This is a genomic window from Rhodohalobacter sp. 614A, assembly GCF_021462415.1.
GTDB lineage: Bacteria > Bacteroidota > Rhodothermia > Balneolales > Balneolaceae > Rhodohalobacter.
On sequence record NZ_JAKEDS010000001.1, the window covers coordinates 969,999 to 1,200,684 of the forward strand.

General features: G+C 43.3%; 186 protein-coding genes, 1 tRNA gene and 1 pseudogene (1 of these 188 running past the window's edge). 118 read left to right on the plus strand and 70 right to left on the minus strand.

Features of this window, described 5'->3' with window-relative positions:
- Positions 1-94: 94 nt before the first annotated feature.
- The 16 genes from rpmB to L0B18_RS03855 all read left to right on the plus strand — a co-directional run bounded on the left by rpmB (position 95) and on the right by L0B18_RS03855 (position 15,646).
- A complete protein-coding gene (gene rpmB / locus L0B18_RS03780; RefSeq protein ID WP_234567998.1) occupies positions 95-340 on the plus strand; it encodes a 50S ribosomal protein L28 in 246 nt (81 codons plus the stop codon).
- Between the two features lie 3 nt (positions 341-343).
- Entirely contained in the window at positions 344-508 is a 165-nt protein-coding gene (gene rpmG, locus L0B18_RS03785; protein ID WP_109647408.1) for a 50S ribosomal protein L33, read from the plus strand.
- Positions 509-516: 8 nt separating this feature from the next.
- Positions 517-687, plus strand: coding sequence for a DUF4295 family protein (locus L0B18_RS03790; RefSeq protein ID WP_234568000.1), 171 nt, complete (start codon positions 517-519; stop codon positions 685-687).
- Between the two features lie 235 nt (positions 688-922).
- Entirely contained in the window at positions 923-1,381 is a 459-nt protein-coding gene (locus L0B18_RS03795; protein WP_234568002.1) for a GatB/YqeY domain-containing protein, read from the plus strand.
- 7 nt (positions 1,382-1,388) lie between these two features.
- Positions 1,389-1,961: a CvpA family protein gene (locus tag L0B18_RS03800; RefSeq protein ID WP_234568003.1), complete on the plus strand. Its 573-nt coding sequence runs from the start codon at positions 1,389-1,391 to the stop codon at positions 1,959-1,961.
- On the plus strand, positions 1,958-3,172 hold the full coding sequence (tyrS, locus tag L0B18_RS03805; RefSeq protein ID WP_234568005.1) for a tyrosine--tRNA ligase: 1,215 nt from the start codon (positions 1,958-1,960) through the stop codon (positions 3,170-3,172). The genes L0B18_RS03800 and tyrS overlap by 4 nt, the downstream gene beginning before the upstream one ends.
- A 70-nt stretch (positions 3,173-3,242) precedes the next feature.
- Positions 3,243-3,692, plus strand: a complete 450-nt coding sequence (locus L0B18_RS03810) for a MarR family winged helix-turn-helix transcriptional regulator (protein WP_234568007.1) — start codon at positions 3,243-3,245, stop codon at positions 3,690-3,692.
- A gap of 97 nt (positions 3,693-3,789) precedes the next feature.
- Entirely contained in the window at positions 3,790-6,204 is a 2,415-nt protein-coding gene (locus L0B18_RS03815; protein ID WP_234568010.1) for a DNA internalization-related competence protein ComEC/Rec2, read from the plus strand.
- A gap of 119 nt (positions 6,205-6,323) precedes the next feature.
- Positions 6,324-7,745 (plus strand): glucuronate isomerase, encoded by a 1,422-nt coding sequence (uxaC, locus tag L0B18_RS03820; protein ID WP_234568012.1) that lies wholly within the window; start codon positions 6,324-6,326, stop codon positions 7,743-7,745.
- A gap of 26 nt (positions 7,746-7,771) precedes the next feature.
- Positions 7,772-8,809, plus strand: a complete 1,038-nt coding sequence (locus tag L0B18_RS03825; RefSeq protein WP_234568013.1) for a sugar kinase — start codon at positions 7,772-7,774, stop codon at positions 8,807-8,809.
- A gap of 95 nt (positions 8,810-8,904) precedes the next feature.
- Entirely contained in the window at positions 8,905-9,576 is a 672-nt protein-coding gene (locus L0B18_RS03830) for a bifunctional 4-hydroxy-2-oxoglutarate aldolase/2-dehydro-3-deoxy-phosphogluconate aldolase (RefSeq protein WP_234568015.1), read from the plus strand.
- A 53-nt stretch (positions 9,577-9,629) separates the two neighbouring features.
- On the plus strand, positions 9,630-10,625 hold the full coding sequence (locus L0B18_RS03835) for a TRAP transporter substrate-binding protein (RefSeq protein ID WP_234568016.1): 996 nt from the start codon (positions 9,630-9,632) through the stop codon (positions 10,623-10,625).
- 15 nt (positions 10,626-10,640) lie between these two features.
- The gene (locus L0B18_RS03840) at positions 10,641-11,126 is read left to right on the plus strand and encodes a TRAP transporter small permease (RefSeq protein WP_234568018.1); all 486 of its coding nucleotides are present in this window, start codon (positions 10,641-10,643) and stop codon (positions 11,124-11,126) included.
- A gap of 15 nt (positions 11,127-11,141) precedes the next feature.
- Positions 11,142-12,437 (plus strand): TRAP transporter large permease, encoded by a 1,296-nt coding sequence (locus L0B18_RS03845; protein WP_234568021.1) that lies wholly within the window; start codon positions 11,142-11,144, stop codon positions 12,435-12,437.
- 66 nt (positions 12,438-12,503) lie between these two features.
- On the plus strand, positions 12,504-13,943 hold the full coding sequence (locus tag L0B18_RS03850) for a tagaturonate reductase (RefSeq protein WP_234568023.1): 1,440 nt from the start codon (positions 12,504-12,506) through the stop codon (positions 13,941-13,943).
- A 50-nt stretch (positions 13,944-13,993) separates the two neighbouring features.
- Complete coding sequence (locus L0B18_RS03855) at positions 13,994-15,646, plus strand: UxaA family hydrolase (RefSeq protein WP_234568025.1); 1,653 nt, start codon at positions 13,994-13,996, stop codon at positions 15,644-15,646.
- A gap of 54 nt (positions 15,647-15,700) precedes the next feature.
- Here the strand turns inward: L0B18_RS03855 and L0B18_RS03860 are convergent, their stop codons facing one another.
- The 4 genes from L0B18_RS03860 to kduI all read right to left on the minus strand — a co-directional run bounded on the left by L0B18_RS03860 (position 15,701) and on the right by kduI (position 19,926).
- Positions 15,701-16,723 carry a LacI family DNA-binding transcriptional regulator gene (locus L0B18_RS03860; protein ID WP_234568026.1) on the minus strand — a complete coding sequence of 341 codons (1,023 nt, stop codon included), beginning with the start codon at positions 16,721-16,723 and terminating at the stop codon, positions 15,701-15,703.
- 169 nt (positions 16,724-16,892) lie between these two features.
- Positions 16,893-18,176 (minus strand): DUF4861 domain-containing protein, encoded by a 1,284-nt coding sequence (locus L0B18_RS03865; RefSeq protein WP_234568028.1) that lies wholly within the window; start codon positions 18,174-18,176, stop codon positions 16,893-16,895.
- A gap of 87 nt (positions 18,177-18,263) precedes the next feature.
- Positions 18,264-19,052 (minus strand): gluconate 5-dehydrogenase, encoded by a 789-nt coding sequence (locus L0B18_RS03870; RefSeq protein ID WP_234568030.1) that lies wholly within the window; start codon positions 19,050-19,052, stop codon positions 18,264-18,266.
- Between the two features lie 34 nt (positions 19,053-19,086).
- Positions 19,087-19,926: a 5-dehydro-4-deoxy-D-glucuronate isomerase gene (gene kduI, locus L0B18_RS03875; protein ID WP_234568031.1), complete on the minus strand. Its 840-nt coding sequence runs from the start codon at positions 19,924-19,926 to the stop codon at positions 19,087-19,089.
- Positions 19,927-20,155: 229 nt separating this feature from the next.
- Between kduI and L0B18_RS03880 the strand changes: the two genes are divergently transcribed.
- The 14 genes from L0B18_RS03880 (at position 20,156) to queA (ending at position 39,913) form a co-directional block, all read left to right on the plus strand.
- Positions 20,156-20,776 carry an RNA polymerase sigma factor gene (locus tag L0B18_RS03880; protein WP_234568033.1) on the plus strand — a complete coding sequence of 207 codons (621 nt, stop codon included), beginning with the start codon at positions 20,156-20,158 and terminating at the stop codon, positions 20,774-20,776.
- 511 nt (positions 20,777-21,287) lie between these two features.
- Positions 21,288-24,284, plus strand: a complete 2,997-nt coding sequence (locus L0B18_RS03885) for a SusC/RagA family TonB-linked outer membrane protein (RefSeq protein ID WP_234568034.1) — start codon at positions 21,288-21,290, stop codon at positions 24,282-24,284.
- Positions 24,285-24,303: 19 nt separating this feature from the next.
- Positions 24,304-25,944, plus strand: a complete 1,641-nt coding sequence (locus L0B18_RS03890; RefSeq protein ID WP_234568036.1) for a RagB/SusD family nutrient uptake outer membrane protein — start codon at positions 24,304-24,306, stop codon at positions 25,942-25,944.
- A gap of 152 nt (positions 25,945-26,096) precedes the next feature.
- Positions 26,097-27,248, plus strand: a complete 1,152-nt coding sequence (locus L0B18_RS03895; RefSeq protein ID WP_234568039.1) for a glycoside hydrolase family 88/105 protein — start codon at positions 26,097-26,099, stop codon at positions 27,246-27,248.
- 40 nt (positions 27,249-27,288) lie between these two features.
- Entirely contained in the window at positions 27,289-28,704 is a 1,416-nt protein-coding gene (locus tag L0B18_RS03900) for a glycoside hydrolase family 28 protein (RefSeq protein WP_234568041.1), read from the plus strand.
- Positions 28,705-28,798: 94 nt separating this feature from the next.
- Positions 28,799-30,202, plus strand: coding sequence for a pectate lyase family protein (locus L0B18_RS03905; RefSeq protein WP_234568043.1), 1,404 nt, complete (start codon positions 28,799-28,801; stop codon positions 30,200-30,202).
- Between the two features lie 35 nt (positions 30,203-30,237).
- Entirely contained in the window at positions 30,238-31,899 is a 1,662-nt protein-coding gene (locus L0B18_RS03910; protein ID WP_234568044.1) for a glycoside hydrolase family 43 protein, read from the plus strand.
- A gap of 19 nt (positions 31,900-31,918) precedes the next feature.
- Positions 31,919-32,692, plus strand: a complete 774-nt coding sequence (locus L0B18_RS03915; RefSeq protein ID WP_370647524.1) for a rhamnogalacturonan acetylesterase — start codon at positions 31,919-31,921, stop codon at positions 32,690-32,692.
- A 43-nt stretch (positions 32,693-32,735) separates the two neighbouring features.
- Entirely contained in the window at positions 32,736-34,469 is a 1,734-nt protein-coding gene (locus L0B18_RS03920; protein WP_234568048.1) for a glycoside hydrolase family 28 protein, read from the plus strand.
- A 6-nt stretch (positions 34,470-34,475) separates the two neighbouring features.
- Positions 34,476-35,456: a pectinesterase family protein gene (locus L0B18_RS03925; RefSeq protein ID WP_234568050.1), complete on the plus strand. Its 981-nt coding sequence runs from the start codon at positions 34,476-34,478 to the stop codon at positions 35,454-35,456.
- A gap of 54 nt (positions 35,457-35,510) precedes the next feature.
- On the plus strand, positions 35,511-36,470 hold the full coding sequence (locus tag L0B18_RS03930) for a pectinesterase family protein (protein ID WP_234568052.1): 960 nt from the start codon (positions 35,511-35,513) through the stop codon (positions 36,468-36,470).
- Positions 36,471-36,709: 239 nt separating this feature from the next.
- Positions 36,710-36,925, plus strand: a complete 216-nt coding sequence (gene xseB, locus L0B18_RS03935) for an exodeoxyribonuclease VII small subunit (protein ID WP_234568054.1) — start codon at positions 36,710-36,712, stop codon at positions 36,923-36,925.
- 9 nt (positions 36,926-36,934) lie between these two features.
- The gene (gene dxs / locus L0B18_RS03940; protein WP_234568055.1) at positions 36,935-38,860 is read left to right on the plus strand and encodes a 1-deoxy-D-xylulose-5-phosphate synthase; all 1,926 of its coding nucleotides are present in this window, start codon (positions 36,935-36,937) and stop codon (positions 38,858-38,860) included.
- Between the two features lie 51 nt (positions 38,861-38,911).
- On the plus strand, positions 38,912-39,913 hold the full coding sequence (gene queA / locus L0B18_RS03945; protein ID WP_234568057.1) for a tRNA preQ1(34) S-adenosylmethionine ribosyltransferase-isomerase QueA: 1,002 nt from the start codon (positions 38,912-38,914) through the stop codon (positions 39,911-39,913).
- Between the two features lie 8 nt (positions 39,914-39,921).
- Here queA and L0B18_RS03950 read toward each other — a convergent pair whose 3' ends face one another.
- A complete protein-coding gene (locus tag L0B18_RS03950; RefSeq protein WP_234568058.1) occupies positions 39,922-40,128 on the minus strand; it encodes a hypothetical protein in 207 nt (68 codons plus the stop codon).
- A gap of 99 nt (positions 40,129-40,227) precedes the next feature.
- Between L0B18_RS03950 and L0B18_RS03955 the strand changes: the two genes are divergently transcribed.
- On the plus strand, positions 40,228-40,485 hold the full coding sequence (locus tag L0B18_RS03955) for an addiction module protein (protein WP_234568060.1): 258 nt from the start codon (positions 40,228-40,230) through the stop codon (positions 40,483-40,485).
- 181 nt (positions 40,486-40,666) lie between these two features.
- Here the strand turns inward: L0B18_RS03955 and L0B18_RS03960 are convergent, their stop codons facing one another.
- Positions 40,667-41,698: a TolB family protein gene (locus tag L0B18_RS03960; protein ID WP_234568062.1), complete on the minus strand. Its 1,032-nt coding sequence runs from the start codon at positions 41,696-41,698 to the stop codon at positions 40,667-40,669.
- Between the two features lie 180 nt (positions 41,699-41,878).
- Here L0B18_RS03960 and L0B18_RS03965 point away from each other — a divergent pair, with 180 nt between their 5' ends.
- Together L0B18_RS03965 and L0B18_RS03970 are read left to right on the plus strand one after the other, a co-directional pair.
- A complete protein-coding gene (locus L0B18_RS03965; RefSeq protein ID WP_234568064.1) occupies positions 41,879-42,331 on the plus strand; it encodes a nuclear transport factor 2 family protein in 453 nt (150 codons plus the stop codon).
- A 43-nt stretch (positions 42,332-42,374) separates the two neighbouring features.
- Positions 42,375-43,112, plus strand: coding sequence for a helical backbone metal receptor (locus tag L0B18_RS03970; RefSeq protein WP_234568066.1), 738 nt, complete (start codon positions 42,375-42,377; stop codon positions 43,110-43,112).
- 7 nt (positions 43,113-43,119) lie between these two features.
- On the opposite strand, the gene L0B18_RS03975 is transcribed toward L0B18_RS03970, so the two are convergent.
- From L0B18_RS03975 to L0B18_RS03995, 5 genes are all read right to left on the minus strand, one after another.
- The gene (locus L0B18_RS03975; RefSeq protein WP_234568067.1) at positions 43,120-44,211 is read right to left on the minus strand and encodes an HlyD family secretion protein; all 1,092 of its coding nucleotides are present in this window, start codon (positions 44,209-44,211) and stop codon (positions 43,120-43,122) included.
- Between the two features lie 4 nt (positions 44,212-44,215).
- Positions 44,216-44,902, minus strand: coding sequence for a DUF4956 domain-containing protein (locus L0B18_RS03980; RefSeq protein WP_234568069.1), 687 nt, complete (start codon positions 44,900-44,902; stop codon positions 44,216-44,218).
- Positions 44,895-45,665 (minus strand): polyphosphate polymerase domain-containing protein, encoded by a 771-nt coding sequence (locus L0B18_RS03985; RefSeq protein ID WP_234568071.1) that lies wholly within the window; start codon positions 45,663-45,665, stop codon positions 44,895-44,897. Before L0B18_RS03985 ends, L0B18_RS03980 begins: the two co-directional genes overlap by 8 nt.
- Before the next feature lie 155 nt (positions 45,666-45,820).
- Positions 45,821-49,156 (minus strand): CotH kinase family protein, encoded by a 3,336-nt coding sequence (locus tag L0B18_RS03990; protein ID WP_370647495.1) that lies wholly within the window; start codon positions 49,154-49,156, stop codon positions 45,821-45,823.
- 76 nt (positions 49,157-49,232) lie between these two features.
- Positions 49,233-52,460, minus strand: a complete 3,228-nt coding sequence (locus tag L0B18_RS03995; RefSeq protein ID WP_370647526.1) for a CotH kinase family protein — start codon at positions 52,458-52,460, stop codon at positions 49,233-49,235.
- 257 nt (positions 52,461-52,717) lie between these two features.
- On the opposite strand from L0B18_RS03995, the gene L0B18_RS04000 reads away from it, so the two are divergent.
- The 10 genes from L0B18_RS04000 to L0B18_RS04045 all read left to right on the plus strand — a co-directional run bounded on the left by L0B18_RS04000 (position 52,718) and on the right by L0B18_RS04045 (position 61,971).
- A complete protein-coding gene (locus L0B18_RS04000; RefSeq protein WP_234568078.1) occupies positions 52,718-53,125 on the plus strand; it encodes a hypothetical protein in 408 nt (135 codons plus the stop codon).
- Positions 53,126-53,272: 147 nt separating this feature from the next.
- A complete protein-coding gene (locus L0B18_RS04005; RefSeq protein WP_234568080.1) occupies positions 53,273-53,806 on the plus strand; it encodes a hypothetical protein in 534 nt (177 codons plus the stop codon).
- Between the two features lie 296 nt (positions 53,807-54,102).
- Positions 54,103-55,752, plus strand: a complete 1,650-nt coding sequence (locus tag L0B18_RS04010; RefSeq protein WP_234568082.1) for a hypothetical protein — start codon at positions 54,103-54,105, stop codon at positions 55,750-55,752.
- A 125-nt stretch (positions 55,753-55,877) separates the two neighbouring features.
- Positions 55,878-56,384, plus strand: a complete 507-nt coding sequence (locus tag L0B18_RS04015) for a hypothetical protein (RefSeq protein ID WP_234568085.1) — start codon at positions 55,878-55,880, stop codon at positions 56,382-56,384.
- A 27-nt stretch (positions 56,385-56,411) separates the two neighbouring features.
- Positions 56,412-56,966, plus strand: coding sequence for a hypothetical protein (locus L0B18_RS04020; protein WP_234568087.1), 555 nt, complete (start codon positions 56,412-56,414; stop codon positions 56,964-56,966).
- Positions 56,967-57,263: 297 nt separating this feature from the next.
- Complete coding sequence (locus tag L0B18_RS04025; RefSeq protein ID WP_234568089.1) at positions 57,264-57,491, plus strand: hypothetical protein; 228 nt, start codon at positions 57,264-57,266, stop codon at positions 57,489-57,491.
- Positions 57,454-57,672 carry a methyltransferase domain-containing protein gene (locus tag L0B18_RS19670; protein ID WP_255695553.1) on the plus strand — a complete coding sequence of 73 codons (219 nt, stop codon included), beginning with the start codon at positions 57,454-57,456 and terminating at the stop codon, positions 57,670-57,672. The genes L0B18_RS04025 and L0B18_RS19670 overlap by 38 nt, the downstream gene beginning before the upstream one ends.
- 437 nt (positions 57,673-58,109) lie before the next feature.
- The gene (locus tag L0B18_RS04035) at positions 58,110-59,810 is read left to right on the plus strand and encodes a tetratricopeptide repeat protein (RefSeq protein ID WP_234568092.1); all 1,701 of its coding nucleotides are present in this window, start codon (positions 58,110-58,112) and stop codon (positions 59,808-59,810) included.
- A gap of 20 nt (positions 59,811-59,830) precedes the next feature.
- Positions 59,831-60,703 (plus strand): DUF4292 domain-containing protein, encoded by an 873-nt coding sequence (locus L0B18_RS04040; protein WP_234568094.1) that lies wholly within the window; start codon positions 59,831-59,833, stop codon positions 60,701-60,703.
- A gap of 5 nt (positions 60,704-60,708) precedes the next feature.
- Entirely contained in the window at positions 60,709-61,971 is a 1,263-nt protein-coding gene (locus L0B18_RS04045) for a murein hydrolase activator EnvC family protein (protein WP_234568096.1), read from the plus strand.
- A 56-nt stretch (positions 61,972-62,027) separates the two neighbouring features.
- Here the strand turns inward: L0B18_RS04045 and L0B18_RS04050 are convergent, their stop codons facing one another.
- The 9 genes from L0B18_RS04050 to L0B18_RS04090 form a co-directional block, all read right to left on the minus strand.
- On the minus strand, positions 62,028-64,142 hold the full coding sequence (locus L0B18_RS04050) for a M28 family peptidase (protein ID WP_234568098.1): 2,115 nt from the start codon (positions 64,140-64,142) through the stop codon (positions 62,028-62,030).
- A gap of 34 nt (positions 64,143-64,176) precedes the next feature.
- Positions 64,177-65,337, minus strand: coding sequence for a lactonase family protein (locus tag L0B18_RS04055; RefSeq protein ID WP_234568100.1), 1,161 nt, complete (start codon positions 65,335-65,337; stop codon positions 64,177-64,179).
- Positions 65,338-65,376: 39 nt separating this feature from the next.
- Positions 65,377-66,576 carry an NAD(P)-dependent oxidoreductase gene (locus L0B18_RS04060; protein WP_234568102.1) on the minus strand — a complete coding sequence of 400 codons (1,200 nt, stop codon included), beginning with the start codon at positions 66,574-66,576 and terminating at the stop codon, positions 65,377-65,379.
- Positions 66,577-66,742: 166 nt separating this feature from the next.
- Complete coding sequence (locus L0B18_RS04065) at positions 66,743-68,005, minus strand: MFS transporter (protein ID WP_234568105.1); 1,263 nt, start codon at positions 68,003-68,005, stop codon at positions 66,743-66,745.
- Positions 68,006-68,263: 258 nt separating this feature from the next.
- Positions 68,264-69,562 (minus strand): glutamate-1-semialdehyde 2,1-aminomutase, encoded by a 1,299-nt coding sequence (hemL, locus tag L0B18_RS04070; protein WP_234568106.1) that lies wholly within the window; start codon positions 69,560-69,562, stop codon positions 68,264-68,266.
- Between the two features lie 146 nt (positions 69,563-69,708).
- Positions 69,709-70,599: a protease HtpX gene (gene htpX, locus L0B18_RS04075; RefSeq protein ID WP_234568108.1), complete on the minus strand. Its 891-nt coding sequence runs from the start codon at positions 70,597-70,599 to the stop codon at positions 69,709-69,711.
- Positions 70,600-70,671: 72 nt separating this feature from the next.
- The gene (gene hemB, locus L0B18_RS04080) at positions 70,672-71,655 is read right to left on the minus strand and encodes a porphobilinogen synthase (protein ID WP_234568110.1); all 984 of its coding nucleotides are present in this window, start codon (positions 71,653-71,655) and stop codon (positions 70,672-70,674) included.
- A 10-nt stretch (positions 71,656-71,665) separates the two neighbouring features.
- Positions 71,666-72,535 (minus strand): ChaN family lipoprotein, encoded by an 870-nt coding sequence (locus L0B18_RS04085; RefSeq protein WP_234568112.1) that lies wholly within the window; start codon positions 72,533-72,535, stop codon positions 71,666-71,668.
- Between the two features lie 177 nt (positions 72,536-72,712).
- Positions 72,713-74,392: a M28 family peptidase gene (locus L0B18_RS04090; protein WP_234568113.1), complete on the minus strand. Its 1,680-nt coding sequence runs from the start codon at positions 74,390-74,392 to the stop codon at positions 72,713-72,715.
- 143 nt (positions 74,393-74,535) lie between these two features.
- Here L0B18_RS04090 and L0B18_RS04095 point away from each other — a divergent pair, with 143 nt between their 5' ends.
- Genes L0B18_RS04095 through L0B18_RS04105 form a run of 3 tightly spaced genes read left to right on the plus strand, consistent with a single transcriptional unit; the run spans position 74,536 to position 77,764 of the window.
- Positions 74,536-75,351, plus strand: a complete 816-nt coding sequence (locus L0B18_RS04095; protein ID WP_234568114.1) for an SDR family NAD(P)-dependent oxidoreductase — start codon at positions 74,536-74,538, stop codon at positions 75,349-75,351.
- Positions 75,352-75,354: 3 nt separating this feature from the next.
- Positions 75,355-76,722 carry an aldehyde dehydrogenase family protein gene (locus L0B18_RS04100; protein ID WP_234568115.1) on the plus strand — a complete coding sequence of 456 codons (1,368 nt, stop codon included), beginning with the start codon at positions 75,355-75,357 and terminating at the stop codon, positions 76,720-76,722.
- A 43-nt stretch (positions 76,723-76,765) separates the two neighbouring features.
- Positions 76,766-77,764: a YhdH/YhfP family quinone oxidoreductase gene (locus L0B18_RS04105; protein WP_234568117.1), complete on the plus strand. Its 999-nt coding sequence runs from the start codon at positions 76,766-76,768 to the stop codon at positions 77,762-77,764.
- A gap of 161 nt (positions 77,765-77,925) precedes the next feature.
- On the opposite strand, the gene L0B18_RS04110 is transcribed toward L0B18_RS04105, so the two are convergent.
- Entirely contained in the window at positions 77,926-78,615 is a 690-nt protein-coding gene (locus L0B18_RS04110) for a TorF family putative porin (protein WP_234568119.1), read from the minus strand.
- Positions 78,616-78,831: 216 nt separating this feature from the next.
- Positions 78,832-80,151, minus strand: a complete 1,320-nt coding sequence (locus L0B18_RS04115; RefSeq protein WP_234568121.1) for an ammonium transporter — start codon at positions 80,149-80,151, stop codon at positions 78,832-78,834.
- A 578-nt stretch (positions 80,152-80,729) separates the two neighbouring features.
- Here L0B18_RS04115 and L0B18_RS04120 point away from each other — a divergent pair.
- Together L0B18_RS04120 and L0B18_RS04125 are read left to right on the plus strand one after the other, a co-directional pair.
- Positions 80,730-81,353, plus strand: a complete 624-nt coding sequence (locus tag L0B18_RS04120; protein ID WP_234568123.1) for a hypothetical protein — start codon at positions 80,730-80,732, stop codon at positions 81,351-81,353.
- An 11-nt stretch (positions 81,354-81,364) separates the two neighbouring features.
- On the plus strand, positions 81,365-82,279 hold the full coding sequence (locus tag L0B18_RS04125) for a Nif3-like dinuclear metal center hexameric protein (RefSeq protein ID WP_234568126.1): 915 nt from the start codon (positions 81,365-81,367) through the stop codon (positions 82,277-82,279).
- A gap of 66 nt (positions 82,280-82,345) precedes the next feature.
- Here L0B18_RS04125 and L0B18_RS04130 read toward each other — a convergent pair.
- Positions 82,346-82,418, minus strand: a tRNA-Phe gene (locus L0B18_RS04130).
- A gap of 164 nt (positions 82,419-82,582) precedes the next feature.
- A complete protein-coding gene (recJ, locus tag L0B18_RS04135; protein WP_234568129.1) occupies positions 82,583-84,301 on the minus strand; it encodes a single-stranded-DNA-specific exonuclease RecJ in 1,719 nt (572 codons plus the stop codon).
- A 377-nt stretch (positions 84,302-84,678) separates the two neighbouring features.
- Between recJ and L0B18_RS04140 the strand changes: the two genes are divergently transcribed.
- Complete coding sequence (locus L0B18_RS04140; protein WP_234568130.1) at positions 84,679-85,599, plus strand: sulfotransferase domain-containing protein; 921 nt, start codon at positions 84,679-84,681, stop codon at positions 85,597-85,599.
- 56 nt (positions 85,600-85,655) lie between these two features.
- On the opposite strand, the gene L0B18_RS04145 is transcribed toward L0B18_RS04140, so the two are convergent.
- Together L0B18_RS04145 and L0B18_RS04150 are read right to left on the minus strand one after the other, a co-directional pair.
- Positions 85,656-88,559, minus strand: a complete 2,904-nt coding sequence (locus L0B18_RS04145; protein ID WP_234568131.1) for a hypothetical protein — start codon at positions 88,557-88,559, stop codon at positions 85,656-85,658.
- Between the two features lie 10 nt (positions 88,560-88,569).
- Positions 88,570-89,835: an Nramp family divalent metal transporter gene (locus L0B18_RS04150; protein ID WP_234568134.1), complete on the minus strand. Its 1,266-nt coding sequence runs from the start codon at positions 89,833-89,835 to the stop codon at positions 88,570-88,572.
- 176 nt (positions 89,836-90,011) lie between these two features.
- Here L0B18_RS04150 and L0B18_RS04155 point away from each other — a divergent pair, with 176 nt between their 5' ends.
- Together L0B18_RS04155 and L0B18_RS04160 are read left to right on the plus strand one after the other, a co-directional pair.
- Positions 90,012-91,139 carry a baeRF7 domain-containing protein gene (locus tag L0B18_RS04155; protein ID WP_234568136.1) on the plus strand — a complete coding sequence of 376 codons (1,128 nt, stop codon included), beginning with the start codon at positions 90,012-90,014 and terminating at the stop codon, positions 91,137-91,139.
- Between the two features lie 316 nt (positions 91,140-91,455).
- On the plus strand, positions 91,456-92,679 hold the full coding sequence (locus tag L0B18_RS04160; RefSeq protein ID WP_234568137.1) for an acetate/propionate family kinase: 1,224 nt from the start codon (positions 91,456-91,458) through the stop codon (positions 92,677-92,679).
- A 65-nt stretch (positions 92,680-92,744) separates the two neighbouring features.
- On the opposite strand, the gene secG is transcribed toward L0B18_RS04160, so the two are convergent.
- Complete coding sequence (gene secG, locus L0B18_RS04165; protein ID WP_234568139.1) at positions 92,745-93,134, minus strand: preprotein translocase subunit SecG; 390 nt, start codon at positions 93,132-93,134, stop codon at positions 92,745-92,747.
- A gap of 132 nt (positions 93,135-93,266) precedes the next feature.
- Here secG and L0B18_RS04170 point away from each other — a divergent pair, with 132 nt between their 5' ends.
- Positions 93,267-94,199, plus strand: a complete 933-nt coding sequence (locus L0B18_RS04170) for a mechanosensitive ion channel family protein (protein ID WP_234568141.1) — start codon at positions 93,267-93,269, stop codon at positions 94,197-94,199.
- On the opposite strand, the gene L0B18_RS04175 is transcribed toward L0B18_RS04170, so the two are convergent.
- Positions 94,186-94,815 (minus strand): SOS response-associated peptidase, encoded by a 630-nt coding sequence (locus L0B18_RS04175; protein ID WP_234568143.1) that lies wholly within the window; start codon positions 94,813-94,815, stop codon positions 94,186-94,188. The genes L0B18_RS04170 and L0B18_RS04175 overlap by 14 nt on opposite strands.
- 684 nt (positions 94,816-95,499) lie before the next feature.
- On the opposite strand from L0B18_RS04175, the gene L0B18_RS04180 reads away from it, so the two are divergent.
- From L0B18_RS04180 to L0B18_RS04195, 4 genes are all read left to right on the plus strand, one after another.
- Positions 95,500-96,864 (plus strand): DEAD/DEAH box helicase, encoded by a 1,365-nt coding sequence (locus L0B18_RS04180; RefSeq protein ID WP_234568145.1) that lies wholly within the window; start codon positions 95,500-95,502, stop codon positions 96,862-96,864.
- A gap of 338 nt (positions 96,865-97,202) precedes the next feature.
- A complete protein-coding gene (gene dnaN / locus L0B18_RS04185; RefSeq protein WP_234568147.1) occupies positions 97,203-98,318 on the plus strand; it encodes a DNA polymerase III subunit beta in 1,116 nt (371 codons plus the stop codon).
- A gap of 8 nt (positions 98,319-98,326) precedes the next feature.
- Positions 98,327-99,115: an SAM hydrolase/SAM-dependent halogenase family protein gene (locus L0B18_RS04190; protein WP_234568149.1), complete on the plus strand. Its 789-nt coding sequence runs from the start codon at positions 98,327-98,329 to the stop codon at positions 99,113-99,115.
- A 139-nt stretch (positions 99,116-99,254) separates the two neighbouring features.
- On the plus strand, positions 99,255-100,058 hold the full coding sequence (locus L0B18_RS04195) for a class I SAM-dependent methyltransferase (RefSeq protein WP_234568151.1): 804 nt from the start codon (positions 99,255-99,257) through the stop codon (positions 100,056-100,058).
- 157 nt (positions 100,059-100,215) lie between these two features.
- Here the strand turns inward: L0B18_RS04195 and L0B18_RS04200 are convergent, their stop codons facing one another.
- The 4 genes from L0B18_RS04200 to L0B18_RS04215 all read right to left on the minus strand — a co-directional run bounded on the left by L0B18_RS04200 (position 100,216) and on the right by L0B18_RS04215 (position 104,967).
- The gene (locus tag L0B18_RS04200; protein WP_234568153.1) at positions 100,216-101,529 is read right to left on the minus strand and encodes a hypothetical protein; all 1,314 of its coding nucleotides are present in this window, start codon (positions 101,527-101,529) and stop codon (positions 100,216-100,218) included.
- Positions 101,530-101,771: 242 nt separating this feature from the next.
- The gene (argS, locus tag L0B18_RS04205; RefSeq protein ID WP_234568154.1) at positions 101,772-103,406 is read right to left on the minus strand and encodes an arginine--tRNA ligase; all 1,635 of its coding nucleotides are present in this window, start codon (positions 103,404-103,406) and stop codon (positions 101,772-101,774) included.
- Positions 103,407-103,554: 148 nt separating this feature from the next.
- Positions 103,555-104,115, minus strand: coding sequence for a hypothetical protein (locus L0B18_RS04210; protein WP_234568156.1), 561 nt, complete (start codon positions 104,113-104,115; stop codon positions 103,555-103,557).
- Positions 104,116-104,226: 111 nt separating this feature from the next.
- A complete protein-coding gene (locus L0B18_RS04215; RefSeq protein WP_234568158.1) occupies positions 104,227-104,967 on the minus strand; it encodes an NUDIX hydrolase in 741 nt (246 codons plus the stop codon).
- Between the two features lie 71 nt (positions 104,968-105,038).
- Here L0B18_RS04215 and L0B18_RS04220 point away from each other — a divergent pair, with 71 nt between their 5' ends.
- Entirely contained in the window at positions 105,039-107,417 is a 2,379-nt protein-coding gene (locus L0B18_RS04220) for a beta-glucosidase (RefSeq protein WP_234568160.1), read from the plus strand.
- 216 nt (positions 107,418-107,633) lie between these two features.
- Positions 107,634-108,632: a mechanosensitive ion channel family protein gene (locus L0B18_RS04225; RefSeq protein WP_234568162.1), complete on the plus strand. Its 999-nt coding sequence runs from the start codon at positions 107,634-107,636 to the stop codon at positions 108,630-108,632.
- A 21-nt stretch (positions 108,633-108,653) separates the two neighbouring features.
- Here the strand turns inward: L0B18_RS04225 and L0B18_RS04230 are convergent, their stop codons facing one another.
- On the minus strand, positions 108,654-109,145 hold the full coding sequence (locus L0B18_RS04230; RefSeq protein WP_234568164.1) for a heme-binding domain-containing protein: 492 nt from the start codon (positions 109,143-109,145) through the stop codon (positions 108,654-108,656).
- Between the two features lie 156 nt (positions 109,146-109,301).
- On the opposite strand from L0B18_RS04230, the gene L0B18_RS04235 reads away from it, so the two are divergent.
- Positions 109,302-110,219: a DUF6492 family protein gene (locus tag L0B18_RS04235; protein WP_234568166.1), complete on the plus strand. Its 918-nt coding sequence runs from the start codon at positions 109,302-109,304 to the stop codon at positions 110,217-110,219.
- A gap of 127 nt (positions 110,220-110,346) precedes the next feature.
- Positions 110,347-113,070: a glycoside hydrolase family 3 C-terminal domain-containing protein gene (locus L0B18_RS04240; RefSeq protein WP_234568168.1), complete on the plus strand. Its 2,724-nt coding sequence runs from the start codon at positions 110,347-110,349 to the stop codon at positions 113,068-113,070.
- A gap of 39 nt (positions 113,071-113,109) precedes the next feature.
- Here L0B18_RS04240 and L0B18_RS04245 read toward each other — a convergent pair whose 3' ends face one another.
- Positions 113,110-113,598, minus strand: coding sequence for a hypothetical protein (locus L0B18_RS04245; protein ID WP_234568170.1), 489 nt, complete (start codon positions 113,596-113,598; stop codon positions 113,110-113,112).
- Positions 113,599-113,830: 232 nt separating this feature from the next.
- Between L0B18_RS04245 and L0B18_RS04250 the strand changes: the two genes are divergently transcribed.
- Positions 113,831-114,220, plus strand: a complete 390-nt coding sequence (locus L0B18_RS04250; RefSeq protein ID WP_234568172.1) for a hypothetical protein — start codon at positions 113,831-113,833, stop codon at positions 114,218-114,220.
- Positions 114,221-114,354: 134 nt separating this feature from the next.
- Entirely contained in the window at positions 114,355-115,332 is a 978-nt protein-coding gene (locus L0B18_RS04255) for a sirohydrochlorin chelatase (RefSeq protein ID WP_234568174.1), read from the plus strand.
- A 67-nt stretch (positions 115,333-115,399) separates the two neighbouring features.
- Here the strand turns inward: L0B18_RS04255 and L0B18_RS04260 are convergent, their stop codons facing one another.
- Positions 115,400-117,586 carry a PAS domain S-box protein gene (locus tag L0B18_RS04260; RefSeq protein ID WP_234568176.1) on the minus strand — a complete coding sequence of 729 codons (2,187 nt, stop codon included), beginning with the start codon at positions 117,584-117,586 and terminating at the stop codon, positions 115,400-115,402.
- Between the two features lie 175 nt (positions 117,587-117,761).
- Positions 117,762-118,529, minus strand: a complete 768-nt coding sequence (locus tag L0B18_RS04265) for a DsbA family protein (protein ID WP_234568177.1) — start codon at positions 118,527-118,529, stop codon at positions 117,762-117,764.
- Positions 118,530-118,798: 269 nt separating this feature from the next.
- On the opposite strand from L0B18_RS04265, the gene L0B18_RS04270 reads away from it, so the two are divergent.
- Positions 118,799-122,089, plus strand: coding sequence for a ligand-binding sensor domain-containing protein (locus L0B18_RS04270; protein ID WP_234568179.1), 3,291 nt, complete (start codon positions 118,799-118,801; stop codon positions 122,087-122,089).
- Between the two features lie 195 nt (positions 122,090-122,284).
- Positions 122,285-123,301 (plus strand): glycosyltransferase, encoded by a 1,017-nt coding sequence (locus L0B18_RS04275; RefSeq protein WP_234568181.1) that lies wholly within the window; start codon positions 122,285-122,287, stop codon positions 123,299-123,301.
- Positions 123,302-123,371: 70 nt separating this feature from the next.
- On the opposite strand, the gene topA is transcribed toward L0B18_RS04275, so the two are convergent.
- The 3 genes from topA to L0B18_RS04290 all read right to left on the minus strand — a co-directional run bounded on the left by topA (position 123,372) and on the right by L0B18_RS04290 (position 127,130).
- A complete protein-coding gene (gene topA / locus L0B18_RS04280) occupies positions 123,372-125,918 on the minus strand; it encodes a type I DNA topoisomerase (protein WP_234568183.1) in 2,547 nt (848 codons plus the stop codon).
- A 3-nt stretch (positions 125,919-125,921) separates the two neighbouring features.
- Positions 125,922-126,401 carry a peroxiredoxin gene (locus tag L0B18_RS04285; protein WP_234568185.1) on the minus strand — a complete coding sequence of 160 codons (480 nt, stop codon included), beginning with the start codon at positions 126,399-126,401 and terminating at the stop codon, positions 125,922-125,924.
- Between the two features lie 162 nt (positions 126,402-126,563).
- Positions 126,564-127,130, minus strand: coding sequence for an NUDIX hydrolase (locus tag L0B18_RS04290; RefSeq protein WP_234568187.1), 567 nt, complete (start codon positions 127,128-127,130; stop codon positions 126,564-126,566).
- Between the two features lie 14 nt (positions 127,131-127,144).
- Here L0B18_RS04290 and L0B18_RS04295 point away from each other — a divergent pair, with 14 nt between their 5' ends.
- From L0B18_RS04295 to L0B18_RS04310, 4 genes are all read left to right on the plus strand, one after another.
- Entirely contained in the window at positions 127,145-128,323 is a 1,179-nt protein-coding gene (locus L0B18_RS04295) for a phosphorylase family protein (protein WP_234568189.1), read from the plus strand.
- 136 nt (positions 128,324-128,459) lie between these two features.
- Complete coding sequence (gene radC / locus L0B18_RS04300; protein ID WP_234568190.1) at positions 128,460-129,176, plus strand: RadC family protein; 717 nt, start codon at positions 128,460-128,462, stop codon at positions 129,174-129,176.
- 112 nt (positions 129,177-129,288) lie between these two features.
- On the plus strand, positions 129,289-129,828 hold the full coding sequence (locus L0B18_RS04305; RefSeq protein WP_234568191.1) for an RNA polymerase sigma factor: 540 nt from the start codon (positions 129,289-129,291) through the stop codon (positions 129,826-129,828).
- A gap of 99 nt (positions 129,829-129,927) precedes the next feature.
- A complete protein-coding gene (locus L0B18_RS04310; protein WP_234568193.1) occupies positions 129,928-130,752 on the plus strand; it encodes a tetratricopeptide repeat protein in 825 nt (274 codons plus the stop codon).
- Between the two features lie 42 nt (positions 130,753-130,794).
- On the opposite strand, the gene ppk1 is transcribed toward L0B18_RS04310, so the two are convergent.
- Positions 130,795-133,047 (minus strand): polyphosphate kinase 1, encoded by a 2,253-nt coding sequence (ppk1, locus tag L0B18_RS04315; RefSeq protein ID WP_234568195.1) that lies wholly within the window; start codon positions 133,045-133,047, stop codon positions 130,795-130,797.
- 155 nt (positions 133,048-133,202) lie between these two features.
- Between ppk1 and ruvB the strand changes: the two genes are divergently transcribed.
- Positions 133,203-134,228, plus strand: coding sequence for a Holliday junction branch migration DNA helicase RuvB (ruvB, locus tag L0B18_RS04320; protein WP_234568197.1), 1,026 nt, complete (start codon positions 133,203-133,205; stop codon positions 134,226-134,228).
- A gap of 6 nt (positions 134,229-134,234) precedes the next feature.
- Here ruvB and L0B18_RS04325 read toward each other — a convergent pair whose 3' ends face one another.
- Positions 134,235-135,842, minus strand: coding sequence for a hypothetical protein (locus L0B18_RS04325; RefSeq protein ID WP_234568199.1), 1,608 nt, complete (start codon positions 135,840-135,842; stop codon positions 134,235-134,237).
- Between the two features lie 224 nt (positions 135,843-136,066).
- Between L0B18_RS04325 and metK the strand changes: the two genes are divergently transcribed.
- The 3 genes from metK (at position 136,067) to L0B18_RS04340 (ending at position 138,822) form a co-directional block, all read left to right on the plus strand.
- On the plus strand, positions 136,067-137,218 hold the full coding sequence (gene metK / locus L0B18_RS04330) for a methionine adenosyltransferase (RefSeq protein ID WP_234568200.1): 1,152 nt from the start codon (positions 136,067-136,069) through the stop codon (positions 137,216-137,218).
- Between the two features lie 95 nt (positions 137,219-137,313).
- Positions 137,314-138,051 carry a DUF2927 domain-containing protein gene (locus L0B18_RS04335; protein ID WP_234568203.1) on the plus strand — a complete coding sequence of 246 codons (738 nt, stop codon included), beginning with the start codon at positions 137,314-137,316 and terminating at the stop codon, positions 138,049-138,051.
- 141 nt (positions 138,052-138,192) lie between these two features.
- Positions 138,193-138,822, plus strand: coding sequence for a DUF2927 domain-containing protein (locus L0B18_RS04340; RefSeq protein ID WP_234568204.1), 630 nt, complete (start codon positions 138,193-138,195; stop codon positions 138,820-138,822).
- Between the two features lie 44 nt (positions 138,823-138,866).
- On the opposite strand, the gene L0B18_RS04345 is transcribed toward L0B18_RS04340, so the two are convergent.
- Positions 138,867-139,889 (minus strand): nucleotidyltransferase domain-containing protein, encoded by a 1,023-nt coding sequence (locus L0B18_RS04345; protein ID WP_234568206.1) that lies wholly within the window; start codon positions 139,887-139,889, stop codon positions 138,867-138,869.
- Positions 139,890-140,067: 178 nt separating this feature from the next.
- On the opposite strand from L0B18_RS04345, the gene L0B18_RS04350 reads away from it, so the two are divergent.
- The 6 genes from L0B18_RS04350 to L0B18_RS04375 all read left to right on the plus strand — a co-directional run bounded on the left by L0B18_RS04350 (position 140,068) and on the right by L0B18_RS04375 (position 147,862).
- On the plus strand, positions 140,068-141,372 hold the full coding sequence (locus L0B18_RS04350) for an amidohydrolase family protein (RefSeq protein ID WP_234568208.1): 1,305 nt from the start codon (positions 140,068-140,070) through the stop codon (positions 141,370-141,372).
- A 26-nt stretch (positions 141,373-141,398) separates the two neighbouring features.
- A complete protein-coding gene (locus L0B18_RS04355) occupies positions 141,399-142,616 on the plus strand; it encodes an amidohydrolase family protein (RefSeq protein WP_234568210.1) in 1,218 nt (405 codons plus the stop codon).
- Positions 142,617-143,095: 479 nt separating this feature from the next.
- Positions 143,096-144,088, plus strand: coding sequence for a hypothetical protein (locus L0B18_RS04360; protein WP_234568211.1), 993 nt, complete (start codon positions 143,096-143,098; stop codon positions 144,086-144,088).
- A 90-nt stretch (positions 144,089-144,178) separates the two neighbouring features.
- Positions 144,179-144,712, plus strand: a complete 534-nt coding sequence (locus L0B18_RS04365; RefSeq protein WP_234568214.1) for a hypothetical protein — start codon at positions 144,179-144,181, stop codon at positions 144,710-144,712.
- A 5-nt stretch (positions 144,713-144,717) separates the two neighbouring features.
- Positions 144,718-146,052, plus strand: a complete 1,335-nt coding sequence (locus L0B18_RS04370; RefSeq protein ID WP_234568215.1) for a GLUG motif-containing protein — start codon at positions 144,718-144,720, stop codon at positions 146,050-146,052.
- Positions 146,053-146,545: 493 nt separating this feature from the next.
- Positions 146,546-147,862 carry a GLUG motif-containing protein gene (locus L0B18_RS04375; protein ID WP_234568217.1) on the plus strand — a complete coding sequence of 439 codons (1,317 nt, stop codon included), beginning with the start codon at positions 146,546-146,548 and terminating at the stop codon, positions 147,860-147,862.
- Positions 147,863-147,956: 94 nt separating this feature from the next.
- Here the strand turns inward: L0B18_RS04375 and L0B18_RS04380 are convergent, their stop codons facing one another.
- Entirely contained in the window at positions 147,957-149,048 is a 1,092-nt protein-coding gene (locus tag L0B18_RS04380) for a Gfo/Idh/MocA family protein (RefSeq protein ID WP_234568219.1), read from the minus strand.
- Between the two features lie 489 nt (positions 149,049-149,537).
- Between L0B18_RS04380 and L0B18_RS04385 the strand changes: the two genes are divergently transcribed.
- The 10 genes from L0B18_RS04385 (at position 149,538) to L0B18_RS04430 (ending at position 167,331) form a co-directional block, all read left to right on the plus strand.
- Positions 149,538-152,729, plus strand: a complete 3,192-nt coding sequence (locus L0B18_RS04385) for a SusC/RagA family TonB-linked outer membrane protein (protein ID WP_234568222.1) — start codon at positions 149,538-149,540, stop codon at positions 152,727-152,729.
- 53 nt (positions 152,730-152,782) lie between these two features.
- Entirely contained in the window at positions 152,783-154,036 is a 1,254-nt protein-coding gene (locus L0B18_RS04390; protein ID WP_234568224.1) for a RagB/SusD family nutrient uptake outer membrane protein, read from the plus strand.
- A gap of 216 nt (positions 154,037-154,252) precedes the next feature.
- Positions 154,253-155,785: an amidohydrolase family protein gene (locus L0B18_RS04395; RefSeq protein WP_234568226.1), complete on the plus strand. Its 1,533-nt coding sequence runs from the start codon at positions 154,253-154,255 to the stop codon at positions 155,783-155,785.
- Between the two features lie 71 nt (positions 155,786-155,856).
- On the plus strand, positions 155,857-157,719 hold the full coding sequence (locus L0B18_RS04400; protein ID WP_234568228.1) for a DUF885 family protein: 1,863 nt from the start codon (positions 155,857-155,859) through the stop codon (positions 157,717-157,719).
- 66 nt (positions 157,720-157,785) lie between these two features.
- Positions 157,786-158,433, plus strand: a complete 648-nt coding sequence (locus L0B18_RS04405) for a hypothetical protein (protein ID WP_234568231.1) — start codon at positions 157,786-157,788, stop codon at positions 158,431-158,433.
- Between the two features lie 63 nt (positions 158,434-158,496).
- The gene (locus tag L0B18_RS04410; protein WP_234568233.1) at positions 158,497-160,119 is read left to right on the plus strand and encodes an amidohydrolase family protein; all 1,623 of its coding nucleotides are present in this window, start codon (positions 158,497-158,499) and stop codon (positions 160,117-160,119) included.
- Positions 160,120-160,194: 75 nt separating this feature from the next.
- Entirely contained in the window at positions 160,195-161,796 is a 1,602-nt protein-coding gene (locus L0B18_RS04415) for an amidohydrolase family protein (protein ID WP_234568235.1), read from the plus strand.
- 72 nt (positions 161,797-161,868) lie between these two features.
- Entirely contained in the window at positions 161,869-164,781 is a 2,913-nt protein-coding gene (locus tag L0B18_RS04420; RefSeq protein WP_234568237.1) for a tetratricopeptide repeat protein, read from the plus strand.
- A 69-nt stretch (positions 164,782-164,850) separates the two neighbouring features.
- Positions 164,851-166,368 carry a S10 family peptidase gene (locus tag L0B18_RS04425; RefSeq protein ID WP_234568239.1) on the plus strand — a complete coding sequence of 506 codons (1,518 nt, stop codon included), beginning with the start codon at positions 164,851-164,853 and terminating at the stop codon, positions 166,366-166,368.
- Positions 166,369-166,479: 111 nt separating this feature from the next.
- A complete protein-coding gene (locus L0B18_RS04430; RefSeq protein WP_234568241.1) occupies positions 166,480-167,331 on the plus strand; it encodes a proline dehydrogenase family protein in 852 nt (283 codons plus the stop codon).
- A gap of 216 nt (positions 167,332-167,547) precedes the next feature.
- Here the strand turns inward: L0B18_RS04430 and L0B18_RS04435 are convergent, their stop codons facing one another.
- Positions 167,548-168,441: an AraC family transcriptional regulator gene (locus L0B18_RS04435; RefSeq protein ID WP_234568243.1), complete on the minus strand. Its 894-nt coding sequence runs from the start codon at positions 168,439-168,441 to the stop codon at positions 167,548-167,550.
- Between the two features lie 206 nt (positions 168,442-168,647).
- Here L0B18_RS04435 and L0B18_RS04440 point away from each other — a divergent pair.
- Positions 168,648-169,133: pseudogene (locus L0B18_RS04440) on the plus strand (dihydrodipicolinate synthase family protein); the annotation flags it as partial.
- A 102-nt stretch (positions 169,134-169,235) separates the two neighbouring features.
- Here L0B18_RS04440 and L0B18_RS04445 read toward each other — a convergent pair.
- Entirely contained in the window at positions 169,236-169,796 is a 561-nt protein-coding gene (locus L0B18_RS04445) for a hypothetical protein (RefSeq protein WP_234568246.1), read from the minus strand.
- A 438-nt stretch (positions 169,797-170,234) separates the two neighbouring features.
- Here L0B18_RS04445 and L0B18_RS04450 point away from each other — a divergent pair, with 438 nt between their 5' ends.
- The 7 genes from L0B18_RS04450 (at position 170,235) to L0B18_RS04480 (ending at position 180,634) form a co-directional block, all read left to right on the plus strand.
- Positions 170,235-170,657, plus strand: a complete 423-nt coding sequence (locus tag L0B18_RS04450) for a hypothetical protein (RefSeq protein ID WP_234568248.1) — start codon at positions 170,235-170,237, stop codon at positions 170,655-170,657.
- Between the two features lie 314 nt (positions 170,658-170,971).
- Positions 170,972-172,123: an FIST signal transduction protein gene (locus L0B18_RS04455; protein WP_234568250.1), complete on the plus strand. Its 1,152-nt coding sequence runs from the start codon at positions 170,972-170,974 to the stop codon at positions 172,121-172,123.
- A 19-nt stretch (positions 172,124-172,142) separates the two neighbouring features.
- A complete protein-coding gene (locus L0B18_RS04460) occupies positions 172,143-174,056 on the plus strand; it encodes an ATP-binding protein (RefSeq protein WP_234568252.1) in 1,914 nt (637 codons plus the stop codon).
- 169 nt (positions 174,057-174,225) lie between these two features.
- Positions 174,226-177,057: an excinuclease ABC subunit UvrA gene (uvrA, locus tag L0B18_RS04465; protein ID WP_234568254.1), complete on the plus strand. Its 2,832-nt coding sequence runs from the start codon at positions 174,226-174,228 to the stop codon at positions 177,055-177,057.
- A gap of 63 nt (positions 177,058-177,120) precedes the next feature.
- A complete protein-coding gene (locus L0B18_RS04470; protein ID WP_234568256.1) occupies positions 177,121-178,236 on the plus strand; it encodes an outer membrane beta-barrel protein in 1,116 nt (371 codons plus the stop codon).
- Positions 178,237-178,358: 122 nt separating this feature from the next.
- The gene (locus L0B18_RS04475; protein WP_234568258.1) at positions 178,359-179,888 is read left to right on the plus strand and encodes a hypothetical protein; all 1,530 of its coding nucleotides are present in this window, start codon (positions 178,359-178,361) and stop codon (positions 179,886-179,888) included.
- Entirely contained in the window at positions 179,873-180,634 is a 762-nt protein-coding gene (locus L0B18_RS04480) for an ABC transporter ATP-binding protein (protein ID WP_234568260.1), read from the plus strand. Before L0B18_RS04475 ends, L0B18_RS04480 begins: the two co-directional genes overlap by 16 nt.
- Here the strand turns inward: L0B18_RS04480 and L0B18_RS04485 are convergent.
- Positions 180,621-181,790 (minus strand): MFS transporter, encoded by a 1,170-nt coding sequence (locus L0B18_RS04485; protein WP_234568262.1) that lies wholly within the window; start codon positions 181,788-181,790, stop codon positions 180,621-180,623. The two genes, L0B18_RS04480 and L0B18_RS04485, sit on opposite strands and share 14 nt — an antisense overlap.
- 265 nt (positions 181,791-182,055) lie before the next feature.
- Between L0B18_RS04485 and L0B18_RS04490 the strand changes: the two genes are divergently transcribed.
- A complete protein-coding gene (locus tag L0B18_RS04490) occupies positions 182,056-182,811 on the plus strand; it encodes a GNAT family N-acetyltransferase (protein ID WP_234568265.1) in 756 nt (251 codons plus the stop codon).
- 44 nt (positions 182,812-182,855) lie between these two features.
- A complete protein-coding gene (locus L0B18_RS04495; protein WP_234568266.1) occupies positions 182,856-183,629 on the plus strand; it encodes a lysophospholipid acyltransferase family protein in 774 nt (257 codons plus the stop codon).
- A gap of 9 nt (positions 183,630-183,638) precedes the next feature.
- On the opposite strand, the gene L0B18_RS04500 is transcribed toward L0B18_RS04495, so the two are convergent.
- The 4 genes from L0B18_RS04500 to L0B18_RS04515 form a co-directional block, all read right to left on the minus strand.
- The gene (locus L0B18_RS04500; RefSeq protein ID WP_234568267.1) at positions 183,639-186,731 is read right to left on the minus strand and encodes an efflux RND transporter permease subunit; all 3,093 of its coding nucleotides are present in this window, start codon (positions 186,729-186,731) and stop codon (positions 183,639-183,641) included.
- Between the two features lie 147 nt (positions 186,732-186,878).
- On the minus strand, positions 186,879-190,151 hold the full coding sequence (locus tag L0B18_RS04505; protein ID WP_234568269.1) for an efflux RND transporter permease subunit: 3,273 nt from the start codon (positions 190,149-190,151) through the stop codon (positions 186,879-186,881).
- A 14-nt stretch (positions 190,152-190,165) separates the two neighbouring features.
- Positions 190,166-191,422, minus strand: a complete 1,257-nt coding sequence (locus L0B18_RS04510) for an efflux RND transporter periplasmic adaptor subunit (RefSeq protein WP_234568271.1) — start codon at positions 191,420-191,422, stop codon at positions 190,166-190,168.
- A gap of 285 nt (positions 191,423-191,707) precedes the next feature.
- Entirely contained in the window at positions 191,708-192,163 is a 456-nt protein-coding gene (locus tag L0B18_RS04515) for a GAF domain-containing protein (RefSeq protein WP_234568273.1), read from the minus strand.
- A 116-nt stretch (positions 192,164-192,279) separates the two neighbouring features.
- Between L0B18_RS04515 and L0B18_RS04520 the strand changes: the two genes are divergently transcribed.
- The 4 genes from L0B18_RS04520 (at position 192,280) to lpdA (ending at position 196,484) form a co-directional block, all read left to right on the plus strand.
- Positions 192,280-192,960: a MarC family NAAT transporter gene (locus L0B18_RS04520; RefSeq protein ID WP_234568274.1), complete on the plus strand. Its 681-nt coding sequence runs from the start codon at positions 192,280-192,282 to the stop codon at positions 192,958-192,960.
- 17 nt (positions 192,961-192,977) lie between these two features.
- Positions 192,978-193,469 (plus strand): DinB family protein, encoded by a 492-nt coding sequence (locus L0B18_RS04525; RefSeq protein WP_234568276.1) that lies wholly within the window; start codon positions 192,978-192,980, stop codon positions 193,467-193,469.
- Positions 193,470-193,593: 124 nt separating this feature from the next.
- Positions 193,594-194,898 (plus strand): alanine/glycine:cation symporter family protein, encoded by a 1,305-nt coding sequence (locus L0B18_RS04530; RefSeq protein WP_234568278.1) that lies wholly within the window; start codon positions 193,594-193,596, stop codon positions 194,896-194,898.
- A 161-nt stretch (positions 194,899-195,059) separates the two neighbouring features.
- Entirely contained in the window at positions 195,060-196,484 is a 1,425-nt protein-coding gene (gene lpdA / locus L0B18_RS04535) for a dihydrolipoyl dehydrogenase (RefSeq protein ID WP_234568280.1), read from the plus strand.
- 58 nt (positions 196,485-196,542) lie between these two features.
- On the opposite strand, the gene L0B18_RS04540 is transcribed toward lpdA, so the two are convergent.
- A complete protein-coding gene (locus L0B18_RS04540) occupies positions 196,543-197,442 on the minus strand; it encodes a sulfotransferase family protein (protein ID WP_234568281.1) in 900 nt (299 codons plus the stop codon).
- A gap of 306 nt (positions 197,443-197,748) precedes the next feature.
- Between L0B18_RS04540 and L0B18_RS04545 the strand changes: the two genes are divergently transcribed.
- On the plus strand, positions 197,749-199,185 hold the full coding sequence (locus L0B18_RS04545) for an MATE family efflux transporter (protein ID WP_234568283.1): 1,437 nt from the start codon (positions 197,749-197,751) through the stop codon (positions 199,183-199,185).
- Between the two features lie 49 nt (positions 199,186-199,234).
- On the opposite strand, the gene L0B18_RS04550 is transcribed toward L0B18_RS04545, so the two are convergent.
- Entirely contained in the window at positions 199,235-200,275 is a 1,041-nt protein-coding gene (locus L0B18_RS04550) for a glycosyl hydrolase family 18 protein (RefSeq protein ID WP_234568285.1), read from the minus strand.
- Positions 200,276-200,423: 148 nt separating this feature from the next.
- Between L0B18_RS04550 and L0B18_RS04555 the strand changes: the two genes are divergently transcribed.
- The 7 genes from L0B18_RS04555 (at position 200,424) to L0B18_RS04585 (ending at position 205,869) form a co-directional block, all read left to right on the plus strand.
- Complete coding sequence (locus L0B18_RS04555; protein WP_234568286.1) at positions 200,424-201,119, plus strand: energy transducer TonB; 696 nt, start codon at positions 200,424-200,426, stop codon at positions 201,117-201,119.
- Between the two features lie 103 nt (positions 201,120-201,222).
- Positions 201,223-201,942 (plus strand): lipoyl(octanoyl) transferase LipB, encoded by a 720-nt coding sequence (gene lipB, locus L0B18_RS04560; protein ID WP_234568288.1) that lies wholly within the window; start codon positions 201,223-201,225, stop codon positions 201,940-201,942.
- Positions 201,943-201,980: 38 nt separating this feature from the next.
- On the plus strand, positions 201,981-202,859 hold the full coding sequence (gene lipA / locus L0B18_RS04565) for a lipoyl synthase (RefSeq protein ID WP_234568289.1): 879 nt from the start codon (positions 201,981-201,983) through the stop codon (positions 202,857-202,859).
- Between the two features lie 81 nt (positions 202,860-202,940).
- Entirely contained in the window at positions 202,941-203,636 is a 696-nt protein-coding gene (gene plsY, locus L0B18_RS04570) for a glycerol-3-phosphate 1-O-acyltransferase PlsY (RefSeq protein WP_234568290.1), read from the plus strand.
- On the plus strand, positions 203,633-204,643 hold the full coding sequence (locus L0B18_RS04575) for an NAD(P)H-dependent glycerol-3-phosphate dehydrogenase (RefSeq protein ID WP_234568292.1): 1,011 nt from the start codon (positions 203,633-203,635) through the stop codon (positions 204,641-204,643). Before plsY ends, L0B18_RS04575 begins: the two co-directional genes overlap by 4 nt.
- 105 nt (positions 204,644-204,748) lie before the next feature.
- Positions 204,749-205,426: an AlbA family DNA-binding domain-containing protein gene (locus tag L0B18_RS04580; protein WP_234568294.1), complete on the plus strand. Its 678-nt coding sequence runs from the start codon at positions 204,749-204,751 to the stop codon at positions 205,424-205,426.
- A 5-nt stretch (positions 205,427-205,431) separates the two neighbouring features.
- The gene (locus tag L0B18_RS04585; protein ID WP_234568296.1) at positions 205,432-205,869 is read left to right on the plus strand and encodes a HesB/IscA family protein; all 438 of its coding nucleotides are present in this window, start codon (positions 205,432-205,434) and stop codon (positions 205,867-205,869) included.
- A gap of 6 nt (positions 205,870-205,875) precedes the next feature.
- Here the strand turns inward: L0B18_RS04585 and L0B18_RS04590 are convergent, their stop codons facing one another.
- The 7 genes from L0B18_RS04590 to L0B18_RS04620 all read right to left on the minus strand — a co-directional run bounded on the left by L0B18_RS04590 (position 205,876) and on the right by L0B18_RS04620 (position 214,243).
- The gene (locus L0B18_RS04590; protein WP_234568298.1) at positions 205,876-206,703 is read right to left on the minus strand and encodes a hypothetical protein; all 828 of its coding nucleotides are present in this window, start codon (positions 206,701-206,703) and stop codon (positions 205,876-205,878) included.
- A gap of 79 nt (positions 206,704-206,782) precedes the next feature.
- Entirely contained in the window at positions 206,783-208,042 is a 1,260-nt protein-coding gene (locus L0B18_RS04595) for an NAD(P)/FAD-dependent oxidoreductase (protein ID WP_234568299.1), read from the minus strand.
- On the minus strand, positions 208,043-208,951 hold the full coding sequence (hslO, locus tag L0B18_RS04600) for an Hsp33 family molecular chaperone HslO (protein WP_234568301.1): 909 nt from the start codon (positions 208,949-208,951) through the stop codon (positions 208,043-208,045). It abuts the gene before it with no gap.
- Positions 208,952-209,131: 180 nt separating this feature from the next.
- On the minus strand, positions 209,132-209,428 hold the full coding sequence (locus L0B18_RS04605) for a hypothetical protein (protein ID WP_234568303.1): 297 nt from the start codon (positions 209,426-209,428) through the stop codon (positions 209,132-209,134).
- A 19-nt stretch (positions 209,429-209,447) separates the two neighbouring features.
- Entirely contained in the window at positions 209,448-209,612 is a 165-nt protein-coding gene (locus tag L0B18_RS04610; protein WP_234568304.1) for a hypothetical protein, read from the minus strand.
- A gap of 81 nt (positions 209,613-209,693) precedes the next feature.
- The gene (locus L0B18_RS04615) at positions 209,694-212,912 is read right to left on the minus strand and encodes a S41 family peptidase (RefSeq protein ID WP_234568306.1); all 3,219 of its coding nucleotides are present in this window, start codon (positions 212,910-212,912) and stop codon (positions 209,694-209,696) included.
- A 167-nt stretch (positions 212,913-213,079) separates the two neighbouring features.
- Entirely contained in the window at positions 213,080-214,243 is a 1,164-nt protein-coding gene (locus L0B18_RS04620) for a Glu/Leu/Phe/Val family dehydrogenase (protein WP_304622000.1), read from the minus strand.
- A 237-nt stretch (positions 214,244-214,480) separates the two neighbouring features.
- On the opposite strand from L0B18_RS04620, the gene L0B18_RS04625 reads away from it, so the two are divergent.
- Positions 214,481-215,164 (plus strand): DUF748 domain-containing protein, encoded by a 684-nt coding sequence (locus L0B18_RS04625; RefSeq protein ID WP_234568308.1) that lies wholly within the window; start codon positions 214,481-214,483, stop codon positions 215,162-215,164.
- Here the strand turns inward: L0B18_RS04625 and L0B18_RS04630 are convergent, their stop codons facing one another.
- From L0B18_RS04630 to L0B18_RS04640, 3 genes are all read right to left on the minus strand, one after another.
- A complete protein-coding gene (locus tag L0B18_RS04630; protein WP_370647527.1) occupies positions 215,165-215,929 on the minus strand; it encodes a ZIP family metal transporter in 765 nt (254 codons plus the stop codon).
- Positions 215,930-216,145: 216 nt separating this feature from the next.
- Complete coding sequence (locus tag L0B18_RS04635) at positions 216,146-216,505, minus strand: MmcQ/YjbR family DNA-binding protein (RefSeq protein ID WP_234568312.1); 360 nt, start codon at positions 216,503-216,505, stop codon at positions 216,146-216,148.
- Positions 216,506-216,517: 12 nt separating this feature from the next.
- Entirely contained in the window at positions 216,518-217,057 is a 540-nt protein-coding gene (locus L0B18_RS04640) for a hypothetical protein (RefSeq protein WP_234568314.1), read from the minus strand.
- A gap of 47 nt (positions 217,058-217,104) precedes the next feature.
- Between L0B18_RS04640 and L0B18_RS04645 the strand changes: the two genes are divergently transcribed.
- Together L0B18_RS04645 and L0B18_RS04650 are read left to right on the plus strand one after the other, a co-directional pair.
- Complete coding sequence (locus L0B18_RS04645) at positions 217,105-217,692, plus strand: exopolysaccharide biosynthesis protein (RefSeq protein WP_234568315.1); 588 nt, start codon at positions 217,105-217,107, stop codon at positions 217,690-217,692.
- A 103-nt stretch (positions 217,693-217,795) separates the two neighbouring features.
- Positions 217,796-218,656: an SDR family oxidoreductase gene (locus L0B18_RS04650; protein ID WP_234568316.1), complete on the plus strand. Its 861-nt coding sequence runs from the start codon at positions 217,796-217,798 to the stop codon at positions 218,654-218,656.
- 151 nt (positions 218,657-218,807) lie between these two features.
- Here L0B18_RS04650 and L0B18_RS04655 read toward each other — a convergent pair whose 3' ends face one another.
- From L0B18_RS04655 to L0B18_RS04680, 6 genes are all read right to left on the minus strand, one after another.
- Positions 218,808-221,543, minus strand: a complete 2,736-nt coding sequence (locus L0B18_RS04655; protein WP_234568318.1) for a cation-translocating P-type ATPase — start codon at positions 221,541-221,543, stop codon at positions 218,808-218,810.
- A gap of 285 nt (positions 221,544-221,828) precedes the next feature.
- The gene (locus L0B18_RS04660) at positions 221,829-224,453 is read right to left on the minus strand and encodes a carbohydrate binding domain-containing protein (RefSeq protein ID WP_234568320.1); all 2,625 of its coding nucleotides are present in this window, start codon (positions 224,451-224,453) and stop codon (positions 221,829-221,831) included.
- A gap of 122 nt (positions 224,454-224,575) precedes the next feature.
- Positions 224,576-224,959 (minus strand): DoxX family protein, encoded by a 384-nt coding sequence (locus L0B18_RS04665; RefSeq protein ID WP_234568322.1) that lies wholly within the window; start codon positions 224,957-224,959, stop codon positions 224,576-224,578.
- Positions 224,956-225,867, minus strand: coding sequence for a non-homologous end-joining DNA ligase (ligD, locus tag L0B18_RS04670; RefSeq protein ID WP_234568323.1), 912 nt, complete (start codon positions 225,865-225,867; stop codon positions 224,956-224,958). Before ligD ends, L0B18_RS04665 begins: the two co-directional genes overlap by 4 nt.
- 204 nt (positions 225,868-226,071) lie before the next feature.
- Positions 226,072-226,257, minus strand: coding sequence for a CsbD family protein (locus L0B18_RS04675; RefSeq protein WP_234568325.1), 186 nt, complete (start codon positions 226,255-226,257; stop codon positions 226,072-226,074).
- Between the two features lie 131 nt (positions 226,258-226,388).
- On the minus strand, positions 226,389-226,979 hold the full coding sequence (locus L0B18_RS04680) for a DedA family protein (protein ID WP_234568328.1): 591 nt from the start codon (positions 226,977-226,979) through the stop codon (positions 226,389-226,391).
- 150 nt (positions 226,980-227,129) lie between these two features.
- On the opposite strand from L0B18_RS04680, the gene L0B18_RS04685 reads away from it, so the two are divergent.
- Positions 227,130-227,525, plus strand: coding sequence for a DoxX family protein (locus L0B18_RS04685; RefSeq protein ID WP_234568330.1), 396 nt, complete (start codon positions 227,130-227,132; stop codon positions 227,523-227,525).
- On the opposite strand, the gene L0B18_RS04690 is transcribed toward L0B18_RS04685, so the two are convergent.
- Positions 227,526-227,876: a four-helix bundle copper-binding protein gene (locus L0B18_RS04690; RefSeq protein ID WP_234568332.1), complete on the minus strand. Its 351-nt coding sequence runs from the start codon at positions 227,874-227,876 to the stop codon at positions 227,526-227,528.
- Positions 227,877-228,031: 155 nt separating this feature from the next.
- Here L0B18_RS04690 and L0B18_RS04695 point away from each other — a divergent pair, with 155 nt between their 5' ends.
- From L0B18_RS04695 to L0B18_RS04710, 4 genes are all read left to right on the plus strand, one after another.
- Positions 228,032-228,556 carry a DUF421 domain-containing protein gene (locus tag L0B18_RS04695; RefSeq protein ID WP_234568333.1) on the plus strand — a complete coding sequence of 175 codons (525 nt, stop codon included), beginning with the start codon at positions 228,032-228,034 and terminating at the stop codon, positions 228,554-228,556.
- A 96-nt stretch (positions 228,557-228,652) separates the two neighbouring features.
- Positions 228,653-228,892: a DUF7218 family protein gene (locus L0B18_RS04700; protein WP_234568335.1), complete on the plus strand. Its 240-nt coding sequence runs from the start codon at positions 228,653-228,655 to the stop codon at positions 228,890-228,892.
- Between the two features lie 25 nt (positions 228,893-228,917).
- A complete protein-coding gene (locus L0B18_RS04705; protein WP_234568337.1) occupies positions 228,918-230,048 on the plus strand; it encodes an AI-2E family transporter in 1,131 nt (376 codons plus the stop codon).
- A gap of 89 nt (positions 230,049-230,137) precedes the next feature.
- Complete coding sequence (locus tag L0B18_RS04710; protein ID WP_234568339.1) at positions 230,138-230,323, plus strand: CsbD family protein; 186 nt, start codon at positions 230,138-230,140, stop codon at positions 230,321-230,323.
- Between the two features lie 63 nt (positions 230,324-230,386).
- On the opposite strand, the gene L0B18_RS04715 is transcribed toward L0B18_RS04710, so the two are convergent.
- Positions 230,387-230,686: the 3' portion of an AI-2E family transporter gene (locus tag L0B18_RS04715; RefSeq protein WP_234568341.1), read on the minus strand. Its footprint extends 738 nt past the window's final position; only the last 300 of its 1,038 coding nucleotides appear in the window; the start codon falls outside the window, past its right edge; it ends in the stop codon at positions 230,387-230,389.

The window sequence follows — 230,686 nt, forward strand, 5'->3', positions numbered from 1 at the left end:
AGAGATTGTGATAAATTGATAAATATGTTTTGAAATTAAATGCAATTAACGCTATTTTAAAAGTCTATCAAAAATTCAGAATACAGGAATTATTATGGCACGTAAAGACGATATTACTGGCAGAAAAGCACTGAATGGATACCGGTCGTCTAAATCAAACAACAAAACCAAGCACAAGTTTGAGCTGAATCTTCAGAAAAGACGATTCTATATTCCTGAAGAAGATCGTTGGGTAACACTAAAAGTATCAGCTAAAACATTGAGAACGATCAACAAGAAGGGAATTTCTGAGGTATTGAAAAAAGCCAGGAAGAAAGGAACATTATTAAAAGAGGTATAAGTTATGGCAAAAGGTAATCGCATACAGGTAATTCTTGAATGCACCGAAAAACCCGGTAGCTCTCGTTATGTTACGATGAAAAATCGTAGAAATACCACGGAGAGACTTGAACTGAAGAAGTACAACCCGGTTCTTAGAAAACATACCGTTCACAAAGAAATTAAATAAGTACTCCCATGGCTAAAAGACAGGTATTTGGTGAAGAAGCGAAATCGTTGAAACAGGCACACCGCAAAATGGCAAAAGTAATTATTTCAACGAAGAACGAACGCGGTAAATATGCGTTCAAAGAAACGATCATAGACCAGGACAGCGTTACTGACTACATTCAGAAAAACAAATCCTGAGTTTATACCAAGAATCTTAAAAGGTTTCATCCATGCGCGGGTGAAACCTTTTTTTTTGCAATCTGTTTTCCATCATTTTATAAATTGAAGTGAGGTATTGTCATTACAAACGGATTGTAACAGTCATCATACTGGTAAGTTTGAAAGAGATTTTCTTTGTCCCAATAGATTGGAAAAATGACATTATTGGAGAACTCTCAGTACATTACAGAAATAAAACTTTATACAAAATAACATGAGTTTACGCGACAAGATTTTAGACGACCTGAAAACAGCAATGAAAGCCAAAGATGCCGACCGATTGAATGTTCTTCGGTCGTTGAAAGCAAAATTGCTGGAGAAAGAAATCAGTGAGCGAAAAGGCGGCGAAGCAACACTTAGTGATGAGCAGGTTGTAGAAGTACTGATGAAAGCTGCCAAGCAACGAAAAGAATCCATCGACCAGTTTGAAGGAGGAGGGCGAGATGATCTGGCAAAAAAAGAAAAATACGAGCTTGAGGTCATTGAAGATTACCTGCCGGAAATGATGGATGATGACGAAGTCCGTAAAGCCGTAGTTGAACAGATCGACAAAATGGGAGCATCTGATATGAGCGATATGGGCAAAGTAATGGGCGCTCTTATGGGCCGATTGAAAGGTAAGGCGGAAGGTGCAACCATAAGCCGAATTGTTAAAGAAGAATTATCAAAATGACGGCACAATGAACTTCCTTGACCTCATCATACTCTTGCCGATTGCCTATGTGGCTTACCGCGGATTTGTGAATGGTTTTATCAGGGAAGCTTTTGGAATTATGGGCATAATATTGGCCGTTTACATCACATTTAAATATATGGGGACAGTTTCAGGTATTGTGGTCCCTTATGTTGAAAATCGTGACCGTGCTACGATTGTTACAGGGATTGTGCTGTTTATCGGAGTTATTGTAACTGTCCAATTTATAGGCATTGCACTCGAAAAATTCTTTGAAGCAGCACATTTGGGAATCATAAACCAACTTTCCGGAATGGTTTTCGGGGCTTTAAAAATGACCATTTTTATCAGTGTAATCTTACTGCTGTTGGCCGGCGTTGGAATTCCTTCGGAGGAGACAACGGCCAATTCTGCGTCTTATCCATATGTTATATCCGTAGGACCCGCCACATTCGACCTTGTAGCCAGCATGATTCCCGGTACAGAAGATTTTATTCATACCATAGAAAGAACCATACAGGAAAGTAACTCGATTCGAGATTTACCAATATTTGAAAAGTTAGACCCATCAGATTCATGAGTTTTAAACCCGTTGAAGAACAACTTGAAGTAATAAAAAGGGGAACGGTTGAAATTGTCCCCGAGCAGGAATTAGTTGAAAAACTTAAAAAATCCATTAAGACCAATACCCCACTTAAGATAAAACTTGGCGTGGATCCCACACGGCCTGACCTGCATCTTGGTCACTCCGTGATTTTGCGAAAACTGCGCCAATTCCAGGATTTGGGGCATGAAGCAATATTGATCATCGGCGGATTTACAGCTATGATCGGTGATCCCACGGGACAGAATAAAACGCGTCCGCCGCTAACGCTTGAGGAGGTAAATGAAAATGCAGAGACGTACATCAGCCAGGCGCAAAAAATTCTGGATGAAAGTAAAACTACCCTCGTAAATAACGCGGATTGGCTGGGAATCATGACTTTTATGGATGTTGTGAAGCTCTCATCAAATCTGACAGTTGCCCGCATGATTGAACGGGATGATTTTTCCAAACGATTCGCAAACAATGAACCCATATCCGTTCACGAATTTTTATATCCGCTGGCACAGGCGCAGGATTCCGTTCATCTTGAATCGGATGTAGAGTTGGGCGGAACCGATCAGAAATTCAACCTTCTGGTGGGCCGCGATCTGCAAAAAGCCGATGATCAGGAACCGCAGGTTTGTTTGATGATGCCGTTGCTTGTTGGAACCGACGGTACCATGAAAATGAGTAAATCGTATGATAATTACATTGGGATTGATGAACCGGCCAACGAGATGTATGGCAAATCACTTTCCATTCCTGATGAATTGATCTACCGATATTTTGAGCTGGTTACGGACGTTTCTAACGAAGAGTTAGAAGAACTCAAGAAAAAAGTGGAGCAGGATCCCCGAAATACAAAACACGAACTTGCGTTTACTATTACACGAATGTACCATGGCGAACAGGCTGCCAAAGATGCCCGAAACCATTTTGAAAAAACCGTTATCAATAAAGACGTACCAGACGACGCGCCTGAATTTTACTATGAAGCGGGTTCATCTCATCGATTACTCGACGTTATTTCAGATACGGAAATGACATCTTCAAATGGAGAAACCAAACGTATGATGAAGCAAGGTGGAGTTTCTTTGGATGATAAAAAAATTCAGGACCCGAATTTTACCATCACATTTGAAAGTGGTGATGAAATGGAATTGAAAGTTGGGAAACGAAATTTCGCGCGCCTCAAAAGCAAATAGAACCGTGCATGGCGAGTTCCCTCAAATGTCCTATATTCTGATGTTGTCTGATGATTTAAATTAAACCAGCATGGGCACTCACTACCCGGGTTCAAAATCGGAAAAGAAAACATTGAACGCTTTCATTAAAATGATGAGAGCGACTGAATCGATGAATAATCGATTAAACAGACACCTTGCAGAAGCGAATCTCACCCTTAGTCAGTTTGGTACGTTAGAAGTTTTGCATCATTTGGGTCCGCTTAACCAAAGAGCGATTGGAGAGAAATTGTTAAAAAGCGGGGGGAACATTACCATGGTCATCGACAATCTTGAGAGGTGTGGCCATGTGAAGAGGAAAAAAGATCCGGAAGACCGAAGAGCCGTTCTTATACATTTAACGCCGAAGGGCAAAGATTTTATTGAGGATTTTTTCCCAAAGCATCTCGAAAAAATCAAAGAAGAATTCAGCGTGCTCACCGAAGATGAGAAAGAGACGCTGGCCGAGATTTGCAAGAAATTGGGTTTGAAGGAAGAATAGAGTCTGTTGAACGCTACCATGCCTTAAGATCCAAATGGTTCTCCAGTGTTCTGCCAGAAAATCTGTAAGGTTTCTCTAAACTACGGTTCATACAGGTATGGGATCACGTGCCTCATACCAATTTCCATTCGCTGCTTATCCGGCCGTACGCATAATGCTTTTATTAATTTTAGGCATTATAATGGCCAATCAGTTCTCACCTCAGCCAATACATGTTATTTCGATTTTTGTATTCATTTTAGTTGGATGGGTTCTTTTTGAATTCATCCTGCGAAGAAAATGGATGGTCATATCCAGCCATGCCGCCACCGTGTTTTATCTGGTCTTCATAATGTCTGCTGCAACGATGATTGGGATTCTTCATCATAAAAACCTGTCACAGAAGATTAATGAAGCGAAACCAATTCAGTATTATGAATGGGAGGATGTAAGCATTACAGGGGAGATAATTGAAGCAGGAAAAAGCAGTTCGGGCCGTAAAGTTTTTACCGTTCGTGTTACAGAGACAAACATTGCAGAAGAGGCAATTTGGAAAGAAGATTATAACGTTCGCTTGTATGCTGATCAAAATGTAAATGAAAAACTATCTGAAGGGGATATTGTGGATGCAAATATCCGTCTGTATGAATTCCCCGAACAAAGAAATCCACACAAATTTGACTACGGAGATTGGTTGAATTCAAAAGGGATTGTGGCTCATGGAGAGCTGAACGACTTCTTGATTGTCAAAGAGGAGCAATGGTGGGATTTAGGAAGTCTAAGAAGTACGATCCTTAGAAATGCAGAGAACTTGTTTCACAAGGATGAAGCCTCGCTGGCAAAAGCTCTCCTTTTGGGATATAAAGATGATTTATCAACAGAAAGCAAGCAACAATTTGCAAGAGCCGGTTTATCTCACATCATGGCCGTTTCGGGACTTCACGTGGGTTTTATTGTCGCTCCGTTTTGGTTCCTCATTCCATTTATGTGGGGATCCAAAAAAGGAAAATGGTTTGGATTGATTATTCTGACATTGCTGCTCATTTGCTACGCCGGAATAACGGGGTTTAGTGCATCCGTCAGCCGCGCTTCACTGATGGCATGGCTTTTAACATATGGCCGGTTATTTCACAAAGTTCGGAATTCCATTAATCTAACAGCCTTGGCCGCCATAATTCTGCTTTTGATTAATCCGGATCAACTTTTTGATCCGGGTTTCCAACTATCCTTCAGTGCGGTATTTATCATTCTGTTAGTGATGCCCGAAGCCCAAAGATTGATCCCGCGAAAATATCATTTTGGATGGATTGGCGGTTTGATTACAATCATCCTGGTATCTATAGTCGTTCAACTGGGCTTATTTCCAATCCTGATAAACTACTTTGGCGAATTTTCTGTGGTTGGCCCACTCTCCAATGCATTGGTGATTCCTTTGATGACCATTGTAGTTCCCATTGGTTTGATTCTTGTTCTGATCGGGCCTGTCATCCCGGAAATTCTTGTCCTGCCGATTGACTATGCACTGAAATGGATTCAATCTGTAGCCACATTTACGGGCGGAAGCAATCTGAGCTTTGTAACTCTGAATGAATTTTCGTTCTCACTTTTCTTCATCTGGCTCTTTGGAATATTGCTAATTGCATCTCAGCGAATCCCGAAAATTCGCTGGAAAATGTTGATTTGTCTTTTACTGGCAATGAATGGTTTTATGTTTGAGCAAGTCATTCATCAAACAGAGGCAAAAAAACTCAAGGTTACTTTTTTGGATGTTGGCCAGGGCGATGCCATTCACATCCAAACACCTAATAATAAACATCTGTTAGTAGATGCGGGACGATGGTCACCGGGAAGCAATAGCGGCGAAGATGTAATTTTGCCCTATTTAGAAATAAAGGGAATCAAAAAACTGGAAGCCATTTTTCTTTCACATCCACATGCAGATCATATCGGCGGAATTGTTGAAATTCTTGACCATGTGCATGTAGATACAATTTACCAAAGTGATGTGGAGTATGATTCAAATCTGTATCAATCATTCATGGATTTAGCTGAACAGAAACGCATTCCAGTCAAGTATCCTCAAGCCGGAAATATTATAAATGCGGATCCATCAATAAGAGTATTTGTTTTGGGCCCGGAAGAAAATGTCTATCAATCGAACCCGAATAACAGGTCACTGGTTTTTAAGATTGTATATGGAAGTACATCAATTCTCTTTAGCGGGGATGCCGAAAAAGAGCAGGAAGAAATGATAGCCCAAAGATATGGTGATTTTCTGAAATCAGACCTTTATAAAGTGGGGCACCACGCCAGTAATACCAGTTCGAGTGCTTCATTCATTAGACTGATAGGACCTTCCATAACGGTTGCCTCACTTGCATTCGAAAATCGATTTGGGCATCCGGGCACTCGGGCGGTAAGTCGATTACATGAATATAGCAGCCAGCAACATTATACAAGTTTATCAGGTGCGGTACTGTTTGAGTCTGATGGAAAGGCATTTCGGCGTATAGAATGGAAGGAATTTGACTAGGCTATATCCAAGTTAATATCATTTACGATTTATTTTTTTAAAACCAGCGAATTTTGTCAGGGTAAGAGGCTGCCAATCGGTATTAATAAAAGAGGACGGAATTTTTTTAAAAAAATAGGATGGATACCATTCAAAAAAATAAATCATCTATTGGGGCAAGAGACTTTCTACTTAACAATGATTATGCAAAAACTCTCTACCATGAGTCTGCAAAAGACCTGCCCATTATCGATTATCATTGTCATATCCCACCGGCAGAGATTGCATCAGACAAGCAATTTAAAAATCTGACTGAAATATGGCTGGCCGGCGATCATTACAAGTGGCGGGCTATGCGCACAATGGGAGTTGATGAAGATTTTATTACAGGAAACGCAAGCAGCGAGGATAAATTTAAGAAATGGGCGGAAACCGTCCCTTACACGTTAAGGAATCCGTTGTATCACTGGACTCACCTCGAGCTGAAACGTTACTTTGATATCGACGAATTTTTAACGCCCGAAACAGCGGATAAAATTTACCGCGAATGTAACGAGAAGTTGCAAACCAAAGAATTTTCTACACGCAGTCTGATTCGGAAGATGAATGTAAGCGTGATTTGTACTACCGACGATCCGGCGGATTCGCTCAATCATCATCAAAAAATTAAAGAAGACGGATTTGACGTAAAAGTTTTGCCCGGCTTCCGTCCAGATGCGGCGTATAATTTTGCTGATTCTGCATCTTATAATGACTATCTGGACCGGTTGGGTGAAGCTGCAAATACAGAAATTTCAAGCTATGATGATCTGATTCAAGCGCTGTTTAATCGTATGGATTTTTTCCATGAAAATGGGTGTCGCCTGTCCGATCATGGATTGAAAAAGTTGTACTATCGGCCATCATCACAACAAAATGTAAACTCGTACTTTGAAAAAATTCGGAGTGGATCGCCCCTTACCGGAGAGGAACAAGAAGTTTTGACCTATTCCATTTTAACAGAATTGGGCCGGCAGTATTCAAAGAAAGGCTGGGTACAGCAATTTCATCTGGGCGCTCTTCGGAATACCAACAGCCGGATGATGAAACAACTTGGGCCGGATACCGGGTTTGATTCCGTGGGCGATTACTCTCAAGCCGAAGACATGGCAAGTTTTTTTAATGAGCTTGATACTAATGATCAACTGGCCAAAACCATCATTTATAATTTAAATCCTTCTGACAATACCGTGTTCGCAACAATGGCCGGGAATTTTAACGACGGCTCGGTTCGTGGCAAAATGCAATATGGTTCTGCGTGGTGGTTTTTGGATCAGAAAGATGGAATCGAAGATCAGTTAAATGTCCTTTCTAATATGGGGCTTTTAAGCTGTTTCATCGGTATGCTTACGGATTCCCGGAGCTTTCTGTCGTATCCCCGGCATGAATATTTTCGTCGGGTGCTTTGCAACCTGATAGGTACAGACATTGCAAACGATGAACTTCCGGCAGATCTGGAGTGGACGGGCAAAATCGTCTCAGATATCTGTTACGGAAATGCAGACACATATTTTAATTTTTAAAAATGAGATTTAAAGGAGATCAATAAATGAAGAAAGTAGTAACCTTTGGGGAAATTATGTTAAGACTTTCTCCGCCAGAACATCTTCGTTTTTCACAAGCCAATTCATTTGATGTTATATATGGCGGAGGCGAATCGAATGTAGCTTCTTCGTTGGCAAATTTTGGTATGCCTTCTGAATTTGTTACGCGTCTTCCCAAAAACGACATTGGGCAATGTGCTTTAGGCGAGCTTCGAAAACGAGGTGTGAAAACCGATCATATCGCATTTGGAGGAGAACGTCTGGGAATCTATTTCCTGGAAACCGGTGCGGTAAGCCGTGGCAGCAAGGTGGTTTATGATCGCGCACATTCTGCCATTTCTACGATTGAAAAAGGGATGATCGATTGGGAAGAGGTATTTGAAGATGCCCAGTGGTTTCATTGGACCGGGATTACGCCAGCCATTTCTCAGGGTGCTGCGGATGCCACCAAAGAAGCTATCGAAGTGGCAAATAAGTTAGGCTTAACCGTTTCTACCGATCTGAATTACCGGACAAAACTCTGGAAATATGGCAAAGAACCCGGTGAAATTATGCCGGACCTAGTTGCCGGTTGCGATATTATTTTGGGTAACGAAGAAGATGCTGAAAAACATTTTGGCATCCATCCCGCCGATGTGGATGTAACCAAAGGAGACACAGTTGATTCCGACGCCTACCGGTCGGTTTGTGAACAGCTCTATGAGCGATTTCCAAAATCAAAGAAAATTATTACGACTCTTCGTGGTTCAATCAGCGCTTCTCACAATACATGGTCGGGTGTGCTTTACAACGGAGAAGAGTTTTTGGATACAGATACCTATGATATCACTCATATTGTAGATCGCGTAGGCGGGGGAGATTCCTTTATGGCCGGCTTGATTTACGGATTGATAAATTTTGACGGTAATGACCAAAAAGCTCTTGATTTTGCAGTGGCAGCTTCATGCCTGAAACACACCATTTTTGGGGATGTAAACCTGGCTACGGTAGAAGAAGTTGAAAAGCTGATGGGTGGCGATGCTTCCGGCCGGGTATCCCGGTAAAGAAAGCGTTAAGGATCTCCCTGGGCGATTGCTGATACAAATAAACAGAGACGAATACGAACGTCTCATCAAGCATTAAAAATTGATTTAAACGAATGGCACGATTTTCACGAATTGAAGTGGCAACACAAATGAAATCCAGTGGAGTGGTTCCGCTTTTTTTTCATAGAGATGTAGAACTAAGCAAAAAAGTACTGGAAGCTGTCTATAAAGGCGGCGGGCGGTTTATTGAATTCACCAACCGGGGCGATTACGCTCACGAGATTTTTGGCGAGCTCAATAAATTTGCTGAAGAAAATTTGCCCGAAATGATTTTGGGCGCAGGAACAGTGGTGGATGCAGCAACCGCTTCACTATATATGCAGCTTGGAGCCAATTTTATTGTAACACCCATGCTGAAAGAAGACGTTGCTACAGTTTGCAATCGTCGTAAAGTTTTGTGGGCTCCGGGATGTGGTACTCTCACAGAAGTCTCCCGCGCAGAAGAACTTGGAGCCGAAATTATAAAAGTGTTTCCCGGCAGCCAGTTAGGGCCAGGATTTATCAAAGCGGTTACCGCTCCCTGTCCGTGGACCAGCCTGATGCCGACCGGAGGAGTAAAGGCCACCAAAGAAAATCTTTCAGGTTGGTTTAATGCCGGTGCTGTTTGTGTGGGAATGGGATCTGATCTCATCACCAAAGAGCATCTGGCCAATCGGGATTTTGAAGGTCTCGAAGCTCATGTCCGTGATACACTGGCACTGGTCGATTCGATCAGAAAAAAGTAAAAGAATTCAACGATTTCCGCTGAAATGATAATCTGGGGTAAGAAGTATTTCCTATGAAAAAAATGAGATTTAATCTGTTGATATTCACTCTTCTTTTGGGAGGGCTTTTTATTTCAGGTTGTGAACAGAAAACGGAGACAAAAGTAATTCGTTTGGGCCATGGATTGGACATCACACACCCGGTGCATAAAGCTATGGTGTTTATGGCGGAACAGGTTGATGAAAAGTCAGATGGTAGCCTTCAAATAAAAGTGTACCCCAGCCAACAGTTGGGAACAGAGCGCGAATTGATTGAGTTGTTGCAAATCGGGAGTTTGGGGATCACCAAAGTTTCTGCTGCCGTTCTTGAAAATTTCACACCCAAAGCACGGGTATTTAGTCTTCCGTATTTGTTCCGGGATGATGCCCACATGTATAACGTTCTGGATGGTGAAATTGGCCGGGAGTTATTGCTTGAGCCACAACATGCCTGGTTGCGGGGACTCACTTATTATGATGCGGGAAAACGAAGCTTTTATACCAAAGACAGGCCAATTGAAACGCCTGAAGATTTAGAAGGATTAAAAATCCGAGTGCTGGAAAGTCAGATGGCTATCAGTATGGTAAATGAACTTGGCGGATCACCTACACCGATTTCGTGGGGTGAATTATATTCCGCTTTGCAACAGGGAATTGTGGATGCCGCTGAAAATAATCCACCGTCTTTTCATACCTCCCGCCATTACGAAGTTTGCAAATATTACAGTCTTGATGAGCATACAGCTATCCCGGATGTACTTCTGATTGGCACCAATGTTTGGAATGACTTAACCGAAAATCAAAAAAAGTGGTTGCAGGAAGCCGCTGATACGTCTGCCATCTACCAAAGAAAGTTATGGCACGAAGCTGAAGAGACAGCACTAAGAGAAGTGGAAGCAGCCGGTGTGGAAATAAACAGGCCGGACAAAGAACCGTTCCGTGAACTTACGGAACCTATTTATAATCGCATTCAGCAAGAGTCGCCAGAAATTTATGAAGTCGTTGAACGAATCAGAGAAGTAGAATCGTAACCTCCCAGTTGTAGCATGAAGGAAAAAATAAACAAGTTTATCGGATGGTTTTTAGCACTGCTTATGGGATTGATGTTTCTTGCCGTGTTATGGCAGGTTTTTACCAGATATTTGTTAGGGGCTGCAAGTACATTCACAGAAGAATTAGCCCGGTTTTTACTGATCTGGATTGGGTTGCTGGGATCTGCATACATATCCGGAAGCAATATGCATCTGGCCATTGATATTTTACCTCAAAAATTAAAAGGAAAAAATAAACAGATACTTTCGTTGATTATAAACGTAATCATCATTCTGTTCGCTGCCACAGCTCTGATTATTGGTGGCGGAAAATTGGTATACATAAGCTATCTGCTGGGGCAGACATCTGCGGCTCTGCAAGTACCTTTAGCCTACATTTATATAATCATTCCGATTAGCGGTGTTCTTGTTATTTACTACAAGGTTTTAAATCTGATTGAGATATATCAGACAATGGAATCGAAAGAGCTAACTTTATAACCGAGATTTTAAATCATGGAACTTTTTGATGTATTAGTGTTAGTAGTGAGCTTTTTGATTCTTCTTGGCATTGGTGTTCCCATCGCCTGGAGCATCGGTACATCTACGTTATTAACGATGTTAATCAGCATTGATGTGATTCCGGCATTTACCACGATGGCCCAACGAATTGGCACCAGCCTCGATAGTTTTACTCTCTTAGCCATTCCGTTTTTCGTACTGGCAGGCCAGATTATGAACAGCGGCGGGATTGCATCGCGGCTCATCCGGTTCGCTAAGAATTTAATGGGATCGCTGCCCGGCGGGCTTGCCCATGTAAATGTGGTTGCGGCTATGCTGTTTGGTGCTGTAGCGGGGTCAGCTGTGGCAGCAGCCACGGCGGTGGGTAGTGTACTCGGGCCAAAAATGGAAGAAGAAGGATATTCCAGAGAGTTTGGTGCTGCAGTAAATATTACCTCTTCCACAACCGGGCTTTTAATTCCACCTTCTAATATTCTGATTATCTATTCGCTGGCCAGTGGTGGAGTGTCTATTGCAGCGCTGTTTTTGGCGGGATATGTTCCAGGCATTTTAACAGGTTTACTTCTAATGGTTGTAGCTGCCGTTTGGGCAAAACGTAAAAAATTTCCCACTAGTGAAAGAACCTCAGCCAAAGAACTGTTCCGAAGTTTTTTCGATGCCATTCCTTCATTATTTATGCTCATCATTGTTATTGGAGGAATTGTAGCGGGCATTTTTACAGCAACGGAGGCTTCTGCCATTGCCGTTTTATATACACTGATACTTGGATTTTACTACAAAGAATTATCGGTGAAAGCTCTCCCGGACCTGTTTCTTGAATCAGTGAAAACGACATCCATCGTGATGTTATTAATTGGTACGTCTATCGGTATGTCGTGGATTATGTCATACCAGGAAATTCCACAGACAGTTAGTGAAACCTTGCTGGGGATGAGCAGCAATCCGATCATCATTTTATTCATGATCAATTTTATCCTGCTTTTTGTAGGAACGTTTATGGATATGACCCCGGCAGTTTTGATTTTCACGCCCATATTTTTGCCGATTGTTGTAGAAATGGGAATGGATCCAACTCACTTCGGAATTATTATGATCCTCAATCTCTGTATCGGGCTTTGTACTCCCCCGGTGGGCTCTATTCTGTTTGTTGGCGTAGGCGTGGCCAAAACCAGTATTGTAAAAGTCGTGCGGCCACTTATACCTCTATTTTTGGCCATGATCGCAGCTTTAGGGTTGGTAACATACTTTCCCGAACTCAGTCTCTGGCTCCCAAGAATGTTTGGTTTTTAATGAGTCAATAATTGTTCAGTTCCTCTTGCGAGCCTTGAAATATCAATTTTAAAAGAATAGTTCAGCATGATGAAACCTTTAAATAACGAAACGGTTACGCGAAAAGCCGGCAGAATCAATAAAATTGTACAATTTGGTGAAGGAAATTTTCTGCGTGCATTTGTAGACTGGATGATCGAAAAAATAAATGAAGAAACAGATTTCAACGGATCTGTTACCGTCGTTCAGCCTATTTCTTCGGGAATGGTAGATATGCTGGAACAGCAGGATGGATTGTATCATGTTCAACTTCAGGGAATAAAAGATGGAAAACCATACTCCAGTATCGAATTGGTTACATGTGTGGAGAGAGGAATCAATCCATACGAAAATTATGAGGCTTTTCTTGAACTGGCTGAAAATCCTGATCTGGAATTTATCATATCCAATACCACCGAAGCCGGAATTGCTTTTGATGAAACCGATACGGATTACGAAACGATCCCAAATAGTTTTCCAGCCAAATTAACGGCACTACTGCATCATCGGTTTAAGCATTTTGATGGAGATCCAGGCAAAGCTCCGACGATTATTCCATGTGAGTTGATCGATAAAAATGGAAGCAAACTGAAAGAATATGTGCTCCGTTATGCAGACTTGTGGAATACAGATCCTGCGTTTAAAAAATGGGTGGATAAGGATGTAATTTTCTGTAATTCACTTGTAGACCGGATCGTCCCGGGATTTCCCAAAAATAAGATTGATGAAATTCAGCAAGAGATCGGATTTAAAGATCAGCTTGTTGTAAACGGCGAATATTTTCATCTGTGGGTGATTGAGGGGCCAGAGTCCATCCAGGAAAAACTGCCTTTCCATAAAGCTGGTTTAAACGTCAAATTTGTGGATTCTCTTGCCGCATACAGAACCCGGAAAGTGCGGATTCTCAATGGCCTTCATACCAGTATGGTGCCTGTGGGATATCTGGCAGGAGCACGAACCGTGAAAGAAGCGATGGATCATGAGGTAGTAGGCCCGTATTTAAAAACGGAGCTTTTTGATGAGATTATCCCCTCGCTTGATATGGCAGCTGACGAGCTGAAAACCTTTGCAAATGATGTATTGGATCGGTTTAAAAATCCATTTATAAAACATGAGTTGAGCGCGATTGCGCTGAACTCCGTTTCAAAATATAAAGTGCGGGTATTGCCGAGTTTGCTGTCCTACTACGAAAAGAAAAAGCAACTGCCAGATTATACGGTTTTTGCGCTGGCTGCGCTGATTCGTTTTTACAAAGGAGAGTGGAATGGAGAAAAAACTCCGATTAATGATTCGAAGGATGTTGTGGCATTCATTCAGGAAGCCTGGGAAAAAGAGAACTATGAAGAAGTGTCAAACATCGTGTTGAGTAACGAGAATTTTTGGGATGAAAATCTAACCGCCTATTCCGGTTTAAAAGAGAAAGTGGCAGATTATTTAGAACAAATTGATAAAAGAGGGATTTCCGCAACTATACAGGAATTTCTTTGATGTGAGGCATAAAATCTCTCGCTAATTCTTAATTTTTATGAAAAGATATTATGAGTAAAAGTACCCTGCAAATTCACCCGGATGACAACCTTTTGGTGGCTTTAACAGATTTGGAAGCAGGTGAAGCGGTGTTCGGCGGCGATCAAACGGTTACGGTTATGGAATCCGTACCTGCCAAGCACAAACTGGCTCTTTATGATTTGAAAGCCGGAGACAAAATCTATATGTATGGTGTTCTGGTTGGAACCGTGACTGAAGATGTTCCTCAAGGCGGATTGTTAACGACCCAAAATACCAAACATGAAGCTTCTCAATATTCGATCGGCCATGCTCAAAAAAACTGGACGGCTCCGGATGTAAGCCGATGGAAGGAAAAGACATTTATGGGCTATCACCAGCCGGATGGACAGGTGGGCACGGCAAATTATTGGCTCGTGGTACCGCTGGTTTTCTGTGAAAACAGAAATGTAAATACCATCAAAAATGCCTTCATGAAAGAGCTGGGATATGCAGATATCGATATGTATGAGGAGTATGTTTCGAGCTTGGTTCAATTATATAAAGAAGGCAAAACGGATCAGATTGAACAAATGCCCGAGCCGCCGGTAAAAAGTGATTTAAAGAAAACGGAACCAATTTTTAAAAATGTAGATGGAATTAAATTTTTAACCCATGAGGGCGGTTGTGGTGGAATTCGCCAGGATTCCGAGGCTTTATGCGCACTGCTCGCCGGATATATTTATCACCCGAATGTGGCCGGTGCCACGGTACTGAGCCTGGGGTGCCAGAATGCGCAGATTGAGATGCTTACAGATAAGATCCATAATTTAACATCTGATCTCCAAAAACCACTTCATATATTTGAGCAGCAACAGAGTGGAACGGAATATGAGATGCTGACCTCAGCCATTCGAAAAACATTCCTGGGATTGGTGGAAGCCAATAAGAATGAACGAAAACCGGCACCTCTCAGCAAGCTAACTGTGGGGATGGAGTGTGGTGGATCCGACGGCTTTTCCGGGATTTCCGCAAATCCCTCTATTGGTCATGCCGGAGATTTAATCACGGCATTGGGCGGTTCGGTCATCCTATCAGAATTTCCGGAGCTTTGTGGAGTTGAGCAAGAACTAATCGACCGGACGTCAGATGAAGAAGTCGCACAAAAGTTTGTTTCGCTTATGAAAAGTTATTCTGACGCGGCAGAAGCATCCGGTTCTGGTTTTGATATGAATCCATCGCCGGGAAACATCAAGGATGGCCTGATTACCGATGCCATGAAATCGGCCGGAGCTGCCAAAAAAGGAGGGACGTCTCCCGTCAATGCCGTGTTAGATTATACGGAATACGTACGAAAACCCGGCTTGAATCTGTTATGTACACCGGGAAATGACGTGGAAAGTACCACGGCAATGGCCGGATCGGGAGCGAATATTATCCTTTTTACCACTGGTTTGGGAACTCCCACGGGAAATCCTGTAGCGCCGGTAGCAAAAGTCTCATCAAACAGTGAGCTGGCAAAACGAATGCCGGATATTATCGATATTGATACGGGTCCGGTCATAAAAGCCGAAAAAACCATTGAAGAGATGGGTGAGGAAATTCTGGATTACATTATTGATCTGGCAAGTGGCCGGGTTAAAACAAAAGCCATGCTGTTAAACCAGGATGATTTTATTCCCTGGAAACGAGGGGTTTCACTTTAGTTCAGATTGTAGGAGTACAGAGCTATTAGAGAGAAGTGGTGTTGCTATGTAAGACTACTTTTGCTTCAAAGAAGATTTTCGCACAATTAAATCCGGATTAAGTACGATTTTAGGAGGTAATGAAGTGGAACTTTTTTTATCAATCGAGTCCAAAAATAATTTTGCAGTAAAAGACCCCATCTGAATACTGCGCTGGTCAACCGAAGTCAGTCCGGGTTCTACAAATGAAGTGAATTGTTCATTACTGAAGCCAACAATTGCTACTTGTTCAGGTATCGCAATCCCGGCATTTTTTAAAACTTCCATCGCTCCGACAGCAGAAAAATCACTGGCAGAAAAAATGGCATCGGGCAGAGGATCCAATTTCAAAAGCTCTTTCCCAATCGAATAACCGTCTTCTAATTTGAGATCGCTATATATAATCAGATTTTCGTCTACCGGGATATCGTATTTTTGCAATGCTTCTTCATATCCTCTGCGGCGTTCTTTATAAATGCTAATATTGGTGGGACCTGAAAGATGTACAATTCTTCTGCATCCCTGTTTAATAAGATGTTCGGTGGCTTTAAAGGCCCCCAGGTAATCATCAATAATAACCGCACCAACGCCTAAGGAATCATTCACACGGTCAAAAAGAATAAGAGGTACATCCCGTTTTATAACTTCTTCATAATGGGAAAAGTCGGTCGTTTCTTTTGCATAAGAAGCTAAAATCCCATCTACTTGCGCTTCCAGCAGTGTATTGATATTGGCTCGTTCCTTCTCAAGTGAATCATTAGACTGGCAGATGATGATATTGTACCCTGTATCACTAACAACATTCTCAATACCCCGAACTACAGAGGCAAAAAAGTTTCGATCCATATTGGGGACTATTACCCCGATTGTATTGCTTTTTCCATTTCGTAAAGCAGCCGCAATACTATTTGGCTGGTAATTCATTTTTTTCGCTTTTTCCATCACCAGCTTTTTTGTGGAGTCTTTTACATTGGGATGGTCATTTAAAGCGCGGGAAACGGTAGATGCAGTTACTCCAAGCTCTTCTGCAATATCATAAATAGTTGTTTTCTTTTTCATCTTTTAGATTTAGAGTACAAATCATTCTAAATAAGCGTTTATTGGTAGAAACATCAATCAATTTTTAAAAATAAATCTGCCTTTTATCTTTAATATTGAAGGATGAGAAATTGATATGATTCAGAACAATACAACAGTATGCTTTTGTTGATAGTATAGAATCAATGGTTTATTCCAAACTCACCGGATTTGAAATTTTCCGGGCATTCGTAGTTAAAAATTGCTGGAAATAGTTGCGATCCGTAAAGTTGGAGTCAGCTAATTCCCAGGCTCCCAACGTATAAAAGCTGATTGAAGTTTCGTTCTTTACTTCTAATAATGCATTGAAACTGGTAGTAATGCCGGTCCCGATATCCGGCGCTGTAACATACTCAATATAGTTGCTTTCGGGCAAAAGAAGGGCCAGTCCTAAATATTGATCCCGGTCATAATTTTGTTGATCGTGGGTGGCAATGGGCACCAGGCCTTCAATAGGATCAGTAGGGAGCAATGGCTCATCGTTATTACTATTAACCAGGCCCACAATCAGAGTGTCTGAAGGCTGAGGGCTATGAAATATGATATCGTTTTTGAACCAATGTTGGCCGGCCCAAATGGTAACCGTATTGGTTAGGTCATACGATTGATCGCCTACATGCCAGTCTTCGTACTTCAATTCAAAAATGGATCGAACCGGACCTTTTTTGATGAGCCGGTACGTGGTTGTCTCAATATTATTTCGTTCATCATCAAAGGTAATGCCAAGACGAATTGGTTCATCGTTGTGAAGAATGGCGAGTCCGCCTGCACCCAGTGAATTTCCTACACTGAGAATGTCGCGACCCCAATCTCTCATTACATGATAGGTATCTTGCACCAAGCCTTCGCTGGATATTCCAACGGTATCGAGAGCCATTTCAGGACTTTTTTTACCAAAAAAGTCTCTCGCATTTCGACCGTCAATATAATGACGAAATCCAATCTTATCATTTTCCCAGGCCGGGCCATCCATCTGAAATTTTAATTGAACGGGTAATTCATCAGCATCCAGGGTTAAACGATCTACGGCAACAACCGCACTGTCTCGCAGAACGCCCATGCGAACATTGGTACGGGCGGTGAAAGATGGAATTTCGTCTGGCGAAACGTAGGTAACTGAAAGAGGAGTTTGAGATTGGGCGGGAATATCTATCACAAATGCAATTTCATCCCACTCTCCGTCACCATCCAGATCATCCTGTTGTTGGGGAATGGGCGTTCCATCATCAAAAATAAACAGTGGAATTTTTCCCGAAGGAATCTCACCTGTTTTTTGAACCAATTTTTCCCTGGTAATTGAAACCGGCGCATCGGTTCTGTCCAACTCAGAGGTGTTTGTTACCATTAGTGTGGTTGTGTCCTGTTGCGAGCATCCGATGAATGCCAGAAAACTTGCGAAAAGAACAGAGTAAATTACAAAACTACGTTTTTTCATAATTTGGTCTGATTGAAGTTTATATAAAAATTGGATGTAAGGAATTCCTTCGGAAATCGTTTGAACCGCGTGTTGAGGAGATCGTCTTTAATCTTCGCCAGCGGGTTTGCCGATCGTGGCAAGAATGCCTCCATCTACATATAAAATATGCCCATTGATAAAATCACTGGCTTTCGATGCAAGAAAAACGGCTGATCCTGCTAAATCGGAAGGGTCGCCCCATTTTCCTGCCGGAGTCCGGCTTTTTATAAATTCATGAAGCGGATTTCCGTCCTTGCGGATCGGTTCGGTTTGAGAGGTCGCAAAATATCCGGGACCAATTCCATTCACCTGGATATTATATTTTGCCCACTCTATAGCCAGATTTTTTGTGAGCATTTTAAGACCTCCTTTTGCTGCTGCATAAGCGCCCACCGTATCGCGGCCAAGCTCCGTCATCATCGAACAAATATTGATGATTTTTCCACTTTTTCGCTTAATCATATAATTGCCGACTTTTTGAGCCATAATAAATGGCCCCACCAGATCTACATCCACAACTTTGCGATAATCCTCAACTTTCATGTCTTTAAGTGGAGTACGCTTAATAATTCCTGCATTGTTGACGAGGATATCTATCGGGCCAATGGACTGCTCAATTTTGTCGACATATTCTTCGGCTTTTTCTTCCTGGGTAACATCGAATATAAAACCGTGGATGTTGTAGCCTTCAGATTTATATTCGTCAAGGGCTTTCTCCATGCGGGATGGCGTGGTGCCGTTGATAATTAATTCGGCACCGGCGTCACCCAATCCTTTAGCCATTGCCATTCCCAGGCCATGGGTTGCCCCCGTAATCAGTGCACGTTTTCCTTCCAGATTAAATAAATTATTCATGATATCATTTTTGATTCAGTGAAAATTTCAGGCGCTATTTCATGTCGGTTGGATCAACAGTATCCATATCTCCATAATCAAGATTTTCTCCGGCCATTCCCCAAATAAATGAGTAACTACTGGTACCTGCGCCACAATGAATAGACCATGGGGGAGAGAGTACCGCCTGATTATTTTTCATAAAAATATGACGGCTTTCATCAGGTTGTCCTATGAAATGAGATACAACCTGATCTTCCGGCAGATCGAAATAGAAATAAGCTTCCATTCTTCGATCGTGCACATGCGCAGGCATGGTGTTCCAAACACTTCCTTCTTTCAAAATGGTCATTCCCATTTGCAGCTGACACGTATCGACCACACTGCTCACAAGCAGTTTATTGATTACCCGGTGATTCGATTCTTCCAGAGAACCCAGTTCAACTGTTTCAGCTTCATCAAGGGTTACATGTTTGGTAGGATTTTCGAGATGCGCCGGCGCCGAGTTAATATAAAATAAAGCAGGTTCGTCCCCATCACTGGCAAATGTTACTTCTTTTGTGCCACGGCCTACATAAATGGCTTCGCTATTTTTTAAAGTATAGGTGGTTCCGTCAGCGGTTATGGTGCCTGTTCCTCCTACATTTATCACCCCCAATTCTCTTCGATCCAGAAAATGTTCTGATTTCAAAGGATCTATGGTTTCCAGTTGAACTGAATCGTTGACGGGTTGAACTCCTCCAACAATATAGCGGTCGTAGTGGCTGTAGATTAGATTTAAAGTATCTGGATTAAAAAGATCTTCAATTAAAAATTCTTCCCGAAGGCGTTGGGTGTCGTAAGATTTAAAAGCTTCAGGATGGGTAGCATATCTTACGGTGTAGTTTACTGGCATTTTTTCCTCATGTTTTCTTTTGGTTCTGCAATCGATTGTAATAATATACGGTATATCTTATGATTTTTCTGTAAAAATCAAAAATGTGCTTTTTAGTTATTTTTTGAAAAATTAGGTAAATGCTTCAAAAAAGCGCTTAAATCCCCTTGACTTTAAATGGGATGTTCTTAACTTAAATAATGCAATCGATTGTAATTTAGAATATATAACCTTTTAAAAATGAGTGATCATGAACATGGAAAAGAATCCGGTACATGTAGATCAATCTATCAGGGACAATCAATGGGTGTATAAAATTCAAAACGGTGATGAAAATGGTTTTGAAGAACTATACAGGTTCTATTATCCAAGGTTAATGCGATTGGCATGCAAGTATAATAGCTCGAAAACTACGGCGGAAGATTTGGTGCATAACGTTTTTCACAATGTTTGGAAAAACAGATCCCATATTAAAAACAATGGCAAACTTCGGGCATATCTGTATACAGCGGTTAGAAATCAATCCATAAAACATTCCAACAGAAAGAAACGGGAAAGGTATGCGTACACCAGGGTTGATGAAATGTCTTTTTTGGAAAGCAAAGAAGTGAACCCGCTGGAACACATTGGAGGCAAGGAGTTTGAACGGGCTGTAGAGAAGGCTATTCAGGAGTTACCGGAGAAACGGCGCGAGGTTTTTTTAATGAGCAGGGAAGCCAATCTAACGTACCGCGAAATTGCGGAGATATTAAATATTTCAATCAAGACAGTTGAAACACAGATGAGTCGGTCGTTGAAGTTTTTACGGCTTGAATTGGCTCAATATTTACCGGAAAGAAACCGTCGGAATGAGTTTAGTTATTGCACGTAACATTTTTGGCAGAAGACAGAAACCAAATTGTAAAAAAATTTAACGATGGAATAGAATGGAAAAATGTAAGGGTAAAAACCTGCTTGAAGGTATTAAAAGGAAAGGCTATCGCGTGATTCTGAAGTAAAATACTGTCCGCTATTGCTGGATATGTAGATCTATACCAACGATAAAGTAATAAGAACCAGCTACAATTGATTACGAAAAGATGTTTTATCTCATTCTCTCTGTTGCTGAAGGGCAGGGCTTCTTTAGCACTTTTTTTGCAAGGTGGAAGCGCTTCTCATCTGAATTGGAGAGCTATTCATTATTTGAACTTTTCAAAAGCAGCCAACTACGATCGAATGTCACAGGGAATTTTTTCAGTTAATAAAACGCCGAAAATAACAACTATTTGTGCATCAGCTTTGCAGCGAGGTAATACATCTTTGCTGCTCTTTATCGATAAAACCAAACCCAATACCACTTATGTCAATCATGACTAATCATTTCAATATATAACGGAGATAATATGCAAATCTTAAGTTACCACAACATTCTGATCCGAAAGGGAGGCTTACTATGGGGGCTGCTTTTATGCTTGCTATTAGTCCAACCGACCTGGGCTCAGAATACAGATTCAGAAACCGTAGAAGGTGTAGTAACAGATGCGGAAACAGGTGAATCGCTTCCTGGAGTAAATATTTATTTAAAGGATACTACAAGAGGTACATCAAGTGATCTTGAGGGGAGATATTCTATAACAGTACCGTCTCTAAATGATACTCTGGTTTATTCCTATGTCGGATATCAAATCGTAGAAATTCCAATTAATGGTCGGTCAGAAATCAATGTCGAACTTCAGTCACAGGCTATTGAGGGAGATGAGTTGGTGGTTATTGGATATGGTACTGTTGCAAGGAGTGACATTACCGGATCCGTTTCCTCCATTGATGCCGAGGAAGTCAGAGAAATACCAACCACGAACGTTATGGAAGCATTGCAGGGAAAAGTTAGTGGGATGGATATTACAAGAAGCAGTGGCGAGTCAGGTTCTGGTGTAAATATTACGATTCGGGGGAACCGATCATTAACGGCCTCAAACAGCCCGCTGGTCATTGTGGATGGTATTCAGTATGGAAGTTTACAGGATATTAATCCGGCAGATATTGAATCGATTGAGGTTTTGAAAGATGCTTCATCAACAGCCATATACGGGTCGCGTGGAGCCAACGGTGTAATCTTAATATCAACAAAACAGGCCAACCAGGCTGGAACTCAGGTTTCAGTGGAAAGTTATGTGGGTGTATCAACCACGGCAGACTATCCGGATTTTAATACCGGCCCACAATATGTTGCGCTAAAACGGGAAGCAAACCGGGTAAGCGGTGATTGGAGCGGACCCGAAGATGATCCGAATATATTCTCAACAGCAGAAATGCAATATATTGAAGATGGCGTGTGGACCGATTTCAGGGACTTGTTATTCAAAAATGGTCTGCAGCAGAGCCACCAGGTAAATATTTCTAAAGGATCTGAAAACACTTCCGTCTATCTTTCCTTAAACTATTTTGATGAGAAAGGGATTCTTGAGATGGATCACCTGCAGCGGTATACAGCTCGCCTCAATGTTGAACAGGAAATTGGGGATGTTCTAAACCTGGGATTCAACTCTCAAATTACCTATCACGACCAGGATAATCGGCGGGACCCTACCAATATTGCCAATAAAATCAACCCGCTTACACCGGCATATGATGAAGAAGGAAATGTGATTGTTCGTCCGCATGGCGGAAGGGATGTTAGTCCGTTGGCAGACCTTGAGCCAAATGCATACAAAAACAATTCACTAACAACCAGAATATTTCCTACCGTTTACGCACTGTTTACACCATCTGAAGCATTTTCTTTCAGAACAAATCTTTCAGCTACGTTAACAAACGGTCGCCAGGGAATTTACCGGGCATCGGATACCATTGATAGAAATGGTGCTGCACCCGAAGCTATTTATCAGTCTGATAACAGTCGAAATGTCACTTTTGAGAACATCGCAAATTATCAGACAGATATTGGTGATCATGGGATAACTCTTACCGGTATCACGAGTTATTTGTTCAATAAAAACGATTTTGGTTCATCACTTGGCCGTAATCAGCTTTTATCATCTCAATTGTATTATGGCTTATTAAATGCCACAGAAGGAATTGCTGTAGAGAGTGGGTATGAAGAAAGCAGCCTGATGTCGTTCGCGGGTCGCGTAAACTATAATTTTCAAGATAAGTACTTGCTGACCCTTACCGGCCGATATGATGGTTCTTCGAAATTGAGTGAAGATAACAAATGGGCGTTTTTCCCCTCTGCAGCTTTTGCGTGGAGACTTAGCCAGGAAGATTTCTTCCCAGAATCGTCCATATTTAATGATGTGAAGCTACGTGTTAGTTACGGGGTTTCCGGGAATGATGCCATTGAGCCATATTCTACTCAATCTGTGCTTCGAAGAATTCCATTCTCGTATGGAGAAGATGCGGCTGCAGGATTTGCATTCAGCACACGGTTAGGAAACCCTAATCTTGAATGGGAACTCTCAAAAACAGCGAACCTTGGTTTAGATATTGGTCTGTTTGAAAATCGTGTAACAGCAACTATCGACCTTTACGACACGCGTACTTCAAATCTGTTGTTAGATCGATTTTTACCTCTCACCAGCGGTGTGGCATCTGTTACCCAAAATGTGGGAAAAACACGTAACCGCGGAATTGAGTTTACATTAAACACTATCAACACGCTAAGTGAAGATTTTAGCTGGAATACAGACCTGACCTTCTTCTCAAACAAAGAGGAAATTGTAGAACTGGTTAGCGAAAGTGATGATATCGGTAATGGCTGGTTTATTGGTGAGCCAACCGAAGTTTTCTACGACTACGAAAAAATTGGAATCTGGCAGCAGGATGAAGCTGCAGAAGCCGCTTCGTATGGTCAGGAACCAGGTGAAATAAAAGTTAAGGATCAAAATGGAGATGGCCAGATAACGGCAAGTGAGGATCGGGTTATACTTGGATCTCCTCGTCCGAAATGGAGTGGAGGTATTGAAAACTCATTCAGTTATCGTGGGTTTGACCTTAGTTTTTACGTATACGCCCGCGTAGGTCAGATGATGAGTTACGAATACTACAATAGTTATAAGCCGGGTGGTGTGGAAAATGGCGCTGCTGTTGATTATTGGACTCCGGATAATCCGACCAATGCATTTCCTAAGCCGAATGCCGCTCTTTCACGGGATAATTATCAATACTACAGCACACTTTCTTATGTAAGTGGTTCTTATGTAAAACTGCGGAATGCCACACTTGGTTATACATTACCCATAGATGTAATGGATAGAATCCCTGCAAGTCGCATTCGGTTTTATATAACCGGAAGAAATCTTCTCACTTTTACCAAAGTAGATAATTACGATCCGGAGAGAGGAGGAAGTCTGACTTTCCCGATGACAAGATTATTTGTCGGCGGTATTAATATTGATTTTTAAACTTGAAAAGAAATTGACTATGAAACGTTTATTAATAATATCAGCAGCTTTATTAAGCGCTTTGGTAATGATCACCTCGTGTGATATCAATGAATATAACCCCAGTGGTATTACAGCTGAAACAGTGTATACCACACCCGAGGGTTATGAAACACTGGTGAATGCAGCCTATTCTTATTCCCGATGGTGGTATGGCAAGGAAGAGGGTTGGGCAGCCGCAGAAATGGGTACCGACTTATTTACAAGTGGGGCGGGTGACGAAAACCCGGATTTTACCCGTTATGAGAACCTTCAGCCCAGTGCAGATGTAGTGGAAGTTTTCTGGGAGCAATTTTACTCTGCAATCAATCTGTGTAATTCAGGAATACAACGGATATCAGAATCCGGTTTATCGGAAGAGCTACAAGTTATCCGAGAAGCAGAACTTCGATTTTTACGGGCTTTCTACTACTGGCACATTGTGGAAACCTGGGGAGGCGTTCATTTTACAACTGATCCCACACAAGGAATTCAGGTAACAGCAAATAAGACATCGATTGATCAATTCTATGATCAAATATTTTCCGATTTGGACTTTGCTGTGGCTAATTTACCAACCACAACTTCAGATATTGGCCGGGTAACAAAACCAGCCGCAGAAGCTTTTCTGGCAAGAATGTATTTAACCCGAGACATGAATCAACAAGCTTTTGAAATGGCTGACAGAGTCATCAATGATTATGGTTTTGGGCTTGTGGAAAATTACGATGATTTGTGGGAAATGGATAACCTGCAAAATGAAGAAGTAATTTGGGCGGTAAATTATTCAAGCGACTTGAACCTTAACGACCAGCAAGATGATATTCTGTTTCCAGAAGGTCATGGCCGGGGAGGGCACAATGGTCACCTTCACTTCTTCATGGTATATGATCAGGTAAGCGGAATGGATCGTGATATTGAAAATGGCCGTCCGTTTAACCGATACATGCCAACCGCATTTTTATTAGATCTCTTTGACGATGAAATAGATTCGCGCTATGACGGATCGTTTAAATCGGTTTGGTATTCCAATGCACCTCATGAAGTAGAGGGAATGGCCCCGGGCGATACAGCCATTTATGCCACAAAATATGAAGTATCAGAAGAGTTCCGTAACAATGCGATCTATACCATTTATGATCGGTCTGATATCTATGAATCCGACGGATCCATCGTTCAGCGTCGATTCTATCCGAGCCTGGATAAATTTGCAGATCCAACACGCCCAACAATCTCTGAAATGATGAGTTCACGCGATGCTTTCGTCATGAGGCTTGCTGAAATGTATCTGATTGCTGCAGAAGCACAACTTAATATGGGAAATTCAGCTATGGCTGCTGAATATATCAATGTAATTCGCGAGCGTGCTGCCAAGCCAGGCCATGAAGCCGAGATGAGAATTTCGGCAGGTGACGTGGATATTGACTTTATTCTCGATGAGCGAGGCCGTGAATTGGCCGGTGAACAGCTTCGATGGTTTGATCTTAAAAGAACGGGTAAACTTTTGGAGAGAACCAGAGAATATAATCCTGAGGCCGGAGAGAATATTCAGGATCACCACGTGTTAAGACCTATCCCACAAATACAGATCGATGCGGTCGAGAACAAAAACGAGTTCACACAGAATCCCGGCTATCAATAAATAACAATAAAACGTATCTGTTAAAATAGCATGCAGGCTTAAGCTTTTGTCCTGCATGCTATTTATACATCAGATAAAAAACAAGATCACATTGAATAAGAAAATCTATGTACCTATACAGATTTAGTATTTTCACAGTCATTTTATCATTTGTGTGCATATCGGTTGTTTCAGCTCAACCCGCCCAAGAAATATCAGAATCCCTGCCATGGTCAGAACGAATGGCTCTGTCTGTGATGGAAAGAAATCCCGATCCACGCCTTCTCGATTTTCAGGAAGCCCCAAAATGGGAATATACTCACGGATTGATGTTAAAAGCGTTTGAACGGATTTGGCGCAAAAATGGCGAGGACAAATACCTGGATTATATCAAGAGCTACTACGACCAGATGATTTACGAGGATGGAACCATCGAACGATATGATCCCCGAAATTTCAATATTGACCGGGTAAATCCGGGCCGGGTTCTTTTTATGCTGTATGAAGAGACGGGCAAAGAAAAATACAAAACAGCACTTGAAACATTGCGTCGCCAACTCGAATGGCAACCCAGAACTACCGAAGGCGGATTTTGGCACAAACTCCGTTATCCGTGGCAAATGTGGTTGGATGGGGCGTACATGGGCTCACCGTTTTATGCAGAATATTCTCAACGTCATAACGATGCTGCCGGTTTTGACGATGTAGCAAAACAACTCATTTTAATGGATAAACATCTTCGTGATGACGAAACCGGGTTGCTTTATCACGGCTGGGATGAAAGCAGGTTACAAGTATGGTCAGATGAGGAAACCGGCCGTTCCGCAGAGTTTTGGGGACGGGCCATTGGCTGGTATGCCATGGCCATCGTAGATGTGCTGGACTACTTCCCGTCCGATCATCCAAAGAGAGATAAGCTGATTGATATTTTTGAGGAGCTGGTCATTGCCCTGGAAAAATACCAGGATAAAGAAGCTGGTGTATGGTATCAGGTTGTTGACAAAGGTGATCAGGAAGGAAATTATCTCGAATCTTCAGCGTCTACCATGTATGTGTATTCCATCGCAAAGGCCGTAAATAATGGCTATATCGATGAAAAGTACATGGATATTGCAGAAAGAGGCTGGGAAGGAATTCTGTCTGAATTTATCGAAGTAGATGAAAATGGTATCGTCGAAATTACCAATGTTTGTGCCGTTGCCGGTTTGGGGGGAGAGCCACCACGAAGCGGAAAGTATGAATACTATATCAATGAACTGGTTCGCTCCAACGATCCCAAAGCCGTCGGACCATTTATAATGGCAAGCCTGGAGATGAACAAATAACCAGGCGGACGTATCCAAAACATTTATCAACAAATAAAACATGAAGTTTAGAGATAACATCAAAAAGTATCGGTCGCTAATTTTTCCAGTTATAGCTCTGTTTTTAATAAACGGCTGTTCTGAAAGTGAGAGCCAAACAGCGGACGATCCGTGGCTAAAAGCTGAACAGATCAAAGCTCAGATTGTCGTTCCCGAATTTCCAGATACCACATTTAATATTGTTGATTTTGGTGCAGAAGAAGGCGGTGAAATCAAAAATACCGATGCATTTCGAAAGGCCATTGCAGCGGCCAGTGAGGCCGGAGGAGGGACGGTGCTTGTCCCAAACGGTACCTTTCTAACCGGCGCCATTCATCTGCAAAGCAACGTAAATTTACATTTGGAAGACGATGCAACCATTCTGTTCAGCCAGGATCCGGATGATTATTTGCCTGTGGTATTTACCCGCTGGGAAGGAATGGAATTGATGAACTACTCATCATTTATTTATGCAAATGGGAAAGAAAATATCGCCATTACGGGGAATGGAACTCTGGATGGCAACGCTTCAAACGAACATTGGTGGCCATGGAAAGGAAATGTGGAAGATGGCTGGGAAGAAGGGCAGCCGAATCAGTTTGCCGGGCGAGATTCGCTGCACGTGCTAAACGCTGAGCAAGTTCCCCCTGAGGAGCGTGTATTTGGCGATGGATTTTATCTGCGCCCAAACTTTATACAGTTTTACAACAGTAAAAATATTCTGATTTCGGGAGTGACTCTGCTACGCTCGCCGATGTGGAATGTACACCCCGTACTCAGTGAAAATATTACAGTTGATGGAATACATATCGAAACGCTGGGGCCGAATAATGACGGTGTAAACCCGGAATCCTCAAAAAATGTGTTGATCACAAACAGCTATTTTGATACGGGGGATGATTGTATCGCGATCAAATCGGGCCGGAACCAGGATGGCCGGCGTATTGCAGTTCCGTCAGAAAATATTGTGATTGAAAATTCGGTAATGAAAGAAGGCCACGGCGGTATTGTAATGGGAAGCGAAATTTCCGGAGGTGTTCGGAATGTTTTCGCACGAAATATTCAAATGGATAGCCCGAATCTGGATCGGGTGTTACGCATTAAAACCAGTTCCCGCCGGGGTGGAATCACCGAAAATATCTACTTAAAAGATATTGAAGTGGGCCAGTATAAAGAAGCCGCTATCCGCGCAAATATGTTTTATGAACCACCGGGAGATTATATGCCAACCATCAGAAATATTGTGGTTGAAAATCTTACGGTTAAGCAAGGCGGAAAGTATGGCATTTTGATTGAAGCCTATGAAGAATCGCCGGTTACAGGTCTGAAAGTGATTAACAGTTCTATTGAAGGCGTTGAAATCCCAATGGAAGTGAACCATGCCAGGGATATGGAATTTGAAAACTTTCAAATCAACGGTCAAAAAATCACTCCGTAGCGAGTGTGAAAATCAGATTTCACTAAAGCCGAATCACATAGAGACAATCATTCGCTAACAGTGGATATGGATTTGCTTTACAGCAGTAATAAGTATGATGAAATTAAAACGGAAACAGGCAGTACATATGAAATTCGGTTTTAAATTTGTAATCATAGCATTTCTTGGTTGTCTGCCAATGGTTTTAGCCGAGGTTTCCTCCGCACAAACGCCGGCATTTCCAGGTGCTGAAGGTTTTGGAAAATATACCACAGGTGGCCGCGGAGGAAAAGTAATCTATGTGACCAATCTTAATGATAGTGGTTCGGGCAGTTTGCGGGCTGCTATCGAAACCGAAGGGCCGCGAATCATTATTTTCGGAATTTCCGGCAATATTTCTCTTCAATCGCGACTGGAAATTAAACATGGAAATTTGACAATTGCAGGGCAAACAGCTCCGGGTGACGGAATTACCATCAAAGATTATCCGGTTGAAGTGAGTGCCGATAATGTGATTATTCGCTATGTCCGATTTCGGCTGGGAGATATTCATGAGCTGGAAACAGATGCTATTGAAGGTCGCGGAATCAAGAATTTTATACTCGATCATTGTTCCATCAGTTGGGCCGTAGATGAAGCCGCTTCTTTCTATACGAATGAAAATGTAACTCTGCAGTGGAATATTATTTCCGAAAGCCTGAATCAGTCGGCTCATTCAAAAGGAGCTCATGGTTACGGCGGGATCTGGGGAGCCGTGAAAGGAAGTTTTCATCACAATTTACTGGCACATCACAACAGTCGGAACCCTCGTTTTTCGGGCTCTAATTACGAAAGTGATATTCCAAACCGACAAGTTGATTTTCGAAATAATGTTATTTACAACTGGGTGGGAAATAGTGCCTATGGCGGAGAGGACGGCCAGCATAATATCGTAAAGAATTATTATAAGCCGGGTCCGGCCACCCCAAAGAAGATTGCAGGGCGAATCATAAATCCGTCACGCCCTTATGGTAAATTTTATGTGTCGGGGAATTTCGTTGAAGGCTCACCGGAAATAACCGCTGACAATTGGAATGGCGGGGTGCAGTGTGAACATCCGGATTCTGTCTATCAATCCTCTCCATTTGCATATGATTCCATTACCGAACAATCACCCAAAAAAGCATTTGAAAAAGTGCTTGAGCATGCCGGTGCCAGTTTACAAAGAGATGCTGTAGACAATCGGGTTGTAACAGAAGTTCGAACCGGTACGGCAACCTACACAGGAACCAGAAGCAAAAAACCGGGAATTATTGATTCCCAAAAAGAAGTAGGCGGATGGCCTGAGTTACGAGCAAGACCAGCGCCACAAGATACCGATCGAGATGGAATGCCAGATGAATGGGAAAACAGAAATGGACTGAACGCCCACGACGAATCCGATGCCGCAAAATTTGACCTTGATGACGAATATACAAATGTGGAATTGTATCTGAATGAATTAGTAAAGCCAATCACAGAATCGAGTTTAAACAAATGAATGACAAGAACAGTAATCACCCAATCCAAGTATTTATGCCAATGTTCAAAAATCTAAAATCCTGGTTTCTGGTGCCATTGATTTTTTTAGGAGCTGTAACCACTTCCATCGCCCAATCAGACGAGCCTTTTGTATCTGATGTTTGGACGGGAGATAATGGCGATGGTACCTATACCAATCCCATTATTCATGCCGACTACTCTGATCCTGATGTGGTGCGGGTTGGCGATGATTTTTATATGACCGCCTCCAGTTTTAATGTCGTTCCCGGTTTGCCGGTACTGCACTCAAAAGATTTGGTGAATTGGGAAATTATTAACCACGCTCTGCCACGGCAATATCCAATCGAACATTTTAAAACACCGCGGCACGGGCAGGGAGTTTGGGCGCCCAGTTTCCGTTATTATAACGGAGAGTTCTATATCTATTGGGGCGATCCGGATTTTGGAATTTATATGGTAAAAACAGACGATCCCGCAGGGGAATGGACCAAACCCACGCTGGTTAAAGAAGGAAAAGGTTTGATAGATGCTTCACCCCTCTGGGATGATGAAGGAAATGCCTATCTGGTTCATGCATTTGCACGTAGCCGGGCTGGTATCAATAGTATTTTGGTTGCCCAGGAGATGAAAGTGGACGGAACCGGTTTGATCGGCGAGCCTGTACTTGTATTCGACGGACATGACGAGCATCCGACGGTGGAAGGTCCAAAATTTTATCAGCATGGCGATTATTACTACATCCTTGCGCCGGCTGGCGGGGTAGAATTTGGCTGGCAGCTGGCCATGCGGTCTGAAAATCCACTGGGACCGTATGAAGAAAAAATCGTACTTCATCAGGGAAATACTGAAATCAACGGTCCACATCAAGGCGGTCTGGTTGATACTCCAAACGGCGAATACTGGTTTGTTCATTTTAGTGATCAGGGAGCTTACGGAAGAATTGTACATCTGAATCCGGTTCATTGGGAAGACGACTGGCCCATGATGGGAGAAGATATCAATGATGATGGGATCGGCGAACCGGTAACCACGCATCAAAAACCGGATGTTGGAGAAACATATCCGGTTCAGACACCGGCAGATTCAGATGAATTTGATTCAAATGAAATCGGCCTTCAATGGCAGTGGCAGGCCAATCCGGAAGTGTACTGGGCTTTTCCGCATGGAAATTCTGATAAGTTGAGATTGTTCTCTACCCGTGTTCCGGAAGATTTTACCAACTATTGGGATGTTCCCCACCTGTTACTCCAAAAGTTTCCGGCTCAGGAATTTACAGCAACCACAAAATTGGAATTCCATCCTTCCGATGAAGAAGTAGGAGAGGAAACCGGACTCATCATTATGGGACGCGACTATTCCTATCTCTCTGTAAAAGATATGGATGAAAAAGGATTCTATATTTCACAAACGGTTGCTCACGAAGCAGATAACAGCGGAGCAGAGGAAGAAGTAGCGGGAGAGTATGTTGACACGAATGAGCTGTGGTTTCGTGTGAAAATAACTGGCGAAAAAGGAGATGTACAATGTGCATTTAGTTATAGCACAGATGGAAAAGACTTTACCAGCATTGGCGAATCGTTCAAGGCTCGTCCCGGCGGATGGATTGGAGCAAAAGTCGGAATTTTTGCGTCCCGACCCTTTGAAAATTATGATTCGGGATTTGCCGATTTCGACTGGTTTCGAATCACCAAGTAGGCCAAACAGGTTTTTCATGATGGAGAATCTCTTTACAGGATTATCAGGGTTACGGACTTCTTTAGTGATCAGCCTGCTGCTTCCATTATGTGTAAGTCATCAACCCAAACCGGTAACTGTATATTTAGTGGGAGATTCTACCATGTCTCAAAAAGAGGTGCGGGCGTATCCCGAAACGGGTTGGGGCATGCCCTTTTCTACATTTTTTGATGAAACCGTTACGGTAGAAAATCACGCAAAAAATGGACGGAGCACGCGAACATTTTTAGAAGAAGGACGGTGGCAACCCATTGTGGACAACCTGAAAGCGGGAGATTATGTTTTCATTCAGTTTGCTCATAACGATGAAGTTCCCACAAAAGAGCAGTACACGCAGCCCGATCAGTATCAGAAAAATCTTAGAAAATATGTGTCTGAGTCGCGTGAAAAAGGTGCCATTCCTGTACTGCTGACTCCCATCGCCCGCCGCCATTTTGATGAGAACGAGCATTTGAATGATACACATGCCAAATATGCGGAATTGATGCGGGAGGTGGCCAATAAGATGGATGTTCCGCTAATCGATCTTGATCAAAAAAGTCAGGCTTTGCTAAAAAGTCTCGGTCCTGAAAAATCGGTATTTCTGTACAACCATTTGAAGCCAGGTCAACATCCGAGCTATCCTGAAGGTGTTGAAGACAATACTCATTTCAGCGAATACGGTGCCCGAAGAATGGCGGAGCTTGCATTACAGGGAATTCGCGACCTGGAGCTGGATCTCGCAGAAAGGATTGTAAATCACTCTCAGGAATAAATTTGAATTCATTTTACAGATATCACATCAAAAAAATCAGTCTATGTCGCCACAATTTCGAAAAAACCTTTCTTTATTACTTCTGACAATAATTTTTACAGGTTTCTCTATAGAGAAATCATTTAGCCAGTCGGACTATTTTCAGCCGGTACCGGATTCTTTTTATGATAATATTTCGTTTGAAATGCCCAAAGTTACCGTGCCGGAATTTCCGGATTACACAGTAAACGTGGTTGATTTTGGAGCTGTCCCTGATGGCAGTACCCTCAACACCGATGCCTTTCGAAAGGCTATTGAGCATGTTTCGGAACAGGGCGGAGGGCGCGTCGTTATTCCGCGTGGAATCTGGAAAACAGGTCCGATCATCCTGCAAAGTAATGTAAATCTCCATACCGAAAACGGAGCACTGATTCTGTTTAGCGATGATAAAGATCTGTATCCGTTGATTGAAACCAGTTTTGAAGGTTTGGATACATGGCGGGCCATTTCACCGATTTATGGAAAAGGACTGGAAAATGTAGCCATTACAGGCGAAGGTATTTTTGATGGAGCCGGAGACTCCTGGAGAGGCGTTCGAAAAGGAGATTTGAACAGGGCTCAATGGAAAAAGCGTGTTGCTTCTGGTGGTATTGTTTCCGAGGATGGTGAGCGATGGTATCCCAGTGAAAAGTATATGGAAGCCCATCAACAGTTTAATTTTAATGTTCCGACTACCGCCACCACCAAAGAAGGACTCAAACCATATAAAGAATTCCTGCGCCCGGTGATGTTGAGTATTCGCGAAAGCAAGAATATTCTTCTCGATGGCGTGACGTTTCAAAATTCTCCGGCATGGATGCTGCATCCGTTAATGAGCGAGAATATCATCATTCGGAATCTTACGGTTCGCAATCCCGAATATGCGTGGAATGGTGACGGACTTGATCTGGAATCATCCAAAAATGTGGTGATTTATAACAACAGTTTTGATGTGGGAGACGATGCTATTTGCATCAAATCGGGAAAAAATGAAGACGGCCGCCGCCGCGGAATTCCTACCGAGAATGTAATCATTCGTGAAAACACCGTGTACAAAGCTCATGGCGGATTTGTAGTTGGGAGTGAAATGTCGGGTGGAGTGCGTAATATAGCGGTATCAGACATGAATTTTATCGGATCGGATACGGGCATTCGTTTCAAAAGTACACGGGGGCGCGGCGGTATCGTTGAGAATATTGACATCCATAATATCTATATGCAGGATATTGTAACGGAGCCCATTCGATTCAATCTTTACTACGGCGGAGAAGCACCCTCACTGAATCAAAAAGCAGAAGTGGTGGACATGAAAAAATTGCAGGAAGAGATTCCTGAGGTTAATGAAGAAACGCCACAATTCAGAAATATCAACATCAAAAATATTTATTCCTATAATTCCCAAACCACGATGTGGATTCAGGGTTTGCCGGAAATGAATGTAGAAAATGTGAGTCTCGAAAACATAGAATTGACATCGCAGCGAGGCGGGATGATTATTGATTCCGATCAAATTACCATGAAGAATGTGAACATAAAAGTTCATGAAGGCCCCATTTTGCTGCTGAATAATGTACATAATCTACAATTTGAAGATGTCGATTTTGGATACCATCAGTCAGCAGAAAATCATACCGGCCTCAGAGTTACGGGACCATTTACAGAAGGCATTCAATTAAAGAATGTTCGCTTTGTGAATACAGGCGAAAATATACATATCGGCCCAAATGTGGATGAGAATGAAATTATTCAATCAAATTAAAAAGTGATGAGACGAGCTGCTCTGATTAGTTTTTGTATGATTTTGTATATGTGGAGCACCGCTTTTGCACAATATGAAAGCTATGATTTTGTAGTAGCCCAAGACGGAAGCGGAGATTTTACAACGGTGCAGAAAGCCATTATGGCTGTACCGGATTTCCGCAAAAATGAAACGACCATATTCATCAAGAAAGGCGTCTACAAAGAGAAAATCGTTCTGCCTGATTCCAAAACCAATGTCACTTTTATCGGGGAGGATGTGAAGCAAACCATTCTCACATATGACGATTATGCATCTAAAACAAATCGTTTCGGGGAAGAACTGGGCACCACTGGTTCGTCCAGTTTTTTTCTGTTCGGAGATAACTTTACAGCATACAATATCACATTTGAAAATTCGGCCGGAGATGTAGGTCAGGCCGTGGCTCTTCGGGTCAATGGCGATAAAGCCGTGTTTGTCAATTGTCGGTTTTTGGGATTTCAGGACACACTTTATACAAACGGGAGCGACAGCCGGCAGTACTATCTGGATAGCTACATAGAAGGTGCAACCGATTTTATCTTTGGCGCTTCTACGGCTGTATTCGATCATTGTGAGATTTTCTGTAAACCAGGCGGGAGCTACATCACAGCGGCTTCAACTCCCGAAGAGAATGAATTTGGATATGTGATTATGAACAGCCGCATTACAGGAAATGCGGCCGATGAATCCTATTACTTTGGCCGGCCATGGCGTTCGTATGCGGAGGTGGTCATTATGAACAGTTATCTGGAAAATATCATTAAACCGGAGGGCTGGCATAACTGGAATGAACCCGATAGAGAAGAAACCGTTCTGTATGCTGAATACAAGAATTCAGGTCCGGGATTTCAGCCAGATCAACGAGTTCCCTGGGCAAAGCAGCTGACAGATGAAGAGGCTGAAAAATATACTCTTGAAAATATTTTTGGTGGATGGAATCCGCTGGAACGTATCAAGATTGAATAATTTTCGAAAATCCGCACATTTTCTCAGAAGAATGAATCGTTAACATAAACAAGTATGATGTATAAAAGAACGGCTCTTTTTTTATTGCTATTTGGGTTGATAACAGCAAATGCTCTGGCTCAATACAAAACGGAAATGGTGGTTGCGAAAGATGGAAGTGGCGATTACAAAACCATTCAGGCGGCAATTGATGATACGAAGTCATTTCCATCCGAACGAATCACGATTTACATCAAAGATGGAATCTACAAAGAGAAAGTGAAGGTACATTCCTGGAATACCAACCTGTCGTTGATTGGCGAAAGTAAAGAGAAAACAATCATTACGTATGACGATTATTTTGATAAAATTGACCGCGGACGAAACAGCACATTTTTTACGTACACAGTACTGGTTGAAGCAAATGACTTTCATGCCGAAAATCTTACAATCGAAAATACAGCGGGAAAAGTTGGCCAGGCCGTAGCTCTTCATGTAGAGGCTGACCGCGTTTCATTTAATAATTGCCGAATTTTAGGAAATCAGGATACGGTTTTTGTCTCCGGAGATGGAGCTCGCCAATATTTTAAAGATTGCTATATCGAAGGTACCACAGATTTTATTTTTGGGGAAGCCACTGCCGTTTTTGAAAATTGTACTCTCCATTCAAAAGGCAATTCATACATCACAGCCGCTTCAACTCCGGAAAGCAGTAAACACGGACTGGTTTTTAAAAATTGTCGGTTAACCGCTGCGGAAGGTGTTACAAAAGTGTATTTGGGGCGTCCCTGGAGAAATTTTGCACGAACGGTGTTTTTAAATAGCAAGATGGGCGATCATATTATCCCCAAAGGTTGGCACAATTGGGGAAAACCGGAAGCAGAAACCACCGTTTATTATGGAGAGTATGGGAATTCAGGTTCCGGTTTTAAGGCCGAATCCCGTGTGGATTGGTCTCATATTCTCACTAAAGATCAAGCTGAAACGTATACATTGAATAAAATTTTTGGTGATTGGAAAGTAGCCGACAAGTAGTTGACAGGCAAATATATAGGTGACTTTTATCAGGAGGGAATCATCATCAAGTTTTGGTTTTGAAGACGCAGATATAGTCGAAAACCAGCCCTATAGGAAGGAATATCTAATCTTTTATCTGTCGGGCAAAAAACAAATATCCACAGAGAACATTTCTTCGTATTTTCTATATACTCTTTTGGTTTGATGCTATTCGATAAGAGGCTTATTTTCGTTGCACCACATCAATCAGAATAAATATGTCAGAAAAGGAACGCCCGAGTTTCGAAGAAGCTTTAGTGAAGTTGGAAGCAATAGTTGAAAAACTGAGCAGCCAGGAAATTACTCTTGAAAAATCTGTTGAACTCTATGAAGAAGGTCTCCGGCTTTCAAAAATTTGTTCAGAAACACTTGAAAATGCTGCACTCAAAATAGAACAGATTGATCAATCCAAGAATACAGACAAAGAGACTTAATCAACGATTATGGATGAACTTTACAAACCTGAACCGGGATCGCTGCTGAAAGATATTCACACTCCAGACGACCTTAAGCAATTAAAGCCCGAACAACTGCAGGAAGTCTGTGATGAACTCCGGCAGTTTATCATTGATATGGTTTCTGTCCACGGCGGGCACTTTGGTGCAAGCCTTGGCGTGGTTGAATTGACCGTTGCTCTCCATTATGTGTACAATACACCCGAAGATAAGATTGTTTGGGATGTTGGTCACCAGGCATACGGGCATAAAATTTTAACGGGTCGGCGTGAGGAGTTCCATACCAACCGGAGATACCAGGGGCTTTCAGGATTTCCGAAACGAACCGAAAGCGAGTATGATACTTTTGGTGTTGGCCATTCCAGTACATCCATTTCAGCCGGATTGGGAATGGCGATTGCGCGGGATTTAAATAAAGGAAAAAATAAAGTGGTTTCTGTGATTGGCGATGGAGCTATGACCGGCGGAATGGCTTTTGAAGCGCTGAATAATGCCGGTGCTCTCAAATCCGACATGCTGGTGATTTTGAATGACAACAACATGTCGATTGATCCCAATGTAGGTGCCCTCAAAGAATATCTTGCCGAGATTACCACGAGTAAGACATTCAATAAAATGCGGGATGAGATTTATGATCTGCTCGGTCATTTTAAATCGGCCGGTGACAAAATGCGCAAAGTGGCTTCAAAACTGGAACGTGCCATGACTGCAGCGATCACTCCCGGCGCACTTTTCCAGGCATTAGGTTTTAAATATTATGGCCCGATTGATGGACACAATGTAGATGGCCTTCGTCGTCACCTTGAAGATCTGAAAACGGTATCCGGTCCAAAATTGCTCCACATCGTAACGGTAAAAGGCAAGGGATTTGCACCGGCTGAACGGGAGCAAACCAAATGGCACGCTCAAAGTAGTCCATTTGACAAAATTACCGGCCAGCCACTTTCAGCCCCGAAAAAGACAAAAGAACAACCGCCAAAATACCAGGATGTTTTCGGGCAGGCTCTGGTTGAACTGGCCGAAGAGAATGAAGATATCGTGGCCATTACCCCGGCTATGCCCAGCGGTTCAAGCCTTTGGCCAATGATGAACAGATTCCCGGACCGTGCATTTGATGTAAGCATTGCCGAACAGCACGCCGTTACTTTTGCAGCCGGACTGGCGGCAGAAGGAAAGAAAGCATTTGCTGCTCTTTACTCTACGTTTTTGCAACGTGGGTATGATCAGGTGGTTCATGATGTGGCTATTCAGAAGTTGCCTGTTGTTTTTTGTATTGACCGCGCCGGTCTTGTCGGCGCCGATGGCCCCACACATCACGGATTGTATGATATTTCCTATTTGCGGGCTCTTCCAAATATGGTGGTTTCTTCGCCGATGAATGAACAGGAACTTCGCGATATGCTTTACACTGCATCAGAATACAACGAAGCAGCCTGGGCCATTCGATATCCACGGGGCAGATCAACCGGAATGGATGTGCGAAAAGAGTTTCATGATGTCGAGTTAGGAAAAGGCCGAATTATTTCTGAGGGTGAGAAAGTAGCGATTCTGAGTTTTGGCCCTATTGGAAACTATGTGCTTGAAGCCCGAACCGAACTTGAAAAAGAAGAAATCAACCCAGGGCATTTCGATATGCGATTTGCCAAGCCGCTGGACACGGAATTGATCGATCATGTTCTTGCCAATTATGAGAAGATTATTACGATTGAAGATGGAACTATTCTTGGTGGATTTGGCTCAGCCGTTGCCGAATATGTGGTTGAAAAAGGCGCCGGAATTCCGGTCAAAATCATGGGTGTTCCGGATAGAATTGTTGAGCACGGAACTCAACGGGAACTTCATGATGAAGTAGGAATTGGCCCGGACGGAATTATGGAAGAGGTGAAAAAGGCGTACGGCGTTTTGGTGGACTAAACCCCATTGAAAGGATACAAGAATTCAGATATTATATAAAACTATTCTTCCTTGTCTTTAACTCTCGACGACTTTGATTACGACCTCCCCGAAGAACTGATTGCCCAAAAACCAGCCACTCCCCGCGATCACTCCCGGCTGTTGATCTACAATCGATCCACCCAAAAAATTACGGACGATTTTTTTTACAACATCGGCAATTACCTTCCCGAAGCAACCTCTTTAGTAGTAAATAACAGCAAAGTTGAGAAATGCCGTTTATTGTTCAATGAGGGTAAAGTTGAGATTTTTGTCACCAAAGCCATTGATGGCAAAACCGTTGAAGCAATGGTTCGTCCGGGAAAAAAGTTCAAGACCGGCAAGAAAATAGCACTTACGGATCAACTCTCAGCCGAAACGAAAGAGATCACCGAAGATGGACTAAGAATTATCCGGCTTTCTCATTCTTTGGATGATCCTGCTTTCGGTCCATTCAAACACACGCCCTTCCCGCCGTACATAGAACGGGACGAATCCTTGGCCGATCGCTATCAAACCGTGTATGCCAAAGACCAGGGAAGTAAAGCGGCGCCAACGGCCGGCCTACATTTCACGCCGGAACTGTTGGAGAAACTGAAAAATCAGGGGATTGAAAAGAAAGAAGTAACCCTGCACGTGGGTTTGGGAACATTCGCTCCGGTTAAAGCCGAAAAAATTGAAGATCACATCATGCATAGTGAGTGGTTTCGGATTACAAAAAAGCAGGCAACGGAACTCAATCAAGCCAAAAGTATAACGGCAGTTGGAACAACAAGTGTCCGGGTTTTGGAATCGGCCCCGAAGGAGGAGGGAAAATTCAGAGCCTGTTCAGGAGATACAGATATTTTTATTACTCCGGGGTACAAGTTCAAATCAGTTGACCATCTCATCACCAACTTTCACTTGCCAAAAAGTACACTTCTGATGTTGGTTTCAGCCTTTACAAGCCTGGAAGAATCGAGGCAAATTTATCAGCATGCAGTTGAGGAAAAATATCGATTTTACTCTTTTGGGGATGCAATGTTGATTTTGTGAAATGGAATTCACTCCCCTTCATACTGCTGCTTGTACGCTTTTGTGATCTTTTGATTCATATGCCGCTTGTAATTCTGAAATTCATAACGGCTGACCGTAAATTCGGAATGATAATTTCCGTCGTTACAGTCCACACTTAGTTTATTGGGTTCTTCCGTCTCTGTGATAACAACCTGAATATCACCAAGTTTATATGATTCTACTTCTTTAGACATGTATAAATTCTTTTTTGATGTGGCTAAAGATACAAGAATTAAACAGTAAATTTATAGAAGTTGAATAATAGCAGTAGAAGCTCGTTATTCTAAAAGAGCATGAACTTTATTAGTATTGATCTCATGAGTGAATCATCCACAAAAAAGCTGATCAAGGAAATCGAATCGCTCCCTGTTGAAGAAAGAGCAATGGTTGCGGAATCTGTTCTGGAATCATTAAATCCAGTTGATGCAAATATTGAAAAAAGATGGATTGACATAGCCGAAGAGAGACTGAAAGAAATAAAGTCTGGTAAAGTAAAGGCAATCGAGGGGGATCGGGTTTTTGATAGAATTCAACGCCGATTTTCAAAATGAACTATAGCTTCCACTCTGAATCTTGGACGAGAGTAAGTAAAAATATTCGAAGAATTCTGTTGTCTCGGTTTCCTTTTGGTGTTTTATATCATTTTGATTCGAAAGAAGAACAAATTTTTATAGTAGCTGTAATGCACTTGCGCAGAGAACCAGATTATTGGAGAGATCGCGCGTAATTCTATCATTTCGTCAACTGCCTTTTACGCCGGCCATCGGCATTCATCAAAAAGAGATGAGGCTCACCGTGTTCGGTAGAAAGATAGGCAATCCGACTTCCGTTGGGAGACCATGAGCCATAAAACTCATGATAACTGGAATTCGTTAGCTGGGTGATTTCTTCACTCTTCATATCCATCACATAAAGATCAAAATAACCAGACCGGTTTGAAGAGAAGAGAATTTTATCTCCTTTCGGCGACCAAACCGGGGCAATATCAATGGATGGAGAATTCTTCGTTAAAAGTTTCATATTTGAGCCGTCAGCATTCATCACAAAAATATCAAACGAACCGAGTCGGTTGGAGATAAAAGCAATTTGCTTTCCATCGGGTGACCATACCGCATCAATATCATACGAGTCGGAATTGGTAAGACGGGTTTGGTCGGAACCGTCTTTATTCATGACATAAATTTCTGGGCGATAATCCCGGTCGGAAATGAACACGATTTTTTCCCCATCGGAAGAGAATCTTGGATGAACATCCGTTGCGAGATTATTCGTAATGGGCACCCGGTCTTTTCCCTGGCGGTTCATCGTATAGATTTCGTAATCGCCCTCTTCGCTCTTGAAATGAGCAACAATTATATCGCCTTTAGGCGACCATGATGGGCGGTATCCATCGCGGGCATAAGTTTCGTAAAGGCCTTTTACATTATAAATGACGGTATCGGGAGCGAAGGGCGGAATTTCGCTTGGGCGGTCGGAATAAAACGCCAGCCATTCGCCATTCGGAGCCCATTCGGGATAAATATCATTGGCCGGATGATTGGTAATTTGTTGCTGTTCCATGCTCCAGATATCAATAGTGTAAACATTATAATCGCCTGAATGAGCCGCAGAGTAAGCAATCACCATTCCGTTTGGCGCCCAGGAAGGCCCGTTATGAAGGCTTTTGGGTGTATATGTCTGAGCACAGAGGCTCAACGGTATCAAAAGTGAAAAAAGAAAGGCCATTGATACCTTCAAAAAGCGAGAAGAAATGTGAGTGTTCATAGGTTCACCCCATCAATTGAAAGAAAAGAATACCAGTACTATTGTAATAAGACGGAAGTATGGAGTCAATTATTTTGTGAAAATCGGAAAAAATTCTGCTTTTAATCAAAGCTTTTGCAGAGGTTCTGATATCAATTTGTTAGATTAAAAATCGACTCTTAACAATGAAATGTTCAGCGTATGAAGAGAATAATAACGTTCGTACTAATCCTATTTTTTCTGATTCCGGCCGCTTTTGCGCAAGAAGCGAATGAGAAAGAGACCCTGGAAAACCTACTGACTGAATTCCTGGATGGCGCCTCTTCAAATGATGCAGAAATCCACAACCGGTTTTGGGCAGAGGACTTGATTTACACAAGTTCAAATGGAGAGCGGGTTGCCAAAAAGGAGATCATGGACGGCCTCAGGAGTAGCGACGATTCAATCCATTCCGATACGCCAAAATATCATGCCGAAGAAACGCAGATTCGTTTATTTGATGACATAGCCGTTGTTGCGTTTAAACTGGTTGCCATTTCAGATTTGCCGGGAGAGCCGGAACGAATGGAATTCTACAACACCGGTACTTTTCAAAAACGCGATGGCCACTGGAAAGCTGTTGCCTGGCAGGCCACGCGAATTCCGGAAGATTGACAATGAACTCCTCTATCAAGAGGGCAGAAAAAACAAACTCAATATGCCACCAAACTCAATCGTAAGTCTCGTTCCTTCACTGACAGAACTTCTGTTTGATTTGGGGATTGGCGAGCAAGTTTCCGGCAGGACACGGTTTTGTATTCATCCCAAAGATCAGGTGGCAGAGGTTCCGGTTGTTGGCGGAACGAAAAATCCGAGGTTGGATAAAATCCGGGAGATTGAACCGGATCTCATCATCGCCAATAAAGAAGAAAACCGACGGGAAGACATTGAAGAACTAAAGCGCGATTTTGATGTGTATGTCTCTGAAGTGTCGAACATAAACGAAGCGCTGTTCACCATTCATGATATTGGTTGGAAATGCGGTGTGGAAGAGAAATCCAAAAAACTGATTCACACAATTCAGGAGAGAATGGAAGGAGTTCCCGATGAAAAACCGATGACCGCCGCATATATGATCTGGCGCGATCCCTGGATGAGTGTAGGTGGAGATACTTACATTCACTCTGTTATGGATCATTGGAATCTCAGGAATGTTTATGCGGATAAGACCCGCTATCCAAATATTTCGCTGGAAGAAATTTCCTACAAAAAACCGGACGTCATTTTGTTGAGCAGTGAACCTTATCCCTTTAAAGAAAAACACATCAAAGAAGTGAGTGATGTTTGCAAAGGAACAAGTATAATTCTTGTGAATGGCGAATGGTTTAGCTGGTATGGTTCCGGAATGGTAAAGGCTTTTGAGCAGTTAAACGTGTTGCGCCGGGCAATTGCATAGAGAATTTCTATGGTCTTAAAACAATATCCACAAGTTCGCCGGGCATGAGTTGAACATCAATCGAATCGGCCATGGCGATTTTTATGGGCAAACCGCTCTCAAAAATGGCGCCGGGTCTCTGGATGTTCCGCTGCAAAAGACGAATGTGTCCACCGACTTCCTCGATTGTGGATTCAAAGAATGTTCGGTCTGCTTTTCGGGTTCGCACCTGAACGTTCATACCGACTTCAGGAGTTTGCGCAAATGGCTGCCGGACGTATCCAACGATATGCTTTGGTACACGTGATTCAACTACCAAGATAGAATCGCCGCGTGAAACAAACTCTCCAGTACGGTTTTGAACAGAACTGATTACGCCGCTGATGGGTGCATAAAATGGCGTGGGACCAAACTCTGCAAGAATGGCCTCCATCTGTTGTTCCTGAACTTTGATGGCTGCCAAAACAGGATTTCTATCTCTTCGGTCTGCATAGGAAGTATACTCTTCAATTTCAACGATGCGGTCGGAATAATAATCCAGCATATTTTGGTACTCATCAACCTGAACCTCAAACAATTGGAGTTTGGTTTCGACCGAATCAAAGCGTTGCCTGGAAATCAGGTCGCGATTCCACAAGTCTTCAAATCGTTCATATTCCGCTTCGGCCTGTTGCCTTAGAAGCTGTGCCTGGGCCAACGAAATTCGTGTTTCCATCTGGTTGATTTTCAACTCCTCAAGATTCAGCCGTACTCGTTGTTCTTCCAGCACAGGTTCACGGGTTTGTTTGATTCGATCGATTTCAGACTGAATCAAATTCAACTGTGCCCGGAGAAAAACACTGTCCCGGGGAAATACCTGCCCAAGGAGCTGACCCTGCTGAACCTCATTAAACTCATCGTAATAAAAATTGATCAGCGTTCCATCGACCGGGCTGGAAATGGCGGCGCGATCCCCAACCACTTGCCCGATGAGTGTGGGGTGGCTTGTGGTATCCCGCCAAAGATAAATGACGGCTACTCCCACGCACAGAAAAACAATAATTGGTAGTACCCGAACACGGAACTCACGAAGGCGCTGTTTTCTCGGAATTGGAATCGGTTCAAACGTGTTTTCTGCCATTGCTTTATACCTCCGATTCGTCTTCGGCACGCATGCTGCTTACATCCGAAACGCCGTCAATTTGTTTGATTTCAGACAGAAGCAAATCTACTCTGTCAGGATCGCGAAGCAACAGGCGGTAGGAGAGATGTGTTCTGTCCATTTCTTCATCTGACCGCTGGGATGCTAATCGTGTTTTTAACGAATGGCGTTTCAAGAATTGCTGAAGATAATTAAGGCGGGAAAGCGGCTCTGACCACTGGAGATTCAGAATTAAATCGTATCTCTGTCGCGAGCCAAAATTCGTAAACCAGATGAAAATCAACGCCAGGGATGCAACCGCCGTGCCCACAATAGCTGTCGAAAATTTTTGAGTGCCGCAGGCCATACCAATCACGATTAATGAAAGGATATAAGCCGTATCAAGCGTATCGCGTAAAATATTTCTGAAACGAACGATCGCAAAAACAGCGAGAAGACTAAAGGCTGTAATCAGATTGTTGTCCAGAACCATCATGACAAGTGCTACTGTAATGGGAATGATGATAAGCGAGCTCACAAAATTCCGTGAATAAGAAAGTCCGGTATGGGTGTACATGTAAATCCAGGCGAGGATCTGCCCGCACATAAACGAGAGCAGTAATCCTAAAAGCAGGGTTGGCAAATCCGTGGGGATGGGTGCCGTATCACCAAATTGAAACCATTCACTCATGATAAACAGGTGTAAAATTTATGCCGTTTTCGATGTTATTGAACCGCAGACGCTCAATACTGTCTACATATTTTGAGGCCGATTCATGACGCAGATGAAACCTCTGCGTTAGCTCGCGAAGCCAGTCAGGAAATCGGTTTGTAAACTTAAGTTCCAGGATCACCATATTTCCGAATACGGAAAATTCGTTATCTAAATATGCAGGAATTCTGTTTTGGTGAACCCGGCAGGCACGGATATTTCGATCCATCGTTAAGCGTACATCATTTGTATCTTCTGATTCGTATGCTTCCCGAAAGTAGCTTATCAGCATTTTGGGAGTCGCCCGCAGTTCTCCGGACAACATGCAAAAGTGCTCAAGTGCATCCATTTGAGTCGAGGATTTTACAACCAGGTGACTTTTCGTCGGAACGTGGCCATTCAACAAATCCTGAACGGCAGTTCTGTAAACCTGTGCGCGTTTTTTGCGGATGACTCGATTATTTCGCTGTTTGATCTCAAAGAAAACCGGAGATTCATCACTGTTGTAATATCTGAGGCGAAGTTTGAAACGGTTGCGGTCGCCATTTACTGTTCTGTGATAGGTGTTCAATCCGGGGGAGTCGAGATACAAACTGTAAATTGCATACGACCGGTTTGGCTGACTGGCCCCATATGGATCACATTCAAGGTAATTTTCCACAAAGAAACGAATTTCCTGTGCCTTCACCTCGTTGATGCGGTACTTTAATTCAAAGCGTTGTCTTTGAAATGTTTGGTCCATAACGGTTTTCTAACTGAATACCGGTAGAATGTGGCGGAAATGCCAAGCCACTAAAATCTCGTACGAACTATCGATACTCTCTTCAACAAAAAGATACTTCTATGAAGAATACTGATTTGAAATGAGTTTATAAAGCCCTCTTCGAAGTGAACTTTTCATTTCACCACACTCATTTTTTTTACATCAGAAAAATCATCCGTAACCAGCCTGTACAAATAAATTCCACTGGCCAGCGAACCAAGATCTATATCAATGTAATGGTAACCCGCTTCGGCCGGGCGGTCTTCCAGTTTGGCTATATGACGGCCATCAATGGAGAAAAGATCAATTTGAACGTGCTGATTCTGCGGCAAATCATACCTGATTCTCGTTTCCGGATAAAATGGATTCGGGTAGTTTTGATACAGATAAAACTTCTCCGGCACAGGGTCTGGCTCGGGTTCGGGATCTGGTTCTTCAGTAAATAGTTGAGAGGTAACCCGGATCTCTGAGATATTCAGCATCGATCGCTGACCGCTCTCTTCATCCACACGCTGGCCGATATAATAGTATCTCCAGAGGAGTTCTACCCGGGGTTGTTTTTCGGCATCAGGAGGAAGAAATACGGGATTGACGGCTTCAGAATGGCCCGCTACTTCGTTGCGTGAATATTCAACGGGATCTCCGGCATCATCCAGAACATCCCGAAAGGCTTCATCCGGATCCGTTCGGTACTGAAGACGTAGATTGTAAATTCTTGAATTGGGTTCCATCGTTCCGGCGGACCACTCAACATTCACCGAATCCTGGCCTTCGGTATTCAGAACCAAAATAGCGCCGCCAAGCCGTGTACCGGGATATCCCGGGTTTCCATCTTCATTACCTGTGTTGATGAACGAAAATCCATCTTCGCCGAATCCATTGATGCGGGTTCGCGAATCAAGATCGTATTCACCAAAAGTAAATCCGTCAACGGAAGCTCCTAAACCGGGATCGGCTTCATCCATATAAACAAATGCCATCGAATTCGGATAAGTACCGGCTGGTTCCTGATCACTCCATTCAGAAAACCGGTATTCCCCATCAGCAAGAATATGCGGGGTGATTTCGGTAAAATCTCTTTCCGAAAAAACGGCAGTGGCTGTATCAACCGTGTCGGGCAGAACTTCAATGTTGGGAGTATAAACTTTTGTATGGTTTACCTGCCAATATTTAAAAACCAATTCCTGGCCTGTTTCTACATTTAAAAGAACAGGTACGCCTGAAAAATAGGTGCCTGTCCAGGGAAAAGGATCGGGTAAAATTCCAGGAGTATCCGGTGAAATGTGCAGGGAGTTGACGTGAACATCCGTTTGGTATGGGTGACTGGAATCAACCGTAATCGTACTTGTTGAGTCAATCCCAAAATGATTCATGATATGTTCGCGCAAATATTCTGGACGCTGTTGGATAAACGTGTACAGCTCATCCAGATTCTTTGTCCACGCATTGTAACCCTTCGGATAAATCCACCGTTCCATGTGATTTTCCATCTCCGGCTCAATCAATGTTTTTATACTATCTACGATAGCTGTCATCCTTTCGGCTTGAAAAGATGTATTGAGATGATCGGCAATCCGGTTAATGAAATTGTCTTTGAAGTTTGGATTTTGGGCCAGTCTTCTGAAAATCATGCCCGGCCATGTTTGATTGTTCTCGGGATTCTTTTCTGCCAGTATCCATTCAATCATATCGAACGATGCTTTGGGAATAGCTCCGTCAGTTCCCACATCATAAGCAAACGACTGATCGAGATCGTAAAACATCCACCGCCAGCGACCGTCATGTCCGGGTGGGGCGTCTTCTTTAAACGGAACTCTCAATCTCCAGAACTCCATATTATTTTGGGGCCAATCCACATTCGCGAAATAAACCTCTGCCGTGTAATAATCCATGAAGTTATCAAGGTCTATTTTTCTTCGAACATGCCCCATGTTTTGAGAGAGCGACAGGTCTTTATTTTCGACAAAATGCAGAAGTGCTGCATACTCCTGATTGCTGCCCTCTTCTTCGGTCCACCTTCCGGAAAGGTAGTCGATATTATCGGGATCGATACCGTACACTCGCTCCAGGTAGTGGGCGTCAAACCGTTCGCGAATGTTATGAATGCCCCAGTATTCCCCGTTAATGTACACAGCAGCCGGCCGGTAAGCTTGTGTATCCATATTGAAATGCTTTACTGTAAGATGAGCTGCAGCATCCCGGATCATTGTAATTCCAAAATCATTACCGGAGTTTCGGAGAATCAGGCGGTCGTACGTTTCATAATCCTGGTCAGGAAAAACAGGATAGTTGATTCGGCTCTCTCCGTATTCGCTTCTTGCGTACACGCGAAGGCTTTTTTGCGGTAACCGTCGCGTCCAGCCTCCATGAATTCGCAGACCTACATTTTGGGAAAATCCACGATGGCCATCTGGCTCAAAAAATTCCATGGAAGCTTCGCGCTCCCAGGCATCGCCGTGCATGTAGTAATTGCCGGTATCGTCTCGTCCGTCTGCATAGCGATTGCCGGGAACGTAAATCCCGGTTTCATCGCTAAACAGGTTCCGGTTATCAGTTGCCAGAGAAATCACCGGGAGATTGTGTGTGGCCGATCCATCATCAAAAACAAAATAAGTGGATCCTGAAAAAACAGGAAGATATCCATCTTTTACGGCTTTGATTCGCAATACAGTTCCCTTCAGGATATTCCCTGCGGGGTCCTGTGACTGAAGCCATCCGCTGACATGATTGGTTCGAATGGTTGAAATATTATTGGCCTCATTACTGCGGTTTATAATAGAAATGGGGCCGGAATATATGGCGGAGTTTTCATCAGGAGTGGAGCCGTCCAGCGTGTAATAAATCGTTACATTTTCCTGGGGATGTGAAATTTCCAATTCAAACGGCGATGTATAAAATCCCGGTGTATGAGACAATTGTGGCGGTTCAAGTTGGCCACCGGTACTTTCTGTATCGTTTGAGATGCCTGGAGTGGGCATGTCAAAAAAGACCCAGTCGCCGGTTCCGTCTGGCTGACGGCCAATGGAAACATCAGATGGGATTTCTGTAGGGCTGAGCTGATCAACTTGTGTTCCGTCCGGATGCGTGAGAATGACCGTTTCACCGGAAGCAGAAATTGCAAAATTGGTATGAAGTTCTCCCCCAGCAGTATTTCTCTCTTTGTTGGACGCCCAGATCAGCATAAAATTTTTGGGTTGAATAATTGTGTCAGGGAATGTCCATTTAAAAGGCTCATCCTCGTCATCCGAAAGTCCAAATCCGGCCAGTTGAATGGTATCACTGCCTGCATTATAAATTTCAACCCAATCCTGGAAATCTCCGTCTTCATCAGAAATGATGGAATCGTTTGAAGACATAACCTCATTTAAATAAAGGTCCTGTCCAAAAACCGCTGTCGGGGAGTACACAAAAAGAAATGCAAATAAGAGAAATCTCAGACCAGCGAGGGTCAATAGGTTCATGAACTTCATAGGGAGCACAAGCGGAGCAAAGAGTTAGGAGGAAAGTTTCATTGTTTAAAAATTGAATCATTCATAAAGAGCGGTTTCACTTCACCACACTCATTTTTTTTATGTCTGAAAAATCATCTGTCACCAACCGGTATAAATAGATTCCACTGGCCAGAGAGGTTACATCCACATCAATGTGGTGGCGTCCGGGTCCGGCCTGGCGGTCTTCCAGTTTGGTGATATGACGGCCGTCAATTGAAAAAAGATCGATACGAACGTGCAGATTTCGCGGCACATCATACCGGATTCTTGTATTCGGATAAAACGGGTTCGGATAGTTTTGATATAATCGCACTTTCTGCGGCGGACCAGGATCTCCACCAAGCAATGGTTCGGAAGTCACGCTAATTTCTGAAATGTTAAGCATGGATCGTTGTCCGCTCACTTCATCATCCTGCTGGCCTGTGAAATAATATCTCCAAAGGAGTTCCACTCCGGGCTGGTCTTCGGCATCGCTGGGAAGTATAACGGGGCCGATGGTTTGTGTGTGTCCTTCCATTTCGTTTCGTTCATATTCAACGGGATCGCCATTTTCATCAAGAACATCCCTGAAGGGTTCGTCGGAATCCGTTCGGTACTGAAGCCGGAGATTGTAAATCCGTGAATTGGGTTCTATAGTCCCGCCGGTCCACTCAACCCGAACAGATCCCTGGTTTTCGGTATTCAAAAAAAGAATGGCTCCGCCCAGCCGGTTGCCCGGATAGCCGCGATTGCCGTCTTCATTTCCCGTATTGATAAACGAAAAACCGTCTTCTCCAAGACCATTGATTCGTGTTCTGGAAGTCAAATTATAAACTCCCTGTGTAATTCCTCCAACCGAAGAGTCCAAATCCGGATCAATTTCATCCATATAAACAAAGGCCATGGAAGCGGGATACGTACTCTCTGGCGATTTTGGATTCCATTCTGAGAACCGGTAGTTGCCTTCGGACAGTTGGTGTGCTTCAAAATCGGAAAGAGCAAGAGCTTTAAAGACCGCCGTGATGTTTTCAGTTGTATCCGGTAAAACGGTTAGTTCATATGAGTAGACCTCTCGGCCGTCAACATTCCAGTGAGACAGATAGTAGTCTGTTTCCGGCCGGGTTTTTAATGTAATGGGCACACCTGAAAAATAGATCCCATTCCACGGATAAGGATTTTCATCAACGCCGGGTGTTTCGGGGGAAATCAAGAGAGAGTTTACAACAACATTTCCATGATCGGGATCACTCACATCCACAGAAACGGGTGCGGTGGATTCAAGCTCAAAACGATTCAAGATATGTTGACGCAACTGATCGGGACGTTCGTCGGCAAAGGTTCGCATAACATTCACAAACCCATTCCATTGATTCATTCTCTCCGGCCGGCTCCAACGCTGAATATATTGTGGCATTTCCGGCTCAATTTGTGCCTGAAGGCGATTGATAATTCCAATCACGCGGTCTGTTCTGAATGAAGTATTCAGGTGGTCGGCCATCCGGTTGATGAAATCATATTTGAAGTTTTCGTTTTGCAGGAGATTCCAGATAATAAGATTTGGCCATTCTACATCATCGAACAAATAGCGCCGCGTTACCCGATTCAACATATTGTAATCTGCACTTTCCCCAAATCCCAGGCCCACATCCATATCAAACATCATCCATCGCCAGCGGCCGTCGTGCCCCACCGGCGCATGTTCATCATAAGGCACATGAAGCCGCCAAAAATCTACATTGCCGAAAGGCCAATCGGTATTATTGAGATAAATTTCAGCCGTGTAATAATCCAGGAAATTATCGATATCCATGAGAGTTTTAACCGAATCCATATTGGCTTCATCAGAGAGATCTTTGGAATCAATAAAGTTTACCATGCCTTGATACGGCCAGTTGTTCCCATACTGAATTTCCCAGCGACCGGTCAGGTAATCAATCCTGTCGCCGTCTACGCCGTACACCCGTTCGAGGTAATTGTCATCGAATCTTTCGCGGATGTTGTGAATGCCCCAGTACTCTCCGTTGATGTACACCACAGACGGCCGGTGTGCCTGAGTATCCATATTAAAATGGCTGACAATGGTATGCGCAGCTGCATCGCGAAACATCGTAAAGCCTTGTTCATTTCCGGAGTTTCTCAGTAGCAGGCGTTCGTATTCATTGTACTCAAGGTCAGGAAATATTTGGTAGTTAATGCTGCCTTCCCCATACTCTCCGCGAGCGTACAGGCGAAGGGTTTTGTGCGCAAAACGACGGGTAAAACCGCCGTGGATTCTGACACCAATATTCTGTGAGACCCGGAGTTCTCCGTTATCATCAAAGAATTCGAAAGAGGATATCCGTTCCCAGTTGTCGCCGGTTTTGTAATAATTGCCGGTGTCATCGTCCCCTTCTTCATAATGCGTGCCGGGAACGTAAATTCCCTGTTCATGGCCAAACAGGTTCAGGCTGTCGGTAGCAATGGAGATGACCGGCAGTTCATGTTTACCCTTTCCCTCGGGGAAAACGAAAAATGTATGGGTTGATTCTACCGGGCGGAACCCATCTTTTACTGCCAGTATTCGAATAACCGTACTTTTTGGGATGAGTCCGGCCGGTTCTCTGAATCCGTGCCATCCGCCCATAAATGTTGTAGGAATTGTGGAGTAAGAATTCGGCTGGCTGCTTCTGTCGGAAATAGAAATTGGCCCAGAATAAACGGAAGATTCTTCAGTTGGAGTAGATCCGTTCAGTGTATAATGAAACGTGACATCCTCTTCGTCATGAGAAAGTTCGAGGTTGAAGGCAGAATTATAAAACCCGGGCTCATGCGAAAGAACAGGTTGATCGAGCTGCTCAACAAGGGATTCGGTGTCGTTCGCTGCTCCGGGAGTCGGTTCATCAAAAAGAAACCAGGCTCCGGTGCCATCGGGCTGGCGGCCGAGAGAGATGTCATTTCCAAGTTCCCGTTCGGGAGATTGATCCAAAAGGTCGCCGTTGGAGTGTGTAAGAAAAACTTCCTCGCCTCCCGCAGACACGCCATAATTTGTATGAAGCTCGCCGCCGGGAACGGATCGGTCTTTATCCGATGCCCAAACTAATATAAAATCACCGGGCTGGATGGTGATGTCGGGGAAAGTCCATTTGAATGGTTCGTCTGCATCATCCGAAAGTCCAAATCCGGAGAGATTGACCGGTGCATCGCCGGAGTTGAAAATTTCGATCCAGTCTTCGTAGTCGCCGTCCTCATCAGCCAGGGTGGCGTCGTTGGACGACATGATTTCGTTCAGCTTCAAATTCTGCGCAAAAACATGACTACCAAACACTACCGCGAATAAAAGAAACAAGCAAAAAATAGTAACAAATTTATTCAAAACGCCTCTCAATTAGCTCCCGAAGTACAAATGGTTATAGAAAGATGACAAAAAAAAGAGATTGTGCAAATGGAAATTTCTCGACTTGTTATTCGTGAAAAATTCTGATCACTAGGCGTAGCATTTTTTTTGGTTTGAATTAATCCACAGAATAATTTACAATGGGATCAAGAAGTATCGGTCAGTTCCTATTCAAGCAATCATCAAGTATGAAATACATTCTACCATTTCTTTTCCTTCTGTTTGTATTCCAGTTTTTGGGCTGTTCAGATGATACCGTAAATCACTCCGAAACAGAGCTGGAAAAATCTGAGTCTACCGAACAAAAAATCGACGTCGCCGAGGATCAAACAGAAGTGTATTATATGCACGGCACTCAGATAAGCCACCGGTTGTGTTATGCGGCAAGTTGCGAAAGTGATATTCTTGAAAGCGATACGCTGAATACATCTTTCCTCGTTCGTTTAACCTTCAGTAGTGAAAATCCCGATTCTATTTTGTTTGATGGACTTGAAGGAGTGAATACCAAACCAAGAGAAATGTTTGCCGGGTATAGTGGCGGGGCTGCATATCCCGACTGCACGGGGCCTTCAACAGAATGTGGCATGCCCGTGTAATTTGGAGTTTGAATTTTCTTCGCCGGGTGGACACTATAACGGCACTGGGAACCTTGATAACGACAGGCTGACAATACAGGCACAATATCGTTACAGAGGTGCCGGTGCAGATTATATTTTGGAAGGTCAAAAAATAGTGGAGGAAGAATGAAACGGCTTCAAAATAAGAAAGGAATTTGGCTTGTCGTACTATTCTCCATTTCAGGCTTTTTAGGCCTGTATAGTTGCGATGATTCGTCTACAGATCCCGACAAAGAAGGTACAGCAATTTCCGGATTACTCTATGTAAGCGGCAATCAGATTACGAAGAGATATTCAGATTGGCCAATTCCTGAAAATGATGTGGCTTCAGTTTACACTATGCGCGTCGGATTTTTAGTGAAAATTCATTCCATCAGAGGGGAGGAAAACTCGATAAGAATGTACGGATTGGAAGGCGTTGATGTGGGAAAACGCGAAAATTACCTCTATCCCGATTGCAAGCACCCCGATGATTGTGAAATAGTAGGGATGTTTGTTGGCGAAGATTTAGAAATTGAAATCACCAACAACGACCGATCTTACCAGGCGGAAGGGAAGATTTACCAGACGTACGATCCCTATTTAGAAATGACGGCTGTTTTTAACTATCAGAATGTAACGGTCCATTATGAAGTAGAGGGTGGCTTATTGAGTGAATAGAAGAACTTGGCAGAGTTGTGGAGTGTGTGACGACTAAGTAATTAGATTGTATTATAACCTTAGTTGATTTTTTGTAACAAATGGCTTTGTGGTGCATTATTCTATTACTTATCTGGACATTCCGGTACACAGGTACAGCAACATTGAGAGTGCATAGATACAGAAACCTGACCATTAGTTCTGAGGAGAGGAGTATCAAAAGGAGGCTGATAAGCAGGACGCACGTATAACAGCAGCTATTCGAACGGGTGCCGGTTTGATCAGTCAACCGAAACACACATCAACGAGGTATAGCCATGAGAAACGCAAGAACTGCAACTCTGATTATTGTACTGTTTATCATAACAGGAAACTTGCTTTCGTGCAATGAAAGCAATATAGCAACTGACAACAGCACTGAGCAATTAGCGACCGCAAATGTAAATGCTTCGGCAGCAAAGCAGGCACAAAAAGATTCACCACAGGAAGTATTTGCAGAGTTTGAGGAGATGGTGAAAGAAGTAGAAAAGATGACTATAGAAGAGATCGACAATCTGAGTGATGAAGAAATATTAGAGATTGGAGAACCGATTTTAAAAGCTACTGAAGGCACTGTAACACACAGTAAAGAGACCCTTGAAAAACTGGTAGAGCCTTTATATGCAATCTCGGATAATGTACGAACACTTACGAGAAAGGAACACGCTGCCTTAAGTAAAGAGGTAGAGCGAATTCTGGCATCTGATAGGGGCCGTAAAACACGGGACCTTAGTGCTGAAGATATTCGCGAATTATTGATTAAATTTAATGGTGGCGGCACAACCATGATGTTATCCAGCTGTGAAACTACATTCGATGTAACCCCGTCTGGACAGGTTTTGCTATATACTGGAGATAATTTTAATATGGCAAATGGAATATGCCCGACTGGTTCCGTTTTTTATGTTCAGGCAGGTACTCACACGGGTCAATCCGTTAATAATTCAAAAACCGGAAATGCATGGGTAGGTGTAGGTGTAGGAGGGCCTACTATGGATGGCCAAGGTTCACTAAACCGGGCCTTCAATGATGGAATGAATGGCAATAGCATCAGTTGGATTGAAATTACTGATTACGACGAATATGGAATTTTTTCCGATTCTGGTACGGAAGAGTTGTTAATCAGTAATATGACCTTTATTGAGATTGGGGATGGTAAGAATGGAGAATTTTATAGTGCAATCCGAATTGATGATGCGGAAGATTTAATTGTTCAGGGTTCATATTTTGAAGATGTATCTTCCAGTATTTTATTTGACAATAGCATTGGCCCCCTAAAGGTACTTGATAATGAAGCATTAAATCCCGGTAGAAATTTTTTCCAATGTACTGACTGTTCTGGAGAAGAGATAAGAATAAACGGAAATTCAATAGAACATAATTCTCAGTACGGTTCGGAGAAATTAGAAGATTTTATCAGTATTTATGAATCATTTGGTGAAGACGATGACTATATACAGGTAAATAATAACCGGGCAAGAACGGATGGCACGGGAAGCGGAGTTTCTGATACGGGTTCTTTTATCATCTTGGGAGATGATGGGGGTGAGTACCAGGAAGCAGAAGATAATATTGGTGTAAATCCTGGAAACGCTGGAATTGGAGCGGCCGGAGGTGAATATATCAGCGTGAGTGATAATAAGATGTTTAGTGATCCTATAGAAGATATAAGCAATGTAGCCTTTTATTCATACCGGGTATTAGGCTCAGATCCCTGTAGTAACCATGAGTTCGATGGGAATGTTGCCCATTGGTATTGTTATCGTGGAGATTGCGGTGGAGATCCGACACCAGTTTTAAACAAGGCTCATGCACCAACTTCCAGTGGGTCAAGTATTTATTGCGGGTTAACCTTGAGTCAAATTAGACACAATTCAAGAGTATTAGAAGACACGGGTATGGACGAAGACATATGGGATGAATGGTAGCAACCATCGTTTGAAAAGTCCCAAAAAAACATTTAAATCCCCGCTGGTTTTAACTGCGGGGATTAGAATTTTCTTAAAGTTATCTTTGAAGTGTTTTCAAAGCACGAAAACTTAAGCAACGAAGCATGAATAAAATGAGTAGCTATTATGGAGTAAAAACAACAGCGCTGACAATAGCAATTTCCTGTTTCTGTTTGCTATTGGGCTGCTCTGTTGAACCGGAAGAGCCCGTTGATAATATTTCAGGCGTCTATTATTTGAGAGGTACACAAACTCATTCAGGATTACCATGGTTTAACCGTTTAATTGATTACAGGGATCCATATACAAACTATACGGAGTTTTCCTTTTATGTGAAACTGGTTAAAGATAAGGTGGATACGGTTCGTATATACGGCCTTGAAGGAGCCGATGCCGGTATCGCTGAGAAGAAGGTATTTCCAAATTGTACCAATTCTGATGATTGCAAGGTATACGGAAAGCGAAAATCTTCCGGGGAGATTGAAATTGATATTGAACATGATGGTCGCAGATACCAAGCATCCGGTTATATTACTTCGTTGACCGCTCGCTTGTCGTATGGCAATGTTTCGGTAGACTACGATCTGTCAGGAAATCCAGTCGACCGATAATTGGTTCAATAAAAATGAAAAGAAAAAATGATGAATACATCTTTTAAAAAAACAGCGGCCTTTATAGTTTTGGTGCTCCTGGCAGCTTCTGTTTGGGGTGGATTTGGCAGTGCTGGCGAGTCTTTATTAAAAAAATCCACAGCAAATGAATCTATTTCGGGCATGTATTTTCTGCACGGTACAAAAATAAGCACGATCTATCCATGCACATTTACCTGTTTTGATATGGAGCCAGCCAGAGATACTGTTTCTGTTGCATTTACCACCAATGTGTGGCTGGTACAGGAAAAAACAGATACCCTTCGTTTTTTAGGCTTGTTGGGAGCTGATGCGGGGGAATCAGGGCCCAATCAATTTAATGAATTTATTTTTCCTATTGAGCTACAGGATGAAGATCAGTACAGAATTTATGGGAGGATTTCAGATAATTCTGAGTTTGAGATCGATTTGAAGAGTGCGGGGCCAAGATACACAGCTGCCGGCTCGTTTACAGGCAAGACCATTCAATTGGAGGGGCAATACCATTACCGGCAGCGCACATTTGAGTACAGCTTTCAAGGTGTAAGAATAGAAGAAGAGTAGGGATTTTTGAATTTCCAAAAAACAACCTGCCAGAGTCCAAACGAAGTGAGAACCTGGTAGAGTTGCGAGTACTGTTTAAACTAAAACGTTTTAGAGTCACAATAGCGAACTCTGATAGGAACTGCGCACTCTGTCAGGTTCTTTCTGCAGCAAATAGGTATGAGGCACATCCCACGTGTAATAGCTATGATCTTAGGTTCCGGTAATCCGCAAAAGTAGCAGGCGTGTCGGGTTTCTGAGGTACAGTTTCAGGTTTCAAGAGCAGTTTGTACCATCTTAACATTCACGGAGAACATCATGTTATCATTCATTGCAGAGAGTGTTGCAAATAACCAGAATCCCCATTCGGTGAGTTCCAGGTTGAGAGAAAAGAGGTTGGGTAAATTTATCACAGAATTCAATATCAACTGCCAAACTTTTATCCTGGATGTTGGCGGTACAAGCCACACCTGGGCAGGCACAGGGCTGGAGAAAAATGTAGCGTTGCTTGAATCTTGTCTTTCCCAACTCTGGAGCGATTGGTAAACAATTCCAATATGTACAAGGTGATGCTCTGGATATGCATATGTTCGAGGATAAAAGCTTTGACGTGGTTTTCTCCAACAGTGTGATTGAACATGTGGGTTCATTTGAAAATCAACGCCGGTTTGCTGATGAAGTCCGGCGCGTGGGAAAAGCCTATTGGGTTCAAACACCCGACTGTTAAATAGCTATGAACTTTCAAAGATATTTGGCTGTGACCATATATGAGGAAAAGTTGTTTGGATTAACTAAAGGTATCATTGCATATAATAAGTAGGCGATGTGAATTCAATTCGGAAGTGGTACAAGGCTGTAGCTGCATAACCGGATCTGAGTGTAAGCGTTTTATAAATACTGTGGAGATAGTTTGAGATACAATTTATCAGGTAAAAAAGGTGGGAGGGTTTAGTAGTAAGTAAGTCGGAGTTTTTTAAACAAAAGTAAAGAACAGGTCGAAAATCATAAATCAAGAATCATCAGCCGCTAGCCAAAACTTCCCCAACATCCCTTTGCAAAGATTGGTACATTTGGTGGACATTGAAGCATTCTTTGTTTCCAGACTATAATTACCGATCCATTCATTCGTTCTATGAATTCCAAGGAACGATCAGACCTTTTTTAATGACAAGAAAATCTCTACAGTTACTACTCGTATTCCTGCTTCTATTCCCTGCGGTGATGAAGGCGCAGGATAGCATAACCATTGACGACGAGCAGGCTCAAGCGCTGGAATATTACATCCAGGGCATCAACGATTTTGAAAACCAGGATTACGAACTGGCGCTGGATAAACTGACGGCCGCCCATCTAAAATTGTCCGATCACGCCGGGGTGAATTACGCTCTTTCGGATGTGTACCTGGAAACGGGAGATTACACGAATGCAGCTTACTACGGACAAATCGCCGCCGATCTCGAACCGGAAAATAAGTGGTATCACCTGCACCTTGCGCGCGTGTACGATCAATCGGGCCGGAATGAACAGGCAGTTAATTCACTGAAGAAAATCCTCGAATATCACCCGAATGATATTGATGTGCTTTACCGGCTGGCCACGAATTATACAGATATTGGTGAGCTGGAGAAGTCAAACGAAATGCTTGATCAAATCCTGGAATTGAGAGGAAACACATTTGAAATACACCTCGCCAAGTTCCAGAATTACAATGCGCTCAATCAGACCGAAAATGCTCTTGAGGAGCTCCATAATATGCGGGAGCTGCATCCCGGAAATTTGAGTACCCTGCATACCATCAGCCAGTTTTACCTGGAGTTGGACAGGGAAGAAGAAGCGAAAGAGGTTTTGTTTGAAGCCCGTAATCGCAATCCCAATGATACAAACACGCTGATTTTATTGGCCGAGATTTTCATCAACAATAACGAGTGGGAAGAATTGGGAGACACGTTTGTGATGATGATGAAAAACCCGATGATCAATCCGCCGCAAAAAATGGAGCTGGTCCGGTTTATGATGGTGAAATATCAGAATGAGCCGGAACAGGATGTGCTTGAACAGCAGGTTCAAAAAGTGATTGAAACACTCGGTGAAGAAGAACCGGATTATGCACCGGCTCAACTGGTATCTGCCGATTATTACCTGCAACAGAATGACATGGAAAATGCGCTGATCAATCTTGAGCGGGCTACGGAAATCAATCCCGAACAAGCCGAGGCATGGGCACAGCGAATCCAGATACTGTTTAGCCTTGGGCGTTACGGGGAAGTGATCAACCTCTCGCAAGAGGCAAATGAACATGCCCCCGATAATGCATTTATCCAGTTTTTTACCGGTACTTCGTTCATGTTTGAAGGCCAACATGAGCAAGCAGAAACCTGGCTGGAAAATGCAACGATGGCACCATCACGGCGTGAATTCAGATCGGCCATTTACGGAACACTGGGTGATGTAAAACAGCAACTCGACAAATGGCAAGAAACCGTGGATGCATATGAACGTGCACTGCGCCTCGATTCGGAGAATTACACGGCGATGAATAACTATGCATATTACTTATCTGTCCGCGAAGAAAATCTTGAAAAAGCCCTGGAACTGGCTACAAAAGCTGTCGGTTCCGATCCCCAAAATCCTTCATTTCTGGACACGCTCGGCTGGGTCTATTTCCAGATGGAAAATTATTCCCAGGCTCAAAATTATATTCAGCAATCCATCGACAGCGGTGATGCAAGTGCCGAAGTTTTTGAGCACATGGGAGATGTTCACGAGGCACTCGGCAATGATGAGCAGGCCCGCGAGTGGTGGCAAAAAGCCCTCGAGGATGATCCCGGCCGTACCCATCTCAATGAAAAACTGGAACAGATTTGATTGGTTTGAATCACGTGCGAATGGCTTCAAATATCCCAACCGTCATTGCGAACGAAGTGAAACAATCTCCAAGTGCTTGTCAAAGGGAGGGGATTGCTTCGCAGGCTCGCAATAACGATTCTCATACTCAGAATTTTTCGAAAAGCAGATCCTTTCCAGTACTTTGTCTACTGCTTCTTGTCATGATTTCGTGTAGCTCATCGCGTGAGATGATTGATGATGAGGATTTGAATGAAGCTGAGATTTCGGTCAGTGAGTTGCTGGAATTTGTACCTGACTATCGCGAATCTCTTCAAACCATTTCGGGAAACGGACGTGCATTTGTCAGCGAACCCGGAAACAGCGAACGCGTAGCTCTGCAGTTCTTATCTAACCGGAATGAAAGCCTGATTACTGTACGTACAAGTGTTGGGATTGAGGGAGGACAAATTTATGTGGATTCCGATTCGCTTCTGGTTTATAACCGAGTGGACAAATATGCCGAAAAAGTGCCTTTGAATCAGGGAAAGCTTACAAGTGTGGGGTCAATTGCATCTGTAAATATGCTTGACCTTTTTAATTTTACATTTCTTGAATCAGATGTAGAGGAGTTGTATGAATCGGACGAATTTTATGTAGCTGTTCTTGTGAATGGAGGACGAATTCAAATATCAAAAGAGTCCGGCAGGGTTGTGGAAGTAAACCAGCTAACGAACAACCGAACGGTTCCCTACAGCCGAATTATTTACGAGGGATATGCTCAGATCGAAGGTTTTCAACTGCCAAGAAAAATCACGATTTTTAGTCAGGACGGACAATCAAGAGCCACACTGCTGGTTCAGAATTTAGAAATCAACGAAGAGTTACCCGAGCTCGGTATTGAGCTCCCCGGCGATATTCCCATTTACAGATGACAGGTATGATTAACTTCAAAGCATTTCTGATGGCTTGTCTCGTTGCTTCGGTTGCAACGGCAAGTGCAGCTCAGGCACAAACTTCATACGAGCGTATGCGGTCAGAAATTTTGGAGCGTCAACAATCCACTCGCTCGCAGATTGAAACACTGGATGAGCAAATAGCAACCTACACAAGACGCCTGAGCCAAACCACGGAAGAGTATGATGAAGAGTACCAACAGTTCGAAGAGCTGAACCGACTTATATCCTTGCAGCGTGAACGGCTTCGTCAGATGAATCGCCAGCAACGGCAAATCCAGGAAGAGATCACACTGATTCAAAATAACCAGGCTGAACTCCGCCAAAGGCTAACCGCTTTGATGAATGAATATAAAGAGAGCCTGACCTACCTCTATAAACACGGCCGCACCACAGAACTGGTGCTATTGCTCACCTCCACATCCATAAACCAGTTAATGGTTCGGACATTTTATCTTGCCAAGTTTAATGATTACCTGCAGGGACAGTTGAATGAAATTGAAGAGGCGCGGCTTCAATTGGAGCAATCGAAACAAGATTTAGAAGCATCGAGCGAAAGAAACGAAATTGCACTTCAGGAAATCCAAAATGAGACTGATGAATTGCAGGGACAGCAGGATCGTCAGCAGCAAATGGTTGAGTCGTTGAAGAAAGATATTGCGAGCCTGGAATCGCAAAAGAAGAATCGGGAGGAGCAGCGCAAAAATCTCGAAGATGCCATGGAAAATCTGATACGTGAGGAAGAGCGGCTGCGTCGTGCAGAAGCATCCGGAGAAGTTGTTGTACGCAGAGAATCGTCTGTCAGCGAATCAGAACTAAATTCCTATGAAGCTGAATTCCGGGAGCAACGGGGAGAACTTCCGTGGCCGGTAAATAACGGTACCATTACGGAAAAGTTTGGGGAACGCATTCACCCTGTTTTTGGAACCCGAACGCGAAATCTCGGAGTAGATATTGCTGTACCGGCGCGATCAACTGTAAGAGTGGTTAATGATGGTTATGTATACGGAATTCAACCGTTGCAGGGATACGGTGAGGTAGTCTTTGTCAGCCACGGCGACTATAAAACGGCCTACGGAAATCTCAGTGAAATCAATGTGAGGCGAAACCAGGTGTTAAGAAAAGGAGATGTTATCGGCCTATCGGGAGATGAAAATTCCATTCGAGGTACCGTACTGTTCTTTTTGATCCGAGACGGCAGCCAAATGGTGGATCCGGAACTGTGGCTGGAAGGAGCCAGGCTTTAGGTATATCGAATATCCAATCTCGAAGTATTTTCTCTTCGAAATTCGATATCGAATATTCACTGTTCGATATTTAAAGCATTCTCAATCTCCTTCAGCGAATGAAGTAATCGTTCAACAGCCGCATTAAACCTATTCAGCTCTTGATTTAGCTCATCATCACTCCGGTCATCTTCAATCACATATCGCACACCGGGAATCATCCAGGAGGCGTAACCGCTCCATGGATCGGTAGAAACATACAGTGATTTTTGCCACGCGCTGAATGGAAGTCCTTTCTCATCCAAAAAAGAGCGCTCTACCTTAATCAGTTTTTGGTTGATTTCATTGAGCAGAGACTGATCCGGATTGGATGCGATGAAGTCTGGAAAATGGGATTCTATGGAAGAAGAGACGCTATCGATTTCGGCGATGGTTTCTTTAAGCGATTCGGTTTGAAGCCCCCGTTCCAGGTCATTGGCACGGCGTTCCAGAGCGCCGATGTGACCGGAAATATCTTCGGCATATCGGGCAAGATCGTATGGCAGGATGTCCGCATCAGCAAATCTTGAAGCAACTACTCCATACACACCGGATAATGCGGGGCCATAACTAAACGTACTGTCGATGAATGACTCATAAAAATGAAACGAATCGAAATTGCTGTGATACACCGGAACACTTCCTGATATTGAAACTCCGGCTGATGGAATCCCGAGATGCATGTAAAATCCAACATGATCGGACCCTCCGCCGAGATTACCCATAGAAGGTGTTTCCTGACCGGGACGAATCCAGGTATCGTAAATGGCAGAATCAGCATAATCGGGATGCGGTACTACTTTTGTAGCTTCAATAATAGGATCTTTCAGAGAAGGGGAGGCTGACGATCTGAAATTTGGTCCGGTCACTGACATATCTGCATTCAGATAAAGAATGGAATTTGCACCGAGTTCTTCCCGCAGGTCTTCAACCCATTCGGACGAACCGATTAACATAAACTCTTCGGCATCCCAGTGGCCGATTAAAATACTTCGTTTCGGCTTCCAGCCATTGTTAAGAAGTTGACCGAACCCGTCAGCCAGTGTTAATAACATTGCTGTTCCACTATTGGGATCAGTAGCTCCAAATCCCCAGGCATCATGATGAGAGCCCAAGATAATCCACTCGTCAGGATACTCAGAACCTTCAATTGTACCTACAACATTTGAAATCCTGGTAAAATCGTGAGGTTGATCTACATTCAGATTTACTTGTAACCCTTTTCCACCCGTTAACCTGTAGGTATAAGGAAGACCGCCCTGCCAGTCTTGTGGAACAGGCTCTCCCTCCATTCTGGCAAAGATTTCTTTGGCAGCACCGTATCCGATTGGGGCAACAGGAATTGTGTGAAAATCAACTTCACTTTGTTCCAATCGCTCTACGGAATCATCGCTATCTAAGGGAAGTGCGGGTTCAAACGGTGTAAGAGGATCTCCATAATAATCCAATGTTAAAATAGAACCGCGCTGAATCGTGCTTTCATCACTGTATCGCCCCTCGGGATAGGTGAGCCCGTTCACATATCCACCATTTTCCGGATCGGTATAAATGATCAGTCCGGCTGCTCCTGCATCTTCAGCAAATTTTGCTTTGTAGCCCCGGAAGTTTCCGCCATATCTGGCAATGACAATTTTGCCGGTAACATCAATTCCAAGCTCTTCAAGTTGTTTAAAGTCTTCTTTTCTTCCGAAATTTGCATATACAACTTCGGAGGTTACATTGCCTGATCCGCTAAAAGCATTCCAACCATGAACCAGTTCGAAATCCTCAGAATAAGGATCCTCATCAAAAATATATTCTTGGTTATTGAGAGGCATTCGAATTGGTTTAACAATAGAAATCTCAACAGATCCGGGGCGGGGCATCCATGCATCGTAATCGTATTGATTTACTTTCAACCCGGCAGTTTCCATGGATTCACTCATGTACGCAATCACCTTCCGGCTGTTTACAGTCCCTGCAATATGCGGGCGTTGCGTCAGATTGTAGAGGTGTTTTCGATAGATTTCCGGGGACAGTTGATTGATCAGGAATTGTTCATTTTCAAGCTGAGACGATACCCTATCGTCATGAAAGCCTTTTAGTTGGTCAGGAATCTGAGCTTGCAGGGAAGCGAATGAAAAAAGAAACAGGCTAAGCAGGAAAAATCGCATGAAGTGGACAAAAAGTTAGTAGTTGAAATATAGGTCAATCGATGGGAACCATTTGTAAGCTGACAGGTTGAGAAACGCTGACTTCAGTTCCGGTCGGAGAAATCAAACCGGATTCCTGGTCCCTTGCAAAAATCACAATATTATCTGTATTTCGATTGGCAACGAGAAGGAAAGAGCCACTGGGGTCAATCATAAAGTTTCGGGGATGCGCACCACCGGATGAATGTTCTCCAACTTTTTTCAGCAATCCCGAATTCTGATCAATGGAGTAAATCACAATGTTGTTCAGGTCTTCGCGGTTGGAGGTATAAAGAAATCGGCCGTCGGCAGAAACGTGAATATCAGCCCCGGAAAATGAGCCTTCATAATTCTCTGGCAAAGTGCTGATGGTTTGCAGTTCCACTAGTGATTCTCCATCGTAGGAGAAAGCAACCACGGTGCCGTTCAATTCATTTACCAGGTAAGCATACTCACCTCCTGGATGAAATGTGAGATGCCGGGGGCCGGCGCCGGGTTCCGTGACAAAAATGGTGGAAGGTGTATTTTGCAATGTTAATGAATCACTATCAAACGCATAACCGGTGACGGTATCCGTTCCAAGATCGGTTACAAAAAGTGTTTTATTATCAGGAGAGATGACCGTACAATGAACGTGAGGTGAGTTCTGGCGATTTTCATTTACGCTGCTTCCCTCATGCACAGTTGTCGATTTGGGGTCGGCGAGTGACCCATCTTCCTCAACCGGAAACATCGCCAATGATCCGCCCAAATAGTTTCCGACAAATACGGCTTTTCCGCTTTGATCGGTGCTGACATAGCAGGGGGCCCCACCACGACTGGATTGTTTGTTGAGAAATGTAATTTCAGCATTTTCCTTATCAAATGAGAATGCACTGACGGATGCATCTGCTGAATCAGCTTCCTCATTTACAGCATACAAAAAGGAGTGATCGGGAGTGAGGGTCAGGTAGGATGGATTGGAAATGCCTTTTGCTGTATCGACCGGTATGACGGAGCCATCTTCTGAATTGAATTCATACAGGTAAATACCGTCACTGCCTTCGCCTGTATATGTGCCTACAAACAGGTAATAATTTGTGTCTGTTTCCGGCCGATTTTCAACTTGTTGTTGGGTACAGCCTGCCATCAATAGCAAAGCTACCGCAAGTAAGGAAAGCGTTACAGGAGATTCCATAGGATTTATTGGGTTAGGAAAACAGAGTATACGGCTTTTTTATAACTGAATCAGTGTTGCGCTGATTACTTCATTCTGCCGGGTTCGAATATTTTTCATGATTTCTGATGAGGGTTCAGCATCGAGTTGAATCGTACAGCAGGCGGTTTGTTTTCCCTCAAAAATAACATTGGTTAATTCCTGTGCGTTGATTTTTGCCTTGCGAATTTCACTCATCACATTTGCAATCACACCCGGTTTGTCGTAATGCCGAACCACAAGCTGCCATGGTGATTCGGTCTGTTCACAGCGGTTTAGCCAGTTACGAACATGACCTTCCTGAACATAGCCCCGGACAATATCCACAGCATCGGAAGCAACGGCGAGCTGGGCCTGGTTTGTGCTGGCGCCAATATGATGCGTTACATATACATTGGCTAATTCCTGGAATCGGCTTGAAAATTCTCCCTGCTTGAACTCGGGTTCATCACTGAAAACATCCAGTCCCGCTTTGATTCGTCCTGATTTTAGTTCCTGGTAAAGCGCCTCTTCGTCCACAATTCCTGCGCGTGAAGTGTTGATGAAACACGCGCCGTCTTTTAAGCTGGAAAGAACATCTTTGGAGATGACGCCCTTTGTATCCGCATTGATAGCGAGATGAACGCTCAGAACATCACATTTGGAAGCCACTTCTTCGATGCTTTTGGCGTGAATGATCTCAAGTTCTTCCGCTTTCTTAGGAGTGAGTGATCGCGACCAGGCAACTACCGGCATTCCAAAAGCTTTTGCACGGGTTATGACTTCCGTTCCGATTTGGCCGGTGCCCACAATTCCCAAAACCTTTCCAAATAATCCATCGGCTTTACTGTAAGTAGCTTTATTCCATTTACCGGCTTTGAAATCGGCTACATTGTCTGCAAGATACCGGTCAAGGCCGATAATCAATCCCATTGTTAATTCTGCAACGGCAATGGCATTTTTTCCCGGACAGTTGGCAACGTAAATACCCAAATTGCTTGCGGCAGCAATATCGATATTGTTAACTCCGGCTCCGGCCCGGACAATCAAACTTAAATTCGGGCTTTTCTCAATACAGGATTTGCTAACAACAGTTGAGCGGACGATTAACACGTTAGCATCTTCGAGTCCGTTGTCAAGATCAGACGCTGAAGCTGTGGGGTTGTTAATTACATTTTGTCCCAGGTTCTCAAGTTCGGAAATGGCTTCAGGTGGCAGCTTATCTGCAATATAAACAGTCATAATTCTCCTCATTATTTAAATTCAATCCCTCTCTTTCAAAGGTACCAAATGAACCGTACTTCTTGAAATAAAGAGTATGGAAAGAAGATTAAATCTGTATTAATAGAGATCTCTGATGAGTAAGTTTGGCCGTATCTACTCTAAAGATGATGTGCTCTTCGAAAACTTATGGTTGAGACTTCTCCTTGAAAATCAATCCGCCGGCAATCCAGACCGTGCCGGCAACAATTACTGCCGTGGCGATGAAAGGTGCTCCAAAGTAAGCTGCGAATAAAGCTCCTCCCCACGTTGGGCCAATCATTCGTCCAAGTCCGGAGAGTCCCTGGGATGCTCCCATTACGGCGCCGTAATTATTTTCGCTCGCTTCCTGAGAAATCAGGCTGGTAATGGTTGGGGTATTTAGACTTTTTCCGAGAGCCATCAAACAGAGAAAAACAGCCAGGGTAATCATGTTGTGGGCCAGAGGAATCAACCCAAGTCCAATCACCATCAGAATATTGCCAACCAGGAAAATCTTCTCTTCTGAAAAGACTTTGGTCAATGGCCGGATCAAAAAGCCTTGGACGATGACCGCAATAATCCCGATATAGAAGAATTGGATACCAACATCTTCGGCATTCATGTGCAGTTCTGATTCTGCAAAGAGTGGAAATGAACTATATAAACTTGATTCACCAAAAGAGAGAAGGAAAAAACCAATAATTAAAGGAATGAGAAATCCCCGGGCAGATGAACCTTTTTGCTCTGAAAGCAATCGCCAGAACCGGGGTGCAAAAACACTGGGTCTGCGATATGTATCTTCTTTAGGAGCTGATTTATCAACAGTTTCGGGAAGTTTGAAGAGCACCATCAGAAAGCTGCAAAAGGATAGGAAAGCGGCAAAAAAGCCGGGTAGTGCAAATCGGTTCACTTCCATCCAACTCGCGAAATCAACAAAACCGATGTTGGTAATAAACTCATGAAAAGCCGGGTGAATCAACCCGGTGGCTGTTGCCGGACCAATCACAAACCCGATCCCAAAGGCCGCCCCGATTAGCCCCATGCCTCGGGCGCGATTTTCGTTGTCGGTTATATCGGCAATATAGGCCTGGGCGGTGGAGATATTTCCACCCATGGTTCCGGCCACAATTCTGGATACAAACAAAACCCCAAGGGATTCTGCAAATCCAAAAATAGTGTAAGCGATAACAGCGCCAAGTGTGCTCATTAACATGATCGGGCGTCGGCCAATCCGGTCTGACCAACTTCCCCAAATCGGCGAAAAAATAAGCTGCATGAATGAGTAGACACTGTAGAGGAGGCCAATGGTTACCGCTGAGGCAGAAAATTCTTGTGCATAAAAGGGGAGAAGTGGCAGAACGATTCCAAATCCCAAGAGATCGATTACCACAACAAGAAAGACGGTAGCAAGAGCAGATTTATTCTTCATAAATAAGTTTTCAAACAGACCGGTAAAGATAGGTTGCTTGAATTAACTTTTTATGAAGAGTTTAAAAAACAAGTGATATGGAGTTTTCATAGTCACCGCGAGGAAGTTTGTGACCGCGGCCCTGAAGGGGTATCTTGGCACAATCTCGTGTCTTAGATCATTTGGAGATTACTTCGCTTTGATCGCAATGGCGAGAACAACATTTGAATCAGGCCAGCTTTACAAATGTGAAACCAATTCTAAATACAACATGTCTTACTATTTAAGTTTTGACTTTGCCACAGCAAGTGCTGATTCCGCAGCATTCACCGTTTTATCGAGCATTTCATAAGTAAGTGATGTAGCCAGAAACCAGCTTTCGAAAGGTGAAGGCGGCAAGTAAACTCCCCGTTTTAGCATTTCATGAAAGAAATGTTTGAAGAGTTCCTGGTTCGTCGTGTTGGCAGTTTTGAACCCGGTCACTTTTTCATTTGTGAAATAAATGCTTGTCATGGAACCAACCTGGTTCAGGTCAAAATCGATTTCATGCCGGCTTAGAACTTCCCGAAGATTTTTGGCCAGGTATTCGGTTTTTTCTTCCAATTCCACATACAATTCAGGATGTTTTTCCAGCGTACTCAACTGTGCAAAACCGGCGCTCATTGCTAATGGATTTCCGGATAATGTTCCGGCTTGATACACAGGACCGACCGGAGCCACAACATCCATAATCTCTTTTTTTCCGCCGAAAGCACCAACGGGAAGTCCGCCACCAATAATTTTACCGAATGTGACGAGATCCGCCCACACATCAAACCGTTCCTGGGCACCGCCACGAGCCAGTCGAAATCCGGTCATCACTTCATCAAAAATGAGAACGGTTTCGTAGTCATCGCAAAGTTTTCGTAATCCTTCCAAAAATCCGGGTTGGGGAGGGATGCATCCCATATTTCCTGCAACTGGTTCGACGATAATTGCAGCTACATTGTCTTTATTCTTTTTGAGAAGTTTCTCGACACTGTCTAAATCATTGTAATCAGCGTTGAGAGTATCTTTAGCCGTTCCCTTTGTGACTCCCGGGCTGCTGGGTTTGCCGAGAGTTAATGCACCGCTTCCAGCTTTGATGAGAAATGAATCACCATGGCCGTGATAGTTTCCTTCAAACTTGATGATTTTTTCCTTGCCGGTGTATCCGCGGGCGACTCGAATGGCACTCATGCAGGCTTCGGTTCCGGAATTTACCATCCGAACTTTCTCCACGTTCGGGACCATGGTTTGAACCAACTCGGCCATTTTGATTTCAATCTCCGTCGGCGCGCCAAAAGAGGTAGAATTAAACGATGCATCCTGAACGGCCTTGATGACGGCAGGATGAGCGTGTCCCAAAATCATCGGTCCCCAGGAACCTACATAATCGATATACTCATTACCGTCTTCATCTGTGATGATGGATCCCTTCGCCTTCTTGAAAAAAACCGGAACGCCACCGACTGATTTAAACGCCCGTGCCGGGGAATTGACACCACCAGGAATGAATTGTTGTGCTCGATTGTAAAGGTACTCGCTTTTTAACAACATAGATGTTTAGTCTTGAGTCGTGAGTCTTGAGATTTGTTTATCAGTTGAAATACATTAATGGCACATTAGTATGAAATGAACCTTAGTTCGTGAAATGCTGAATAATCCTTCTCAGTACTCACGACTCAAGACTCATGACTATATCCTTAATCTGTCATATTTTCAAGTGCGGCAATTCGGTCTTCCAGGGGAGGGTGTGTCATAAACAACGCTTTGAGGCCACTTCGCTTGCCGCTTGTAATTCCAAATGCCTGCATGGATTCCGGCAATTGATTCGGTACTTCCGTTTCCCGTTTCAGTCGTTGCAATGCATTAATCATACCGTTACGGCTTCCAAATCGTGCACCGGCTTCATCAGCCCGAAATTCGCGGCGTCGTGAGAACCAGAAGACAATCATGGAAGCGAGAATTGCCAAAACAATTTCAGCTACAATCGTTGTCAGGAAATATCCAATTCCCAGCCCTCTTTCATTTCGCAATACAACGCGATCCACAACAAAACCGATCACCCGGGCGAGGAACATCACAAAAGTGTTTACAACTCCCTGTATCAGTGCGAGTGTGATCATATCCCCATTGGCAACATGGCCGATTTCGTGGCCCAGTACCGCTTCAATTTCATCCTGATCAAATCGTTGTAGCATGCCTCGGCTAATTGCAACCAATGCTTTATTCCGGTTTGATCCTGTTGCAAAAGCATTGGCCTGTTGGGCATCAAAAATTCCGACTTCCGGCATGCCAATTCCGGCATCTTTGGCTTGTCGTTCGATGGTTCGAACCAGCCATTCTTCACGGGAGTTTTGCGGCTTTTCAACAATCTGAACGCCCATCGTCCATTTTGCCATTTTCTTTGACAGAAGGAGAGAGATGAACGATCCGCCCATTCCAAAAACAAAACAGAAGATGAGAAGAGCTTGCAGATTAAGTCCGGTTCCGGTTTCATTCAAATAGGAACCCACTCCCAAAAGGGACAGAGTAATACTTGCAACAATAATGATTGCCAGGTTTGTGGCAAGAAATAAGAGAACTCGTTTCATAGTCAATTTCTTAATTAAATAGGGTTTAGAAAGCTCCCCTCTCAAAAGGGGGAATTCAATTTCTTCAATAATCTACAACAATCGTGCCGCATCTTTGGCGAAGTAAGTAGCAATCAGGTCAGCGCCGGCTCGCTTAAAGCCGATCAGCGCTTCCATCATTGCTTCTTCTTCATTCAGCCAGCCATTTGCCGACGCCGATTTGATCATCGCGTATTCACCGGAAACATTATAAACGGAAACCGGGATTTGCACCGCTTCTTTTACGGCACGAACCACATCAAGATACGGCAGGCCGGGTTTTACCATTGCGATATCGGCACCTTCATTTTGGTCTGTAATGGCTTCTTTTACAGCTTCAATAACGTTTGCCGGATTCATTTGATATGTCTTCTTATCACCAAACCCGGGAGCGGAATCCAGTGCATCACGAAAAGGGCCGTAATAGCTCGATGCATATTTTGCGCTGTATGCCATAATTCCGGTATTGAAAAATCCTTCTTCTTCGAGAGCTTCTCTCATCAATAAAATACGGCCGTCCATCATGTCCGAGGGAGCCACAAAATCAGCACCGGCCTCTGCATGGCTAACCGCCATTTTGGCAAGCAGTTCCGCACTTTCGTCATTTATAATTTTTCCATCGCGAACAATTCCGTCATGGCCATAGCTGCTGTATGGATCCATGGCTACGTCTGTCATCACAACCAAATCCGGAAATTCTTTTTTGATGGCACGAACGGATTGTTGCATCAATCCCTCAGGATTGAGCGCTTCGGTTCCTTCATTGTCTTTTTTATCGTCAGGAACTTTGGCAAACAGAAGAACGGATGGAATTCCAAGCGATTGAATTTCTTCAACCTCCTTCAAAAGAAGATCCACCGTAAACCGGTAATAGTCCGGCATGGAGGGTATTTCTTCTTTTTTGCCTTCACCTTCCATCACAAAAAGGGGAGCAATAAAATCGTTGGGTGACAGGTGGTTTTCCGCCACCATATTTCTAACAAATTCCGATGAACGAAGACGCCGTCCGCGGGAATAGGGGTATTCAAAAGTACTCATGATTGTTGATTTAATATGTTGAGGTCATTCTTGAGGGAACCGCCACTGTGATATCTGCAGACTGAAACTGTTCTGAATCTACATTCTGAATATCATCAGCAGAAATTGTGTTGATTGTGAGAACCCGTATCTCTTCATCTTTTTCTTTGATATACCACACAATTCCCTCATAATCATTGGAGTGATACGATCCGTTCAGATGAATCATCCGGTTGTTTTCATTCAGGTTGGACAAAATAAAATGCGCCATTGTCGCATCTTTAATCGCTTGGGAATAGATCAGGTTCACACCGCCGTGGCCACCTGCCATTTGAGACATGGCTTGATAACTCTGAAGAGTTGTATCCACTTCAACAGGAAGGGGAGCGATCCAATCTTTTGCAGAACTGCTTAGTGAATCGAGCGCTGTTAAGCCATCCCGGTAAACAGTAGAAGCATATCTTCGGGGGATGTTTGTGGCAATCAGGGGAATACTATTCTCTTTTGCGAATTCCAAAATTGGCTTGTAATCCGTTTTGTAGTTATTCCAAATGCGGGCTTCGCTTTCAAAGCTGCTTTGGCTGACCTGATCAGCAAAATACTCATCAATCAAAACCTGTTGGTCGGCTTCAAACATCTCCATGCCAATTACAGTGGATTTTGTACTGTCGGCTGAAAGGTCGCGAATAAGCTCCAGCTGAAGCCAATGTGCGATGGCATTATCGTGCTGCTCGCCAAAAAAGATCATATCATTTTGACGAGAAAGATCCGCTAATTTCTGGTAAGAAATCTGATCACCATTCTTATCATAAAGCAGGTAGGCGGGCTTGTCAGGCTGAGCCTTTACAGAGGCACTGAAGGCAAACGACAGCAGGAAAATTGTGTAGAATATTTTTTTCATGTAAGATAAAATTTAAACTCGTTCCCAAGCTCTGCTTGGGAATGGCAAATGGAAGCTCCGCTTCTTTTCAAGAAAAAGAAGGAATAGAAGCAGAGCTTTTCCGACTACTCGGGACGATCCGAAGAAAACCTTCGGGTCCAGTAAACGCCAAATTACAGTTGCCAGATGAAGACTCCGTTAATTCTCCGGTGCTTCTTCAATCATCTGTTCTCGGGTGGCCTGAAACTCGTCGCCTTCATTCCATTCCATCATCTCCTCCTGATTGAGAATGTCGAAACTGGTTCGGAAGAAAAGGCGCACATCCTGAACCAATCCGGCGGGATCCCAATATTCATTGATCTCATCATTCACGGAATGATAATTAGCAGTATCCACGCTGTCGACGGTTTCGCCCCAATTTTCAGGTTTGTCGATATAATCCTGACCCGGGTTGGGGAAAATAGCCGGAATTCCTTTTTTGGCAAGAGAGAAATGGTCAGATCGATAAAAATATCCTTGCTCGGGGTGCGGATCAGGTTTTACGGTTCGGCCGGTTTCTTCAGCATATTTTTCAAAAACAGGAGTGATGGAATTTCGTCCGTAACCCACTAACACAACATCCTCCGTTGGGCCATAGACCTGCATGCCGTCCATATTAAAATTAGCGGAAATTTTTCCCGGATGAACCGTCGGATGATTTGCCCAATATTTGGAACCCAATAATCCCATCTCTTCAGCGCTCACAAATAGAAAGAGGGCACTGCGCCGCATGTCCGGTTCCACTTCTTTATATGCTTTTGCAAGATTCAGCAGAGTGCTCACACCGGCGGCATTGTCAAGCGCGCCGTTATTAATGGAGTCGCCCTCAACCGGCGTAGTAATTCCCAGGTGATCGAGATGAGCGGTGAAAACAACATATTCATCCTTTAAGTCGGAATCATTTCCCGCAATTTCTCCAACTACATTTTTGGAAGACATATTGCTGTAATTCGCTTCTAAATCAACATCTACCGTAATTCCTTCAAGAGGAACGGGTTGGAAATCCGGATCATCAGCAGCTTCAAGCATATCGCTCAAATTTTGTCCGGCGGCTTCAAAAAGTTCGGAACTGACAGATTCGGTCAGCCAGCTATCAAAAGCGGGCATGTTTTCTGCTTCGCCTTCAGTGCTTTTCAGGTAAAACTGCTCGCCGCTCCAACTATTGGAAACTACATTCCAGCCATATCCTGCTGAGGGAGTGGTATGCACGATAATGGCACCAAGTGCTCCCATTTCGGCCGCTTTTTCAAATTTGTAACTCCAACGTCCGTAGTACAGTCTTGCATCGCCGCTAAAGAGGTTTTCATCAAAAGAAGGATCACTATTTTTAAAGACCAAAACTTTACCTTCAACATCGGCATCTTTATAATCATCCCAGTCAAATTCCGGAGCCTGGATTCCATATCCTACATAGAGCAGTTCGGCATCATTCACGTCAATCTGTTCTCCTTCATTTGCCGGCCACGCTACAAAATCAGTACGGAATTCAAGATCGTTCAGAACCTGGCCGTTTTGTTTGATGACAAACGAAGCCGAAGAAGGTTCAACAATCTGGCCCAGAAGCGGAAATTCCTGAACATATGAGCCATCCTCCATTCCCGGCTCAACCCCCAGATTTTCCAGTTCGCTGATGATATAATCAACGGTTTTCTCTTCTCCTTCCGAGGCAGTGGCGCGTCCTTCAAAGTCATCGGATGAGAGGGTCTCGATATGAGAAAGCAACGTTTCTTCGGTAATGATTTGAGCGGCTTCCTCAGGATTTGTTGCCGGGCCTGAAGACTGACAACCGACAATCAGCAAGACAACAAAAAAGATGGAGCCAAAATGAAATCTGTTCATAACAAAGGATTGGGTTCAATTTTATGAAAAGTAAGGGTTTCGCTACCAAGGTGACAATAAAAAGGATGATAGGGGTCTGTATATTTTCAGAACTTCAAAAACATTTTTTACAGGTCGGCAGATTTTGTAAGCTTCAGGGAGAGATGATGAAGTATTACCAAAATAAAACCATTCTGATTACCGGCGCAGCAAGCGGAATAGGAAAGCTTTTTGCAGAACGGGTTTCTGAAGTTACAGGCGTTCGATTGATTTTGTGGGATATCAGTGCGAAGTCCCTTCAAAAAATGGAAGATGAGTTAGCACCAAAGACGAAGGTAGTTATTTGTGAACTGGATGTTACGGATTCCGGCCAGGTTGAAAGAGAGGCGAATCATATTATGGGGCAGAAAATCATTCCGGATTTAATTCTGAACTGTGCCGGAATTGTGAGCGGAAAGCTGTTTCATCAATATAGTTATCAGGAAATTGAGCAAACTTTGAATGTGAATGTAACAGGAAGCATGAATGTGGTCAGGGCATTTCTGAATGAAATGATCCATCGGGGAACGGGCCATATTGTAAACCTGGCATCGGCTTCGGGTTATATTGGCAATCCAAGAATGAGTGTGTATGCCGCCAGCAAATGGGCAGTTATGGGGTGGACCGAATCGCTTTACCTGGAGATGAAAGAACATCAAACCGAGGTAAATGTAACAGCGGTTGTACCAAGTTATATCAATACCGGGATGTTTGAAGGCGTGAAGGCACCGCTGCTCACACCTATTCTGGAAACCGATGATATTGTTGAGAGAATGTTGAGAGGAATTGCCAAACGGAAACGAACGATTCAGGCACCGTTTATGGTGAGATTTACGCCTTTTCTGAAAGGTATTTTGCCAGCTTCGGTATTTGACTGGGTAGCAGGAAGAATTTTTGGTGTTTATAAAACGATGGATTCATTCAAGGGAAGAGGAAAGTGACCTATGAAAATTGAAGAGATTATTACAAAGCAGAAGTTGGCGTTTCAGGATGGAGTGACCCGAAGCTTTGAAGCACGAAAAAGCAACCTTGAAAAACTTCGGGCTCTTGTTTCCGAAAATGAGGATGCACTTTGCAATGCCATGAACCGCGATTTCGGCCGGCCGCTTTTTGAATCCTATGTTACAGATATCAACACGGTGCTGCAGGAGATCGATTTTCACCTAAAAAATCTACAGGACTGGATGGAACCGGAACCTGTTGCCACCCCCATGATTTCATTTCCCTCAAAAAGTGTGATGTATAAACAGCCTTTTGGAGCGGTCCTTGTGATATCTGCGTGGAACTACCCGGTTTATCTTTCCTTTATGCCGTTGATTGGAGCTATTTCTGCTGGAAATACCGTGGTTCTGAAGCCTTCGGAAATGGTGCCTGAAACCTCGGGATTGATGAATGTACTGGTCCAAAAATATTTTGATGATGAAGTTTTATGCGTTGTTGAGGGAGGCGTGGACGAAACGACAGAACTTCTTCATCAACTATTTGATAAAATCTTTTTTACCGGGAGCACCAGGGTTGGGAAAATTGTGATGAAAGCCGCGGCTGAACAATTGATTCCGGTTTTACTTGAGTTGGGCGGAAAGAGTCCCGCCATAGTTCACCACGATGCCGATATTGATGTTAGCGCAAAACGAATTTGGTGGGGAAAAACCATCAACGCCGGTCAAACATGCGTGGCTCCGGATTTTGTAGCCGTTCATGAATCGGTTCACGATGAGTTCATTGAGAAATCAAGAAAGATATTGGCTGAATTTTATCGAGATGATTACAAGCCGGGCGAGAACTACGCAAAAATCCTGAACGAATCGCATTTTGAGAGATTACAAGGGCTTTTGGATCAAAGCGAGATTTTGTTTGGAGGAATCACTCGAAAAGAGAACCTGTTTATTGAGCCGACCATCATCAAAGCCAATTGGGATGATGAAATAATGAAGGAGGAGATTTTTGGTCCGCTTCTGCCGGTTTTAACGTATTCCGGTTCCGACTCATTGATTGAGATGTTGAGAAATAAACCGTCTCCATTAGCATTGTACTTGTTTACGAAAGATCCGGAATTTGAGGAGAGAATTATTCATGAAGTTCCATTTGGCGGCGGTTGCGTGAACGAGACGATTCAGCATCTCGGAAATTTGAACCTGCCTTTTGGCGGTGTAGGAAACAGCGGCATGGGAGCCTACCACGGCAGGCACAGTTTTGATGCATTTAGCCGAAATCAGGCCGTCATGAAAAAAGCGTTTTGGCCCGATCCGGAATTTCGCTATCCGCCGTATGATGAAAAAGTAAAAACCTGGTTTAAACGGATTTTTTCCTGAGGAATTTTTTTGAAGAAGGAGGGAATCAACAAAACCTGACATCATGAAATCAAAAATGTACAAAGCACTTGTTGCTGAAGAGAAGAACGGAGGGTTTGTTCAATCCGTCAAAGATCTGAACACCAAAAATTTGCCGGAAAACGATGTGTTGATCCAGGTTCAGTATTCATCGCTCAATTACAAAGATGCGCTATCTGCAACCGGTCATCAAGGGGTTACAAAAAAATATCCATTTACACCGGGAATTGATGCGGCCGGAATTGTAGAAACAAGCAAGGATGATCGATTCAAAACCGGCGACAAAGTGATTGTTACCAGTTATGATTTGGGAATGAACACGCCGGGCGGATTTGGTCAGTATATTTCGGTTCCGGCTGACTGGATTGTTCCTCTGCCAAATGGATTGACATTGAAAGAAAGTATGATGATCGGTACTTCCGGTTTGACCGCCGCAATTGGCATTGAAAAGATTTTGGATCAGCATGTAAAACAGAAATGTGGTGACGTATTGGTGACGGGTGCGACCGGTGCAGTAGGATCTTTTGGAGTTGCTTTATTTTCTCATTTGGGATTTGATGTAATTGCAGCGACCGGGAAAATGGATCAAGCCGATTATTTAAAAAGTTTGGGAGCTGCTAAAGTGATTCACCGCAATGAAGTTGCAGAAGTCGAATCCAAGCCGATGCTTTCTTCAAAATGGGTAGCGGCGCTGGACACCGTTGGCGGGAAAATGCTGGATGCGGTTTTGAGACAAACATCTCACAATGGAGTGGTAGCTTGCTGCGGAAATGTATTGGGGCATAAATTACAGACCAATATTTACCCCTTTATTCTGAGGGGGATTAGTCTGATGGGAATCGATTCCGGAATTGCTTTGATGCCGGATCGGGTCAGAATTTGGAACAAACTCGCGGCTGATTGGAAACCTGATGTTCTCAAAGAGTTCTTTCGGGAGGTGCCTCTTATTCATCTGCCCAAAGAGATTAAGCGAATTCAAAAAGGCGAGCAGGCAGGTAAGGTATTGGTAAAACTCCAAAGCTGACTTTTTTGATTTTGTTTAAAAAAGCCAGGCAAATCGATTCAGTATTCACCTGGCCCGGAGTAGTAATTCAGAGTAAACCCGCGAAGTTCAATTTCTGTTAATAGAGGATGGTTTTAGAAAACTCAACAGAAATTACTTCGCGGATTTTTAAAATGCGTGTATTACAGGGAAATTCCTGCAACGATATAGAACTGCTCAGTATCCGGATTAAGAATTACCGCCCCGCTAAGTGGGAGAGAAAATGAATCCGTAATTTGGATCTCTTTGGAGGTGCCGATTCCGATATTTACGATCGCAAATTCATCGGGATCGCTTGAGTGCCAACCATCACCACCGCCGATAAACAGATCGGCCGGTCCGGCTGAATACCCGAGTTCGAAGTACATGTCATCTCCGTAAGAACCATCTCCGGCAAAGATATAGTTACCAGAAAGAGAGAGGTCGCCAAGTGATAAGCCCGCATTAAATTCAAACGCGTGACCTGATTCTTCAAAAAATGAACCACCTGGATAATAATAATCCGTTACACCGAGACTCAATCCGAAGTCAAACGTGTATGAAGCATACAGATCCATTTCCTGGAAACCGACACTGTTAACTTCATCAGAAATGATACCATCGATGCCTTGAGAACCCCACGCTCCAAGTGCAAAACCTTCGGCACTAAATTCAACATAAGGCTGTATGGATGGTCCCGAGTAAGCAACACCGCGCCATACATACGTGCTGACAAAGTCAACACCTGGAGAAATTTCTTGGGCCTGGGCAGTTTTTAGGTTGATGGTGGAGGCAACAATCACAGTAACAATAACAGTCAGTAACAGAGATTTTAATAGTTTTGTGATTTTCATGGTTGAGTGATTTTAATAATGTAGGTTGAGGTTGTTTTATTGAGGTTTCAAAAGGGTATTCTTATCCCATACTCCCATATTTTGGATTGTTAGAATACAGTTGAAAATGAATTGTCAGGACATATATCCCGGGTTTCCTATAGAGATGCCTTGGATAAACCCGGGATTAAAATCGTCCTAATTTTGAGATACGGTACTATCGATCCGACGGACGCTTTAGACGCTGGCCGGGGTCTTTGGTTTTGAATTACCAAATTCGGGATATGCCGTGTCATCATGTTCGTGGAGATCGAGTCCCAACTCTTCAAGGTCACCATTTACACGAACAGGAATGATAAAGCTGATGGTTTTGAATAAGATAAAGCTAATGGTAAATGTCCATGCAAAAGCAGCGACGATACCAATAACCTGAACGCCAACGACACTCCAGCTAAAACCGGCAGAGTCGAAAAGTCCTGCAGCGAGCGTTCCCCACGCGCCACAAACACCGTGAACGGCAATTGCGCCTACGGCATCATCCACGAATTTCTCAATGAACAGGGTTGCATAGTAAACAAGTACACCAGCAATGGCACCCGTAAGAATTGCAAAGCCGGGATCGAGATTGGCACATCCGGCGGTAATTCCTACAAGACCTGCAAGTACACCGTTGAGAGTTGTTGGGCCATTAGGTTTGCCCATAGCGAACCAGGTGGTAAGCATAGCGGCAGTAGCACCGGCGCCGGCCGCGAGGAATGTGTTAAGAGCAATCAGCGCTATAGAAGTGTCGCCTGTGGTCGTTGAACCGGCGTTAAAACCAAACCAGCCTAACCAGAGAATAAATACGCCGAGAGCAGCGAGAGGCAAACTGTGGCCTTTAATATCCTGAGGTTTCCCATCAATATATTTGCCAACCCGTGGTCCTACAACTATAACTGCTGCAAGAGCTGCCCATCCTCCCACGGAGTGCACAACAGTTGAACCGGCAAAGTCTATAAAACCAAGTCCTTCTAACCATCCCGAGCCGTTAAAGAGACTTCCCCACGCCCATGAACCGAAAACGGGGTAAATGACAGCGGTGAGTAATAGTGAGAATATAATATATGCCGAGAACGCGGTACGTTCTGCCACCGCTCCGGAAACGATGGTTGCTGCCGTGGCTGCAAATACAGCCTGAAAGAAAAAGAAAGTGTACGACCATTCAACGGAATAATCGCCAATATAGCTTAGCAGGAAGCCATCGGTTCCAATCCATCCTCCCGCAGTGGTTCCGAACATCAGGCCGAATCCAACAAGGAAAAATGCAAGGGAGCCCGCCCCGACATCCATGACGTTTTTCATTATAATATTAACGGCATTTTTGGCCCTGGTAAATCCAGTTTCAAGCAATGCAAAGCCAGCCTGCATAAAGAAAACAAGACATGCTGCAATGATTGTCCAAACGTAGTTCAGGTTATTCTGTACATCTTCGGCGGTAGGACCCATATCCTGGGCATTTAAAGAGCCGGTTACACATAATACCAGTAATGCAGTAAGTAATCCATATCGTAGCTTCATTATATAACTTAAACTTTAATTAAGGTTGAGTGAGTTGTTGAGCGAAGCTTTTAAGCTCGATTTAAATTAATTAGGAACAACAAAGAATCAAATATAAAAATTTAACTACCAGTATATTTGTTCGTAATTAAAGAAGATCAGTTTGTTTGTTTTCAAAAATATATTTATGGAACCGCTTTCATGAGGGAGGTTTATACTTGTGGAAAAAATCTTAATAATTGTCGCAAATGCCCAATAACACCTTATTTAATAAGGTTTATAGGGCAATGTGGAGAAGTGGATAAACTATGAAAAGGCAGGATTCCGGAGTTTTGGTTACTCATACAAATAACTTTAAATATCAGCCTAAAAATGTTTGGTTTTTTGTGGGAAAAGGGATGAAAAACAAAATAAATTTAGGTTGAATGCAAATTTTTTGTGCGTAAAAACCGTCGGATCAGAAATTTTAACACAAAAAAGATTGCAAGCCATTGTAGGTTCTGCAAATAGAGGAACTATGTTTTTAAGCCTATGATGGAAATAATTAAATAACAATAGTATGTTCATTCACAATCACTTCAACAATGACCGGAGGAAATGTGAAAAGAATAATTATTACTGCCATTGCTATATGTACGATAACAGTTTACTTCAATCCACTGAATGCTCAGCAAATTCCATCCGCTGAAAAACAAATAATGGCTGCGGTAAGTCCCGCCCCGGCCGATATGAAGGAAGGGGCCAAGGTGTTAGGCTATAATCAACAGGGGGAATTGGTTACTCTTCGAGAAGGCTCCAATGAATTGATTTGCCTGGCTGATGATCCAATGGTTGACAGATTTCACGTCGCCTGCTATTTCAAAGAAATGGAACCATTTATGGAACGGGGCCGTCAGTTGAGAAGAGAAGGAAAAGCACGAGATGAGGTTCAGGCTACCCGAAAAAAAGAAATTGAATCCGGCGAAATTTCCTGGCCTGATAAGCCAATGGCCCTTTATTCATTATCAGGATCTGAAAATGGATTTGATTATTCTTCCGGGAAACTGCGATCAGCAAGTCCTTTATATGTGGTTTACGTTCCTTATGCCACGGAGGCAAGCACCGGCATTGCTACAAAGCCGACCAGCGAGGGAGCTCCATGGTTGATGAATCCAGGCGAGCCCTGGGCGCATATTATGATTAGTACGGGAAGGACTTTAGGTGAAGATGTTGCGGGAAACTAAAATGTTGAATCATGAAAAACGGTAATCCTGAATCCCGTCAACCCAAAACAAGAAGAGAATTCATTTCTGATCTTTCGAAAGCATCAGCCGGGGGGTTGTTGCTTTCGACTCCATACCTAAAAAGTTCGCAAGCAAAAACCTGGACGGTTGGTGAAATCATAGATCATTTTATTAAAGAGATAGACGGGACGCCTTTCCCGCGGACTGTTGATACCATCAAAGCCGGAAACCGGGATATCGAAGTAACCGGAATTATTACCACAATGTTTGCCACGATTCCGGTGATTGAATATGCAATCTCTACCGGCGTGAATTTTATCATTGCACACGAACCTACCTACTACAATCATTTGGACGAAACTGATTGGCTGGAAAATGACTCGGTCTATCAATACAAATCCAAACTTCTGGCGGACAATGAGATAGCTGTCTGGAGAAATCATGATTATATCCATAGTCACAACCCGGATGGGGTTTACAGCGGACTTCTGGATAAGTTAATGTGGAAGCCTTATAGGGTTAACGAATCGCCAGCAAACCTTAAAATACCAGCGATTTCTTTGGCTAATTTGATCACTCATGTAAAAGCACGGCTTGGAATTGATACGGTGAGATATTTGGGAGATGATGATCAGCTTTGTGAAAACGTGCTTCTGATGCCCGGCGCAATGGGCGGACAGAATCAAATCCGGTTGATTAGCGAAACCAACCCGGATGTTGTACTGATTGGTGAAGCGGAGGAGTGGACAACACCCGAGTATATTCGTGACAGAAATGCCTCAGGCAAAAAGACGTCACTCATTGTACTTGGCCATACCGACAGCGAAGATCCCGGTTCTATCTATATGAAAGACTGGCTGCTGAAGAATGTCCCCGGGGTAGAGGTGACGCATATTCATTCAGGGAATCCGTTTCGGTTTGGGTGAAGTGGTCAATTCATGAAAAGAAAAAACCCCTGAAAATCAAAAGACTAACAGGGGTTTAAGTATGTGTGGGACCGGGCGGAATCGAACCGCCGACACACGGATTTTCAGTCCGTTGCTCTACCGACTGAGCTACAGTCCCTCACAGAAGAACCAAATATAAGGGCTTTGAAAACCGAACACAATCATTTTTCAAGGGAAAAAAGTGAAAAGTCGTCATAGCGAAGAAGCGGCAATCCCAAACGGGGAATAGAACAATTGGAGATTACTTCGCTTTGCACGTAATGACGTCGAATGTTTGTTTTCTCATTTTTTGCTCCCAATATGAATATCCTTCAGCCTCATTTGAATCGTCCGGCGGCCATTCCAGTTGTTCTCTTCCAAAACATATGCAATGTCAATTTGAGCGCTGTTGCAATTCCTGAGGCGGGGCTCAAATGCGTGCATGTTGAACCCGATGCAATCAAACACGGGAGAATTGCCCTGGCGGACTTTCATTTTCAAATGACCGTTCCCAACAATGGTCGGAACCCCTTCAATACACACATCTTTGCTCACAAAAATGGGCCGCATGTTTCCCGGTCCAAATGGTTCGAACTGGGTAAGGAGTTTCCAGAACTTCATGTCAATCTTCTCCAGATTGAGGTTGCAGGAAATTTCCAGTTCGGGCGTAAAATCTTTATCAGACAGATTGGTACCGGCAATTTTGTTGATTCTCCGCCTGAATTCGTCCAGGTTTTCCATGTTCATCGTAAGGCCGGCGGCAAATTCATGGCCCCCAAACTGCTCAAGCAGATCTTCGCACTCTTTCAGTGCGTCATAAATATTAAAACCTTTTATGGATCGCGCAGAGCCTTTGATTTTCCCTTCAACCGTACTCAGCATAATCGCCGGACGATAATGGGCATCGACCAGCCGGGAGGCCACGATTCCAATCACCCCCAAATGCCATTCGGGATTATGGAGAACCATGGCGGAGAGATTGTCGAGGTTGAACTGGGTTTCGAGCATTTCAATGGCCTGTTCCATCGTTTCGGAATCCGTATCCTTCCGCATGTTGTTGATGGATTCCAGCTCCTTTGCATATTGGTTCGCGGATACTCCGTCTTCAGCAATCATCAATTCTACGGCTGTGGTGGCATCGCCCATTCGTCCAGCAGCATTAATTCGGGGACCGATTGAAAACACAATGCTTGATGTGGTTACCGAACCCTCAGGGATTCTTATGCGATCCAAAAGAGCCTTGATTCCAACTCTGGGTTGTGTATTGATGAGGGTCAATCCTCGCCGCATCAAAACACGATTTTCGTCGATGATGGGTACAATATCCGAGGCAATGGAGATGGCCACGAGATCAAGAAACTTATTCGGGAGCTGTTTGGGAAGACCAAGCTTCTGTGTTGTGCCCTGAACAAGTTTAAAACCAACTCCGGCACCCGACAATCCATCAAATGGATAATTACAGTCCAACCGTTTTGGATCTAAAACAGCAACCGCATCCGGGATTTCATCGCCCACGGTATGATGATCACAGATGATGAGGTCAATGCCTTTTTCCTTGGCATATTTAGCTTCTTCGATGGCAGTGATGCCGCAATCCACAGAAACAATGAGATCGGCGTTGTTTTCAAGTGCATATTGAATGCCGTCTGGATTAATGCCATATCCTTCTTTAAAACGGTGAGGAATGTAATAGTCTACATCCAGGCCAAAGCTTTTCAGGAATGTATAAAACAGGCTGACGGCAGTGGTTCCGTCTACATCATAATCTCCGTAAATAACAACTCGCTCGTGATTGCGGATAGCCTTGGAAAGGCGGCAGGCAGCAGCCTCCATGTCCTTCATCAGGAATGGATCGTGAAGGCTCTCTTTTTCTGGTCTGAAAAATGATTTGGCTTGTTCGTATGTGCTGATGCCACGGATGTTTAACAAACAGGCAATTTCCGGCGGAATATTGAGTGATTGTTGTACATCATAGGCAGACTCTCCCCTTTGGGGTTCGGAATAGACCCATCGATATGACATGATTATTTCTCTGTTTTATTATCATTTAAAAAGTATGAGGGCTTCACCCCGGCCATACCATCCTGCGCATCCCGTCACTTGAATTGAAGATGAGATGCTTCAGAAATAATCGATTCTCTTTATTAAGTATCATTATAAAAAAGAGAAAGACAAAATTGTATTGTTGTTTTTTTAAACAACAGACATCCTCAGGAAAATAGTACAACACAAATGCACCTTTACTGTAATCAAACAAATCATCCCGCTTTTGAGTTTGTAAAATTATTAAACTGAGAAAAAAAGTAACAGAGATTGGGCGGGAGTTCATTTAAAAAGATGCACCTGTAGCGATCCTTTAGTATCATTGCCTTTGAGCCTGCGATGAATCTACAGACAAAATGAAGGAAAACCGCAAACATATTTTAGTGACGGGTACGCATCGTTCGGGGACAACCTGGGTGGGCAGAACGCTCTCTCAGCCACCCAACGTAGAACTGGTTTACGAACCGTTTAACCTGGAGACGACCCGTTACAATTTCGAGTATAAATTTGATTATTGGTTTGAACACGTTCCTACATCAAAAAAGCGACGGGAAATTGAGAGAGTGTTCGATCAATATATTCCGAATAATTTTTTGCAGTACCCGGCCAAGATTTGCCGCGAAAGTGGATACAGCCTGAAAACGCCCCTCATTTTTGCAAAATATCTTCTTTTAAGCTCCAATCGTCCGCGGTTTTTATTGAAAGATCCCATTGCGCTTTTGTCGGCGGGTTGGCTTTATGAGAGGTATGATTTAAAAGTGATTTGTATGATTCGAAATCCGCTTGCATTTACAGGCAGCTTAAAAAAGCAGGGCTGGGATTTCGACTTCAGGAACTTTTTGCAACAGGAGGAGCTTTTGAATACCCGGCTCTCGCCGTATAAAGAAGAGATGCAAAGAGTGTATGAAAAGGGTGATTTTATTGATCGGGTCAGTCTCCTTTGGAACGTGTTGAATTTTGTGATTCTGGATTATCAAAAACGGTATCCGGAGTGGTTTTTCATGAAACATGGAAAGCTGGCCCGAAAGCCGGTGAAGAATTTTCGCCGAATGTTTGATTACCTGGATTTGGAATTCACTGACGAGATTGAAATTTACATCAGAGAATTTACCTCCGGGAAAAATCCGATGGAGGCGAAATCAAATAAATACCAGCCCCGGGATGCCGAACAAACGGTTGAGGCGTGGAGAAACAGGTTAACCGAAGAAGAGATTGAACGGGTGAGGGAGGCTACATCAAAAATCTACCATGAGCTTTATCCAAAAGGAAGTCTTTAACTGAAATTTGGAAGGTAGTTACGTAGAGATCGAGTCCAGCATCAAAAAAAATCACTTTAAAAATTCCCGAAATGATAGGTGATATTGTTTGTATCCGGTTCCCAGCCAATAGCGATTCCAATATCGAATGTGAGGTTGCTTAAACGAAATCTTGAGCGAATACCGGCACCTAAAACGGATCGTGAGGCGGACAAAGAGTCTGATTGATCAAGATCGGCCGCTGTTTGCGAAAACAGAACCAGGTAAATATTAGAGAGATAGAGAGGAAGCAACAGACCGCCATCATCGGGATAGATTATTGGAATGGTGTAACGCGCATCAAACAAACCGACGTTGTTGGCACCGGGCAGCGGGGTTTCCGAAAAGAGATCGGAGTATTGGGAGAGAATTCCAAACACCGGTACTTCCGTCTGTGTGTATACACGAGCACTCAGTCGCAGGGATTGATTCCATCGTTTCAATGGAGAAAGAAATCTTGAGATTCCGGCTCTCAGTCCACGGCGTTTTACGAGTGTTCCGTCCACTGAAAGCTGCTCGGTTTCGATGATAAACTGATCGGTGTTCAGAGCGTGGCGTCCTTCAATAAAAAACGACCATCCGCTGTTGGGCTGAACGTCTCGAGTGAATTGGCGAAGATTCCAATTAAAGACGGTCCTGAAACCAAGAGTATGGCGGGTTCCAAAATCAGAAACCGGCGTGGATGATTCATAAGGATCAAGAAACCGGATTTGAGATGCAAAATACTGTGGTTCAAAATAGAGAGAAGAGTAGCGGACATTGCTCTCCAAAGTGAGGGGAATGGGTATTTTTAGCGAAGCGCCCCGGGATTGCTGAAGCAATTCCTGGAAGGTTTCATCCTCTTCATCTACAGGAAAAGAAACAAAGAACGGTTCATCGTAAACTTCAACCTGAAAACCGGGATAGAATCCTTTGTAAATGTACGATGCATCGTACCAAAACCGTTCCGCCATCAGGCTCATATTCAGCGAATATGCTTGAGAAGTCATTACATCCACACTTTCAAAAGTGAGGCCCGGGCGATGGAAACCGTTGTCTTCTTCGTACGATGGCAACCACAAACGAGGCTTGAGCCATGCAAATCCTGTTGTGTAAGGTTCAGGCTGCCAGGCGGTTGTATCCACGGCGATATCGCGGCCCATTAATGGACGCTCGAAACTCATTTTTATATCTTCATCAAACTGCCAATCCTTTTGTGGAATTTCCTTCCAAAGGAGAGCATCTCGATTTATCGTGTGAATTGTTTGTTCGTTTTGGTCCTGAAGAACATAGGCAATTCGGGTGCCGTCAGGGGAGTAAGATGCTTCAAAAGCATTGAATTTACTGTCGGTTAGCTGATGAATGATTTCGGATTGAACATCGTATTCATACACATTCATTATCCCGGTGTGATCACTTACAAACAACAGTTTTTCATCCGTAGGATGCCAGGAGAGATCAAAAATAGAACCATTTTCAAAAATGATTGTAGGATTTTCATCCAGGATAGATTGATCATCATTCAAATTTTCAAACCAAATTCCCTGGCTGCTTTTAATTCTTCCGATGATGGCAACACTTCCCGGATCAAATGGATTCGGTGCCGCTTGCACAATTGTGGAATGTTCGGGCTTTGAATATTCCTGTCTGATTTCTCCGGTCTCAGGACTGATACGAACGAGTTCCATCTGGTTGGCCGCGGTTTTCAAGGCCAGCAGATCACTTCCAAACCTGGCAGGCGAAAAAAGCCGCAGGTTCTTTGTGATTCGATCAGAACGGCCGGTTTCAGGATTCAGAACGTGTAAATCTCCCCGGTACACATTATCGAACAGAACATGGCTGTGATATCGCGAGTAAGTGAGGTTTTGTTCGTCTTCTGAAAGGTCGTATACAAAATCATCTGTAATAGAAACTTCATCGAGCAGATCAACCGAATTCGTCTCCATTTGATAAGTAAAGAATCCGGTGGTTCGGTTGCAGGATTGACCAAAGAAAACCAGAGTGGTTTCATCCAGCCATTTCGGACGATGAAGGAGTTTACACTTAGCTGAGAAGGGTATTTCTTCTGATAATGAATCTGTGCTATTTGCAATCTCATCCAGCCGCTGGGATTCATTCTGTTTTTTCTCTTCGCTGAATTGACCATAAAGCTTCCCGGGCCAATACCCGGTTTCATGGCGGAGGGCCGTCCCAAATCCCAAAAAGGGATAGCTGTAATGATACTCAATGGCTTGCTGCATAGAATCATCCCCGTAGGTTTCCAGTAACCAATTCACAAATTCATATCCGCCAATGTAATGTCGGTTATAAGGTGGGGTGTACGTAGAGGTGTGAATGAGCTGGCCCATTGACCACTCTTCCGGAGTGCCCAGGACAGACCGGAATTGGTTCCGAAAGTAGGGATAATGTCCACGCCCGGCTTGTGGAATCGGATTATGGCTTTCGTATTGAACGGCGATTCCTTCAAGGAAACCGGCGGGAGCCGCCGTATGAGTGGCACGTCTTATGTCAGGACAAAAGAGTGTTAACAACCGGGTTACCGATGCTGGGTTCGAATTAAAGTGCATGGCGTGGACCAACTCATGCGGAAGGACGATTTCCAGCCAGTCGCCGGATTTTGGATTCATACTTTTACTGATGATAGGCGACAGTTCCACCTCCGAACGGTAATTAAAGGTGGTTACAAATCCGTTCGACCGATCATTTTCAGGATTTAATATAAATGGAAACCGGTGCATGTTTCCCCCAACCAGCTCCCCTATATCAGATGATTCACTTTCAAGGATTGATAATGATCGGTACGCTTCTTTTTGATACCGCTTTGGATAAATCAGTCTGAACTGTTCGGTGTTTAACTCCATCCATTCCTGGCTCGGCGGACGATACTTCGTATCATAAATTTGAGCCTGAACCGGCAATGCAAAAAGCACAAGAAAAAGGGACAGAAAGAAGTACCTGATCATGAGGCATGGGTTAATAAACAAGCATCCAGTAAAGGTAAATCAAAGCGAACACAGTAAGAAAAATAATACCACTAACGCTCAGCCAGTAAAGCCACGGTTTTGGCCGGAATTCTTGGGCAACTTCGGGTTGATGAATCAGTTTGTGATTCATGAAAGCAAGAACCGGCGCTGTGAGGAACGACATGGTGGTGGCCAAATCAATCAGAAAACGAAACCGGTCACCCAAAAAAATCAAAAGTAAAAGAGACCCTCCGCTAATGCCAACTAACAAATATGAATAGAAAGATTTTGAGGATTCTTTGGTTGTGTCACTATCACTTTTTAGGATGGTGATAATCTGGTCCATTACTCTCGGATAGGTATCGGTAACGGTCAGTGTTGTACTAAACATAGTGGTGAATGCACAGGCAGCAATCAACACAAACGACCATTCTCCCAATGCAGAGGTGTAAAGTTCAATCAACTGGTTGGAGAATCCGCCGGCGCTGGCCGCATACTCCCGGCCGGAGCCGTACATAACCATAGCGCCCAATGTAAGAAAGCAGAGTGCAATGAGTGCCGTACCGATATAACCGAGATTAAAATCGAACTGAACTTCGCTGAGTTGAGGTTTGTATTTGGTTTCGTTCATGCGTTCAAGCGTCCAGATTGATTGCCAGGCGGAGGCATCAATGGGGATCGGCATCCAGCCCATAAGTGCAATTAGGAAAGCCACCCCGGAGACCGTCCAGATTTCCGGTGCAATTATATCCGGTGGCGGAGAATATCCAACATTGGTGAAGGCAAGAGTCATTGCTACGACCGTTGAAACAGCAAGAGTTGCCATTAAAACTTTTATGGCTTTATCCAAGAGAGCGTAGGTATTTCGGAACAGATAGACCACGCAAAGGAGAAGGATGATAGCGCACCAGGTTGTTACAGATAGTTCTATTCCGGTCAGATTGGTAGCCAGACTCGCCGTTACGATTGTTACTGCTGCATGAACGGCAAACATGGTTGAAACTGTAAAAATGATGAAAATCCAGAGAGCAATTGAGCTCATTTTGGCATAACCCCGGATCATATTTTTACCGGTAGCAAGTGCATATCGCGGACCAAATTCCAGAAAAGGGTATTTGAAAACGTTTGCCAAAAGAACGGCCCAGGCAAGTGCAAAGCCGAATTCTGCACCGGCGCGGGTGGATTGTACAAGATGGGATACTCCGATAGCGGCGGCGGCCATAATCAGGCCGGGCCCCAAACTGTTTTTTATCCCCTGTATGGTAGATTTGCTCATCTGGCTTTTGAATGCTTGGTTCAGAAACACCCATAGAGTAAGAAATTTTTTCCAGACTCATCAAAAAGTCTCACCAACTATTTTTTAATCTTGATGACGGAATGGAACCTTTAGAGTAAAAAATTTTTTAATTTTTAATAAGAATCATCAAAACCTTAAGAAACAGAAGAGAAAGGATGGTAAGTGAAAGAACAATTCGAGATCTGATCAATCAAAAAGGTGAAACCCTTGTAACCATAACCCTTCCAACTCACGAAAAAGGAGAAGAATCAAAACAAGACCCCATTCGATTTAAAAATTTAATATCTGAAGCTGAAAAGAAACTTGAAGAGCGAGTCAAAAAAAATGGATTTGCGGAGAAATTTCTGAAGCCGGCCAAAGAACTTTTGGATACGCCGATGTTTTGGTCGCATCAAAAAAACGGACTGGCTGTTTATATCACCGAGGATTCGTTTAACTATTATAAACTGCCGTATGAAGTAAACGAGCAGGTATTGGTGAACGATCATTTTCTCATCACACCATTGCTGCCAATGACCAGTATGGACGGAACGTTTAGCGTGCTGGCAGCGAGCCGGAAGAATGTAAGATTACTGCGTTGCAGCAGAAATTCCGTTCACGATATTACACCGCAGGATATTGAAACATCGGTGTCTGATTATCTTGAGGTTGATCCGCAAAAACAACTCCAGTTTCATTCAGGCGCAAAAGGTCAGTCGGCTGTATACCACGGCCATAACGCCAACGAAGAGGACAAAATGGTAGTTGTTGAGGCTTTCTATCGTGAGATAGAGAAAGAGCTTACAGAGGTTCTGAACAAAGCCAACGATCCGCTGATAATTGTAGGACTCGTAGAAAACGCTAATCTTTATGAAAAAGTAAACAGTTATAATCGTCTTGTGGATGAGAAGGTAAATCACAACCCTGATGAACTTTCCGACAAGGAATTGCGAGACAAAGGCTGGGAAGTGGTTCGGCATTATTTCCTTTCGGAAATGTACCAGTCTCTCAACAAGTTTTCTGAATATGGCGAAGACAGGGTTTCCAACAATCTTGGGGAGATTATCGAGTCTACCGTGATGGGCAAATCGTCCACTATTTTTATTTCGCGCGGTGAAACCAAGTGGGGCAAGTACGATGAAGAAAATCATACGGTCCACTACAGCACAAACCCAAACGGAGAAGATGTTGAACTGTTGAACTGGCTTTCCATCACCGGTTTTAAAACCGGCAGCAAGGTGTATGTATTGCCTAAGGAAGAGATGCCAATCCGTTCTACGGTAGCAGCAGAATTTCGGTTCTAACTTTATATTTGTTGAATCCAATGGAAAGGCACAACCTTTTAAAAAAGGAGTGCCTTTTCTTTTTTGGAGTGGTAGTTAACGTTAGAATAAGCTCGTTTAAAAGTAGCAGTTTCAGTACTTTTTAAAGATCTGACTCATTGAATTTCAAAGGAGGTTTTTGCAACTCAAAATGTCATTACGATCGGAGTGAAGCCACATAGGGATGCCTTTGGCGCAATCTCCAATCTCTGCAAAAGAAGGGGATTGCTTCGCAGGCTCGCAATGACGCATTCAGTTTGGGCTGTAATGCAGAATCCTTCAAATAAATATTTATAAAATGCTCGTACTAGTTATTAATTGCGGAAGTTCTTCAGTGAAGTATGATTTGATTGAAGCTTCCGAAGAAAAAGAAATTTGCCACGGTATTGTTGAGAGGATTGGAGCCGTAACCTCCATTGTGAAACACGAACCGCTGCACGGAGAAAAGATAAAAGACACCAAAGTGATTTCGAATCACGGAGAGGCGCTCCAGGAGATCTTGGATTACCTGTTGACATCAGATGCGAAAATTATTTCGTCACCGTCTGATATTAAAGCTGTAGGCCACCGGGTGGTTCACGGCGGCGAAATGTTTAAAGATTCTGTTTTGATTGATGACGAAGTGAAAGACGCTATCAAGCAGGCATTTGATCTTGCACCGCTTCATAATCCGCCCAATCTGAAAGGCATCCAGGCTGCACAAGAGAGGTTGCCGGATGTGCCTCATGTTGCCGTTTTTGATACAGCCTTTCACCAATCCATTCCTTCGAAAGCGTATCTGTATGGAATTCCAAACCGTCTTTACAGACGTCATAAAATCCGGCGATACGGCTTTCATGGAACATCGCATTACTATGTGAGCCGTCAATATTATAAAATGACTGATAAGCCCAAATCCAAAACAAAGGTGATAACATGTCATTTAGGAAATGGCGCGTCTATTGCGGCTATTGAAGGTGGAGAGTCCAGGGATTCCTCGATGGGTTTTACACCACTTTCGGGTTTGGTGATGGGCACGCGCAGCGGTGATCTGGACCCATCAGTGCTCTTTTATATTGTGGAGAAAGAAGAACTTCCCCTGAACAGTCTGCACGCCATGTTGAATCGCCACAGCGGTTTGCTTGGCTTAAGTGGTTATGCAAGTGATATGAGAGATTTGATTTCCGAAGCACAAAACGGAGATCGGCGATGCCAACAGGCTATTGACGTTTTTTGCTATAACATCAAACGGTACATTGGGTCGTATTTTGCAACTCTGAATGGATGCGATGCTATTGTTTTCACGGCAGGAATCGGGGAGAACGCCCCGCTGATACGCGAGAAATCGCTCGAAAACCTGGATGCGCTTGGAGTTGAAATAGATCCAAAACGGAACAGAGAAGCTGAGCCGGGCAAAACTGTAAAAATCAGTTCGGACTCCTCAAAAACAGATGTGTATGTGATTCCCACCAATGAAGAGCTGGTTATTGCCATTGATGCCGCAAAACTGGCAACCGCACATGATCAGAGTCCCTGGGTGTAGATAAGGCGCAATAAAAAACCCCGAACTGCAAAACAATTCGGGGTTTAAAATCTTTTTATAACAGATTAGTTTCCGCCGTCATCGGAACCGCTGTCATCAGTATTAAAATCATCTTGCTGTGGAACGGCTGATTCAGTTTCAGAAGGAACGGAGAAATCTTGCTGTTCGACAGGCTCTCCAAAATTGGATTGTTGTTGAATAGTGCTTTGATTTGAATCAGCCCGGTCAATGGCAAAATTCGCAAGAACACTCAATCCAAGAAAAAGTCCTGCAAGAATAGATGTTGTTTTTGAGAGCAGGTCTGCGGTTCTTCGCGCACCCATTGATGCACCACCCGCCATTCCTGCTGCAAGTCCGCCCGATAATCCCTCTTTTTGTCCGGGCTGTAATAAGATTACAATAATCAGTAAAATACAGATGATTGTAATCAGCGATATGATAATTCCGTAAAGCATAAATAAAAATTTTCAGATTGTTGCAAAGAGTATAAAAATATCACTATTTATACTTTTAACAAAGTGCTAAAGATATAACAAAATGCACATCGATTCATTGTATGATAGTTTACAAAATCGGGGAAGAGAAACATGAATCAGGATACAATCGAAACCATTGAACGGCTCATAAGCAATGCGTACACCAGTTACAGCAACTTTATTGAAACACTTTTAATAGTAGTTGCACTGATTGCTGTTCATTTTATTGTGAACGCTATTGTCCGGCGGCAGACAGAGAATGACTCCATCCGCTACAAATGGAGAAAAAATCTTGCCTACTTTCTGAGTTTTATCGGGTTTTTGTTAATTGGCCGTATCTGGTTTGAAGGGATGGCATCGGTTGCCACATTCCTGGGATTGCTTTCTGCAGGTTTGGCCATTGCATTGCGCGATCCTGTGACGGATATGGCGGGCTGGCTTTTTCTGGTTTGGCGAAAACCATTTAGTGTGGGCGACCGAATTGAAATAGCCGACAGAAAGGGCGATGTAATCGACATCCGGTTTTTTAAATTTACCGTGCTGGAAATTGGTAACTGGACGAAATCAGACCAGAGCACCGGGCGTGTCATTCACATTCCTAATCACTATGTTCTTCAAAATTCCATAGCCAACTACACCAGTGATTTTAACTTCATCTGGAATGAAATTGAGATTATAGTAACCTTTGAGAGTGACTGGAAAAAAGCGAAAAAAATTATCACGGAGATAGTCAATAGCCATTCGGAAGATTACGTGGCCGATGCCGAGGCGCAGGTACGCCGTGCAAAAAAATCGTACCTCATTCAGTATAAAAACCTGACCCCCATTGTTTACACCGAGGTTGTGGATATTGGAGTGAAGCTGACCATCCGCCACCTTTCGCACGCAAGGAGACGACGTGGTTTAAATCAGCTTATTTGGGAAGACGTACTGGACCGCTTTCTAAAAGAAGATGACATCGACTTTGCTTACAACACGTTGCGTATCTACCAAAATCAGATAGAAGGGAAACCTGACCTGAAGCCCAAATCTACTTCGGGATAGGTTGAATTAATTTCGGACTGTTATTGGAAGGATCATTTACTTTTTTGCTCACCCTCAAAACGGTCAGGTCTGTCAGTGTGAAAATATTGTCCGTTCGTGATAATAACTCGGCTAAATCAATTCCTTTTTCAAGCCATTGCAGCGCCGTTGGTTGATCCAAAAGCAACGGCATTCGTGCAGACATCGGTTGCACAAGCGTATTCGATTCTGTAGTTACAATGCTTACATAATCTTCTTCACCGCTGATGTAAATTCCCGCGATCGAAGCCACCGCATCATTCAGCAACCGAACAAAAAACGGGTTGTTTTTCTCCTGGTTATCTTTCCAGATATAAAAACCGCTCAGTGGTAAAATGCATCGTGTAGCATCCTTTTCCTTAAGCCGGTCTAAAAGATTTTCTTTTTCGATTGTAGTTTCTTTTGCGCCGGAAGTACCGCTCTTTCCCCACCTTAAACGTTCAATTTGAGGTTCTCCATTTGCAATGGTTATGACAGGCAACTGGTGCCCCGGCGAGAGATTATAATGAGCCTCAAAAAGACTTTCCTTTTTTGTTTGAATATTATAATAGTTCTCTATTTCTTCTTTGCTCGCGAAGAAAGCAACTCTTTTTGCCATAAAATATGTATCTGTTTTCTTGAATAAATAATTGATAAAAAACTATATCAAATCAATCATTTAAACAATTCTACTTTAGTCATCAATAACTAAACAGTTCGGGTTTGTAGATTGATTATTTTCTTATTTGTATGTACAAAACCTACAACAAAAAGGTTCCCCGGCAATCAAAAATGTCTGCCAGGGAGTTGGATGTAACAGAAGAATTTAAAAACAAAAAGGATTGCAAAATTCAGTTGGAATGCATTCTTCTGGGATTTATTTTCAGAGTGTTGTAGCAGGTCTGTGAATGAGTATCGGGCAACAGACCGGGGAAACAGTTAATGGGTACATTTGCTGCTTCGCCATTGAATTAAGGAGTTGTCGGAATTTACAGAATGGTTAAGCTGTTACTGCTACAAAAAGGTTCTGTTTTATAAGATGTAGACGAGTGATCCGTTTTAAAACAGTGCTTATACTGCTTTAGGGCAGTTTTTTAAAGGTTGATGAAGAGTATTTTCGTGAATGGAGGCATGAGGTTATGTCAAGGATTATGATTAACTGAAGTGATTAACTCTGAAGTAAAACTATTTAGATTGTAGAAATCAGATTGACGTAAATGCTTTTTTGATCATCAGCCACACGGCGGAACTGCCGCCGATTTGTAAATTGAAATTTTGATCAAAAAAATGAAGAGGTATACCATTGTCGTTTAATCAATTTCGACTGAGTTCTGATATCTTGAAGGGGTTGAATGATGTAAAACTTGAAAACCCCTCATCCTTACAAAAGAAAATATTTAAGACTGTACAGCAGAAAAAAGATCTTGTCATAAACACCACGGTAGACGAAAACCCCGAGGTTGGCTATCTGATTTCGCTTCTGAATGAAATTTCGAAATCAGACAGAAGAGAGGGAACCAAGGCTGTTGTGCTAACTGCTACCAAAGAACGCGCCAAAGTTTTGGACGAATGGATTTGGGCAATCGGTTACCATGCATCCATTGAGAGCGCCTGTATGACGGATGATGGTAATCCCGAAGAGCAACTTTCTGCCTTGATGAAGGGGCCGGTAATTATTGTAGCTACTCCCGAACGGTTTTCTGATTTGCTGGAAAAGGGGCGAATTATTTTCAGAGAAGTACAGCAATTGATTGTTGACCAGGCTGAATTGATTGAGGACTGGTCATCTATTGAGGGTGTGTCGAACCGGGTGATAGGAAATTGTCAGCGCATTTTTACGGCGGCCAAAGACAGTAAGGAGCTTCGTGAGGCTGAGAATAAAATGCTGAACGAACCGGAGCTGGTGACTCTTTCAAAGAAAAAAACTGCCGAGCCAAAGTCGGAGTCTAAAGAATCCCAAAAACCGGCAATCACCAAAGATCTGACACAATATTATATCAATGTTCCGCCGAGATCCAAGATTTCCACATTGATGGCTCATCTCGATAATCACACTGCAGATTCAGTACTGATTTTTACGGCGTCGAGAAAAACGGCCGACAGACTCTACAAAATTTTGAGAAAGAGTAACAAACGAGCCGTAAGTCTGCATGATAAAGTAGACAAAGATACTTTTAACGAACGATTTGGACGGTTCACCTCCGGAAATGTACAACACATGATTGTAGGGCAAATGTCTGCCGGAGAGATTCCGCTGGATCATGCTGCACAGGTGATTAATTATGATGTTCCGGAAGATGTAAAAGAATACAAGCTTCGAGCCGATCTTGTTGGAAACGGGAAAGCAACGCGAATGGTCAGTCTTGTATCAAAGCAGGATCGGAGTGATATTAACTCGATTTGCAAATCCCTGGGATTTGCGCCGGAAGAAATTCCATTGCCAAAAACCGTGAAAGACAAACTTTCCTCCCGCGATAAATCCAAACCGAAGAGAGGGAAAAACAAGAGCCGGGGCAAGTCCAATCAGAAAAAGAAACGGTCGGCACGAAAGCTCAACGAACTGCCACGCCCTACTTTCGATCAGTTGGAGGGTGGCCGGTCTGGTAAAAAGAAAAAGTCCAAAGAGCAGTCCGGGATTATCGGTTTCTTTAAAAAGCTATTTGAGTAAGAGTCGCTAATAATTGTATATGCAAAAATCGAAGCCTTTTCTGATAATCAGTTTTGGCAAGATGAACATTATCAGGCAAAATGAAATCATAAATTGTTTGCTGATAAATCAAATTCCGAAACTAATTTGAACAAAGGCGGTTGATATAAAAAAAGCACAGATTCCACTTTGCTGAATATCACAAAATCAGGTGTTTGAAGGTTGCAGTAAGAGGCAGGATTTGTTAGTATAGGCTGAATGGACAAGGTTCCCTGAAGTCATGAAAATTTATCAAGTTTGGAGCCTGTTTAATCGTATATTTGTCTGCATCAGACTTAAAAAACTGACCATAAAATCGTATGAAATTTAACGTATCAAGCAACGATCTCAATATCGGACTCTCAGCCGTTATTGGTGCTGTTCCTACAAAAGCTACCCTGCCAATTTTAGAAACCATTTTATTTGAAAGTGAAGACGGACGCCTGAAGCTGACGGCGACGGATCTTGAAATATCCATCATCGAATATATTGATGCTGACATTGAAGAGGAGGGGGCTGTTGCCATTCCTGCAAAACGATTGCAGGAAACACTGCGTCAACTGCCAAACATTCCGGTCTTTTTTGAAGTAGATGAGGATCAGCACATTGAGTTTAAAACCGACAAAGGGAAGTATAAACTGGTAGGCGAAGAAGCTGATGAATTCCCGGAAATCCCAAATATGGATGGAGGTACATCACTTTCCACGGAAACCAGGCTTTTACATCACGCTATTGACAAAACCATGTTTGCCGTTTCCACCGATGATCTTCGTCCGGCCATGATGGGCGTCTTTTTTGATATCGGAACCGAAGAAACCAAGTTTGTGGCTACAGACGGTCACCGGTTGGTTAAGTATGTGAACAAGAATTTTACCTCGGAATCGCCCTTGTCTTTTATTGTGCCGGATAAAGCACTGAATTTGATTTTTCGGGCTTTGGATGAGAAGACCTGCGATTTGGTTGTATCGGATGATCATGCCCAATTTAAAAGTGGCAGCACAATTGTGATCACACGCCTGATTAATGAGCAATATCCGAACTACGAATCGGTCATTCCAAGAGATAACGACAAAAGCCTGCTTATTGATAAAGACCAGATGCTTGCCACGGTTCGCCGGGTTTCTGTTTTCTCAAGCAGCACAACACGCCAGATTCGGCTTAAGCTGGGGAACGACAAAATTACCATTCGTGCCGAAGACCTCGATATGAGCAGTGAAGCAAAAGAGACTCTTTCTTGCGAATATGGCGATGATGAAATGGAGATCGGTTTCAATGCAAAATATCTCGGTGATGTTTTGAGTAACGTTGACGGCGGTGAAGCGAAATTTGAATTTTCTACTCCAAATCGTGCAGGAATCGTGAAACCGGCTGAAGAAGAAGACGGCGAACAGATGCTGATGCTCGTGATGCCGGTGATGTTGAACAGCTATGCATAAATCCATCAATGTCTCGCATAATTACACTTACTACCGACTTTGGGTTGCAGGATCATTACGTAAGTGTAATGAAAGCGGTGATGTTGGATATTGCACCGGATGCACGGTTCATTGATGTTTCCCACGAAATTCCCCCGCAAGATGTAATGGCCGGCGCGTGGGTGGTTCGGAATTCCGCACTTCTATTTCCACCTGGTACCGTACATCTTGTCGTTGTAGATCCGGGAGTTGGAACGGATCGCACACCGGTTGCCATTCAAATAGAAGACCGCCTTTTTGTTGGACCTGACAACGGTATTTTTTCTTTGATTGGGGAAGATTACGAGTATAAAGCCGTAAAGCTGGAAAACGAAAAGTTCTGGCGAAAAAAACGATCCAACACTTTTCATGGCCGCGATATTTTTGCACCTGTAGCAGCCCATATTGCCAACGGAACGTCTTTGGAAGAATTGGGCTCGCCTCTCGAAAAAATAGTTACCTATCACTGGGCCATTCCCATATCAGATAAAGACGGAATTCAGGGATGGATTGTGCACATCGACCGATTTGGAAATTTGATATCGAATATTCCCTCATCTCTTATCGAAGAAACCATTGGAGATTCCCGCCTGAAAATTTATGTTGGAAATACCATTTTGGACGAAATTGTGACTACATTCGGAGCCGTTCCCGATGGAGAACCAGCGGCCTACATCGGCAGTTCAGACAAACTTGAGATTGCCATCAATAAAGGAAATGCCCGCCAGATGCTGGGCGTTGAAAAAGGAGCGCAGGTTTCGATTGTGGTTCAGAAATAGAGCTTTTAAAAATCGAATAGCGAATAAGGAATTCAGAATGTGGAAGAGATATAGGTTCGATGAAAAATACAATGCCTGTATCGCGTAACTCTGCAAAAAAGTTTGCGTATCAAAAAGAGTCCAACCAATCTTATGATGCATGAAATTTGAAGTTCGTTCTCCGCTACATGACCAGGAATCAATTTTTATTCCGTCAGAGGTAGATCATCTTGCCAAACCATTTAACGGAACGGTGTGCTCAAGAAAAGGTGATGAGTATGCCATAGAGAACAATATTGTAGATCTTTTGCCGAAAGAGAGAGAATATACATTGGCTCAAAGCTCAAATAACTGGGCCATAACAGCTTCTGTTTATGAGGATTTATGGCGGGTTCGCTCGCTATCCCTTTTAACCGGTGAACCTTTTCCTATTGAGAAAGAAAAAGAACTTTTGAATCAGTGGGTGAACCCACAACCCGGTAAAACCTACCTTGATGTGGGCTGCTCAACCGCCATGTATGCCCGGGCTTTGAAAAAAGCTGAACCCAAAAGCCGGATGGTAGCAATTGACTACTCAGAAGCCATGCTGGTGGAGGCCCGCATGAAAGCCGAAGCCAATCAAACCGATATTTTGTTGATTCGTGCTGATGCAAGAGAGATGCCGTTCTTCGCCAAAACTTTTGACGGAATTGCCATGGGAGGCACACTGAATGAATTAGGTGATGAGTTAAAAGTACTCTTCGAATGTCGAAGAGTTTTGAAGGACGACGGTACCATGTTTATGATGCATCTCATCAAATCGGAAACATGGTACGGTTGGATTTTTCAAAACTCAGCCGAGTGGAGCGGCCTGAAATTCTGGACTGTTGAAGAGAGCAATGAATTATTCCAGAGATCCGGTTTCAGAGTAGTAGATCAGATCACAAAAGGAATTGTTTGCTTTACGAAGCTGGCTGTGGTTTAAGAAAACCAGTTTCCCGTGGTCATTGCGAGCAACGCGAAGCAATCTCATGTCGTTGTCCCATGCAACAGGCAGAGGATCACTTTTGGAGATTGCCGCGGTCGGCAAGCTCCCTCGCAATGACTTAAAACTACACCCGATGACTTGTCAGATAAAAAAATCAATCCTCTTCCTGCCACCGCAAAATTGGATACCCGTCCGCAGTGATCGTCCAGATATTTTCCCAGTCAAACTCCGGCATGTTTTCCTGGGCGGACGGGCCTGTGATTTGTTCGGTTGTGAGACTCACGGTTCCATCCGAATTCCCTGCGCCTGTGCCGGTGTTTACTCCAGTTGCAGTTTTATCCCAATAGCTGGATTCAATCACGCCCTCATTCAAACCGGCAACGCCACCAACTGCTGAGCTAGGCTCACTTGCGAGTTTACCGGCTGAATATGAGGTAGTGATGGTTCCATCTGCCTTGTTAATGCCTGCAATTCCTCCAATTTTTTCCGCTTCTGAAGATACGTTAAAATCGCTCAGTGAGTAGGAGTCTTTAATTTCTGCAAGATTTATTGCGGCAATTCCTCCTGAAGCATTACCGAAATCGGAGATCTCACCCGACGAGTAAGAAGCAACAATAGATCCAAACAGGTTGTATGCCACCAACCCCCCAGCCGTGGAACCTAAAACATTTCCAGTAGCATACGAATTGGAAATAGTGAAAGTATTGTACGCAGTCAACCCACCCGCAGTACCCGCTGTAGATATACAACCTGAGGCTCCAGAATTGATGATCTCTCCTGTATTTCCTCCGGCAAGCACTCCGGAGTATCTTGGGCTGCTAATACTTACATTAGAATATGACTGATCAATGAATCCTGAGTTGTAACCTACAAGACCACCAACATGATTTTTTTCAATGCTGAGGTGGCCGATAGATGATGAATTTCGAATGAGGCCGCCATCCCCATTATAACCTACCAGTAATCCTGCCGATTCAATGTCATCGATAATGATGATGATATCATCCGCTTTTTCAACAGAACTAGTCTGTAATAAAGCATTTGTTGGGATTTTTAAATTATCGCAATTTGGCCCCTGGGATTGTATGAGTTGTACATTCTCAATTATACCGGCCTTTACAAAACCGAATAAACCGACATTTGAAACACTGAAGCTAAGTTTAATATTGCTAATAGTGTACCCATTGCCATTATAGCTTCCCCGAAAAGGACTACCGATATTTCCTATCGGCAGAAAGCCTTTTCCATCATTAAATTCAGCGCTCTCAGAGGCATCAATGTCTTTTACCTGGATGAAGTGTTTGCCAAGATTCTCCTCCTCCCCAATTTGCTGAAGTTGTTTGGCTGTGGAGATTTGATAAGGGTTTTCTACGGTTCCTTTGCCTCCATCAAATGGATTATCGGAACCAAGGATGCCACAGGATGAAATCAGGATAAAACAAAGAAGGAATGGAAGAATTGTTTTCATGCTTGATGATGTTTCTTAGAATTAGAACCTCTCTCTTCTACATTTTACATCTTTACTACTTTTTAAACAATTGAAGATAACAGGTATGGAAGTTGTTAGCATTTGAGTGAAGTGAAATTCGGTTAGCATTCGTTTTTCCAGTTATCAGATGAGTAACAAGAACTCAAGAATGCTGTTACCAGCCCAATCACTCATTCGATGACTTCACTTCTCAGATCGCATATCTCCAATCTAAAATCAATTTACATCCTGTCCGGTGCATCAATTCCCAGAATTCCGAGTCCATTTGCCAGCACTGTTGCGGTGGCTTTAGCGAGGCTGCTTCGGGCATGCATCAGCGCTTCTTCTTCACCGATAATCCGGCAATCGTGGTAAAACGAGGTGAACGTGGAAGCGAGTTCATTCAGATACGTAATCAGTCGGTGGGGTTCGCGGTGGAGTACGGCGAGAGAAATGGCCTCAGGAAATGCAATCAGTTTTTTGATGAGTGTAATTTCCGATTCGTGTTTGAGAACGGACAGGTCCACATCATCAGAAAAGTCGGCAACTTCATCAATTTTTCGAAGGATCGACTGAATTCGTGCATGCGCATACTGAAGGTAGAAAACCGGATTTTTTTCGCTGGCTTCTTTCGCCTGATTTACATCAAATTCAAGATGCGTGTTGGGTGATCGCATCAAAAAGAAAAAGCGTGTAACGTCTTCGCCAACTTCATCCATCAGTTCTTCAAGCGTCACAAAATTGGCTTTTCGGGTACTCATTTTGAACGGCTTGCCGTCTTTCACCAATGTGACAAACTGGTACACCAGAACTTCCACTTTCTCTTTATCATATCCCAGCACTTCTATGCCGCTTAGCACATCGGGATAGGTGTCAATATGATCGGCGCCAAAAACATCAATACAGAGATTGTATCCACGGTCCAGCTTGTTGGCATGATAAGCGATATCCGGTAGCCGATAAGTTGGCTCGCCGGTACTTTTGATCAGAACGGTATCCTGCTCTTTACCAAATTCTGTAGTTTTGAACCAAACGGCGCCGTCTTTGTCATAAGCGAGATCTTTTTCACGAAGCGTTTTCACCACCTCATCAATAGAGCCATCTTCATATAAAGTGTGCTCGTTAAAATGGGAGTCCATTTCGATATTCATCCGTTTGAGGGTGTTGGAAATATCATCAAAAATGACTGATTCTGCCTTTTCTTTAAAAACCTTTTCGTCTTTTTCACTGGCCAGTTTATCGCCATGTTCCTCAATCAATTCTTTTGCAATATCCCGGATGTATTCTCCCTCATATCCTCCTTCCGGGAATTCGAAATCAAGGCCGAGTTCCTCAAGGTAACGTGCCTGAACACTAAGGCCGAGCATTCTCATTTGGCGCCCGGCGTTGTTGAAGTAATATTCGCGCTGAACATCGGCGCCGGTCCATTCAAGCAGGCGGGAAACCGTATCACCCAAAACCGCATTGCGTCCGTGGCCGACCGTAAGTGGTCCGGTTGGGTTGGCACTTACAAACTCCACGAGGCATTTGATGCCGTCATTTTCTTTCGTCCGGCCGAAATGTTCTCCCGATTTAAGGATTTCTGCAAGCTCATCATACAAGTAGTCCTCGGTATACCTGAAATTGATGAAGCCGGGGCCGGCAATTTCAACAGCTTTAATTTTTTGGGGATCCGTTTCAAGATTGGAAATCAAATCTTCCGCAATAGCACGAGGATTTTTCTTAAGAATTTTAGGCAAAACCATTGCGATATTTGTAGCGGCATCGCCATGAGAAAGATCCTTTGGAGTCTCAATCTTGATTTGTGGAATTTGGTCCTCGGAAAGCCCGAGCTTCAAAAGTGCTTCTGAAATCTTTTGCTGTAAATAGGTTTCCATGAATGGAAAATCAGTATTTGATTAAGTATAAATTGACGGTTTGATAAGGGAATAAATATACAGCTTTCAATCGCTCATTTCTTATCGAATTATATTTCGATTGCCCATTGGATCCATTTCGTCATCAAAAAAGATTCCGGATAAGTTCCTAAAAAAGAGTGGGCTGATCGTCACCAGATGCTGTTTTTCTGGCGAAGGACGGATCGGTGTGGAAGAGTTCGAGCATTTCCGGTGTAAAGCGTTTTCCGTAGATTCGGCGGCAAACGCCTTGCAGGGCTTTTTCTCCATGCTGGGTAATAGAGAGATATCCGTGTTCGTTTTCGTGAACAAACCCAAACTGCCGGATATCATTTACGATTAAATATGCGAGTTTTGGAGTTACACCGATATTTTTTTCCACGAATTCGCGATGAGGTGGTTCATCTTCTGTAGCAACGAGTATTCCAAGCAGGTTCAATTCAGCCTCCGTCAATGGATAGCCTTCGGAGTGTTTTGTGAGGAGGCTGTCCCATGCGGCCTGGCTGTAGTAAAGTCCAAACCACCATTTGGCGTTTTTCAGAAGCTTGTGTGTTACGGCACATGCCAGGTATTTTCCCGGAGCGGCATGGCGGGGTTCGCCACGATCGCGGTACATGCTAACCATGGTTGCGAGATCCAGCTCTTGCAAATTGGGTGGATATTTGAAATAAAAATCGGATGCCTTTTCCATAGTTGTACTCCTTGAACGTCACTTTCTAAGATTACAAAAAAATGAGGGGATTTGTTTAACGATTTCAGGAATGAGAAGACAAAGAGAAAAAGTGAACATTCATTGAGACACTTACCAAATTCGGCTGAATCCCTGGGCAAGGCTTTGGTCGTATTTTTCATCATTAAATGTATAGAGGTATGGCGCTTTATGGGCTCCGCCTTTGCGGGTTTCGTCCAGCCGATTCAGAATTCCATAGCTTAGGATTTTTCGCTGGAAGTTACCACGGTCCAGTTTTTCACCAAGAATCGTTTCATAGAGCGTGCGAAGTTCTGTCATTGTAAATTTATCGGGGAGAAGTTCTCGTCCCACCGGTTGAAAACGAAGGCGGTTTTGCAAGGCTTTCAATCCTTTATCTATAATTTTTTGGTGATCGAGAATCAAATCCGGAAGATGTTTCATAGAGACCCATTCGCAATCTTCGGAGAGAATATCGGGCGAGGGCTTGACTTGGGAAAATTCTACCAAGGCAAAATATCCGATAGTCACAAATCTCTGAAGAAACCAGGCTTCGAGCGAAGGGGGAATCACTCCGTTTTCAATAAGTTTTTTAGCATGAGAGGGTTCATTTCTGTCTAAATTTCCAAAGAGATGAAACTGCTCAAGATAAATCTCTTCCAAGCCTGTTCGCTCCTGTAAAATGCGGTTTGCCGCATCAACGATCTCCTCATTTTTTTTGAGAAAACCGCCAGGTACCGCCCATTTTTTCAGGTTGTTAATTTTAAGGAGCAGGATTTTCAGTTCGTCATCTTGAAAACCAAAAATTACGCAGTCGATAGAAAGCCCCGGATGGTATTCGTCAAAAAAATTCAAAACAGAAAAATGGTTTTGAGATTACTAAAAAAAACTTATTATGTCATAAAGACACATTAACAATTATTCTTATGAAAAAATACGTATTAATATCGTTCTTTGGTTTGTTTTTTGTATTTGTTTCGTGTGCAGACCAAGAGCAATCTATAGACCTTAATGAAAACGGAACCATTGAGGCGTATGAAGATGCATCGCTGACGATTCGAGAGCGGGTAAATGATTTAATTCCACGACTGTCGGTGGAGGAGAAAGCAAATTTAGTGGTGGGCCGTGGATTTAATATGCCTGGAATGGGTGGGCCTCAAATTGAAGAGAAGGTACCGGGAGCTGCAGGCTCCACCCGGGTTATTGATTCCCTTGGAATACCCTCCATTGTTCTAGCCGACGGCCCTGCCGGATTACGAATTACTCCGATCCGTGAAAACGATTCTACAAATACATATTATGCTACAGCATTTCCAATTGCATCTATGGTGGCTTCTTCCTGGGATGTTGAACTTGCCAAAAAAGTTGGGGATGCCATGGGAAAAGAGGTGAAAGAATTTGGTGTTGATATCCTGCTGGCACCGGCTCTGAACATTCACCGAAATCCCTTGGGCGGTCGGAATTTTGAGTATTACTCTGAAGATCCATTGCTGGCTGGAAAAATGACGGCGGCCGTTGTTAACGGAGTTGAATCAAACGGGGTGGGCACGTCTATCAAACACTTTGCAGCAAACAACCAGGAAACCAACCGCATGATGATTAACACGATTGTGGGTGAGCGAGCTCTTCGTGAAATTTACCTGAAAGGATTTGAAATCGCCGTAAAAGAGTCTCAGCCCTGGACGGTAATGAGTGCGTACAACCAACTGAATGACGCATATGCTTCCCAAAATGAAGAACTCCTAACCGATGTCTTACGCGATGACTGGGGATTTGAGGGACTTGTGATGACCGACTGGTTTGCCGGCGACAATCCCGTTGCACAAATGCAGGCCGGTAATGACCTGCTAATGCCGGGATCTGATCAACAGGTCGACACAATTGTTCAAGCTGTTGAGAACGGAGAATTAAGTGAAGAGATTCTCGACAGGAATGCAGCCCGCGTGCTTGAAGCTGTCTTTAAATCGCCAACATTTGAAGGCTACGAATACAGCGATCATCCGGATCTTGAAGCGAATGCTGAAATTGCACGACAGGCTGCTACAGAAGGCATGGTTCTCTTGCAGAATAATGAAGATGCTTTGCCGCTGGACAATACATCCGAGAGAATAGCGGCTTTCGGAAATACCTCGTATGATTTTATCTCCGGCGGGACAGGAAGCGGGGATGTAAATGAAGCTTATACTATATCGTTAGTCCAGGGTTTGGAATCGGGCGGTTACCAAATTAATACTGCGCTGACAGAAAGTTACAATTCATATCTCGAAGAGCAGAAAGCGAATCTGCCGCAGCAGAATCCATTTATGCCTTTGCCTACCATTCCAGAAATGGAAGTGAGTGACTCCGACATTCAAGAAGCCGCAAATAACGCGGATGTTGCTTTCATTACTCTCGGTCGGCATTCCGGGGAGTTAGCAGATTTAGGTGTGGAAGAAGATTTCTACCTCTCAGAGAGAGAACAGGAGTTGATTGCTAACGTTTCGGAAGCTTTTCACGCTCAAAACAAAAAAGTGATTGTAATTTTGAACATCGGGAGTGTTATTGAAACCGTTAGCTGGAGAGATCAGGTGGATGGAATTCTAGTAGCATGGCAGGCCGGACAGGAAGCCGGAAATGCTGTTGCGGATGTCGTTTCAGGAAAAGTGAACCCATCCGGTAAACTCCCAACTACATTTAGTATGGTGTATGAAGATGTGCCATCAGCCGCAAATTTTCCGGGTGTAGAACTTGCCGAAGAACCCGATGAATTGATGGGTGGTTTCTCACGAGGTGTAGAATCAGAAGTCATTTATGAGGAAGGTATTTATGTAGGATACCGCTATTTCAGTACTTTTGATGTTGAGCCTGCCTATGAATTTGGTTATGGATTATCATACACTGATTTCGAGTACGGCCCGGTTACCCTGAGTTCAGATCAGTTTGAAGATGAAATTACAGTAACGGTGGAAGTTACGAACGCCGGGGATGTAGCGGGTAAAGAAGTCGTTCAACTATACCTCACCGCACCGGAAGGAGGATTAGACAAACCGGCTTTTGAATTAAAAGCTTTTGCTAAAACCGGCTTAATGGAACCGGGAGCTTCTCAGGAGTTGGAATTTACTCTCACACCCGATCTTTTAACCTCGTATGATTCCAGTCAATCCGCATGGGTAGCTGCTGCCGGAGACTATGAAGTTCGCATTGGTGCTTCATCCGAAGATATACGGCAGACTGCAACATTTAGCCTTGATGAAGAACAAGTGGTTGCAAAGACTTCAAAAGCTCTGTCTCCCTCGCGTGAAATTGATGAACTTTCATCAAATTGAGCAACATTTTTTTCAGCGCCAATTCATTAAAACCTGCCTGGCATGGCGTACATGTCCGGGCAGGTTTTTTTGAGATCCTTTCTTAGTTCCTGTTTGGCATCTACCTGCTTAAACCGGCTCATTTCAGGTAAATTCTCCCATCATGGAACATAACTGAATTCAAACTGCTTATATAGATGTAAAATAGAATTGTGACTTTAAGTATTACATCTATCCATGGAGACAAATCTGGATGTAAACAAGGCTTATGATCTTGTTGTTGGGAAATTAGAAACATGGCTGAGTACGGCTATCGAGATGCTTCCCAATCTCGCGCTTGCCCTTTTGGTACTGGTACTTTTTTATGTGATTGGTAAACTGTTCAGAAAGTTTGTACGAAGGCTTCTCGAAAAAGCCACTACCAATAAAACCGTTATTGATTTGGCCGAGACGGTAATGTCGGTCGTCATAATCGGTATCGGTATCTTTTTTGCATTAAGTATTCTAAACCTGGACGGAACAGTTACAAGTCTCCTTGCCGGTGCAGGTATTATAGGTTTGGCTTTAGGTTTTGCATTTCAGGATATCGCAGCGAATTTCATTTCAGGTACGTTGCTTTCCATCCGGCACCCATTTGGAATCGGCGACATCATAAAGAGCAATGATTATTACGGAACCGTACAAAAGCTGAATTTGCGGAACACGATTATTAAAACGCCCCAGGGACAAATTGTATACATCCCCAACAAAGTTGTCTATGAAAATCCTTTTACCAACTACACGAAAAATTACGAACGCCGAATCGATTTGTCCTGTGGGATTTCTTATGGCGACGACCTGGAAAAAGTTAAAAAAGTGGCAACCGAAGCTGTGTCTTCCATAGAGAAGCGTGATCAAAGCCGGGATGTTGAGTTTTTCTTTACGGAATTTGGAGACAGTTCCATCAATTTTGTAGTTCGTTTTTGGGTTGATTTTACCAAGAATCCCGATTTCTGGGCACCACAAAGTGATGCCATTATGGTACTTAAAAAAGCTTTTGATGAAAATGATATCATGATTCCATTCCCAATCAGAACCCTCGATTTTGGAATTCGCGGCGGTGAAAAACTAGATACCATGTGGGATGGCCAGAAAAAATTAACCGACAATGCAGAGTCTGATTCAGATGGAAAATCAGAATCGGACTCCGGCAATGACGGCAAAGCTCAGAAAGAGAAAAAAGGAGAAAAAGAATAAACCTCTTCAGCGAGAACGTTCTCAATTATCCATTGTGGCAGAAGTATCCGCTTCTTGCTGCAACGAACTTCTCAAATTTCTGACCCAGGCAGTAAACTCATCACGTTGCTCATCCGTCAGCCGGGCATCTGCATGCGCCCAGGTGTAGGATGGAAGAGGCATATGTTCATCCTCGACCATCTCAATCATCTCATCCAAAAGGTGATCCGCATCACCCGCGTCATAATCTTCCCACAGGGACAGATTCATCTCATCTCTGCCTTCTTCAATATGGCTCTCAAGCCACCAACCGGCCGGCTGTATGTTAGAATACCACGGATAGACTGTTTCGTAAGAATGGCAATCATAACAGGCAGTTCGGAAGATATTTTCAACCTCAGTGGGTGGTTCGTAAATGGTGAGGAAGTCACCAGATGTATCATAATCGGGTACGGATTTGTCCACTCCAAAAAACTGGATAACAATAAAGATAACAAGAAGAAACAGAAGGGCGTATTTGAGAAAAGATTTCATCGTAAATCGGGTTTGTTTAAAAGGTCCTGTTAAGCGGAGTATTTCAAAACTCAGTTTCCCGCGATAATTGTAATCAAAGAAATTGTATTCCTCGATAGTATAACTATTTTAACATTTTGATAGATTCAGACAAAATTTCCAAAACAAACAAAACAAATGACGTACGATATTGTACTCTGTATGCATCCATCGCACAAGAATATTGCGGTGAAGACCATTAAGTCTCTTCAATATTTTTTGGATGGGCAGAAATTTTTTGTGATCACATCTCAGGATGCTTTTACAGCTCTCAAAGAAAAAGTTGATAGAAATGTGCCTCTTTATTTTGTGGATGAAAATACTTTAATCGAAGATTTTGATTTGTCTGAGGTGAAAAAAGCTATGCTGGAGGAAATGGGTAGAAATGACAGGGCCAACTGGTATTTTCAACAGTATTTAAAAATGGCTGTTGCGCTTCATCCCGAAATTGGTGACTACTATTTGATTTGGGATAGCGATACTCTCTTACTCAGGCGAATTGAATTTTTTGATGAGTCCGGAAAAATCCTTTTCAATCCAATGAAAGGCGGCAGCCAATCGTATTTTGATCTGATTAAAGATGCTTTGGGGATTGAAAGACAAGTGGAATATTCATTTATCAATGAGCATTTAATGATCAAAAAAGCCTTAATGGTTGATTTGATTCATACTCTTGAGGAGAAAGCTCCGGAAAATATGTCGTGGGTCCGGTATTTAATTCATTCAATGGGAAGGCAAAAATTCAGTTATTTGGGATTTAGTGAATTCGAAACATATGGAAATTTTGCGGCTTACCATCACAAAGACATGTACAAACCCCGGGTTTTAAAAACAGCACGTGCCGGCGCCGAATTTTTCGGGATGAACCCTGATAAATATGATTATTTCCGATTGATGCGTAACGGTTATTCACTGATATCGTTTGAGTTCAGGCATCGCACATCCACTTTTAAGGTTATTAAAGAAAAGATGAAGTCGCGGGTTTACTATTACAAATATCAGGTGAAAGGAGAGAATAAAGCCTTGCGTCATAATGCAATTCAAATGAGTAATTGATCAAACTCGCTCATTTTCCAGTCAGTCATTTCGGCTGAAAATCAGACATCTTTTACATCAAAGCTTACAAAAGATTTTTTTTGAAGTATATTGAAAATGTATGAATGATTAACAAATGGGGGAAAACATGGATAGTTCAACGAAGCATCCAAAAGAGAAAAAAAACATTGAAATTGAATCGAAAAAGAGTACGTCTGCGGGCTGGTCTCGCAGGGAATTTCTGAGAGGAAGTCTTGGGTCAGCCGGACTTTTAGCTCTTTCGGGAACAGGCCTGTTTCATGTATTACAGGGTTGTACGCCGGAAGATTCCAAAACAGCATTCGCACGCCGTGCTTCCGAGCTGATTGAGCAGATGACCGTTGAGGAAAAAATTTCTCAGCTACGCTACGATGCACCCGCCATTGACCGGCTCAATATCCCGCAATACAACTGGTGGAATGAGTGTCTGCATGGCGTGGGCCGTGCAGGATTGGCAACCGTTTTTCCCCAGGCGATTGGGATGGCAGCTACATGGAACACCGATCTATTTCATGAAACAGCAACTGTGATTTCGGATGAAGCACGTGCCAAACACAAGGCATTTGTAGATTTAGGCCGCCGCGATATTTACATGGGCCTTACATTCTGGACACCCAACATCAATATTGTTCGCGATCCGCGATGGGGGCGGGGACAGGAAACTTATGGTGAGGATCCATACCTGACGGGTCAGCTTGCCAATTCATTTATCCGTGGAATTCAGGGGGATGATCCCAATTATTACAAAGCGATTGCTACTTCCAAACATTTTGCCGTTCATAATGGGCCCGAACCGTTGCGCCATTCATTTGATGTGGATGTAAGTGATCGCGATCTGTATGAAACCTATCTGCCGATGTTTAAGACAACTGTTCAGGATGCGAAAGTGGCGTCTGTGATGTGTGCTTACAACCGGTTCAGGGGTTTGCCATGCTGTGGAAGTGACCCTCTTCTGAAAGAAATTTTACGCGATGACTGGGGGTTTGAGGGATATGTTGTGACCGACTGTTGGGCGATTGCTGATTTTTATGTTGAAGGTCGGCATGATTTCTCCGATACAGCTGCTGAAGCGGCTGCGATTTCACTGAAATCCGGTTCAGATGTCAACTGCGGAAACTCATTTCCACACCTTCAGGAAGCCTATGACAAAGGCATGATAACGGATGAAGATTTGAATGTAGCTCTGCAGAGGCTTTTCGAAGCACGCTTCAAGTTGGGCATGTTTGATGATCCCGCAGATGTACCATTCTCTGATATTCCTTATTCGGTTGTAGCCAGCGAAGAACATAACGAAGTAGCTTTGCAGATGGCGAGAGAATCTATCGTACTCCTGAAAAATGAGGCCGTGTCTGGACAAAACGATCCACTGTTACCGCTTGATAAAAACCTGAATTCAATCGCAGTTATCGGGCCAAACGCTGACAACTACTGGAGCATGCTTGGAAATTATCATGGTACTCCGGCGGATGCCATCACACCGCTGAAAGGAATTCAGAATAAGCTGGGAGACCAGGTTCAGGTTAACTATGCGTTGGGTTCACACATTGCTGAAGGAATTCCAAACCTCAGTACAGTGGCAAGCGAATATTTGATTCCGTCCCAGGGAGAAGGAAACGGGCTGTACGGCGAGTATTTTGACAATTCCGAGTTTGAAGGCGAGCCGGTTATAAGCCGCGTAGATCCTGAAGTTGATTTTATCTGGAAAGATGATACACCGATAAATGGAGAGCTTGCTCATCAATTTTCAGGTCGCTGGACCGGGCAGTTGAGGGCCCCGGTTTCCGGAACTTACGCCATTGGGTTGAATGGAATGAATTACTTCAAGCTCTATTTTGAAGGCGAAGAGCGCTTTGATCGGCAAATGACCCATTCACCGTGGTACCGGTATTTTGAGATTGATTTGGAAGAGGGTGAAACGTACGATATCATGATCGAATTTTACAGTTACGGCCCTGACCCGCAAATTCAGCTTACCTGGGAAATCCCCGGAAAAGACCTGTTGGCTGAAGCGATTGAAGCAGTTGAAAATTCAGATGTAGCCGTGCTTTGCCTTGGATTAAATGCACGAATGGAAGGCGAAGAAATGGACCTTGAAGTGGAAGGGTTTGAAGGAGGAGATAAAACAAATCTGAAACTCCCGGCACCTCAGGGAAATTTAATGAAAGAGATTTACGCGCTCGGTAAACCGGTTGTTCTGGTTCTGATGAGCGGAAGTGCCATTGCCATCAATTGGGCGGATGAAAATATTCCCTCGATTCTCCAGGCGTGGTACGGAGGTCAGGCGGGCGGTACAGCTGTGGCCGATGTTCTGTTTGGCGATTATAACCCTGCAGGGCGACTTCCGGTAACGTTCTATAAATCAATCGAAGATCTGCCGGAGTTCACGAATTACGATATGGAAGGCCACACCTATAAGTACTTCAAAGGAGAGGTACTTTATCCGTTTGGATATGGGCTGAGTTACACCACATTCGATTATGCAAACTTGCAGGTTGGGAGTGCGGAATACTCAGCTGAAAATGGAGGTGAATTATTAATAACTGCCGATGTTACAAACTCCGGTGAGTTAGACGGCGATGAAGTGGTTCAGCTTTACCTCAGCTATCCAAACGGATCAGATCCAAGACTGGTAAAAGAACTCAAAGCTTTCAAACGGGTACGTATTCCGGCCGGTGGAACCCAAACAGTTGAATTTTCGCTTAACTCAGTTTCTTTCGAACATTGGAATGAAGAAGCCGGAGGAATGGCGGTTCTTCCGGGAGATGTTGAATTGATGATCGGACGATCTTCAGGAGATATCCAATTATCAGAAACCTTCTCGGTTACCGCTTAAGAACTATAAGCTTTCTTCTGATTAGGAGGTCACAGGAAATTACCATCTGTAGCCGCGACGGCCGAATTTCTGATTTTGCGGAAAGCTTCGGTCGCCGGCCCAGAATGGACGCAGGTTTTCGTCACGAAGTTGAAGTGTGCGGCCATTGGTGGTTATTTCCTTCGCAATAAAGTCCTGAGGTTGCAGTTCATCTGTTCGAAATGCTTGTATCGAAATTTCTTCGCCGATTTCAAGTTCGTCTACGAAAGATTTAACAGCATAAGCTGCACCCAAATGGATATTGATCAGTTCGTCGCTTTGGTCGGTTTTAATAAATATGTGAGTCCCGATATAGGCATACCCGGTAGCATGTTCGCACGGGCCGGTTTTTATATGATCCAGCCTCCCAAAAATAAGTTCGATTTCCGGTTGTTCAAATTCTCTCGCAATACCGGTTGAATTTCCCATCCCTTTTTGAGCAAAAAGAGACGGATTTAACAGAAATAAACTTCCTGTAAGCAATCCTGCAATTTTCAAATATGTTCTCATAAATCCTTCCCGATTAATATTTACCTGTTTATTCAATAACGTCTGAATCGAAAAATTCGCTTCTGGAACGCCGATATATTTCTGTCATTTTCTCTAAATTGTTTTTAGAGAGATATCCAAAAAGGTTTTTCATGAGAGGAAATATTCATTTTTTTTTTGAGAGCTAAATATGTTTTCTGAAAAAGAAAGTCGGACGGGTACAAAGTTGCACATTCTGATATTGATGCTATGTTTGAACTTGTGCACAGTTTTATTCACTTCATGCACAATTTCGGAGAAAGAAAACGAAGAAACAGAAAAGCTATATCGTGCACTGGAATATCAGGCAGCATCTCTGAATAACGTGTTGCCGCAAAAACTCGACTTAAACACCCATTTCGACAGTGTGGGATTTGGCTCAAATCAGTTACGGTATTACTACAGTCTTTCCAATCTAAGCGAAAAGGATTTTCTGGAAAGAGAATTGCGCGATTCTCTCTACGCTGAAGCTGTAGATCGAATTCCATGCACGCTTTGGCGACCGGTTTACATGCAGGGCGTGGAGGTTACGTTCAATTACTACTCATCCGATGGCAAGCGAATCCTTCATTTCGTACGGCAGGGAGAAGCCTGTTACCAATAGATTTGTCGCGACGTAGAAAAATCAAATTAAATGCTTAAAACTATTTAGATTAATTCTAGATAGTTTTATTTTAGATCTGTCCTATATCCAAGAACTTACTTTTTTGAGTTCTCCAAAACTATTTACAGATCAAAATGAAAAACACACTAAAGAAACTAATCCTGATTTGTCTCTTCATCTATGTGGGGGATGCACTCGCTCAAAAGACAGGCGTACTTGTTATGGCACACGGTGGCGGTGAAGAATGGAATAACTACGTTAAAGAAGCTGCCATGCCACTGAGCGATCACTACGAAGTAGAATTTGCGTGGGGGATGGCCAATCCTGTAACCCTTCAACAGGGAGTAAATTCCTTGGAAAAGAAAGGTGTTTCAGAGATCATTGCCATACCACTGTTTATTTCAAGTTACAGTCCGATTATCCGCCAAACGGAATACCTTTTTGGCATGCGTGATTCTATGGTGGATCGCCCCATGCCGGTGATGCATCATGCCGATCATTATATAAAGATGTTTAATGTTGAAGTTGATTCCTCAAAATTTCGCCATGGAATGTATTTTCCGGATGAGCTTCCGAGAATATCCAAAGAAGCCGACATTACAATGACCGAAGCACTCGATTCGCATGATGTAGTTGCCGAAATCCTGGGAGAAAGAATCCATGCGATGAGTGAGAATCCATCCACCGAAACAGTGATCATTGCCGCCCACGGCCCCAATAGTGAAGAAGATAATGCCATGTGGGTTGAAACGATGGAAGAACTCATTCAAAAAATTCAAACAAATGAGGAAAAAGATGGTGGAGAGAAATTCAAGCAAATGTTTGGTGTAACGGTTCGTGACGACGCGTCTGAAACCGTACATGACCAGGCAAAAGCTCAATTGAGAACTCTTGTCCGCCAGTCCGGAATGAATGGCGATGTGATTGTTGTACCACTTTTTCTCTCCTCCGGTGGACGCGAACAGGCTGTTGCAGAACGTCTTGAAGGGCTTGATTTCAAATGGAGTGGAGAAACTCTTTTGCCGCACTCAAAACTTACTGACTTTTTAATGAATTCAGCTGAAAAAGCAGATGAGACTAAGAATGGTAAGAATCAGGCTTCCATAGAATAAACCATTCAACTTCGCAGACAGCCAACAGAATATCAGAGAGTAATGTTAAAAGTAAGGGTGTTGGCTGTCAGGGGAGAACTTCAGCTTGTATTTCTTTATAAACGAAATTTAATTGAACAGAGGTTCCCCCGTTCATCTTAAAAGACAGATCTCCATCCAATTGTTGGGTTACTTTTTCCAGAAGCTTTAAGCCAAGGGTATTACTGTTGTCTGCATCTGATTTGGTAAATCCCTTCCCATTATCTTCAATGTTTAAACGGATAAGATTATCACTCCGTTTGCATTCAATTCTTAAAACAGCTTCTTGATCTTCGGAAAATGCATGTTTAAAAACGTTGGTAACCGCCTCGTTTATAAAAAGTGCACAAGGCACAGCCTGATTGATATTCAACTCAACGGGTTCAAGGTCATAATCAATTTGAATTGAACTGGTGGCGCTGATTGTTGACGAGATGTTTTCTACAAGACTTTTAATGTTTTCATCCAACCGAATACTCCTGAAATCTTGTGATGAATAGAGCTGCTCGTGCACAAGTGCAATAGACCGAACCCGAAAGGCACTGTCTAATAAAACATTTACAAACTCGGTATTACTTTCTTTAAAAGCCTGCAAATGCATTAGGCCGGAAATGATTGCAAGATTGTTTTTTACCCGATGATGGATTTCGGAAAGTAACAGGCTTTTCTCCTCATAGCTTTTCTGAAGTTCTTTTTTAGCATTCACACTCGGTGTAATATCCTCAACTAAAGACATTACCGTATCTACAGAGCCGTCTTCATTTTTAATAACAGAATTGTACCATATACAGTGTATGATTCTGCCATCTTTTGTGAGGTTCCGGTTTTGCGAAACATTCCCATCTCTTGTGCCAGAAAGTAACTCAGAAGAGGTTTTTTGAACTTGTTGATTATCCTCTTTATAAACGATATCAGCCGCTGTGATCTGTTGATCAAAAATTTCCTGTTTCGTCCAGCCAAAAATTTGTTCACATTTATTAGACCATTTGGTGATACGCTGACTTTTGTCAAACTCAACAACTCCAAGCGGGCTATTTTCTAAATGAGTGCTAAGTTTTTTATGGGCTTTTGATAGCTCTCTTTCTGCTTCTATTCGGTCAGTTACATCTCTGAAATTATCTACAATACCCTGCACGGCAGGATCGTCTAACATATTTGTGACAACAGCCTCCAGCCAACGCCAGCTCCCGTTTTTGTGGCGCATTCTGGATGTGTATCCCGGTATGGATTCGCCGGGATTTTCCAGTGATTCCAGTACTTTCTGCTCAACACCTGCCATATCATCGGGATGAAGAAGCTCGAATAAGTTAAGTTTCATCACTTCCGCTACACTGTATCCCAGAATTTTCTGAATCGAGGGAGTTATATATTTCAGGTTTCCCTGCTCATCCAAAATAGCAATCCCATCACTTCCCTGTTCAACAAGGGCACGGAACCTGCGCTCATTTTCCTCGAGTTGAAGCTGCGTTTTCCGTTGATCGGTAATATCCTTAATGCTTACAAAAGCGCCGGTGATATGGTCATCATTTTCACCTAAGGCAGGTTTAAAACTGAAAGAAAAGATTCGCTCCTCCTGGGTGTCAGGTGCTTTTAGGGTCAATTCGTTTTCAATAAAATTTCCATCAAAAACTTTATTGTAGATGGTTTTAATCTCTTCAATTCTACCTGGTTGTGCATAATCAAGAATGGAATCTCCTTTTTGAACAGCTCTTCCAAAAAATTTCAGATAACTGTCAAAGAATTGGTTATTGAAAGTAAGAATCTCAAAATTTCTGGATACCAGGATAAACATCTCTTCGGTATGGCTGATAAGAATACTTTTCTGGAGTTCTATCTCTTTCTGGGAAGTGATATCCTGAATAGTGCCATACACTATATTTGAATCGGCCTGCTGATTCTTTCTGCCAATAACCCGCACCCATTTTATTTTGCCTGACGCCGATTTAATGCCTGCTTCGTATTCAAGCTCCTTTCCGTTTTTTAGCAAGTCTAAAAAAGTATTCTCAACTACGTTTTTAAATGGGTCGAGGTAAAAGGAGAGATGTTGTTCAAAGGTGGGGATTTTTTTTTCCTGAAGCTCAAAAATTTGATATACCCCATTCGTCCATTTCGTTGTTCTTGATTGTAAGTCAATTTCCCAACGGCCTATCTTTGCCACCTCTTCAAGGTCGTGCATCCATTTCTTAAAGGGGTCTGCATTTGAAGAAGAAGATCTATTTTCAGTAGAGGAAGACAATTCTTTTTTCCTTTATTTATATCAAGCACATTAAATTAAATAAACCTAATAGTTGCTCGAATATCAATGGCAATTTTATTCTAATTCATTGATTTAAAATGATTTAGAAAAGGGGATAATTATGGTTGGAAAAGAAAAAAAGGTGAATCAGGGCGTTCTTTGTGCTGAAGATAATTCAGGATCGTTCGCGACGTGATGCGGTAGAAACAGAATTCCCGGATTCGTTTTGTGATTCTGAATCTTCAAGAATAATATCAGGGGAACCTGGTGGTTGAATACGTTTCCCAATAGCTGAGAGAATACGTCTAAACTGTGATTTCTGTTTTTCGAAGTAACGTTTAAGATAGAGCCGGCCCATTCCTAAACCTCCAATCCCCGCAAGGAATGGAAGGAGAAAGTAAACGATATCGGGAAAATTCGTGCCGTCAAGAAAAATTCCCATAATAGCCGCTCCGGCCAGGAAGGGAAGCAGGCTGGATAAAATCATCATTCCTCGCCAATTAGAAACAAACTGAATTTTTGTATTTCCATCCTGGGGTGTAAGTGAGATGTGCTTGTAACCGACTTCCTTGATGCGTTGCTCCCACTCAAATGATTTGCCAACTTTATGGATTTTTCCAATCCCACCGGTTACTTGCCGGATATTCTGTACAATTTCTTCCCATGTATCTTCATCAATCTCTCCGGGAGTAATATGGACATCCTGGATTTTATGGGATGCCGTAATCCAATTAAAATCAGAATCCAATTCAGGCATATGAGCACTTTGAATTGCCTCTTGCACAGAATCTTTATCGATGCCTGCCTCTTCGGCGATATGAAGAAGTTCATCCTCTGTTAACCCTTGTTGATCGCCATACAGATCTTTCCTGGCCTGAATCTTAGAGGCTTTGGTGAGAATTTTACTGATCTCTTCTTTGGAAAATGTTGGTTTGTTATCCATGATTCTATCAATCATAAAAGCTATAAAAGATTAATGAATATGTTTAAAAACTAAAAATAGATGGAATGATTTATGGTAGAATACACTTGAAATTAGATCTAAATAGTTAAAGGAAATTCTTTTTTGTAAATTTTAGTAAGAGAATTAACTGGTGCACGTTAACGGTCGATAAAAACAGAGAAGTGGGGTGTTGGAAGATCTAGCCAATAATGGGATACGAGCGCTCAACAAGTAAATAAATCTCCTTTTGATTTATTAACTCATTCAATATGAGTCACCAACAAAAATATGCCGCCCTTTTTTTTGCGATAATGCTTCCGGGCATAATAGCTGCTCAACCGGGTAGTATTCAATTTAATCATCTTACGATTGAAGATGGGCTATCTCAGTCTACGGTCCAGTCTATTCTGCAGGACAACCAGGGCTATATGTGGTTTGGGACTCAGGATGGATTGAACCATTATAACGGGTATGATATTACCGTTTATAGAGACGATGTACAGGATTCCACCACCATTAAAGGAAATGACATCCGGGTCATTTACGAAGATAGTGATGATCGTTTATGGATTGGTACACAAACCGGCGGTTTAAATCTTTATGACAGAAACAAAGACCAGTTTTTACATTACAGGGCTATTGATGAAGACTGGTGGACTCTTTCTGCTGATGCCGTGTGGGATGTTCTGGAAGACAGCTACGATACTTTTTGGGTTGGAACCAGTTACGGGTTGAATATTATGAATCGGGAAACGGGCAGGGGATTACGAATATTTTCTGATAGTGAAAATCCAAAAACCCTGACTGATAACCAGATTACCATACTGTTTGAAGATTCAAACCGGGACCTCTGGGTGGGAACCGCAAATGGTTTAAATAAATTTAACCGAAACGATTCTACATTTACACGTTATCTGTACCGCTCAGAAAATCGGAGAGAATCTGCATCTTTTTATATAAACACCATTTACGAAGATAGTAAAGGGAATTTTTGGGTTGGAACCGAAGAAAATGGGCTGCTGCTGTTCGACCGGGAAAACGGCACCTATCATAATTACACATACAACGTAGACAATCCACAGGGTATAAGTGATAATTCTGTAATTGCCATACTGGAAAGTATAGACGGAGATCTTTGGGTGGGCACAGGCAATCGTGGGCTCAACCTGTTGGATACAGAAACATTTACATTCAAAAAATACAACCATGAGTCTCAAAATCCTCAAAGCCTCAGTAACGATGGGATAAACTATGTTTACAGAAGCAATGAAGGATTTCTTTGGATTGGTACGTTTGCCGGGGGTGTGAGTTATGTGGATCCATCTCCACCGCTTTTTCGTCATTTCCAAAATGAGCCGATGAATCCAAACAGCCTGAGCAACAATGTGGTACAAAGCTTTTTCCAGGATCGAAATGGAGATATCTGGATCGGGACGGATGGAGGGGGACTGAATCTCTTTGATCCCGAAACAGGTAATTTCAAACATTATCGCCATGTACCGGGGAATTCAAACTCAATTTCAGGCGATGTGATTCTCGATATCTATCAGAATGACATGGGTTTATGGCTGGCAACCTACGGCGGCGGGGTAACCTTATTTGATACGAGAGAGAATAGCTTCAGGACGTTCAGGCAGACTACAGAAAATACGGAGGGGCTGAGCAGTGATTTTGTTTTTGTCATTACTCCTGCAGATGATGGAACGTTGTGGTTTGGAACAAACCTTGGCGGGCTAACGGCTTTCAATCCGGTAACGGAAAGATTTGAATGGTATTTGGCAGATCCCAATCAACCAAACAAGCCCGCAACCATTGCAAATAATGATATCCGTTCCATTTTTAAGGATAGTGAGGGAGATATGTGGATGGGGGCATATGGGAGTGTATTAAACCGGTACGATACCGACGAAGGACGTTTTTATCTTTATGACATCAACACAAATTCTGATTTGTTTGCCAGTGTAGTACAAGACATTTATGAGGATAGTAAAGGCAGGCTTTGGTTGGCTACCCGGGGCGGCGGCCTTAAACAATTCATGCAGAAAACCCATCAGATAATCACGTATACCGAAGACGATGGTTTATCCAGTAATATTGTTCATGCTATTGAGGAAGATGAATTCGGAATACTGTGGTTGAGTACCAACGGGGGGATTTCAAAATTTGATCCACAAAACAAAACGTTTGAAACCTATGGTATAGAGAATGGAATACAGAGCCGGGAATTTAATCCCAGCTCATCTTTGCGAGACAGAGAAGGTTATATTTACTTTGGCGGGGTGAATGGGTTTAATCGTTTTCACCCAAGGGATGTACAAACCGATTCAACGGTTGCGCCTGTTGTTCTTACAGACCTTCATCTTTTCAACAAATCAGTTGGTGTTGGGGAGGATTCCCCGCTTCAAAAACAGATAAGCCAGACAAGCCGGTTAACATTAGGCCATGACGCATCTGTAATCACTTTTGAATATGCTGCACTGGACTTTAGCGCACAAAAAGGCAATCAATTTGCCTATATGATGGAAGGTTTTGATGAAGACTGGAACTATGTAGAAGATATTCGCAGAGCAACGTATACCAACCTGAGTCCCGGAGAGTATACCTTCCGCGTGAAAGCGGCCAACCGTGATGGAGTTTGGAATGAAGAGGGTGTTTCAATTGCCGTTGTTATCAGGCCTCCATTTTGGCAAACGGCTTGGTTCATTGTGCTGGTATTGCTTGCCATAGCGGGCACTGCTTATTTGGTTTATTGGCTCAGAGTTCGCTCTATCAGAAACCGCAACCGAATGCTTGCAAGAGTTATTGCCAAACGGACAAATGAGCTCCAGAAGGCAAATTCAACCAAAGATAAGCTATTCTCAATTATTGCTCACGATCTCATAAATATTTCAACGGGGTTAAGTGGTTTGTCCGGGTTGATGAAAGAAAGCCTGGAACAGGAAAATATGGATGAGGTGAAGGAGTATTCTGGTCATTTGCACAATACGATTGGTCAATTTGCCATTATGCTGAAAAACATGCTGGACTGGGCCAGAAGCCAAACGGGTAAAATTCAATATGATCCCATGAATTTTATTCTTGCTGATATTGTAGATGAGATCATTGAGCAGCAAGAATCCCGCGCTATTTACAAAAGCATAAAATTATCATCCTTGGTTGACAAAAATCTGGAAGTGTATGCCGATCCGGATATGATATTGGTAATCCTCAGAAATTTAATAGCAAATGCGTTGAAATTTACTCCGGAAGGAGGAAAGATTGAGATAACCGCGGCGGAAGAAATGGATGCTGTGAAAGTTTCAGTTCGCGATAACGGTATTGGAATGAGCGAGGAGATGGTTTACAAAATTTTCAATCAGGATGAATCAGTAACTACGCTGGGTACTTCCAACGAAAAGGGTACCGGTCTTGGAATTTCTCTGTGTAAAGACTTCATTCGGAGAAATAAAGGAAAATTAAGTGCCGAAAGCGAACCCGGTGTGGGGACTACGATCTCATTTACGTTACCTTTTGCGCAAGAGATGGAATCCTATCCCGGTATGATGACCCAGGCTTCTTGATTACTTACCTGATTTTCTCATCACTAATATTTTATACCTGATTTTGTTACCAAACGGCGTCAGCATTGCAAAGGTAATTTTCAATATCTGAAGGCTTTATAAATGAGTGTGTTTAGTTTAACTTGGCCCAGACATCTGATTAGGCTCTAAGGTGTTAGATTTGATAGTTAGACAGGATAATTTTCATAACGTGTAATGGCAAATAAATATGTAAAGGAGTTAAAAAAATGGGTGCAATATGCTGCCAATTCTTTCTCAACATGTGGTTTGGAAAGAGTCAGTTCTGCGCCACATATTTTTAGAGTGCTCTACCAGGGAGACAGGTTAGATCCCTTTTTGTACTTATACTCTCTTTCATCTCGCTACATGAATGAGAGGGTGTACTATATTGTATCGTTTTACTGGAGTGTAAATGAATGGACAATAGGTAACATCCATAAAGATTTGGCCCGTTTTAAACGGTTGTTCAGGAAACACACTGTAATTTTCCTGGCTAATTCTCCCGAAGAGCTTGAGCTGTTAAAACAAAATAATTTCAATGCGGTTCTGTGTAATCACAACTGTTTTGTTGATGAAAATATTTATCGCCCGCTTAAGCAAGAAAAAAAGTTTGATGCTGTATACGATGCCCGACTGTCACCTTTTAAGCGTCATCAGCTTGCCGAAAAAATTACAAGCCTCGGTTTGATCACCTACATTCATGATTTTTCAAATCAAGAGGAATACACAACGATGGTCAAGCGAAAATTAAATTATGCACACTGGTTCAACAAAACTCCAGACGGACTCCGTCATTTAAGCGCTACTGAGGTAAATGAAGCACTTAATAAGTGCAAAGTAGGGTTATGTCTGAGCGCCGAAGAAGGTGCAATGTACGCAAGCATTCAATATTTGCTGGCCGGGCTTCCGGTTGTGAATGTACCGAATAAAGGCGGCCGAGACGTCTTTTTCGATGGTTATAATTCCATTACAGTTGAGCCTGAGGCAGGCATTGTTGCGGAGGCTGTGAAGGGAATGATAGACCGAAACCCGGACCCTGAAACCATTCGAAATAATACCATACAGTTGATGGAGATACACCGCAACTACTTTATCGATCTGATCAATCAGATAGGAAAAGGCGAAGGTTATGACCTTAATTTCAAAGAAAAATGGGATTCTTTGTTTTATAACAAGTTTATCCGTTGGGTCTCTTATAAAGAAGTTTTATGATCGGAGAAAACGATCTCAATTTAATTCGGTTGCTCTACTACTTCTATTTCCGATCCTCTTACAGAAGCAATTATTTCTTCCCTTTTTCCTCGATAAGTTGAACCGCATCCGCCATTCTGAACTCTTCCGGTTCAGTGCCTTTGGGAAGAGAGATATTGGTACGCCCGTATTTAATGTAAGGACCATAACGTCCATCCATTACTTTTACAGGTTTGTCCGTTTCCGGATGTTTGCCAAGGTCTTGAATCTCTGAACTGCTCTTTCTTCCTTTTCCTTTTTCCTTGAGGAGTTCCACCGCACGGTCGAGTTCAATTTCAAGAACATTGTCCGTCTTTTTCAGGGATTTGAAATTTCCGTCGTGAAGAACAAACGGTCCGTACCGGCCAATTCCCGCTTTCACAACTTTTCCGGTTTCGGGATGCTCGCCAAGCGTACGGGGCAATTCGAGAAGTTTAAGGGCTGTCTCGAAATCAACATCTGCAGGTTTCATGCCCTTTAAAAGCGAAACACGTTTTGGCTTTTTATTATCCTCGGTTACATCTCCGAGTTGAACGTAAGGGCCATAACGGCCGGTTAAGACGTAAACCGGTTGTTCAGTTTCAGGGTGTTCGCCTAAAGATGTAGGGCCTTCTTTTTCAGTCACAAGCAGTTCTTTAATTTTTTCAGCAGAGAGTTCTCCGGGATCAAGATCTACAGGAAGAGAAGTTGTGATATCCTCGCCATTAGACTCAACCTTCACATAAGGGCCAAACCGGCCAACATGAACCCGCATTCCATTTAATCCCTCAATAGGCAGGTTCAGCACTTTGGCTTTTTGAGGATCGATTTTATCCTCTTGCTGATCCACCTGGTTTTTCAGTCCGCTATCTCCTTTGTAATAATCGTCGAGGTATTTAACAGGATCGTATTTTCCTCGTGCAATCTCGTCGAGTTTGTCTTCGAGTTCAGAGGTAAAATCACTGTCCACCAAATGAGGAAAATGGTTTTCTAAAAGCTCTGTTACGGCAAAAGCAGTATATGATGGTATCAGTGTCTTTCCTTCACTCTTGGCGTATCCTCGCTCCTGTATAGTGCCGATAATGGTAGCATAGGTACTCGGCCGGCCAACGCCGCTTTTCTCCAGTTCCTTCACAAGCGTTGCTTCCGTATATCGTGCCGGTGGTTTTGTTTCGTGGGAAATGGACTCCAGTTTATGAAGATCCGTGGAATCACCTTCCTTCATTTCGGGCAGGAAAATTTCCTGGTTTTCGATGGCGGCCTCGGGATCATCACTTCCCTCCACATAGGCCCGGAAGAATCCCGGAAAGAGAATCTTTTTTCCGCTTGTCTTAAAATCGGCTTCGGTTCCATTATGCTTCGCCGTAATCGTCACGTTGGTAAATTCCAGTTTGGCTTCAGCCATTTGAGTGGCGATGGTCCGTTTCCAAATCAAATCATAAAGCTTTAGCTGGCGTCCGCTCAATCCGGATTTTTCGGGATGCGTAAAACTGGAACCTGCCGGGCGAATCGCCTCATGTGCTTCCTGGGCGCCTTTGGCTTTTCCATACGTTCGCACGCGCTTAAAGAGATATTCTTCGCCATATTGAGTTTCCACTTCATTTCGGGCCGCAGTAATTGCCTGGCTCGAGAGATTCGTGGAGTCCGTTCTCATGTACGTGATATACCCGTTTTCGTACAACTTCTGGGCAATACTCATCGTATCTCTTGCAGAAAATCCAAATTTTCGGTTGGCTTCCTGCTGCAGGGTTGAGGTAATAAACGGCGCCGATGGATTTCGTTTCTGAACGTTTACATCCACATTTGTAACCGACCAATCCGCTTCGTGCAGAAGATCGCGGAGTTTTCCGGCTTTTTCCTCATCGAGAAGAACAACGCTGTCCGGTTTTTTGAGCTTGCCGGTGTTTTCATCAAAATCCTTTCCACTGGCGAGGCGTTTGCCGTCTACGTGAGAAAGAACGGCATCAAATTTATTTTTGTCGCCCGACTTTGTGAGAATGGCTTTTAGATCATAATACGTTCCGCTTTTGAACTTCATCCGTTCACGTTCGCGGGCAACCAGGAACCAAACAGCTACTGATTGAACACGGCCGGCAGAAAGGCCCGGTGCAATCTTCTTCCACAAAAGCGGCGAAATGGTGTAACCGGCCAGACGATCCAGAATCCGGCGCGTTTCCTGTGCGTGAACCAAATTCATGTTTATATCACGAAAATTATCCAGTGCTTCTTCGATTGCTTCTTGGGTAATTTCGCGAAATGCCATTCGTTTCACCGGAACTTTAGGATCCAGAAGTTCTGTGAGGTGCCAAGAAATAGCCTCACCCTCACGATCCTCATCCGTAGCTAAAATCAGTTCATCAGAGTCTTTTAACTGCTCTTTCAGCTTTTTAACAATCTTCTTTTTTCCGGACGGCACCACATAAATCGGATCATATCGCTCATCTACATTGATGCCGAGATTTGACCAGGATTCTTTCTTGTATTTTGCCGGAATCTCTTTGGCTGATGACGGCAGATCCCGGATGTGCCCCATGGATGAATCAACCACGTAGCCTTTTGGCAAATACTTCTTGATGGTTTTGGTTTTTGTGGGTGACTCTACAATTACTAACGACTTCATAAATCAATTTTGTAAGGATTCGACAAGCTCTTTCAATTCTTCTGCATGAGCTTTTGTATTTACTTTCTCGATAATTTCCAGAACGGTTCCGTCCGTATCAATCACGTAAGCAGACCGGCTGGGAGCTTCAAAGGTATTTCCGAACATATTCTTTTCAACAATAGAATCGGTGGCTTCGGCAAATTTATAATCGGGGTCAGATGCCAGGATATAGTTGATCCCTTTTTTCTTTGCATAATTTTTGTGCGACCTGTACCCGTCTTTGCTGATAGCAATCAGGTTGTATCCCTTTTTATTGAACCATTCTGCCTCTTCGGCAAGACTTTCGTTTTGTTTATCACAACTGCTTGTGTTGTTTTTCATGTAAACGGAAACAATAGCCGGCCGATCCAGAAGTTCTGAGAATTGGACGTCTTTTTGTTCACCATTTTCTACAACGGTCAGGCTAAAATCGGTATCAATTTTTTTTCCTTTGGAAATCATGATGCTCTATAATTCTTGTATGTTTTGGGCACTATAACCCAAATCATATCTCATTTCGTTCTTTCCATATTGAAATGAAATTCAGAGACTTTTAGTATACACATTCTGAAACACATTGAGCAACTGATTTTGTTTGAGGATTTTTTTCCTCACAAAAAGAGATTACTTATTGTTCATATGCAAGAGTAAATGAGCGACTGCCGCCACAACAATCGAGTGATGAATGGTACTGCTTTTCACAAGATCAAGAAAACGCCTGAGAGGTAATACATGTATATCAATGTCTTCATTGCCATCAAGATTTTGTTCACCTGTTTTGATACAGTTTTCTGCCAAAAAGATGGATGTAAAATTGTTCAGAAAGGCGGGGTTGGCACTGGTTTCCCCGAGAAGGGTCCACTTTTTGGATTGATACCCGGTCTCCTCCAGTAATTCGCGTTTGGCCGCTTCCAGCGGGGATTCTCCCTCATCAATCATACCGCCGGGAATTTCCAGGGTTGATTGATGAATGCCGGCGCGGTATTGTTCAACCAAAACAACTTCCTGATCTTCATTTAAAGCGATGATGTTAATCCAATCCGGTGCATTCAAAACGATAAATGGAGCGGTATCCGTTTTTTTATCCGGCAAAAGCTCTCTTTGATGAAGAGAAAAAATGGGAGTTTCGAAGAGTTTCTTATCTTCAATGATATCCCATTTGGGTTTGGAAAATGAAAATGAATCAGACATAGCGAAGCAATTATATGGATGAACGACTTGAAATCGCAGGAGAAAACTTTTCAACCGATGAAGAACGAACTCAAATCGTAGAAAAGGCGTGCGATCTGATGGAGAAGATATACCAGGACGGGGATTATCCAAAACTGATGGTGAAGCGTTCGTGGTCGGAACATAACCCGATCATTACCGGCGAGATGGCGTTGCCCAGTGCGTATCGCTGGTATTTAAAAAGAGAGCTCAGAAAACTGCTTGAGAAAGGCGCCAGTATGAAAATCTTTCCTTCCCGGCCGCGGGTAGAAGTGAATGATCCGCTTCTTTTTGATAATGCTGATGAGGATGACTGGGACATCACCCAAAAGAAAATGTTTCTGTACAGCCCGGAACGGATTGACATTTCCCTGAACCGGCTGGAGCATTACACCGGAACCAAACCGGAAGATTTTCAACGGTATATCATTTTCACAAATTATGATATGCATGTAAACGTGTTTGAAGATCTCTTTCCCGATTGTGTAAAACCAAACCGGTCGGTTCAAATGCCGGCGTATCATCACAAGCTGCCGGAGAATAAAGGGTTTTCTCTGGTGAACATTGGGGTGGGGCCATCCAATGCGAAAACCATTTCGGATCATGTGGCCGTACTTCGTCCCGATGCAATGGTGATGGTTGGGCATTGTGGCGGATTACGGAATCATCAGGACATTGGCGACTTTGTTCTGGCAACCGGTTTTATGCGTGCAGATGGAGTTTTGGATCAGTTGCTGCCACTCAATATTCCCATTACTCCGAACCATTTGTTGAATGTTTACCTGAAAGAAGTGCTCGATTCAAACAACCGAAAATACCGGTTGGGAACCGTGTATACCACAGCTAACCGGAACTGGGAATTCATCAAAAAAAGAACGGTTCACGAAATCCACATCAGCCGGAGTGTAGCTATTGATATGGAATCCGCAACCGTAGCTACAAATGGATATCGCTATCGGATACCGTTTGCCACACTTTTATGTGTGAGTGATAAACCCCTGCATGGAAAGCCGAAATTAAGTGATACGGCTCAGACGTTTTATCAGAATTCCAAAGAGATGCACCTGGAAATCGTAATTGATGCGTTGAATATGAGCAAAGCCAACTACCCGGACGGATTGCCAAATTCAAGCATCCGGGCCATAAACGAACCGCTGATGGGTGGGCCGGAGTAGAGAATATCGAACAAGGAATGAAGAAGTCTGAAGTTGACTTCGCTATTCGTTATTCCTTGTTCATTATTCATCATTCCAAAGTTTTTCTGTAAGGAATTCACCATTTCCAGTTCATACATATAAAAAGACTTTGTGAATGGAACTGGAAGAATTTGATACCGATCAATATAAAGGGCGGGCTGTCCGGGAGATGATGCCCGATGAACAGCCGCGTGAAAAACTGCTAAAGTACGGGCCTGAAAGCCTGTCGAATGCGGAGTTACTGGCAATTCTGTTACGAACCGGCTCTAAAGGAATGAATGTAGTGGATACCTCCCGCGCACTGCTCGATCGGTTTCGTGGACTGAGAAATCTTTCCAAACAAGACTGGCAATCGCTGAAAATAATTCCGGGTATCGCTCAAGTAAAAGCATTAACGCTCGAAGCCGTATTTGAACTGGCCAGGCGAATTCAAATGGAATCTTTGGGGGATGAAGTCACAATCACCACGCCCGAAATGGCTGCGGCTTATTTTATGCCACGCCTCAGAGATTTAAAACACGAAGAGTTTTATGTAGCATTTCTCAACAATTCCAAGGTCTTAACCGGCTACAAAAAAATCAGTTCCGGCAGTTCAACAGCCACTGTTGTCGATCCCGCAGAAGTAATGCGCCAGGCAATTTTAAACCACGCCAATAGCATTCTTCTCGTTCACAATCATCCGTCCGGTTATCTGAAGGAATCGAAGGCAGATATTACTCTGACCAATCGTTTGAGTGAGGCAGGAAACATGCTTGGGGTGCCGGTTATCGATCATATTATTATTGCCGGGGATGGCTACATAAGCCTCAGAAATAAAAATATTCTTACCTGATTTCGGTTGCTTTAAAAATTCTAATCTTTCAGCTGAAAATAATCCAATTTTAATTTGTCCAAAAAGGGGCATCTGTTATATTCACAAGGGTATAAATAAATCTTTGTGCGTTATGGACTATTCGGAATTGGTGTATGCTGTTGAAAGGGGCGATATGCAGACGGCAAACAGAATGTGTGCAGAAGCTATACCAATTTTGAAAAAGTATCTCATATCTAAGGTGAATGCCAGCCCTGAGGATGCGGAAGACGCGGTTCAAAAAATGTTTGAATACGTGATTCCGAAAATTCAGAATGATGAAATCACCAGTCCATCCGGATTGCTTTCCTATATGTTGGCCGGCGCAAGGCACAGTTACTACAAAATAGTTCGCGATTTTGATTTAGATAAGTACGGAGAAATCGAAGAAGATTTGGTTTCGGAAGCCGACCAGGTTTGGAATCTCGTGAATGAAGAACAGCAAACGATTCTTTCAAGATGTATCGAGAAGTTGAAGGGGCACTACCAGGAAATGATTACTTTCCTGTTTGACCACCCGGATGCAGACTCTAATGAGATTGCAGAATATTTTGATATTTCATTGAATAATGCGTGGATACGTAAACACAGAGTAATTCAGCAGTTGAGCGATTGTGTGCAGCAATATTTCTAAGAAGATGAAAAAATATTGTAAGGAATTGGCAAAATCCGGTTCATACATACGAGAGGTTGTAAGAGTAAGTATCAACCGGAGTGAATAAACCCCACTACAATGAAAGAAAAAGAGAAGATAGAGATACTTAAAAAAATAGATCTGTACATCCGAGGGAAACTGACACAAGACGAAATCGATGAGTTATGGAAAACATTTCTCGAACATCCGGAATACTACGATATTCTGGAAACGGAAGTACACCTGAAGAGCCTCATTAAAAAAGGCGAAAAACCCCGATTTTCTTCTGAAAGGGCGGAGCCATCAACAGGTTCTGATATTTCCGGCATTCACACCTACAAAGGATGGCTTTATGCTGCCGCCGCGGCTGTAATCCTGGCTTTGGGATTACAGTTTTTTGCCCTGCAGCAACCCGACTCCGTTCAGAGTTTTGCCCTTGCAGAAATTGAGCAGACTCATTTGATCGGCGCCGATGTTCTTCGGTCCGGCGAAGAAGGGAATGAAAACCTGGACGTTGCTATTAACGATGCTCTGGCTACCGCTTACGAAGGAGAAACGGAAAGAGCTATTGCGCAATTTCAGGAAATTTTAGGTCAGTCACTTTCTGATCAACAAAAAGCCAGGGTAGAAATGAATCTTGGAATCCTGCTCTATAACAACGGGCAGTTTGAGACGGCAAAAAACCACTTTGAATCTGTGACCGAAATTGAAGATTTGGAAGATCACCAGGTAGAAAAGTCGTGGTGGTTTCTTGGGAATACGTATCTGAACCTGAATCAGCCAAGGGCAGCGAGGGAGGCAATCTTTACTGCGTATAGCATGGATGGACCGTTTCAGGCGGCAGCACTTTCTCTGCTGAAAAAACTGGATTTACGGCTGGGAAATCTCCCAACCGATGAACAGCCTTCCCGATTGGGAAATTGAAAACAAGATTCCCAGGTCTCTGATCTTACAATTCTGGTGAAATTATTTTTCACCTCGATGAGACCGGGGAATAGGCTCTGAGTATGATTTGGTATGAGTCATCAGGAAATCATGCGTACCCAATTTTTTCTCTCCTTTTTTGCGCTCCACTTTACGATAGCTCCCGTTCGATTTCATGATCCATCGTTGCTGGTTATCCCGCAGGTAAATATTCAGCATAAACTGAAGGTATTTTTTCAGAAGCGGGTGTTCGATGGGCGCCAATACTTCAACCCGGGCATCAAGGTTACGATGCATCCAGTCGGCCGAACCTGTAAAGTAAAGGTCGTCCCCACCGTGGTGGAAATAGTAACAGCGTGAATGTTCAAGGAACCGGCCAATAATGGAGTGGACGTGGATGTTATCACTCAAGCCTTTTTTCTGAGGAATAAGCCGGCAAACACCTCTTACAATCATATCGATTTTAACACCGGCTTGGGATGCTTCATACAGTTTCTGAATAATCAGTGGGTCTTCCAAGCTGTTCATTTTGGCAATAATGCGGGCTTCCCGTCCTTGCTTGGCTTCATCAATTTCGGCCTGGATTAAAGCCATGATGTTATTCCTCAAATGCTTGGGGGCAACAAATGTTTTTTTGAAAGTCTGATCAGGAGCGTAGCCGGTTAGAAGATTAAAAACATCGGAAACATCGGACGCAATATCGTCGCGACAGGTAAAGTATCCAAGGTCTTCATAGAGTTGAGCCGTATCCGGGTGATAATTCCCTGTTCCGATGTGCACATAACGGCGAAGCCCGTCTTCTTCCTCGCGGACAACAATCGTCAGTTTGGTATGAATTTTTAAACCGGCAATTCCGTACGAAACGTGAACTCCTGCTTTTTCAAGACGCTGTGCCCAGCTTATATTTCGCTCTTCATCAAACCGGGCTTTTAGTTCAATCAAAATGGCGACCTGTTTATCCGCTTCGGCCGCACGAATCAATGCATGCATTAAAGGCGAATCGCTGGAAGTTCTGTAGAGGGTTTGCTTGATGGCCAGAACTTTTGGATCACGCGCCGCTTCTTCTACAAAACGCTGGGTAGACGATTCAAAACTATGATAAGGATGGTGAACAATGAAATCGCCTTTTTTAATGACCTGGAAAACGCTCGGGGTTTCTTCATCAATAGGATGCCGGAAGACAGGATGAAGCGTGGGCACCCACTGTTCAATCTTCAAGTGCTGGAATCCCTCAATATTATACAGCTGCATTGCGTCTGCGAGCCCGATCGGCCCTTCCATTTCAAACACTTCATTTTGGTGAACATTGAGGTGGCTGAAGAGATATTTCTTGACATCAATCGGCATATTCTTGTCGATTTCCAGGCGCACAACTTCAGCAAACCTGCGTTCGCGAAGTTCTTCTTCAATCATTTCAAGGAGGTCATCAGCTTCTTCCTCATTGCGTTCGAGATCGGCATTTCTTGTTACCCGAAAAACATTTGCAGAAAGTACCTCCACGCCCGGAAAAAAACGTCCGATTTTTTCAACAATCAGATCCTTTACAGAAAGTAAAATTACCCGATCTTCCGTGTGCTCAAGTTGAATCCATCGGGGGCGATTGGCCGGGATTTTAATTCGTGCAAAAAGAAGTTCATCATTTGCCTTATTTCGAAGCTTGATAGCCAGAGACCGGCTTTTGTTTGAGATAAACGGGAAAGGATGCGCTTCGTCCACAGCCAGTGGCGTGATGATCGGATAGATTTGCTTCTCAAAATATTCATCCGCTTTTTGCTGAAGGGATGAATCCAGTTCGGAGTATTCCTTTATCTGGATGCCGTTCTTTTTCAGCTTCGGTAGCAGATCGTCCAGGTAACAACTTCGGTACTGCTTAATCATTTTTTTCACAACCCTTCGGATGGCATGGAGTTGTTCGTCCGGAGTTTTGCCGTCAACCGTTAATTCGGATACACCCGCATGAAGTTGTCTCTTTAAACCGCCTACGCGTTTTTGGAAAAACTCATCAAGATTGGAGCAAACAATCCCGATAAATTTTACCCTTTCAAGAAGAGGTAATTCCTCATTCAGAGCCACTTCCAGAACCCGCCAGTTAAACTTCAGCCAGTTAACCTCATAATTCAGAAAGTAGTCACTGCCGAAAATTTTCAGTTCGCTTGGTGTCAGGTCTTTTTGCAACCCTTTTTGTGAAAGAATCTCGTTTTTCAATGGATTCGATTTGGATTTCTTTTTCTTTAATTTTTGCAAGTTCACCGGTTTGAACTCATTCGTGTCCGGTGAATACGATGATTTCGACATTGACAATCCTATTTAGACGGCTGGAAATTATTGTGTGCTGTTTATCAAATACTCCTAACGAAAAATGTTGGAGTTTGATTTCGAACACTGAATTTCAAGATTAAGTTAATTATTATAAGATTAACTTAGTTTTAACATTTTCGAAGGAATAAATATTGCAGAATCCACTTTTGAATCCGGAAGAGAAAGATCCCGTAATTGAAGAATCGCTAAGGCCCTCATCTCTGCAAGAGTTTGTTGGCCAGCAAAAAGTTATCCAAAACCTGTCCATTTTCATCCAGGCGGCAAGGAAACGTGGAGAAGCCCTGGATCACGTAATTTTATCGGGTCCGCCCGGCCTTGGAAAAACCACGCTCGCCTTTATCATTGCCAGGGAAATGGGCGTTCAAATCAAACCGACAACAGGCCCCGTGCTCGAAAAACCGGGCGATCTTGCCGGACTTCTGACCAACCTCGAAAATGGTGACGTTTTGTTTATTGATGAAATTCACCGTCTCAATCCGGTTGTGGAGGAGTATCTCTATTCGGCTATGGAGGATTATAAGCTCGATATTGTAATCGATTCAGGCCCCAATGCGCGGAGTGTTCAGATCGAATTAAATCATTTTACGCTTGTTGGAGCAACCACCAGAAAGGGTTTGTTGACGGCACCTTTACGCGCCCGTTTCGGCATTGATATGCGGCTGGATTATTACGATGCCGAACTCCTTCAAAGAATTGCATATCGCACAGCAGGAATCCTGAATTATGGAATTACGGATAAAGGGGCTTATGAAATTGCCAGAAGAAGCCGGGGTACTCCGCGAATTGTAAACAAATTGTTGAGAAGAACGCGTGATTTTGCCCAGGTTGATGGCCTTGATTCCATTGACGATGCTATTGCGGATAAAGCTCTTAATGCTTTGGATGTTGATAAAAATGGCTTGGATGAGATGGATGTTCGCATCCTGAAGGCGATTGTAGAAAACTACAAAGGCGGGCCGGTTGGTTTGGGCACACTTGCAGTGGCCGTTGGAGAGGACAAAGGAACCATAGAGGAAGTTTATGAGCCATTTTTGATCAAAGAAGGATTTATGCAGCGCACCCCGAAAGGACGGGTTGCCACGGCAAAATCGTATCAATATTTAGGGGTTAAAAAAGGCGCCCCGGATAATGACGACCGCGATTTATTTAATTTGTAAACCGCATCATTCCCATTCATTCCAAAGATTAACGGGATTCAGTGAACGGTCTACAACGACGCTGTCCGTGATTTGTGAATTTGTGACGCCGCACTGTCCGTCCGACCACGCGTGATTCATGGCTGGTGGATGACAGTTGTATTGATCTCCGCATATCCAGTTTGCACGGTTTGGAGTGGATGAGTTGGCTCCCGTAAAAATGTGGGTAGCACAATTTCCAGGTGAATAATTTGCTGAATAAAAAGCCACATTGCTGGAATCCCAGGCAGTACTGTACATTTTGTTCGCTTCTACTTTGATATGATGCCCGCCGGCAATCCCGATTCCTACCTGCCCGGGATTTATGCCGATATTGCCAACCGCTTCCTGAAATCGGCCGCCGCCATCCCCAAGCATGATAAATGAACCAGAACCGGAAAGACTGTGGCCACGGGCACGATTGCGATGAACCTGAATCCAGTCGGTACTGTCGCCGGCGGATTTGTAAATATTGATCCAGTCTTCCAGGGGATCGGCACCGTAAGGATCAGTGCGAATCATAGTATTTTCTGAAATTCGAATGCCGGACCCGGTGCACTCATCACACTGGAAAAAGTTGCGTCCCGTATTCAATCCTTCATTATTTACAACTTCCAGAGGCCCATCGCTGAAACGCAATCTTACGGCAGACGCCACATTTTTGAAATAGGATTCACGAATTCTTATATCTGACGCATTATCCAGCTGGATTGCCCCGTAATTTTGACCCGAAGAATCCGGTGCTATATTGAGGAAGCGTCCTTTTCTGATGGTTACAGCAGATATTCCGCTGGTAGAAAAAATGCCGTGGAGGTGATAATTACGCATCTCAATCCATCCAATTCTGTTTTGGTTGATTCCTCCGCTAAATGCCCTGTAAATGGAATCTTGTCCGTCCAGAACAGCTCCGCTCAGCCCCATCCACGAGTTGCCGGTTTTTGAAGTAAGCACAGATTGGCCGGTGTGAACTCCTCCACGAACGATAAACTTGCTTCCAGCGGGGCATGTGTAATTTGCAATGCTAAAGCTTTCGCCCATTCCAATCAGAACAAAATCACCCAGTTGATTGAACAAATTACTACAAGCTGATGATTCATCGGTATCAGAAGCCCAGTTTTTTAATATTTCGCGGATCTCCTGTGTGCTTTTTCGGCGTGGTCCGTCGGCAGATTCGGCTGACGAATTGAGAAGGTTTTCTATCCTGCGGCTGAGAATAGAATGTTCATTATCGGTAAGTGAACTGAAATTTTTATCCAGTCTTTGCAGCGACTCAGACAATTGTTCAAGCGTTTCATCATCAAAATAGATGGTATTTGAGGTGGCAGTGCGGACCGGTGCACCCAATTCCAGCACATCTTCATCACTGAGGCTGTCAATTTCTGTGCTGTTCATGGATTCAACATCATCAATCATATCCAGAAAATCCGAATAAAGATCCTGCGGAGTAGTAACCCCGGCTTTTTGTAAGATATTGGTATCCACCTTTTCGGCGGGAATATTTTTGTCTCTGTCATTTCGGATGCTGAATTCGCAGGAAGCAGCTCCGGCCGCCATCACAAAAATAAGAGCATAGCTAAAAAGGAGAACTCTTCTCATGATTTAATCGGTTGGGTTGGGTTGATGATTGATGTCTGCATGAAACGTATGCTACGATAAACAAAATTTGGCAACGAGTCTATAACAGATACTTAAAGCGCTGACGAAACGATAAACCAAATGAGCAATAAAAGTTGGCACTTGAGAAATGAAACATGGTCAGATTTTTTGTACATTGAGCCGCTTTGAAGTGCTAACCAAGATTATCTAAAAGAAGATTTTATATGAAACATTTGTTTACCTCAGAATCGGTTTCCGAAGGCCATCCGGATAAAGTTGCCGACCAGATTTCCGATGCCATCCTGGATGCTATGCTTTCGCAGGATCCCGATTCAAGAGTAGCCGTTGAAACGCTTGTGACCACAGGCCTGGCCATGTTATCGGGAGAAGTACGAACCGAAGCGTATGTAGATGTCCAGGAAATAGTTCGTGAAGTAATCCGCGACATTGGTTATACAAAAGCCAGCTACCGGTTTGATTCCGATTCCTGTGGCGTGATTTCTGCCATCCATCAGCAGAGTGCAGATATTGCACAGGGCGTAGACGAAGGAGAGGATAAAGAGCAGGGTGCCGGCGACCAGGGGATGATGTTCGGCTATGCAACGAAAGAGACAGACTCGTATATGCCGATGACTCTTCAGTATTCGCACGATTTGCTTAAAAAGCTGGCTCATATTCGTAAAGTCAGCGGCGAAATGCCTTACCTTGGCCCGGACAGCAAAAGCCAGGTTACTGTTGAATACGATGAAAACAACAAGCCGAAACGAATTCACACGATTGTGATTTCCACTCAGCACGATGATGGTATTGAGCAGTCTCATATCAAAGAGGATGTTAAAAAGTATTTGATCAAATCTGTTATCCCCTCCAATCTGGTTGATGACGAAACCATTTTACACGTCAACCCAACCGGAAAATTTGTGATTGGCGGTCCGCACGGCGACACGGGTTTGACCGGCCGAAAAATTATTGTGGATACGTACGGCGGCCGTGGTGCCCATGGCGGCGGCGCATTTTCCGGAAAGGATGCTTCCAAAGTAGACCGAAGTGCGGCTTATGCAGCGCGACACATCGCCAAAAACATTCTCGCTGCCGATTTAGCTGACGAGTGTCTTGTTCAGCTAGCGTATGCTATCGGTGTGGCCGAGCCTGTTTCCGTAAATGTTTACACGTACGGAACCGGAAAAACGAGTGATGTACAACTCGCAGACGCTGTTTCTAAAGTGTTTGATTTGACGCCGTCCGGAATCATTTCGCGACTTAAACTCAAAACACCTGGTTTCAGGAAAACAGCTGCATACGGCCATTTTGGGCGTGATGAGTTTACCTGGGAAAAACTCGATTACGTGGATCAGCTTGCCAACGCTGTGAAATAAAGAAAGAGTGTAAATCCCGAAAAGCTTTTAAAAGTATACCCGGCAAGAATTAATTTTCCTGCCGGGTATTTTCATTCAAAGAGTGGATTGCCATCATGAAATCACATCGAATTTCTTCCGTCTCTTTTTTGTGGATTGCGGCTCTGCTTCTTTTTGCGTCATGCTCCGACAGCAGTACCGGTGGCAGCAATTCAGGTTTGTCGGAAGACCAGGAAAATGTGATTCAATATTTCAAAGATGTAGCGCTGGGATTTGAGTTTGGCAATGCTCTTGAAATCACACGAAAATGGAATGAAGATATTTTGATTTTTGTGGATGGCGAAGAGAACCAGATGTTGCGGGATGAACTTGATACGGTAGTTTCTGAGCTAAACAATTTGCTCGCTTTGGATGATATCGAAATCAGCACTACAACAGATTCTACAACCCACTTTAACTATTACCTGTTCCTTGGCCCGGGAGAAGAATACGCCCAAATAGAACCCAATGCACAGGGATATGTGGAGTCTAATTTTGGGTTGTTTTTTGTGAATATGAATGCCGCAAATCAAATTGTTAGCGGAACCATGTATGTCGACACCAACCGGCCCGCCCCGATGAATCAACGGCATCTTCTTCGTGAGGAATTAACGCAATCGTTGGGAATGGCAAAAGACTCAGACAAATATTCTGATAGTATTTTTAATTCCAGTTATTCGGTAGATGTTACCGAGTTTTCGGAGTATGATGAAGCCGTGATTAGGCTTTTGTATCATCCGTCTATGAAGGCTGGATTCAATGCGTCTCAGGCGGATTCCGTTCTCTATGGAATCATCGATGATGTGATCTATTAAACGAAATTTCTTCGATGCTTTTTAATCAATTTGATTCAAATGGTTAAGACACAGCATAGCACATTCATTGTTCTTCTCATGTTTCTTGCTCTTCTGCTTTCCCAGTGCAAGACGGAACCCTCACAAAAGGAAAATTCACAGTTGTCTGAAAATCAAGATGAAATTATTGACTACTTCAAAGAAGTGGCTTTGGGTTTTGAATTTGGCGGACCGGAAATTACACGCAAATGGGATCGCGATATTTTGATTCTGGTTGAAGGCGAGGAAAATCAAGCACTTCGCAATGAACTGAATGATATTGTTGAAGAGCTAAATGATTTAATTTCTGATGAAAATATTGAGCTCATCATAACAAGCGATTCTTTGGACTATAACTTTTATGTGTTTTTCGGAACCGGGGATGATTATGCAGACATTAATCCCGATGCGGAAGATTATGTCGCCGATAATTTTGGGTTTTTCTACGTCAATACGAATATCTCCGATCATATCATTTGGGCATCTATGTATGTGGATACAGAACGGGCAGATCCACAACGCCAGTTACATCTTTTGCGGGAAGAATTAACACAATCTCTTGGACTGGCAAAGGACTCCGATTGGTATTCCGATAGTATTTTTAATTCCGATTATACCGTAGCGGTGACCGAGTATTCCGAATTCGATAAGGCCCTGATTCAACTTCTCTATCATCCGCAAATGAGTACCGGCCTCGACAGTACCGAAGCCGATTCTGTTTTAAGGGAAATCATTGGCGATGTGATTGAATAATCGGATTTCGAGAGCAATTTTTTCATGAGAGCATAGTTCTCAACTCACTTCAAAACTCCAATCGCCCGCAATACATAACCGACCGGACGAAAAAGGTAATACACGAATCGAGAGGGCGGCAGCCAGTCATACTTCAGATCCGTTTTACAGAAGGTGATTACTTTGGTCACATCCACTTTGTGTTGCCAATGCGGAAACAGTTTCCAGCGATAGAGGGTTAGCCGGGTTGTGTTGAGGCGGCTGATATGCGGATCACCCTCCGGCTGTTTACATTGTTCAATAGCGAAAGAGCCGAGGTTATGGGTATCGTTTTTTTTCGAAGGAAACTGTTTGCCGTTTGGGAAAAATTCCTGAAGCATATCGTTACAAATATCCACCTGCCGATGGGCGTTGCAATCCGAAATAATTCGATCAAATGTATCCCAATGGATCTCTTCCCGCTTCAGGATTTCATGAATATCCACCAGCCACTTAAGGCGAAACCAAGCGTGATTCCCTCCGTGCACGATCAGGTAAAATAGCTCAAATTCCAATGAAAGCCGGTTCAGGGTTTGTCCACCGAATTCTACCGATTCAATACTTCCTTCAAAAAGCCGGCGAATCGTTTTTGGATTGGCAATTCTCGTTGAAAACAGTTTCCAGTGCACTTCAATCATCACTCCCGATTTCGGATGAATCATCTCAACCTGGTTGATAAAATGAAGAGTGATTTTCTGTTTTTTTGGTGACTGCGGCCATGCAAATTCTGTGGATTGATATCCGTGGCGTTCGAGAAGTTGCATCGTCCGGTTTACATCTTTGGGAGCCACAAGGAGGTCAAAATCGCGGAAGGCGCGGTAAGTGGGGTCACCATAAATACGCTGGGATAGCAAAGGGCCCTTCAGGTTCAGAAACCAGATATTTTGTTCACATAGAGCTTTGGTCACCTCAATGAAGGCGCCAATTCGCTGCATACCCAAAAGCCGATCCTGCTGGTTTTCAGCATTTGTTGATTCACCTAAAAAGTCGTCAATCTGTCTCTCGGAGAGGCGGTGGCGGTTTCGTAAAATTTCCCGGGAAAGATCCAAAAGAACGGTGTTGTATTAATGAGTTTCTGGAAAGATAATATTAAAGTCCGTGCCGAATAGAAACCAATGCCTTCAAGGAAAGTTAAATTTGATGGTTTTTTCGTTAGAAAAACCGCTCTTTTTCTCCCATCTTCTTTTTGTAAATTGCGCGCACTAATCTCAAACAATTCAAGGAAAAATGAAGGTAACCAAACATCTTGCGCTCGCAGTGATGATGGCCTTTGTATGTAGCCTGACGGCTTTTAGCCAGTCAACGCCGCAGGCATTTACAGGAGCTCACATTATCCCGATCTCCGGCGAGCCGATAAATAACGGAGTTCTCGTAGTTCAGGACGGAAAAATTGTAACTGTCGGAGATGCCGATACCCGGATTCCCCGTGGAGCAGATGTTCATGATGTATCCGGCAAAGTATTGATGCCCGGACTTGTGGACACACACTCTCACGTGGGTGAAGGAGATGGCGGGGATTATTCATCCTCATTACATCCCGACGTTCGGATTATGGACACCATCAACCCGAGAAGCAAAACCTTTCGGAAAGTGGTTGCCGGCGGGCTGACCAGTATCAATATCATGCCGGGTTCCGGACTTTTGATGAGCGGCCAAACGGTATACGTGAAACCAAAACCCGCCGATACGATCGAAGAGATGCTGATTGTGGTGGATGAAGAAACCGGAGTTTACGGGGGGTTGAAAATGGCCAACGGAACCAATCCGCTGCGATCAAACGGATCACCGGGTACACGGGCAAAATCTGCTGCGATGGTTCGTGAACTTTTTATCAAAGCGCAGGAGTATCAGAAGAAAATAGAGGAAGCTGATGGCGACCCGGATGAAATGCCGGCGCGCGATTTGCAGATGGAAACTCTTGTTGAGGTTCTTGAGGGGAAACGAATCGTTCATAACCATACCCATCGCCATGATGATATTTTAACGGCCATTCGGCTTGCCGACGAATTTGGTTACCGGCTGGTTCTTCAGCATGTGAGTGAAGCTCATAAAGTGGCAGATGAAATTGCAAAGTCCGGCGCTCAGGCATCGATTATTGCTATTGATTCTCCCGGCGGAAAACTCGAAGCCATCAATATGATCAATATAAACGGACGTGAACTCGAGGCGGCCGGGGTGGATGTTGCTTTTCATACGGATGATTCCATTGTAGATTCCCGGTTTCTAATAAGATCTGCGGCATTAGGTGTTCGTAATGGAATGAGCCGGGAAGCAGCGCTCGAAGCCCTGACATTAGCCGGCGCACGCATGATGGATATTGATGATCGTGTGGGCTCTCTTGAAGAAGGAAAAGATGCGGATTTTATTATTCTCTCCGGCGATCCGTTCAGCGTTTATACTCACGTTGAGCAAACCTGGATTGAAGGCGAAAAAGTTTTTGACCGAAGCAATCCGGAAGATCGTGAGTACGCAACCGGCGGATATGAAATTTTCCGAACCATGAACATGCATATGCACGGGGAGGGTCACTGATTATGAAAATGTTAGAGAAGAATTTTATGAAGATTAGAAACATCGTAACGGGCCTGTTTGCTTTTGCGATTGTTGTTACATCCGGTGTGATTTCCAACGCTGATGCGCAAATTGCCGTGAAAGGTGAGACCGTTTATACCGTCAGCGGATCTGCCATTCAAGACGGCGTTGTATTGGTGCGAGATGGTAAAATAGAAGCTGTTGGAAGTGCTGATGACGTAGATATTCCAGGTGATTATGACGTTCACGAAGCCAAGATTGTCACACCCGGTTTGATTGATGCGCGAACCGTTGTTGGCCTGGCAGGTTACTACAACCAGGATCACGACCAGGATCAACTTGAAACCTCAAATGCCGTTCAGCCGGAATTGCGGGCCATTGATTCATACAATGCACGGGAGTTTTTGGTGAACTTTTTGATGAAAGAAGGAATCACGACTATTCATACAGGACACGGCCCCGGAGCTGTTATCAGCGGCCAAACCATGATTGCCAAGACTTCCGGCCAAACCGTTGAAGAATCCCTGGTGGATTCATCCACAACACTCGCCGTAACATTCGGGCCAAGTGTAGAGCGGAACTTCGATTCTCCCGGTACACGAGCAAAAGCGGTTGCCGTTCTCCGGCAGGATTTAATCAAAGCGCAGGATTATGCGGAGAAAAGAGCAGCCGGAGAAGATCAGTCGCGTGACCTGAAAATGGAAGCATTGGCCGATTTGTTGGACGGCAAAATCACGGCGCTGATGTCTGCCCATACCTCTCACGATATCATGACGGCTCTGCGGATACAACGCGAATTTGGATTCCCGATGATGCTGGAAGGTGCCTCCGAAGCATACTTGGTTTTGGATGAAATCAAAGAAGCAGATATCCCGGTAATTATCCACCCGTTGATGATTCGTCCCTATGGCGAGAGTAAAAATGCGAGTATGGAAACGCCTGCAAAGTTGAAGAAGGCTGGAATTCCATTTGCATTCCAGAGTGGATATGAAGGATATGTGCCTAAAACCCGCGTAGCCAAGTTCGAAGCAGCCATTGCGGCCGCCAATGAACTGGGTTTTGATAACACACTTTATGCACTCACATTAGGTGCGGCTGAAATTCTTGGAATTGATGAACGGGTAGGCTCCCTCGAAGAAGGAAAAGATGCCGATATTGTTCTCTTTGACGGCGATCCATTTGAGTATGTCACTCATGTTGAAGGGGTCATCATCAACGGAGAAGTTGTGTACGAAGGCGAGTAATATTATTATTAGTCATTGCGAACGGAGTGAAGCCCCGAAGGGATCCCTACGGAACTTCATTTCATTCGCAATGACAAATTTAATGTAGAAATAGTCAGTATGGGTCCCTGTAACTTTTCGAAGTCCTGACAACGTTGTGAAATCCAGGAATTCAAACGATGACAGGAGTACACTTGGTTCGTGCTCTGTCAGTTACTATCGAGATGTGGTGAGCAAATCTTTTAGAATTTTTGGTAACATTTTAGAAATTCATGTATCCTATTAGAAAGTAGTTTTCATCAAGATAATAGTCGTTCACGGGTACTCGGAATTCAAAAATTATTGATAACCTCCGTTCATCAGGAAGAAGTCTTTTCAATTCTTTTATCTGTAAAAGGGAGGCAAAACTTGGTTAACTGATTGTTCGAATCATCATTACTCTATTATTTTTTTCTACTTTTGTAAAATTATACTATTTATTGGCTAAGGAGGGTATGACTATGAAAAAGAGAAAAATTATTCTCGCACTCGCAATTTTTATGATGACAGGGCTCCTGTTTTCATGTATTGAAAGTAATATTGGGACAGTCAGAAGTGACGACTCTATTCTAACTGAGAATGTAATGGCAACCGCTGCAGAACAACAATTTAGAAGAGAATCACCCGAAAAAATATATAAAGACTTTCAAGAAATGTTAAGCAAACTTGAAAGTATGAATAGGACAGAAATAGATACCATGAGTGATGAGGAGGTCCTTGAGCTGGGGAAACCATTCCTCAACGCTTTTGAAAATACAGTAAAATTCGATAGAGAAACGTTGGAAAGGTTAAGTGAAGCCACCCGTGTTATGAATGAAAATCCGAAATCGATCACCAAAAAAATGCATAGTGAAACCGTAAAGGAGGTTGAGGATATTCTTTCATCATCGGCTTCAAAGTTTGAGAAACGCACCTTTGATACAAAAGGTTTACGAGGCCACCTGACAAACATAACCGGAACAAGAGATATTATAGAGGATGTATTTGAATGTAGTGAATTTTTTAATGTGCAGGGAACTAACGTTTACCTTTACCATGGGGATGTTTTTGGACTTGCGAATGTTATCTGTCCGGCTGGTTCAACGTTCAATATCATTATCGGAACACATTATGGGCATATGATTGGTGATTCCAAAAATGGAAATATATGGATAGGATTGATGGCCGTTTTAGATGGTGGAGGATCCACAAAAAGAGCCTTTAAAGACGGGATGAATAATAATGTTATCAGTTGGTTGACGATAAGAAATTACAGTCAGAATGGTATTGTCTCTGATGGAAGCGATAACGTTTCAATATCGTGGATGACGTTCAAAAACATTGCTCCTTCATATGATGGAGAAACTAACGGTGCGATTAATTTTGAAGATTCCCAATACATTTTTGTGAGGTATAATGAGTTTGAAAATGTGGCGGCAGGTGTACTGTTTACAGACTCTGAAGGTCCTTTATAAGTGATTAATAATGAAGCATTTAACAGTGGGCGAAATTTTTTTCAATGTAATAACTGTAATGGAGCAGGCATTCGAATTAACAGAAATTCTATGGAACACACATCAGCTTATGGTAACACAAGCTTGGTAGATTTCATAAGTATTTTTAAATCAGAAGGAATAAGTAGTGATTGGATACAAGTAAATAATAATCGGGCCAGAACAAATGGTACTGGAAGTGGGATGGATACCAATGGTTCTTTTATTATGTTAGGAGATTGGGGAGGTAAATATCAGGAGGCTAAAAATAATATCGGTGTCAATCCGGGACAAGTAGGCATCGGAGCTGCAAGTGGTAATCATATAAGAGTCGAGGATAATCAGATGTACAGTCAGTTGATAGATGGCATTAGCAATGTGGCTTTTTATTCATGGAAAAATCCGATAGATGCTCCAAATTGTTCTAATCATATATATGAAAACAATATAGCTAATTGGATTTACGGAAAGCATGATCAACCAAATAATTATGGGAACCAAAATATAGCATGGTCTAATGGTAGTTGTGGCTTATCTCATCAGATCCTTCTTAGCAATACAGATGAAGACACCACTATGGGACCCGAAATTTGGAATACATGGTGATAAAGATGAAAAGAAAATTCACGTTAACTCTTCATTTTTTACTGTTCTTCTTATTTCTTTCTTGTATATCTAACTCGGATAGCCAATTTGAGGGAGGTTTGGGAACAGAAGAGAATCCATATCAAGTGGCCTCTGCCGAACAACTCCAGCGAATCGGAGATGAAGAAAATCTTGATAAACACTTTATCCAGGTGAAGGATATAGATGCCACTGAAACTTCTGACTTCAATGATGGAAAGGGATTCCTGCCGATTGGAAATATCGGCAATCCCTTTCGTGGAAGTTATAACGGGAATGATTTTACTATCTCAGGTCTGGTATTGGATTATAATGAACCACACATGGGCTTGTTTGGATATGTAAAAAATAGCCTTATCGAGAATATAGTACTTATCAATTCTGATGACACGAATTGTAGTTTTGAAAAACTTCGAACAAAAGCTCTAAAACAAACAGGAAATATGAATGCTTCCTATGATGTTAATATTCTCAATGATGACATCGGTGCCGCGGGTTGGCTTGTTGGTTATAATGATGAAGGAACAATTCGCAGTTCATCATCAACTGGATATTTTTCCGGGGAGGGTATTCGGTTTGTTGGTGGGCTCGTCGGCTATAATACGGGGCTTATTGAGAATTCTCATACTACCTCCCACAGCTCCAGTTTGGATGCAATCACTGGAGGATTTGTAGGAGGGAACACAGGTTTAATCAGAGATTCATATGCAACCGGTTGTGCAGCCTCATCTGGTACTGCGGGTGGCTTTGTTGGATATAACGATGGAGGAGAAATCTTGAATTCGTATGCAACAGGTGATACTTTTGCCAATTCAATTACGGGGGGACTGGTTGCTTTCAATCTCGCTGGAGGTAAGATTAAGGCTTCATTTTCCAGCGGTAAGATGATGGGAGTCGGTTCTGCTGCCGGTGGATTGGCAGGAATAAATCACGGCAAAATAGAAGACTCTTATACAATCAAAAACTTTAGTGAATTCACTCAAGCAACAGAAGTAGGCGGCATAGTGGGCATTAACAAAACAGATGGAACCATTATTACCTCCTATTCAGCCGGTAAACTCGCAAGCGAGCCTGGCTCAACAATTGGTGGTGTTGCCGGTTTGAATGAAGGCGTGATTGAGTCGAGCTATTGGGATATGACTGCAACGGGTGTAAACATCGGAGCAGGCTACGGAAACGCAGATGGAATGATGGGGCTCCCGACAGACCAATTAATTGGCCCGACCGCACAGGAAAACATGTCCGGCTTTGATTGGTTGAATGTCTGGACAATCACTTCGGATGGATATCCTGTTTTGAGATGGCAGGAAGAGGAGAATTGATCTCAGATTGGAGGCATTCGATATGCGAGCTCAGTACGTTCGAAGATTGTTCCAAGGGCATCCCTTTTGGGGCTTCATTTCATTCGCAATGACAAATTTAATGTAGAAATAGTCAGTACGAGTCCCTGTAACTTTTCGACGTCCTGACAACGTTGTGAAATCCAGGAATTCAAACGATGACAGGAGTACACTTGGTTCATGCTCTGTCAGATACTATCGAGATGTGGTGAGCAAATCTTTTAGATTTTTTGGTAACATTCTAGAAATTCATGTATCCTATTAGAAAGTAGTTTTCATCAAGATAATAGTCGTTCACGGGTACTCGGAATTCAAAAATTATTGATAACCTCCGTTCATCAGAAAGAAGTCTTTTCAATTCTTTTATATGTAAAAGGGAGGCAAATATTGGTTAACTGATTATTGGGATTACCCTTACTCAATTATTCCTTTTCTACTTTTTAAAACTATACTATTGGTTAAGGAGGATAGGACTATGAAAAGAAAATTCACGTTAACTCTCCATTTTTTACTGTTCTTCTTATTTCTTTCTTGTATATCTAACTCGGATAGCCAATTTGAGGGAGGTTTGGGAACAGAAGAGAATCCATATCAAGTGGCCTCTGCCGAACAACTCCAGCGAATCGGAGATGAAGAAAATCTTGATAAACACTTTATCCAGGTGAAGGATATAGATGCCACTGAAACTTCTGACTTCAATGATGGAAAGGGATTCCTGCCGATTGGAAATATCGGCAATCCCTTTCGTGGAAATTATAACGGGAATGATTTTACTATCTCAGATCTGGTATTGGATTATAATGAACCACACATGGGTTTGTTTGGATACGTAAAAAATAGCCTTATCGAGAATGTATCACTTGTAAATTCAACATCTTCAAAAATTCGAAATACTCTGCAAAAGGTTCTACATGATACTATACAAATAAATGATACTTATTTGGTAAATCTTGCTTTAGAAGATATTCGTTCCGCCGGATGGCTGGTTGGATTTAATGACGGCGGTACTGTGCGAAGTTCATCTACCAGCGGAAGATTTGCTATTGAAGGAACTCATATTGGAGGACTTGTTGGCTTTAATGCCGGCAAGATTGATAATTCCTATACCACCGGAAATGTATCCAGCCTTCAGGCATTTGTAGGTGGCTTGGTGGGGGGGAATATTGGGCAAATCAGTAATTCATATTCAACTGGTTCCGTTTCAGCACCTGGAAGCGCCGGTGGTCTGGTTGGACATAATAATGGAGGCCAAATTTCTACTTCCCACATCACGGGCCAAACAAGTGCAAATTCACGAGTTGGTGGATTAGTTGCTTTAAATACCGGGGGGCAAATTTATTCTTGTTATTCTATGGGTCAAATTCTGGGGTATGGCGAAACTACTGGAGGTTTGGTTGGAGAGAACAGTGGAGAAATCAAAAACTCCTATTCGCTCATCGAATTTAATGAGTCGACTGAATCTGACAATGTGGGCGGCATAGTGGGTATCAACAAAACAGATGGAACGATCATTACCTCCTATTCAGCCGGTAAACTCGCAAGCGAGCCTGGCTCAACAATTGGTGGTGTTGCCGGTTTGAATGAAGGCGTGATTGAATCGAGTTATTGGGATATGACTGCAACGGGTGTAAACATTGGAACAGGTGCAGGGAGTACAGGTGGAATGATGGGGCTCCCGACAGACCAATTAATTGGCCCGACTGCCCGGGAAAACATGCCCGAGTTTAATTGGGTGGATGTCTGGACAATCACTTCGGATGGATATCCTGTTCTGAGATGGCAGGAGGAGTGATTTCAGATTGGAGGTATTCGATATGCGAACTCAGTACGTTCAGAGATTGCGCCAAAGGCATCCCTTTTGGGGCTTCGTTTTACTTGCAATGACTTTATAATTTCATCCACTGCTCATCCAAACGGGACGAATCCATAATAGCTTGTACAATTCGGAGATCTGTCATGCCTTCCTCTCCGGGTGCAATGGGGGTACGATTTTCTTTGATGGCGAGTGCATCGTCATCCATCTGGCGGGCTTGCTGATGATTTGGGTCAGCCGATAGAATAGTTCCATCACTCGTTGATCCTCTTACTCCGTTGTAGGATAAAAACGGCCGCAACCGATACCATCCATCGGAACAATCGACATCAAGATAGTTCATCCCATTTCCAAAACTGGACTTGCCTTCCATGATCAGGCCATTGGGAAATTCAAGCTCAAAATCCGTGTATTCATCACAATCGCTATAAATGTCTTCTCGAACAGACCACTGCTTTGCCCTCACCGCAACAGGTTCCATTCCTGTGGAATATCTCGCTGCGTTGATCGGATAAACACCCATATCAAATAAAGAACCTCCGCCCATTTTTTTAACGGCCCGCCAATTATCCGGCTCATGATTTGCCCTAAATCCCCCACCTGACCGAATGGCCGTTACTCTGCCATACGTTTCCTCTGCTCCATATTTGATGATGGTCTGTGTGTTCGGTTCGTGCTGCATCCTGTAACCGATAGCAAGTTGTACTCCATTTTTGTTTGCAGCATCAATCATAGCCTGGCACTCCGCTACGTCCATAGCCATTGGCTTCTCGCACCACACGTGTTTGCCCGCATTGGCCCCGATAATGGAATATTCAGCGTGCATGTTGTTTGGCAGTACGATGTACACAATGTCAATGTCATCGTTATTGGCAATTTCGTGCATCGTCTCGTAATTGTATACGTTGCCATCGGGGATGCCATATTTTTCCTGCCAAACGGGAATTTTTTCAGGAGAGCCTGTTACAATTCCCCGAAGTTCACAATGTTCGGTTTGTTGTAAGCCGGGAGCCAACAGGTTTGTGCTGTAATACCCCAAACCTACAAGAACTACCCCAAGTTTTTCTTTGCTTTGTGGGAGAATGATGGATGGAAAACCAATTGCAGAAACTGCAAGAGCAGAGCCTGTTCGCAGAATAAATTCTCTTCGTGAAATGTCGGACATAAGTACCTTGATTAAAAGTTCGCTTTTCTCAATATGCAAAATCCCAATCAGAAATTTAAGAGATGTTGACAGTGGTTAAAGGTCTCTGATTTTTGGGATGCAGATTCTGGTCAAAAGGATACTGAAATTACATGAAGCATACCGAAAAAACCTAAATATAAGAGGTTTTATTTAAAATATTCTTTGAACATTTAGGCAAAAACACATCCTTTCTTCAGTTGTATCGGAAAGATTTGTACGAAATTATTAAAGATCTATACAAAATTATTCGTTTTTCCTTGTGCTTTGGTTTTTCATACAACTGTAAATATACTCTGCTTTAGGATTAAATAAAGTCAGTCAAACTCACTTTTTTCCTTAAAATATATGTCAAAATTATTTTTTTAATAAAAAAAGTAATATTTGAAATGTTCTCACTTCAACTTTCCAAAATTAATTCAAAACAATCGGGTTGAATCCCGGTGCCATTCTAATATGACAGGTGATACTATGAAGCTTTATACAATTCCAGCTTTAAGCTTTTTGATCTCATTATGTTTTTCGGGAATATCTTTTGCTCAAACCGGAAACGTAACGGGTACAGTTACGGATACTTCGGGGGAACCACTTCCAGGAGTAAATATCGTTATACAACTTCAGGCAAGATCGATAGGTGCTTCGACAGATCTGGATGGAGTTTACACGATAGAAGATGTGCCTGCGCGCACATTAGATATTACTGCAAGGTTTGTAGGATTTAGTTCCCAAACCAAAGAAATTGAGGTATTAGCAGGAGAAACAATAACAGTAGATTTTGAACTCGGCTCATCTACACTAAACCTGAATGAGGTGGTTGTTACCGGTACAGCCGGCCCTGTTCAGCGGCAAGCTATCGGGCATTCCGTCTCATCTGTAAGTTTCGATGATGTTGAAAGTACCACGCAAACAACCTTACAGGGGGCTTTATCAGGAAAAGTTCCAAGCGTAAGTATTGCCGGCGGCGGTACCATTGATCAGGAGCCAAGAATTCGAATCCGGGGAACCTCCAGTATTTCTATGTCAAACCAACCATTGGTTTATGTCGATGGTATTCGGGTGAATAGTTCAGGCGGATTTGCTGCCGGAGTTGGCAGTGGAGGAATAGGAAGTCCATCAGCCTTGGCAGGGATCAATTTTGACGCTATTGAACGTATTGAAATTCTCAAAGGACCTGCCGCAGCAACCTTATATGGTTCACAGGCCAGTTCCGGGGTGATTCAGATTTTCACCAAGCAAGGTCTGCGCGATACACCTCCTCAATTTGATATCAAACTTTCGAACAATTTTATACAAATGCCTGATCGCTGGAATCACATGACAGGCATAGTGGAAAACCAGGAAGAGCAAGATCGGGTGTTCGAATATACCGGGGTGAGACATGAACTTTACGAACCGTTTAAAGGCCAATATCAAATGGCTGACCTCTATGATCTTGGAATGGGACAGGAAATATCAGCCACGGTTCGGGGAGGCGGGGAAACCGTTACCTATTCGTCCAGCGTTCGATATAGCTACACGGACGGACCCTTCAATCCACAACCAAGCGATTTTAACGGAGGGGCTGTTGGGGATGGAAATGACCTCAGCAAGCGTCTCTACTTCAATGGGGATCTGGAATTTATCCCTTCTGATGATTTTCGTATTCGGTTAAATACAGCCTATACCAATTCCAATTACAGCACTTATAATACGGGTATAGAAATTTATTCAGTTACAAATAGTTATGGCAAGCCGGAGAGAATAGGAACCCTTTCTCCTTATGATACATTTGGACATCCTTTTGCAGCCACTCCCCGTGAAGCCAGTTACTATGAAATTGGCGATGTAACGAACAGTGGATCTGTATCCCTCCAGGCCCATTACATTGCTTCCGATGAAATTACCCTGGATGCAACAATCGGTGTAGATTACAGAGATCAGCGAAGCCGCAGTTATTCCCCATTCGGCTATGCGGTGGATGGATTGGCTCCTTCAGCCAGTGGAGATTTAGGTTTGGGATCCAGTCAGAATCTCACATGGTCATTCGAAACCAAGGCAAGCTGGATCGCAGATTTTACGGAGGCTCTTCGTTCAAGTTTTGTAATGGGAGTTCAGGGATATGCCAGGGAAGTGAACTCTCAATGGGCTTCAGGAACGGCCTTTTCTGGTCCCGGCCTGGAAGTAATGGGAGCCACAGCCAGCCAAACTGCAAATTCTTCATTTCAGGAAGTCGTCGATCTCGGTGTATTTGCCCAGGAACAGATTGACTATGAGGACTGGGTTTATCTTACAGTAGGATTGAGACTGGATGCCAGTAGTGCTTTCGGATCGGATTTTGACTATGCAACCTATCCCAAAGTATCCCTTTCATTGCTGCCATTCGATGCACTGGATATTAGCATTCCAAAAGTCTCAACCTTCAGGTTAAGAGGTGCGTGGGGGCAATCGGGCCAACAGCCAAGTGCATTCGATCAGTTTACAACGTTTTCTCCGGTCAATTCTCCGGAAGGCTCGGGTGTAATCACTGGAAATTTGGGAGACCCTTCTTTAAAACCTGAAGTAGCAACGGAATGGGAGCTTGGTTTTGAGATGGGATTATTTAATGATCGTGTTGGCATTCAAACCACATATTGGGACCGAAAAGTGAAAGATGCATTGATTGCCCGAACATTCGCGCCTTCCGGTGGATTTGTTCAACCACAATTAACCAATGCAGCAGAACTTGAGGGAAAAGGTCTTGAGATAGAATTTGATACAGATCTTTACCAAGGACAAAACTTCTCTCTGAATGTGTTTGCGTCGGCTGCATATCTCTGGGAACAGGTGAAATCTCTGGGTGGTGCCCCGCCAATTAAAGTGGATGCTACCTATGTACGAGACCGAATGTATGTTCAAGAAGGATATGCTCCCGGAGTTTATTTCGGGGCAATGTCCGCTCCGGGAGTAACAAGCCCAATTGATATTAACCGTGATGGAATACCGGACAGCCAGGGCGAACTGGAAACTTATTTCAGTCAGCCTCGCGATCCATCTGAATTTGCGCCAAGTTATATTATGGTTGCCGGTCCGGATGGTGAACCAACCGTAGGAGGTACAGGTTATTTGGGTCATTATTTGGGCAAGCCAACTCCCGATTGGGAAGGATCATTTGGGTTTTCCGCCAATTTTCTGAAGAATTTCAATCTTTCTACCCGCTTCCAATACGCTACAGGCAACTATTACCATCATAACCTGACGATTGCTTTCCGTCGTTCAAATGCAGGAATTGGCCGAAATTATATGCCGGCTTCTACACTGGAAGGGATTCTGAAAAACCCCGCTTCATCGACAGCCGAGAGGGTAGATGCAGCTCGTACATGGGCTAGAGAAATGGTAGGACTTTCGCCGTTCGACGGGTTGAATGAAGTTTCCGAAGCCGATTACATCCGATGGAGTAATCTAAGCATATCTTATAATCTCCCGGCGACTTTGATAAGCAGAACCGGATTGAGAAGTGCATCTATAACGGCGTCTGGTAATAATCTTGCCCTTTGGACAAAATACAACGGTGTGGATCCCACAGCTACAGGCGAGGGTTCCGATGGAGGAGACGGAGGTCTCTATGAAAACTTTGGCCAGGGAATGGATACGTACGCAATCCCTCTCTTAAGAACGTACTCACTTTCTCTTAACGTAGGCTTTTAAGGAGAAACAGAATGGTTCTTAAAAAAAATCTGACAAATATAATCCGATCAACTATGAAACTCGTAAAAAGAAAAAAATCTCTCATACTTTTATCGGTCCTCTTTTTGTTTGCCGGGGCCGGTTGCGACAGCCTGCTGGATGTAGAGAATCCCAATAGCCTTACCGAAGATGATATCTATAATCCGTCTTCGGCTACAGGTTTAAAGAACGGGCTATTGCACCAGCTAATGGTTGGGATGAGCTGGACGTATGCCGCAACATCCACAACGAGTGACGAGCTCTATTGGACTGGCTCATATGAATCATACAGTGATTTTGATTCAGGAAATCTTGACGTGAACACGAATGAGATTGTCGTAGCCGGATTCCCGGAAATAAGCCAGGCCCGTTATATGGGGGATCTGGCTGTAGAAACGCTTACCGAAATAGACGGTGATGGCGAACTGGGAGATCCTACAGACCTGACGCGATCGTTGATTTATTCTGCCCTCGTAAAAATTATCATCGCTGAAAATTATGATAATTTTGTGATCTCTGACCGGCAGGATACCTCGCCTCCGGTAGGAGCGGATAATATGGATTCCTTTTTTACCGAGGCGATCACTTTGCTCGACCGCGCTGTAAGCCGGTCAGAAAACAGCACATTAGAGGCGCAGGCCCTTGGGCTTCGGGCCAGGGCTAAACACAGTTTGGGTATGTGGGCAAAGCTGAATCCGGCCGGCAGTGTTCCCGCGAACCCGTTGGTTTCCGGTTCAGGTGCATCAGCTGATGCCGAAGCGGCTATCGCATTGATGGATGGCGATTATAAAGCCACATTTAACTATCAATCGGCCTTGTTTACGAACTATATGGCAGGCCAAGTAAATAGTCGTGGAGAAATCACCCCGATTGATCCGATCTTCTCCGATCTTAAAACCGGTGAGCCAGATCCCCGCGCAACAGTGATTATTTCTGATTTCACAGATATCGCTACCTATACAGAGAATTATCCTCCTTATACTTGGGTGAGTGCCCGGGAAATGCACCTTATTGTTGCAGAGGAAGCTGTAGGTTCTGATAATTTAAGAGCCGTTGATCACATCAATTTTGTTCGCGGACTGGATGGACTTCCGGAAGTTACAGCCGGGGATGACCTTGTAGCATTCATCGAGCACGAACGGCGGGCAAATCTCTTCTTCCAGGGAAGGCGACTTTTGGATATGTACCGGTTTGGTACCTCTGCTCCTCAATGGGATGCGAGTCAGGATCCTGTAGGCACCTTATTACCCATTCCTCAGAATGAAGTTGAAGCAAATCCTGAAATCTGAATATTTCAGAATCAGAGTTTTTAATACACTCCGCACTTTGCATTAAGATTGAAGTGAAGTTTAAGGTTGAGTGCGGGGTGTATTTTTATCATCAGAAATCCTCTTACAAGAGCAGTCAACAAAACAATGTATTTAAGAAAATTTAAAGGTTATAGTTTTACAGCAGTAATCAGAAAGCTGACAAGCTTACTCGGAGTTCTTTCAGTCACGATTAGTTTGAGCATAGCGCAACCATCTGATCCCGCTCCGGACAGAGTTCGCGGAGATGGTCCCTACGAACGGTTGATTATCCGCGGAGCAAACGTAATAGACGGAACAGGAGCTCCGGCGGCAGGGCCTATTGATATCGTGATTGAGGGAAATCGCATCACACAGGTACGGGGAGTTGGCTATCCCGGTGTGCCGATTGACGAAGAACGCAGGCCCGACGGTGCAACCAAAGAAATTGATGCTTCGGGAATGTATGTAATGCCCGGGTTTGTGGATATACATGTTCACTCCGGCGGAAAACCCAAAGTACCGAATGCAGAGTACACGTATAAATTGTGGATGGGCCATGGAATTACAACGGTTCGCGGAGTTCCTTTTGATGATTTTGAATGGTCGTTGAGTGAAACCGAAAGGGCCAATAACAACGAGATTACAGCACCCCGAATGTTCAACTATCAACGGCCGGGTTCCGGTTGGGATCGACCCGTTCACACGCCCGAAGATGCCAGGGAATGGGTTCAATGGGCGGCTGATCAGGGAATTCATGGATTAAAACTCGGTGCGGAAGATCCCGAAATAATGGAGGCGTTGATTGATGAAGCCCATCAATTAAATCTTGGAACAGTGGCTCACCTCGATCAAATGGGAGTCGTTCGGATGGATGCAATTCAGGCGGCCGAAGTCGGTCTGGATGCCATCACACATTATTACGGCCTTTTTGAAGTACTTTACGATGATCATGATGTACAACCCTACCCGTTTGATCATAACTACAGAAATGAAACGCACCGGTTTGGCCAGGTAGCCCGCCAATGGGATAAAATTTATGAACCAGGCGGAGAAGAGTGGAAGGCATTGATTGATCGATTTTTGGAACTCGATTTTACACTGGACCCAACGATGACAGCATACCTTGCAAGCCGCGATGTGATGAGAGCCCGAAATGCCGATTGGCACGATGAATATACGATGCCGCAAATGTGGGATTTCTATAAGCCGAGCCGAACCAATCACGGATCTTATTACTGGGACTGGACAGTTGAAGATGAACTGGAATGGGATAAATTCTATAAAGTTTGGATGCAGTTTCTCGACGATTATAAGGATGCAGGAGGACGCGTAACGGTTAGCTCCGATGCCGGTTTTATCTACAATCTGTATGGGTTCTCAACCATCGAAGAGATGGAGCTTTTTCAGGAAGCCGGTTTTCATCCGCTGGAAGTTATTCGGTCATCCACTCTACATCCTGCAGAAGAGCTTTCCAAACAGATGGAGGAGCCGGTGGAGTTTGGAATCATCAGGCCCGGCAAACTGGCCGATCTTGTCATTATTGATGAGAATCCTATCGCCAACTTAAAAGTACTCTACGGTACAGGACATGTTCGGTATAATGACGAAACAGGCGTAGCTGAACGGGTTGGGGGAGTGAAATACACCATCAAAGACGGAATTGTATACGACGCCCAACAGCTCCTGGAAGATGTTCGAAACCTTGTTGATGAACAAGAGGAAATTGTAGGCGAAAAAGATTCATACTAAAGAAAGCTCCAATCGACGATCTGCTTATGAAGCGCCAAAACTTATTCTGCCACAACATAAAAACGAAGGATATGGAACGATCAAAAACCAAATCGCCCGCTCAATCTCAACGAATAAATATTCATCAGATACGAGAAGTCTACATTTTGTCATTTGCGATATGTGTTCTTTTAATGATGAATCCTGTTTCCATTCAGGCTCAGGATGCAGATGTAGTTCTGGATCCCGAGTGGGCACAAGATCCACCTGAACTTTCAACACTTGTGAATTTTGCCAGGGAAGAAAGTGATTTTCGGGTGGCGGTTGTCCGTTACCTGGAAGATCGTGCAGCAATCGGAAGACGTTATCCCGTTTACTATTCACCAGTCCGGCAGGAACGGTATCGCGACTTTTTTACGGGATGGCAGGAAAGTCTTGAGGAAGTGGACTTTGACGCACTCAATCATGAAGGACAAATCGATTACATCCTCCTGAAAAATCGGGTGACCTATGATCTGGAAATGCTGAATCTCGACGGAGAACGGTGGATCCAAATTTCCGACTTGGTTCCTTTTTCGGAAGATCTGAGGCTTCTCCAAGAAACGCGTTACAATCGTGAACGAGTTGTACCCCGTGAGTCAGCGCAAACCATGGATGATGCGGCCATTTTGCTTGAGGAGCTAACCTACGAATTGAAGAATAGTGAAGCCTCGGACTATCCCGATGTAAGTCCGGCGATAGCCAGCCGCGCGGCTAATTATGTGGCTCACCTGCGCGAAACAGTATCTGACTGGAATGATTTTTATGAGGGCTACGACCCCATGTACAATTTTTGGAACCGCGTTCCCTATGAACGCTTACAAACTGCTCTGCAGGACTACGAAAATGCACTCATCGAAAATTTAGTAGGAATTACTCCGGGTGATCCGGGGCCAATCATCGGTGATCCGGTGATGGCGGAAGGTCTGGAAGCCGATCTGGCTTTACACATGATTCCATACACAGCCGAAGAATTAATCGCTATCGGCGAGCGAGAATTTGAGTGGATTGTTGACCGGTTTGAAGAGGTTTCCAACGATATGGGTTTTGGCGATGACTGGAAAGCTGCTCTTGAACACGTGAAAGGCCTGGCCCCGCCACCGGGAGAAAAACCATGGGCTATTTTTGATATTGCTGATTACTCGGAAGAGTATGTCCACAATATGGATAATATCACCATTCCGCCATTGGCCGAAGAGGTATGGAGATTGGATATGCAAACCCCCGAACGCCAGCTGATTAATCCATTTTTCAGTGGTGGTGAAGTCACTCGCGTATCCTATCCAACTGACGATATGACCCATCAAAATAAATTAATGAGCATGCGGGGAAATACACCGCCATTCAATTTTGCGACGGTTCATCACGAGCTTATTCCCGGTCATCATTTGCAGGGATTCATGTCAGATCGTTTCAATGTACATCGCGGCGATTTGAATCGAACGCCATTTTGGGGCGAAGGTTGGGCACTTTACTGGGAACTGATTCTTTGGGATGACGGCTTCCCCCGCGATAATCCCGACAAGATCGGAATGCTTTTCTGGAGATTACACCGTGCCGCGAGAATTGTCTTTTCGCTGAATTTTCAACTTGGAAACTGGTCGGCCCAGGAGGCAGTGGATTTTCTTGTGGATGAAGTGGGCCATGAGCGAGCTAATGCCGAGGCAGAAGTGCGTCGTTCGGCAAGAGCAATGCCGCTCTATCAGATCGCTTACATGATTGGCGGCATGCAATTCAGGGCACTTCGGGAAGAAGTTGTGGATAGTGGCGATATGACGCTCACGGAATTTCATGATGCTGTTTTACAGGGCGGACGAATGCCGATTGAAATGGTTCGCGCCCGTTTAACCAAACATGAACTGAACGCGGATTATGAAAGCCAGTGGCGGTGGGAAGGAGATTCGCTGGCCGATTAATTTCAGCCATTGCTTCATAAAAATCAAAAGAATGAAATTTCCATCCATCACCCCAAAACCTATAGAATGAGCCTAAAAGCCGTCGTTTCTTATGCATTAAGTTTTTGCCTGTTTGTGACTCATATTTCGCTGCCAGTGGTGCATGTCGGGTCATCAATTCAGGATGCTGTACGGGTGGCTTTTGTAGGATTTCACTTTGAAGAAATCACTGTGGATAAGCAAAATGAAATGGATCAGAATCTCTTTCTTCTTTTGGACTCCGAACCAAGGCTCTATACAATCCCCATGGAGACCATACATGAACGGCTTGATGAACAACTTTTAACCAATTTACAGACAAATCCGCAGGCGGAGGATTTACAGCAAGCTGCCCGGTTGCTGGATGCAGATCACATTTTTACCGGGTCATTGCAGAATCCAAGCAATGATCCGCAATACACAGCTCTGGTCGGAGATGTAATACGGTATGATTCTGTGGATGGCCAACTTTACAACTTACGGATCCAGAGCTTTTACGAGAATTTTGATACGGAACTAACCAGGATTTATACACAGTTAATCCAGACCATTGTCCCGCCTGAGAAGAAAGGGTTTTTTAGAAGGTATTTACCTGGTGTGCTTATCGTTGCGGCAACTGCGGCAGCAGTCATTATTCTGGTTGGTGGCACCGATGGCCAGGGAACGGGGGAAGGTCCGGGGCCTATCGCACCTTAAAAAATCTGCAAAACATCTTAATAATTACAGCCTAACCGAAGAACTAAAATCAAATAAACCAAAATGAAACTCTCCAAACATACGCTTCAAAAGTTTGTTCCATCATTGATGGGAACAGGCCTGATTTTCCTATTAACAGTGGGACTCACTTTGTCTGCCATCGCTCAACCTTCTGAACCTGCGCCCGACAGAACAGAAGGCGACGGGCCTTATGAAAGGCTAATTATCCGTGGTGCAAATGTCATTGATGGAACCGGCGCTCCTATGTCCGGGCCGAAAGATATTGTCATCGAGGGAAATAAAATTGTGGAGGTTCGAAGTGTTGGTTATCCCGGTGTGCCTATTGATGAAGAGAGACGCCCTGATGGTGCAACTCACGAGATTGACGCTGAAGGGATGTATGTGATGCCCGGATTTATCGATATGCATGTTCATACAGGTGGCAAACCAAAGGTGCCGGAAGCGGAATATGTTTACAAACTATGGTTGGGCCACGGTGTAACAACGGTACGGGGAGTTCCATTTGGAGGGCATGATTGGTCGCTAAGTGAAAAAGCGCGAAGTGCTAATAATGAGATTACAGCTCCGAGAATGGTTAGTTATCATCGCCCTGGTTCCGGTTGGGATGAAGGATCCATTGATACTCCGGAAAAGGCTCGCGAATGGGTTCGGTGGGCAAAAGAAGAAGGTGTTGATGGATTAAAAGTGGGAGCCTATGATCCGGAAATTATGGAAGCGTTGTTAGATGAAGGCAAAACGCTGGGAATGGGAAGTACTGCTCACCTTGCTCAATCCGGTGTGGTACGAATGAATACGCTTGATGCCGCTCGTTTGGGATTGGGAGCTCAAACTCATTTTTACGGTTTGTTTGAATCCATGTATGATGACAGAGATGTACAGCCCGGCCCATACGATTATAATTATCAAAATGAGCAAGATCGATTCGGACAGGTAGCCCGCCAATGGGATATGATCGTGGAGCCCGGTGGAAAGGAATGGAATGCATTGATTGATGAATTCCTGGAATACGATTTTACGATGGATCCAACCATGACCATCTATGAAGCCAGCCGTGATGTAATGAGAGCCCGAAATAAAGACTGGCATCGGGAATATACCCTGCCAACCCTGTGGGATTTTTACAAACCCAGCCGAAGAGCTCACGGTTCCTATTGGTTTTACTGGACGACCGAAGATGAAGTGGCATGGAAAAATTACTACAACGTTTGGATGCAATTTCTGGATGACTATAAAGATGCCGGGGGGCGGGTTACAACCGGATCAGATTCAGGATTTATTTACCAGTTGTATGGATTCGGATACATTCGTGAGTTGGAACTCCTTCAGGAAGCCGGTTTCCATCCGCTTGAAGTGATTCGGTCGGCAACCCTTTCCGGTGCAGAGGAACTTGTAAAAGCCAGTGGTGAAGACATTGATCGTGGAATTATTCGTCCGGGCAAACTCGCCGATTTAGTGATTGTGGAGGAGAATCCCATTGCGAATTTGAAAGTGCTTTACGGAAACGGCGCAATACGGCTGAAAGGCGTGGATGAAGTAGAACGGGTTGGCGGTGTAAAATATACGATCAAAGATGGTATTGTATATGATGCCAAACAACTCCTGCAAGACGTGCGCGATATGGTGGATGCGCAGGAAAGTGAGCTCGGCGAAAAAGAGTGGTACTAACTAAGACCTCAAACACCTTCCCCGATCCGCCATACGGGGGAGGTGTTTTCCCTATTCCTTAATACAACCAGAAAAATGACACATTCTCCAAGACTTAGAAGTAAATATCTGCTTGTTCTTTTGTTGTTTCTGATGATTAGCACATCAGAACTTTATGCTCAAAATCAATTTGGTGAGCTTGCTGAAGGCCCATATGGCAAATTGGTCATCCAAAATGCGATGGTAATTCCAGGGCATGGTGGGCCGCCTGTGGGTCCCTACGATATTATCATCGAAGGAAATATGATTACGGATATGGTTCCGTTCGATCCGGTTACCGCTGAGCGTCGGGGTGATACAGATCGGCCAACCGGCGACCGGACCATCGATGCTACCGGCAAATATATCATGCCGGGAATGATCGATTTGCACATGCATTTGAGACAGGAACCCATGCCAATCGAATATGTTTATTACACAAAACTGGCCCACGGCGTGACTACGCTTGTGCCGGCGCCCGATCGCGGACTCGATACCGCAATGGACGAAGCAGAACGAAGTGCGAATAATGAGATTCTGGCTCCCCGAATGTTTCCAATCTGGGGCTGGGGAAGTAATACGGATTTCGACAGAGAATTTTTGGAGAATCCGGAAAATGCTCCGGAAATAGCCGAAGAGATGATGAGCCGGGGAGCACATGTCGTAAGCGTCGGAAGTTTGGGGTGGAATCAGGAATTACTGGGTGCCGTTTGCGAAGCGGTAACCGAAGCCGGCGGAATCACAACCTATCATATTCCCCCAAATACAACCTCTGTTACACAAGCTGTGGATGCCGCACGGCTTGGGGTGACAATGATTGAGCATCACTATGCTTATGCCGAATCTTCGCTCGACCGCCAGGTACAGGACTATCCGCGGGATTACAATTACAATGATGAAAATGCCCGTTTTCGTCATGCAGGAAAAGTCTGGACCGAGGCAAACAAAGAACGTTTATTGGGCGAAGTTGCAGACTCTCTTGTTGCATATGGAGTTCACATGCTTCCCACGCGGGTCGTTTACGAAGCCAATCGCGATATTCTTCGGGCAACCAGCCTTCCCTGGCATGAAAAATATACGCATCAGGCACTCATCAACTGGAATCTGCCGAATCCAGCTTTTCATGGTTCTTATCACTATGACTGGACTTCCGATGATGAATTCTACTGGAGTTACGCTTTTGATTTATGGGGAGATCTGATTTATGAATTCAATAAACGCGGCGGACACGTTTCCTACGGCACAGATGATAACTACATTTGGGCTACGCCCGGTTTCTCCAATATTCGGGAGTTACAACTGCTTCGCGAAACCGGTTTACATACCCTCGAAGTACTGAAAGCAGCTACGTACAACAGCGCAATAACATTGCGGCAGGAAAAACTTGGCCTGGTTCGCCCGGGTTATAAAGCGGATTTAATGATTGTGGATGGCAGCCCGCTTTACAATTTGCGTTTCATGTATTCATTCGGGGCGGTTACTCTTGATGAGAATGGTGAAATGATGCGGACGAATGGCATTGAACATACCATCAAGGATGGTGTTGTTATCAATAATGAACGGTTGATGGAAGAGGTAGAACGGATGGTGAAAGAATCCAAAGAAGGGATTGATGAATCCAATATTCAGAACTCTCCATTTTTGATTGAAGGCGAATAAACAGCAAACTCATTATTTTCTGTTATAATTTATAATCATATATCAATTTTCAACAGACAGAAGGTATTTAAAGTGGTTAAACTTATTTTTGGTCGATTTAGGCAACTATTCCTGATTTTTATTCTCATTTCTACCATAACAGCTTGCTCTCAATCAGAAACAGAAATCTATGTAGATGATACCAATGAGGCTTTGACGCTTCTTGAGCAACAGCGCTCGGAAGCTATCACTGCTTTGGAACAGGAGGTAACGGCCGAAAACGTAAATAAATTAATTGATCTTGGGAGCTGGATAGAGGCCGATCAGTTTTTAAAACAAAGCTCCGGATCAGGTATAGATCTGAGTTTGGCGGAGGCTCGTCTTCTGATGAAAAAGCATCAATATCAACAGGCAGAAGAAGTAGTTCAGAATGTGCTGCAGGAGAATCCATCACACATCGGCGCAAACGTTCTAAAAGCAAAGCTGGACGTACAAGCCTGGAATCTGTCTGAAGCAGCGCTAACCGCTCAGGAAATTTTAGAAGCCGAGCCGGAAAATAAAGATGCCGGTGTGATTATGGGCCAGGTAGCTCTTTTGAGTCGGGATTATGAATCGGCGTTAGAATGGGCGGAGGATGTACAATCTTGGTACCCGGATTTTGCCGACAGTTATCTTTTGGAAGCGGAAACCCAGTTTTGGGATCAAAATCCCGCCGAAGCTGAAGAAGCTCTCACCCGTGCAATTGAACTTGATCCATTTAACGCGGATGCCCGTTTTAGTTATGGTTATGCTATCTGGCGCCGTGTGGATGCCACTCAGCTTGACGATATGGCTAATCAGTGGAACCTGGCGATGGAGGTGAATCCGTTGCACTATCTCACGCATTGGCACTTCGGAAATGGCCACACCAATTTAACCTATGCCGATTATGCGGAACCGAGCGACAGCCTCGTACGTGCCCGGCTGGCGGAAGCGGATGCCTTAATCCCGGAAGGAAGAGTAGATGAAGCGATTGCAATGTCTTACGAAATTGAGTCGGAATATCCCGAGTCTGTATTGCCCGAAATGTTTCGCGGATCGGCATTTTACATGCATTACAATATGGATCATATTGCCAGGATTGATTCCGCGCAGGCTGCATTTGAATCGATTTTGGAACGCAAGCAGAACTATGGCCCGGCTCATAATGGGTTGGCGGCTGTCATCAAACAGCGTCAGTTTACCTACCTGAATGCCTATCCACAGCTCGAAGAAGTGATTGATCAGACCGAAATTCCCGAAGAAGGGTCGGTTTTTTACGATGTGTTTGAGGATGCGAATTACTATCCGGGAGATCGCGTGAAGAAAATGATCGCCCAGCAGATTGGTCCCAGCAAAGCCTACCTGCCAATGATCCAAATGTTTGATTCCGATTTTGCAATTCCACCCCTACATAAGGATTTGGCCGAGGCGATGGAGCAGAGTTATTTTCGATTCGGTACCACGTTTGATAATCGCCAGTGGATGGACATTCGCGGCGTGGGAAGTGGCGCAACCGGAATTGAATATCTCGAACGGGGCGCGCACCTGGAGCGAAATGTGCTGGCTCATGAGTATGCCCATCTCTATCACGGGCGAATCCTGACGGATAAAGAAAGCCGTCGAATTCGGGAGCTTTATTTTGCGGCCAAAGAGGGAGATTACACATTGGATTATTACGCCAGCAATAATGAAAGTGAATATTTTGCGCAGGGATATGCCGGGTTTTTGTCTGAGTCGAAAGTGCATCCGCTGAATCATAAATCGATGAATACAAAAGAATACATTCAGGAAAAAGATCCTGATTTGTATGCATTTCTGGATTCTCTTCTCCAAAAACAACAAGCCTATTTGGATGGCGAAACCGAGCTTTTTGATGATAACTGGGCGCAAACATATGTATCACTTGCGGGACGTTCGGGTTGGGGAGGCGGTCCTGACATTGAACAGGCGGCGGAGTATTTGGAAACGGCGCTGTCTTATAGTTCCGATTATCTTCCGGCGCTGTTAGAATACGCTGAGTTACACGCAGAGCAAGGCGATTTTGAAGCAGCAGCCGACAAAATCACCCAGGCCAAAGAGGTTGATGAAAATTATGCGCCGATTTACGTGACGGAAGCTAACCTGATGCACCAGGAGGCATTGCAGGGAAAAATAACCTTTCAGGAAAGTATTGAATCACAGCAAGCGCTATTCGAAAAAGTGGATTCGCTGGAAACGGATTTAGCAGAACGCGCGAGTGTGAATCGGTTATTCAGAAGTCGGCTGGAGGAGTACGGGCATGTCAAAGAAGCAATGGACGTGGCGAACGGATATGCAGAAAACGGGCCAACGGTTTCGACGTATCTGCGGGATCGCAAAGAGGAAGCCGAAGCATATGCAGATTTTCTTCAAAGCAAGTTGGGTTTCTCTGAAGAAGTCATAGAACCATTTCAGGAACTGGTTGGCCAAAATCCCCAGAATTTTGAATACCGGCGAATGTATGCGGATGTTCTTTACAATGCTGGCGACTATGAAGAAGCACTTCGGGTTCTTGAAGAAGGACAGCGAATTTTGGAATCCGCCAATAATGAACGAGCAGATTATACACTTCGCATCGCCCGATTAATATTTGATAATAGCCCAGAAGAAGCTCTTTCCATGTTGAGTGACCTGGACAAAGATGAGCTCAGCAGCGAAGATCAGGTGCTATTGGCGGAATTATATATCGAATCAGGTGAAACAGAGGAGGCTTCATCGGTCATCGAAGCAATGGACGAACCGGTCACACCGATTGAAAAGGCCAACAGGCAATACATCGAAGGGAAGCTGGCAATCTCATCGGGCGAAAACGAAAGTGCCATCGAACACTATCAGTCAGCATTATCAGAAAATCCCTATCACTTGAACGCTCGCCAGGAATTGACAGAGCTTTATGAAATTCAGGATAATGAGTCGGCCGCAGAAGAACTTTCAGAGGAAGCAGAACAACTGGGAATTAATCTTTGAACCGGAGCTTCCATCAAACCAAATCATCAAATTTAAAAACAACAATCATCATTCAAATCGGCATCTATCATGGATTCTGTAAATAAAACCAACTATATACGTTTACTATTTATACTTTTTTGTGGGTTGTACCTGAGCAATCCGTTGCTCATTCAGGCACAGGAATTAAACCGGGAATTGCCTGCGGATACCGTTTTGGTTTCCACAGATGAAGTGACCATCAAGGGCGAAAATATTCCTTATCAAGTCATGACCGGAACCCAGCCGGTGTACGGTGAAGACGGTGAACCCGATGCGGCGCTTTATTTTACTTATTACGAACGAACGGATGTGGACGATAAAGCCAATCGCCCGATTTTTATCTCGTTCAATGGCGGGCCGGGAGCCGGATCGCTCTGGATGCACCTGGGATACACCAGCCCGAAACGCCTGAAAATCAGTGACGAAGGATATCCCGTTCAGCCATATGGAATTGAAGACAATCCGCATTCAATTTTAGATGTGGCCGATATCGTATATGTGAATCCAGTAAATACCGGTTTTTCCAGGATTCTGAATGATGGAGAAGGCGAACAATTTTTTGGGGTGAATGAAGATCTGACGTACTTGGCAGATTGGATCGATAATTTTATTTCGCGTCGCGGACGATGGGAATCACCAAAATATTTGATTGGTGAAAGTTATGGAACGCCTCGTGTTTCCGGTCTTTCAGGTATGCTTCAAAGCCGGCACTGGATGTTTTTAAATGGTGTGATTTTAGTTTCCCCCACGGGATTGGGTCTCGAACCGGCCGGTCCGGCACCCCGGTCGTCAGTTCTTAAATTACCATATTATACGGCCGCGGCCTGGTATCACAATCAACTGCCCTCTGAATTACAGAGCAGGGATCTGACGGATCTGCTGCCGGAAGTAGAAGATTTTACGATTGATGAATACTTGCCGGCCGTATCGCGTGGAGGATTTATCGATGATGCTAAAAAGCAAGAGATCACCGGAAAAGTAGCTCAATATGCGGGTTTGTCCGAAGAGTTTGTAAGCAATTACAACAACGTTGTACCGGAATCGGCTTTCTGGAAAGAGTTACTGCGTGATGAGGGTTTTACCATTGGCCGTCTCGATTCGAGATATAAAGGAATTGATAAAGCAGCCGGTGGGGATCGATACGACTATCCGGCGGAATATTCTTCGTGGAAGCATTCCTTTACGCCTGCAATCAACCACTATTTGAGGGATGTTCTCGGCTTTGAAACCGATCTGCAATATTACGTATCGGGCCCGGTTCGTCCGTGGAACCGAGATGGAAATGAAACCGGAGAAATGCTGCGGCAGGCCATGGCAGAAAATCCCAATCTTAAAGTGATGGTTCAGTCCGGTTATTATGACGGAGCGACGGATTATTTCTCCGCCAAGTATGTAATGTGGAATCTGGATCCTAGTGGAAAAATGAAAGACCGCTTTCGGTTTGAAGGCTATCGTAGCGGACATATGATGTACCTGAGAACGGAAGACCTGGAAAGCTCCAATGAGCATATCCGGGAGTTTATCATGGATTCACTTCCCGAAGAAGGAGCTCCGGCGCAGTACTAATCAAACAGAAAATCTACATTTATAAAGAGGGTGCCTTTTTACAGACGGCTAACATCTTAAGATTCCTCAAACTATTTCAGGGCACCCTTTTTTAAACTCTAAAAACAGGTAATGAAACTCCCCTTTCTTTTTGCAAAACGTTTTGTAGCAGGTGAAACGTTAGGCCAAGCACTGCCTTCTGTACAAGAGATAAATAATAAAAACATTGCTGTAACTCTCGATTTATTGGGAGAAGATGTTACGGATCAACAAACTGCTGACGAAACGGTTACAGAATATATCCATCTGCTGAAGCAAATTCAGGAAGCGGGATTGAACGCTACCATTTCCGTTAAAGCTACGATGCTGGGCCTCAGTATCGATAAATATCATTGCAAAGAAAATTTGTTCTCTCTTCTTGAAGTGGCAAAAGATCTGGGCCAGTTTGTAAGGATTGATATGGAAGGTTCAAAACATACGCAGACAACAATCAACCTGTTTAAGGAAGCTCAAAGACAATTTGGCAATCACGTTGGAATTGTAATTCAGGCATATCTGCACCGATCAAGAAATGATATCGAGGAACTGGCCGATTTAGGAGGAGACATCAGAATTTGCAAAGGGGCATATAACGAGCCAGAAGACATTGCGCTCCAAAATATGAATGCCATTCGCGATGCTTACAAATCATATGTAAAAGTCTTATTGAAGAAGACGTACTATCCGCGTATCGCCACTCACGATGATGAGTTGATTCAGTGGGTAAAACAGTATGCAAAAAAGGAAAATATCGACAAGTGTGGCTTTGAATTTCAAATGCTCTACGGACTTCGGGAGCAGACCATAATCGATTTGGTAAATGAAGGGTACAATGCCCGGATTTACGTACCCTATGGAACCATGTGGTTTCCCTATTTCAGGCGCCGCCTTGCAGAACGAAAAGAGAATATCTGGTTTGTGCTGAGTACTCTTTTTAAGCAGTGATAGGGTGATAATAGATTGATCGCTTAACGCTCCGGAGGGATTTCAACGAGGAAATTTCAGAGGTGATTTTTTATAAAGTGTTTTCGACCCCGTTTCAAAAAGATGAAACTGCACTCAAACTGACGGGTTTTAGCTTTTTATATCTTAATGTTGGTGGCGTTCTTTGCCCGTAATTGCGGGATTAAAAAGAGAAGAGGTGTACCCTGATTTTAGAACTCAACTGAGAACACTTGCTAATTGATCACACTTCTTTGTGTAAGATTTTGGAGTTGTCCCGGTCAGTCTTTTAAACTGCCGATTGAAATTGGAAACGTTGTTAAATCCGCTTTCAAAGCATATTTGAGAAATACTTAAATCGCTGTTTCTAAGAAGTTTGCAAGCCTGGGAAATTCGTACCTCATTTAAAAATTCCGAGAATGTTTTTCGGGTGCGTTTTTTAAAAAATCTGCAAAAAGCCGCTTTACTGTAGTTCGCTACATGGGCAATTTTCTTTAAAGGGATATCTTCTTTGTAATTGGTGAGGATGTAATTAATCACACTGTTAATACGCTCACTTTCTTCATCTTTGGGAGGAGTTGAAGTAGTAACCGTTGTCAGGTATTCATAATTTTGCGATCTGGCTAAATGATTTAATATCGACAGAATTTTAAGGAATCGGTCAAATCCGGAGATGTTAAGGAGCTTTTTTATTTCATCACCCAAGGTATATGCAAGGTCAGGATAAAATTTAATACTTCGGTTTGCATGGCGGATAAGATTTCGGATTGTAAGAGTTTCAGAGATGTTGAAAAATCCATCTCCCAGCGAGTTAATATGGAAAAAGACATTTATCGAGCGGGAACTGAGGCCCGAATTACTTTGAAAATATTTCGGATCACTCTTAAAAAGGTGGCTTTGGTTCGGGCCGATCAAAAAAAGGTCGCCACGGGCAAAAGGCGTAATAGAATCGCCCACAAAAAGATCACCCGATCCTTCAATGATATATGTGAGTTGCAATTCCGGGTGATGGTGAAGTTGGTCGTAGAAATGATCTAAATCATCATATTCCAGGACAAACCCTTCTTTATCAATTTTTGGTATGCGAAAATGAATCGATTGTGCTTCATACATAGTACTATATTCTTAATTAACAGTACTTAATTAATCACGGAGGCCAATTTTATATAATTATTTGGCTTATACAAGCTGTAGAGATCAATCTGATAATATTTTCATAATTTTAGAAAATATTATATAGGTATTGGCTTTATTCTTTCTCGTTATTTTAGGCAAATAACACAAGTAACCTAAAAAAATAATTATAAAGCTTCATTGGAAAGGTGTTTACCCAGCAATCCATGCTTGAGCAACTTTTAAAGCTCGATAATATCCAGGCCATAAAAGAATCTACGCGCGATCTTACGAATGTAACAAGGATGATCAACCGGTTTGGTGATGAGATTAAAATTCTCTGTGGCGTGGATACATTGGCAATGGAAGCGATGATTATGGGGGCTCATGGATGGGTTGCCGGCTTGGTAGCCGCTTTTCCGCACGAAACCGTTGCTGTGTATCAATTGATACAAGAAGGTAAAATCAAGCAAGCACGAGAGCTTTTCAGATGGTTTTTGCCATTGCTTGAACTCGATATCAATTCCAAACTTGTTCAGAATATAAAACTGGCAGAAGTGGCAACGGGTTTGGGGACAGAATACGTTCGCCCACCGCGATTACCGTTGGCGGGAGAAGAAAGAGAATCCGTTCAGAATATTATCGATACGGCTTTGGCCAGCCGGCCTGATTTGTCGGCAACAACTTTTTAATAAGCAAAAATATATTTCTTCTTGCCAAACAATCCGGCAATGGGCGGAGGCGCTGTTGAATCACCCGATGATTAACCCAAATCGTTTTATGTGAGTTTGATTTTAATCGTCAGGATTGCCATTTACAGGAATTTTATTGTCGTATTCAACACGTGTGATCGGAACCTCATACGGCTCCCAAATACCAAATGACAGAAACGGAGCAATGCTCTTCCAAATCCTCATGATCTCGCTGTCTTCTTTGAATGTAGCTCTTAGAATGGCCATCAAATCTTCATTTATCTTTCGTTCCCACTCGGCTCCATATCGATTATAACCTTCTTCTTCGCTCATCAAGAAATCTTCGGGGGTGCGGTAGTTAAGCTGTCTGTAAAACCGGTGGGTGCTGCCATAATCATTCAATTGATAGCGATTCATGTCAGATTGCAGGATATCCATTTGGTAGGGAGCTGCGTTGGGATTCTGCGGTTGTTCTGCACTTTGCTCTTCCGGGAACTCTCTTGGGGTTTTGGTACTGTCTTCACTTTGTGCCAAAGCCACAGATGCAAAACTCAGTGTAATCAGAATAACTCCGGTAAACGTTCTTGGAAATGCCGGGCAAATTCCGGACTTCGTAAGTGTGAAATAAATCTGCCTCAAAAAAAGTATAAGCCAGGATCTCATTTTTGAGGAAATTCCAGTTCGATTAATTTTTTCAAAAGTGAATGTATTTGATGAAACCGGCTCCATCATAAAGCCATAATAATAAACTACTGAGTTCCGGTATTATTTTAGTTTGTTTCAATTTCGATTAAAACAGGCCGGTATGTTGATTTTTATACATTGAGAAGCCCCCCGCAAAAAAACGATGTTATGGAACAATTCCTATTCAAAGCTATCTAACTATCTGTAACTCATTAGAAATCTTATTGATAGACTTAATGAGTTACAATATATCAACACGAAGCCAGATTGTTTGTCGGTTCAAATTGGCAGTGGAGAACAAATTTAATGTGGTGCGCAGAAATTAAGGACCTTCCATCACTGCGATTAATGGACCGATATTCATTTAGGCCGTGTTTAAAACGAACAATGAACCCTAACAAAAACAGAAGATTCAAGATGAAAAAATCAGTGAGAATAATAGTTGCGCTTCTTTTTATGATGAGTACAGCCTTTTTTGTACAGTGTGGAGACTCAGGCGAAATGGAAGCCGACAATAATTTTGAACAAGAACGAGAGGAATTGCTGGCAGATCTTGAAGATCTCGAGCAAAACATAAATGAAGATCTGGATGAACTGGGAACCCGGATTGAAGATGCCGGCGAAGATCTTGATGAAGGTGTACAAGAGGCCTATAACGAACTTCAGGATCAACAAAATGAAGTTGAAGAAGCCATTACAGAAGTAGAAAATGCTACCGAAGATGGTTGGGAAAATGTTAAATCAAATACCCAAGAGGTATATGATGACATTTCTGACCAATTCGCACAATGGCAACAGGACCTTGAAAACCTGGAAATAGATATTGATGCGAATTCTTAAGAAGTAATTTCGCAGAAACTAAAAAAGGGCGGCCATTATTGGCGGCCCTTTTTTTATGGTTAAAATTTTTTTGAACAGTTTATACAAGGCTACTCTTTTATTATTTCTTGCTTGAAGACTTGTGTTAGTTTTAATCATCAGGCAAGACCTCTCCTCCAAAATTCTTTTTTACCGGTTAAAAATACATTTTAAAAGTTATGATGGATCGATTCTAAATAGCTCCGTCAAGATGAGAAGAAATCTATTTGGTTTATCCGTAACTTTTATTTTAGTAACATTTGTGAAATACGGGCTTTAAATAACGGTTGGCTTACATGATGAATTTAACTCAGGTTGTGTTTTCTGAGGAGAAAGGGTGGAATACAACATATAAAACCACAGATTTTTCACCTGGCAAAGCAAACCTTGTATTGGCTTTTTCGGCAAAAAAATTATTGTCAGATACAGAGCTGACGGATTCGATACAAGAAAGATATCCAAATGCAGAAGTTGTTTTTTGCAGTACCGCAGGTGAAATTGCCGGAGTTCATGTAGATGATGATACCATTGCGTGCACAGCCATTCAATTTGAGAAGACGAGCCTAAAGACTACAATACTCAATATCGGTGATTTTGAGTCAAGTTTTGAATTAGGTTCTAAAATTCCGGAGGCCCTGGGCGTGTCGGGTTTAAAGCATATCCTCCTTATTTCCGACGGACAATTGGTGAATGGTACAGAACTGACAAATGGCATTAGCGAAGCTACTCCGGAATCCGTCATCATTACGGGAGGAATGGCCGGGGATGCGGCTAATTTTTCAGAGACCATTGTAGGATTAAACAAAGAGATAGGAACCGGAAATGTAGTTGGTATCGGTTTCTATGGAGATCATTTGAACGTAAAATATGGAACCATGGGAGGTTGGGATGAATTTGGACCACACCGAACCGTTACCAAATCAAATGGTAATATTTTGTATGAATTGGATGGTAAAAGTGCACTTGATCTCTATAAAAAATACCTGGGGCCCAAAGCGAATGAGCTTCCGGGATCTGCGTTACTCTTTCCGCTAAGTATGCAGACAACCCCGGAACGTGAACCATTGGTACGAACCATTCTTTCTATTAACGAGGATGATAAGTCCATGATTTTTGCTGGAGACATCCCTCAGGGTTCCACGGTTCGGTTTATGAAATCCAACTTCGACCGGCTTATTGATGGCGCTTCAATTGCAGCTTCAAATAGCCTGGATAAAGAAAATGATCATCTAAAACCGCAACTGGTACTGTTGATAAGCTGCGTTGGGCGGAAACTGGTTTTAGATCAGCGGATTGAAGAAGAAGTGGAAGCTGTAGAGGAAGTTTTTGGGAAGAATGTATGCTACGGTGGATTCTACTCGTACGGAGAATTGGCGCCCAGTCAACGTAACACGAAATGTGATTTGCATAATCAAACAATGACATTGACAACTTATTTTGAAAGTTGACAAAGCCATAAAGCAAATAATGAAAGACAAGAAAATAGATAATTCGTTATTGCTTCGTCAGATACGCAAGTATCTGGGATCGGTGGATAATATCCAGGAAGAAATGGAGCCAATTTTTTTGGCAATTAATCAATCTTACAATCATTACGAAGGGGATCGGGAGTTGATTGAACGGGCGATGGATTTAAGTTCAGAAGAGCTCTCCGAATCCAATACAAAACTCAAACAGCAAGTTGATATACATGTAAAAACCCTTCAAAAAGTAAAAGAGTCTCTTGCCACTTTAGAGATAGAAGACTCAGAATTTGTTGATGGAACCGATCTTGTAAAATTGGCCGAATATTTACAATCAGAGATTAATCAACGCCGGAAGGCAGAGAAAGAGCTTAAAGCAAGCAGGAAACGTTACAAATTACTTATAGAGACTGCACAGGACATTATTTACAGGGTAAACAAAAAGGGTGTTTTTTTATACATGAATCCTGTGGCTTACCGGCTTTTGGGCTATTCGGCAAAAGAAATCAGGAAGATGAATTATGTTGATTTAATCCGTAGCGATCATCAAAAAAGAGTCGTGAATTTTTATAAAAAGCAGGTTAAAGATTTAAGAGAATCGACCTACCTGGAATTTCCCATTCAAACAAAAAATGAAAAGGAAATCTGGATTGGACAGAATGTTCAGTTGATTACGGAAGATGGAGAATTTCAGGGCATTCAGGCTGTAGCCCGGGATATTACTGAGATTCATCGGGTTAGTGAAGATTTAAAAGCTGCAAAGAAAGAAGCGGAAGAATCTTCAAAGGCAAAGGAGATTTTTCTGGCAAATATGAGCCATGAGATTCGCACCCCCATGAATGCTATTATCGGTATGGCTCGCCTTCTTCAAAAAACAGAATTGGATTCAGAACAAAAGAAATATCTTCAGGCTATATCAACAGCTTCCAATAATCTGATTGTATTGATTAATGATATTCTGAACTTGTCGAAGATTGAATCAGGCAAACTTGAAATTGAAGACCTTGGATTTCGAATTATTGATTTACTTGAATCGATTTATTATTCCCAGAAAATTATTGCCGATTCCAAAAAACTGGATTTCAGCTATTCTCTGGATCCGTCTGTTCCCTGGATTTTGCGGGGAGATCCCTATCGCTTTAACCAGGTTTTAACCAACCTTATAAACAATGCGATTAAGTTTACACAGCATGGTTACGTAGAATTAAATGTGAAACTTCTGGAAAAAGTTGGAGATGAACATCGCATCCTTTTTTCTATAAAAGATAGCGGAATTGGTATTCCGGAAGATAAGCTTGGGGAAATTTTCGACAGTTTCTCCCAGGCCGATAACAGCGTAACCCGAAAATTTGGCGGCACCGGCCTTGGGCTGTCCATATCAAAATCTCTTGTTCAGATGATGAATGGAGAACTGAGTGTTGAAAGTACATTGGGAGAGGGCACCGAGTTTTCCGTTATTATTCCGTTTAAAGAGGCGAAAGAAGTTGACGTGAATATTGAGCAGGATTTCGATTCCCGCTCTTTAGAGTTGAAAGGAATGAATGTGTTATTAGTGGAAGACAACCACATTAACAAATTGGTGGTAAGTACTCTTTTTGATAAATGGGGCATTCACTACGATTGGGGTGAAAATGGAGAAGAGGCTCTCGAATTTTTGAAAAAGAAGAAGTACGACATTATCCTCATGGACATACAAATGCCTATAATGAGTGGATTGGAAGCGACCGAAATTATTCGGAAAGATCTCAAACTGAATCTTCCCATTATTGCGCTAACTGCCCATGCATTTAAAGAAGATGAAGAGAGATGTATCGAAAGTGGAATGGACGATGTAATCGTGAAGCCGTTTGAGCCTTTTTTGTTATTCAATAAAATGTTGAACCAGCTTTATATAAAAGGCAAGACAACAATTAATTAAGCTGTATACAAACGCAGAGAAGAAGGAAGCTTTCTGCATTTATTATAAAAGTACGTTTTTTTAGAACGACCGTGCTTGCCAACATGTTCTTTCAAATCAATCGGCAGGAAAAAGCCCGATTTTCATTTGCATTTTTTGTATTTTAAAAGATTTGAAATGAACCCCACTAATGCCTGAAACCGACTCATCCACCAAGAAAAATATTTCGCAGAACGGGTCACCGTCTTCCGATCGTCCCATCATTGTAAAAGGTGCGCGCGTTCACAACCTGAAGAATATTGATGTGGAAATTCCGCGCAACAAAATGACGGTGATTACAGGCGTGTCGGGATCCGGAAAATCGAGCCTGGCTTTTGATACAATTTACGCAGAGGGCCAACGCCGGTACGTGGAAAGCCTCTCCAGCTATGCCCGGCAGTTTTTGGAGCGAATGGATAAACCCGATGTGGATTTTATGCAGGGTATTTCTCCCGCCATGGCCATTCAGCAAAAAACAACAAGCAGTAATCCACGGTCAACAGTGGGGACGTCCACCGAGATTTATGATTACGTTCGGTTGCTGTTTGCGCGGATCGGGAAAACCATATCACCGGTTTCGGGCAAAGAGGTTTTCAAGGATACCCCAAAAACCATTATCAATGAATTGTTTGAGGAACTTGAGGAAAAGACAAAGTTCTATGTGTTGTTTCCGTTTGAGCTCAGGGAAGGAAGAAAGATTGAAGAACAGCTTACAGTTCTGAAAGAGAAGGGGTTAACGCGGCTTATCCATATTGAAGACGAATTGCTGGTGGATTTAACCCGCGATGATTATGATCCCCAAAAAATCAATCCTGAGAAATACCGCGTTCTGGTAGATCGTCTTGCCATCAAAAAAGATGAAGAAACCCGAAGCCGGATTGCCGAATCTATCGAGACGGCATTTCGGGAAGGACACGATCGTTGTTCGATCAAAATCAGAAATGGTGAGGAGCGAAAATACAGCGAACGGTTTGAGCGGGATGGCATGGAATTCCTGGAGCCGTCTCCACAAATGTTTTCTTTCAACAACCCTTTTGGGGCTTGTGACGAATGCGAGGGATTCGGGCGGGTATCCGGAATTGACGAAGACCTGGTGATTCCTGATCCCGACAAAACCATTCGGGGCGGCGCGGTGGCGCCATTCGATTCGCAGAAATTCAGCAAGTATCTCCGTGATTTTATCAAGGTTGCGGCACGGGATAAAATCCCGATTGATACTCCTTACAAGGATCTGGATAAAGACGCCAAACGGATTTTGTGGTATGGAAAAGACGATTATGTTGGGATTTACGGATTTTTTGAAGATGTAAAAAGCCAGTTTTATAAAGTTCACATGCGGGTTCTTTATTCGCGCTATCGCGGGTACAGCCGGTGTCCTGAATGTGAAGGATATCGGGTTCGGAAAGATGCGCTCTATGTGAAAGTAAATGGTCAACACATCGGAGAAGTATCGGAAATGACCATCGGGGATGCACGTGAATTTTTTGAGAATCTTGAACTCACAGAGTTTGAAAAATCGGTTGCCGGACAAATTCTTTATGAGATCCGAAAACGCCTCAAATACCTGGATGAAGTTGGGCTGGATTATCTTACACTGGATCGGCTGACAAATACGCTGAGCGGTGGTGAGTCACAGAGAATCAGTCTTGCTAACTCATTGGGAAGTTCACTCATCGGGAGCCTGTATGTTCTGGATGAACCGACCATCGGCCTTCATCCGCGCGATAACAATCGACTCATCAACATTTTAAAATCTCTGCGGGATATTGGAAATACCGTTTTGGTTGTGGAACACGATCCCGAAATGATGCAGGCGGCTGACAACATTATTGATATCGGTCCATTTGCCGGAACCCATGGAGGAGAAGTGGTCTTCAGCGGGCCGTACGGAGAACTTCTGGAATCCAAAACCCTGACCGGGAAATACCTGAGCGGCAGAAAAGAGATACCGATTCCCAAAAAACGCCGGAAAGGAAATGGCAAATCACTGATGGTTGAGGGCGCTTCCGAACACAATTTAAAAAGCATAAATGTTGAGTTCCCTCTTGGAAAGTTGGTTTGCGTAACGGGTGTTTCAGGCTCGGGAAAATCAACCTTGGTTCATGATACGCTTTATGCGTCCGTTCAAAAGAAACTCGGAACCTGGAAAGAGAAGATCGGTAGAAACAGAGGCGTAAAAGGTATCCAGTATGTGGAAGCCGTTGAGATGGTAGACCAAAGCCCAATCGGTCGGTCTACGCGTTCCAACGCGGCAACATATACCAAAGCGTTCGACGGAATTCGCGATCTTTTTGCGAACACCAAGCAGTCCAAAATCATGGGTTATACGCCGGGCCATTTTTCATTTAACGTTCCCGGTGGACGTTGCGAAGCCTGCCAGGGCGAAGGGGTTCAAAAAATTGAGATGCAATTTATGGCCGACATTGAATTGCAGTGCGAAGAATGCGGCGGAACCCGTTTCAGGAAAGATATTCTTCATGTGAAATACCGAGGCAAGAATATTCACGATGTGCTGGAAATGAACATCAGCGATGCTATCGACTTTTTTGTGGATGAACAAACCATCGTAAACAAATTGCAGCCTATGGAGGATGTTGGGCTTGGTTATTTGAAGCTTGGGCAAAGCGCCACAACACTTTCCGGAGGGGAAGCACAGCGTGTAAAACTGGCGAAGTTTTTATCCAAAACGAACACAGATGAAACGCTCTACTTTTTTGATGAACCGACTACCGGTCTGCATTTTGAAGATATCTCGAAACTTCTGAAATCCTTTAATGAATTGGTGGATAACGGCCATTCGGTCATTATTATCGAACATAACCTTGATGTAATCAAAGCAGCCGACTGGATTATCGATGTTGGCCCGGAGGGTGGTTTTGGCGGAGGGCAGATTGTAGCTGCCGGAACACCTGAAGAGATTGCACAAAACGAAGAAAGCCATACAGGAAGATTTCTTAAAGATATTTTAAATGGCTTGGCATAATTCAGAAAAAGGGTTGAGTTTTACAGATTTTCTGTGTTCCATATATTCGATCATTTATCAGACATGAAAAACATACTCACTATCAAACGATCATTTTTTCTGGTTTTTATTTGTGCAGTGGCAAGTTTAGGTACGGCTGCCGCTCAATCTCAACTTAACAGAGTCTCTCTCACACAAAGAGGGGACGGCAACGGATATGTGATCCGCTATCATTTAACCGAAATGGTAGGCTCTTATGATGTGGTACAGCCCGATACCAATCGTATCCAGATGCAACTTTTTTCATCAAACCTTGATGTAGAGAATGTTGAAATGCCTGAGGTGAACGCCGAAGTTACAGGCATTGATTTGGTTCCGATTGAAGGGGGACTCGGAGTAGATGTCAGAACTGCTGGAGGCGTTTTTTTCCGGGCGGAAGCTTATCCGGATCAAAACCGGCGGGATTTGCTCTTAAACCTCGAATATGTGACCCGCGAAGAAGCAGTGGAGTTAGCTTCACAGATTGAAGTTTTTGCATGGTCTGTGCAGCAGCAGGAAGAGGCAACAGATCAAGAAACGGTGGAAATGGTTGACGAACCCGAGAGGGAAGAACAACCACCCCGAAGAGTGACCAGAAGACCGGCAAAAGTAAGTATTGGGTTCGCCGGGGGACTTGGAATTGCAAACAAGATAGGCGGAGGCTATACAAGTGAAGCACGCCAGGGAATGACGATGGGGCTTACCGCTTCAATTAATCTTCCATATCAATTACTAAATTCTTTCGATACAAGTTTTGAAACAGGGATTTTTTATACTCAGAAAGGTTTTAAAAATCCATCAGGCGAAAAAATTGATGCACAAACCGTTGTTCTCGATTACATTGAAATTCCCCTGATGGTTAAGTTGCGTTATGATTCAGATGAGACTGTAAAACCGTATGGAATTGGAGGACTTTATACCGCTTTCAGAACGGCTGCAGAGGTTATCCGTGAGGATGGCGACAGGGGGAATATCGGCGGCCAAACAAGTAATATGGACCTGGGCGTGGTGGCCGGTTTGGGGTCCGACTTCGTTTTTGATAAAGCGACCGTCAGTCTTCAGGTAAGAGGTGGGATTGGAATCCCCCGAATGTTTAACGAAGGATATAGCGGTGCAGAAAGGCCGGTCTATTTGTCTCTGCTGTTGGGTTTTCAGTTTTAGAAAGGAATTTATTTTAGATATCCAGAGTTAAGCAGTTGTACTTTTTTCTGCGTTTGCAGGTGAACCGAAAGTCATCCGGGTTTGGGATATTCGTGTGGGTAAATTCTAGTTGGTGCGAATGAATGCTTAAACTATTTTCCATTTTAAATGTGAAGTTGTGGTGGAGGTCGCTTCAGGGAGTAGAAGTGGCGGCCATCATCTTCTATTCTGTTTTTGTAATGCTGGCAACCGGCCAGTTTTTTGGGGTGATACTTGTCCTGCTATTTACATCAGACATCGAACAATTCAAATCTGTATATCCCTGGCTGACGGAGGAAGTTCACCTGTTTGCAAATCTTCTTTTTGTGAATGCCTTTTGGTTAACGCAGGTATTTTTTACAAAGATCAGCCGTCTTAGGATCAACGAAAACCGGAAGCTTCTTTCTTTTGGGATGCCGGCCAGAAACCTGTCTCATTATCTGAACCTGGCTGGTTTTATGCATCCGTTAAACCTTATTTTTCAGGTGATCTGGATTGTGTACTTGGGATTCCTGGCTGAATCCACCATGCAGCAAATCATTGTTGTTCTATTGGTTTTGGTGAATTATGGCCTTATAACATCCATTAAATGGAGATTTAGAATATTTGCGGCAGACCGGTTTAAAATTGTAAGTGGGGTTACATTACTCCTCGTAATTTTTTTGCTGTTGTTAGCTTCCACCGTCAATTTCAGGCCATACATCAGTTCCCCGCAAACAGCTGCACAATTTTTGGTTGACTGGCTCTACTACTCGCCGGGTTATGTGTTTTATTATATCGGCACTTCTCTTACCAAACCACTTGAACAGGTAATCGTGATTTCTGTTTTATTGGTTCTGACTTTACTCCTGAACTGGGACATTTTCCTTAAAACAAAAGATGCACTGCTCTCTCCGCCCAAAAGTAGTTCCAGCACTCAATCAACTAACCAGTTATCGAAGTTTATGAAATGGCTGGGCAAAGAAGGTGGCAAATATTTTTATACCGTCTGGAATCACAAATACAGTAAAATTCAGTTGCTCATTACATACGTTTTTGTGGTTCCTTATGTGGTACTCTTAGGAGACAGTATCTATATAATCGGTGTTCTGCTAACGCTTATTCCCATTATTTACCTCATGGTGATGTTAACCAACATGTTTGGGTTTGAGAATCGCGAACTGTTGTTATCCCTTCAGATGCCCATTAAACGAAAAACGATGGTGACGCAACGTATCATGGCAGCATTACTGGTAAGTCTTGCAGGTTCAAGCATTGTGTTTATTATGGTGCCGATATTTATTGAGTCCGTTCCGGTTATGATTCAGGTTCACCTCGGCATATTAACCATCTGTCTCGTTTTTCTTCATTACATCATGACCAGTTGTATCGAAAATTATAAGAAGATTGAAGAAGTGAGTGTGATGTCTATATCCAACCCGGTACTGCCAATCTCCATGTCGTTCAGTGCCATGTTTATCGTTATGATTTTAGGGTTGTTTACATTTTTTGTATTTGAGGAGTACATTTGGTACCACATTGCTACGCTGATTTGTCTCGATTTGATATTGGGAATCACGCTCATTCGGAAAATTTACTCCATGCCCGAACCATTTCAATTGAAAGTTATACCCCATTTATGGAACGAGCTTTAATTATAGAAAATCTTACAAAAGCGTACGAAAAGGACCCGGTTCTGAAATCGTTAAATTTGGACGTTCCGGCGGGTAATATTTTTGGTTTGATTGGCCCGAATGGCGCCGGCAAAAGTACACTTATCGGGATCCTTACCGGTATTCTGGCTTACGATGAAGGATCCATTAAAATTGATGGTGTGCCTTATACGCCCGCGAATGAAGTAGAGATCAAAAAGAAAGTGGCCTCCGTTTTACAGCCTCCTTTACTGTTCGAAAATTTTACTTCATATGAATTCATTACATATGTCTGCGAGATGTACAGCATCTCAACTCACGACCTGGATGAGAAAATCGATTCTTTGTTGGAGTATTTTGAGATTGAAGAATTTGCCCAGGTGAAGACCAAACAACTTTCTTCCGGAAGCAGGAAGAAATTGGCATTTTGTGCAGCTATTCTCACCAATCCCAAGCTCCTCTTTTTGGACGAACCGTTTGAAAGTGTGGATGTCATTTCTATCGGCAGAATGAAGAACGTTATCAGAAGGCTGCGGGATAAAGGCGCGACAATTTTTATCACCAGCCATATCCTGGAAGTTGTCGAAAATCTTTGTGATGATATCGCTATCCTTCACAAAGGGAAAATTCTTGCCTACCTGGATTCGGAAAGCCGGCGCGATCTCGAGAAAGATTCAAACCTGAATGAAATATTTGAGCAGTACGTAGAGAGTGATGCAAAAAGCGAAGACCGGCTTAGCTGGCTATAGAGGTTTCGGCATCGGCGGAAGGTATTTCACCGTGCAAGACTACGAGACTTGTTATCATAAATAAGAAACCCGTCAAAGCCGTAAAATAGAATGTGCCTTCCAGGCTGACGTAGAGATACACCAGTCCGAGTAAATACGGCCCAAGGGCTTGCCCGATTCTCATTACCATCCAGTTTACAGATAAGAAAGCAGCACGAAATTCTTTGGGTGCGTACCCGGTCAGGAGGTTCAAAATACTGGGGATATTCATTCCCTGTGCCACACCAAAAAGAGAAATCGGTATTGCAAAAAACCAGATATTATCGATGGAAGGGATAATGAGAAAGATGAGAAAATAGAGTGTAGCTGCCGTTTTGATCAACGTCTGTTCGTTAAAACGTGCCGTTAATTTCCCGAGTTGGGCAGAGGTGATGGCCGTTACAAGTGAAGAACTGGAGAGGATAGCCCCGATAGCAAACGAGGTTTTCGCAAATTTCTCATCAAGCAGAATGGTGAAAAATGTAATATACCCACCATACAAAATGATGAAGGTAAAAAACATGCACAGGAATAATCCCAAGACCGTTTTGGAAAGTAAGGCCGATTTGATCTCTTTCAAGTAGAACTTTATTTCCAACCCGTTTTTTTCCTTTTCATTCTGCAGGGAAAAGAGTGCGAAGAGTCCAACAGGCAGGGCAATGAGACTCAGGTAAAATGGGTAGGACCAACCAATAATAGCCAAGGCTCCGCCAATTGCGGGATAGAGTGCGGTGCCAATACTGAGCACGCTTCCGTTGTAACCCATAACGGTTGCACGGTCGTTGCCAAGGTAAAGATCGCCAATCAATGTCAGGTTTAATACTCCGAGCGCCGCGCTCCCGATTCCCTGGAATACGCGGAACATCAGGAGTTCCTGGAATGTATCGGCGAGGGCACAGGCGGTTCCTGCAATCCCAAAAAGAAAGAGAGAAGGAACCAGAATAATTTTTCGGTTGAAGCGGTCGGCAAGAATCCCAAAAATCGGCGTAAAAATAATTCCCGGAATCGTAAAAAATGTGATGAGAAGCCCAATTTGGTTGGTGTTTACATCAAGAGCCCGTCCAATGGAAGGAAACGCAGGAGCAATACTTGTGACGCCCATAACCGATGTGAGTGTAACGCCGAAAATAATGTACAAGTTAATGTCTCTAAAAAGACTGTTTTTTGAGATCTGCAGTTTCAAAAAATTAAGATTATGCCAATTTTTAGAATTTGTGCCTGTAGAAAGGCTGTAATATAAAGCCCTTTTTTATATTTTTTTTAAATCGATTTCTTTAAAACATTTTATCCAATGATCGTTCGAAATATCTTATTTTAAGATATCCAATTCTGCCGACTACAAATTTTTGGCTAAATAATTAATATGCTTTGGGTGCATAATCAATTAAAAAAGGATTTGAGCTTTGTTAATTAAGAATCATGTAATCTCTGATGTCGCAAGCCGCCGATATACAATCAAATTTGCAAAAACAGAAGAGGAGGTAGAAGCTGCTCAACGGCTCCGATATAACATTTTTAAAGAAGAGCTGGATCGCAAGTTTTTATTTGAAAACGGGGTAGACAGGGATAAATATGATGATCAGGCCCACCACCTGATTGTTGTTCACAATGAAACAGACAGCATTATCGGGACATATCGCCTGCAAAGTTACGAACAGGCAATGGCGGGAAATGGATTTACGACATCCGTACGGTTTACGTTAAATCAGCTGCCCGATCACGTGCTAAAAAATGCTGTGGAAGTAGGCCGTGCATGCATCAGTGAAAAACACCGGAGCGGAAGGGTATTGTTTCTTCTTTGGAAGGGACTTGCGGGTTACCTGGAACATTTTAAAAAGCGATACCTGTTTGGTTATGCCGCACTCGAAACAAAGAAACCGGAGGTTGCACTTCAAACGCTGGAGTACCTGAAAAAGAACAATCATCTGCATCCGGATTATCATATTGAGCCGAGGGAAAACTACCGGTTGAAGGAGATTGACGAGTTGCCGGAAACCGAAGAAATTGATATTCCGCCGCTCTTTCAAAACTACCTGGATGTCGGCTGTACTGTTTGTGGCGGCCCCTCTTACGACCAAGAGTTAAATCTCTATCATTTCGTTATTTTATTGGATGTTGAAGCTATAACCGATCAGACAAGAAAAATGTTTTTCGGATAGTACGGTTTCTTTTTTCACTTAAAATAAGATCCAATCAAATCTGAATGAGAAGTGTTCGGGCCTATATCAAGATATTCCTGCTGATTTCTTTCACGCTGGTTTCGTATGCGGTTTATCTTTCCGTCTATTTGATTTTACGTCTGTTGCGTCAGCCTTTCGAATCGTGGCGAAATCTCTATATGCGTACCTGGTCGAAAGTGACGGCACGAATTTTTAATATCAAATTTCATGTCCACGGAACGCCGCCGGAGCCGCCGTTTATTTTGGTTTCCAACCACCTGAGTTACATTGATATCCTGCCTATGTTCATCAACATGAAGTGTACATTTGTAGCCAAAAAGGAAGTGGAATCCTGGCCGGTTTTGGGATATATGGTAAAGAAAACGGGCGTTATTTTTGTGGACAGAACGGTGAAGAGGGACGTCACCCGCGTGAATGAATTACTGGAAAAAAGCCTGAATAAATATCAGGGAATTGTGCTTTTTCCCGAAGGAACTACAACGGGCGGTGATAAAGTACTTCCATTTCGCTCCTCACTTTTAAATTACCCGGCGTCGGAATCCATCCCGGTTTATTATTCAGCTGTACAATACCGCACATCCAAAAATGATCCTCCTGCTGATGAATCCGTATGTTTTTATGGTGCACGGGATCCATTTCACAAGCATGTTTTTAAACTCGCCGGTAATAAAAGAATAGAGTGCAGGCTCGTGTACAGCAAAGATTCTGTAGTGACAAAGGACCGAAAAGAGCTTGCGGATCAACTTCATGACAAGGTGGAGCAGCAAGTTCTTTCTCTTCGAACAGAGATGGCTTGAGTTATATCATCATCCTTCTGATTCTTTCAGCTTGAATGCTTCATTCACACTCTTCCTTCGTTTCTTGGAAATGGACACAACCACAGCCGGAATCACAAAAAGCGTTAAAATAGTTGAGAAGGCGAGTCCGCCAATAACCGATCGGGCCAGCGGGCTCCAGGTTTCAGAACCGGCTCCAAATTCGAGAGCAAGTGGAATCATGGAAAAGATCGTTGTAAGAGCTGTTAACAGAATCGGGCGCATCCTGCGTTTACATGCTTCTAAAAACAGTTCGAGGTAATCGATGTTGTCGTCTTTCCCGCGCGTATTTTGATGGATAAAGTCCACAAGCACAATCCCGTTGTTTACCACAATACCAATCAACAAAACAATACCGATATACGCCGGAACGCTAAGTGAAGTGGAGGTTATGGACAGAAATACAAGAGATCCAAAAAATGCAAGCGGCAGGGAAAACATAATAATGAAAGGATCACGAAGATTTTCAAAAATGGAAGCCATTACCATGTACGTGAGAAGAATGGCAAAGATCGCCGCGATCAAAATTTCCTGATTGCTTTGCTGTTGATCAAACAGCGAGCCGGTAAATGCATATCTGTAACCGTCTGGCATTACAATGTCATTGTCAAGAGTATTGATGATTTTTTGCCGATATTCTTCCATATCTCCGCGAACCATCACACTCACATCCAGAAGTGTTTCGCGATCTCGCCGGTTGATCCGGCTCAGGCCTTCTTCAACTTCAAAGGTGCCGAGAGCCAGAACGGGAATTCTTTGATCTTCGAACTGAGCAAGCTCCAGTGAGAAAAGGTCTTGGCGGCTTTCGAACTGATCCCGGTGCAGTTGTACCATAATGGGAATTTCCCGGCCTTCATCCCGATAATATCCGGCACGGTTTCCGCGGGTTTGAATACCCAGTTGAGTTGCTACATTGGTGGGTGAAAATCCTGCGCGATTGATCCGTTCTTTATTCAGGTCATAAACAAGCTTCGGCTCAGGCCTGGACCGGGGATTACTCACCGACATCACATTCGGATCATCACTGAGTTCTTCCTCTAATCGAAGGGTTAGTTTTTGAAGAACTTCCATATCCGGCCCAATCAGGCTTACGCGGATACCCATATCTCCCCAGCCGCGCCCCGGAACGCCACCGCCGAGGTTGTCAATCTCGACTTTAATTTCGGGATCTTCGAGGTCTCTTTGGAGGCGCGTGGCAATTTCGGTGGTTGTTTCTTCTCTTTGTGATTTATCGATAAGCGTGATGCTAAGGCTGCCAACATTGCTTGAGGTACTCCATCCTTGCCTGCCGATATTGTTGATGACAGTTCGAACATTTTGGTCATCAAGCAGGCGATTGGAAATATCGCGCAAGACCATAGCCGTGGTTGCCAGTTTTGTTCCTGCGGGAAGCTCTACGTCCAGGTCAAAGGTTCCTTGGTCACTTGCGGGAAAAAACTCTTTTTCAATATTGCTGAAAATGAAATATATGCCGCCAACAATTCCCACAACTACAATCGTGATGACATACTTGTGTTTCAAAATCCACTCCAGCAATGAGATATACCGGACTTCCAGCGATCTCATCCAGTTGAGGGTAAAATTTTGTTTCATGAATTGCTCCCGTTTCAGCATAAGAGAAGCGAGAACCGGAATCAAAACAATAGAAGCCAGAAATGAAAAACCGATCGCGATGGAGATTGTCAAGGCAAGGTCTTTGGCTACAGATCCGGCAAATCCTGAAACCCCCAGAATGGGCACAAATACAGCAATGGTTGTTAGGGTTGATCCCATGAGTGCTCCGCCCACCTCTTTGGTTCCCTGCAATGCAGCAGTAAAGCGTGATTCTCCTGCTTCGAGATAAGAGGCAATGCTTTCGGAAACTACAATGGAGTTGTCCACCAATAAACCAATGGCCAAAGCAAGGCCTGTTATGGAGATGATGTTTAAGGTGATATCCAGTCCATACATGGCGGCGAAAGTAGCCGTCAGAGAGACAGGGATACTCATGGCAACCACAAACGCAATTCTCCATCCTCCCATAAACAGCAATAAAATCAAGACAACCACGACGAGGGCAATCAATGCGGATTGAGCAAGATTGGATATGGAATCTTCAATAAACTGGCCTTCGTTATTGAGCACCTGCATGGTTACGCTGGAGGGGAGATCGGGAGCAAAGTCGCCCATCGTTTCAATCACGGATTGGGTTACATCCAGCGTATTGGCGTCCGATTGTTTTTGGACCTCAACGGTAACACTATTCCGTCCGTTAATTTCGACAATATTCTCAATTTTTTCGTAGCCATCTTCCACATTGGCAACATCACGTACCCGAATGGGAATGCCATTTTCAACTGTAATAATTGTCTGGGCTATCCCTTCGATATTCATATACATCGACTCTGCCCGGATGCTGTAACTGGTTCGATTCGCCACGAGATTCCCGATCGGCACCTGAACATTATTGTTCCGGATGGCATTAAAAACTTCCTGCGGCATCAGGTTATGGCGGGCAAGGGCTTCCTGGTTCAGGTCTACATAAACATTTCGGTCCAGTCCGCCACGTGTATCGGCAGAAGCTACACCGGGAATTCGTTCAAGCCGTGGTTCAATAAATTCGACAGAAAGCGTGCGCAGTTCATCAAGCCCTAAAACATCTGATTCTACACTAATTCGCATAACCGGCGACCGGTCGGGATCAAATTGGAAAATGACGGGTTCGCTTGCTTCGGTGGGCAATTCGGATCGGATACGTTCAACAGCCTCACGCACACGCTGTTCAGTAGTCATAATATCCGTGCCGGATTGAAGACGAAGTATCATGAAAGCATTTCCCTGGCTTACGTTCGATTCAAGTGTTTCCACGCCTTCCACGCCCGATATGGCCGCTTCAATCGGTTTTACAACGAGTTGAAGCATGTCTTCCGGTGCTACATTCGCATAGTTCACAGAAACACCCATTACCGGTACGTTGAATGACGGATAGAGAGTTACTTTCAGGTTTGATAACGAAAAGACTCCAAATCCAATGACCAGCAGCGACATCATAATTGCCGTGACGGGCCGCTTCAGAATGGTTTCGGTAATGGTAATTTTTTTCATGGATGTCGTGTTAAAGTTTCATGTCCGAGGTTCGGGGAAATACCCAGGTTTGTGAACGGTTGAGCGAACTCTTATTTATGTAATTCTATAGTTTTGGATTTCTTTTGATTAACTATTTAAAAACGGAGCTGCAGATCATCTAAAATGCTACTCCTGCAACGGATCTTCTTTGTGAACCGAATCAAAACCAGCTTTTTCCACCCATCCGTTGATGATGTAGTACATGCACGGTACGGCAAATAACATCAATACGGTGGACATTGCCAGCCCGCCAATAACGGATCGTGCCATTGGGCTCCACGTTTCAGCGCCGGAGCCAAGTTGCAGGGCAAGCGGAACCATCGCCAAAATAGTGGTGAAGGCTGTCATCAGAATCGGGCGTAATCTCCGGCTGGCTCCATCCACAATTGCCTTGTGCCGTGAATGTCCGCGAGATTGCAAGATTTTGATGTAATCAATCATCACAATTCCATTGTTTACCACAATTCCCGTTAAAAGAACCAGCCCCACCATAGCCGTTACACTCACGGCTGTTGATGTAATCCACAGCATTAAAAGAACGCCGGTAATAGCCAGCGGGATCGTCACCAGGATAATCAGTGGCTCAATAAGGCTCTCGAACATTGACGCCATAACCATGTATGTGAGAATTCCCGCAATCAGGAAAGCGTAGAGCAGAAACTGAAACGATTCCTGTTGCTCCTGGGCTGATCCCCCCAGTTCATAACGGTATCCCGTTGGCCATTCCATGGACTCCAGTTGCTGGCGTGCCTGTTGAGTAGCTGTTTGCAAATCAAGCTCTCCAAGGTTGGCTTCCACTTCAACCATGCGTTCCTGGTTAATCCGCAAAATGTTGGATGGCCCGGTATATCGTTGAATATTGGCCAGGTTTTTCAGCGGCATCCATCCGCCGTTGGGTGTCTGAATTTGCAACTCCTGCAGATCGGTTGACTGTGCTTTATTGATTGCTGCCGTTTCAACAAGTACCTCAAATTCAATTCCCTGGTCAACAAATGTGGTTGCCACATTTCCCTGGACGGCGTTACTGAGAGCAGTGGCTACCTGAGACGTCGTCATTCCAACGCGGGATATTCGTTCCCTGTCCATCTCAACGCGCAATTCCGGACGTCCCTGGTCAGCCGAACTAAAGACGCTGACAATTCCGTCTATTTCGGTCAGGTTGTTCATAACACCTTGGGCAAGTTGTTCTTTTATATCCTGATCATACCCAAAAATTTGGACGATCAAACCGGTTTCTCCATCCGGGCTGAGAGGATCCTCGCGAACTTCACGAATGTTGGCTCCGGGGATGATTCGAAGTTCATCTAAAACGGCATCGGTAATTTCCATTTGTGAACGGGATCGGTCTGAAATGGAAGAGAGTTCAATTCGGATCCGTCCGGTATTTCCTCCGGGATTATCTGCTCCTTCAATTCCGGTTTTATCTCCATAGTCAGAAACGATCAACCGCGCCTCGGGTACTTCATCCCGAATAATGCTTTCGGCTTGTTGGATAGTTCGCTCAAGTTCCAGAAGGCTTACCCCGGGCTCGCGCTGCACTTCAAGGATGAGAAAATTTTCATCCACCTGGGGAAAAAATTCACCGCCAAGAAGGTAATAAACCGGTAGTGAAAGGAAGAGGAGCGCAAAAGCACCGGCAACAACCAAACCGCTTTTTGAAAGAGCTCTGTCCAATTGATTCTTATAAGTATTCTCAAGCCGATCAAGATTTCTGCTTAAAAAGGGTTCCACCCGATTGCCAAAGAATCCTTTGGACGATTTGCCAATCCACTTCCAGAGTTTTAAAAACGGCCACGCAATGGCATACAGAAGGAAAAGGGGAATGGCCGCAATTCGGGTAAAAAGGTTCTTTCGTCTCCATACAAGAATTTTCTTGAGGAGATTATCGGCAGGATCTTTTTTGTCGGCCGTAAATTTGGCTGTATCAAAAATTCTGGAACTCAATACGGGAATGAGCGTGATGGCCACTAATACCGAAACGATCAGGGCAAATGAAATTGTCAACGCCATGTCGCGGAAGAGCAATCCCGCAATTCCGGGCACAAAAAGAATCGGCAGAAAGACCACAAGTGTGGTTAATGTAGAAACGATAACAGGAGTGGCCACTTCCTGCGCGCCCGATGTAGCCGATTGTTTGCCGTCTACTCCATCTTCCCTGAACCGAAAAATGTTTTCGAGAACGACTACCGCATTATCTACCACCAGCCCAACGGCCAATGTTAAACCGGACAGTGAAATGATGTTTAAGCTTACATCGGAGACATCCATTATGCTGAAGGTAGCGACGATGGAAATAGGAATCGAAACCGCTACAACCAGGGCAGACCGGCCGTTTCTCAGGAAAATCAAAAGAATAATTACAACCAGAATAATGGCTTGTAAACCGGTATAAAACAGATTTTGTATGGACATATTGATGAAGTCAGCACGGTTGGTCAGCACTTCGAGATCTACATCGGATGGGATGACGCTTCGGACTTCATCGAGCGATTCAACAACTCCGCCTGCCGCAGTTACAATGTTGCTGTCGCTCTGTTTGTAGATGTTGATGATTACTCCCTCATTGCCCTGTACGCGGACATTCCCGATGGGTTGTGCAATGCCGTCTTCCACATCGGCTACATCTTTCAGGTAAACAGGATTGCCACCTTCTGTGACAGTTACAATACTATTTCTGATCTGGTTGATATTTCGAAAATCCCCAATGGTTCGGAGAGAGAAGACCGTTTCGCCTTCAATGAGTTCACCAGCCGGTACCTGAACATTTTCTTGCTGGAGACGGCTGGAAATAGCTGCAATATCAATATTATACCGCCGCATTTGAGCATTGCTCAACCGTACATTTACCTGTCTGTCATACCCTCCGGCCGTTTCTGCTGAAGCAATTCCGTTAATCCGCTCCAGGCGTTGCTCAATCTGTCTTGTAGAAAGTGTTCGAAGCTCCCGCGGACTGCGTGTATTGGAGGTGAGCGCAAGAACAATCACCGGCTCATCATTCGGATCATAAGAAAAAACGATCGGTTGATCGACCTCATCCGGAAGAGTACGGCGAATCATATCTAATCGTTTTCGGACTTCTGTTTCTGCCACGAAAAGATCGGTTCCCCAATTAAAATTCAGTTTAACAACCGATGATCCCTGGCTGGAAAGTGATCGGACGCGCCGTACCCCGGAAATACTTCCAACCTGTTCCTCGACCGGGCGGGTAATCAGAGCTTCAATGTCTTCAGGAGCCACTCCCTCGTAGGTTGTATAAACGGTTATGGTAGGGAAAGATACATCCGGATAAAGATTGAGCCGCAGATTGTTCAAGCCATAAAGGCCAAATCCAACCAGTATGATACTGATCATCAAAAATGTGACAGGCCGTTCAACCGCTATTTTGGGAAGATTTCTCATATCAAACCAATGGATTAATTTTGTTCGGTTTGGCCGGATGTATCTTGTCTGGCTCCGCCTTGCCTGTTCGGAGGACCTGATCGCCGTATGGTACCCGTTGTATCTGCGCCGCTGGAAAATGCCGGTGTGCTGCCTGCAACCCGAATGGGCGAGCCATCCTCAAGACTTTCCTGGCCGGTAACCACAAGTTGATCGCCCGGTTGCAGGCCGCTGAGAATTTCTATGCGGTCGCCTTGTTCTATTCCTAACTCTAAATCTCTTCGTGTAGCTGCCGTATCACTGCTGGCAATAAATGCTGAGTAAGACCGCTCCAGTTCAATGGTTCCCGTTTCGGGAGCGATGTAGGTTTCAACTTTTTCAACAAGTGCCGAGCGGGGAATAACCACGACGTCTCGCTTGGTCTGCAGGTTGATTTTGGTTTGAACAAGCGCACCCTGATATACTTCTGAAGACGTATTTGTTAAAGCCACAACTACTTCGCCGAGCCCGGTAGTGGGGTCCAGACGCGGGCTTTTTCTTGCAACCACACCTTCTGCAACATTTTCACCATCCGTTGAGAGTGACATGTAAACCGCCTGACCAATTTCCACCCGTTCCCAATCATGAATGGGCAGAAAAACCCGTGTTTCAAAACCAGTCAGGTTGGCAATTTCAAAAATGGTTTGCCCTGTGGTGGCTAAATCGCCTTCGGAAGCGGACCGGCTTAGAACCACTCCATTTACAGGCGATTCAATCGTTGTATTTTCAAGATCTTCCTCACTTTGAGAAAGGGCAGCCTGGACTGATTCATACTGCGAAAGACTATTCAGGTACGTGGCTCTGGCATCGTCGAATTCCGACTGACTGATCAGGTCATTCTCCAGCAGTTGTTCCTGTCGGCTTAATTGGGTGCTGTCCCGTTCAAACGTGGCGCGGGCCTGTCTTACCTGGGCACGAGCCTGCTGGACAGACTCTTGAAATGGAACAGAATAAATTTCAGCCAGCAATTGTCCACGCCGAACATCATCACCAAGATCAACGTGAATTTGGGTGATTCTGTTTGAAACCTGCGGCACAATTTCAATGGTCTCCTTAGCCTGTATGTTGCCGAACGCACTTACCTGTTCAGAAATATCAGACGCCCGAACAGGAATTACTTCAACGCTTATGGCTTCCTGTCCCCTAAAACCCCCGGGACGTTGAAATTGAGTTTGCTGTGAGTCGCCTCCGCCACACGAGGCAAGAATAAGTAAAATGATAATAGCCGGGATACTTTTATAGATATGTTTCAAGAGATTCAAATTGTTAATGGTTATTCGAGTGGTCTGTTTTGCAGCGCAGAATAATACAGAGAATGATTGCCACTATGTATGGTTCTGCGAATATTTCACATCTTCCGAGCTGTTTTTTTAAAAATATTACAAATCCGACCGGTTTTTGTTGTTAGACGCAACAAAAGGAGAACCGTTTGATTTTTCAAAAAATCTCTGATCTGTTCTTTCTCAAGAGTATAAAACTGAAAACTGAAGAAAAGCTGAATTTGTTCAGACGGATTTTTCTGAATTCGGATCGTTTCCTCAAAAAATGGGGGTGATTATTTTACAGATTTCTTCACACAGATTTTTGAGCTCCGGAGTGATGGCATCTTTCGTGTGAGAATCGATATCAAGTTCACCCAGAAAAATACCATTCTTCATGATGGGAACGACAATCTCTGATTTCACATCGAGGCTGCAGGCCAGATAATTATCCGCCTGGCTTACATCCTGTACAACAAATGTATCCAGTGTTTCGGCAGCCTGGCCGCAAATTCCCTTTCCAAAAGGGATACGGATGTGGTCGGTCGGTTCGCCAACATAAGGTCCTAAAATCAGCATTTTATCTTCCTCCGGAGAAGTGAGGTAAAAGCCCGTCCAATCAAATACGTCAATTTGTTCGTCTAACAGTTCACAGATTGCGCGGAGTTTGTCATCGCGTTTTTGATCGGTACTTACAATGGATTCAACCTTGTTGAGAATGGCTTCTTTATTCATAACGTCTGTTTGGTAGTCTTGGGATTTTGAAGTGTAAAAGTAACAAATCCATAGATTGTATCATTTATTAAAATTCGGTATTCACAATTGATTTAATCATCTATATCTTTAAAGATATGTTTGAAGCAATAACAGAGACGATACCGGAACACACATCTACCATACTCGGAATTGCCGGTTTACTTTTCGCAAGTTTTACCTCGCTTTTTTCGGTTGTAAATCCTTTGGCTGCAATACCTGTTTTTTTATCACTTACAGGCCGGTTCAGCGATCAGGAAAGAGTTCAGACTGCAAAAAAAGCGAGCTTCTATATGTTCGGAGTACTCATTACATTTCTCTTAATAGGAACATTTATCCTCAGCTTTTTTGGCATATCGCTTGCCGGAATTCGAATAGCGGGGGGATTAATCATTATGAGGGCCGCATATTCAATGCTTAATCCGGAAAAAGGGGGAAGAAAACTGACAAAAGAGGATGAGGTTGCAGCTTTGGAAAAAGAGGATATCTCCTTTAGTCCACTTGCTCTGCCTTTGCTTTCGGGACCCGGTAGTATCGCTGTAGTAATCGGTTTTGCAACCCAGGCCGACGGGCTTACTGATTATTTGATAAACAGTGGGTCTATTGTACTGGTGGTATTGGTTACATACGGTATTCTACGCTTAGCACCCATTTCAGCCAAATATATCGGGCCAACAGGTCTCAATATCATGACACGACTGATGGGCTTTATTGCGCTTGCAATAGCCGTTCAATTTATTCTGAGCGGAATATCACGTTATTATGGAATCGTAATTTAAAATGAAGAGATAAAGCCATGGACTTAAGACAAGAAATGCAGCACCTTTTTCAATTCGATTTATGGTGCACACAAACTTTGGTTGATATAGTTACTGAAAATGCTCCTTTTAAAGAACAGGAAACCTGCATCTCCCTTCTTTCACATATTGTTAATGCCCAGAAAATTTGGTACCGCAGGGTTATAAAAAGTTCAACCGAAAATGAAGTTGGTATTTGGGATGCACATGATCTTGAAATTTTGAAAAGCAAAGCCAGGAAAGCCAATCAAAAATGGATGGATTTTATTGCCGACCATGAAGTTAACATGGATACAGAAATCCATTATCAAAACTCAAAGGGGATGGATTACAGCAATTCTATCTGGGAAATCTGTAATCATCTGATTATTCACGGACAACACCATCGGGCACAAATTTCACTTTTTCTGAGAAATTCAGATATTAAACCGCCAGCGATTGACTATATTCACTACGCAAGGATGGCTAAATCCGCTGAATTCTTAAACTAAAAAACCCGATCTCCTGGAAACCTTAGAGCAGATTATTGTAACCTTTGCTAACTATGCGTGGGGTACGCCCCTGTTGGTATTATTGGTTGGTGGAGGTGTATTCTTCTTGTTTTTCAGCCGCTTCATGCCGTATCGAAATTTCAAACATGGTATTGAGGTGCTGACCGGTAAATACGATGATCCCAATGCTCCGGGAGATATCAATCATTTCCAGGCCTTGTCGAGTACGATGGCGGCAACCATTGGTATGGGAAATATCAGTGGTGTTGCTATCGCACTCGGCGTGGGCGGCCCCGGCGCCATTTTTTGGATGTGGGTGACGGCCATCGTGGGCATGGCCACCAAGTTTTTTACATGTACTCTCGCCATTATGTACCGCGGGAAAGATTCCAGTGGAAAGATCCAGGGCGGGCCGATGTATTACATTACCGAAGGTCTCGGGAAAAAATGGAAACCTCTCGCCATGTTTTTCAGCCTTGCCGGTTTGATAGGATGCGCGCCCATGTTTCAGGCCAATCAGCTTACCCAGATTATTCGTGATGCACTTCTTGCCGAGAATTCGGTTTTAGGATATGATACAATGATTCTGGCAAATTCAGTTTTTACTGTGGAAGGATTTCGCCTCTCGGATATTATTGTCGGATTGATTCTGGTGACACTCGTTTCGCTTGTGATTTTTGGCGGAATCAAACGGATTGGCAGTGTGGCTTCGCGAGCTGTTCCGTTGATGGTTATCATTTATGTGTTTACGGTGGTCTATATCCTTATCGCAAATATCTCTGAGGTTCCCCAATATTTATGGTTAATTGTAACCGATGCTTTTTCCGGCGAGGCGGCCGCAGGTGGTGCGCTTTGGGTGGTGATTTCAAATGGAGTCCGCAGAGGTGCATTCTCAAATGAAGCCGGGATCGGAACCGAGGCAATGGCGCATGGCGCGGCTAAAACTGTTGAACCCGTACGGGAAGGTTTGGTCGGGATGCTGGAACCGGCTATTGACACACTTCTTGTTTGCTCAATGACTGCACTGGCCCTTTTAATGACGGGTGCCTGGGTAGATAATTCCGTGGATGGAATTACCATGACAGCCGTAGCATTTGAGACGGCCATTCCTTCCGTGGGTGTTTATTTGCTGATTTTTTGCGTCTTTATTTTCAGCATTACCACCATGTTTACCTACTCGTATTACGGAACGAAATGTCTCAATTTTCTGGCGGGGGCGCATGTACAGCATTATTACAATTATTTTTATGTGTTCACCATTTTCTTCGGATCCATTACTACTATCGATATTGTTGTAAACCTGATTGATGGAATGTTTGCCATGATGGCCATTCCTACCATGATCGGAACCTTGTTATTGGCGCCAAGAGTTGTGGATGCAAGCAAGGATTATTTCTTCAGAAAAAAACGCGGCGATTTCGAACTGTAAATTCACGTAAAGCTTTGGCTTGAATCTCCGCTGATTATTTAAAAATCCCGCGAAGATTCCTTACCTTACAGAGCTTACAAAACAATAGTAAAATTGAATTTGTTGCGGGACATTAATTCCGACGAATCAATTAATGAATTAACCCAAGAATTTGACTCATCATGGCAAAAGAATTTGATGTTTGTGTAATTGGAACCGGCCCTGGTGGCTATGTTGCCGCCATCCGTGCCGCACAGTTAGGATTTAAAACGGCAGTTGTAGAAAAACGATTTTTAGGAGGCGTTTGCCTCAATATTGGCTGTATTCCAACCAAAGCCCTGCTTCGTTCAGCAGAAATCTTTGAATCAATCGCTCACGCTTCTGATTATGGCGTGGATGTAAAAGGCTATTCTGCGAATTTTGAAGGAATGATTAAGCGCAGCCGGAATGTAGCCAACAAAATGAGCCGAGGGGTTCAGTTCTTGATGAAGGCTAACAAGATTGAAGTATTTGAAGGCACCGGCATTTTCAAATCCAGCAAAGAGCTTTCCGTTCAAAATGATGATGGCAAAGAGCAGGATACGATTAAAGCCAAACATTTTATTGTTGCAACCGGCGCTCGTGCGCGGGAGCTTCCAAATTTGAAGATCGATGGCGAGATGATCATCAGTTCCGAAAAAGCCATGCAGCTTGAGAAGCAGCCTAAGAAAATGGTGATTATCGGTGCAGGAGCGATCGGTGTTGAGTTTGCCTACTTCTATAATACAATCGGTACAGAAGTTACGTTGGTTGAACTGATGGACTCGCTGGTACCTGTTGAGGATGAAGAAGTCGGGAAAGAACTTGGCAAGATTTATAAGAAGAAAGGAATTAACGTCCTTACCAAAAGTTCTGTCGAAAAAGTAGAGAAAAAAGGCAAAGGCGTAAAAGTGACCATCAAAACCGATGATGGAAACAAAGAAGTAGAAGCCGATGTAGTTCTTTCTGCTGTGGGTGTGACCGGAAATATCGAAAATATCGGGCTTGAAAAAGCCGGTGTGGAAACCGAAAAAGGCGCGATCAAAGTGGATCGGTCTACGTACAAAACCTCTGTGGATGGAATTTATGCCATTGGCGATGTGATTGGCGCTCCATGGCTGGCTCACAAAGCCACTCACGAAGGTGTTGTACTCGCTGAAATGCTTGCAGGAGAAAATCCCACTCCGGTTAATTACGACAATATTCCGGGCTGTACGTATTGCGAACCTCAAATTGCATCCGTCGGCTATACCGAGAAGCAAGCCAAAGAAGAAGGTTACGATGTGATGGTTGGGAAATTTCCATTCTCAGCAAGTGGTAAGGCAACAGGGCTCGGCCACGAAGAAGGATTCGTAAAAGTTGTATTTGATGCGAAATACGGTGAATGGCTCGGCTGCCACATGATCGGTTCTCATGTAACAGAATTGATTGCTGAAGCCGTGGTTGCCCGAGATCTTGAAACAACCGGACACGAAATCATCAACGCCGTGCATCCACATCCAACCATGAGCGAAGCCGTGATGGAAGCTGTGGCAGAAGCCTATGGCGAAGGTGTTCACCTCGGGTCAAAGCCCAAAAAGAAGAAATAACTGAGAAGAAGTTTAATACTCAAAGCCGAAGCATTCATCGTGTTTCGGCTTTGTTTTTTTAAGCGTCCTGCAAAACGGATTCATAGTTATATTTCTCCATCACATCTTTCAGCTCCGCTTCAATCGTTCGGGCTTCGTCTGCACTTATGTAATCCGCCCAGTTTTTGGTCTTCTCTTGTATTTTTTTTGACAGGTTTGGATTTATTCCCTCAATCTTCAGCGAAGGCTCATCTTCCTTAATAGGTTCTTCCTCAAACGGTTCATGCAGGAATTCACATATTTTTCGAAATGAATCTTCCGGTGAGTTTACAAAATCTTCGTAGCGAAGCAAATAAGCCTGTGGTGAATCCCGTAGTTCTTCTGCGGCTTCTGCATAAGTTCGATATCGTTCTGTGAATTCGTCTACACGAAGTTTTAACCAGTCCATTTCAGGATGCTCCTGAAGACGTTTCCTGTAAGAAGAATATACATCAATGGGATGGCGGAAAATGATCAGAATTGATGCTTGTGGAAACGTATGAGTTATCCGGCGATGATTTAAAAGATGAATAGGAGTTTTTTCAACAATCCGTTCACAGCCTCTCGCTTGTCGGGCAAAAGCAAAATATTTTCTTATCATGGAAGGATTTCCGGACAGCTTCCAGGCACTGAATTCATCCAGGACTTTAAAAGGTATAGAAGCCGTTTTGAGAATCTTTTGCCAAATCTTTTCTCCCTTTATTGATTGTAAAAATTGGCTGAATATTTTTTCATCATTCAGCATGTATTTTTTTAAAGACTGCCATTCTGATTCTTCAGATAATGCAAGTAAAGGTTGACGAAAAATTTTTGTCTCCTCCAGGCAGAGTTCTTTTGGCGCAAAAGAAGAATGTTTTACAAGTGTACGATACAAAAGACTCGTTCCGCTTCGTGGATGTGCTGTTATAAAAACAGGATTCAGATGATTTTTTGAACTCATAAAATTGGTGATCAGACCGTTGGGTGACAAAGGTGAAAGATAACATTTCAATCACGTAGTTTGAACAAATTTAAATAGTGTATTATCTATAAAGTAGTTACATTTAGCGGACTTCATAAGAAGCTCTTAAAAAATGAAAATTACAGTCAGTCATATACCGGTCATTGTCTTTACGATTCCGCACATCTAAGCGGACAAGACTCCCGTATGCTGTAGCTCTTCTTTTCTGAAGACTGACTTTCCGGCCAATCTGGGCCAGCCATTTCTTTTGACTATCCTTTACCTGTTTAATTTTTGCGTGATTGTATGAAAAATCAATTAGACGAATCACTATCTGAAAATCTTGAACCATCCAAACAGCAGACTCTCTGGCAAGATATTGTTGGCTCTGTAAAGGGAATGGAATACGATTTTACCTCCGGAAGTACCGGCAGGGCAATTTTGCTGCTTTCCATCCCAATGGTTCTCGAGATGATGATGGAATCGGTGTTTGCCGTGGCGGATATCTTTTTTGTTTCTAAACTGGGACCGGAGGCTGTTGCCACAGTCGGTATCACGGAATCTATAATGACCATTTTGTATGCCGTAGCGATGGGTTTAAGTATGGGAACCACGGCCTTGGTCTCCCGAAGAATCGGCGAGAAAAATAACCGGTCGGCATCCATTGCTGCTGTGCAGTCCGTGTTGATTGGAATCGTTGTATCCATTCCTGTAGCTCTTTTGGGAATTTTTCTTTCGCATGAACTTCTCGGTTTGATGGGAGCCTCCGAAACCATCATCACCGAAATGTACACCTACACCATGATTATGATGGGAGGTAACATCGTAATTATGCTTCTTTTCATTGTAAACGCCGTATTTCGGGGTGCAGGAGATGCGGCAATCTCTATGCGCGTATTATGGTTTGCAAATTTGTTGAACATTATCCTGGATCCAATCCTGATATTTGGGCTGGGGCCTGTTCCAGCTTTTGGAATTGCAGGTGCAGCCATTGCAACAACTCTTGCCCGGGGCCTGGGAGTAATTTATCAATTCTGGGTTTTGGCCGGTAAAAACTCACGGATAAAAATCGATCGACATGATTTAAAACTGAACCTCGAAGTTATGAGCCGTCTTGTGAAAGTTTCCATGGGCGGAATTGGCCAGTTCCTGATTTCAACAGCCAGCTGGGTAGGCATGGTGAGAATTATTGCAGAGTTTGGCAGTACGGCACTGGCAGGTTATACAATCGCTATTCGAATCGTGATGTTTTCGTTATTGCCTTCCTGGGGAATGAGTAATGCTGCGGCTACTCTTGTCGGGCAAAATCTTGGGGCCGGAAAACCAGGTCGCGCCGAGCGTTCAGCCTGGGTTTGCGGATTTGTGAATACGGGATTTTTGGTTCTTCTTGGGATTTCGTTTTATCTGTTTTCCGATCAGTTGATCCGGTTGTTTACACCCGAAATAGATGTGATTGCAGTAGGAGCCAAAGCGCTGAAAATCATCGCTATCGGTTATCTTTTTTATGGGATGGGTATGGTGATGGTTCAGGCTTTTAACGGTGCCGGTGATACGGTTACGCCAACCTGGCTCAACTTCATATGTTTCTGGCTGATAGAGATTCCATTAGCCTGGTTTCTGTCAATGAATATCGGACTGAATGAAAATGGTGTGTTCTGGTCTATTGTTATAGCAGAATCAACATTTGGCATGATAGCGATGTGGATTTTTACCAAAGGAAAGTGGAAAGGGAAAGAGGTGTAATTTCAATGGGATCCGCGAAGTTTAAAACTTCGCGGATCTGTATCAACAATTAATAAGAGTAAGCCACTCGGTTAATTGTACTCAAAAGAGACTTTTCATTTTCAGCATCTCCCAAAAGTTGCCAGATCATAATTCCGGACGCTTCTTCTTTTGCTAAAACGGTTTTCCGGATGATCGTGGGAATTCCATTATAATAGATGGTATAATCGCCCGGCAAAGGCCATTCATCCACCCATTCCGAGCCGGGATAGGTGGTGGTTATCTCTTTATAATTCATGCTTCGCGGAGGATTGCCAGGGACGGTACTAAAAGCATATCCATAAAAAGGAACGCCAAGCACAATCTTTTCCTTCGGAATATTTCTCTCCGATTTGAAATAATCAAGATCGTCAACAGCATTTTGAAAAGTAGAATGTGGTCCGGGTTGATCCGGTCGCCATGGACCGGTTCGGTCGTAAACCATGATATTCATAAAATCGTATTGGGCAAGTGCCTTATCCGTAAGTTGATCTTTATAGTAAACGGCAATTGCAGCAGTCATAAGTTTGTTGTGAGATCGCAGTTTTGTCCCAAGTTCGGTAACGAAAGGTTCGTAATTTTTATCAATGGCACTCCCTTCAAGATCCACATCCACACCATCGAGATTATACTTCAGTACTTGATCTACAAGATTATCAATCAACCTTGATCGGTATTGGTCTGTCAACAGATGTTTGTAATGAGGATAATGCCCGCCTCCGCCGATAGAGAAAAGTACGTTTACATTTTGATCATGAGCTTCATCAACAAAATCAGATAAACCTGACAGATCCAGATTGTAATTACCAAGAGAATCGGGATTGAAAAACCAGAGATTGACATGGGTAAGTTGGTCAAAAGGCACACTTTGAGGATCTGCCTCAATCGCTGCCCGGATTGAGTAGTACCCTACAACTCTGAAGGAATTCTTGCTCCGGGATTCATCAAAATTTGACTCTTTTCCTGATTTATTTTGAACCGTTGAAGTGCCGGTACAACTCCAAAATAAAAATGGGAGTGAAAAAAGTATTAATACGGCACAGAAAAGGCGGTTTTTTGAAAATTTTTTCATAGACCAGTTTAAAATTAAAAGCGGTTTTTTTGGAAATAATTAGCGTTTCCACACATAAACTTAACAATGTTAATGTAGATTTATAATAGAGAGAATAAAGAATCTCCAACTACAAGTATTACCATAAACTACAGAGAGGTGAGAACTCATGGAAGACAGAAGATTAATACCTGACCATAACATTCGCACGAAACCTGAAAAAAACCTTCGCAACTACTACACCATTTTTCTTGAAGTAGGGCTTATCTTGGCATTGTTGATATTAACCGTTCTCGCAAGAGTCCAATTTACAGCTGAAGAGGTTGATATTCCGGTTTTGGAAGAACAAGAAGTGATAGAGATGGAAGAAATCGTTCAAACCAAACAAATTGAACGTGTTCCGGCTCCTCCTCGTCCCCCGGTTCCGGTAGCGGTTCCAAATGATGAAATCATAGAAGATGTAGACATTAATATTAATGCCGAACTGGATTTTAACGCTACACTGGAACTGCCGCCAGCTCCTCCCGCACAAGCTGAGGAAAAACAGGAAGAAGAAGAGGAAGATTTCTTCGTACTGGTAGAGCAAATGCCTGAATTGATCGGTGGATTGGGATCTCTTCAACAAGAGATTGTATATCCTGAAAGAGCCATTCGTGCTAATATTGAGGGACGTGTTTACGTACGTTTTATTGTCAACGAACAAGGCCAGGTTGAAAAACCGGAAGTTGTTCGGGGAATTGGCGGAGGCTGTGATGAAGAAGCACTCCGTGTTGTTAAATTGGCGAAATTCAAACCGGGTTTGCAACGGGGAATTCCGGTTAGGGTTCAATACAATTTGCCAGTGATATTTAGAATAAAGTCTTAGATGCCGAAACATTAATAAGTCATCTTAATGTAGTTGAAGGAGATAATCGTAAAGTGGGTTCAGGAATGAACCCACTTTTCCATTTTTTGGTTATCTTTTGTACATGATGAATTCAATTGATGTTTATGATTTGGGTAGCGCCCCATACCGGGCTGTATGGGACCTCCAAAAACGTGCTCAACAATCTTTGATTAAGCAGAAAAGAGGAGAAAATTCAGACCATAAAGTACTGAATGATATCCTCTTTTTTGTTGAACATCCCCATGTGTATACACTTGGCAAAAGCGGTGATTCGACTCATCTTCTAAAAGGCCTTTCCGAACTTTCCAGCATCAATGCAGAATATATTGAAATTGATCGCGGAGGAGACATAACCTACCACGGACCCGGCCAAATTGTGGGATATCCAATCCTGGATCTTGACCGTCATTTCACCGATATCCACAAATATCTTCGGTTCCTGGAAGAAGTGATGATTCGAACGTGTGCAGATTTTGGTGTGTCTGCCGGACGAATTAAGGGATTGACGGGTGTTTGGGTCGGCCAGGAAAAAATATGCGCTATGGGAATCCACTGTTCAAGATGGGTTACCATGCACGGTTTTGCGCTGAATGTAAATACCGATTTGAGTTATTTTCAACATATTATTCCATGCGGAATCAAAGACCGAGAAGTAACCAGTCTTTCAAAATGTGTTGGCCATCCTGTTGATGAAACCGAGGTGAAAGACATCATTATCAAACATTTTGCAGATGTATTTAATGTAAAGATGAATAAACCCGATTCTGTGCCTGACACCTATTCGCAATTTTCGTACCTTTAGTTCCTAATAAAGAAGTCGTGTACGGCTTAGGTTGATTTATGATTAAAGAACTTGATGTTATAGAGAAGTCCGGGCCCGGCCAACGTCGCCCCGATTGGTTGAGAGTAAAACTTCCCTCCGGGCAAAAATTTAAAGAGGTTTCACAAACCATTAGTGATCATAAGCTGAACACGGTTTGTTCGGAAGCCCGTTGCCCGAATATGGGTGAGTGCTGGGGAGCCGGCACGGCAACATTTATGATTTTAGGTGATGTTTGCACGCGGTCGTGTTCGTTTTGTGCGGTAAAAACCGGCCGCCCGCCTAAAGGTCTTGATTGGGATGAACCCAAACGTGTAGCCGATGCAGCCCATAAAATGCAACTAAAGCACGTGGTACTTACCTCCGTCAACCGTGATGAACGAAAAGACGGTGGAGCGCCTATATTTGCGGAATGCCACAAAGTACTTCGTGAAACGATTGATGGCGTAACCATAGAGTCACTTATTCCCGATTTTCGTGGAGTGTGGGATGCTTTGCAGATTGTTATTGATACGCCGCCGGATGTATTGAGCCATAATCTGGAGTCGGTTCCGCGGCTTTATCGAAATGTGCGGCCGCAGGCAAAATACGAGCGGTCGTTAGAGCTGCTGCAGCGGTGTAAGGATCAGGGACTTCGGACAAAAACAGGTATCATGGTTGGATTGGGAGAAACCCGTGAAGAGGTTATTCAACTCATGCAGGATTGTGTAGATCATAATGTGGATGTTCTGACAATCGGACAATATATGCAGCCAACAAAAATGCATCATCCGGTTGTGGAATGGGTTCACCCCAAACAATTTGCCGAGTACAAAGAAATCGGCGAAACATTGGGCATAGAGCATGTTGAAAGCGGGCCTCTTGTTCGCTCTTCGTATCACGCTGAGCGGCATGTCTGACAAATTTAGTTGATCAGTTCGGTTCTACTGATTCGTTTTCTTATTTTCGGAAAAAATGAATATTGAACGGAAACGCTTCCAATGCTTGCACTAATCGTTGTAATCATAATTAGTTATTTGATCGGTTCAATTCCCAGTTCTCTGTGGACAGGGAGGCTCTTCTTTAAGGTGGATATTCGCGACCATGGAAGTGGAAATGCCGGCGCCACAAATACTTTCAGAATTCTGGGATGGAAAGCCGGTGTAGCCGTTCTTCTGTTCGATTTTGGTAAAGGATTGCTGTGTACAACTCTTGTCAGCCGGCTGGCATGGATCATTGGCAGCGGACCGGTTCGTATTTATCCCGGTTGGGATGTAGAGCCGATGCTTCTCATTGTATGTGGTGTGGCGGCTGTAATAGGCCATATGTTTCCGGTATACGCCAACTTTTCCGGCGGTAAAGGTGCCGCCACAGCTTGTGGAATGTTGTATGGAATTGAGCCGATTTCTATCAGTATTTCGCTGGCCGTTTTCCTGATTTTAATGTTCTCTACGCGGTACGTTTCGGTTGGATCTATAGCAGGTGCCATCGCATACCCGATTACACAACTGATTTTACGGTATGGTTTCGGTTGGGATATTGACGGAAGCATTTTACTATTCAGCAGCGCACTCGCTATCGGAATCGTTATCAAGCACAAAGGCAATATTAAAAGATTGTTAAACGGTACTGAAAACCGAGTTCGTTCGTTTAAACCTGCAAAGGGAAAATTGAATAAAGAGCAGACAGCAGCGTGAAAAAAATAAGCATTTTAGGAGCGGGAAGTTTTGGAACCGCAATAGCCGTTGTATTAGGGCAGAGCGGGTATCCAATTACCATTTGGGCCCGGGAACCAGAAGTTGTAGACGGCATCAACGAAACAGGATATAACCCGGAGTACATTTCGGATGTTGAACTCCCAAAATCTGTAAAGGCAAGCCATTCTATTGAGGATACTTTGAAAGGCGCAGATATGATTGTGTTTGCAACGCCATCTCACGCTATTCGTGAGGTTGCCAACAAGGCAAAAGAGTTTGTAACGGGTGATGAAATCATTGTTTCTGTTGCAAAAGGTATCGAACAGGATACGTTAATGACACCCTCACAAATTTTAGTAGATGTGTTGGAAGGAGCTGTGTTGGAAGATCAGATTGGAATTCTAACCGGACCAACCCATGCCGAGGAGGTAAGCAAATTCAAACCAACGGCAATTACGGCCTCTGCATATTCCAAACGGGCAGCGAGAATTATCCAGGAAACGTTTATGACACCGATGTTCCGCGTATACCTGAATCATGATATCCTGGGAGCTGAAATTGGCGGTGCACTGAAAAATATTATGGCGATTGCCGCAGGAATTATTGACGGCGCTGAATTAGGCGATAATGCCAAGGCGGCACTTATGACGCGTGGCCTGCACGAGATGAAGCGGATGGGATGCGTGTTGGGAGGCTCACAGGACACGTTTTCCGGTTTGACAGGAATGGGAGATTTAATCGTTACCTGCACAAGTCAGCACAGCCGGAATCGTTATGTAGGATATAACATTGGCCGCGGTTTGTCGTTACAAGAAATTACTTCGGGCATGAACATGATTGCCGAAGGTGTAAAAACCACGAAGTCAGTTCATCAATGGTCCCGGCGAAACAATATTGAGATGCCCATAACCGAAGCTGTGTATAAAGTGTTATTTGAGAAAATGGATCCCAAGGATGCCGTGAATGAGTTGATGACGCGCAATGCCAAAGACGAAATTATGATTTAAATTGGTTTCAGACGGTCTGTAAATCTTATAACTTCATGAAGTTATACATACGGCTCTTCATGAAGACTTCAAATCGAACCCCGACCTTCAATAAAATTCAAAACTATGATGCTTCCCAACGGTGAAATCATCATTTCCAGTATGAGTCCGGCGGACCTTCGCAACCTCATTCAAACCGGCGAAGGAATGTATCTCGAGTTTAAGAAAACGACTCCTTCCGTGGAAAAAATTGCCCGCGAAATTAGTGCATTTGCAAACTCAAAGGGTGGCACGATTCTCATCGGGGTAGATGATCGCAAAAATATTACCGGCATCAGCGCTTATTTCGAAGAGGAGTATGTGCTACACAAAGCGGCTTATGAATGTTGTGTGCCTGAAGTGCCGATTCAGATTGAACTGGTACACAGCGGGAATCAGGATGTAATGGTTGTCCGTGTGCCCGAAGCCGAGAAAAAACCCGTTTACAATAAAAGCAAAAAGAAACGGCTTGTGTTTGTACGGCGAGATGACGAAAGTGTGTTGGCAAGTGATGAACAGGTGGAGATTCTCAAAAATACGTATGCAGATGAAGGAGTAACATTTGAATATGGCAAGAATGAACAGATGCTCTTTCGTTATTTGAATGAATATGGAGAAATCACCGTTTTAAAATATTCGCAACTTGTAAATGTAACGACCTATCGGGCTTCAAAAATTCTTATTAATTTAGTAAGTGCTGGTGTTCTGAAACTTTTTAACCGGTCCGATACCGATTATTATGGATTCTCTCATTCAATGAAGTAAACAAAATGGCTGCAAAAGAAGAAAATTTAGATGATGTAATTGCCTCGTTAATTGACGACGATGAAGAAGAAAGTATAACTGGAGAACCGGTTGCTACCTCTCCAAAAGGGAATATGAAGCCGGTAATGCTTACAGAAAGAGCTGCCAGGCAGGTTCGGGAGATTAAAAAGAGCGAAGATCTTGACGAAGAACTATATCTTCGGGTAGCGGTAGAAGGAGGGGGGTGCTCCGGTTTAAGTTATAAGCTGGGGTTTGATATCAGAACAGATGAAGATCAAATTGTAGAAAGCCAGGGCCTTGAAATTGTCATTGATCCGAAACACCTGATGTACCTGGAAGGAATCCAGATCGACTATCCCGATGGATTGGATGCCCGCGGGTTTACATTTGATAATCCGAACGCCAGCGAATCGTGTGGTTGCGGAACTTCTTTTGCTGTTTAGCCTAGTCTATCTCGTTCTGCTTTTAGAGTGAGAGTCGGCTAAATTAGTTTCAGAATCTTCCTCACTATTTTCTGCTATGGAAATGATCTTTTCTTGTGCCGATTTCTGGTGCTTTAAAGAAGCTTGAGACTGCCGGGTCACAATTGTTTGAAGCTGTTCGGTAAAGTCTTTTAAACTTTCCCGGGCTTTCTCTTTTTTATTCTCCGTCAGAGAGTGGAACAGTTTGGCAATTCCCCCAAAAATAATAACCCCAACAAGCATGGCGCCTTCGTCAGTACCTCCAGCAAAGAGTGCTCCCAGCATCATTGCGGCACTCAATAAGGCTGCATAGGCAGGGTAAAGGATTTTGTTGAAGGTTTTTACACTTTTCTTAATTCGTATTGTAGACCGGTTATTGGATGAAGCAACTTCAACAACAGGAGATTTTCGCGTATGCAGAAATTTGAAGAATCCGGTAGGCTGCGCCTTCCAAATGATACTGTGAGTACGCCGTTTTACCTTTCCTGCAGAACCAAAATGAGATTCAATAACCGCGCGGAGCTCTGTCCATGTTTTTTCATCCAGTTCACCACGCGCAAATCCTATCAGCTCAATTTCGTAGTTGTTTCCGGTATCAAGAAAAAGAGGTTCTTCAACAGGAATTCCTTCATATTCAAGAGCAGCTTCCCTCACAAATTCGGCCGAAACTCCCAGCTCTTCTGCAATTTTCTGTATCTCTTCAAAAGAAAGTGTATGATAAGATGAAGATAGCCCCGGGTAGCTTGCGTAGCGTTGTTGCAGTTCGGATGCCCGGTTTAGAATCGCCTTAATGTCTCTTTCGCTGTATGAGTCCATGGAGAGTAAAGAATTTGTTTTGGTTTGTGGAAATTGAGCCCTTCAGATAACATTCATCTACGGGATAAAACAAAAGAGGTTACTTTTTTGTCACTCTTCCGGTAATTAATCTCACACCTCTTTTAAAGGTTAAGTAATACCAGCTCCACTCCGCAAAAACCCGAAAACGATTTCGATAACCAATCAAGAAAAAAATGTGAATGAAACACCAAACGAGCCAGGCAACAAATCCACTGAAAGTAAACCCGCGGATTTTGGCAACAGCTTTTGCACGTCCGATCGTTGCCATGGTTCCTTTATCGGTATAGTGGAAGGGGTTAACTTTATCGATTGATTTCCCTTCTTTGATAAGATTTCCGACATATTTACCCATTTGCAAAGCTACGGGGGCAAGCCCGGGAAGTGGATTGCCGTCTTCATCCTTTGCATGAGCGGCATCACCAATTACAAAGATATTCCCGGTTCCGGGAATAGTGAGATTTTTGGTCACAATAGCCCTGCCCATTTTGTCTATTTCACAATCCAGCGCTTTGATTAACGGAGATGCTTTTACGCCTGCTGCCCAAACCATATTCGGCGTTTCGATGAATTTTCCATCAATCTCAATTCCATTTTCGCGAATATCGGTAACAGGGCTGTCCAGAAGTATTTGAACACCCATTTTTTCAAGATCTTTTTGGGCTTTTTTTGAGAGATGTTCAGGATAACCATTCAAAATGCCCGACATTGCCTCCACAAGATAGACTTCGGTTTCTTCGGGTGAGAGTGATTTGAAATCACGCATCATATTCCGTTTTGCAATTTCGGCAATAGCGCCGGCCATCTCAACGCCGGTGGGGCCGCCTCCAACAATTACATATCGCAAATACGGTTTGCGCTTTTCCTTATCCGGTATCTGATCCGCCTTTTCTAAAGACACCAATATCTTTTCCCGGACCTCAAGAGCATTAGCAATGGTTTTTAAACCGGGAGCGTGTTCAGACCAATTATCATTGCCAAAATAATTGTACTGTGCACCGGGGGCCAGGACGAGATAATCATAATTCAGCTTGTTACCCGATTTAAGTACAATTGTTTGTGAATTCTTGTCGATTTCAGTCACCTCATCCATCACCGTCCGTACATTGCTATACTTTCCGAAGATTCCACGAATCGGCATAGCAATGTCTCCCGGTGAAAGAGCGGCTGTTGCCACCTGGTACAACAGGGGCTGAAACAGGTGGTGATTCTTTTTGTCTACAAGAATAACATTAACATTCGCTTTCTTAAGCTGTTTGGCGACAGAAATTCCTCCGAATCCTCCTCCAACTACCACGACAGTCTTTTTGGATGAATCCATTTAATTAAGTTTAGCTTTAGCGGATTCAACAATGGAGTAAATTTCTTTTTCACTTACAATGTGTTTTGTACCGCAATAATGGCAGACCATCTCCTGATCTTCGCCCTTTAGCTCTTTGAGATCTTCATAGCTAAGCAAAGAAAGAGCGTTTTTAAATTTTTCAGTACTGCATCGGCAGAAGAAGTGAACCGGTTGCCTGTCCAGCTCTTTGACGTTATACGGCTTGGATGCTTTTTCCATAATGGCATCAATATAATTCCCGTCTTCCAGAAGTTTTGCAACCGGGGGAAGTTTTTCAACGGTTTTTTGCAGCTTTTCCATTACGGATTCATCCGCATCGGGCAATCGCTGAATCAGAATACCACCAGCCTGATTTACATCGCCATTGTCTTTCAAGCTGACATCCAGCAAGAAAGCAGATAGCACTTGTTCGGACTGGGCCATATAATGTGCCATGTCTGATAAAATATCTCCTTCCACAATTTCGATGGTGCTGGTTCGTGGTTCGGCTTCATTATAGAGTGTTTTTTGAACGGTGAGAAGGCCAAGTCCCAGGCCATCACTAATGGAAACATCAGGCTCGCTGTAATCCAGCTCTACAGAAGGATGTTGAGAATATCCACGAATTTCACCCACACGGTTCGCTTCGGCAACCAGCATTCCTACCGGTCCGTTACCTTCAAGGTGAACTTTGATTCGTTCCTCGCCTTTCAGTTCAGATGCGAGTAGCATCGCTGCGGTAAGAGTTCGGCCAAGCAGAACGGTGTTTAGCATAGACAGGCCATGATTTTCCCTGGCGGTTTGAACAACATCTGTCGTTTTTACAACACTGATTTTAAACCGCCCCCCGGCTTCTATTCCCTTAATAAGCCGGTCATTAAATTTGAATTTTTCTTTCTTAAGAGACATGAATTTGAATCTTTAATTTCTTTACAACTTTCGAAGGAGGTATAACAAAGATATCGCCCGAAATCGTTGCAAAGATACGGAGAAAATCAGCGATCAAATAGGGATGTTTCTAAACAGAATCCCGGACTTTTGAAATCCGGGGATCAGTGTAACTATTATAGAAGTTTGGATATATAAATTTTATCCATTCAAAAGAAACCGCAAAGCCATTGCAGCAGTTTGTATAGCTTCTGTTTCCATGGGTTGTTTTGAAGCGCCTTCAAATTCGTGTTGTAAAGCAGCTCGTATTAATTCACCCGCTTCTTCTTGTACAATTGCCGCTTGATGAATGGAGTCCTGTGGCCACGAAGGATGAATTTCTTTTGCTCTATGCAGTTCATCGGTGATCTTTTTTAGAATCTCCAATTCACGCAGCGGCAGTTCAGAAAAGAAATCCACCAAGACCTTTCTTTCGTCATTTTTCTCAGGAAGAGACATGCAAAAAATTTAATCGTTATTAATAAAAAATGGCATAGTAAATCACATAAAACCAGCTGAAAATCCCGTGAATAATTGCCCAAATAATGGATTTGTTAACCGACCAGGATATTGTAACTGCCAACGCAGATCCCAAGGTTATGCCGCCCCGTACTGATTCTTTTACCTTACCGCCTTTAGCCATAATCAAATGATTTATTAAAGTTTATGTATAAAAACTTTACGGTAATTTCAGTACAAAAGTTAACGGAATTTTGTTGGTGATTTAGTCCTCAGAAACTTCATTCATCAACGTTTCAATGGCACGTTCAAGTTGTTGATCGCGTCCGTCAGAAATAATCTCTGGTTGGTTCTTGATCAGGATATCCGGCTCAACCTGGTTGTTTTCCAGCCATTCGCCGGCTTTGTTTTTAGCGCTGACCGGCACCACGCCCCACACTACGCCATTTGCCAAGCGTTCCCATCCGGCAAAACTACAAGTTCCCGGAACCGGCATTCCGATAGTTGTACCAATGTCCAGATCCGTATATCCGCTTGCATAACAATGCCCGTCGGAATACATGCTTTCGTTGAAGAGAGAGACGGTTGGTTTTGTCCAGCGCGAAGTGGGTTCGCCGCCTACAACTTTGGCTTCTGTAGCATAGGTGAGAAATCGTTCGCCTGTAAAAAACATCGCGAGATCTGCAACCAGATCGCCTCCGCCATTGAAACGGGTATCCACAATGACTCCATCCGTTTCTAAATATTTTCCAAGCATTTCTTCAAAAACTACCCGATACGGTCCGTCGCTCATGCCCGGAATATGTACATATCCAAGCCGACCACCACTTTTTTCTTCCACCTCTTTTTCGTTGATTCGGACGAAGCGGTCATATAATAAATTATTTTCCTGGCCAAGAGTAATCGGTTTTACGGTGATTTGTTGAGGCTCATCCAAATCAGGAGTTTGAATTTCAAGAAGTACAAAATCTCCGGATTTGCGATTGAGATAACTGGCTACATCCTGATCACCAGAAAGCGTATCTCCGTCAATTGCAGTGATGATGCTACCGGGTTCAATCTCGAAATCTGCTTTATCGAGCGGGCCACCGGTGATAATCTCATCGATTTTGATTCCGTCTCCCTCATAATCCCAATCCATAAAAATTCCGAGTGAGGCGGTTTCATCTCCATTTTCCATGCTGCTGCTGAAACGTCCACCTGCATGTGACACATTCAACTCGCCCAGCAATTCCGAAACCATTTCCGCAAACTCATGCTCGTTGCTTATATGAGGGAGATATTTTTGATATTCGTTATAAAGCATGTCCCAATCCTTTCCATGAAAAGTAGGCTCATAAAAAATATTCTTGGTTCTCAGGTAGATGTGATCGAGTAAGTGTGCACGTTCTTTTTCTTCATCATATTTCATCTCTCCGGCGATAGCCACTCGTTCACTACTGTTTCCGGACAGATCGATCTTTGAAATATTTCCACGGCTGAGCAGATAGAGATTTTCCTGTTCCTTATCCCAGGTTAATTCTCCGGAACTGGTGTTCAACTGAATAGCCATTTTGGTTTCTTTGGTCCTGAGGTTGGTTTCCCACAAATTATATTCATCCTCAAACCGGGAAAGGTAATAGAGTTTTTCGCCATCTTTGGAAAGAACGGCATCACTTAAAAAACTGGAGTGAATGGTAAATTTGGCTGTTCGGTCTTTCATTCGATCGAAATCAAACTCAAGATCTTCAACCTCATTTTCTTCAGAACTTTCTTCATCATCAGACTCTTCGTCATTCTCATTCGCCTTTTTGATCTCTTCCATGAGTTCAAAATCCTCTTTGCTCATGTTGTATTTATCCCAGGATTCTTCGGTAAAAAACATAGAATAAACATCCATTTCTGATCGGCCGCTGGTGGCATAACTTCTCAGACCGTCCCGGTTACTGAACCAGATCATTTGCTCTCCGCCGTTTACCCATTTGGGAGACTCATCATAATACCCGCTTTCTGTAAGGTTGATACGCTGGCTGCCATCTGCGGCGAGCAGAAGGATTTCGCTATTGTTGAGCAGCTTATTCCAGCTGACCAGAAGCCAGTTACTGTCCGGACTCCAGCGAAAATATTTGTCGCCGTCGCTCATGTGGAAAAGGTCTTCCGGCGTCAGTAAATCCGTGGTTTCTTCCGATTCAAGATTCAGGATTCGAAGCGTCCGGCGCCCGGAGATATATGCCAGTTTTTCTCCGTCGGGTGAGTAATGCGGCATATAATTGTCGAGAGTATCACTAACTAATTCGTTCTCCTCTAACAATGTGGATGCATAGAAAAACGGCTCAGAATCTCGTGTTTTTTCCGTTTTGAAAATGCTCCATCGGCCATCTCTTTCTGCGGCATATGCTACACTTTTTCCATCAGGAGAGAACGTTACAAAGTGTTCCTGCTCAGGTGTATTGGTGATGCGTTTGGTCAGCGAACCATCGGCAGACGTCACGAACACTTCACCGCGTGCGATAAAAGCAATCTCTTTTCCATTGGGGGAAATAGACATTTCATCCACGCCGCCGTTAATACTGATGAACTGATCCGGATTGGATTTATCCTGCGTGCGAATGTTAACATCAACTTTTTGCGGTTCTTCGCCTTCATTCATTGTGTAGAGTTCGCCGTCATACCCAAATGCCAGAGTGCCATTTCCAACACTTAAAAACCGAATTGGGTGCGTATCAAATTCTGTAAGCTGTGTAGTTTGATCCGGGTTTGAAAGAGACAGTTTATGAATATTAAAATTCCCGCTTTCTTCACTCAGGTAGTACAAAGATTCCTCACTGTTATCGAATACGGGCTGACGATCTTCTCCTTCAAAATCAGTAAGCTTTGTGTGTGAGCTATCTGCCATATTGTAGATCCAAATATCTCGTGTAATTGCTGAGGTATGATGTTTTCGCCACGTATCTTCATACCCTTTTTTATCATGATAAATCAGGGTCTGACCGTTGCCGCTTACCTGAACATATTCAGCCGGAATGGTAAACACTTGATCCACCCGGCCGCCATTTGTGGGCACGGAATAAAGCTCTGGCTGTGCGGATGTAGGGTATTGCCGATGTTCTGCCCGATCCTGGCGAACGGCTCCAAAAACAACCGAACTGTCATTCTGCGCAAAAGAGTACGGATGTTCATCGTTCGAGTGAAACGTGAGACGTGTAGCAGGTCCGCCAAGAGCATCCATCACATAAATGTCGAAATTTCCATATCGGTCGGAGGCAAATGCAATCTGCTGGCTGTCGCTGCTCCAAACGGGCATAAAATCATGGGCATCATGAAAGGTTAATTGACGGGCTTCTCCGCCTTTTGTCGGCACGGTATAAAGATCTCCCATATAGGTAAAAGCAATGGATTCCCCGTCCGGAGAAATACTTTGATAGCGAATCCATTGAGGAGTTGTTTGTGCAAGTGTCAGGTGAGAGGCAAAGAAAAAAGCGATTGTAGTTAGCAGGAATTTCATGTTCATTTTTTATCAGGGATTAAAAAATTGACCAACAGAATATAAAGTGTAGAGTTCAAACAAATATGAAGAATAGCGAATGAAAAAGGTACTTCATCGAACAAAAAAAAAGCAACCCGTTTTACCGGGCTGCCTTGTATGGTGAGCTATGGGTAAAATCATAATCTTCAGCGGCGATATATTTCACCTTGTCTGTTAGAAAAATTACTTTCTGATGAGTAAATCGTTTTAATGCTGCCGACACTTTTGATTCGCTCTTCAGCCAGAATATTCGATGCTTCGACCGGGGTAAGATTGTGGTTTTCAGAATATTCGAAAACATTGAGAAGCGTATCATAAATCTGCGATGTTTTCTCCATTGCCAGCTTTTCATTATAGCCTTGCATTTCACTGGAAATATTGATGATTCCGCCGGCATTGATCACATAATCCGGCGCAAAGAGAATGCCGCGATTTTGAAGCTCAAGGCTGTGTTTTTTTTCATCATCTAAAATGTTGTTCGCTCCGCCGGCAATGATATCGCAGGAGATGTGACTGATCGTATCATCATTAATAACAGAGCCAAGTGCGCATGGACTGAAAATGTGGAGATCCAATGTATAGATTTCATCCGGGGATACAACTTCGGCACCGGTTTCTCTTGCCAAATGATTCGCTTTCTCTTCAAAAATATCCGTGATAAAAAGTTTGGCATTCTCTTTTGCCAGATATCTTGCAAGATAAGTGGCAACCGAACCAGCTCCCTGAATGGCAATTCTTTTGTTCGATAAAGAGTCACTGCCGTATGCCTTTTTTGCAGCTGCTTTCATACCCATGTAAACGCCATATGCCGTAACAGGGGATGGATCGCCACTACCACCCAACGATTTTGGAATGCCGGTTACATATTTGGTTTCGGAATAGATCCAGCTCATTTCGCGCTCTGTCATTCCAACATCTTCTGCTGTGAGATAACGGCCGGCCAGTCCTTCGATAAATTTCCCGAAGGCACGGAACATGGCTTCGGTTTTGTCGGTTCTGGAGTCACCGATAATCACGGCCTTTCCCCCGCCGAAATTGAGTCCGGAAATGGCTGCTTTATACGTCATTCCGCGGGACAATCGAAGTGCGTCTCTTATGGCCTGATTTTCGGAGGAATATTTCCACATCCGAACGCCGCCTAAAGCAGGGCCTAATGTGGTATCGTGGATAGCAACGATTGCTTTGAGTCCCACTTCAGGACGTGAACAAAAAACAAGCTGCTCATGGTTCATATTTACAAGTTGGCTAAAAAGCGAATAGTCGTTCTCTGACAATATTTTATTATCTGAAACAGCAACTGAATCATTCATTTTCAAAAACCTTCATCCTCAACATTAAAATATTTTTATGGTAGCGCTTCCAAATATATAAACTTTACAAGTTTATTGGTAATAAAGTCGGAATAAATGTTTCTTCATTAAGCTATTGTGTTTATTGAGGAAAAAGCGTTTAATATTGAACTAATTTGAGAAGATTATTGTGACAGTTGCAGGGTAGATTAGAAACATTCATACAGGAAGAAGATTTAAACGAGAAAATCTAAAATCATGAAACATAAAGGACTAAAAATATTTGGCGGCCTTTTGGTCGTTTTGATAGCAGCCTTCATCATTCTGAATTTTTCGTTGGATGGCATCGTCAAGTCGGCGATAGAGGAAAATGGAACGGAGCTTCTGCAAACAGAAGTAAATATTGGAAATGTGAACGTTTCTCTTTTTGACGGCTCGGGAGTGATTTATGGATTCACCGTCGCAAACCCTGAAGGATTCAGTGATGAAAAAGCTATTGTTATCGATGAAATGAGTTTAAAAATAGATCTGGCCACCATTTTCTCGGATACGATTGTGGTTGAAAACATCCATATTCAAAATCCCGAGCTCTTTTTTGAACAGATAGGATTGGGAATCAATCTCAGAAAGCTGAACGAGAATATGGATGTGGCAGAAGATACGGAGGGGCCGTCTATGGTCATCAATCATCTTCTTATGGAGGATGGAACCGTTCGCGTTAGCAGTACCATTGAAAGAGAGCGAACGGCTGAAGCCAGCATTGAGGAGTTTGAGCTTACCAATATAGGCCAGTCGGGAAGCAATACAATGAAGCAAAGCATTCGGGAAATAATGGATCCGTTAATAGAACGTGCCATCCAGGAAGCAGTATCAAGAGGATTGCTGGAACAGCTTGAAAACAAAGTTCAGGATTTGCTTGGAGTGGACGATGATGAAGAGTGATTATGTTTCAATAAGTAGCTGAAATATAATCATAGCGATAGCTGTGACGGCGGTTAAGGCATAGACATTTTTCCTGCTGAGCTCTTTTAAAGCATCCGGAATCAGTTCACGGAAAACCATCCAAAACATAGCGCCTGCTGCCACTCCCAAACCGACGGGCAGATACGTTTTAAAAGCGAGGACAAAAAGGAATGCGGGAACAGCCATAATTGGTTGTGGAAGACTGCTGAAAATACTCCAGAGTGTAGAATTACGGACCGATGTTCCCCGGGGAATAAGCACAAGGCTGATTGCCAATCCTTCAGGAATGTTATGAATGGCAATCGCGATGGAAATGAAGGATCCGAATGAGGCACTGTCTCCAAAGGAAACGCCGACTCCAATTCCTTCCGCAAATGAGTGAACGGTCATAATTCCTACGATCATCAGCATTTTAACGGCGTTTGCACCTGTCACTTGTCCGATGGAATAGTCCTTATCCGTTCTTTCCAAGAAATAGTGAGATAAAAGGACCAGAATTCCTCCCAAAAGCAAACCGGCAATCACTTTCATGATTCTCATTTCAACATTTTCCAGATAAACGCCTTCGTACACCAACCCGATACTTGCACCAAGCATGAGTCCTGCAGCGATAGAATTTCCAATTCCCAGCCATTTGTTATCAAAGTTTTTGACGAACAAGAAAGGGATTGCACCAAAACCGGTTGCAATAGCTGTAATAAGAGCAGCAATAAAAACATGAAAGATGGTGATGCCATCAGCCATGTCATTTACAACCCAAAAAGAAATGATTACGACAAGAATCAACAGGATCGCTGCAAAGATTCCATTCAGGAAATTGCTCTCCTTAGACTTCTTAAAGGTCCGTTCCTTACTCATGAATTTGTTTCAAACACGAAATGAAATGAATACCAAAAAAGCAGGATACGGATTAGGAAGAGTGGATAAAATATAAATTACCCCTGCGAATCAAATAAAAATTCAGTCTTTATTCTTCAGTTTCTGTTGATCTTTTTTCGGAAGGTTGGCAACTACCAGATTGTAGGAATCAGTAACCCATTCCTCAATCAATTTGTTTGAAAGATGGTTATCCATCATCACGGTATTCCAGTGTTTTTTGTTCATATGATAACCAGGAAGTACAGTGCCTGGATGTTCTTCACGAAGCTGAATGGCATGAACAGGTTCACACTTCAGGTTGATACTTTCAAATTCATCCACATCGCAAAGAGCAAACATTTTGCCCATCACTTTGAAAACCAGCGTATTATTATCAAACGGAAATTCTTCGGTAACGCCGTTAAACGAGAGACAGAAATCCCGAAACTCTTCAATATTCATAAATCGAGAAAATTAATAATCGTAATTGGCACGCTGATAATCCTCAATAAATTCGGCGACAAGGCTATTTGCCGCTTCGTTAATTAACGGTAGCCGGTCCAGCGAAACGATACCGACCATTCCAGAATCCCACGTGCTCGCCGAGGTTTGTAAATCCCGGTTCAGCGAAAGCTTAACCGGTTGAAAAAGTTTGAGTTGAATGGAAAAGGGGATTAGCCCGTTATCCAATTGCATGGTATTAATGTGCATGTATAAAAAAGGGATATCGGCGGAAGATTCCACTTCTTCATCCGATACAAACCGAAGGCCGGCCTCAACAATTTGATTGATCGCTTGCTGACGTATCACCGATGGAGTCAGCGTATCGCTGGAGGTGACGGTTTGGCTGCCTTCAATGTTAGCCGTAAACCCAAATTCCTGTAAACCCTGGAGAGAAATTCTGGCTCGTTCAATTTCGTTTTGGGCAAAGATTGAGGACGGGAGAAGGCTGAGAACAAATAATGATGTAAGCAGTATAATCTTCAGGTGTGATGAGAGTCTTGAAAGTACCATAGCTGACAAGTAAGAGATTAAAAAAAGTCTGTAATCAACAATATAATATGAGTAAAGAACTTTCAAATCTCGAAGATTTAATTGTAAAAATTAAAAATGCAGACGGGGATGGAAACAAGGTTTCTTTTGATGACATTTTAGACAAAATCGGACGCCGATCGTTTGCGCCACTTTTACTTCTGGCGGGAATCATAACACTCGCTCCACTCATTGGAGATATTCCCGGCGTTCCGACCATTATGGGTATTTTTGTGATCTTGACAACCGGACAGCTTCTGTTCGGACGAGAACAGTTTTGGCTGCCAAACTGGATCTTGAAACGCTCTGCTGAAAAGAAAAAGATCAACAAGGGGATGGAGTGGCTGAAGAAACCGGCGACGTTCATCGACAAATGGTCAAAACCCAGATTAACAGTTTTTACAAAAGGTGCCGGCCATTATGTAATCGCAGCCGTCTGTTTTCTGATTGCGTTAGCGATGCCTGTGATGGAAGTCATCCCTTTTAGCGCGAATGTGGCGGGAATCGCATTTGCGCTATTCGGGTTATCACTCATTACCCACGATGGAATTCTTGCCATTCTTGCTTTGCTATTTGCGCTCGGTACATTTGGTATCGTGATTTACGGGATTTTATAAATATCTGAGGTAAGAGTGCCAAAGGAGGAACTTTAAAAAGATCCGACTGTTACAATTAGGAAGAGAGTATGTACGAATAAAGTGTAATCAATTTGATAAATCTATGAGTCAGGATATCAAGAAGGACTTTCCAAAACAACAGCAGACATTACCCGGTAAAGAATCTGAAATGATTCCCGAGCCTGAAATTATCAGGGACAGCTATAAAGGCAGCGCCAAGCTTAAAGGTAAAATTGCTCTGATTACGGGCGGAGACTCCGGAATTGGCCGGGCGGTTGCCGTGCATTATGCAAGAGAAGGAGCAAGAGTTGCCGTCATTTATTTAGAAGAAGATGAAGATGCTCAAAAAACCCAAAAAATGGTTGAAGCCGAAGGCGGCGAATGTCTCGTTATAAAGGGAGATATCAAGAAAAGACAATTTTGTTTTGATGCGGTTCAAAAAGTGATCGAAACTTTTGGTGATTTAAATATTCTGGTAAATAACGCCGGAGAACAGCACGTCCGCCAGGGAATGGAAGAACTGGATCTGGACCTGACAGAGAAGACGTTTCAAACAAATATAATTTCGATGTTTTACCTAACGAAGGCTGCTGTAAAACACTTGAAAGCAGGTGATTGCGTGATTAATACAACGAGCGTTGTCGCCTTCCAGGGGAGAGAATATTTGATTGATTATGGCGCTACAAAAGGAGCTATTCTCAGTTTTACACGATCGTTGAATGATGATTTGGCACCGAAGGGAATTCGGGTAAATGCCGTGGCGCCCGGCCCCATCTGGACGCCGCTCATTCCCGCTTCTTTTGATCCCGAGCATGTGAAGAATTTTGGAAAATCAACGCACCTTGGCAGGCCTGGTCAGCCTTCGGAAGTTGCTCCGGCGTATGTGTTTCTTGCATCAGAAGACGCGTCATACATTTCAGGGCAAACCATTCATGTGAATGGTGGTGAGCCAGTTGGCGGGTGATTGATTAGCTCGGTGTCTTTAGGAGATTGCTTCGTTTCACTCGTAATGACGACATTCAAGTCATTGCGAACGTAGTGAAGCAATCTCATTATTTGTAAATCTCAAACAGCTTCATTTTTTAAAGCTTTAAAGATCTTTTAAGGATTACTCTCTAAAAAGTAATCTTCATATCCTTTGTAATCTCCTTGAGGCTTTGGATCGTAAATACCGGGAGCAGGCTGGTAATCCCTATTAAAATCCATACTTTCAAATCAAGAGATTGATAGGAGAGGATATTGTTTATCTGCGGGATGAAATAAGAGGCAATGATGACGACCACGCAAAAGATTACAGCTCCCCAAACATACTTATTCCTTGTTACCTGGTTGTTGAATATAGGTTCTTCCGCTTCCCGCATATCAAACACATGCCATAACTGTGCAAAAGCCAGGCTGAAAAATGCGACGTTATTACAGACCTCTTCAGAAAGCCCCCAATAAAGAAAAGCGAAGAAATAAGAGCCGGTTACAAATATTGTCAGAATGAGTCCATGCATTCCAATCATCATCCAATTTTGCTTGTTGATTATCGGTTCTTCCGGATCTTTGGGATCATGCTTCATCACTTCCGGGCTTCCCTGGCCAATCCCTAAAGCAAGGGCGGGGAACACATCCGACAGTAAATTCAGAAACAATAACTGCAACGGAAGCAGTGGGAGTGCAAAAACCGTAAAGCTGATCAGCGCAATAATCAAAATTTCAGACAGGTGATAGGAGAGCTGGTACATAATAAACTTCCGGATATTGCCGAAGATAATTCGCCCTTCCCGAACCGCTTCAACAATCGATGAAAACGCATCATTTTTCAGAACCATGTCGGAAACTTCCTGTGCAACCTGTGTGCCGCGTTCTCCCATAGCAATGCCAATATCTGCTTTTTTTAGTGCGGGCGCGTCATTCACACCATCACCGGTCATCGCTACGATATCCCCGTTATTCTGGTAATATTCGATAAGTTTCAGCTTTTGTTCGGGATCTACGCGGGCAAAGATCCGGGTGTTCACAACCTCTTCCTGGTCATGTTCTTCCACATCTTCCCGTAGATCACTCCCGTGCAGGGCTTTGTCATTCTCTTCATCAGCAACATTTACTTCGCGTGCGATATTTCTGGCTGTTCCGGGGTGGTCTCCCGTGACCATCTCAACTTTAATTCCCGCCTTCTTGCACGTTGCTACCGACTCTTTCACCTCTTCACGGGGAGGATCGATAAAACCTGTCAGGCAGAGAAACGTCAGGTCGTGCATGAGATCTCCTTCAACATCGGCATCATCAGATGGTTTTTGATCCAGTTCCTTAAATGCGAATGCAATCACCCTCAGGCCATCTTCAGAGAGTTCCTCATTTCGTTCAATCCATTTATTCTTACCATCTTCATTCAAATCAGACGATCCATCTGCTGTAAACGTATTGGAACACCTTTCTACAATGGCTTCGGCTGCGCCTTTGCAGAGCAACATGATTTGGCCGTCAATTTCATAAACGGTTCCCATTACCATATCATCTGAGTCGAAAGGCTCTTCATTGAGGCGGTTGGATTCCCGCAACTTCTCGTATCTCTCCGAGTCGAAAACATTGCCAAATTCCAGAAGTGAAACATCCAGCGGATCTCCGGCTCCGTTCTCCTCACCATTTTTTTTCTTCTTCAACTCCGCATCATTACAGAGAACGGCAATTTCGAAGAATCTTTTGAGACGTTCGTCCTCTTTATCAAAACCATGACCAGATTCATCATTACTTACAATCTCAGCGTTACTATTGTTATCGCTCCATTTGATATCAGCTCTCCGTTCTTCAAATTCCATCATTTGAAGAGTCAGGCGATTTTCCGTGAGGGTTCCCGTTTTATCGGTAAAGATGACGGTGGTTTCGCCAAGAGTCTCCACGGCTGCGAGCTGTTTCACAATCACATTATGGTCTGCCAGCCGCAGCATTCCTTTGGCGAGGGCGATGCTGGCTACAATCGGCAGGCCTTCCGGAATGGCGGCAATAGTCCAGGCAATCGAAGTTTGTACGAGTTGATAGATCTCTTTTCCAGTAGCCCACCCAACCACAAAAAAAGCGGCGGCAAGAGCAAGAGTTACCCAGATCAGTTTTTTCGTAAGGTCTTCAAGCTTCCTGTTGAGAGGGATCTGTTCTTTGTCAGCCTCGCTAACCATTTCGGAGATCGAACCAATTTCAGTCTCCATTCCTGTTGTAACGACGACCGCTTTTCCCCGGCCGTTTGTTACTGCGGTTCCTTTGAAAATCATATTTTTTTGATCGGCTACCTGAGTGTCTTCTTCAATCGGTTCCACTTCTTTCGAAACCGGAACGGATTCACCTGTTAAGGGAGCCTCGTCAATGGATAGTTCTGCTAATTCAATGAGGCGTGCATCGGCGGGGACCAAATCACCGGCTGCCAGGTTGATGACATCTCCCGGCACTAATTGCTCGGCATCAACCTCTTTTTCTTCTCCATTGCGAATCACATGCGCCATTACTTTGTCCATTTCCTGCAAGGCATTCATGCTTTTTCGTGCCTGAAATTCCATCCAAAAACCGATGATGGTATTCAATACCAAAACAACGATGATGGCAATTCCCTCGGGGACATCACCAAATACAAATGCGAGAACAGCCGCAGCTGTCAACAGGTAAACAATGGGGTTGTTGATTTGGTCGATGAGAATTTGAAGAAGACTTTTCTCATCATGTTCTTCGAGCTGATTCGGTCCGTAGGATTCAAGCCGTTTTTTAGCTTCTTCTTCCGAAAGGCCACTCTCCTGATTGGTTTCAAGTTGTTTAACAATTTCCTCAGCAGATTTCGAATGAGGATGATCAATTTCCGGCTCTTTATTCGATGAATTCATTAGAGGTGTAAAAATTAAAAATTTTGATGAATCGCACGACTCGTTACCTGACGCCAATAAAACGAAGCTAATGAGAACATGATTCCGATTGTTCAACACCATTCGATGATCAAGAATGTAGATTCATCCCTTGGTTTTCTCTCTATAGATTTAGAGCTGAATTGAGATGAGAAGTTCCTTCAGAATCTGCAAGAGGTTAAGACACGTTATTTTGGTTGAAATTGGATGAGCTGTCGACCCAATTGGCGTACATTCTTAATGTATCACGAGCAGAAAGGGAATATATTATTCAACTAAAACCTCATCCATAAACATCCAGGAATGGGTTCCGGTAAACAGGTATCCGTCAGGAATTTCGCCAAATGTAGAAACAGTGAATTTTATAAATCGTGCTTTTGCAGGCTCAAGTTCTACCTCAAATGGAACCAGATAAGGTTCACCCCGTTTTGAAATGGCATTGTTTTTTCTTTCACCGGATAATGTATAACTGTCTCCATCAAGAGAAGTATAAACTTTAACTTCATCGGGGATGAATATGCCGCTGTTCGGATCACAGAGAAAATTCAACATAACAGAGTTTACATCGGCTATTTCTTGCATATCTACGGTAAAAGTAACTTCATCGTCCAGGTAGCCCAGCCAGTTTCCATCCCGGAAAGAGGTGGATCCCATTACCCCATTGGTAAGGCTTGAATCACCCTGTGCGGTATACTTGGAATTGTAAGGCGTCTCAAAATGAACCGGCTTTCCTAAAGCTGAATTTACAGGAATGAATTTTTTACTCTCGATAATTTTTTGTCCGTCTTCAAACAACATAGCGTTAATAGTGGCGGCTCTTTTAATAACAAATGGTTGGTTATAATCCAGTGCCTTTCCTTCAGACGAACTGTTCATTGATGAATACCTGACATCTGCAGTCGGTGTGGATGTTGAAATCGTGACGGTGGCGGTTTGATCGTCATTAATGACGTAATCAATAACAGGGTCAGGAGAAATCTGGAACAGGTCGAACCAAGCCGTTCCCTGGTTTGGCATATCAAGTTCCACGATAGCATTTGTACTGGTTGAATCGGCAGTAAATGCAAATGAATACAGTTTCCATTCAGAAGTTAGTTGAAAGGTTTCTTCTTGGTTGGCGGCATTGATGACGATCCGAAAGTTCGGCATATTCGCTTGTTGTTTTGCCTTCGCCCAAATAGATACATTGTATGAATTTCCTTTGATGAGGATGTTCGGGATAAAACGGACTTTCTTGCCGGCCTGATCTGTCGGTGTAATCATCCGCATACTGAACAAGCCGTCCACACTTTGGCGGGAATCTGCAAAAACGGTGCCTCCGTGATCGGCATCTTCATACGAAGTAAAGGTAAGATTGTGTCCCGCTGACAACCCGGGGCTTGCAACAATTTCAAAACTTGGATTGTAGACAATATTTCCGGAATTCATTTTAGTGGAATTCTGATCTTCTTTCCGGATTCTGTACACTCGTGTACCAAACCCATCAATGATATCTTCGAGCACATTTCCTTCAAATTCTAATCTGCGATTTTCAAACCAGGCATCAATCCTGTAGCCGGGAGGAATGGGTTCTCTTAACTGAATCGAGTAATTTTTTGGGGTATTGGATTTATTCACTGCAACCAGCAGTTTCTCTCCGTTGTGAGAAAATGATCGAACGAAGATATCCGGATCGCCGGTCTCCAGCCAATACGAAGGCTCGGCTGAAAGAAGAAAGGGAGTCATTTGTGTGACTTCAACAGCCATGTTACTGGTTTCCGACCACGCAGATACGGCTTGCGGATTAAGGTTGTTGAACGAGCGAATAAAGTATTGAATGCCTTTCACGTTATTGATAATCCCTAAATAAGTCATTACCCGAATTTCACTGGCAGTGGGTTCCCTATTCCACATCTCTTGTCCGCCAAAAGCCTGTGGGACCAGCCAAACTGATTTTTCATACTTCAGAACATCTCCAATCTCTTTCACATAGCTTTGAATATCTACACTGCTGTTGGGGATGGGATATGGATCAGTCATGGCGATATCCATCGTATTTCGAAATTCACCAATTTTGGATGGCAGCATAAATACAATAGAGATGGGATGATACGGATCCAGTTCATGGATGAAATCATAAGCCTTTTCAAGCAGTTCCGGCGGACGCCCCTGGCCATCAGGTTCGTCATTAATATACCATGATAAAAGCGCGGGATGATTTCTAAATGCCAGAACTTCGCTTTTCAGCAATTCCCAAACTTCTTCTTCGGACATTCCCGGGCCTTCCGTGCTGTTGTGCCGGGTTCCGATGAGGGAGTTAAGCCCATATTGCACTTTGATTCCCAATTCAGCTGCACGATCCATATAGGCTTTGCGTTCCTCAAGTCCTTCCGGGAGGTTCCCCTGGTAAGGACCGATTGTATTGAATCCATTGACAACCTCACGCTCAGGAATTTCACCGACCCTGCCGAGGTAAAATCCAAATGGGAAGAATGGCAATCCATCCACAATCAGTCCGCCTGTTTCTTGATCAATTTTTACTTCATTGGAGACGGGTTCCAGGTATTCAAATTCGATAATTCGTTCGTCAATCAATTCTTCACCAGAGAAAATATTGGCCTGTATTTGATTCCGGCCGATCTCAAAATTTTCAATTGGAATAGAAACAAGTGTGCGTGAGGAATCCAGTTGAATAGTCGTTATAGGTTGAGAAGTTTTATCATTTAAAACCACTTTATATGCATCATGATTTTTCTCTTCAGAAAGAATAGAAACAATGATTACGTTCGATTCAGAAGTGTAATAATTAAGTTTGCTGAAAAGATGAATGCCATGTTGGGATTGAGCAAAAAGAGATGATGCACCGGAAAACAGGATTGCTCCAGAAAACAGGAGCCAGCTACACTTTTTCATAGAATAGTTCAGTACGATTAGTCAAAGATTTCATACTGAATATTACCTATATCTGAAATGAAGAGAAAGGAATACTGCCAACGTCAGGTGCAGGTCTTAATTACGAATGTATTTTGTATTTATCAGCCAACGATCACATATTTTCCACTTATCGTCAGGAAAACCAGGTTTGCACAAAGCAGGATCAGGTCATAATGCCACCCGAACCCTTCATCGCTGTAAAACCCGATGTTCCAGGAGAAAATCTTTTTTGAGATGGCGCCGAGCATCACTCCAATTAGAAGTAGAGCTCCAATTTGGATATAAATCCCCAAAGCTATGGAAACCGCTCCGACCATTTCAACAATACCCAAAACAAGTGTTGAGGTTTTGGACATTCCAATCGATTTGCTTCTTTCCTCCGGCTGCATGAAATGACTTTTTCCGCTGGAGAAAAAAATGATGGCAACTACAATTCTCAGGGCAAGGAGCGCGAAATCAAAAACAGGTTCGGTATTAAAAATCATTGAGTATCCTCCACAACTTTTCTGAGTTTTTCGATACTGTTTTCAAGTTTTGTGGCCTTCTCATTAAACGAATTCCAGGGATCGTCTTTATGGCTTAATCGTCTAAATATATTCTTAATTGTATATGTTTGTGAGTGGAGGCCGTCTTTGTCTAGCTCATCCCATCCAAGCGGAGTGGCAACCGGGGCACCCTCTCTTGCCCGGACAGAATATGGAGGAATGGATGTCTGAGCGTAGGCGTTTCGCAAGTAATCAATAAAAAGCCTTCCTTTTCTTTGATCTTTCCTGGTTTCCACAGTAAAAGTGTCCGGATCTTTTTCTGCCAGAAAATTAGCTACTTGTTTGGCGAAATCCCGGACGTATTCAAACTTATTTTCCGGTTTGATGGGACACGCCACATGCAACCCTTTTGAACCTGTGGTCATCAAAAAAGCGTTTAAACCCAATTTTTCATCCAGGAGTGTGCGAAGATTTTTCGCTCCTTTTATTACAATTTCAAAATTACCCTGGGGTGGATCGAGGTCAAACACAAGTTTGTCGGGCTTCTGAAGATCGTGAGTTGTGGACAGCCATGGATGAAAACTTACGGTTCCCTGGTTTGCCAGGTAAATCAGTGTTGCTGTATTATTACAAACGATTTGTGTGTTCGTGTCTCCTTCCTTCTTTTCTATTTCAACCGTATCCATCCAGTCCGGGAAATAATCCGGTACCTGTTTTTGATAAAAACCTTCGGCAGTAATTCCATCCGGAAACCGGTTCAGGGAAAGTGGCCTGTTTTTCAAAAAGGGAAGAAATAAATCGGCAATTTTCTCATAATAGTCGATTAAATCTCCTTTAGTAATTTTTTCCACAGGAAAGAAAACTTTGCCTCTGTTCTTAACTTTCACACTGGGGGATTCAATTTTCATAGTTTTTAAACTTTTCCTGGTGAATATTATTCGGTTTTATATTTCGGAGTCTGTATCCAATCTCTCTTCTTTTTTAAACGAAGAATTAAAAAAGCCCCGGCTCGTAATCAGATATCACAATGCCGGGGCTCTATGTTTATCTTCTCCATCAGCTACATCAGGAAATGGGATCGCGAAGATAAAACCTCTTGATTTGTTAAAAAATCAGGCTTTGCGGATCAGTTCCTGAACTTCTTCTTTGGATTTACCGAGGCGTTTTTGGATACGTCCTACCAGTTCCTCCTCTTTACCTTCAATAAAAAGAAGGTCGTCATCAGTAAGTTTTGAGAACTGCTGTTTCAATTTTCCTTTCTTTTCATTCCAGTTACCTTTGATGCTTAGCTTATTCATAAGTCTCCTTTTTTAAGTCATGATAGAATTCAGGAAATCAATGTACATCAACTGTTTGGTTTCCTGTTATTTTAGACCACCGCAGGAGAGAAAAGTTTCCGGGCTGAAAAAAATATGTGAACAGCGTAAAATTATTTATGCCTGATGATATGGATGATGTAGGAGAGGATTATGAAACCAAATACAGCATAACTTACAGGGTCGAGATATTCGCTGACTTTGTCATAGTTTTGTCCAAGTATGCTCCCGAGATACGTTAATAATCCAACCCAGATTAATGTGCCGCTGACAGAGAGAATCAGAAAATATCCAAGATTCATTTTCTTGATTCCTGCAGGAACCGATATGAGTGTACGAATTCCGGGTATCAAACGGCAGAAGAAAACGGCGGCAGCATCATGGCGATCAAACCAGCCTTGAGCCCGTTCTATATCACTTGAGGAAAGCATGAGCCACTTGCCGTGTTTGTCAGCCCATCGCTTGAGCCGGTCTTCGCCGATTTTATGCCCCAGATAATAGAAGGGAAGTGTGCCCACTACGGAACCGAAGGTGCCGGCAGCCACAACGCCATAAAAATTGAGTTCGCCCTGTTCTGTAACAAAACCTGCAAACGGCATAATAATTTCAGATGGAATTGGCGGAAAAATATTCTCGACAATCATCAAAAAAGCAATGCCGGGATACCCGATACTTTGAATGACGGTTTTAATCCAGTCTAACATAGAAGTTTAACGAATAAAAAAGAATGAATAGATGGTATGTGATGAATGAACGGCTAAAATATTAGGATTGTTCCCTCAACAGTACTCGAACATCGAAACTTTCTTAAAAGAGAGAGTAAAGCGAAAGATTCACTAAAAAAATAAAAAGAGATGGGACTTTTAATTCTTCTTGCCCGAATTTTGTTCTCAATAATTTTCATTAATTCAGGGATTGGCCACATTACCAATACGGCCCAGATGGCTCAATATGCCGGCAGTAAAAATGTGCCTATGCCGAAAGCAGCTGTATTTATCAGCGGAGTGATGATACTACTCGGCGGACTGAGTATTCTTTTGGGTTTTTGGGTGAATATCGGTGCCTGGCTTCTCATTATTTTCTTAATACCCTCCGCAATTATGATGCATGATTTCTGGAATGCCGAGGATCCGATGGACCGCCAGAACGAAATGATTCACTTCCTGAAAGATCTCAGTCTTGCAGGTGCAGCATTTATGATCTGGTATCTGTATGCATCTGTTGGGAATGTGCCGTGGAGCCTTGGGTAATTAAGTGTTCATGGCCGCTTGCCTGACATTGTCGAGATATATTTTGCAGATTTCTTCGCAGTTTCGGCAGGCTTCAGCACATTTTTGGCAGTGATCGTGATCATGTTTTTCACATTCTTCGGCACACTTTGCGCAAATATCTGCGCAAAGCCCGATGATGGATTGCGAAATATCCGAATCGCGTGAGAGAAACTGAACGGCAAGCCTGCACATTTCAGCACAGTCTCTGTCTAGCTTTATACACTCGGTCATTTCTTCAACATGATCTTCTTCCAGGCAAGCTGCGAAACATGTTTCACAGGCAGTTATACATTCACTTAATGCGCTTATAATCTCTTCATAATTATTCATGGGAGGTAGAGTTAAGGCTTGATGATTTTTATTACTCATTTCAACACGCTGAAATTTAGATTGTTCCTTTTTCAGGAAGACAAAGACGAAACAGATTTAATCAAATTGGATTAGAATAATTCGAGAACGTTACCTGTTAATCAAATCAAAAATCAATGGATTCATCCTGGATTGTTACCACATTTAGTTCTGTCATCATGGTTGTTATATCAACTTTCGGAATTTACTTTGCACTCATTCTATTCACGAGAATTGCCGGTGTCAGAACGTTTTCAAAAATGTCGAGCTTCGATTTTGCTGTAACGGTGGCTATCGGTTCGTTAATTGCTTCTACCGTGCTCACAAAAAATCCGCCTCTCTTTCAGTCGATTGCAGCTATGGGCACCCTTTTTATCATTCAAATTACCATTGCCGGTTTTCGGGAAACATCACTGGTAAGAAATGTAGTTGATAATAAACCCATTTTGCTGATGAAGGGCACACGGATGCTTGAAGGGAATATGAGAAAAGCAAAGGTTACACGAAATGATCTGCTCGGAAAACTGCGTGAGGCAAATGTCACCCAATTCAACCAGATAAAAGCAGTTGTGATGGAGACTACGGGCGATATTTCAGTTTTACATCACAATGATGAAGCACATGAATTAGAAATGGGACTTCTGGATGATGTGCGAAAATAAAAAGACTGGTTTCTGAAGATCAGAAAGAAGGAAACATTTTAGGCAAGAATTGCCTTTATAAAGTAAGAGATGAAAGAGAAACAAGGAGAAAAAGATATGCCAGATAATCGAATCAAGAACGAAGAACAGTACGAAGAATTGAGAGACCAGGGAATGAGCAAAGAGAAAGCTGCCCGAATTGCCAACTCTGAAAACGCATCAAAAAAAGGTGGTAAACAAAAAAAATATGAAAAGTGGACCAAAGAGGAACTCTACAAAAAGGCGCAGGAAGTAGGGATTGAAGGGAGATCAGATATGAATAAGGAAGAACTGATCGAGGCCCTCCGAAATCATTAAAAATAACGTTTAAATATTTTGTTAAATGGTCGATAAGACCAACCCGGAATCAGATTCCGAAGAAAATTCAACATACTCATTTATAAAGAAAGTACTGATTTCCGTAGTGGTGGCAGCTACGATTACCCTTCTGGTACTTTTTGTAGGGTACGCCGTAAATATTTTACTTCTTGTTTTTTTAGGGGTTTTGCTGGGCATTGTTTTTAGAAGCCTCCGGGATATAATTAGTGATTATACCGGGATGCCAACAACGCTTTCGCTGGCAGTGGTTGTCGTGTTTTTGTTTGGCTTGTTTATTGGATCGGGATATTTGCTTGTACCAAAAATCTATCAACAGGCGGAGATGATGTATGATCAGGCTCCCGAAGAGTGGAATAAAATCAAGCAAAAGCTTTGGCAATACGAATGGGGAAAGGAGATCGCACGGGAGAATCCCAATCCCAAAGACTTTCTTGAAAATGAACAGGGTACTGCCGGAGAAGATAACGACATGACTCAGGGAGTATTGGATCTGTTTACCGTAACTGCGGGAGCCATTGCAAGTACCGTGTTGGTTATTGTAATTGCTATCTATATTGCTGCGGAGCCCGAAGTATATACAAGCGGGTTTTTGAGACTTTTCCCCACCGATAAGCGCTTGCTGGTTACAAACATTATGGACGAAACGGCATTGACTATCCAGTGGTGGCTGGTGGGTCAATTGGTGTCTATGTTGATTTTGGGAATCATAACCACCCTGGGTTTGTGGTTGTTGGGAATGCCCTATTCCCTGGTTCTTGGAATTTTTACAGCACTCATGACTTTTATCCCCAATCTCGGACCAATTTTAGCGGGCATACCCACACTTTTAGTAGCGTTAACACAAAGCCCAACAATGGTTCTTTATGTGGGCATATTTTACATCTTTATTCAAAGTGTTGAGGGATATTTTATAACTCCCATGATTCACAGAGAAGCGATAAATGTACCGCCTGTTCTCATTATTACAATTCAATTCCTGTTGTATTATCTGATTGGTTTTATAGGTGTATTTGTAGCGATGCCGTTGGTTGCCTGCCTGATGATACTCATACAAAGAGTGTACATAGAAGAGATTTTGGGAGATTCTATGGATCGGGAAGTAGATATCGAATATAAAGGGAAAACCATCGTCTAAATGTAAGAATGGAACATTTTTGTGTTTAGAAACTATATATAAATAGTATTTGACGAGACAATAGAATTACCAATAAAGCGACTATCATTATGAATGATTTAGAATTAAAAGGGAACTGGAACGAAATAAAAGGCAAGCTAAAAGAGCAATATGCTGTATTAACTGATAATGATCTGGCGTATGAAGAAGGCCAGGAAGATCAGTTAATTGGTCATCTCCAGCAAAAGCTTGGAAAGACCAAAAAAGAAGTGAAAGATATCCTGCGAGATATTTAAGAGAGCAGCAGCAGTTAAAGCTGAGTGAGGATAGCCCCGGTTGATAAAACAATCGGGGCTTTTTTATTTGTCGCTACTTGACTGGAAAAAGTTAAAATGGATAGTATGCCGTTCTGTACCACGCGTTCCCAGCAGATATCCAATGGGTTTAAGGCTTTCAATATTTTCGCAGACAATTTTCATCATGGCGAGGTAGGGAATTACCATAAACATGCCCGGTAACCCCCAGATCATTCCTCCGGCAATTAAAGAGAATATTGTAACGAGTGGATTGATTTTCACATAAGAACCCGTAATGTTAGGGGTAAGAATATTGTTTTCGATAAACTGAACAATAAAGAATTGTATAAGTACAGCCACAGC

What these genes read in the sequence shown, in the direction of transcription:
- rpmB (WP_234567998.1), top strand. Translation starts at nt 95, where the DNA reads ATGGCACGTAAAGACGATATTACTGGCAGAAAAGCACTGAATGGATAC.
- rpmG (WP_109647408.1), top strand. Translation starts at nt 344, where the DNA reads ATGGCAAAAGGTAATCGCATACAGGTAATTCTTGAATGCACCGAAAAA.
- L0B18_RS03790 (WP_234568000.1), top strand. Translation starts at nt 517, where the DNA reads ATGGCTAAAAGACAGGTATTTGGTGAAGAAGCGAAATCGTTGAAACAG.
- L0B18_RS03795 (WP_234568002.1), top strand. Translation starts at nt 923, where the DNA reads ATGAGTTTACGCGACAAGATTTTAGACGACCTGAAAACAGCAATGAAA.
- L0B18_RS03800 (WP_234568003.1), top strand. Translation starts at nt 1,389, where the DNA reads ATGAACTTCCTTGACCTCATCATACTCTTGCCGATTGCCTATGTGGCT.
- tyrS (WP_234568005.1), top strand. Translation starts at nt 1,958, where the DNA reads ATGAGTTTTAAACCCGTTGAAGAACAACTTGAAGTAATAAAAAGGGGA.
- L0B18_RS03810 (WP_234568007.1), top strand. Translation starts at nt 3,243, where the DNA reads ATGGGCACTCACTACCCGGGTTCAAAATCGGAAAAGAAAACATTGAAC.
- L0B18_RS03815 (WP_234568010.1), top strand. Translation starts at nt 3,790, where the DNA reads ATGGGATCACGTGCCTCATACCAATTTCCATTCGCTGCTTATCCGGCC.
- uxaC (WP_234568012.1), top strand. Translation starts at nt 6,324, where the DNA reads ATGGATACCATTCAAAAAAATAAATCATCTATTGGGGCAAGAGACTTT.
- L0B18_RS03825 (WP_234568013.1), top strand. Translation starts at nt 7,772, where the DNA reads ATGAAGAAAGTAGTAACCTTTGGGGAAATTATGTTAAGACTTTCTCCG.
- L0B18_RS03830 (WP_234568015.1), top strand. Translation starts at nt 8,905, where the DNA reads ATGGCACGATTTTCACGAATTGAAGTGGCAACACAAATGAAATCCAGT.
- L0B18_RS03835 (WP_234568016.1), top strand. Translation starts at nt 9,630, where the DNA reads ATGAAAAAAATGAGATTTAATCTGTTGATATTCACTCTTCTTTTGGGA.
- L0B18_RS03840 (WP_234568018.1), top strand. Translation starts at nt 10,641, where the DNA reads ATGAAGGAAAAAATAAACAAGTTTATCGGATGGTTTTTAGCACTGCTT.
- L0B18_RS03845 (WP_234568021.1), top strand. Translation starts at nt 11,142, where the DNA reads ATGGAACTTTTTGATGTATTAGTGTTAGTAGTGAGCTTTTTGATTCTT.
- L0B18_RS03850 (WP_234568023.1), top strand. Translation starts at nt 12,504, where the DNA reads ATGATGAAACCTTTAAATAACGAAACGGTTACGCGAAAAGCCGGCAGA.
- L0B18_RS03855 (WP_234568025.1), top strand. Translation starts at nt 13,994, where the DNA reads ATGAGTAAAAGTACCCTGCAAATTCACCCGGATGACAACCTTTTGGTG.
- L0B18_RS03860 (WP_234568026.1), bottom strand. Translation starts at nt 16,723, where the DNA reads ATGAAAAAGAAAACAACTATTTATGATATTGCAGAAGAGCTTGGAGTA.
- L0B18_RS03865 (WP_234568028.1), bottom strand. Translation starts at nt 18,176, where the DNA reads ATGAAAAAACGTAGTTTTGTAATTTACTCTGTTCTTTTCGCAAGTTTT.
- L0B18_RS03870 (WP_234568030.1), bottom strand. Translation starts at nt 19,052, where the DNA reads ATGAATAATTTATTTAATCTGGAAGGAAAACGTGCACTGATTACGGGG.
- kduI (WP_234568031.1), bottom strand. Translation starts at nt 19,926, where the DNA reads ATGCCAGTAAACTACACCGTAAGATATGCTACCCATCCTGAAGCTTTT.
- L0B18_RS03880 (WP_234568033.1), top strand. Translation starts at nt 20,156, where the DNA reads ATGAACATGGAAAAGAATCCGGTACATGTAGATCAATCTATCAGGGAC.
- L0B18_RS03885 (WP_234568034.1), top strand. Translation starts at nt 21,288, where the DNA reads ATGCAAATCTTAAGTTACCACAACATTCTGATCCGAAAGGGAGGCTTA.
- L0B18_RS03890 (WP_234568036.1), top strand. Translation starts at nt 24,304, where the DNA reads ATGAAACGTTTATTAATAATATCAGCAGCTTTATTAAGCGCTTTGGTA.
- L0B18_RS03900 (WP_234568041.1), top strand. Translation starts at nt 27,289, where the DNA reads ATGAAGTTTAGAGATAACATCAAAAAGTATCGGTCGCTAATTTTTCCA.
- L0B18_RS03905 (WP_234568043.1), top strand. Translation starts at nt 28,799, where the DNA reads ATGATGAAATTAAAACGGAAACAGGCAGTACATATGAAATTCGGTTTT.
- L0B18_RS03910 (WP_234568044.1), top strand. Translation starts at nt 30,238, where the DNA reads ATGCCAATGTTCAAAAATCTAAAATCCTGGTTTCTGGTGCCATTGATT.
- L0B18_RS03915 (WP_370647524.1), top strand. Translation starts at nt 31,919, where the DNA reads ATGGAGAATCTCTTTACAGGATTATCAGGGTTACGGACTTCTTTAGTG.
- L0B18_RS03920 (WP_234568048.1), top strand. Translation starts at nt 32,736, where the DNA reads ATGTCGCCACAATTTCGAAAAAACCTTTCTTTATTACTTCTGACAATA.
- L0B18_RS03925 (WP_234568050.1), top strand. Translation starts at nt 34,476, where the DNA reads ATGAGACGAGCTGCTCTGATTAGTTTTTGTATGATTTTGTATATGTGG.
- L0B18_RS03930 (WP_234568052.1), top strand. Translation starts at nt 35,511, where the DNA reads ATGATGTATAAAAGAACGGCTCTTTTTTTATTGCTATTTGGGTTGATA.
- xseB (WP_234568054.1), top strand. Translation starts at nt 36,710, where the DNA reads ATGTCAGAAAAGGAACGCCCGAGTTTCGAAGAAGCTTTAGTGAAGTTG.
- dxs (WP_234568055.1), top strand. Translation starts at nt 36,935, where the DNA reads ATGGATGAACTTTACAAACCTGAACCGGGATCGCTGCTGAAAGATATT.
- L0B18_RS03950 (WP_234568058.1), bottom strand. Translation starts at nt 40,128, where the DNA reads ATGTCTAAAGAAGTAGAATCATATAAACTTGGTGATATTCAGGTTGTT.
- L0B18_RS03955 (WP_234568060.1), top strand. Translation starts at nt 40,228, where the DNA reads ATGAACTTTATTAGTATTGATCTCATGAGTGAATCATCCACAAAAAAG.
- L0B18_RS03960 (WP_234568062.1), bottom strand. Translation starts at nt 41,698, where the DNA reads ATGAACACTCACATTTCTTCTCGCTTTTTGAAGGTATCAATGGCCTTT.
- L0B18_RS03965 (WP_234568064.1), top strand. Translation starts at nt 41,879, where the DNA reads ATGAAGAGAATAATAACGTTCGTACTAATCCTATTTTTTCTGATTCCG.
- L0B18_RS03970 (WP_234568066.1), top strand. Translation starts at nt 42,375, where the DNA reads ATGCCACCAAACTCAATCGTAAGTCTCGTTCCTTCACTGACAGAACTT.
- L0B18_RS03975 (WP_234568067.1), bottom strand. Translation starts at nt 44,211, where the DNA reads ATGGCAGAAAACACGTTTGAACCGATTCCAATTCCGAGAAAACAGCGC.
- L0B18_RS03980 (WP_234568069.1), bottom strand. Translation starts at nt 44,902, where the DNA reads ATGAGTGAATGGTTTCAATTTGGTGATACGGCACCCATCCCCACGGAT.
- L0B18_RS03985 (WP_234568071.1), bottom strand. Translation starts at nt 45,665, where the DNA reads ATGGACCAAACATTTCAAAGACAACGCTTTGAATTAAAGTACCGCATC.
- L0B18_RS03990 (WP_370647495.1), bottom strand. Translation starts at nt 49,156, where the DNA reads ATGAAGTTCATGAACCTATTGACCCTCGCTGGTCTGAGATTTCTCTTA.
- L0B18_RS04000 (WP_234568078.1), top strand. Translation starts at nt 52,718, where the DNA reads ATGAAATACATTCTACCATTTCTTTTCCTTCTGTTTGTATTCCAGTTT.
- L0B18_RS04005 (WP_234568080.1), top strand. Translation starts at nt 53,273, where the DNA reads ATGAAACGGCTTCAAAATAAGAAAGGAATTTGGCTTGTCGTACTATTC.
- L0B18_RS04010 (WP_234568082.1), top strand. Translation starts at nt 54,103, where the DNA reads ATGAGAAACGCAAGAACTGCAACTCTGATTATTGTACTGTTTATCATA.
- L0B18_RS04015 (WP_234568085.1), top strand. Translation starts at nt 55,878, where the DNA reads ATGAATAAAATGAGTAGCTATTATGGAGTAAAAACAACAGCGCTGACA.
- L0B18_RS04020 (WP_234568087.1), top strand. Translation starts at nt 56,412, where the DNA reads ATGATGAATACATCTTTTAAAAAAACAGCGGCCTTTATAGTTTTGGTG.
- L0B18_RS04025 (WP_234568089.1), top strand. Translation starts at nt 57,264, where the DNA reads ATGTTATCATTCATTGCAGAGAGTGTTGCAAATAACCAGAATCCCCAT.
- L0B18_RS04035 (WP_234568092.1), top strand. Translation starts at nt 58,110, where the DNA reads ATGACAAGAAAATCTCTACAGTTACTACTCGTATTCCTGCTTCTATTC.
- L0B18_RS04040 (WP_234568094.1), top strand. Translation starts at nt 59,831, where the DNA reads ATGGCTTCAAATATCCCAACCGTCATTGCGAACGAAGTGAAACAATCT.
- L0B18_RS04045 (WP_234568096.1), top strand. Translation starts at nt 60,709, where the DNA reads ATGATTAACTTCAAAGCATTTCTGATGGCTTGTCTCGTTGCTTCGGTT.
- L0B18_RS04050 (WP_234568098.1), bottom strand. Translation starts at nt 64,142, where the DNA reads ATGCGATTTTTCCTGCTTAGCCTGTTTCTTTTTTCATTCGCTTCCCTG.
- L0B18_RS04055 (WP_234568100.1), bottom strand. Translation starts at nt 65,337, where the DNA reads ATGGAATCTCCTGTAACGCTTTCCTTACTTGCGGTAGCTTTGCTATTG.
- L0B18_RS04060 (WP_234568102.1), bottom strand. Translation starts at nt 66,576, where the DNA reads ATGACTGTTTATATTGCAGATAAGCTGCCACCTGAAGCCATTTCCGAA.
- L0B18_RS04065 (WP_234568105.1), bottom strand. Translation starts at nt 68,005, where the DNA reads ATGAAGAATAAATCTGCTCTTGCTACCGTCTTTCTTGTTGTGGTAATC.
- hemL (WP_234568106.1), bottom strand. Translation starts at nt 69,562, where the DNA reads ATGTTGTTAAAAAGCGAGTACCTTTACAATCGAGCACAACAATTCATT.
- htpX (WP_234568108.1), bottom strand. Translation starts at nt 70,599, where the DNA reads ATGAAACGAGTTCTCTTATTTCTTGCCACAAACCTGGCAATCATTATT.
- hemB (WP_234568110.1), bottom strand. Translation starts at nt 71,655, where the DNA reads ATGAGTACTTTTGAATACCCCTATTCCCGCGGACGGCGTCTTCGTTCA.
- L0B18_RS04085 (WP_234568112.1), bottom strand. Translation starts at nt 72,535, where the DNA reads ATGAAAAAAATATTCTACACAATTTTCCTGCTGTCGTTTGCCTTCAGT.
- L0B18_RS04090 (WP_234568113.1), bottom strand. Translation starts at nt 74,392, where the DNA reads ATGAACAGATTTCATTTTGGCTCCATCTTTTTTGTTGTCTTGCTGATT.
- L0B18_RS04095 (WP_234568114.1), top strand. Translation starts at nt 74,536, where the DNA reads ATGATGAAGTATTACCAAAATAAAACCATTCTGATTACCGGCGCAGCA.
- L0B18_RS04100 (WP_234568115.1), top strand. Translation starts at nt 75,355, where the DNA reads ATGAAAATTGAAGAGATTATTACAAAGCAGAAGTTGGCGTTTCAGGAT.
- L0B18_RS04105 (WP_234568117.1), top strand. Translation starts at nt 76,766, where the DNA reads ATGAAATCAAAAATGTACAAAGCACTTGTTGCTGAAGAGAAGAACGGA.
- L0B18_RS04110 (WP_234568119.1), bottom strand. Translation starts at nt 78,615, where the DNA reads ATGAAAATCACAAAACTATTAAAATCTCTGTTACTGACTGTTATTGTT.
- L0B18_RS04115 (WP_234568121.1), bottom strand. Translation starts at nt 80,151, where the DNA reads ATGAAGCTACGATATGGATTACTTACTGCATTACTGGTATTATGTGTA.
- L0B18_RS04125 (WP_234568126.1), top strand. Translation starts at nt 81,365, where the DNA reads ATGAAAAACGGTAATCCTGAATCCCGTCAACCCAAAACAAGAAGAGAA.
- recJ (WP_234568129.1), bottom strand. Translation starts at nt 84,301, where the DNA reads ATGTCATATCGATGGGTCTATTCCGAACCCCAAAGGGGAGAGTCTGCC.
- L0B18_RS04140 (WP_234568130.1), top strand. Translation starts at nt 84,679, where the DNA reads ATGAAGGAAAACCGCAAACATATTTTAGTGACGGGTACGCATCGTTCG.
- L0B18_RS04145 (WP_234568131.1), bottom strand. Translation starts at nt 88,559, where the DNA reads ATGATCAGGTACTTCTTTCTGTCCCTTTTTCTTGTGCTTTTTGCATTG.
- L0B18_RS04150 (WP_234568134.1), bottom strand. Translation starts at nt 89,835, where the DNA reads ATGAGCAAATCTACCATACAGGGGATAAAAAACAGTTTGGGGCCCGGC.
- L0B18_RS04155 (WP_234568136.1), top strand. Translation starts at nt 90,012, where the DNA reads ATGGTAAGTGAAAGAACAATTCGAGATCTGATCAATCAAAAAGGTGAA.
- L0B18_RS04160 (WP_234568137.1), top strand. Translation starts at nt 91,456, where the DNA reads ATGCTCGTACTAGTTATTAATTGCGGAAGTTCTTCAGTGAAGTATGAT.
- secG (WP_234568139.1), bottom strand. Translation starts at nt 93,134, where the DNA reads ATGCTTTACGGAATTATCATATCGCTGATTACAATCATCTGTATTTTA.
- L0B18_RS04170 (WP_234568141.1), top strand. Translation starts at nt 93,267, where the DNA reads ATGAATCAGGATACAATCGAAACCATTGAACGGCTCATAAGCAATGCG.
- L0B18_RS04175 (WP_234568143.1), bottom strand. Translation starts at nt 94,815, where the DNA reads ATGGCAAAAAGAGTTGCTTTCTTCGCGAGCAAAGAAGAAATAGAGAAC.
- dnaN (WP_234568147.1), top strand. Translation starts at nt 97,203, where the DNA reads ATGAAATTTAACGTATCAAGCAACGATCTCAATATCGGACTCTCAGCC.
- L0B18_RS04190 (WP_234568149.1), top strand. Translation starts at nt 98,327, where the DNA reads ATGTCTCGCATAATTACACTTACTACCGACTTTGGGTTGCAGGATCAT.
- L0B18_RS04195 (WP_234568151.1), top strand. Translation starts at nt 99,255, where the DNA reads ATGAAATTTGAAGTTCGTTCTCCGCTACATGACCAGGAATCAATTTTT.
- L0B18_RS04200 (WP_234568153.1), bottom strand. Translation starts at nt 101,529, where the DNA reads ATGAAAACAATTCTTCCATTCCTTCTTTGTTTTATCCTGATTTCATCC.
- argS (WP_234568154.1), bottom strand. Translation starts at nt 103,406, where the DNA reads ATGGAAACCTATTTACAGCAAAAGATTTCAGAAGCACTTTTGAAGCTC.
- L0B18_RS04210 (WP_234568156.1), bottom strand. Translation starts at nt 104,115, where the DNA reads ATGGAAAAGGCATCCGATTTTTATTTCAAATATCCACCCAATTTGCAA.
- L0B18_RS04220 (WP_234568160.1), top strand. Translation starts at nt 105,039, where the DNA reads ATGAAAAAATACGTATTAATATCGTTCTTTGGTTTGTTTTTTGTATTT.
- L0B18_RS04225 (WP_234568162.1), top strand. Translation starts at nt 107,634, where the DNA reads ATGGAGACAAATCTGGATGTAAACAAGGCTTATGATCTTGTTGTTGGG.
- L0B18_RS04230 (WP_234568164.1), bottom strand. Translation starts at nt 109,145, where the DNA reads ATGAAATCTTTTCTCAAATACGCCCTTCTGTTTCTTCTTGTTATCTTT.
- L0B18_RS04235 (WP_234568166.1), top strand. Translation starts at nt 109,302, where the DNA reads ATGACGTACGATATTGTACTCTGTATGCATCCATCGCACAAGAATATT.
- L0B18_RS04240 (WP_234568168.1), top strand. Translation starts at nt 110,347, where the DNA reads ATGGATAGTTCAACGAAGCATCCAAAAGAGAAAAAAAACATTGAAATT.
- L0B18_RS04245 (WP_234568170.1), bottom strand. Translation starts at nt 113,598, where the DNA reads ATGAGAACATATTTGAAAATTGCAGGATTGCTTACAGGAAGTTTATTT.
- L0B18_RS04255 (WP_234568174.1), top strand. Translation starts at nt 114,355, where the DNA reads ATGAAAAACACACTAAAGAAACTAATCCTGATTTGTCTCTTCATCTAT.
- L0B18_RS04265 (WP_234568177.1), bottom strand. Translation starts at nt 118,529, where the DNA reads ATGGATAACAAACCAACATTTTCCAAAGAAGAGATCAGTAAAATTCTC.
- L0B18_RS04270 (WP_234568179.1), top strand. Translation starts at nt 118,799, where the DNA reads ATGAGTCACCAACAAAAATATGCCGCCCTTTTTTTTGCGATAATGCTT.
- L0B18_RS04275 (WP_234568181.1), top strand. Translation starts at nt 122,285, where the DNA reads ATGGCAAATAAATATGTAAAGGAGTTAAAAAAATGGGTGCAATATGCT.
- topA (WP_234568183.1), bottom strand. Translation starts at nt 125,918, where the DNA reads ATGAAGTCGTTAGTAATTGTAGAGTCACCCACAAAAACCAAAACCATC.
- L0B18_RS04285 (WP_234568185.1), bottom strand. Translation starts at nt 126,401, where the DNA reads ATGATTTCCAAAGGAAAAAAAATTGATACCGATTTTAGCCTGACCGTT.
- L0B18_RS04290 (WP_234568187.1), bottom strand. Translation starts at nt 127,130, where the DNA reads ATGTCTGATTCATTTTCATTTTCCAAACCCAAATGGGATATCATTGAA.
- L0B18_RS04295 (WP_234568189.1), top strand. Translation starts at nt 127,145, where the DNA reads ATGGATGAACGACTTGAAATCGCAGGAGAAAACTTTTCAACCGATGAA.
- radC (WP_234568190.1), top strand. Translation starts at nt 128,460, where the DNA reads ATGGAACTGGAAGAATTTGATACCGATCAATATAAAGGGCGGGCTGTC.
- L0B18_RS04305 (WP_234568191.1), top strand. Translation starts at nt 129,289, where the DNA reads ATGGACTATTCGGAATTGGTGTATGCTGTTGAAAGGGGCGATATGCAG.
- L0B18_RS04310 (WP_234568193.1), top strand. Translation starts at nt 129,928, where the DNA reads ATGAAAGAAAAAGAGAAGATAGAGATACTTAAAAAAATAGATCTGTAC.
- ppk1 (WP_234568195.1), bottom strand. Translation starts at nt 133,047, where the DNA reads ATGTCGAAATCATCGTATTCACCGGACACGAATGAGTTCAAACCGGTG.
- L0B18_RS04325 (WP_234568199.1), bottom strand. Translation starts at nt 135,842, where the DNA reads ATGAGAAGAGTTCTCCTTTTTAGCTATGCTCTTATTTTTGTGATGGCG.
- metK (WP_234568200.1), top strand. Translation starts at nt 136,067, where the DNA reads ATGAAACATTTGTTTACCTCAGAATCGGTTTCCGAAGGCCATCCGGAT.
- L0B18_RS04335 (WP_234568203.1), top strand. Translation starts at nt 137,314, where the DNA reads ATGAAATCACATCGAATTTCTTCCGTCTCTTTTTTGTGGATTGCGGCT.
- L0B18_RS04350 (WP_234568208.1), top strand. Translation starts at nt 140,068, where the DNA reads ATGAAGGTAACCAAACATCTTGCGCTCGCAGTGATGATGGCCTTTGTA.
- L0B18_RS04355 (WP_234568210.1), top strand. Translation starts at nt 141,399, where the DNA reads ATGAAGATTAGAAACATCGTAACGGGCCTGTTTGCTTTTGCGATTGTT.
- L0B18_RS04360 (WP_234568211.1), top strand. Translation starts at nt 143,096, where the DNA reads ATGAAAAAGAGAAAAATTATTCTCGCACTCGCAATTTTTATGATGACA.
- L0B18_RS04365 (WP_234568214.1), top strand. Translation starts at nt 144,179, where the DNA reads ATGGAACACACATCAGCTTATGGTAACACAAGCTTGGTAGATTTCATA.
- L0B18_RS04370 (WP_234568215.1), top strand. Translation starts at nt 144,718, where the DNA reads ATGAAAAGAAAATTCACGTTAACTCTTCATTTTTTACTGTTCTTCTTA.
- L0B18_RS04375 (WP_234568217.1), top strand. Translation starts at nt 146,546, where the DNA reads ATGAAAAGAAAATTCACGTTAACTCTCCATTTTTTACTGTTCTTCTTA.
- L0B18_RS04380 (WP_234568219.1), bottom strand. Translation starts at nt 149,048, where the DNA reads ATGTCCGACATTTCACGAAGAGAATTTATTCTGCGAACAGGCTCTGCT.
- L0B18_RS04385 (WP_234568222.1), top strand. Translation starts at nt 149,538, where the DNA reads ATGAAGCTTTATACAATTCCAGCTTTAAGCTTTTTGATCTCATTATGT.
- L0B18_RS04390 (WP_234568224.1), top strand. Translation starts at nt 152,783, where the DNA reads ATGAAACTCGTAAAAAGAAAAAAATCTCTCATACTTTTATCGGTCCTC.
- L0B18_RS04400 (WP_234568228.1), top strand. Translation starts at nt 155,857, where the DNA reads ATGGAACGATCAAAAACCAAATCGCCCGCTCAATCTCAACGAATAAAT.
- L0B18_RS04405 (WP_234568231.1), top strand. Translation starts at nt 157,786, where the DNA reads ATGAGCCTAAAAGCCGTCGTTTCTTATGCATTAAGTTTTTGCCTGTTT.
- L0B18_RS04410 (WP_234568233.1), top strand. Translation starts at nt 158,497, where the DNA reads ATGAAACTCTCCAAACATACGCTTCAAAAGTTTGTTCCATCATTGATG.
- L0B18_RS04415 (WP_234568235.1), top strand. Translation starts at nt 160,195, where the DNA reads ATGACACATTCTCCAAGACTTAGAAGTAAATATCTGCTTGTTCTTTTG.
- L0B18_RS04425 (WP_234568239.1), top strand. Translation starts at nt 164,851, where the DNA reads ATGGATTCTGTAAATAAAACCAACTATATACGTTTACTATTTATACTT.
- L0B18_RS04430 (WP_234568241.1), top strand. Translation starts at nt 166,480, where the DNA reads ATGAAACTCCCCTTTCTTTTTGCAAAACGTTTTGTAGCAGGTGAAACG.
- L0B18_RS04435 (WP_234568243.1), bottom strand. Translation starts at nt 168,441, where the DNA reads ATGTATGAAGCACAATCGATTCATTTTCGCATACCAAAAATTGATAAA.
- L0B18_RS04445 (WP_234568246.1), bottom strand. Translation starts at nt 169,796, where the DNA reads ATGAGATCCTGGCTTATACTTTTTTTGAGGCAGATTTATTTCACACTT.
- L0B18_RS04450 (WP_234568248.1), top strand. Translation starts at nt 170,235, where the DNA reads ATGAAAAAATCAGTGAGAATAATAGTTGCGCTTCTTTTTATGATGAGT.
- L0B18_RS04455 (WP_234568250.1), top strand. Translation starts at nt 170,972, where the DNA reads ATGATGAATTTAACTCAGGTTGTGTTTTCTGAGGAGAAAGGGTGGAAT.
- L0B18_RS04460 (WP_234568252.1), top strand. Translation starts at nt 172,143, where the DNA reads ATGAAAGACAAGAAAATAGATAATTCGTTATTGCTTCGTCAGATACGC.
- uvrA (WP_234568254.1), top strand. Translation starts at nt 174,226, where the DNA reads ATGCCTGAAACCGACTCATCCACCAAGAAAAATATTTCGCAGAACGGG.
- L0B18_RS04470 (WP_234568256.1), top strand. Translation starts at nt 177,121, where the DNA reads ATGAAAAACATACTCACTATCAAACGATCATTTTTTCTGGTTTTTATT.
- L0B18_RS04475 (WP_234568258.1), top strand. Translation starts at nt 178,359, where the DNA reads ATGCTTAAACTATTTTCCATTTTAAATGTGAAGTTGTGGTGGAGGTCG.
- L0B18_RS04480 (WP_234568260.1), top strand. Translation starts at nt 179,873, where the DNA reads ATGGAACGAGCTTTAATTATAGAAAATCTTACAAAAGCGTACGAAAAG.
- L0B18_RS04495 (WP_234568266.1), top strand. Translation starts at nt 182,856, where the DNA reads ATGAGAAGTGTTCGGGCCTATATCAAGATATTCCTGCTGATTTCTTTC.
- L0B18_RS04500 (WP_234568267.1), bottom strand. Translation starts at nt 186,731, where the DNA reads ATGAAAAAAATTACCATTACCGAAACCATTCTGAAGCGGCCCGTCACG.
- L0B18_RS04505 (WP_234568269.1), bottom strand. Translation starts at nt 190,151, where the DNA reads ATGAGAAATCTTCCCAAAATAGCGGTTGAACGGCCTGTCACATTTTTG.
- L0B18_RS04515 (WP_234568273.1), bottom strand. Translation starts at nt 192,163, where the DNA reads ATGAATAAAGAAGCCATTCTCAACAAGGTTGAATCCATTGTAAGTACC.
- L0B18_RS04520 (WP_234568274.1), top strand. Translation starts at nt 192,280, where the DNA reads ATGTTTGAAGCAATAACAGAGACGATACCGGAACACACATCTACCATA.
- L0B18_RS04525 (WP_234568276.1), top strand. Translation starts at nt 192,978, where the DNA reads ATGGACTTAAGACAAGAAATGCAGCACCTTTTTCAATTCGATTTATGG.
- L0B18_RS04530 (WP_234568278.1), top strand. Translation starts at nt 193,594, where the DNA reads ATGCCGTATCGAAATTTCAAACATGGTATTGAGGTGCTGACCGGTAAA.
- lpdA (WP_234568280.1), top strand. Translation starts at nt 195,060, where the DNA reads ATGGCAAAAGAATTTGATGTTTGTGTAATTGGAACCGGCCCTGGTGGC.
- L0B18_RS04540 (WP_234568281.1), bottom strand. Translation starts at nt 197,442, where the DNA reads ATGAGTTCAAAAAATCATCTGAATCCTGTTTTTATAACAGCACATCCA.
- L0B18_RS04545 (WP_234568283.1), top strand. Translation starts at nt 197,749, where the DNA reads ATGAAAAATCAATTAGACGAATCACTATCTGAAAATCTTGAACCATCC.
- L0B18_RS04550 (WP_234568285.1), bottom strand. Translation starts at nt 200,275, where the DNA reads ATGAAAAAATTTTCAAAAAACCGCCTTTTCTGTGCCGTATTAATACTT.
- L0B18_RS04555 (WP_234568286.1), top strand. Translation starts at nt 200,424, where the DNA reads ATGGAAGACAGAAGATTAATACCTGACCATAACATTCGCACGAAACCT.
- lipB (WP_234568288.1), top strand. Translation starts at nt 201,223, where the DNA reads ATGATGAATTCAATTGATGTTTATGATTTGGGTAGCGCCCCATACCGG.
- lipA (WP_234568289.1), top strand. Translation starts at nt 201,981, where the DNA reads ATGATTAAAGAACTTGATGTTATAGAGAAGTCCGGGCCCGGCCAACGT.
- plsY (WP_234568290.1), top strand. Translation starts at nt 202,941, where the DNA reads ATGCTTGCACTAATCGTTGTAATCATAATTAGTTATTTGATCGGTTCA.
- L0B18_RS04580 (WP_234568294.1), top strand. Translation starts at nt 204,749, where the DNA reads ATGATGCTTCCCAACGGTGAAATCATCATTTCCAGTATGAGTCCGGCG.
- L0B18_RS04585 (WP_234568296.1), top strand. Translation starts at nt 205,432, where the DNA reads ATGGCTGCAAAAGAAGAAAATTTAGATGATGTAATTGCCTCGTTAATT.
- L0B18_RS04590 (WP_234568298.1), bottom strand. Translation starts at nt 206,703, where the DNA reads ATGGACTCATACAGCGAAAGAGACATTAAGGCGATTCTAAACCGGGCA.
- L0B18_RS04595 (WP_234568299.1), bottom strand. Translation starts at nt 208,042, where the DNA reads ATGGATTCATCCAAAAAGACTGTCGTGGTAGTTGGAGGAGGATTCGGA.
- hslO (WP_234568301.1), bottom strand. Translation starts at nt 208,951, where the DNA reads ATGTCTCTTAAGAAAGAAAAATTCAAATTTAATGACCGGCTTATTAAG.
- L0B18_RS04605 (WP_234568303.1), bottom strand. Translation starts at nt 209,428, where the DNA reads ATGTCTCTTCCTGAGAAAAATGACGAAAGAAAGGTCTTGGTGGATTTC.
- L0B18_RS04610 (WP_234568304.1), bottom strand. Translation starts at nt 209,612, where the DNA reads ATGGCTAAAGGCGGTAAGGTAAAAGAATCAGTACGGGGCGGCATAACC.
- L0B18_RS04615 (WP_234568306.1), bottom strand. Translation starts at nt 212,912, where the DNA reads ATGAAATTCCTGCTAACTACAATCGCTTTTTTCTTTGCCTCTCACCTG.
- L0B18_RS04620 (WP_304622000.1), bottom strand. Translation starts at nt 214,243, where the DNA reads ATGAATGATTCAGTTGCTGTTTCAGATAATAAAATATTGTCAGAGAAC.
- L0B18_RS04625 (WP_234568308.1), top strand. Translation starts at nt 214,481, where the DNA reads ATGAAACATAAAGGACTAAAAATATTTGGCGGCCTTTTGGTCGTTTTG.
- L0B18_RS04630 (WP_370647527.1), bottom strand. Translation starts at nt 215,929, where the DNA reads ATGGCTGATGGCATCACCATCTTTCATGTTTTTATTGCTGCTCTTATT.
- L0B18_RS04635 (WP_234568312.1), bottom strand. Translation starts at nt 216,505, where the DNA reads ATGAATATTGAAGAGTTTCGGGATTTCTGTCTCTCGTTTAACGGCGTT.
- L0B18_RS04640 (WP_234568314.1), bottom strand. Translation starts at nt 217,057, where the DNA reads ATGGTACTTTCAAGACTCTCATCACACCTGAAGATTATACTGCTTACA.
- L0B18_RS04645 (WP_234568315.1), top strand. Translation starts at nt 217,105, where the DNA reads ATGAGTAAAGAACTTTCAAATCTCGAAGATTTAATTGTAAAAATTAAA.
- L0B18_RS04650 (WP_234568316.1), top strand. Translation starts at nt 217,796, where the DNA reads ATGAGTCAGGATATCAAGAAGGACTTTCCAAAACAACAGCAGACATTA.
- L0B18_RS04655 (WP_234568318.1), bottom strand. Translation starts at nt 221,543, where the DNA reads ATGAATTCATCGAATAAAGAGCCGGAAATTGATCATCCTCATTCGAAA.
- L0B18_RS04660 (WP_234568320.1), bottom strand. Translation starts at nt 224,453, where the DNA reads ATGAAAAAGTGTAGCTGGCTCCTGTTTTCTGGAGCAATCCTGTTTTCC.
- L0B18_RS04665 (WP_234568322.1), bottom strand. Translation starts at nt 224,959, where the DNA reads ATGATTTTTAATACCGAACCTGTTTTTGATTTCGCGCTCCTTGCCCTG.
- ligD (WP_234568323.1), bottom strand. Translation starts at nt 225,867, where the DNA reads ATGAAAATTGAATCCCCCAGTGTGAAAGTTAAGAACAGAGGCAAAGTT.
- L0B18_RS04675 (WP_234568325.1), bottom strand. Translation starts at nt 226,257, where the DNA reads ATGAATAAGCTAAGCATCAAAGGTAACTGGAATGAAAAGAAAGGAAAA.
- L0B18_RS04680 (WP_234568328.1), bottom strand. Translation starts at nt 226,979, where the DNA reads ATGTTAGACTGGATTAAAACCGTCATTCAAAGTATCGGGTATCCCGGC.
- L0B18_RS04685 (WP_234568330.1), top strand. Translation starts at nt 227,130, where the DNA reads ATGGGACTTTTAATTCTTCTTGCCCGAATTTTGTTCTCAATAATTTTC.
- L0B18_RS04690 (WP_234568332.1), bottom strand. Translation starts at nt 227,876, where the DNA reads ATGAATAATTATGAAGAGATTATAAGCGCATTAAGTGAATGTATAACT.
- L0B18_RS04695 (WP_234568333.1), top strand. Translation starts at nt 228,032, where the DNA reads ATGGATTCATCCTGGATTGTTACCACATTTAGTTCTGTCATCATGGTT.
- L0B18_RS04700 (WP_234568335.1), top strand. Translation starts at nt 228,653, where the DNA reads ATGCCAGATAATCGAATCAAGAACGAAGAACAGTACGAAGAATTGAGA.
- L0B18_RS04705 (WP_234568337.1), top strand. Translation starts at nt 228,918, where the DNA reads ATGGTCGATAAGACCAACCCGGAATCAGATTCCGAAGAAAATTCAACA.
- L0B18_RS04710 (WP_234568339.1), top strand. Translation starts at nt 230,138, where the DNA reads ATGAATGATTTAGAATTAAAAGGGAACTGGAACGAAATAAAAGGCAAG.